The following is a 216,800-nucleotide window of genomic DNA, read 5'->3' as shown; positions in this document are numbered from 1 at the left end:
CCTTCGTCACGAGCACGTCGATCCGGTGCTCACGGAGCAGCGCCGCCTCGTCGGCTTTCGGGCGAAAGTGACACACTTTCCCAGACCTACCCCTCCCCCGGCCGCCTCGCCTCAGCCCAGATAGCGGTCCAACGCCTCGACGGAGTCCGCCACGAACGTCGGACGCGCGGCCATCTCCCGCAACTCGTCCTCCGTGACCCACGCGTGCCAGGAGATCTCGTCCGGGTCGGGGGTGATGTCCGTACGGACGACCGCTTCGTGGACGCCCATCCAGTACGGGCTGATCGCGCCCCGGCACAGGTACTTGAAGGCGAACCGGACCGGCGCCACCACCCCGAGTTCCTCGGTGAGTTCACGGGCCGCAGCCTCCTCGTAGGACTCCCCGACCTCCGCGGCGCCGCCGATCAGGAAGTTGTACTGCCCCGGGAACCGCGACATGTCCGCCGCCCGCCGGTGCACTAGGACCCGGCCCTCCCCGTCCCGGCAGACGGCCGTCGCGACACGGTGCAGCCAGTGCTGCGCGATGGCCTCGTCCCGGTCCACGGTCCCGACGATCCGGTCCTGTTCGTCCACCCGTTCCACCAGTTCTCCCATGGCCCCCACCCTCGCAGAGCCGCCTGTGATCATCGGCCGGTAGTGCACACTGGACGTTTGGCCGTGCGGAAGGGATGTGTACGTACGTGAATGGCCCCCTCATCGTCCAGTCCGACAAGACCCTGCTCCTTGAGGTCGATCACGAGCGAGCCGACGACTGCCGGCGCGCGATCGCGCCGTTCGCCGAGCTGGAGCGGGCGCCCGAGCACATCCACACCTACCGGGTGACGCCGCTGGGGCTGTGGAACGCGCGGGCCGCCGGGCACGACGCCGAGCAGGTCGTGGACGCGCTCGTCGAGTACAGCCGGTACCCCGTGCCGCACGCGCTGCTGGTCGACATCGCCGAGACCATGGACCGCTACGGCCGCCTCACCCTCTCCAAGCACCCCGCGCACGGGCTCGTCCTCACCACCACCGACCGGCCGGTGCTGGAGGAGATCCTGCGCTCGAAGCGGATCGCCCCGCTGGTCGGCAACCGGCTCGACCCGGACACCGTCGCCGTGCACCCCTCCGAGCGCGGGCAGATCAAGCAGGTGCTGCTGAAGCTGGGCTGGCCGGCCGAGGACCTCGCCGGCTACGTCGACGGCGAGGCGCACGCGATCGAGCTGGACGAGAACGGCTGGGCGCTGCGCCCGTACCAGAAGCAGGCCGTGGAGAACTTCTGGCACGGCGGCAGTGGTGTCGTCGTGCTGCCCTGCGGTGCCGGGAAGACCCTCGTCGGCGCGGGGGCGATGGCGCAGGCCAAGTCGACGACGCTCATCCTCGTCACCAACACCGTCTCCGCCCGGCAGTGGAAGCACGAGCTGATCAAGCGGACCTCCCTGACCGAGGAGGAGATCGGCGAGTACAGCGGGACCCGGAAGGAGATCCGGCCCGTCACCATCGCCACCTACCAGGTGCTGACGACCCGGCGGAAGGGGATCTACCCCCACCTGGAACTCTTCGACTCCCGTGACTGGGGGCTGATCCTCTACGACGAGGTGCATCTGCTGCCCGCGCCCGTCTTCAAGTTCACCGCCGACCTCCAGGCGCGGCGGCGGCTCGGGCTGACGGCGACGCTCGTGCGCGAGGACGGCCGGGAGTCGGACGTGTTCTCCCTCATCGGGCCGAAGCGGTTCGACGCGCCCTGGAAGGAGATCGAGGCGCAGGGCTACATCGCGCCCGCCGACTGCGTGGAGGTGCGCGTCAACCTCACGGACTCCGAGCGGCTCGCGTACGCCACCGCCGAGGCCGAGGAGAAGTACCGCTTCTGTGCGACGACCGCGACGAAGCGGAAGGTCACGGAGGCGATCGTGCGGCGCTTCGCGGGCCAGCAGATCCTCGTGATCGGGCAGTACATCGACCAACTCGACGAGCTGGGCGAGCACTTGAACGCGCCGGTGATCAAGGGCGAGACGTCCAACGCGCAGCGGGAGAAGCTCTTCGGTGCCTTCCGCGAGGGCGAGATCAGCGTCCTGGTCGTCTCCAAGGTCGCCAACTTCTCCATCGACCTGCCCGAGGCGACCGTGGCCATCCAGGTCTCCGGCACCTTCGGTTCCCGCCAGGAGGAGGCCCAGCGGCTCGGCCGGGTCCTGCGCCCCAAGGCCGACGGCCATCAGGCCCACTTCTACTCGGTCGTCGCCCGCGACACGATCGACCAGGACTTCGCCGCCCACCGCCAGCGCTTCCTGGCCGAACAGGGCTACGCGTACCGGATCATGGACGCGGACGAGATCCTCGCGGAGAGCTGAGCCCGGCAGTGCAGCCGTGAGTGACCCCTGCGGTCACTTACGGCGTATGCCCGCTTCCTCGCCGTACTCTCCGAGGACGACCACGCTGAACGCGGCGCCCGCGAACACTTTTATGGCGCGCAGGGCATTGCCCAGGCGATGGGGGTGGCTGCCGCCGGTCGCCGGTGTGGCACCGGACGGGCGGACGGGGACCGGATGGATGGTTGCTGCGCTCATGAATCCATGGTGCGACTTGGGACATAAGGTCGGCATCGGTCCAGAGAGCCAACCTCGCAGCCGTCCGCGTACGCCTCGGGGCTGACCTGTTCCCCCCTCGGGTGGAGGGGGTGTCCCCTAGGGGACGAAAAACGATTGGCACCCACCGGGCCCGCGTCACTAAACTCTCCGCTCTTGCCCGCCTCCCCGCAGGGAGTGCCGCCGCCCGGACGGAAACCGGTCGGCACCCATCGAGCACCCACCCAGCAGCCGCACCAGCAGGCCCTCCGGAGGCACCCCCTTGTCCACGCCCGCCACCGACCCCGTCGGCGATCCCCTCGGCGCACCGCTCGACGATCCGCTCGGCGCCCGGCTCGACGACCCCCTCGCCCGCGAACGCTCCCACCTCGCCTCCTCCCGTTCCGCGCTGCGCGCCATGCGCGAGGACGTCGAGTCCCTCGACATCAAGGACGTCACGGCGAACTGGGTCAACGCCGAGGTCCTGGCCCGCCAGATCGACGAGCGCATCAAGGCGCTGGCCGACCTCAGCGACACCCCGCTGTTCTTCGGCCGCCTCAACTACCTGCACGCACCCGGCGCCGAGCAGGCGGAGGGCGCGGAGGGCGAGCAGTTCTACATCGGGCGCCGGCATGTGCACGACGGCGACGGCGATCCGATGGTGATCGACTGGCGGGCGCCGGTCTCGCAGCCGTTCTACCGGGCGTCGAAGAAGGACCCGCAGGACATCTCGCTGCGCCGCCGTTTCGGTTACACGGGCGGTGAGCTCACGGCCTACGAGGACGAGCACCTCATGGACCCGGCCGAGGCCGCCGCCACCAGCAAACTGCTCCAGCAGGAGATCGAGCGGCCCCGCGTCGGCCCGATGCGCGACATCGTCGCCACCATCCAGCCCGAGCAGGACGAGATCGTACGGTCGGGACTCGGCGGGACGGTGTGCGTCCAGGGCGGTCCCGGCACCGGGAAGACCGCCGTCGGTCTGCACCGCGTCGCCTACCTCCTCTACGCCCACCGCGAGCGGCTGGCCCGCACCGGCACCCTGGTCATCGGGCCGAACAAGTCCTTCCTCCACTACATCGAGCAAGTCCTGCCCGCACTGGGCGAGTTGACGGTCCGTCAGGGTACGGTCGACGACCTCGTCGCCCATGTCGAGGTGCGCGGCACGGACGAGGCCCCGGCCGCCGTCATCAAGGGCGACGCGAGGATGGCGGAGGTCCTCCGCAGGGCCGTCTACTCGCACGTGAGCATCCCGACCGAGCCGGTGATGGTGGTGCGCGGCTCACGGCGCTGGCGGGTCCCGGCGTACGAACTCGAAGCCATCGTCCGGGAGTTGCTCGACCGCGACATCCGCTACGGCGCCGCCCGCGAGGCCCTGCCGCAGCGGATCGCGCATGCCGTGCTGGTGCAGATGGAGCGGTCGGGGGAGGCGCCGGACGACCGGGTGCAGGACGCGGTGGCGCGCAACGCGGCGGTGAAGGCGGCCGTGAAGGCGGTGTGGCCGCCGGTCGAGCCGGAGAAGCTGGTGCTGCGGCTGCTCACGGACGCGGACTTCCTCGCCGTGCACGCGGACGGGATCCTCGACGAGGAGGAGCAGAAGACGATCCTGTGGCCGAAGCCCGTACGGAGCGTGAAGGCCGCCAAGTGGGCCGCCGCGGACGCCGTGTTGATCGACGAGGCGGCCGACATCGTCCAGCGGACGCACTCGCTCGGGCATGTGGTGCTCGACGAGGCGCAGGACCTCTCCCCCATGCAGTACCGCGCGGTGGGCCGCCGCTGCACCACCGGTTCCGCGACCGTCCTCGGCGACCTGGCGCAGGGCACCACGCCCTGGGCGACCAGGAGTTGGGGCGAGGCGCTGGCCCATCTCGGCAAGTCGGACGGCGTGATCGAGGAGTTGACGGCCGGTTTCCGCGTCCCGACGGACGTCATCACCTACGCCTCCCGGCTCCTGCCCCACATCGCACCGGGCCTGGCCCCGGTCGCCTCGGTCCGTGAGAACCCGGGCTTCTTCGACCTCCGCGAGACCGCCGGGACGGCCGAAGTGGTCGCCGCCTGCGAGGAGTTGCTGCGCAACGAGGGTTCGACGGGCCTGATCGCGGCGGACGCCCGCGTCCCCGAGCTGGCGCAGGCCCTGTCGGCGGCGGGCATCGGCTACATCGACCCGGGCGAGGAGACGACCGCGGACACCCGCCTGACCCTGGTCCCGGCCTCGCTCGCGAAGGGCCTGGAGTACGACTACGTGGTCCTCGACGAGCCGCGGGCCGTGGTCGACGGCGAACCGGACGAACGCACCGGCCTGCGCCGCCTGTACGTCGCCCTGACCCGAGCGGTGTCGGGCCTGATCGTCACGCACGCGGCACCGCTTCCGCCCCAACTCGCCTAATCGGGCAGGGATTTGATCAGGGAGTCCAGCAGACCGGGAAACCTCGCGTCCAGGTCGTCCCGCCGCAGCTGCACATAGCGGTTGCGGCCGGCGGCCCGGGTCGAGGTGAGCCCGGCCTCGCGCATGATCCTCAAGTGGTGCGAGACGGTCGACTTGTGCAGATGGGCGACGCCCAGCGCGTCGGGCGCACAGCTGAACCGCTCCCCCGTCGAGTACAGCTTCAGCAGGCTCAGCCGCACCGGGTCACCGAGCGCCTGCAACACCTTGACCAGCTCGATGTCCTCGACGTCCGGCTGCGGCAGCCACTCGTTCTCCGCCTCGCTCACGCGCGCACCCCTCTCCGTACCGTTTGACAATCATCCAATAGTCCCTATTGTTTGACCAACGTCAAACCGTTGCGCAGCCCTGCGCCGGACGCACCTGGGGGACCCGTGCGCCTACGCCTGCTCCTGCTCGCCCTCGGAACCTTCGCCGTCGGCACCGACGGCATGGTGACGGCCGGCATCCTGCCGCTCGTCGCCCGCGATCTGGACGTCTCCATCTCGGTCGCCGGACAGATGGTCACCGTCTTCGCCCTGTCCTACGGCGTCCTCGCCCCGGTCCTGGCCACCGTCACCGCCCGCTGGCCCCGCCGCCGCGCCCTGCTCACCGCGCTCGCCGTCTTCAGCGCCGCCAACGCCCTGACCGCGCTGGCCCCTTCGTACGACATCCTGCTGGCCACCCGCGTGCTGGCCGCCGTAGGAGCCGCCCTCTACACCCCCACCGCGAACGCCGTGGCGACGACCCTGGTGCCGGCCGAGCGGCGCGGGCGGGCGATCGCGGTCGTGATGGGCGGGCTGACCGTCGCGACCGCGCTCGGGGTGCCGCTGGGCACCTGGATCGGCCGTACGGACTGGCGGCTCACGATGTGGCTGGTGACCGGGCTCGGAGTGGCCGCCTTCGCCGGGCTGGCCCTGCTGCTGCCCGAACTGCCGCAGCCCGCAGCCGCGTTGAGCCTGCGCGCGCGGTTCGCCCCGCTCGCCGACCGCCGGGTGCTGGGCGCGGCCGGCACCACCTTCCTGGTCTTCCTGGCCTTCCAGACGACGTACATCTACTACACGGTGGCCACCCGCCCGGCGACCCACGGCTCGCAGGACCGGCTGACCCTGCTGCTCCTGGTGTCCGGCTGCGCGGCGGTCGTGGGCTCGACGGTGAGCGGGCGGGTGATCGACCGGTGGGGCCCCCGGGTGGTGATCCTCTCGGCGAGCACGGCCTACGTGACGCTGGCGGCCGCCGCTCCGTGGACGCTGCGCACCATGCCGACCGCGCTCGTCGCCTCCGCGGTCGCCCCGGTGTTCGGCTGGTCCATCATGGTCGGCCAGATCGCCCGCGTCACCTCGCTCGACCCCGCCAACGCACCCGTGCTGATCTCCCTCAACAGCAGCGCCCTCTACCTGGGCATGGCCGCGGCCGGCGGCACCGGCAGCCTGGCCCTGAGCCTCTTCGGCGACCGCTGGTTCCTCCTGACGGGAGCGGGACTCGCCCTGCTGGCGACGGCCGTGGCCGCCCTGACGACACGGCCGGTACCGCAGCCGCACGCGCCCGCCGGCACACCGGAACCGGCGCGCGCTTGAGGACGTGCGCGGCCCGCGGCACGACCGGCCGCGCCTCAGCCGTCGAGCACCGACCGCCACTGCGCCACCGACCCCGCCGACACGGGCCGCCCCCACCCCTCGGGCCGGGCGGCGCCGCCGATGTGGAAGGCGTCGACTCCGGCGGCGCGCAGGGTGGGAACGTGGTCCAGGCGGAGGCCGCCGCCGACCAGGATGCGCTGTTCGTAGCCGGGTTCGCCGCGCAGGGCCGCTTCGCGGAGGAGGGCGGGGAGGCCGTCGTCGACGCCGTCGGCCGAGCCGGCGGTGAGGTAGGTGTCGAGGCCGGGCAGGTCGGCGAGCTGCTTGCGGAGGGCGTCGCGGTCGGCGGCGCGGTCGATCGCGCGGTGGAACGTCCAGGCGCAGCCGCCCAGTTCGGCGACGACGCGTTCCACCGCGTCCAGGTCGACCCCGCCGTCCGGGTCGAGGAACCCGAGCACGAACTGGTCGGCGCCGGCGGTCCGCAGCTCCCCTGCGACCCGTACCAGCCGGTGCACGTCGCCCGCGGCGAAGCCGTCCGCGAGGCGGATCATCACGCGCAGGTCGATGTCCACGGCGGCACGGATCGCGGCGAAGGTCTCGACCGGCGGGGTCAGTCCGTCGGCCGCGATGTCGGTGACCACTTCGAGGCGGTCCGCGCCTCCGGCCTGGGCGGCGATCGCGTCCTCGGCACCGAGGGCGATCACCTCCAGGACTGCACGCGTGCTCATAGGACCCCTTCCGTCGTGTTCCCTGGAGCGGCTACAGGTCTAGTCCAATCTCAGGGTACGCGGACGGACAGGGGGCCGCGAGATCACCCCCGCGAACGGCGAACGACGAACAACGGACAGCTGACGACGGACGACGGCTTACGGCTTACGGCTTACGGCCATGAGCCGAAGATGTTCAGCTCCGCCGGCTCAGCCCCCGCCAGCTCGTACGCCGTCCCCTCCGGCACCGGGCGCCCCGTGTACAGCCGTACGAGGGTGGCCGCGTCGCCGATGTACCGGGCCGGGGTGCGGTCGCCCGACACGTCGCCCAGCCGCAGCGGATCGGCGAGGTCGGCGTGGAGCGGCAGGTGGCCCCGCTGACGGGTCACGAGGCCGAGGAGGGCCAGAGCGGACACCAGCCTTTCGCCCCCGTAGGCCCCGGGCTCGCCGAGCGTGCCCTGTACGTCGCCTGCGTGCACCCTCCCCCACTACCTAAAAGGCGTGGGGGGACCCCAGCCGAGCGCGACCGCGTCCAGCGCCCCGCCCGCGCGGGCGATCACCGCACCGGCCTCGGTCATCCCGCGCTCCAGTTCGTCGACGACCCGCGCGTTGCTCCAGTCGGCCCGCTCGGCGATGTCCCGGTCGTTGGACTCCGGCGAGAACACCCCCTCCTCGAAGCGGCGCTCCACCACCCGGATCAGCGCGGACGAGCAGTGCGCGAGCACGTCCCGCACGGTCCAGCCCGGACACGCGGCGGTCGCCAGCGCGAAGTCCTCCTCCGAGCGGGAGCGCAGCAGCGGGATCAGCGCGTCGCGCACGCCGGCGAGAAGCCGCCCGGGCAGTTCGGGATCACGTACGTCGGGTGTCGTATCGGCGTAAGTCATGGGTCCCACGCCAGGGGCGGGGCCGCGGGAGGAAAATAAGGAGCATGGCCGATCTCGACGCCCTGCGCGCCCGCTGGACCCGTGCTCTGGAAGGAGCCCGGGCGCCCGGCGGCGGACCCGACCCGCTGCCGTACGCGGACAACCTCCTCGCCCGCTGGCAGGAGCCGCAGCGCCGCTACCACACGCTCTCCCACCTCACGGCGGTCCTGGACCACATCGACGTGCTGGCGGAGTACGCCGACGACCCGGACGTCGTACGGCTCGCGGCCTGGTTCCACGACGCGGTCTATCTCCCCGACCGGTCCGAGAACGAGGAGCGGTCGGCACGGCTGGCCGAGCGGGCGCTGCCCGAGGCCGGGGTCCCGGACGCGAAGACGGCCGAGGTCGCCCGCCTGGTCCGGCTCACCGTCACCCATGCTCCCGCCGCCGACGACCGCGACGGCATGGTCCTGTGCGACGCCGACCTCGCGATCCTGGCCGCACCGCCGTCGGCGTACGCCGCGTACACGGCCGCCGTTCGTGAGGAGTACCACTTCGTCCCCAACGACGCCTTCAGGGACGGACGTTCGGCGATCCTGCGCCAACTCCTCTCCCTGCCGCAGTTGTTCAGGACTCCGCACGGGCTGGCGGAGTGGGAGGCGACGGCGCGCTACAACCTGACGGGGGAACTGGCCCTGCTGGGCTCGGCGGACCCGAGTGCCGGGTGAGGACGGCGAGTGGTGACCGATTTATTCACGGCGGGTCGCGGAGCGCGGCCCGTATGCTCCCCGCCATGGGGACCACAGGCGCACCACAGGTGGAAGAGGCCGTAGCGAGCTGTCTCGCACTGCTGGGCACGGCGACGGACCGGGACTGGGACGGCGTGCGGGCCGACCGCCTGGAGTGGAGCTGCCGCCACACCGCCGAGCACATCGCCGGTGATCTCATCTCGTACGCGGGCCAGTTGGCCGGTCGCCCACAGCACGCCTACGTCCCCTTCGACATCACCCTCGACGAAGGCACCGACAACTCCGGTGTCCTGGAAGTGATCGGGGCGACCGGCGCCCTGCTCGCCGCCGCCGTACGCACCACCCCGCGCGAGGTGCGCGCCTTCCACCCGTACCCGTTCCGCAGCGCCAACCGCGAGGGCTTCGCCGCGATGGGCACCGCCGAGGTGCTGCTGCACACCCAGGACATCGCCAAGGCCCTGGGGCTGGACTACCAACCGGCCCGGAAACTCGCCGAGTTCGTCCTCACCCGGATCTTCCCGCAGGTCCGCCCCGGCGCCGACCCCTGGCGCACCCTGCTCTGGGCGACCGGCCGCGGCGAACTCCCCGGCCGCGCCCCCGTCACCGAGTGGCGCTGGCACAACAACCTCGTCCTCCCCACCGACCGCCTCACCCTGGACGGCGTCCACCCGGCGGCCGCCGCCGACCTGGCCGCCGGCGGCGACGGCGGCTTCGAGTGGATCGACGGCGGCCCCTTCCAGGGCACCCGGGAGGCCGCGACCTTCATGACGAAGGCGTACCAAGCAGGCCTGCACCGCCCGGAATTCGGAGTCTTCGCCCTGGTCCGCCGCGAGGACGGTCGCGCGATCGGCGGCATGGGCTTCCACGGCACACCGGACGAGGAGGGCCGCGCCGAGGTCGGCTACGACCTGGTGGAGGGCGCGCGCGGCCAGGGCTACGCGACGGAGGCGCTGCGCGCGCTGACCGACTGGGCACTGGCACGGGACGACGTACGCACCGTCCTCGCCACCGTCGAACGCGACAACCTCGCCTCCCAGGCGGTGGTTTCCCGCGTGGGCTTCAAGCAGGTGGGCGAGGACACCGACGAGCTGACCTACGAACTCGGCGGCTGACCTACGAACTGGGCAGCTGACGGACGAACTCGGCAGCCGACCGGCCAACTCGGCTACTGACCGGCCGACTCGGCTACTGTGCCCGCCCCTTGGGCCGGCGCAGCCCCGCCGCCGTCAGCAGCCGCACCACCTCCCGGCTCCTGACCTCCACCGCCCCGGCGGCCACCGCGTCCGCGTAACGATGCGACGGGATGTCGTAGTGATCCCGCTCGAAGGCCCGGCGCGGCACGCCCATCTCCTCGGCGAACAGGTGGAGTTCGTCGTACGAGACATCGCTGACGAGATGCGACCACAGACGCCCGTGCCCCGGCCAGGTCGGCGGGTCGATGTACACGGTCACAGGGAACCCAGGTTTCCCACCGCGGCGACCTTGACGCCCGCCTGGTGGCAGACCCAGTGCGGATCGGGTCCGAGCTCCGGTTCGACCTCCAGGGCGTGCGGGTCACCGGCCGAGCAGACCGGACAGAGCGGCCAGCGGCCGTACGCCTCCAGCAGCGCGTCCTGCACGTCCTGCGCGACCAGGCCGGCCACGTAGGCGACGCCCTCCGGCCACTGCTCCACCCACCACCGCCGCTGCGCGACGGACTCCTCGACCATCGACACCACGTCCGCCGCCACGACTTCGCGCGCGGCCAGGTCGGCGAGCACGAGCGCGCGAGCGGCGTGCAACGCCTGTTCCAGGGGGCTGATGGGGTCGCGGGTGGGTTCCATGCACCCATTGTGCGCACTCTTGACCGAACCACCGTCCCGAAAATATCTTTCAAAGGTGACCCAGGACGTGAAGGAAATTTTCGGAAACGGTTCCGGGAGCACGCCGCCCGCTGCCCTGGCCGCGAAGGTGCGCACCCTCGCCCCCTCCATGACCCGCTCCATGCAGCGCGTCGCCGAGACCGTCGCCGCCGACCCGGCCGGCTGCGCGGCCCTCACCGTCACCGGCCTCGCCGAACTCACCGGCACCAGCGAGGCCACCGTCGTCCGCACCGCCCGCATCCTCGGCTACCCCGGCTACCGCGACCTGCGCCTGGCCCTCGCCGGGCTCGCCGCGCAGCAGCAGTCCGGGCGGGCGCCCGCCCTCACCACGGACATCGCGGTCGACGACCCGATCGCCGACGTCGTCGCGAAACTCGCCTACGACGAGCAGCAGACCCTCGCCGACACGGCCGCCGGCCTCGACACCGCGCAGCTCGGCGCGGCCGTCACCGCGCTCGCGGCGGCCCGCCGTACCGACGTCTACGGCATCGGCGCGTCCGGGCTCGTCGCCCAGGACCTCACCCAGAAGCTGCTCCGCATAGGGCTCATAGCCCACGCCCACAGCGACCCGCACCTCGCCGTCACGAATGCCGTGCAGCTCAAGGCCGGTGACGTGGCGATCGCGATCACCCACTCCGGGTCCACCGGTGACGTCATCGAGCCGCTGAGAGTCGCCTTCGAGCACGGGGCCACGACCGTGGCGATCACCGGGCGGCCGGACGGGGCGGTGACGCAGTACGCCGATCACATCCTAACGACGTCCACGGCTCGGGAGAGCGAGCTGCGGCCGGCGGCGATGTCGTCGCGGACCAGTCAGTTGCTGGTGGTGGACTGTTTGTTCATCGGGGTGGCGCAGCGGACGTATGAGCAGGCTGCGCCCGCGTTGTCGGCGTCGTACGAGGCGCTGGCGCATCGGCACAGGCGCTGAATCCCACGGTTCGATGTGGCATTTGAGGGGCGCGGGGCTGTGTTCGATTTGCGGCTGCCGCCGCGTGAGCGCGACCAGCCCCCACAACCCCGCAGACAAAGAACAACCGAAAGAGCCGCTTCTCCATGACCTCTACGTCCAACCCCCGTGATCTCCGCGCCGAGTTGGAGTCACTCACCACCGAGGCCTTCCGCCCCGAACTCGCCGGTATCGATCAACTGCCCACCCCCGAGATCGCCCGCCTCATGAACGCCGAGGACGCGACCGTCGCCACCGCGGTAGCCCGCCGCCTCCCCGAGATCTCCGCCGCGATCGACGCCGTGGCCGAGCGGATGGGCAGCGGAGGCCGGCTGATCTACACGGGTGCCGGTACCGCCGGACGGCTCGGCGTGCTGGACGCGTCCGAGTGTCCGCCGACGTTCAACACCGACCCGTCCCAGGTGGTCGGACTGATCGCGGGCGGCCCGGCCGCGATGGTCACGTCCGTCGAAGGGGCCGAGGACTCAAGGGAGTTGGCGCGGGCCGACCTCGACGCGCTCTCACTCACCCCCGACGACACGGTGGTCGGCGTCTCCGCCTCCGGCCGCACCCCGTACGCCATCGCCGCCGTCGAGCACGCACGCGGCCTCGGCGCGCTGACCATCGGCCTGTCCTGCAACGAGCACAGCGCGCTGGCCGCAGCCGCCGAGCACGGCATCGAGGTCGTCGTGGGTCCCGAACTCCTCACCGGATCAACGAGGTTGAAGGCGGGAACGGCCCAGAAGCTGGTCCTCAACATGCTGTCCACGATCACGATGATCCGGCTCGGCAAGACGTACGGGAACCTCATGGTCGACGTCCGCGCCTCGAACGAGAAGCTGCGCGCCCGCTCCCGCCGGATCGTCGCGCTCGCCACCGGCGCCGACGACACGGAGATCGAGCGGGCCCTCGCGGCGACCGACGGCGAGGTGAAGAACGCGATCCTCGTGGTCCTCGCGGGGGTCGACGGCCCGACGGCCGCCCGCCTTCTGGAGGAGTCCGGGGGCCGGCTGCGCGCGGCACTGACCGCCGCGGGCGGCTGACCAGCACGCTCAGGGGGTGGACACCGATACTCCGTACGACATCGCCGCCGCGCTCCTCCCCCTGGTCGGCGGCCCCGCGAACGTCACCTCCGTCGCCCACTGCATGTCCCGCCTCCGCCTCGGGCTGTCCGACCGCTCACTGGTGGACGAGGAGGCGCTGCGCGCACTCCCCGCCGTGCTCGGGATCGTGGACGACGACACGTACCAGATCGTGCTGGGGCCGGGGGTGGTGGCCCGAGTGACCCCGGAATTCGAGAAGTTGACGCGTGGCGGTGCCGAACTGGCCGCCCGAGGCGCGGAGTTGAGGAAGGAGCAACGGGCCCGCAACGCGACCCCCGCCAGACTCCTCCTGCGCCGGATCGCGAACATCTTCGTCCCGCTCATCCCGGCCCTGATCGGCTGCGGGGTGCTGGCCGGCCTCAACGGCCTGCTGGTCAACATGAGTTGGCTATCGGGCCTGACCCCGGCCCTCTCCGCCGTCGCCTCCGCGTTCCTCGCCCTCATCTCGGTCTTCGTCGGCTACAACACGGCGAAGGAGTTCGGCGGAACGCCGGTGCTCGGCGGGGCGGTGGCAGCGGTCGTGGTGTACCCCGGGGTGGCGAAGGTGACGGCGTTCGGGGTCGCCCTCTCCCCCGGCCAGGGCGGAGTGCTGGGCGCGCTGGCCGCCGCGCTGCTCGGCACGTACGTCGAGAAGTGGTGCCGCACCTGGGTCCCCGCCACCCTCGACGTCCTCGTCACCCCCACCCTGACGGTCCTGCTCTCGGGCCTGGCCACGCTCTACGGCCTCATGTACGCGGCCGGCGAGATCTCCACGGCGATCGGCACGGCGGCGAACTGGCTCCTGACGACCACGGGTCCCTTCGCGGGCCTGATCCTGGGCGGCCTCTTCCTGCCCCTGGTGATGCTGGGCCTGCACCAGGCCCTCATCCCCATCCACACCACCCTCATCCAACAGCAGGGCTACACCGTCCTGTTGCCCATCCTCGCGATGGCGGGCGCGGGCCAGGTGGGCGCGGCGGTGGCGGTCTACTTCCGCCTGCGCCACGACACCTCACTCCGTACGACCATCAAGTCGGCCCTTCCGGCGGGGTTGTTGGGCATCGGCGAGCCGCTGGTCTACGGCGTCTCCCTGCCGTTGGGCCGACCGTTCCTGACCGCCTGTGCGGGCGGCGCGGCGGGCGGCGCGTTCGTCGGCTTCTTCGCGACCCTCGGCGACAAGGTGGGCGCGACGGCGATCGGCCCGTCGGGCTGGGCCCTGTTCCCGCTGCTGGCGGGGAACAGGGGGCTGGGGACGACGGCGGCGATCTACGGGGGCGGGCTGCTGACGGGGTACGCGGTGGGGTTCGTGGCGACGTACTTCGTGGGGTTGACCGGGGTACGAGACGAGGCCGGGGCCGGGGCCTCACGGAGCGGGGTCGAGTGACGCTCCCGCCCTCCACACCAGCGTGTACCGCCAGAACAGCCGCTGCCGCAGGCGGACCCCGGGCAGGAGTCGTACGGCCTCGCGGCGGATCTCGGCGAAGGTCAGCTCCGGTGGCCGGGTGACGGCGGTCATGGACACCGGGCGGGAGCCGGCGGCCCGCCCACGGTTCTTCAGCCACCCGACAACGGGATTGAGGAGGACGGAGACGAGGCCGAGCACACCGTCGACGATCCCCTCCTCGCGGGCGCAGCCGACGACCACCAGGGTTCCGCCCGGGGCGAGTTGGTCGCGGAAGCGGGTGAGGGTCTCGGCGAGGGGGAGGTGGTGGAGGGCGGCGACGCAGGTGATGACGTCGTAGGGGCCGACGGGGAGACCGGCGGCTGAGGCGTCGGCGACCGAGAAGGCAACGGGGACGCCGGGCGGGGTCAACTCCCGCGCCCGGCCGATGATTTCGGGATCCGAGTCGATACCGTCCACCACTCCCGTCGCCCGCCCGGCCAGCAACCGCACCAGATCACCGCTCCCGCAACCGACGTCCAGTGCCCGGCCGAAGCTGCGGGGCAACTGCCGTAGCAGCCAAGGGTGGTAGTGGGCGTTGTGGCTCCAGGGGTGGGCCGAGTTGAAGGTGTGGAGGGCCTGGAGCAGGCGGGGTGCGAGGTCGTGAGTGAACGTGGGGTCCCCCTTCCGCGTCGTAGGTGCGGACAGGCGCTGGTGGCCGGAGTCGAAGAGCCTCCGCGCCATCTTCTCAGCCGGGAATCCGTCGTCCGCGACGTCCAGGGGGACTCCATGAACACGCAAGCGAAACGCCACGTCGGCCTGCTCCTCGCACCGCTCCTGGGTGCCTGCCTCCTTGCCGGTTGCGGCGACGACCGGAGCACGGACGACGCGCTGACGCACAGCAAGTCGCAGCAGGCGCAGGAGAAGCGCGCCCGTGCAGTGGCCGACGCCTGGCACGGATCCGCGGCCGCCGCTGCCTGGAGCCGGGGCTACTACCCGTTGGCCGACACGACACAGCCCCCGGCATCGGGCTGGCACAGCGAGGCGGACAAGCAGGCCTACGAGAACGGGAACATCGACCGGCGCGGCAAGCTGCCGACCACCGCGATCACGCAGGGGAAGGTGGAGTGGCGGAGCGGAAGCACACTGAGCCGTCCGCTGGTGGAGCCGAACACGGCGTATCAGTCGTTCGCCCACTACAACAATGCGGGACCCCGGCTCACCGTGACGGGAGTGAAGCTCGGCGAGACCACGATCGCCACGAGCCGGGGAACGGCGACCGTTCCCGCCTGGCTGTTCACTCTCGACGGCTACGACACCCCGCTCAAGCAGGTCGCCGTCACCCCCTCGGACCTCCCCAAGGCGCCGGTCGGACAACCTCGGAAAGGTTCCACCGACAGGCTCTGGAGCGTCACCCGGCTGACCGGAACGGCGACGGACGGCCGCTCTCTCACCGTGCGGGCGACGCACGGAGCCTGCGACGACGGCCCCGTCGTCAACGTGCTGGAGACGGACGAGAGCGTCGTGCTGTACGCCTCGGTCACGGGAGCGCGAAGCGGCGCCTGCACCGCCCAAATCATCGAACAGGACGTACGGGTGGGGTTGCGGCAGCCGCTCGCCGACCGCGTCGTCCTGGACGCCCTCACCGCCCAGCCGGTGCCGTACGGCGGCTAGGGCAGCCGAGCCTCCCGGTTCCGCTCCCGTACCCGGGCCCGCAGCACCTCCTCCTGTGCCGCGGGCCCCGTCGACTCCGGCGGGCACTCCCACTCCCGGCCGCCGCAGACCGGCCGCAACTGCACGTTCCCACCCACGTGCCCCATCACCTCGCCGATCCGCCCGTCCCGTACGTCCACGGCGTGCGCCCCGACCGGCGGCCGTTCGCCCCGCAGCACCGACGCCAGCTTCTCGGCGGTACGGACGTTGCACCGCCCCAGCACGACGAGCGCGAACTTCTCGTCGCTCGCACCCGTCACCGGGTCCACGCACAGGGACGGCAGGACGACACCGACACCGACACCGGTGAGCGCCTCCCGGAGCGAGGCGACGACCTCTTCCGTCGACCGCAGCATTCCTTCACCTCCACAGAGAGTTTCCTGTTCGCAACACAGCGTGTCGGTCCGGTGTCTAACCTGGCCATACGCGAAGTCCCAACAAACTCGGGTGTCAGGGCAGGGAGTTGCTGTGGCAGGACAGAAGGACCTCGACCCGTCGTCGTCACCACGTGCCCTGCTCGGCGCCGAACTCCGCCACGCCCGCGAGAAGGCCGGCCTCAGCCAGGAGGAGTTGGGCAGCGGCTGTTCGTGAGCGGTTCGTTCATCGGGCAGTTGGAGGCGGGGACGCGGCGGATGCTGCCGGAGTACGCGCGCATGCTGGACGTGGAGTTGGGGACGGGGGACTTCTTCACGCGGAATTGTGGAGCGGCGGCGAAGTCCAGGTACCCCGAGCACTTTGCCGAGGCGGCGGAAGTGGAGAAGGAGGCAACGGCGATCAGACAGTACGCGCCGCTCCTGATCCCCGGGCTGCTCCAGACACCGGCGTACGCACGGGCCGTGAACCGCGCGTACGACCCAACTGCAGCCGAGGCGACGATCGACGAGTGGGTGGATGGCCGGATCACACGGACCCGCCTGCTCGATCACCCAACAAAGCCGTTGTTGTGGGCCGTGCTGGACGAGGCGGTGCTACGCCGGGAGACCGGCGGCCGTGCGGTGATGTCGGAAGCCCTGGGCCACGTCGTGGCCGTCGCCCGGCGAGGCCGAGTCATTGTGCAAGTACTGCCGTTCAGCGCAGGTGCGCACAAAGCGATGGAGGGCTCGATGAGGTTGATGGACTTCGCGGAGGCTCCTCCCCTCGTCTACTTCGAGGGCCCTGGGACCGGCCGATTGGAGGACGACCCAACCACCGTCACCCAGCTGAGGTTGACCTTCGAGCTCCTAGTTGCCGTCGCGCTCTCACCAGAGAAGTCCCTAGCCTTGATCGAGACGTTGGCGCAGGATTACGCCCATGAGGAACTTTCCTGACTGCGACCTGAGCACTGTTACCTGGCACAAGTCCAGCTACAGCGGAGGGGGCGGCAACGAGTGCCTGGAAGTAGCCCGCTGGCGCAAGTCAACGCACAGCGGCGGCAGCGGCGGCGACTGCCTCGAAGTCGCCGAAGGCAACCCCACCCTCGTCCCCGTCCGCGACTCCAAGAACCCCCTCGGCCCGAAACTCGTGTTCCGGGCCGCCGCCTGGTCCGCGTTCGTCGGCAGCCTGACGAACTGAGTCCTTCCACCCCTCCCCCATGGGTATCCGTACTCATGCCGGGGCGCGCCCCTCGGTCCACCGTGGTGACACCAACCCGGACCGACCCGAAGGACGCCTCGATGCCGCATTCCTCCCGCCCGCGCCGACTCCTCGCACTCGCCACGGACAACTGGCCGGCCCGGGCCTACCTGGGCGTCGTGGGCACCTCCGTCGTGGTGATGTTCCTCTCCCCGGAGAGTCCCGTCGCCACGGCCCCCTTGGTACTCACCGCACCCCTCTCCCTGCTGGGCATCGTCCTCCCCTTCGGTCCCGGCACCGAAGGCGGCGGGACGGCACAGGGGCTGGCCGTCGGCTCCTGGACGGTGTGGGTCGCGCTGAGCGCGCTGGTGAACGCGGCCGTGATCGGCGCCCTGGCGGCGAGGAAAGCCGCAGCGCCCTCCACAACGCGCCCCGCGACGCGTGCCGCCCGCCTCCGCACCCTGCTCGCGCCCGCCGTCGACAACTGGCCCGCGCGGGTCTACCTCGCCACGGTCACCACGTCGGTGGTGTTCTTCCTCGACGCCGTGTACGTCCTGCCGGACCCGGGGTTCGCCGGGATCTGGCCGCTCATCACGACCGCGCCGCTCAGCTTCGTCCCCCTCGCCGTGTCGATACCGGCCGAACTCCCCGACCTCTCCTGGCTGAGCCCGCCGCTCTTCGCCGCCAGCTGCGCCCTGAGCGGGCTGGTCAACGCCGTACTGCTCGGCCACCTCGCCCGCCTCCTCCGGGCACGCGAAGCGCACCCGGCCGTCTGAGCGGAGGAACGGCGGGGTCCGCCTCGCCACCGGCCCGCGGCAAAGCCGACTATCGTCGGCAGAACCATGAACCACGCCCAGCAGACCGCCCTAGGTCGCGCCCTCCGCCTCCTCGGCGAGCACGGTGAGGCGCTGACGTCCGACACCCCCGACGCCCGGCTGCACGAGGTCAAGGCGGATCTCAAGCGCGCCCTGGACCTGCTGGACGACACCGTCAGCGGCGGCGCGCCGACCACGCGCTGCCCGGAACACCCCAACGGCCCGGTCGACGCCGACGCCCCCGACCTGTGCCTGCTCTGCGAGACCCGGCGCCGCGCGGCCCGCCGCTCCGAGATCAACGGCCCCGACGTGCGGAGGCCGACCGACACCACACCCTCCCGCTACGGCGTGCGCGAGGACCGCCCGCAGGCGCAGCAGCGCTGGCTGCCCGAGCTGTGGAACGGCCAGGCCTGGCAGCTGTGCGGCACCCCGCGCCGCGACCGGCACGAGGCCGAGCTGTATCTCGCGGCCCAGCGCCGCGGTTCGCGCGCCGCGATGGCGTACCGGCTGGTGCACGAGTTCACGGACTACGAGGTGCTGCGCGTGTGGGGCACGCCGGTGCACGTGGACATCGAGCCCTTGGGGAACCTCTGACCGGGCTCAGGTGGTGGCAGCGGGTCGTGCTGGTCGCCTGCCTGTGCGCGCTCGCGCTGCCGCTGTGGTTCGCCGCGCGGAACGTCCACCGGTTCGTCGACGGCGACCGGACGATCGCCCTCCCGCTCTACGTCGGCCGGGACTTGGCCGTGACCGACCGCTCCGACCTGACCTACCACGCGGCCTACGAGTTCGCCGGTGCCGCACTGATCGTCTCGGTCGCCTGGTTCAAGTCCCGCTAGCCGCCCTGCTGTTCCTGCTCCCGCTCCCTTTCGATGACCAACCGCGTCTGTTCCGCGTCCAGTTGGTACACCGTCTCGTGCGCCCGCGGGTCCCGCGCGTGGAAGGTGTGGAACATCGGCCCGGTCTCACCGCCCAGTTCCACGCGTGAGGCCGAGGCCCCGCGCACCGCCCGCTCGGTGCCGTAGGCGGTCGTCAGGTCGATCCGGTTGACGACACCCGGCGTGACCCACACCGGAGTCGCCTCCAGGAAGCCGAAGAGCTGGAGGTGGAAGTGCCCGGTGAGGACGACCCGTACGTCGCTCCCCCGGATCGCCTCCGCCAGCTCCCCGGGATTGCGCAACCCGAAGGCCTGTTGGGTCGGTACGTCGAGGGCGATCGGCGGATGGTGGAAGGCGAGGACCGTGCCGTTTCCGAACGGCGTGCTCAACTCCTCCTTCAGCCAGTCCAGTTGGGCCCCGCTCAGCCGCCCGTACACCTTCCCCGGCACGAGGGAGTCGAGCGTGATGAACCGGTATCCGCCCACGTCACTGACGGCCGCGCACGCGAACTCCACGGGAAACACGGCGGACACGACCCGGTCCGTGCCGTCCGCCGCCAGGTGCCCGCTCCCCAACACCTTCCCGAACGCCTTGCGTTCGTCGTGGTTCCCGGTCGTGTAGAAGACCGGCACCCCGCCCATCCGCCGCGCGAAGCCGCCCACCAGCTCCCGTACGGCCGTGTACGCCTCCACCGCCCCGTCGTTGGCGAGGTCCCCGGTGACGACGATCGCGTCCACTCCGCGCTGGTGCCGGAGTTCGGCGAGCATCAGCCGCAGCGAGTCCGTGGCGTCGACGCCGTGCCGGTTGGGGGCGTCGGTGCGCTCCAGGTGGGTGTCGGACAGGTGGAGAATCCTCATGGTCCGGCACGCTAGCCCGAGTTGGGACCCTCACCAAGAGCCACGGCTCAACGGGTGGCCGGACGCCACATGGTCGTAACGACCTGGCCACCCGCGGTGACGATCTCGTCCCGGACCTCGAACCCGACGCTCTCGTACCGCCTGTTGTTGGCAGGGTTGGTCGACTCCAGATACACGGGAGCGCCATGCTCGCCGAGCGCGTCGATCCGGGCGAGCCCGTCGGCCACCAGCCCCATACCCAGCCCCTTGCCCCGGTGGTCGGCGTGCGTGCCCAGGATGGTCAGGTAGAAGAACGGCTGGGCGGGATGCGCCGCCTCGAACTGCTCCCCCACCGCCATGATCGCCCGGGCGGTCCCCGCATCGGTGACCGCAGCCAACCGCCCCTCAAGCCCGGCGGCCTCCTCCTCGGTCAACTCGACGCCGCCCGGCGGGATGAAGACCGCCGCGGCCTCCACCTCCGGTGTCACCAGCGTCCAGGGATAGCGCAGCGCGGAGCCGGCATAGACCCGCCACATCACGGCCGCCTGCTCGGCCCGCCGCCGCTCGTCCGGGAACGCGGGCCCCCACACCGGGTCGTGGAGGAAGGCACTGGTGAACGTGGCGACGACGGCATCGAGATCGGCGACCGTGGCCACCCGGCTGGCGGAAGTCATACGATCACCGTACGCACGCCCACGGAGCTTCGCGCACGAGGGGGACGAGGGAAACGACGGCCGGAGCGGCAGGGCGGACAAGACATCATGGGGTTCCCGAGAGACCCGGACACCGGCGCCATGTGGGCCATGCTGCTGGTGGCGGCGGGCCTGCCCGCGCTGCTGTACGCGGGCATCGCCCGGTTCACCGGACACGGGCGCAAAGGGGGCCCGGTCTGGCGTCCGCTGCACGACCGGCTCTACCTGGTCTGCGCCCTGCTCGCCGTCGTCGGCCACGCGGGCGGCTCGGTCGTCGTCGAGGGCTGGGGGGACGTGTTCGGATTCACGCCGAGCGCGTCCATGAGCGGCTGCTTCTCCAGCGCCCTCGCCTACGCCGCCGGCGGCGACCAGGAGGGCCGTGCGCTGCGCCCCATGCTCCTGCTGCTGGCGCCGTACTCGATCGCCCTCGGGTTCTTCGGCCGCATCGCGGGCTGAGCGGCCGGGACTGCCCAGGACCCTGGCCGGCATCATCCAGCCCGACCGGCACCTTCCAGCCCAGGCCGGCATCATCCAGCCCGTCCGGCACCTTCCAACCCAGGCTGGCATCATCCAGCCCGTCCGGCGTTTGAGGACGAGGCCCTTCAGGGCCGATGGGGGTCTGGGGGCGCAGCCCCCAGGGACGCGCACCCCCACCGACCCGCGCCTCTCACACCTAGCTCAGCGAGCGCAGCGCCGCCGCGTCGTACGGCGCAAGCTCCTCCACCCGCCCCGCAAGCACCTTCGCCGCCCACTCCGGGTCCTGAAGCAGCGCCCGCCCCACCGCGACCATGTCGAACTCGTCGCGCTCCAGGCTGTCGAGGAGGTCCTCGATGCCCTTGACCGGCGCGCCCTCGCCACGGAAGCCCTTGAGGAAGTCGCCGTCGAGGCCGACCGAGCCGACGGTGATGGTCTGCTTGCCGATGAGCTTCTTGGTCCAGCCCGCGAGGTTGAGGTCGGAGCCGGTCTCCTCGAACTCGGGGAGCCAGTAACGGCGGGTGGAAGCGTGGAAGACGTCGACGCCCGCCGCGGCGATCGGGGTCAGGATCGCCTCCAGCTCCTCCGGGGTCTCCGCGAGCCGCGCACCGTAGACGTCCTGCTTCCACTGCGAGAAACGGAAGATGATCGGGAACTCCGGGGAGACCGTCTCCCGTACGGCCGCCACGATCTCCGCCGCGAACTTGGTGCGGGCGACCGGGTCACCGCCGTAGGCGTCCGTACGGCGGTTGGTGCCCGCGTACAGGAACTGGTCGAGGAGGTACCCGTGGGCGCCGTGCAGCTCGACCCCGTCGAAGCCGATCCGCTCCGCCGCCGCGGCGGCCTCGGCGAAGGCGCCGATGACGTCGTCCAGGTCCCGCTGCGTCATGGCCGTACCGGTGACCTCGTCGCTGCCGATGCGCAGCCCGGAGGGACCAACCGCGGGGGCGTCGGCGTAGGGCGGCTGGCCCTGCTCGCGGACCATGCCGATGTGCCACAGCTGCGGCACGATCGTGCCGCCCGCCGCGTGCACGCCCTCGGCGACCTTCGCCCAGCCCGCGAGTTGCTCCGCGCCGTGGAAGCGCGGGACGCGGTCGCTCTGCCCGGCCGACTCGTGACCGACGTAGGTGCCCTCGGTGACGATGAGGCCGACGCCCGCGGCGGCCCGGCGGGAGTAGTACCCGACCACGTCCTCACCGGGAATGCCGCCCGGCGAGAACTGCCGGGTCATCGGCGCCATGACGATCCGGTTGGGGACGGTCAGGCCGTTGAGGGTGATCGGACGGGCGAGGACTTCGGCCGCTCGGGAGGCGGGGGCGGTCGTAGACACGTGTGGGGGCTCCTCGGACTACAAGGCACTGGGTACCGGACGGTATGTGCGTATGCATCGATCATGCGTCAACAACAACCTCCGGGCCAAGCCCGTCATTCCACCCACCTCGTCCGAGACCCTGTGATCCCGCACACGCCCGAGGGCGGTACCCCCCGCCAGAAGCAGGAAGTACCGCCCTCGGTAAGACCGTTGATCAACCGGAAGGGGTCGATCAGAAGTCCATGTCACCGCCCGGCATGCCGCCGCCGGCCGGCGCGGACGCCTTCTCCGGCTTGTCGGCGATGACGGCCTCGGTGGTGAGGAAGAGCGCGGCGATGGAGGCGGCGTTCTGCAGGGCAGAGCGCGTGACCTTCGCCGGGTCGATGATGCCTTCCTTGACCAGGTCGACGTACTCACCGGTCGCGGCGTTGAGGCCGTGACCCGGGGTGAGGTTGCGGACCTTCTCCACCACGACGCCGCCTTCGAGGCCGGCGTTGACGGCGATCTGCTTCAGCGGGGCCTCAAGGGCCAGCTTCACGATCGCGGCACCGGTGGCCTCGTCACCTTCGAGCTCAAGCTTCTCGAAGACGTGGCCCGCCTGGATGAGCGCGACGCCGCCACCGGCGACGATGCCCTCCTCGACGGCCGCCTTCGCGTTGCGAACGGCGTCCTCGATGCGGTGCTTGCGCTCCTTGAGCTCGACCTCGGTGGCCGCGCCCGCCTTGATGACGGCGACGCCGCCGGCGAGCTTGGCGAGGCGCTCCTGGAGCTTCTCGCGGTCGTAGTCCGAGTCGCTGTTCTCGATCTCGGCGCGGATCTGGTTGACCCGGCCGGCGACCTGGTCGGCGGAGCCGGAGCCGTCGACGATGGTGGTCTCGTCCTTGGTGATGACGACCTTGCGGGCGCGGCCGAGGAGGTCCACGGTCGCGTTCTCCAGCTTGAGGCCGACCTCCTCGGAGATGACCTCGCCGCCCGTGAGGATGGCGATGTCGCCGAGCATGGCCTTGCGGCGGTCGCCGAAGCCCGGAGCCTTGACGGCGACGGACTTGAAGGTGCCGCGGATCTTGTTGACGACCAGCGTGGACAGGGCCTCGCCCTCGACGTCCTCGGCGATGATCAGCAGCGGCTTGCCCGACTGCATGACCTTCTCCAGGAGCGGGAGCAGGTCCTTGACGTTGGCAATCTTCGAGTTGGCGATCAGGATGTACGGGTCGTCGAGGACGGCCTCCATACGCTCCATGTCGGTGGCGAAGTACGCCGAGATGTAGCCCTTGTCGAAGCGCATGCCCTCGGTGAGCTCAAGCTCGAGACCGAAGGTCTGCGACTCCTCGACGGTGATGACGCCTTCCTTGCCGACCTTGTCCATCGCCTCGGCGATGAGCTCGCCGATCTGGGTGTCGGCGGCGGAGATGGAGGCCGTCGAAGCGATCTGCTCCTTGGTCTCCACGTCCTTGGCCTGCTCCAGCAGGGCACCGGAGACGGCCTCGACGGCCTTCTCGATACCGCGCTTGAGGGCCATCGGGTTGGCGCCCGCGGCTACGTTGCGCAGACCCTCCTTGACGAGGGCCTGGGCGAGGACGGTCGCGGTGGTCGTACCGTCACCGGCGACGTCGTCCGTCTTCTTGGCGACTTCCTTGACCAGCTCGGCGCCGATCTTCTCGTACGGGTCCTCGAGCTCGATCTCCTTGGCGATGGAAACACCATCGTTGGTGATCGTGGGGGCGCCCCACTTCTTCTCGAGGACGACGTTGCGGCCCTTGGGGCCAAGGGTGACCTTGACGGCGTCGGCGAGCTGGTTCATCCCGCGCTCGAGACCGCGCCGTGCCTCCTCGTCGAACGCGATGATCTTGGCCATGTGAAGTGGTCCTCCCGGACTGGGGTGGATTGCTCCGGACCGCGCTGGCGCCCGCGACGGACGGCCTGCCTGCCCCGGTGGTTCCTTGCACCACCTGGCCTGCGGGCCTCACCGACCCGGTCCTTCGTTATCACTCTCACCTTCAGAGTGCTAACGCCAATGATTAGCACTCGGCATGGTCGAGTGCAAGCGGCTACCAGGTTCTGGGCCCCTCGGCTCGCGGGCGCGCGCGAGCCCGGAAGGGCCGGGCATGCCGAAGGGCCCGTACCCCAGGAGGAGACCCCCCAGGAGTACGAGCCCTTCGATGAAGAACGAAGAACGTCGCTGCTGTTCGTCGGCGCGTGCTTCAGCCGGTCGCGAGCCGGACCATGTCCGCCTGCGGCCCCTTCTGACCCTGCGAGATCTCGAAATCGACCCGCTGACCCTCTTCCAGGGTGCGGTAGCCGTCCATCTGAATCGCGCTGTAGTGGACGAAAACATCCGCACCACCGTCGACCGCGATGAAGCCGTACCCCTTCTCCGCGTTGAACCATTTGACGGTGCCCTGAGCCATGCCTAACTCCCCTATTACTGGCCCTTGCACGGATCCGCACTTCGCGGATCCGGGTCAGACCTCACCCCCCACAGGATTGGGGGCGTGCGCCGGAACGCGTCGACCGCGGCCGAATGTATCCGTCCAACTGCCGTCTGCAACAGGTCAATCCGACGAGAATTCCAGGCAGGACCGGTCGGGAATTTACGGAGAATTCGTCCGACTTCAGGGCAAGTCGGGCCGGATAAAGGGAACATAAGGCGCAAAAGACCTGCACACTTTGGCTACTTCTCATCGCACGCGGAGCCGGTACTCATATGCGTTCGGCATGCGGAGTGGAGCGCGTTCCCCAACTGTACCCCGCTCAACCCTACAGAATTGCCCCCTCCGCTTCTCTCGCGGAGGGGGCAATTCGATGAACACTCGGTAATCGGCATTACCGAGGGTAACGACTAGCCTCCGGCAACGGCCGGAATGATCGAGACGCCGGCCCCGTCCGGAGTGGCCGTCTCCAGCCCCTGCTCGAACCGCACGTCGTCGTCGTTGACGTACACATTGACGAACCGGCGCAGCTTCCCCTGGTCGTCGAGGACGCGGGCGGAGATCCCGGTGTGGTTCTTCTCCAGGTCCGAGATGACCTCGGCGAGGGTCGCACCTTCGGCGGTCACCTCGGCCTGCCCGCCGGTGTAGGTGCGCAGGATGGTGGGGATGCGGACACTAACGCTCACGATGAAACCTCCGGTCAGCTGTTTTTTGGGGGCGCGGGGAACTGCGCGACCAGCCCCCGCCGGCCCGCAGACACACAACGACGCTAGGACGCGAGCCCAGCTTCCCTGAACGACTCAAGGCTCGGACGGATGGTCGCGGTGAGCCCGGTACCGGCAACGGCATCCAGCGTCTTCAGACCATCACCCGTGTTCAGCACGACAGTCGTCAACGTCGGATCCAGCAGCCCGTTCTCGATCAGCTTCTTCGCCACACCGACGGTCACCCCACCGGCGGTCTCCGCGAAGATCCCCTCCGTGCGCGCCAGCAGCTTGATCGCGTCGACGACCTGCTCGTCGTTGACGTCCTCCACCGCACCGCCCGTACGCCGTGCGATGTCCAGCACGTAAGGACCGTCCGCCGGGTTCCCGATGGCGAGCGACTTCGCGATGGTGTTCGGCTTCTGCGGGCGTACGACGTCGTGCCCGGCCTTGTAGGCCACGGACACCGGCGAGCAGCCCTCCGCCTGGGCGCCGAAGATCTTGTAGGGCCTGTCCTCGACGAGCCCGAGCTTGATCAGCTCCTGCAGCCCCTTGTCGATCTTCGTGAGCTGCGAGCCGGAGGCAATCGGGACCACCAGCTGGTCGGGAAGCTGCCAGCCGAGCTGCTCGCAGATCTCGTACGCCAGCGTCTTGGAGCCCTCGGCGTAGTACGGCCGGAGGTTGACGTTGACGAAGCCCCAGCCCTCGCCGGCCGGGTCGCCGATCAGCTCGGAGCAGAAGCGGTTCACGTCGTCGTAGTTGCCCTCGATGCCGACGAGCTCGCCGCCGTAGATGGCGGCCATGACGACCTTGCCCTCTTCGAGGTCGTGCGGGATGAACACGCAGGAGCGGAAGCCGGCCCGGGCGGCGGCGGCGCCGACGGCGCCGGCGAGGTTGCCGGTGGAGGAGCAGGAGAGGGTGGTGAAGTCGAAGGCGCGGGCCGCCTCGATGGCCTGGGCCACGACGCGGTCCTTGAAGGAGTGCGTCGGGTTGCCGGAGTCGTCCTTCACGAACAACTTGCCCGCGTCGACGCCCAGTTCGCGGGCGAGGTTGTCGGCCTGGACGAGCTTGGTCCAGCCGGGGTTGATGTTCGGCTTGGTCGCCACGTCGGCGGGGACGGGCAGGAGGGGCGCGTAACGCCAGATGTTCGCGGGGCCCGCTTCGATCTGCTTGCGGAGCTCTTCGGTGTCGTAGGCCGAGAAGTCGTAGGCGATCTCCAGCGGGCCGAAACACTCCTCGCAGGCGAAGACCGGGCCGAGCGGGACGCGGTGGCCGCACTCGCGGCAGGACAGCGCGGCGGCGGGTCCGAGATCAACGGTGTTCGTGGAGTTCGGTTCCGCGGCGGTCGTGTCCGTCTTCGCGGGGTTCGTGGTGCTTGCGACAGTCTGCGCAGCCATGGAGGCGAGGCCCTTTCCTCATCTTCCTCACGACGCGTTTCGCCGTGAGACGGATTTGGCACCTTCCCGAGCCGGGAGCCTCGGCACATGGACACCATGCGACAAGACCGGCTGGAGGGTTGCCGGGGCTTCAACGGGCCGTATCCCTCTGCCCCTCTGGATGAGCGGTGTTCAGTTGTGTATGCGATTGTCCCGCCGACGGCCCCCGACATGCGATGGTCATCAGCGTTGTTCAAGACTGTAACCGAAGGCCAGGACAGTTGAGTGAGCCGTCCGAACCGCGAGATGGATCACTTACTCACTGTCTGTGACCAACTCTCGCCGAGAGAACGCAGAGGAGCCGCGCAACGTGCTGAAGGAAGTCGAGCACTGGCTGAGCACCCGCTCCTGGTCCCTGACCGATCGGCCGCTCCACAAGATCCTGGCCGCGAAGCACCGCACGGGCCAGTCGGTCTCCGTCGTGCTGCCCGCGCTGAACGAGGAAGCGACGGTCGGTGACATCGTCGCGATCATCCGTCACGACCTCATGCAGCAGGTCCCGCTCGTCGACGAGATCGTCGTCGTCGACTCCGGGTCCACCGACCGCACCTCCGAGGTGGCCGCCGCGGCGGGCGCCCGGGTCGTGCACCGCGACGACATCCTGCCCCGCATCCCCGCCGTGCCCGGCAAGGGCGAGGTGCTGTGGCGCTCGCTGCTGGTCACCAGCGGCGACATCGTCTGTTTCATCGACGCGGACCTGAAGGAGTTCTCCTCCGACTTCGTCACCGGGATCGTGGGCCCGCTGCTCACCGACCCCGGCGTCGACCTCGTCAAGGCGATGTACGACCGCCCGCTCGGCGGCGCCGCCGGCCAGGGCGGGCGTGTCACCGAGCTGATGGCCCGCCCGCTGCTGAACATGCACTGGCCTCAACTGGCCGGATTCGTGCAGCCGTTGGGCGGCGAGTACGCGGCCCGCCGCTCGCTGCTCGAACAGCTCCCGTTCCCCGTCGGCTACGGCGTCGAGCTGGGCATGCTCGTCGACGCGCTGCACCTGGTGGGCCTGGACGCCCTCGCACAGGTCGACGTGGGTGTGCGCAAGCACCGGCACCAGGACGGGCAGGCGCTGGGCCGTATGGCCGCGCAGATCTACCGCACGGCACAGCTGCGGCTGGCCCGCGGGCATCTCATCCGGCCGTCCCTCACGCAGTTCGAGCGGGGGCCGGAGGGTTTCGAGCCGCGCACGTACTCCGTGGACACGGAGGAACGGCCGCCGATGGCGGACGTCACCGAGTACCAGTCACGCAAGGTGGCGTAGCCCACACGGTCACCGGTGGCCGTATACGGACTCCGACGGTCCGCCGCGGGGCGTCCGTACGTTTGAGTGTTTCCGGGCCGGGCTAGGTTGTGCCGTATGGCTTCTACGTCGTCCACTTCGCCCACGTCGTCCGTGTCCGGTGCTGCCCAGGTCCTCGTCGCGTCCAATCGCGGTCCGGTCTCGTACGAGGTGGGCGACGACGGTTCGCTGCACGCCCGGCGCGGCGGCGGCGGGCTGGTGTCCGGGCTGTCGGCGATCGGGCCGGACGCGGGGGCGCTGTGGGTGTGCTCGGCCCTGTCCGACGGCGACCGGGAGGCGGTGCGGCAAGGCGTCGGCGAGGACGGCGTGCGGATGCTGGACATTCCGGCCGACGTGCACGCCGACGCGTACAACGGCATCGCCAACTCCGTGCTGTGGTTCGTCCACCACATGCTGTACCAGACCCCGCTGGAGCCGGTCTTCGACGCGGAGTTCCGGCGCCAGTGGGCGTCGTACGAGACGTACAACCGGGCGTTCGCCGAGGCGCTGGCCGAAGAGGCGGCCGAGGGCGCGGCGGTGCTGGTGCAGGACTACCACCTGTGTCTGGTGCCGGGGATGCTCCGCGAACTCCGCCCCGACCTGCGGATCGGGCACTTCTCGCACACGCCGTGGGCGCCGCAGGACTACTTCGCGATGCTGCCCGACGACATCCAGGCGCGGCTGGTGGAGGGCATGCTCGGGGCGGACCGGGTGGCGTTCCTGACCTGGCGGTGGGCGACCGCGTTCCAGAACTGCGTGCAGGGGCTCGACCCGTACAGGTGGCTCCCCAAGCGGCCGTCCGGCGCGCCCCGGTCGATCGAGCACCTGGAGCAGGAGCGGATCACCCGCAGGACGCTCATCGGTGTCCACGGGCTCGGCGCCGACGCCGAGTTCCTGCACGCCCGCTCGCACCAGGCGGACGTCGAGGAGCGGATGGTCTCCCTGCGCGAGGAGATCGGCGAGGGCCGCAAGGCCATCGTCCGGGTGGACCGGACCGAGCTGTCGAAGAACATCGTGCGCGGGCTGCTGGCGTACCGGCAGCTGCTCGACGACCACCCCGAGTGGCGGGAGCGGGTCGTGCACGTGGCCTTCGCCTATCCGTCGCGGCAGGACCTCGCCGTGTACCGGGACTACACGGCCGAGGTGCAACGGGTCGCCGACGAGATCAACTCCCTTTACGGCACGCCTGGTTGGACCCCGGTCGTCCTCCACGTCAAGGACGACTTCGCCCGCTCACTGGCCGCGTACCGGCTCGCCGACGTGGTCCTCGTCAACCCCATCCGCGACGGCATGAACCTCGTCGCCAAGGAGGTCCCGGTCGTCTCCGACGAGGGCTGCGCGCTGGTCCTCTCCCGGGAGGCGGGCGCCTTCCAGGAACTGGGCAAGGACGCCATCACCGTCAACCCGTACGACGTGATCGGCACGGCCGACGCCCTCCACGAGGCACTGACCATGCCGGACGAGGAACGCGCCGAGCGGACAAAGAGGTTGGCAGCGGCGGCGACGGCACTCCCCCCGGCCCAGTGGTTCCTGGACCAGCTGAACGCCTTGCGGGATCAGGCAAGTTGATCACGATGCGCGGGCGGCGGAGCGCCAGGGCGGCCGACCGGGGACACTCGACCCGACGCGACAACCTGGCCCAGCGCCCACCAACACCCGCGCGGGATCGGCGAAGTTGAACGTCGAGCCCCGAAGCGCCGACAGCAGGGCTACGGTCCCGGCCGGCGACGTCCGCCGCGTAGTCGCGGCGGGCCCGGGCCGTCACCCGCCACTGCCGGCGCGGGGCGCAGGGGCCGCCGAACGAGGACACCCGGGCCGCCGCGGAAACCTGCCGTAGCCCCCGCCAACTCCCCCACCCGATCAGCCGAGTTGAGCCGCCAGCGCCGACAGCAGGGTCACGACCCCCGCCGCGCCGTCCACCACCAGGTCCGCCCGCTCCCGTAGTTCTGTCACCTCGTCGTTGCCACTGCACACGAGGAGGCCGGGGAGGCCGTCGGAGCGGAGTTTCTCCACGGCGGCGAAGGCGGGGAGGTCGCCGAGGTCGTCGCCGGCGTACAGGACGGACTCGGCGCCCGTCTCGCGGAGGTAGTCGGTGAGGGCGACGCCCTTGTCCATGCCGGGTGGGCGCAACTCCAGGACCAGGCGGCCGGGTTCGACGATCAGGCCGTGGCGGGTGGCGAGGTCGGTGAGGGGGGCGCGGAGGGCCTCGAAGGCGGCCTGGGGGTCCGTGGCGCGGCGGGTGTGGACGGCGACGGCACGGCCCTTCTCCTCGATCCAGGTGCCCTGCCAGGCACCGATCCGGTCGAGGAAGCCCGGGAGTTCGGCGCGGACCGCCGCGACGCCCGGGTGCGGGGCGGGGGCGCTGACCGTACTGCTCACCGCGTCCCAGCGCTCCGTGCCGTAGTGGCCGAGGACGACCAGGTGTTCCAGGCCCGGGACGCCCGCGAAGCCGCCGTTGCGGACCGCCACGCCCGCCGGGCGGCCGGTGATCACGGCGACGGCGGCGACCTTCGGGGCGAGGGCGGCCAGCGCGGGCACCGCGCCGGGGTGCGCGCGGGCCTGGTCGGGGTCCGCGACGATCGGTGCGAGTGTGCCGTCGAAGTCGAGCCCGATCACCGCGGCGGACGGGCGCGCGAGGATCGCTTCCAGGCCCTCACGCCCGGCGCCGGTGCGCGGGGTCGGCAGTACATCCGGGGAATGGACGGGATCGGTGGAGTCCTTAGGGCTGCCCATACGGCGACCCTATCCGGGCGGAGCCGACCGCACCCCTCACCCACCCTCGCTCGGCCGGACCCTCACCGCTCCGAACGCCGCGTGTCCCGGACCCGTCTCAGCCTGTTGACCGTGACCGGGTCGTGGGCGAGCGCCCGCTCGTCGTCCAGCAGGGCGTTGAGCAGCTGGTAGTAGCGCACGGGGGCCAGGCCCAGCTCCTCGCGTATCGCACGCTCCTTCGCGCCGGGGCCCGGGAAGCCGCGGCGCTCCAGCGCGAGGATGTCCTGTTCCCTCCGGTGGAGGGGAGGAAGACGCGAGGGGCGGTCCTTGTCCATGCCCTGCACCGTAGCCCCCGCCACTGACAGCGGCCCCGGCCCACCCGGGCCTCCCCCTACTTGCCGCTCTCCGCCAGCGTCGCCGCCGCCTGCAGCTGCCCCAGCACCACGCCGGGGCTGCCGTTCGCGGCGACCGCCCGCCCTATGCGCTTCTTGATGTCGGCGCTGACCGTGGCCCAGGAGGTGTTGCCGACCGGGTAGAGCGTGGAGAGGGGAAGCTCCTCCAGGAACGGGCGGAGGTCCTGGTCCTGCTTCGACGCCTCCATCACCTTCGACGCGGAGTTCGTCACCGGCAGCAGGTCGTACTCGCGGGAGAAGGCGAGGACGTTCTTCTCGCTGTAGACGTAGTCGAGGAAGTCGCCGATCTGGTCCCGGTGGCCGTTCTGCTTGAACGCGGTCATCCAGTCGGCGACACCCATCGTGGTCTTGGCCTTGCCGCTGCGCCCCGGCATCGCGACCGTGCCGAACTTGACGCCCTTCTTCGCCGCCTGCTGGATGAGCGTGGGGTGTCCATTCAGCATGCCTACGTCGCCGTTCGCGAAGGCGGCGAACGCGTCCGCGCGGTTGAGCTCGGCGGGTGCGACGGGACCGGTCAGCCCCTTGCCGACGAGGTTGTCGCGCAGCCAGGTGAAGGTGGAGATGTTCTCCGCGGAGTCCAGGGTGTAGGTGCTGCCGAGGTCGTCGGTGTAGCCGCCGCCCCCGCCCAGCAGCCACTGCATGGTCTCGGCCTGCGCCTCCTCGGAGCCGAGCGGCAGCGCGAACGGGTACTTCACGCCGTGCGACTTCAGCGCCTCCGCGTCCGCCGCCAGCTCGCTCCAGTCCTTCGGCGGGGTCAGTCCGGCCTCGGTGAAGAGGGTCTTGTTGTAGAAGAGGACGCGCGTGGACGCGGCGAACGGCATGCCGTACTGGACGTGGTCGACGTCCCCGGCGTCCGCGAGCGGTTCCAGGAAGTCGGCCTCCACGGGGATGGAGAGCAGGTCGGCGGTGGAGTACAGCCTGCCCTCGTCGGCGTAGTCGGCGTACGCGCCGATCTGCGCCATGTCCGGGGCCTTCCCGGCGTCGACCATGGCCCTGACCTTGGCGTCGACCTCGTTCCACGAGTACACGCCGACGTCGATCTTCACACCGGGGTGCTTGGCCTCGTACGCCTTGACGAGCGCGTCCCAGTACTTCTGCGAACTGTTGGACGCCGAGTCGCCGTAGTCGGCGGCGACGAGTCTCAGGGTGACGTCACCGGAGTCCCCGCCTAGGCCGCAGCCGCCGAGGACCGCCGTCATGCCCAGTACGGACATCGCCGCGATCATTCCTGTCCTGCGCCGCTGCACTGCTGACTCCCCAAAGCTTTGCCGTCGTGACGTTCGCTCCGCGAACCCATAAGGTCTACACCACATAAGTGGACTAGACCTCTCGCGGGTAGACGGGCCACACTATCCCCCGTGAGACATGTCATCGCCCTCGACGTGGGCGGCACCGGGATGAAGGCCGCCCTAGTGGGGGCCCACGGCGAGCTGCTGCACCGGGCCCGCCGGGCGACCGGCCGCGAGCGCGGTCCGGACGCGGTCGTCGAGCACATCCTCGGCTTCGCCGCCGAGCTGCGCGCGTACGGCGAGGAGCAGTACGGCGAGCCCGCGTCCGCCGCCGGCGTCGCCGTCCCCGGCATCGTCGACGCCGAACGGGGCGTCGCCGCCTACTCGGCCAACCTCGGCTGGCGGGACGTACCCCTGCGCGACCTGCTCGCCGCCCGCCTCGGCGGTGTCCCGGTCGCCCTCGGCCACGACGTCCGCACCGGCGGCCTCGCCGAGGGCCGGATCGGCGCGGGCAAGGGCGCCGACCGCTTCCTGTTCGTGCCGCTGGGCACCGGCATAGCGGGCGCCATCGGCATCGACGGCCGGGTGGAGGCGGGCGCGCACGGCTTCGCGGGCGAGATCGGCCACATCGTCGTACGCCCCGGCGGCGCCCCCTGCCCCTGCGGCCAGACCGGCTGCCTGGAGCGGTACGCGTCGGCGGCGGCGGTGACGGAGGCGTGGGTGGCCGTTTCCGGCGACCCCGGGGCGGACGCGGCGGACTGCGCGAAGGCGGTCGCGTCCGGTGACCCTCGCGCGGAGAAGGTCTGGCAGGAAGCCGTCGACGCCCTCGCCGACGGCCTCGTCACCGCCCTCACCCTCCTGGACCCCCGCACGATCATCATCGGTGGCGGCCTGGCGGAGGCGGGGGAAACGTTGTTCGCACCACTGCGGGAGGCGGTCGAGGGCCGGATCACCTTCCAGAAACTCCCGACGATCGTCCCCGCGGCCCTGGGGGACACAGCCGGATGCCTCGGTGCCGGCCTCCTGGCCTGGGATCTCCTACAAACCACTGACCGCACGGAGGTAGCACACTGATGGCAGCCGACCCAGGGGCGCGGGACAGCGTCGATATGCGGCTCCGCCGCGGGGCGCGACCGGCCACGACGAACCCGCACCCCGCAACGGCGAATGCACCCCTGATCCTGTCCGGCGCGAACGTGGTCCTCCCCACAGGAACCGTCCAGAACGGCCGAGTGATCGTCGACGGCACCCGCATCGCCGGTGCCGCCCCCGACAACGCCCAGGTGCTCGACGTCACCGGCCACTGGCTGGTCCCGGGATTCGTCGACATCCACAACCACGGCGGCGGCGGAGCCTCCTTCACCTCCGGCACCGTCGAGGACGTCCTCAAGGGCATCCACACCCACCGCCTGCACGGCACGACGACCCTCGTCGCCTCGACCGTCACCGGCGAGATGGACTTCCTGGTCCAGCGCGCCGGCCTGCTCTCCGAACTCGCCGAGCAGGGCGACCTCGCCGGCATCCACTTCGAGGGCCCGTTCATCTCGCCGTGCCGCAAGGGCGCGCACTCCGAGGCGCTGCTGCGCGAGCCGGACCCGGCGGACGTGCGCAAGCTGGTCGACGCGGCGCGCGGCAGCGCCAAGATGGTCACCCTCGCGACCGAACTGCCGGGCGGCCTCGACTCCGTACGGCTGCTCGTCGAACTCGGCGTCATCGCGGCGATCGGGCACACGGACGCGTCGTACGAGCAGACGGTGGATGCGATCGACGCGGGCGCGACCGTGGCCACGCATCTGTTCAACGCGATGCCGCAGCTCGGGCACCGGGAGCCCGGTCCGATCGCGGCGCTGCTCGAAGACGAGCGCGTCACGGTCGAGTTGATCAACGACGGTACGCATCTGCACCCGGCGTCACTGGAGTTGGCGTTCCATCACGCGCGCGCGGACCGCGTGGCGTTCATCACGGACGCGATGGACGCGGCGGGCTTCGGCGACGGCCGGTACATGCTCGGTCCGTTGGAGGTCGAGGTGAGTGAGGGTGTGGCGCGGCTGGTGGAGGGCGGTTCGATCGCGGGCTCGACGCTGACCCTGGACCGGGCCTTCAAGCGTTCGGTGACGGTCGACCGGCTGCCGGTCGAGGACGTGGTCGCCGCGATCTCCGCCAATCCGGCGAAGCTGCTGGGGAGTTACGACGAGATCGGCTCGCTGGAGCCCGGCAAGTACGCCGACCTGGTGCTGCTGGACTCCGACTTCGACCTCAAGGGCGTGATGCGGCGCGGCAGTTGGGTGGTCGAGCCCCAACTGGGGTGATATGTGACGTGGTTGACGGCGGCGGTTGTCCCGGGGGACTGGGAGGACCGCCGCCCGTTTGACATCATCGAGCCTCCGGAACACAGAGCAAGCGCATTCATGCGGTCTTCGGGGGAGGTCGCCCGGTGATTCTCACCGTCACACTGAACACCGCGCTCGACATCACCTATCGGGTACGGGAGTTGCGGCCGCACGGCACACACCGCGTCTCCGAGGTGACCGAGCGGCCCGGCGGCAAGGGGGTCAACGTGGCCCGGGTGCTGGCCGCCCTCGGCCACGAGGTGACGGTGACCGGCTTCACGGGCGGCGCCACCGGACGGGTCGTACAGGAACAACTCGCCAGTACACCGGGGGTGTTGGACGCGCTGGTCCCGGTCTCCGGGGCCACCCGGCGCACGACGGCGATCGTGGACGAGCTGACCGGTGACACGACTCAACTCAACGAGCCCGGCCCGACGGTCACTTCGGCGGAGTGGTCGGCGTTCCAGGAGGCGTACGAGGCCCTGCTCGGCGAGGTGTCGGCGGTGGCCCTGTGCGGGAGTCTGCCGCCGGGCGTTCCGGTGGGCGCGTACGCGGGCCTGGTCCGCACGGCACGGGCGGCCGGCGTCCCCGTCCTCCTGGACACCAGCGGTGAGCCCCTCCGCCGCGGAGTCGCCGCCCGCCCCGACATCGTCAAGCCCAACACCGACGAACTGGCCGAACTCACCGGCTCCCACGACCCGTTGCGCGCCACTCAGGACGCACGACGCCGGGGCGCCCGCACGGTGGTCGCCTCCCTGGGCGCCCGGGGCCTCCTCGCGGCGACCCCGGAAGGCACCTGGCACGCGACACCCCCGGCCCGAATACACGGCAACCCCACCGGCGCGGGCGACTCGGCGGCCGCGGGCCTGCTGTCGGGACTGGTGGAGCGGCTACCGTGGCCGGCCCGGCTGGCCCGCGCGGTCGCCCTGTCGGCGGCGACCGTACTGGCGCCGGTGGCGGGCGAGTTCGACCGGGCGGCGTACGAGGAGCTGCTGGGGCGGGTCGCGGTGAGGGGGGACGCCACGGCGGCCTAGGTCAGCCGTTCGCCAGGTACACCTGGTCGAAGTTGACGTCGCACTGGTCGCCCTGCTCGCAGGAGATCTTGATGGTGTTGGTGCCCTTGTTGAGCTGGACGGACGCCCAGGTCTCCGTCCAGCCCTTCTCGTAGTTGCCCTCGGGGGCCCTCGCGAAGTTGCTCAGGTTGAGCGGGCGGGACTGGGCCGTGCCGTTGACCGTGAGGGTGGCGGTGGCGTCCTTGCCGGGTACGCCGTAGTTGACGTACAGGCGGTAGCCGCCTTTCTTCGTGATGCCGCTCACGTTCCAGGTCACGGTCGCGCCGACCGCGTTGAAGCCCGTCACATAGACACCGCCGTCGGCCTTGGCGCCGTCGACGTCGGATGCCGTGGTGGCGCCGCCGCCCAGCAGCAGGGCCTTGGCGTCGATCTTCGGCAGTTCCGCCGCGTCCGACGCGCTGCTGCTCGCCGACGGACTCGAAGAAGCGCTCTGCGAAGCCGAAGGCGTGCTGCCCGCCTCGTTGCCCGTCTTGGTGTCGTCGTTGCCGTTCATCATCGCCACGCTGATGCCGATGACCACCGCGGCGACCACCGCGATCGCGCCGATCAGCAGGCCCTTGGTGTTGGGGCCGCGGCCCCGGCCGCCGCCGCGGCCGCCGTCGTGGGACGGGGGCTGCTGGGTGGGCGGGGCGCCGAAGGCCTCCGGGGCCTGGTAGGCGGCGTTCGGCTGGGCGCCGTAGGCCTGCTGCTGCGGGACTGTCTGGCCGTAGGGCTGCTGGTACTGCGCGGTGGGGGCGGCGGCGGGCTGGCCGCCGTACTGGCGCTCGCCGACCGCGCGGACCCGGTTGACGGAGCCCGGGTAGCCGTAGCCACCACCGCCGGACGGCGGCTGGGCGCCGTTGGCCTGGCCGTCGGCGTACAGGTAGCCGAACGGGTCGTCGTCCTCGGGCGTGCTCGCGCCGTTGTTGCCGGGCGTCATCCCTAGGTACTCCTCAACAGGTGCGGGTGCAGGTACGTCGGCTTCAGATGCGTTTCGATCGCGTCTTCGATCGCGTCTGGAGAACTGCGAGCCTACCCGCTCCGCGTGGTCCAAACGGGTGACTCGGGCCGCATCACAACGCTGACCTGGAGATCATCCCGCGCGTCTGTGCTGTTTGGGACGAGATCGTTTCTCGATGTACATCCGTTCGTCGGCGGACTTCAACACCTCGTCCGCCGTCATGCCGCAGTGGGCCCACCCGATGCCGAAACTGGCCCCGACCCGCATGGCACGGCCGTCGACCCGGATGGGCTGGATGATCTCGTTCCGCAGGCGTACGGCGAGGTCGGCGGCGTCGGCCTTGCCGAGGCCGTCGGCGAGGACGACGAACTCGTCGCCGCCGAGCCGGGCCACCGTGTCGCCGTCGCGCACGGCCCGGCCGAGCCGCCGGGCGACCTCGATGAGGACGGCGTCGCCGGCGTTGTGCCCGAACCGGTCGTTGATCGACTTGAAGCCGTCGAGGTCGCAGAAGAGGACCGCGAGCCCCTTGGTGCCGTCGTCGCGCTCGCCCTCGGGGGCGATGGTGTGGACGTGGTGGTCGTAGGAGTCGAGGAGGTCGCCGCCGGGGCGGAAGTCGAAGCCGTGGCCGTTCACGTCGTAGGCCGGGTGGCCGTAGGCGGCGTCGAGGGACTCGACCTCGCCGGGGAACGCGGAGGTCGGGCGCTGGCAGAGACGGGCGGAGAGGCGGGTGCGCAGCTCGGCCGAGTTCGGCAGGCCGGTGAGCGCGTCGTGCGCGGCGCGGTGGGCGAGCTGGAGCTCGCGACGCTTGCGGTCCTCTATGTCCTCGACGTGGGAGAGGAGGAAGCGCGGTCCGTCGGCGGCGTCGGCGACGACGGAGTTGCGGAGCGAGACCCAGACGTAGGTGCCGTCCCGGCGGCCCAGGCGGAGTTCCGCGCGTCCGCCCTCCGCCGAGGTTCTCAGCAGGGTGCCTATGTCCTCAGGGTGGACGAGGTCCGAGAAGGAGTAGCGGCGCATCGCGGAGGCGGGGCGGCCGAGCAGGCGGCACAGGGCGTCGTTGCTGCGGAGTATTCGGCCGTGCTGGTCGCCGCCCATCTCGGCTATCGCCATGCCGGAGGGGGCGTACTCGAAGGCCTGCCGGAAGCTCTCCTCGCTTGCGCGCAGGGCCTGTTGCTCGCGTTCGAGCCTGACAAGTGCGCGTTGCATATTCGCACGTAGACGCGCGTTGCTGATCGCGATGGCGGCCTGGAAGGCGTACATCTGGAGCGCTTCGCGACCCCACGCGCCGGGCCGGCGGCCGTTGCGCGGGCGGTCCACGGACAGGACGCCGATCAGTTCGCCGCACGAGCCGCCGGGGACGCCGGGCGTGTACATGGGCGCGAAGAGGCGGTCGGAGGGGTGCCACTCGTCCTCGAAGCGGGGGGCGGGGCCGTCGGTGTACCACTGCGGTACGTCGTCCTCGTCGAGGACCCAGCCCTCGGTGTGCGGTATGAACCGCAGGTCTCCCCAGTCCTCGCCCATGCCGAGGCGGCGCTCCCAGGAGGCGCGGGAGCCGACCCGGCCGGTGATGAGTGCCTCGGCGGCGGAGTTGCCGGAGAAGGCGGCGACGACCAGGTCGCCGTCGGGGCGGACGAGGTTGACGCATGCCAGCTCGTACCCAAGGCCTTTGACCACGCCGTCGGCGACGGTCTGCAGGGTGTCCGCCAGGCTGCGGGCGGTGTTCATGTCCGCCATGACCGTATGCAGTTGCCGCAGGTTCTCAAGACGGACGTAGGGTTCCGACTCGGTCTCCATACTCGCCCTCCCCCCGAGACCTCGCAGCGAATCAAGGGTCTTCTTCCCCGCCACTGAATCACAGCGCGCTGCCCACTCGGTACACAGGGTCAACAATTACTACCCCTTGTGACTCAAGTCACAGCAGAAGATGAACAATTGAGTGGAGTTTCTGCGTTTTCCCTGTGCGTTTACTGAACGCAAACTTTGTGGGTGTGTGGACATGATGCACGACGATGTTCCGTCGCGTGGGTCATTGGACCTAGGACCCCGTTGCGACCGAAGTCCGATGCGGTGCGCGGTACTCGGAGATTAGCGTTCCCGGCGTGCTGAACACCGCGTCGATCACCGAGTCCGTCCCCTCCGGGCATGCTGTGGGGGTGAGCAACGACGAGTTCCGCGCCGCCCTCGCCCGGCTGGCCGCGGGCGTGGTCCTGGTGACCGCGCACGAGGAGCCGTACGACCCGGACGACCCGCAGGCGCCGGTCGGCGAGGACGTCGGCATGACCGCGACCGCCTTCATGTCGGTGTCCCTGGACCCGCCGCTGGTCCTGGTCAGCCTCCGCAACGGCTCCCGCATGGACGACCTCCTCGACGAACAGCCCCTGTGGGCCGTCTCCGTCCTCTCCGAGAGCCAGCGCCACATCGCCGGCCGCTTCGCCATGAAGGGCCGCATCAGCGACCGCCTGCTCTTCGACGACATCCCCTACGTCCACGGGGAGGCGTCCGGCGCGCCCCTGGTCCGCGGCGCCCTCGCCACCCTCGAATGCCGCACGGAGCAACGGGTGTCGGCCGGGGACCACACCCTCGTCATCGGCCGCGTACTGACGGCGGAGGCGACCAGCACGGACGGCGGTCCGCTGACCTATTTCCGGGGCAGATACCGCCAGTTGGGGTGACCGCGAATTCGGTCGCCCACCGGTGAGCGGTCCGCCTACCGTGCACCCATGACGACGATCACCACCGGACCCGGGCCCCGTCTCGAAGAGATCACCCCGGCCAACTTCCAGGCCGCCACAGGCATTCGGGTCCGCCCCGACCAGGAATTCGCGGTCTCTCCCGTCGTGAAATCGCTCGCCGAGGCCTACGTCCACCCCGGCACCGCCTGGCCCCGCCTGATCGTCGACGAGGACCGCCCCGTCGGCTTCCTCATGGCCTTCTTCGACATCGACTGGAACCTGGACGGCTCCGTGATCCGTTCCGGCCTGTGGCGCCTGAACATCGCTGCGGACCAACAGGGGCGCGGCTACGGGCGGTTCGCCGTGGAGTCCGTCGCCGCCGAGATCCGCCGCCGGGGCGGCAAGGAGCTCTACGTCACCTGGCACGAGGGCGCGTCGGGACCGGCGAACTTCTATCTGGGGCTGGGCTTCCGGCCCAACGGCGAGCTGAGCGAGGGCGAGACGGTCGGCGTGCTGCACCTGCCGTAACCACGCCTCAGACCAGCTGTACGTCGAGCAGCGCCACCTTCTCCGCGTCCGTCACGATGTCGATCGCGGCGATGCGGTCGCCGACGAACGTGAAAGCGAGGGTGCGCACGGGGCGGCCGTCGACGAGCAGGGCGATACCGGTGGCGCCGTCCACCAGGGCGGGCCGGGCGAGGGCGGCGAAGTGCGCGAAGCTCGTCGCGCCGGACGCCACCGCGGCGGCACCCGCGGTCACCGTGTCCCCGGAGCGCGCGACCACGTCCGGGTCGAGCACCTTCACCAGCGCGTCGAAGTCGCCCTCGCGCACGGCGGCGAGAAACGCGTCGGCGACCACCCGCTGCCGCGCCGGATCCCCGTCCGGCGCGGGCGCCCCCCGCACCCGTCGCCGGGCCCGGCTCGCCAACTGCCGTGCCGCCGTGGGCGTACGCCCGACGATGGACGCGATCTCCTCGAACGGCACCGCGAACAGGTCGTGCAGCACGAACGCGAGCCGTTCGGCGGGCGTCAGGGTCTCCAGTACGACCAGGAGCGCGGCGCCGACCGAGTCGGCGAGGAGGGCGTCCTGTTCGGGGGTGGGCGCGGCGGCCGGGACCGGGGCGCCGAGGTCGAGGGGTTCCTCGGCGCGGGAGGTGCGGGACCGGAGCATGTCGAGGCAGACCCGGCCGACGACGGTCGTGAGCCAGCCCGCGAGGTTCTCCACCTTTTCCGCGTCCGTGCGGCTCAGCCGGACCCAGGCCTCCTGCACGGCGTCGTCGGCCTCGGCGGCCGAGCCGAGCATGCGGTGCGCGACGGCGCGGAGGCGGGGGCGGTGGGATTCGAATCGGGCGGCGAGAAATTCACCGTCCTGTCGTCGGGTGAATTGTCGGGGGAATTCGAAGTCGCCCACGGGTGAACACTCCTCGTCGCGGTCCGTCGTCACCGGTACGACGGAGCACGGGCCGAGGATGTGACAACACCCGCCGAGGATGTGACAACCGGTGCCGGGACTACCCCCAGTCGCGTCCGGTCCGCCCCCGCTTCGTGTCGGAGCGCGCCTTCTTCTCGCGCAGCCGGCGCTCGTTGATACCCCGGGGAATCCGGGTGGGCCGGCGCGGCTTCGGTGGCGGCGCGGTGGCCTCGGCTAGGAGCGCGGCGAGGCGTACGGCGGCGGTCTCGCGGTTGCGCCACTGGGAGCGGTGCTCGGAGGACCGTACGGTCACGACGCCGTCGACGAGCCGGGAGGCGAGGCGCTCCAGCGCGCGGGCCTTCCACACCTCGGGCAGGGCCTCGGTCTTCGCCAGGTCGAACCGCAACTCCACCTGGGAGTCGCTGGTGTTGACGTGCTGCCCGCCCGGCCCCGACGACCGCGAGAAACGCCACATGAGCTCGGCCTCGGGCAGGGAGACGGAGCCGCGGATGGCATAGGGACCGGACATGTCCCCCATGGTCGCTCAGCCGTCCCGTCCACGTCACGCGAAATACGGCCGGACGCCGTGGGTAAAGAAAGTAAAGCCACGTGGAACCTTCGATACCCCTCTTGGCGTTCATACAGGTACCGGTAGCTTCGTCCTCAGTACGAAGCCCGCACCGCAACGAGGGAAGGACTCCCAACAATGGCTGTAAGCCTGTCCAAGGGTGGCAACGTCTCGCTCACCAAGGAGGCCCCGGGCCTGACCGCCGTCACCGTAGGCCTCGGCTGGGACGTCCGCACCACCACCGGCACGGACTTCGACCTCGACGCCTCGGCGATCGCGGTCAACCCCGAGGGCAAGGTGTACTCGGAGGGCCACTTCATCTTCTTCAACAACAAGTCGACCCCGGACCAGACCATCGTCCACACCGGCGACAACCGCACGGGCGAGGGCGCGGGCGACGACGAGGCGATCAACGTCAACCTGGCCGGCCTCCCGGCCGACATCGACAAGATCGTCTTCCCGGTCTCGATCTACGACGCGGAGACCCGCTCGCAGAACTTCGGCCAGGTCCGCAACGCGTACATCCGCATCGTGAACCAGGCGGGCGGCGCGGAGATCGCCCGCTACGACCTCTCCGAGGACGCGGCGACGGAGACGGCGATGGTCTTCGGCGAGCTGTACCGCAACGGCGCGGAATGGAAGTTCCGCGCGGTGGGCCAGGGTTACGCCTCGGGCCTGGTCGGCATCGCCCAGGACTTCGGTGTGAACGTCTGACGGACGACCCGCCCGCAGTGCGCTGTGCGAGGCCCCTGACCGCGTGACCGCGGCCGGGGGCCTCGGGCACGGGGAAGGGCGTTTCCGGGGGTCCACAGGGGTGTCTCAGACCCGTGTGGGAGTGTGCCGGGGTCAGCAGCGGCTGGACCCTGGAAGGACAGAGCACCCATGTCGTTCGGACCGCCCTCCGCCGGTTTCGGGCCTCCCCCGCCCGCCGGTCCGCCCGCCTGGATCCCGCCGACCGAGACCGAGCGGGCCCTCGCCGGGGCCAGGGCGCGCGGCGACTGGTCCGCGTACTACGACGTACTGGCCCGGACCCACCTCTACTACGAGATGTCCCGCGAGGCCTACGACGCCCAACCCGACCGTGTGCACCGGGTGTTCATCCGCGACGTCCGACGCGGCACCAGGCACTGGGAACTGTTCACCGACGGCATGCTCCCCGCACCCCGCACCGACATGGTCTACTCGCGCGCCTCGCTGCGCCGGATAGCCGACGCCTGGAACCCGCAGTGCCCGCCCACCCTCGTCGTCAACCCCGGCACCCCCTGCGAACTCGCCCTCCCCTACGGCCCCCCGGGCACGACGGACTGGTCACGCGCGGCCGCACACGCAGGCGCCCCCGCCACCGGCATGCGGCTGCGCGCCCTGCACGTCGGCGGCGCGCTGCACGGCCCCGTCGCCCACGGCCTGGCCTGCGGAGCCCTCCTCTGCGTCAGCAACGGCTCCCTGTGGAACGCGCCGGCCTGGCACGGCAGCGGCTACGACGGTGAGCGCCGGCGGCTGCGCGAATGGTGGGGCATCACCACCCGCGCCGAATGGCAGCACCACCTGCGCAACCTGCTGGCCCGCGAAGCCTCCAGCTCCGTATGGGAGTTCGCGCTCAGCCTGCGCCGCACCATCGCCCGTGACTTCGGCGGCCACGTCGACACCGGCTACTGGCGCCAGGCTGTCGCCACCGTCATCCGCGCCGACTCCGAAGGCACCACGGTCATCACGGAGGACGGGGTCACGAAGACGGACCCGCGCCCCGCCTCCGAGACCGAGGCCCGCATCGAGGGCGTCCAGCGCCTCATCGGCCGCATCACCCGCTACGAGGCCCGGATGCGGGCCGACGGCATCCTCGACGAGAACCGCCATGTCACCTCCGTCGAGGCCTGGGACCTGGGCCGCGCCTCGAAGATGGCCCGCTGGGGACTCGGCGCCCGCTTCTGCACCCTCGCGGAGACCGAGTCGGCCCTGGTCCGCGCGGGCCGCGCCGCCACCCTCGCCCACCGCTCATGGCAGGACTACTCCGCCGGCTACATCCTCGGCCGCTGCCTCCACTTCGACGAGGAGGAGTTCGGCCCCTGGTACCAGGACATGGTGGCCGCGCACCGGATCCTGACGTCCGATCCTGGGAGTCCCTGGCTGAACATTCCGTTCCGGTAAGCGGGACCACAATCCGGCCAAGATCCGCTTCTTTCCACTCGGGGGAGAGCCCCAGCGGGGCCATTCCCGGACGGGGCACGGCATTCCGGGCGCGCCCTGGGGCCTGATGCGACGTCAGAACACCTTGGTTACAGGTCTGTTGAAAACAACCACCTACTGTGGTGATCAACACGGCGCTCGTCGGCGCCCCTTATCCAACGGAGAAGCACCACGATGCGTCTGCTCCACGCCGCCACGGCACTCGCCGCCACGTCCGCGCTCGCCCTGGCGCTCACCGCCTGTGGGAACGGCAGCGGCGACGACGCCTCGGGCGACCAGTCGTCCGCACCGGCTTCCTCGTCCTCGGCCACGGCCGAGAACGCGGGTGCCACCGAAGCCGCGGGCAGCGGTACCAGCGGAAGTGGCAGCAGCACCGGTGGCGGTGCGGGCACAGGCAGCAGTGGCGGCAGCGGCACCAGCACCGGCCGTTGTCACACCGCCGGGCTGGGCTTCTCGTTCGGCTCCGGCGACGGCAAGGTCAACAGCTCGGACGACCAGCAGCACTTGGCCGTGGTCCTGAAGAACAAGACGTCGGCCGCGTGCACCATCCAGGGCTTCCCCGGGGTCGACCTGAAGTCCTCCGGGGGAAGCTGGTCCCTGACCCGCAGCAGTGCAACGTCCCAGAAGGTCACCCTGGCCGCCGGCAGCAGCGCGGCATTCACCATCACCTTCCTGCCGTGGACCCAGGGCAGCGGCACCGAGTTCAAGGCCACGTCCGTCGTCGTCACGCCGCCGAACGAGACCACCTCGGCCACCCTGGCCTGGCCGGGCGGCAGCGTCCTGCTCCAGGACGGCGCCACGCATCCCGGCACGTACACCGGCCCCGTCGGCAGCTGAGGCCCGCCGGAGGGAAACGACAGACACGACTACTGCATGGCGGTGTTCCTGTGCCCTTGCCCTCGCGCGTTGCCCTCGTCGGTGCCGGCCGAATGGGGACACCTCTGTGCGGACGCTTCGTTTCGGCGGGTCACACGGTGACCGTTTCCGATCTGCGTCCCGAACGGGAAGAAGCGGTGCGCTCGTTGGGCGCGGACTGGGCGCCGTCCCAGCACGTGCGGCGTGCAGTACGGGGCACCGCGCGCTGATTGCCCGATCTGCCTGGACGAACGGCAGTACGTCGGTTGGGACGGCCAACAGTGGACGACGCTGGCCGAGTTGCGCGCCGGGGGCCGTCGCGGTCGGCTTGATGAGGAGGGACCCGGTGTGATCGGGGTGGGTGCGGTGCCGTGGGCCAGCGCGCGCTGCTGATCCGCTCACCGTCCGGCAACGTGCTGTGGGACTGCGTGGGTTACCTCGATGACGACCTTGCCGCCGAAATCGAGGATCTGGGTGGGATCAGCGCGATCGCCGTCAGCCGCTCGCACTCGTCGAACCGTTCGCCTTCGAGCGCATCTACGGGGCGTTCTCGGGGCGGGTGGGCAGCGCCGACGGGGCGGCCTCGGTCCAGCGTTCCGCGGAACGGTACCTGCGCTTCGTGGCGGAAAACGGCTCCTGGCGGAGCCGGGTCGGCCGGGTGCGCGGTCAGAGCCCGGCAGCGGATGCCACCGCACATCCGACCGCCACGACCACCGACCCGGCCGAACCTGCGCGGTCACAGCGCTAGCGTGCCCCCATGTTCCTCGAACCGCTCACGTCGACCGAGGCCGGTGCACTCCCCGGTGAGCTGCTGACCGAGCTCGCCGCCCTCTACGCCTCCAACCACGCGTTCCACGCCCTCAGCGGCGACTTCCCGGACCCGGAGGACATCCGGCCCGAGCAGGTGGCGACCGCGCTGGCGGACGAGTTGGCCGATCCGAACACGGAAGTCCTACTCGCCCGCAGTGCGGGGCGGCTCGTCGGGATCGCGATCACCCTCGGGCGGCATCCGGATCCGGACGACGACGACCCCTGGATCGGCCTGCTGATGATCGACGCCACCCAGCAACAGCAGGGCCACGGACGACAGTTGGCGTCCCTCGTCGAGGACCGCTTCCGTACGGCCGGCCGAACCGCCGTACGTCTGGCCGTCCTTGACAACAACCCCCAGGCCCTCGCCTTCTGGACCACCCTCGGCTACGAGGTCATCGACCAACGCAGGGACCGCCAACTCGGCCGCCCCTGCACGGTGTTGCGCAAGCGGCTCCGCAGAACCCGCCACTCCGCCCGCATCGCGGTACTCGACCCCACCGGCGCCGTCTTCCTCTTCCGCTACGACGACGCCGAGACCGGCGGCACCTTCTGGGCCCTCCCCGGCGGCGGCCTCGAAGCCGACGAGACCCCACGCGAGGCAGCCCTGCGCGAACTGAAAGAGGAAACCGGCTGGACCGACCTGGAACCCGGCCCCCTGCTCAGCACCAGAGAGGTCGACCTCACCTTCGCCGGCACCCCGACCCACCAGCACGAACGCATCTACGTCACCCACGCCCCCCACCGCGAACCCACCGGCGCCCACCTCACCGCCACCCACGCCGAGGAGGGCATCCGCGCCTGGCGGTGGTGGACCCGGGAGGAACTGCGGACCACGACGGAGACCGTGTGGCCCGCCGAACTCGCCGTACTCCTTGATGAGTTGGATGGGCTGGATGAGAAGGGTGGGCAGGACTGACGCGTGCCCCTACAGCTCGTCCATCAGGCTCGTCACCGAGCCGTTCTCGAAGATCTCGCGGATCGCGTGGGCGATCAGCGGGGCGACGGAGAGGACCTCGACCTTGTCGAGGCCGGTGGACGCGGCGGTCGGGAGGGTGTCGGTGAAGACGAAGCGGGTGACGCGGGAGTTCTTGAGGCGGTCCACGGCGGGGCCGGAGAGGATGCCGTGGGTGGCCGCCACGATGACGTCCTCGGCGCCGCTCGCGTACAGCGCGTCGGCGGCGGCGCAGATCGTGCCCGCCGTGTCGACCATGTCGTCCACCAGGACGCAGACCCGCCCGGCCACCTCGCCGACCACCTCGTGGACGCTGACCTGGTGGGCGATGTCCTTGTCGCGCTTCTTGTGGACGATGGCCAGGGGCGCCCCCAGCCGGTCGCACCAGCGGTCGGCGACCCGTACGCGGCCCGCGTCCGGCGAGACCACCGTGAGGCGGTCGCGGTCGGTGCCCGCGGCGATGTGGTCCGCGAGCGTGGGCAGCGCGAAGAGGTGGTCCACCGGGCCGTCGAAGAAGCCCACGATCTGGTCGGTGTGCAGATCGATCGTGATGACCCGGTCCGCGCCCGCGGCCGTGAGCAGGTCGGCCACCAGCCGCGCCGAGATGGGCTCGCGGCCCTTGTGTTTCTTGTCCTGGCGCGAGTAGCCGTAGAACGGGGCGACGACCGTGACGCTGCGGGCCGAGGCACGTTTCAGCGCGTCGATCATGATGAGCTGTTCCATGATCCACGTGTTGATCGGTGCCGTGTGGGACTGGACGACGAAGCAGTCCGCGCCGCGTACCGACTGCTCGAAGCGGACGTAGATCTCGCCGTTGGCGAAGTCCCGCGCCTGGGCCGGCACCAGGCCGGTGCCCAGTTCCCGGGCGATCCGGTCGGCGAGTTCGGGGTGGGCCCGTCCGGAGAAGAGCAGCAGCTCGCGCCGGGCGCCACGGACCAGGGAACTCATGGGGCTCGTGGAACTCATGGGGCTCATAGAACTCGTGGAGCTCATGGAGCTCACTGGCCGAGCACGGGGTAGTCGGTGTAACCCCGGTGGTCGCCGCCGTAGTACGTCGACTCGTCGGGCTGCGCGAAGGGGCCGCCGGACTTGATGCGGGCGGGCAGGTCGGGGTTGGCCAGGAACAGGGCGCCGAGCGAGACCGCGTCGGCCAGGCCCTCGTCGAGGACCTGCTGGGCGGCGTCCACCGAGGCGGGGAAGGAGTCGCCGGTGGCGTGCGGGTTCACCACCAGGTTGCCGGCCCACAGCTCGCGGACGAGCCGGGTGACGGGACGGGCGACGATCTCGCAGACCTCCAGGAAGGCCAGCTCCGGGAGGGCCGGGACGAGGGCCGCGTACAGGGCCTCGGTGTCGCCCTCCGCGATGTCGTTGTAGGTGTTCGCGGGCGAGAGGCGCACGCTGGTGCGCTCGTTGCCGATCGCCGCGGCGACCGCCTCGGTGACCTCCACCGTGAGGCGGACGCGGTTCGCGACGGAGCCGCCGTAGCCGTCGGTGCGGTGGTTGGTGTTGGCGGCGAGGAACTGGTGGAGGAGGAAGCCGTTGCCGGCGTGGACCTGGACGCCGTCGAAGCCGGCCTCGACCGCGTTGCGCGCGGCGTCCGCGAAGTCCCTTACGGTGGCGGCGATTTCGTCGGTCGTGAGCTCGTGCGGGACCGGGTACTCCTGCATTCCGGACGGCGTGAAGCACTGCCCGGCGGCCGGGATCGCGGAGGGGGCGACGGGCTGGTGGGCGCTGTCGTACAGCGACGGGTGGCCGATCCGGCCCGAGTGCATCAGCTGTACGACGATCCGGCCGCCCGCCGCGTGCACGGCGTCGGTGACGGTGCGCCAGGTCCTGACCTGCTCGGGGTGGTGCAGTCCGGGGGTGTTGAGGAAGCCCTGGCCGACCTGGGAGGGCTGGGTGCCCTCGGTGACGATGAGCCCGGCCGAGGCGCGCTGGGCGTAGTACTCGGCCATCAACTCGGTCGCGCCGCCACAGGACTTGGCCCGGTTGCGGGTCATGGGGGCCATCACGAGCCGGTTGCCGAGGGAGATCTTGCCGAAGGTCACGGAGTCGAACAGCGAGGTCATGGTCATCCTTTGCGGGTGAAGTGGGTGAAGTGGGTGAAGTGGGTGAATGCGTGCGGTGATACGGGCGGGTGGCCGCGGACGGGCGGGTAGCCGTGGGCGAGCCACGCGGGCGGGCTGAGGAACCCGGCCCCTGCGGCGTTTGAGGAGCGGGGGTCCGGCTCGGGGCCCCCGGGGGAACGGCACGGATGGGGGCCGCGGGGATACTGCGGTCAGGAACCCTCGGCCGCGCGGCGCGCGTAAGCCGCCGCCAGCCGCCCGCCCACCTCGGCGGTGGAGATGAGGACGGCCATGTTGGCCTGCGCGGTACGGCCGCCGGTGGCCCGGTCGACCGCGTGCATCAGGTACTTGGTGAGGCCCTGGCCGGTGACGCCGTCCGACTCGGCGCGGGCCAGGGCGTCCTGGATGGCCGCCTCGGCCTCGGCGGGGTCGACCGCGTCCTCGGCCCGGGGCGGAGTGGTGAGGACGATCCCGCCGGGGTGGCCGGTGGCCCAGTGGGTGGCGACGACCTCGGCGATCAGGTCCTCGTCGTCGATGCGGTGCGGGGAGCGGACGCCGCTGGAGGCGCAGTAGAACGCGGGGAAGTCGTCGGAACCGTGGGAGATCACCGGGACGCACTGCGTCTCCAGGTACTCCATGGTCAGCTTCAGGTCGAGGATCATCTTCGCGCCGGCGCAGACGACCGCGACCTTGGAGCGGGTGAGCTGGATCAGGTCCGAGGAGATGTCCATGGTGGTCTCGGCGCCCCGGTGGACACCGCCGAGGCCGGCGGAGGCGAAGAAGGGGATGCTGGCCAGTTCGGCGGCGACCAGCGAGGACGCGACGGTGGTCGCGCCGGGACCGCGGCGGGCGAGCACCACGGGCAGATCGCGGCTGGAGACCTTGGGGATGCCGGTGCCGGACGCGAACCGTTCGATGTCCTGCTCGGTCATGCCGACCCGGATCGCGCCGTCCTCGACGCAGATGGTCGCCGGCACGGAGCCGCCCTTGCGGACGGCTGCCTCGACCTCGTACGCGGTCTCCGCGTTCTGCGGGTACTTCAGGCCGTGGGTGATGACGTTGGACTCCAGCGCGACGACCGGCCGGCCCTCGTGCAGGGCCTCGCGGACCTCTTCGGAGTGGACGATCGGGATGCGGGCGGTCATCGGGTTCCTTCGGTAGGGATGGGCTGGGAGTAGTTCGGCTGCTTCCACAGCAGGTGGGGCCTGGCCTCGATCTCGGGCCCGTGGACGCGCTCCATCCACACCACCGGCTCGACGGGCTCCACGGCGAGGGACACCGCACCCGCGTCCGTGCCGAAGACCCGGGTGACGGTCTCGGTCAGCGCGGCGACCAGGTCGGCCTTCTCGGCCTCGGTGAACGCGCGGGGGAAGTGCTTGATGCTGATGTGCGGCACGACCGCATTCCTCTCTCACTGAGGGATTTATTGACGGACCGTCACTTGCCGTATGCGGCCAATGAGTTCGTCCACCCCGTGCTTCTTCAGCACCCCGTAGTGGTCGCCGTCGAGGTCGACGACGGTGGGCGGCTGGGCGGAGTAGCCGGAGCTGTTCTCCAGGAAGGAGTAGTCGTCGCCGCGGGCCTTGAAGACCGTGACCGGCGCCTCGATCCGGCGCTCCCGGAGCTCACGGAAGCTGTACTCGAACTCGTAGGTCGCGGCGACGATCCGGGTGATGCGGAGAATCGTTCCTTCATCGAGGGCGGGGAGCCGGTCGTGGACGAAGGCCACGAAGGAGTCCTCGTCCGTGACCTCACGCAGGCAGGCCTGCACGACCGGGCCGTGCGCGGTGCCGGCGAAGACGGAGAACAGGATGGCGACGTAGGCCGGGTTGGCGAACGAGGCCTCGCGGCCCCACCGCCGGCCGTCCTCCGTACGCACCTCGGGGTTGCCGGGGCAGATCAGCAGCAGGTTCTCGACCTTCTCGCCGAACTGCTCCAGCTGCCAGGCCGCCTCGAAGGCCACCCGGGCGCCGAAGGAGTACCCCCACAGCGTGTACGGCCCGGACGGCTGGACCCGGCGGATCTCCGCCACGTCCGCCATGGCCATCTCCCGGATCGAGCCGTACGGCGCTTCGCCCGGGTTTATGCCGTGGGCCTGGACGCCGGTCACCGGACGGTCCAGGTCCACGCCCTGGGCGAGCAGCCGCAGGTTCATCGGGTAGCCGCCGAGGCCGGGCCAGCAGTACACCGGGGACTCGGCGCCCGCGGTGTGCAGCGGCACCAGGCGGGAGACGCGCGCGGGGGTGCCGTCGTCGACGCGGGCGGCGAGGTCGGCCAGCCGCGGGGACTCGAAGACGACCTGGAGCGGGAGAGCGGTGTCGAACTCCCGGTTGATCCGGTTGACGAGCGCGACCGCGTGCAGGGAGTTGCCGCCCGAGGCGAAGAACTCGTCCTGGGTGGAGACGTCCTCGTACTTCAGCATCCGGCCCCACTCGGCGGCCAGCCACCGTTCGGTCGCCGTCGCGGGTGCCACGTACACCGCCGCCGTGCGCTGCGCGGTCACCTCCGGCAGCCGGGCCGCGGCCTTGGCGTCGATCTTCCCGTTGGCGGTGAGTGGCAGTTCGTTCACCACCACCACGCGGGCCGGGATCATGTAGTCCGGCAGGAACCGCGCGAGGTCGTCACGGATCATCTCCGCGGGGCCCTTGGTGTGCACGGCGTCCTCGCTCATCCCCTCGTGCGCGGCCTGCCCGGCGCTGATCCGGCCGCCGACGAAGAAGTACGAGGCCCCTGCGGCCGGGACCCCGGCGGCGGCGAGCAGTTCGTCCAGGCGGCGGGCGGCCGGCAGCGGGTTGCCCGTCTTCGAGGAGTAGCCGGAGGACATGAGGCCCATTCCCGGGACGCGCTGGAGGCGGTGCAGCAGCGTGCCCAGCACGAGGTAGCGCTGCCAGTCCTGGCCGGCCCGGGAGACGGCGCTGATCCCGAACGCGGCCCGGTCGTACACGCCCTGGTTGATGGCGATGACATGGCGCCGCTCGACGGTCTCCGCGCCGATCCGGTCCAACTGGCCGTCCCGGTACCGGTACAGGCCCTCCGCCAGCCCCGCCACCCGGTCGCCGTGCGCCTGCACGAACAGCTCCACCTGGTCCGGGCGCGGCCGGCCGTGGTCGGCGGTGATCTCGAAGGTGCCGAGGTAGCGGTCGCCCTCGGCGGGGTCGAGCCGTGCCGTGACGTCCGGGTCGTGGCCGACGGGGTCGATGGTCAGGCCGTACCCGGGCAGGATCTCCTCGAAGACACCGACCATGTGGCCGGCCTCGAACTCCAGCACCTCCGCGATGTTGTTCTTGTAGACGGGCTCGATCGCCCGCGTACGGCCCAGGAAGTGCACCCGCAGCACGGGACCGGTGAGCTGACCGTCGAGGTCGCCGACGCGGACGAGGGTGTGGTCGGCGGGGTGGTGGTAGTAGACGCCGGACAGCCCGAACAGGCCGTCGATCTCCAGGTAGGTCTGGGTGGCGTACAGGGCGCCCGGTGAGGCGTAGGCGTACTTCGGCAGCAGTCGCTCCGCGCTGCGGAACGGGCCGAACCAGCGCAGGAGTTGGCCGAACTCCTCCAGGGTGAGCCCGGTGAGCGCGCGCGGCGCGACCGGTGTACGGGGGCGGGGGGCGAGCAAGGCCAGGACGTCGTCGGCGGTGACCTGTCCGCCGTCGTAGAACCGGTAGGTCTTGCGGGCGAACGCCTCCCGGCGCTGCTCCGCGGTGGCCGACTTGCCTGGAAGCGGGATGACTTGACGGCCCGTCAGTTCTGCCTCGCTCCGCACGCCGGGGTCGGAGAGCTGCGCCTTCACCTGGAGCTTCGAGGCCTTCGACTGGTGGTGGGCGGCGTCATTGCGGCCCTGGTCCATCACTGCGGCGGTGCGTTCGTTCAACTCCACTGCCGCCACAAGGGACTTGCTCCCGGTGCGCGGATCGTCGGTGACGACCGCCGCGGCGCGCCGCACCCAGGTGTGCTCCTCGATCCGGGAGGCGACCTCCTCCAACTCCACGCGGTAGCCGCGCAGTTTGACCTGGTTGTCGCTGCGGCCGGTGAACTGGATGGTGCCGTCCGCGTTCCACTGGCACAGGTCGCCGGTGCGGTACAGGCGCTCGGTCGGGTTGAACGGCGAGGTGACGAACCGCTGGGCGGTGATCTCGGGCAGGCCGATGTAGCCGCGGGCCAACTGGACCCCGCCGATGAACAGTTCGCCGCTCTCGCCGATGTCGACCGGCTGTCTGTTCTCGTCGAGGATGTAGCAGGTCACGTGGTCGGCCGGCACCCCGACCGGCAGGATCCCGGCGGACGCCCCGTCGAGGACCTCCGGGTCGACCCAGTGCGAGGTGGCGTTGATCGTGGTCTCGGTCGGTCCGTAGAGGTTGACCAGGGACACCGCGGGCAGCGCCGTGAACAGGTCCCTGGCGAGCGTGGCGGTGAGCGCCTCGCCGCCGGAGAAGAGCCGGGTCAGCGAGGTGCAGGCGGTCAGCTCCTCGGTGTCGACGAGCGCCTGGAGCAGGGTGGGCACGCCCTGGAGCGCGGTCACCCGGTGCTCGCAGATCGTCGTGATGATGGCCTCGGGGTCGCGGAAGAGCCCCGGTCCGCCCATCACGACCCGGGCGCCGACGGCGCAGGCCAGGATCTCCCACTGCGCGGCGTCGAAGCTCATCGGCGTCTTCTGCAGGATCGACGCCCCGGGGCCGAGGTGCCCACAGTCGGCCAGCCAGCGCAGCTGGGAGACGATGCTGCGCTGCTCGATCATCACGCCCTTGGGCCTGCCGGTGCTGCCCGAGGTGTAGATGACGTAGGCAAGCTGGTCGCCGCGCGAGTCCGGCAGCGGCGCCGTCGGCTGCCCGGTGCCGCCGGCGAGGGTGACGACGGTGGTGCCCTCGGGGACGAGGGCGAGGGCGCGCTCGCGCAAGTGCGGCTGGGTGACGACGACTTGGGCCCCGGAGTTCTCGACCATGTATCTGAGCCGGGCTTCGGGGTAGTCGGGCGAGAGCGGCAGATAGGCGGCACCGGCGGCGAGGATGCCCCACACGCCGGTCATCAGGTCGGCGGACGGCTCGGCGTAGAGGCCGACGCAGGTGTCCGGTGTGACGCCGAGCGCGGCCAGGTGGGCGCCGAACCGGTCTGCACTGTCCGTGAGTTGGCGGAAGGTGACATCGCCTTCGGAGGTGGTGAGGGCGATGTCGTCGGGTCGCAGGCGGGCCTGGTGGGTGAGCAGGCCGCGCAGCGACGCGGGCTTGGAGAACACGCCGGTTATCGGTGGCTGGGTGTTCATGTGGTGTTGGATCCCCCCGGATTGATTGGTGTGTCGCTCAGATCGCTCAGACTCTGCTGGCGGCGCGCGCGGGTGGCACGGGTGCCGGCGGCTTGCTGCGGTCGCGCGGCTGGGCGAGGACGACGGCAGCCACGACGGCGACGGCGCCGACCAGTTGGAGCGGGCGCAGGGTCTCGTCGAGGAAGAGGTAGCCCAGCACCGTCGCGCACAGCGGCGAGGCGAACGACAGGAACGAGGCGGCCAGCGCGGGCAGCCGGGACAGGCCGCGGAACCACAGCACATAGGCGATCAGCGCGCCGATGATGCCGAGGTAGAGGTACCCGCCGATGTTGCCCCAGGTGAGGTGGTCCGGCAGGTCCTCGCTCGCGAGCATGACGGGCAGCAGGACCAGGCCGCCGACGGTGAGCTGCCAGCCGGTGAAGGTGAGGAGGCTGACGTCGTCGGGGCGGCCCCACTTCTTGGTGAGCACGATGCCGGAGGCCATGGACAGGGCGCCCAGAAGTCCGGCCAGCACACCGATACCGTCCAGGCCGGCGTGCGGCTGCAGCACCAGCAGGGCGACGCCCGCGGCGGCGAGCAGACAGGAGCCGACGTGCAGCGGCCGGATCCGGTCCTTCAGCAGCAGCGAGCCGAGCAGCAGCACGATCATCGGCTGGATGGACATCACCAGGGCGGCCACTCCGCCGGGCAGGTGGTAGGCGGCCAGGAACAGGAAGTAGAAGAACGCGCCGATGTTCAGCACACCGAGGACGACGGCCCGCCACCACCACACGCCGCTGGGCAGCTTCCGTGTCATCAGCAGCAGGACCAGGCCGGCGGGCAGCGCGCGCAGCGTGGAGGCGAGCAGCGGCCGGTCCGGCGGCAGGAACTCGGTGGTGACCAGATAGGTGGAGCCCCAGACGGCGGGGGCGAGCGCGGTGACCGCCGAAGTCGCCGCGATGCGTTGGCTGTTCACTTGACGGCTCCAGAATCAGTGGTGCCGAAGAACCGGTCGCCGAAGTCGCCGATGCCGGGGATCATGAACGCGTGCTCGTTGAGCCGGTCCTCGATCGCGCTGGTGACGATCCTGACGTGCGGCCGCTCGGTGGCGACCCGGCGCAGTCCCTCGGGGGAGGACAGGAAGTTGACCATGATGATGTGGTTCTCGGGCACCCCGGCGTCCCGCAGCACGTCGATGGCGGCGATCGCGGAGCCGGCGGTGGCCAGCATCGGCTCCAGCAGCAGTACGTGCCGCTCGGCGATGTCCGCCGGAAGGTGCTGGTAGTAGAGGTGCGGCAGCTTGGTCTGCTTGTCGCGCTGAATGAGGATCTTGCCGATCCGGATGCCGGGATGGACGTAGCGCAGCTCGCCCTCCATGGCCTCGCCGGCCCGGATGACGGGCACCGCGCAGATCTTCGTGGCGAATTCGAGGCCGTGGAAGGTGGTGCCGACCGGCGTGGTGACGTCCTTCTTGGTGAACGGCAGCAGGTCCAGGCCGGCTTCGAGCAGCAGGCGGATGACGCGCCGCGAGTAGAAGACGAAGTCCTCGCGGGGGCAGTCCCGGTCGCGGATGATCGTGTGGATGGCCCGCAGCTGGTCGGTCTGCGGAAGCAGGTGCACGTTGTGGCCCGTGGTCACGGGTGACTCCTCTGGGTCCGGTGAGATCGACGGGAACAGGGGAGGGACGGGAGAGCTGGGAGCGGACGGGGCGGCCGGAGGTGTCCCCCGTGTCCTGCGGTCGCCCCGGCTTCGGTCCGGCTTCGGTCCGGTCAGCCGATCTCGTCGAAGGCGCGCCGGGCCTCGGCGAGGAACGTGGCGACCTTCGCCCGGTCCTTGCGCCCGTCGGGGCCCTCCAGGCCGGTGTGGGCGTCCACGGCGGCGGGCCGGACGGCGCGGATCGCGTCGCCGACGTTCTCCGGGTTCAGCCCGCCGGCCATCATCAGCGGCTTGGGCGAACGGCGGACCAGCTCGGCGGAGACGTTCCAGTCGTGCGTGAGGCCGGTGGCACCCTTCGCGCCGGTCCTCGGGTCGAAGGTGTCGGTGATGTACATGTCCACGAAGGGGTGCGTCTCGTCGACGAGCCGCAGCAGCTCCTCCGCGTTGTCCGCCTTGACGACCAGCGACTTGAGGACGAACAGCTCCGGCCGCAGCTCCTTCAGCCGACGCAGCTCCCCGGTCTCCACGTCACCGTGCAGCTGTACGGCGACGACACCGAGTTCGTGGCAGAAGGCGCTGATCTCCTCCGCGTCGGTGAGGTAGCTGATCAGGACACCGGCGTGCGGGGCCTGGAGCCCCTTGATGATGGCGGCGGCGTCCTGCTCCGGGATGTCGTCCTTGCCGGACGGCAGGCGCAGCGCGAACCCGATCCAGTCCGCGCCCTCCCCGATGATCATGTCGGCTTCGGCGGCGTCGATGATGCCGGCGACCTGGACGAGCTTGTTCACAGTGGTCACGAAGACCAACCCCCCTTGTTGTCACGGCCGTTCGGTCGGCCGTGGATATGTGTGCCGCGGACGGCCGGAAACGCCCCACGTTCCCGGCACCCGCCGATGTCAGCGGCCGTACGTCTCGCTGAAGCAGGTCAGCGAACGGTCCCGGCGCCCCGGATGGCGGCGGGACTCGGCCGGGTGGCCGAGCGGGACGAGCAGGGCGATGTGCAGGTCGTCCCGGCCGTCGATGCCGACGGCCTTCTTGACCGCGTCCTCGTCCCAGCCGTTCATCGGGCTGGTGGCCAGGCCCGCGGCCTCGGCCGCGACCATGAGGAAGGACGCGGCGATCATGGCGTCCTTCACCGCGTACTCCCGCTCCAGACCGCGCTCGCGCAGGTCCTCGTGGAAGAGGCGCGCGTCCTCGGGCGAGGCGGCGGCGAACCGCTCGGACCACGCACCGCCCCGCCGCGCCGTCTCCCAGACATCACCGCGGTCCTCGCGCCAGGCACCGGACTCGGCGACGAACACCAGGGTCACCGGCGCCTCTTGAGGATGCGGCTGCCCGCCGGTGGCCTCGGCCAGGGCCTTGCGCCCCTCGTCGCTCGCCACCACGACGACGGACCTGGCCTGCAGGTTGAAGCTGGACGGAGCCTCCAGAGCCAGCTCGACCAGCTCGCGCAGCAGCGCGGCCGGCACCGGGTCCGGCCGGTAGTGGCGGATGCTGCGGCGGGACCGGATGACCCGGGACACAGTGGCGTGATCCGTCGCGAGCGACTCCACAGACATGAGACCAAGTCCTTCGACGTCGAACTATCTGACATCGAGAGGTTATGTCGTGGACTAGGGTGCGGTCAAACAGTTTGTTGTCGAATTAATGTGGCTGAAGCAACAGTGAACAGGAGGTGACCCCATGAGCGAGGCCGTCACCCGTGACGCCGTCGACGAGTTCATGGGCCAGTGGGCCGCCCAGCGCACTGACCTGGACCTCGACGCCATGGGCACCATCGGCCGCGTCCTGCGGCTTTCACGGCTGGTCAACACCCGACTGAAGGAGTACTTCGCCCAGTACGACATGGAGACCTGGGAGTTCGACGTCCTCGCCACCCTGCGCCGCAGCGACCGGCCGCTGACGGCGAAGGCGCTGGCCTCCAGCGTCATGATCGGCTCCGCCGCCCTCACCAACCGCGTCGACCGGCTCGTCGCCCACGGCCTCGTCACCCGCGACTCCGTCCCCGGCGACCGCCGCAGCCTGCACATCGCGCTCACCGACGCCGGGCGCGACCTCGTCGACCGCGTGGTGGAAGGCCACGTACAGAACCAGATCCAGATCCTCTCGGCCCTGGAGGGCACCGACCGCGACGAGTTGACCCGGATGCTGCGCACCCTGCTGATCTCCCTGGGGGACACCCGCTGAGCGACCTCGGCGAAGGCCGGTTCAGGCGTGCGCCGGCTTCCCGTCCCCGTACAACCAGTCCTTCCAGATCCCCCCGAAATCCTTCCCCGGCGCCATCCGCTCCACGTACGCCGTGAACTCCGCGGTGTCCGCGGTGCCGTGACGGTGGGCGGCTGCCCAGCCCTGCACGATGTCGTAGAACCGGGCGTCGCCGACCGTCCGGCGGATCTTGTGCAGCACCATCGCGCCCCGCTCGTAGACGGGACTGTCGGAGATGTGCGCGGCGGAACTGGGCCGGGCCGGCGGAAAGGCCCACACGGCGTCGCTCTCGGTCGGGTCGTCGAAGTACGTCCCGTCGTAGAGCGCGTCGAAGGTCTCCTGGGCGGTGTCGCCGCCGTGGTCCTCGTCCCAGAGCCACTCCGCGTACGTCGCGAAGCCCTCGTTGAGCCACATGTCCCGCCACGTCTTCGGGGTGACGGAGTCGCCGTACCACTGGTGGGCGAGTTCGTGGACGAGGGTGGCGGTGTCGGGGGCGCCGGGAAAGAAGGGCCGGTTCTGGGTCTCCAACGCGTAGCCCGCATCCCCCCGCCGGTCGACGATCGCACCGGTCGAGGAGAAGGGGTACGGGCCGAAGTTGTACTCCTCCCACTCCATGATCTCCGGGAGTCGGGCGAGAACCTTGCGGCTCGCGGCCGCTTCCTGCGGGTCGACCGCTACGTAGACGGGGAGGCCGTTGCTCGTGGTCGTGCGGGTGATGTCGTAGTGGCCGATGGCGACCGTGGCCAGGTACGTCGCCATGGGCTGGGCGGTGCGCCAGCGATACGTCGTCAGGCTGTTGTCGGTCGTCTCCGCCCTCAACTCCCCGTTGGAGACGGCCTGTAGCCCCTTGGGCACGGTGATCGCGATGTCGTACGTCGCCTTGTCGGAGGGATGGTCGTTGCCGGGGAACCACGCCATCGAGCCGACCGGTTCACCCAGCGCCAGCGCACCGTCCGCGGTGCGCAGCCAGCCCTCCTTCGAACCGTCCGGGTCGGTGAGCGTCTCCGGGGCGCCGGAATAACGGACGGTCGTCTCGAACGTCCCGCCCTTGGGGAGGGCGGAGGACGGGCGGACCGTCAGTTCCTGACCTCTGCGGCTCCAGCTGGCCTTCCTTCCCCCCACCGTCAGCGACTCGACCGTCATGCCCTTGAAGTCCAGGTGAAAGGAGGAGAGTTCGGCGGTGGCCCTCGCCGTGATCGTCGCCGTACCGGTCAGCTCAGGCGCGTCGGGAGCGTACGCGAGGGTCAGGTCGTAGTGGGTCACGTCGTAGCCGCCGTTGCCCGCCTTCGGGAAGTACGGGTCGCGCAGGCCCGCGCCGCCGGCGGTGCCCGGCACGCCGCCCGTTCCGCCGCACGCCGTCAGGACGAGGGCCAGCGCGCAGGCGGTGACGGTGGGGGCGAGGGGCGCGAATCGGGACACGTCCGGGATCCTATGAGCCCGCCGGTTCCCGGAAGCCGGCGCCGGACGGAAAACCCGTACGGGCCGGAGGCCGTCGCCTGCCATTCTGCTTGCCATGTCCGCACGGAATCGAAGACTGCCCGGGCACCGCGCCTGGCCGCTGACCACCACCGACATCAACGAGTGCCTCGGCCCCCACACGGCCGATGTCACGGAGCTCCGATTCCTCACGGGCCACGACGGCGGAAACATCCTCCTGGGAGCGGCATGGGTAGCTCCCCACCCCCACACCTACGGCCGCACCATCCACCCGGACTCGGTCGGCTTCCGCATAGACGTCCACCCGGTGGACGCCCCCGACCGGGCCGCCACCCGCGCCGTCCTGCGGGCGCAGGCCCTCCCCCTGCTCCGCGCCTGGATCGCGCAGTCGACGGACGCCGACGAGACCTGGCGCCTGACACCGCACCAGCGCCACTGGCGACTCACCGACGGCAGGCTGACCCAGCACGACGAAGCGTGAACCGCGACCGGACACCAGGTGGCACCGGGAGCGCCCGCCCCGCATGACACCATCACCTACGTGCTCGACATCGGCTACGCCCTCTCCAACCGCTTCCCCGACCCCCCGCAGACCGACTACCGGCGCGCCGACGTCCACGCGCTGCGGCACGACCTGTTCTGCGGTGACGTGTATCTCGCCGACACCAAGGCGGACCGGGAGGTGGCCACGGCCTGGGGCTGGGTGCCGGTGCTCGACTTCGCGTGGGCGCTGTGCGACATCGTGGAGCGGATCGACCAGGACCCGGCGGGTTCGCGGGCGTCACGCCCGCAGCGGGCGGAGCTGGACTTCACCGAGTCCACGGACCGGATGCTCTTCGAGCGCCGCTTCGGCTGGGTGGACGTGGAGGCGGACTGGATGCGCCGCGACGAGGAACCGCTGACCTTCTCGCACACCGAACTCCGCCGCGAGGCACGGGACTTCCTGCACGATCTGATCGCCGATCTGGTCGACATGCATGATGACCTCGGCGAGAACCCGGCGATCTGGACGCTGCAGGCGAGGTTCCCCCGCGTGCAGTGAGTATCCGGGGCCTGCTCCCCGACGCCCCCTCACCCCTCCACCCGGATCCCCATCTGCACCGCCAACACCGGTGCCAGATCCAGCAGTTGGCCCATGCTGATCACGGCCCCCGACAGCCGGTCGATGCCCCGCGTGATCTCCAGCTCGGCCGCCCCGCGCAGATCCACGTCCGTGAACGTCACCCCCGTGAAGTCCACCCCCTTCAACACGCAGTCCACGAACTCGACCCGCTCCAGCCGGGCATCGAGGAAGTCCGGCTCCACGAGCACACAGCCTTCGAAGACCACATCCCGGAGCCGCGCCTTGCGCAGATTCAGGTAGTCGATCTTCCCGCCCCGAATCACCACCCGCTCCAGCACGGCACCGTGCAACTGCACACCCCCCATCCTGGCGTCGACCACCTCGACATCGCGCAGGGTCGACTCCGCGAGATCGGTACCGACACCCCGTATGCCGGTCAGGACCGAGTCGAGTACCCGCGCATGATGCAGCCGCGTCTCGTCCAGCGCGCAGCCCGTCAGCGCGCAGTCCATGAACCGGGCGCCCCCGCCGTCCTGCCCCGCGAAGTCCTCGTCCCTGATCTCCAGCCCGTCGTAGTCCCCGTCCGGCTCCAACTCCCCACCGCCGTAAGCCTCCAGCGCCGGCAACCGCACCTCCGGCCGCCGCGCCCCCTTCACTCCACCCGTCCCGCCAGCCGCTCTCCTAGCCATGCCCCCATCCTGCACCCCACCACTGACAACGAGGCCGTCGGACACTTGACCTCAAGCATGCTTGAGGTTGAAAAGTGGCCCCCATGCATGCCATACGACTCCACACCTTCGGCCCGGCCGACAACCTCGCCTACGAATCCGTCGACGCCCCCTCCCCCGCCCCCGGCCAGGTCCGTATCGCGGTGGCCGCGGCCGGGGTCCACCTCCTGGACACCGTCCTGCGCAGAGGCGAACAGGGCCCGCTGCCCGAGCTCCCCGCCCTCCCGACCGTCCCGGGCCGCGAGGTGGCCGGTGTCGTCGAGTCGCTCGGCGCGGAGGTCGCCGGACTGTGGCTCGGGAGGCGGGTGGTGGCCCACCTCGGGTTCGCGCCGGGCGGCTACGCCGAGTCGGCCGTGGTCGATGTCGACCGGGTGCACGAGATCCCGGCGAACCTGGACTTCGCCCAGGCCGTCGCGATGATCGGAACGGGCCGTACGGCGATGGGAATCGTGCAGTTCACCGAGCTGGGCACGGACTCCGTGGTCATCGTCCCGGCCGCCGCCGGAGGACTGGGCACGCTTCTCGTCCAGTACGCCAAACATGCCGGGGCCACCGTGATCGGCCTCGCGGGCGGCCCGAAGAAGACGGCCCTGGTGGGCCGTAGCCGTCATGCTCCTGGCAGGCCTGGTCGCGGGCCTGATGGTGACCGCACGGGCACCGAAGCAGAACACACCGGCCCGGGCACCGCTGAACGAGTCGGAGCCGGTGAACTGATCAGCCGCGTACGGCACCGACCCACGACGCACCGCAGGCGAACGACCCCGCACCCGCACTCGTCAGTGGCGCCCGGCCACCCGATCGGCGATCCGCGCCAACCGGGACGACTCCGCGCCGTGCCCACCGAGTTCACGCCGGTCCGCCGCACGATAGGTCGCGTACATCCCCTGCACCCCCAGCCAACGGAACGGCTCGGGCTCCCACTTGCGCACCTTGTGGCCGACCCACGGAAGGCCGGTGAGATCGGTGGCGCCACCCTGGCCTGAATCCAGCCGAACCAGATCCCGCAACGTCCGCGCCGCGAGGTTGGTCGTAGCAACCCCCGAGCCGACGTAACCCCCCGCCCACCCCAGCCCCGTCGAACGGTCCAGGGTCACCGTCGCGCACCAGTCGCGCGGCACCCCGAGCACCCCCGACCAGGCATGCTCGATCCGCAGCCCGGCGAGCGACGGAAAGAACCGCACAAGGATCTCCCGCAACGCGTCGACAGTCGCAGCCTGCGTCCGCCCGTCGTTGTCGGTCTTGGACCCGAACCGATAAGGCACCCCGCGCCCGCCCAACGCGATCCGCCCGTCGGCGGTCCGCTGCGCGTACATGTACGCGTGGGCCATATCGCCCAGCGTCTCCAGCCCAGCCCACCCCACCGAAGCCCACTGCTCTTCGCTGAGCGGCTCGGTGGCGATCATCGAGGAGTTCATCGGCAGCCAGGTCCGCCGCTGCCCCTTGAGACTCGCGGTGAACCCCTCCGTACACCGCAGAACATAGGGCGCACGCACACTGCCGTACGGAGTGACAGCGCACCGGGGCCGGATCTCGGTCACCGGCGTCGACTCATGGATGACAACGCCCAGGGCCTCGGCGGCCCGCGCCAGCCCCTTCACCAGTTTCACCGGATGCAGCCGGGCCCCGTGCGGCGTCCACGTGGACCCGACCGCGTCCGCGACGCGAATCCGCTCGGCGGTCTCGCCGGCGCCGTACAACTCCCGGTCCTTCTCGCCGTACGACAGCTCATGTTCGTGAAACGCCTTCAGCCGCGCCAACTGCGCAGGCGTACAAGCGACTTCGAGCACGCCACCCCGATGGATGTCGGCCTGAATCCGCTCCGCCTCCGCGACCTTCACGACCTCGGCAACGGTGTCGTTCATGGCCTTCTGCAACCGTACGGCGGCTTCGGGCCCGTGGAGTCTCGCGTACCGGTCCCGCCCGGCGATCCCGTTGTACAGCCACCCACCGTTGCGCCCCGAGGCGCCGTAACCGCAGAACTTCTGCTCCAGGACCGTGACTCGAAGAGAGGGATCGGCCTGCTTCAAGTAGTAGGCGGTCCACAGCCCCGTGTACCCGCCACCCACGATGACGACGTCGGCGGAGGCGTCACCACCGAGAGGCTCCCGCCGCACGGGAAGCCCGTCGTCCGCGTACCAGAAGGAAACGCCGCCGTTCACGACACCACTGACCGAACCGCTTGCCGAGCTGCTCATATCCGGACGCTAACCCCTGAAGGCGGCCACTGTCTCCTTCGGATTCCATGCTTTTCCGCACCCCCTGACCAGCGGATAACACGCCAGGCCGATCGCCATGGAAGTGAAATGCCCGAGATCGGTGAACGTCCGATGAGTAGCCAAGGGCACCCCGTAAACGGCCACCACAACCACCAGGTACACATACCGCCAAGGCACAGCGATCCGATACACCAGCACCCCGACCACCCCCGCCAGCGCGTAACTCACCCCGATATCAAGGGTGTCGACGGAGGACTGCGGCGCCATGCCGTTCTTCACGGCCCACAACAACGCCCCCTCGCTGATCAGCGAGGCAAGCACATGCGCGGCCACACACACCATCAGCCACCGCGCCGTCCCCAGCCACCGCTCCGCCTGCGCGTGGAACACCGTGTACAGCACGGCGTACGGCAGCCAGCGCCCCCCGTCGATCCACATCGCGCTCGCGAACAGCACCCGCACCGGGTTGTTCGACAACTCGTGGATGTTGGTGGACCGCTGCCGCAGGAACTCCTGCTCGAACTCCGGCGACATGTGATGCATGGCGACCGTGGTGACAAACAGAATCCCCAGCCAGACATACGTGCCGGGAGCACTGCGGACGTACGTCCACACCCTGTGGAGGCCCCGGGTAATTCGCATGAGCCGATTCACGCACGCAAGTGTCACCCAAGGCGTGATCGACATTCCGGCCGGACCTGGTGCCTGTCCGACGGATCCTGTCGCAGACGCGGGGTCCGGCACGACGGTTTCCGCACCACCGGAACCGCACCGACGCCTCGGTGAGGCCGCCGCGACCATGCTGGAACGGACCGCCGCCGGCCTCCGCCGGCCTCCGCCGCGCGCACGGGCCCGGACGCCGGGCCGGGTACCGCAGAACACACTGTGGTCGATCGAGTCCGGCCGACAACAGGCGCCGCACCACCTGGAGATCGGCCGCCACCGGCGCGTCCGACCGACCGCCGTTCGATACAACCCCCGGTTGTGGCGGTGCGGCGGGTCGGTTGTTTGACCAGTGGTGGCGGCACTCGCTTGGATCCATGAGGTCGACGAGGGGTTGTTCGGCGGACTTCGGCAGACTTCGGCAGAGGGAGTGCGGGTGGCCAGGCGTGCGCTGGGCCGGCAGTTCGGTTGGCTGTGGGCGGCGTTCGCGGTCAGTTCGTACGGCACCGGCCTCGGCTTCGGCGCCTTCTCCGTGCTGGCGATCGTCGTACTGCACTCCGGCCCGACCCAGGTGGCGGTGCTGGCCGCCTCGGGCCGGGCGGTGGGTTCGCTGATCGCGGTGCCGCTCGGCCCCTGGGTGGAGTTCCGCCGCAAACGGCCGGTGATGATCGCGATGGACCTGAGCCGTTTCGCGGCCCTGCTGAGCATCCCGGTCGCCTACGCGCTCGGCGGGCTGACCTTCGCCCAGCTCCTCCTGGTCTCCGTCACCGTCGCCGCCGCGAACATCGCGTTCAACGCGGCGAGCGGCGCGTACCTGAAATCCCTCGTCCCGCCCGAGGACCTGCTCGTGGCGAACGCCCGCTTCGAGTCCACGACCTGGACCTCCACCATGCTCGGGCCTCCGCTCGGCGGAGCCGCGATGGGGCTGTTCGGTCCGGTGACGACCGTGGTGGCCGACGCCGTGAGCTATCTGCTCTCGGCCCTCGGCATCCGAGCCATCGGCGGAACAGAACCACTCCCGGAGCGAACCGGCGCCCAACGACTCCGAGCAGCCGACCTGCTCGACGGCTGGCGCTACATCCTCGCCCACCCCACCCTCCGCCCCCTGCTCCTCAACGCGATGACGGTCAACGGCCTGATCATGGCGTCCGAGCCGCTGCTCGCCGTACTCATGCTGGGCCGTCTCGGATTCGCGCCCTGGCAGTTCGCGCTCGCGCTCGCGGCCTCCTCCGGCGCCGGCGGCTTCGTCGGCTCACGCCTCGCGCGCCCGCTCGCGGCCCGGTTCGGCGAGCGAAGGGTGCTGCTGACCTCCGGGGCGCTGCGCGCGTGCTGGCCGCTCGGACTGGCGTTCGTCGGCCCCGGTGTCCCCGGCATGCTCCTCGTCGCCGCCCTCCAACTCGCCATGGTGACCTGCATCGGTGTCTTCAACCCGCTCCTCGCCACCACCCGCCTCACCCAGACCGCCCCCGACCGCGTGGCCCGCACGCTCACCGCGTGGTCGGTCAGTACCAGCGCGGCGATCGCGCTGACGACGGCCGCGTGGGGATGGGTGGCCGCGGCCACGACCCCCCGCACAGCGATCGCGCTGGCCGGAGTCCTCCTCCTGGCCAGCCCGCTCCTCCTCCCCCGCCGCGAGCCCGCCGAGCGGGACCCGGACCCGAGCCCGTCTTCTACTCTCTCCGCATGATCCGCACCGCGAACCCCACCGACATCCCCGTCATCCACGCCCTGATCCGCGAACTCGCCGCCTATGAGAAGGAACCCCAGGAGGCAAGGGCCACCCCGGAACAGCTCCACGAGGCGCTCTTCGGCGAACACCCCGGCGCCTACGCCCACATCGCAACCGACGACACCACCGGCGAACCGGTCGGCTTCGCGCTGTGGTTCCTCAACTTCTCGACCTGGCGCGGAGTCCACGGCATCTACCTGGAGGACCTCTACGTCCGCCCCACCGCCCGCGGCACCGGCCACGGCAAGGCCCTCCTCACCGAACTCGCCCGCATCTGCGCGGCCCGCGGCTACGAACGCCTGGAGTGGTCCGTCCTCAACTGGAACACCCCGTCGATCGCCTTCTACGAGTCGCTGGGCGCCCGCCCCCAGGACGAGTGGACGGTGTACCGGCTGACGGACGACGCACTGAGCGCACTGGCCGGGAACTGAACACACCGGCCGCAAGCCGAACGCACCGGCCGGAAGCCGAAGGGGGACCGGCGGCGCAAATTCGCGCACACGATCATGTCCGGACTGGGCAGGGTCCCCGCATGAGCTTCACGAATATGCCAACTTTCTTACCGGGCCTCGAACTCTCCCGCCGTTTCTACACAGAAACCGTCCGCCCCCTCCTCGAAGAGGCCGCCCCCGGCCTCCCCCACTCCGCCGCCCGCATCGGCGGCGGCTCCGAGGTCCTCGGCTACGACACCCCCCGCTCCCGGGACCACACCTGGGCCCCGCGCCTCCAACTCTTCCTCCGCACCCGGGACTTGCCCCGGCACGCGGGCCGCATCAGACACCACCTCGCCGAACACCTCCCGAGAACCTTCCACGGCCACCCCACCCACCAGTGCGTCGAAGTCACCCACACCGCGGCCTGGTTCACCGACACCCTCGGCTTCGACCCGACCGACGGCATAACGCCCGCCAACTGGCTGGCCACCCCCACCCACCTCCTCACGGAGGTCACGGCGGGCGCGGTGTTCCACGACGGCCTCCACCAACTCGGCCCCCTGCGCCACGACTTGCGTTGGTACCCCCACGACGTCTGGCTGCACGTCCTGGCCCGCGAGTGGCGGCACATCACCGAACGCGAGGCCTTCGTCGGCCGCTGCGGCGAGGTGGGCGACGAGTTGGGCTCCGCCGTGAACGCGGCCCACCTGACCCGCCACCTGATGCGCCTGTGCCTCCTCATGGACCGCCGCTACCCGCCGTACGACAAATGGCTGGGCACCGCCTTCGCCCGCACGACGGCCGGCCACCGCCTCACCCCGGTCCTCACCGCCGCCCTGACCGCCGCCGACTGGCAGACCCGCGAGAAACACCTCGCCTACGCCTACGAAGCCGTGGCAGGCATCCACAACCAACTGAACCTGACCGACCGCGTCGACCCGACCACCCGCCCGCACCCCTCCGGCCCGTTCCGCGTCCTCCCCGCCGACCGCTTCACCACCGCCCTGCTGGCCCGCGTCACCGACCCGACATTGAGAGAGCCACCCGACCACAGGCACCCCGGCCGGCGCGGCTGATCACCGGGAGGAGCAGAAGGCCCGGTCAGCGGCGCCGGTGAGGACCGGGGTGAGGCGGTGGCCGGCCGAGCAGGGAGAGCGCCGCCGCGGACGCGGTGTCGGCGCCCGCCGTGGCCACGACGATGTGCTGCCCGTCCTCCTGAGGGACGGGCAGGGACTGCAGGTTGAGCTCCATGCGGCCGACGACCGGATGGTGCATGCGGTACGTCGCGAGGGCCCGCTTCCTGACCCCGTGCTCGGCCCACATTGTGGAGAACTCCGGGCTGTTCATGGTCAGTTCGCCGATGAGCGAGGCCGGCCGGGGATCGTCGGGGTGCTGACCGGCGGCGAGCCGGAGCTTGCCGACGACGTTCCTGGCCTTCTGCGGCCAGTCCACGAACAGGTCCCGGGTGTGCGCGTCCAGGAAAACCAGCCGCGCCATGTTCGGCCGCAGATCGGGCTGTTGGGGGATCCGCGCGTCCAAGTGCCCGGCGAACAGGGCCTGTCCGGTGCGGTTCCAGGCCAGTACGTCGCTACGGCGGCCGAGCACGAGCGCGGGTGCGTCGCCGAGGGCGTCGAGGAGCTGCCGGATGGCGTCGCCGACCCGTTCCGACCCGCTCCGGCGCGGGCCTGCGCCGGCCGGGGACACGACGTGCCGCGCCGGCCAGGTCGTGCAGATGGGCGCGCTCCACCTCGTCGAGACCGAGGGCGCGGGCCAGCGCGTCCAGGACCTTGGGCGACGCGTTGAGCGAACTCCCCTGCTCCAGCCGCGTGTAGGAGGACGGCCCCACCCCGGCGAGCCGCGCCAACTCGTCCCGGCGCAGCCCGGGCACCCGCCGGCGCTCCCCGAAATCCGGGATCCCCACATCGGCCGGCCGCAACTGGGGCCGCCGTGTCCTGCGGAACTCCCCCAGGCGCGGCTTCCTGTCCATGGCCCGAGTAGTCGGAGTATCGGGCAACGGGATGCCGGGCAGCCTGCCCTTGCCAGAGGCAGGCAACGCGACGTCTGCCCCGGCCCCGGCTCGGCTCAGCCGTACTCAGTCGTGGACGGGGAAGTCGTTCACGACGGTCGCGGCGGCGCCGCTGCGGCCCTCGTCCCGGCCCTCGTCCGCGGCGATGAGCGCGCTCGCGGTCAGCGGCGGGCCGTCGTGGGCGGACGCGGCGGCCATCAGCCGGGCCGCCGCCTCGGCCCCGGTCTCCGGCGGGATGATCAGCAGGTCCCGGCGGCCGTTGCCGTAGGAGAGCAGCAGGAGCTTGTGCGGGTCGAGCTCCGTGAACCAGCCGGCCTTGACGACGTGACCGTCGACGGGAACCTTGCGGGGGATGTCCGGCCAGTACGTCGGGTTGACGGCGACGCGGGTGATGCGGCCCCACAAGGGGTCCAACACGGCGGTCAGTGAGGGCAGTTCGCTCAGCAGGTCCCGGGAGCGGGGCCACCAGGCGCCGTCCAGGAGGCCGGGGGCGGCGCCGTCGCTCTTCAGGGCGAGCCGGGCGGCCGGAGCCGCGGCGGGCCGGGATCGCGGGAGGGTGGGTTGCACGGTCGCCAGCATGATGCGGACCCGTCTCCGGGCCGCCTCTGCGGCAGCACGGGGTTCGTCGCTCGCCGAGGACGACCCGGTGCGGAGGCCGGTGTGCGAAGTGCCCTCGGTACCGTCCACGGTACTCCGCGCCCCGGCCCGGTCCGTTCCGGAGCGTACGGGAGTACGGTGGAGCAACCGAGGGCTCTTGACGTGCCGGTGTCCGGTCCGGCGTCCTGTCCTCGCGTTCCCTTCCCAGGGGCAGCCCGTGACCCCGGCCGCGCCATCCGCACCGACGGCCGAGGAGTCCCGCCATGTCGATCCTTTCCACCCCGTCCACGACGGGCGTCCCGGCGGGCACCGCCCCACCGCCCCCGGCCTACGACGGCACCTCCCCGTTCCCGGAGGACGGCCCGCCGCCCGTGCGCGACGGCGCCGCGCGGATCTACGTGAGCATCACGGCGGCGATCGTCGTGCTGCCGTTCGTGGGGCTCGGCCTGGCCGGCTGGCTGCTGTGGGGGCGGCTCGTCCACCCCGTCGACATCGTGCTCGCGGTCGTCCTCTACACGATCACCGGTCTCGGCGTCACGGTCGGCTTCCACCGCGGGCTCACCCACGGCTCGTACCGGGCCGACCGGCCCCTGCGCATCGCGCTCGCGATCGCCGGGTCGATGAGCTTCCAGGGCGACGTCATCGGCTGGGTCGCCACCCACCGCCGCCACCACGCCTTCACCGACCGGCCCGGCGACCCGCACTCGCCGTACCGCTACGGCACCCATCTGTGGGGCCAGTTGCACGGGCTGCTGGACGCCCACGTCGGCTGGCTGTTCCGCAACGAGCAGACACCTCCGGAGCGTTACGCCCCCGACCTCCTCGCCGACCCCGACATCCGGGCCGTCTCCCGCGCCTTCCCGTGGCTGTGCCTGTTCACCCTCGCGCTGCCGTTCGGGCTCGGCTGGGCGATCGGCGGCAGCTGGCTGTACGGCGTAACGGGTCTGCTGTGGGCGGGACTTGTGCGCATCGCACTGCTCCACCACGTCACCTGGAGCGTCAACTCGCTGTGCCACATGATCGGTGAGCGTCCCTTCCGTACCCGCCGCCACGACCGCGCCACCAACCTGTGGCCGCTGGCCCTGCTCTCCTTCGGCGAGAGCTGGCACAACCTCCACCACGCCGACCCCACCAGCGCCCGCCACGGCGTCGACCGCCGCCAGATCGACCCGTCCGCCGCCGTCATCCGCCTCTTCGAACGCGCCGGCTGGGTCCACGACGTGCACTGGCCGACCCCGGACCGGATCACCGCCCGCCGCGCCTGACACCGAACAGCTCTTCCACGTACGGCAGTTGGCAGGAGCCTGATGACCACCGTGCTGCAGCCCCCGCCTCCCTCCCGTCCGGTCCTGCGCCTGCGCCTGGCCCCCCACGGGAACCTGCCGCGGGCCATCGACGGCGCGTGGTGGCCCCGTTCGTACGACCTGCCTGCCGAACTCCCGGCACTGCTGGCCGGGTTGCCGGCTCAGTGGGGCCGCATCACCAGTGCCACGGTCAACGGGGCGGTGTGGTCCGCCGTGCCCGGCCGGCTGCTCGTCGCCCAGCAGGTCGTACGGCTGCGCGGGACCCAGGGGGAAGCCGCCCCGCACACCGTCGTCCTGCTCGCACCCGGCCGGGGCCGCTGGGATCTGCTGGTCGTGCCGCCGGACACGACCGAGCAGGCGGCCGACGCGCTCATGGCGGCCGCCGTGGCCGGTCAGCCGCCCTGGGCGCCGGGCTGAGCCGTCGCGGGTACCGGGATGGCCCTGGTGTCGAAGTCGCCGGAGACGATCTGCGCGGCGAGGTCCGAGAGGCGCAGATGACGGGCGCGGGCGTAGCTGCGGAACGCGGCGAAGGCGTCGTCGACGGAGGTGTTCCAGCGCTCCGCCAGGAAGCCCTTGACCTGTTCGATCAGGATGCGGCTGGTCAGCGCGTTCTCCAGCTGGCTGTTCTCGACATGGGACTGCTCCAGGGTGCGCTGCTGCAGGATCGCGATGGTGGCCACGTCGGCCAGGGCCTGGGCGAGCGCGATGTCGTCGTCGCCGAGGCGGTGCGCGGTGGTCTGGAAGAGGTTGAGCGCGCCGACCACGCGGTTGCGCAGCCGCAGCGGGATGGCGTGCGTGGTCACGTATCCGGTCGCGCGGGCCTGCCGGGCGAAGCGCGGCCAGGCGGCGGTCGTCTCCGGCCGGGTCAGGTCGATGTTGGTGCGGGCGGCACCGGTGCGGTAGCACTCGACGCAGGGGCCCTGGTCGTGCTGGAGCGCGAAGAGTTCCAGCAGCCGGGTGTGCTCGTCCGAGGCGGCGATGGTCTGCAGTTCGCCGTGCGCGTCCACGAGCAGGATCCCGGCCGCCGACACGTCCAGCAGTTCCACGCAGCGCGCGGAGAGGCGGTGCAGCAGGTCGATGACGTCGAAGTCCTCGACCAGTGAGTCCGCGACCTCCACGAAGATCTCGGCCAGACGTCGTTCGCGGGCCATGGCAATCATCCCTTTCCACCGTCGGGCGAGTTCGGCCCGCTTACATCGTCGTCGAAGTCGTCGTTGAAGCGCAGCCTGCGGGCGACCACATCCGCCGCGATCTCGCCGAGCGGCCGCTCACTGCTGTACGCGTGGGCCCGCAGGCGCAGCAGGGCCTCCTGTATGGACACGTCCAGCTGGGCGCTGATCATCCCCGTGGCCTGGTGCACGACCGCGCGGCGCAGCACGGACGGAGGCTCCAGGGCCGCGCCGAGCCCCGGCCCCTCCCCGTCCCCGTCCCCGTCGTGTCGGTCACGCTTCAGGAGAGCGCCGGTCAGTACGGCGGTCAGTGCGGCGGCGTCGGTGTACTGCTGCCCGCTCAGCCGCCGTTCGCGGTCGCACAGGAGGGTCAGTACGCCGACCCGGATGGCCCCGATGCCCAGCGGGAAGCAGCACACGCCGTGCACGCCCAGGTCGCGCGCGGCCGGCAGCAGCGCGGGCCAGCGCTCGGCGCGCACCCGCGCCAGGTCCGGCTCCAGCACGGGTGAGCCGGCGCTGACGGCGTCCGGCCCCGGGCCCTCCCCCAGCGTGAACTGGAGCTCCTCGAACCGGGCGCTCAGGTCCGGGTGGTGCCACAGCGGCTCGGCCGTCCGCTCGGCACCGACCAGCAGCGACAGCGCGACGCCCGCGGCGCCCAGCGCCCGCGCACAGGCCGGGGCGGGGTCGCCGGCCTCCCCGAGGCGCAGCGATCGCAGGACCTCGGCCATGCCGTCACTGATCACCCGTCTCCGTCCCGCGCGGGCCGGGGTACTTCGGGGTGAGGTGTCACCCGGCCTGCCCCGAACACTACGGGGCCCACTCCGCCGTCGCACGGTCCGCGGGTATGTCGTGCCAGGCGTCGTGGGTGCTCGCGTACCGCGGGAACCGGTCCCGCAGACCGGCGGCCCGGAACACGAGACCCGCACCCGGCAGGTGGTGCACGACGCGCAGCCATCCATGCCGCTCATGACAGTCCTTCCGCGCCGCGCACAGCGGGTCCAGGACGCTGCCGTCCATGAAGGTGACACCGCGCAGATCCACGATGAGGAGCAGCCGCCCGCCACCGTGCCGGGCGTCCACCAGATCACGCGCGAAGGCCGGCACGGTCACCAGGTCCAGCTCGCCGCCGGCCGTGACCACACGCAACTCGTCGAACAGGTCGGAATGCGGGCCCATACGACCCAACTCCTCTGCCACCGGGGGCTTTCGCCTTGCGCAGGGCCTCTGTTGCGCGGAAACGGACGCTACGGAGAGGGCCGGGGGCACGGGCGGACCGTACGACGAGGGTACTGCCGTACAGGGGGCGGCCCGCGGCTCTAGCTCCAGATGGGCGCGGGAGTGGCCGAAGGTGTCGTCCCTGGTCGGTTCCTGACGGATTCGAGGGCGAAGGTGCAAACCCCTGACGTCGTACCGTATCCGCGGCCTCCGGGCAGGACTAGGCTGTGGAGCAAGGCCCCAGTCCCCGGTATCGATGCTGAGTCCAGCTCCCGGGAGACCCGCTGTGTTCGTCCTGCTCATCGTCCTCGTCCTGGTCCTGTTCGCCTTCGGTTTCCTCCATCCCCTCTGGTGGGTGGCCGCGGCGGTGCTGATCTACAGCGCCACCCGCCTCGGCCGCGACCGTGGCGGAGGCGGGTGGCGTGACGGCGGTTCCGATCTCGGGGACTACCGGGACTACCAGGAGCGCCGGAGCCGTCGGGAACGCTGGGACCGCCGCTACAGCCGTCAGCACCGGGCACGCTGGCGGCGCGAGGACCGCCGGGACCACGAACGCCGCGGGTGACGCGCGGAGTTGCCCGGTCGCGCCGCCCGGTTCCCGGACGGGGTGTGGATCAGGCCTCCAGTCCGGCAAGGGGTTCGGAGCCGTCGACGAAGGCGCGGGCCACGTCGGACAGCCGCCGGTTGTGGGCGCGGGCGTAACCGCGCAGGGCGCTGAACGCCTGCTCCATGTCGATGCCCTGGCGTTCGGCGAGCTTCCCCTTGGCCTGTTCGATCAGCACCCGGCTGTTCAGCGCGGTCTGCAGCTGCTCGTTGAGGACCGTGCTGCGCGCGCTGGAGCGCTGCTGGAGCAGGCTGATGGTGGCCACGTCGGCCAGGGCCTGGGCGACGGGCGTGCCGACCGGGTCGAAGGGACCGGGTGCGGCGTGGAAGAGGTTCAGGGCGCCCACGGTCTCCTCCCGCAAGCGCATGGGCAGGGCCTGTACGGCCCCGAATCCGCTGCGGTGGGCCGCCGTGACGAAACGCGGCCAACGGTCGATCTCCCGGGTCAGGTCGGAGATGACCACCGGTGCGCCGGTGCGGAAGCAGTCCAGGCAGGGGCCTTCGTCGTTCTGGAGCTGGAAGAGCTCCAGCAGCCGCACCTGTTCGTCGGAGGCGGCCATGACGCGGAGTCCGCCGTCCCGGTCGGCGAGCAGCACACCGGCGGCGCTCGCGTCGAGCATGCTCACACAGCGGTCGGTCAGCAGGCGCAGAAAATCGATGAGGTCGAAGTCGGCGACCAGATTGTCGGCCAGCTCGACGAAGGTCTTGGCCAGGAGCTGTTGATCCATCGTGGGCACCCTCGATTGGGAGTGGTCCCGGCCCAAAGGGGCGGGCAGTACGGCACGTTTCTCGGACGGCACCCATGCGTCAGGGTTCCTCAGATTTCGTTGGATTTCCTGAGGTCTTGCCATATTTACGAAGGTTTCGAGATGTTCCGTCAGGTTTCCTTGTCGGTCCGGTCCGGCTCCGCGTCCGGTGAGAAACGGAGCCGCCGGGCCACCACGTCCGCGGCCACCTCGGCCAGCCGGAGTCCCTGCGCGAAGGCATGACCGCGAAGTCTGACGAAGGCCTCCTCGATGCCGACGCCGAGCTGGACGGTCAGGACACCGCTGGCCTGGTCTATCTCCGCCCGGTACGCGCCCAGGTCCTCGACGGGGCCGTCGCGCGGACCGCCCGCCTCGTCGATGCGCGCGTCGAGCAGCACCAGGGTCGCGAGATCGGCGAACGCCAGCGCGTCCGCCAGTTCCTCCGCGTCCAACCGGACCGGAACATGGGCGTACAGGTCCAGAACCCCCAGGCTGATCGCCCCCATCTGCAACGGGAGCGCGAACACCGCGCGCGCCCCGGCTTCCAGGGCCGCGTCCGCGAACACCATCCAACGGTTCTGGAGCTCACGGGTCAGCAGATCGGGTGTCAGAACGGCCGAGCCGTGCCGGAAGGCATCCACACACGGCCCCTCGCCCAACGTGAGCTGGAGTTCCTCCAGTTGCTCGCTGATGTCGTCGGTGCTGCACAGCGGATGGCTCGGCGCGGCCGGGGACATCGCCGACACTCCGGCCCCGCCGACCGGCAGCGCGGCCACGGCCGCGGTGCACACGTCCACCACACCGACCCGGACACCGCGCCGGGCCGCCTGCTCGGCCACCAGCACCTGGATACGCTCCGACCGGCTCTCAGACCCCACCCGGGCCACCGCCCGCAGGCATGGTGACAGGCTTCACCGACGCGGCGCCGGATGGTGCCCGGCGGCCGGTCGGCAGCCCCTTCCGCAGACGGCGGCAAAAGCCCCGCTCCTGCGGGCGCCGACGGTCGGCCGTCATCGCGCATCTCCCGAAACTCCCGGAACTCCCGAAGCTTCCGGAACTCCCGGAACTCCCGAAAATCCAGGAACTCCGGAAAGGACGGACAGCGGCCGCACGGAGCGCTGCGCCGGGGGTGGAACCGGCGCAACCCGGGTGTCCGCGCGAGGAGGTGGCGGACGACCGGACGAAGGGCCGAGGAGCAGGAACCCGTCGCCGACGACGTCGAAAATCCGGAGCAGAGTGGCCGGCGGATGCTGCAGTCGCAGGGTCCCGCCGAGCCCTTCGGTCTGCTGTGCCACGCGGAGGAACACGTTGAGCCCGCTGCAGTCGCAGAAGGTGACGCGGGCGAGGTCGACATCGACGGCGCGGACACCGTCGTGCAGGCACCGCTCCAGCGACGCACGCACCAACGGCGCGGATTCGAGGTCGATCTCACCGGCCAGGGTGATCAGCGCCCTGGCCGTTCGGTCATGGTGGTGGACGGTGAGCTGTAGCAGGGGCATGGCGCCTCGGTTCGGAAGACCATCCGGCAGCGGGTGCGGTGGTGCCGGAGTCCCGGCTACCTGGGCGCGCTCCCGGCGGGGGCGTACTTTCGGCGGAGGCAGAGCGACGGCCGGTCCGACAGCCTGCGCGGCAGGACAGAGGATCAACCCGGCTCCCTCCAGGGATGCGCCGGGTGACAGACGAAGAGTCCGCACCCCGCAGCCATCCTCGTTCAGCGATCACATGCCGCCGGGGTCTGGGACGTCTGTTCAGCAGACTAGTCCTCGCGCCGCCCCCGTGGACGGTTCGAAGCCACCCGATCCAGGATGCGAACCCCGGCCTCGAACCGGAGCCGCTGGTCTGACTGGATTCAGCCCAATTGTCCGTTGACGTGATCGACAGCGGACGCGCGAAAGTACGGGTACCGGTTGTCGGTGGGTCCGGGCGGAACTCGCCCCAGCAGCACCTCCGGCAAGCCGACCCGTGGCAGCAACGCCTCCACCGCCGAGAGCAGCCTCAGCAGCGACGCCCGCGCCGCCAAGTGATCTTGCCGACTGGTTCCGAATACTGCCCCGGTGTCCGGAATCACCTGCTCAGAACACATGTCGCCCAGTGCTCGGTCCACACCGGTTCCTAGTCGTGGTCGGTGGAGAGGGCGACGTGCCGCCAGGTGTCCATCTCCTTGCGGAAGGCGTCCAGCTTGGCGTCGAAGGCTTGCAGGGTGTCGGCTCCGAGTGGGAGGCGCAGGGGCGGTTCGGGGGTGGCGGCGATCTCGACGATGGCGTGTGCGGCCTTGACCGGGTCGCCGGGCTGGGCGTGGTTCAGGGAGGGGACGGCGTCACGCATCGCGCCGGCGGTGGGCGCGTAGTCGTCGATCACGTCGATGTCCGAGTTCAGTCTGGCGGGATCGAGGAAGTCGGTGCGGAAGAAGCCGGGTTCCACGAGCGTGACGTGGATGCCGAGGGGGGCGGGTTCGGTGTGGAGGGTCTCGGTGAAGCCCTCGACGGCGAACTTCGTGGAGGCGTAGATCCCCCAGCCGGGCGCGGTGGCGAAGCCCACGATGGAACTGATGTTGATCACATGGCCGGACCGCTGACGCCGCAGCACCGGCAGCACGGCCCGCTGCACGGCGAGCGGGCCGAACACGTTGGTCTCGAACACCGCGCGCACCGCGGCGTCGTCGGACTCCTCGACGGCGGCGAGCAGGCCCGTGCCGGCGTTGTTGACCAGAACATCGATCCGGCCGAACCGCTCGACCGCCGCGTCGACAGCCGCCCGGATACTCGACGGATCGGTCACGTCCAACGGCACAGCCAGCAGCGCGTCACCGGCGTCGGGGAACTGCTCGCGAACGGCTTCGGCCTTCCTGGCGGTCGCGACCACCTGGTGACCGGCGGCGAGGGCGGCACGCGTGATCTCCAGGCCGAAGCCCCGCGACGATCCCGTAAGGAACCAGACACTCATTGACTTCTCCTCTTCAGGCAGTGGGCAGGTTGAAGGCGGCGCGGTTCTGGGCGATGAAGCCCTCGACGTCGAGGGACTCGCTGCCGCCGATCGTCTTCACGAGGTCGTTGGTGCCGGCGAAGACGCCGTTGCGGTAGTCGACGGCCACGGCGAGCAGGTGCTGGATCAGGTGGTCCGGCGCGCCGCGCCCGCGCAGAATGGCGGCGCATTCGTCGAGTTCGATGGGCACGTAGGTGACGTCGCGGCCCAGCGCCTTCGACATCTTCTCGGCGATCTCGTAGTGGTTGAGCTCCTCGGCGCCGTACAGCGGGTAGATCCGGCCGGCGTGCGGGGCGGGGTCTTCGAGGATGGCCGCGATGACCTTCGCCTGGTCGCTTTCGGCGATGGGGGCGTGGCGTCCGTCGGCGAACAGGAGGCGCGGTTCGCCGGTGCCGTCGGCCCAGGTGTCGCTCAGCCACTGGGCGAAGAAGGTCGGGCGGATGTGGGTGACGGGGACCGGGTCGTGGTCCAGGACGCGTTCGGCGACCCAGTGCTGGCGGGCCGCGTTGCCGGCGGTGTCGCGGCGGGCGGAGATCTGCGACATGTTCACGATCGCCTGGACGCCGTTCTCCTCCGCCGCCTGGGCCACGTTCGCGGTGGCGTCCATCAGGCCGGGGCGGATCGGATACGTGAAGTACAGGACGGCGAGCCGCTCGGCGCGCCCGTCGATCCGGCGGACGAGCGCGCGAACCCGCTGACCCGCTGACCCGCTGAACACGCTCAGGCGGCAACTCGGCGGTACGGCCGCCCGTCCTGCCGGTCGCTCCGATCACCACACGACCGCATGCCATTACGACGCGACGCCCCTCCGTCCGTGGAGAAGTGCCTGTGGTGGAAAGGGAGTCGACAGGTGATGCGCGCGCGGCAGCCGCGCATCACCGTGATCGGTCGGGTGTCGGCTCGGGTCCGGGTGCCGCTCGCGGGTCAGTCGGCGAGGAAGCCGAGCAGGTCCGCGTTGAACCGCTCCTTGAAGGGAGCCACCGACATGAGTCCGTGCGGCGCCCCCTGATAGACCTTCAGCTCGGCGTCCTTGATGAGCTTCACCGACTTCTCCGCCGACGCCACGATGGGCACGATCTGGTCGTCGTCGCCGTGGATGATGAGCGTCGGTACGTCGATGCGCTGGAGGTCCTCGGTCAGATCCGTCTCCGAGAATGCCTTGACGCAGTCGTACGCACCCTTCATGCCGACCTGAAGGCTCCACAACCGGAAGGCTTCACGCAGCCCCAGGGACACCTGGGAGCCCTCTCGGTTGGCGCCGTAGAACGGGGCGCTGAGTTCCCAGTAGTACTGGGAGCGGTCATCGAGGACACCTTGGCGGATCCCGTCGAAGACTTCGACGGGCAGGCCCTCGGGATTGCTCTCCGTCTTGAGCATCAGCGGGGGGATCGCGCCGAGGAGTAGGAGCTTCGACACCCGCGCCGCGGCCCGCCCGGCCGCGCAGCGCGTCACCTCGCCGCCGCCGGTGGAGTGGCCGACGAGCACCACGTCGTGCAGGTCGAGGTGCTCCAGCAACTGCGTGAGGTCCTCGGCGTAGGTGGTGAGGTCGTTGCCGTCCCACGGCTGGCCCGACCGGCCGTGACCGCGGCGGTCGTGCGCGATGGCCCGGTAGCCGTTGCCCGCCACCAGATGAGCCTGGTCGTCCCAGGCGTCGGCGTTGAGCGGCCAACCGTGGCTGAACACCACGGGGCGACCGCTTCCCCAGTCCTTGTAAAAGATCTCGGTGCCGTCAGAAGTGGTAAAGACTGCCATGATCGATTCACCTTCCGCCGGCGGCCGCACGCCGGGCGCTGTTTCGACAGAACTCGCCGGCGAAGCAGGCCGCTTGAAAACAGTTCAACGGACCCTGGTGTGCATGTGCAACGAACTGACCCTGGCCAACAGGTTATTCGCGAGGTATCTCCCCGTCGCAGTGCTCTGTCGTGCCCGGTGTCGCCTGCCGCTTCCCATCGTGCAGCAGAATGCGGGGTCAGTCATCCCGTACGGTGCGTAGTCCGCGTGGTCCGGTGACTACGCACCCGGAGTCCATGGGCTGGAAAACGCCCGCTTCGCGCCAGTGCGCCGGGGTTCAGGAACCGAGGTGTTTCCGATTTTCCTGAAGTTCTCGACAGGAATGCACTCCGAGTTTCTTGAACACTTTGCGCAAGTGGTAATCGACCGTATGCACGCTCAGGAAGAGTTGTGCGGCGACCTCGGCGTTCGTCGCGCCATCGGCGGCGAGCCGCGCGACTCTGGACTCCTGCGTCGTGAGGTGATTTTCGCTGCCGGTAGCGGGTGCGTGATGTCGGTTTTCCGATGAGGAGCCGGCCGCGGACAGCTGCATGGCCGCACGCAGCGCATAGCCCCCGCTCCCATCTGCGTGAACAGGTCGCGGGCGGACCAGAGGTGATGGCGGGCCTCCTTCGTACAACCAAGGCGCGCAGTTGTGGGGAGACCGAGTGCTGGGCCGGCCGCGAAGGCCGTACGCAATCCAGCCCGGCGCATCCCAGTCCCTCGGACGTGACCAGTGACTTGACCGCTCGACGGGTGGTTGCCCGATAAGGCGCATCCGTTCGGGCACTCTGTGGTGCACTGGCACCTACCTGGCAGCGGGCTCGGCGCCGGCCACTCGCGTACCCGGGCGCGAGCCCTGAGTACCAGCAAGCAGCGAGGATGCACCGTGACCGCACGCGAGCATGAAGGGCCCGGTGGGCCGACCGTTCCCCCTTCCGCGAAACGGGGTGGCCAGGGCAGGGTGATGACCTTGCCGGGGACACTGGCCGCGGCGGAGACAGCGGCACCCGTGGAGTCGCTGGACGTGGTCGCGCGGATGCTCAGGGAGCACCTGGGGGCCGCGTCGGTGTCGTTCCTCATCGCCGACTTCACCGGCGCCTCGGTGGTACGGCTGGGCACGGCGGGCAGCGTCGACACCGATGAACCCGCCCGGCGCATCACCCTGCGGGGCACCCTCTACGACGACGTGATCCGCACCCAGCGGCCGAGCGTGGAGGACAAGGGCGAGGGCGCGCTGGTGCGGGTCGTGGCCCCGGTGACCAACCGCGGGGACGCCATCGGGCTCCTCGAACTGTTCCTGCCCGCGGCACCGGACGCGGAGACCATGCGGGAAATCGGCGAGACCGCACACGCCCTGGCGTACATCGTGATCGCCAACCGGTCCTTCACCGACGTGTACCAGTGGGGCCGCCGCACCACTCCGCTGAGCCTGGCCGCGGAGATCCAGCATCGGCTGCTCCCGGCTTCGCTGGCGTGCGAGGCCGCGCAGTTCGCCGTCGCCGGGGCGCTGGAGCCGGCCGACCACGTGGGGGGTGACACCTTCGACTACGTCATCGACCGGGACACCGTCCAGCTCTCCGTCACCGACGCCATGGGCCACGACGTCGACGCCGCGCTGCTGGCCACTCTCCTGGTGGGCGCCCTGCGCCGGGCACGGCGGGCCGGTGCCGACCTCGCCGAACAGGCCCGCCAGGCCGACCAGGCCATGCGGGAGCACGGCCGTCAGAGCTACGTCACCGGTCAGCTTCTCCGCATCAGCCTGATCGACGGCACAACCGAGTTCATCAACGCCGGCCACCCCTGGCCGCTGCGCATGCGGAACGGCGAAGTCCAGGAGATCACCCCGAAGATCGATATGCCGTTCGGCTTCCACGTTCCGCACACCTACCGGGTCCAGTCGCTGGACCTGCAGCCGGGCGACCGGCTGGTGATGCTGACCGACGGCATGCTGGAGCGCAACGCCAACAGCCTCGATCTGTCGGACCTGATCGTGCGCACCGGCGCACTGCACCCCCGCGAGGCCGCCCGCACTCTCATCGGGGCGATCGTCGACGCCAACCACGGCCACCTGCAGGACGACGCGACCGTCATGTGCCTCGACTGGCACGGCGTCGACCACTCGGAGCGGGACGCCAACACCGGCGCCGACCTCACCGATGCGTCCGCACCGTCACGGACAAGGCGGATGAATTCCGCGCGCTGACGCGATGACGCGGCGGCGCGATGACGGGACGGCGGCCCAGGCGCAGACCAAGGAGGACGAAGTCGGCGACCAGCACTTCTTGTCGTAGGCGACCTTCAGACAGCCGGGACCGACCGTCGCACTGCCCAGAGGGACGAAGTCCACGCCGTACGACAGCCGCACAGGAAGTGCGCGGCCGAGGCCACGCCGCCCGGGATTCACTTCAACAGATCAGGGCCGCGCGACCATCGCCGCGCGGCCCTGATCCCCTGCACCACAGATCCTGTCGACGCCCGGCACGAGAGCCGGTCCCCGTGTCCGGGTGAGCGGCACGGCGCGCGGCCGGCGGCAGTCACGGACGCGGCGTGCGCGATCCCGCGGGCAGAGCTGCGAGGTCAGGCCGGGTTGATGTTTTCGGCCTGGGGGCCCTTCTGGCCCTGGGTGACGTCGAACGTCACGACCTGGCCCTCCTGGAGCTCACGGAAGCCCGAGGAGTTGATCGCCGAGTAGTGCGCGAAGACGTCCGGTCCTCCGCCGTCCTGGGCGATGAAGCCGAAGCCCTTTTCCGCGTTGAACCACTTCACGGTTCCTGTAGCCATGTCTTGTGCCTCCCAGTCGGTGAACGCCTCCCCCTCCATGGGGAAGGCGGAGGTGATCGCCCTGGTCCCTGCGGCACAGCACAGCAAAAAGCCCACACCAGGAGCATGGGCTTGGGGGGGAACTCCGAACCACGACAGCTGACGCAGACGCTACACGCCCACACACCGTGTCACCAGGGAAAGGGATCACGCCGAACATCGGGACCGGTTGTACGGGGTGCCCGCCGATGCCGGCGGGCCCCTGTCTCAGGCCGTGTTCGTCGGGTTCGCCGATTCTGCGGTGCGGCGGTATTCGGCGTTGATGCGCTGGGCTTCTTCGAGCTGGTCTTCGAGGACGATGATGCGGCAGGCGGCCTCGACAGAGGTGCCGTGGTCGACGAGTTCCCGGGCGCGGGCGGCGATACGCAGCTGGTAGCGGGAGTAGCGGCGGTGACCGCCCTCGGAGCGGAGCGGGGTGATCAGGCGGGCTTCGCCGATGGCGCGCAGGAAGCCCTGCGTGGTGCCGAGGAGCTCGGCGGCCCGGCCCATCGTATAGGCGGGATAGTCGTCGTCATCGATACGGCTGAACGAGTCGTCTGCTGTCATCTGCACCTCTCCATGGAACGCGTGGAGGGGCCCTGGTGCCTATCGCACCAGGGCCCCGAAGGAACTACTACACCATCTGCCGACCCTGACAGGGCGTCGGCCTTCTACTTCCGCAGACCCGACCGGCTTGCTGCCGGGGCTGCTGGGATCGCGGTTGCTTGACCGGAGACCACCTCACTATCGATGTCCTGCGGTACCCGGGTTCAAGATCCGGCCCGGGCGATCCTGATGGCGCTCGGCTCCTCCGTTCTTCCCTCTGGGATCAACTGCCTACAACTGGGGTACTGCGCACTGCTGGTGATACGAACCGCTCAGCGGCCTGTGACAGCACCGCTCTTCGGCAGCCAGCCCCGTCGCCCGTCCTGCGTCTGCCCTGGCTTGGAACCCCACTGCCGAACCTCCCGGTGCGCGCGTCCGCAGCCGACGCCTTCACCGAGGTGCTGCTCACCGACTTCACTGCTGGATACCGCGAACTGCACTTTCGGGTACTGCCACTTGCGGTCCTGCTCACGGCGGCCCCTGATCACTACGGGCCACCCGGTACGGTCGCCAGCCGCGTCGCCGTCCTGCAACCGCTCTGGCTTCGCGACTCCACCACCGCACCGTCCTGCGAACTGCACCTGCGGATACTGCTCTGCCCGGCAGTTCGTGTCTGCCGGGCCCGGCTGTCTCTCTGAGCTACGACAGAACCATAACCACACCCCCACCCCAATGTCTACTCTGACAAAAATAGATTTCCGCGTGTTCGACAGACAGGCAATCGGCCTCGAACAGTGATCGGAGCAGGAGGAGGGCCTGTCAGCGCCTGGTCAGCCGGCCACAGGGAGAGAACGAGACACGGCAGGCAGAACCGGACATCGACGATCCACGGACCGGGGAGACCTGATGAAGGAGACCTGATGAACACGATGAGCGTCGACGTCGCGGCCGCCCGCTCCACGCCATGCGTCGCCGGCGCACGCGAAAGCGCCCGGGACCTGACCACGCACCCGGACAGCGTCGAGGTGGCCGTGCACGACCACAGCCCGCAGGCGCCGCGCATGCGCACCCCCGACCTGAGTGACGGCACCGGAGGCTGCGGCCGGCCCATGGTCAACCGTCTCGCCCACACCGCCACCGTCACCACCGTCACCCGCCGGACGACCGGCAACCGGCAACCGGCAACCGGCGACCGGCGACCGGCGACCGGCGACCGGCGACCGGCGACAAGACCGTGAGCGCCCTCCTCGCCCGGTAACGCCACCGCTGAAGCAAACGGATGGCCGGCAAATACAATCTGACCCATGTCGAAGCATGACGAGTTGCTCGTTGACGTCGCCGCCGTGGTGGAGTCCGGGCAGAGCAACCAGATGTCCCTGACCGTGGTCACCGGCGGCACTGTCATCACCGGCCGGCTGGCTCCCGAAGCCGTGTGGAGGCGGAGGGTGTCGGAGGTTCTGACGGATTCCGCCCGCCTGGGAGAGTTCTCCGCCGTGTTCGACAGCCCCGCGAAGGAGGACGGCCCACCCACCCACCTGCACTTCCACGTCGCCCGAATTCTTCAGGGCACGGTGGGGATCCCGGAGACTGGCGGGATGTACCGGGTCGCGATCAACGACGTCAGCGCCTGGACCGTGGGCGACTTCAGCTATTCCGACAACTGATATTCCGGCCGCCGAGGAACCACGGGGGCGGGACCCCGTCGCACGCGATGGGCCCGGCCGACTCGCGTCGGCCGGGCCCACTGCTGTTCAGGGTGTCGGCGCGTGCCTGTCGCGTCGGTCAGACGGACAGGGGAGCGCCGAGCATCTCGGAAGCCTGCCGGAGCGAGCCGAGGACGCCCACGGGTACGGCCTTGGGGAGGGCGCGGCAGGTGAAGCCGAGCTTGGTCATCGCCCGGCGGACTTCGTCGGCGCTGAAGTCGCGGCGGTCCTGGCGGGTGATGACCTGGCCGACCTGCTTGACGGGGTAGTGACGGCGGCCGATGATCACGGACTCACCCATGACCTGCTCGGGCTTGACGCCCTTCATCGATTCCAGCACACCGCTCTTGGTGAGCTCGAAGGGGAAACGGGCGATGACGCAGCGCATGGGGCCTCACAGGGAGAAGGGAAGAACGGTCCGACGAGGGTGAGGCGGATCAGCGGGAGAGGGCGAGGTCGCCCAGGGCGCCGCCTTGCCCGTCGGCCACCGGCAGGGCACCGCGCCGCCGACGGACGCGCATCGCGTGCTCGGCTTCGGCCATCGTCATCACGGGTGACGTGAACGACCCGTGGTCGCCGAGGATGTCGCGCAGGCGGACGCGGTCCGTGTAAGCGGAGTTGTCGCGCACGGCGGTGAGTTCGGTCCGGGTGACCAGGCCTGTGCACTGGCCGTCCTGGTCGCAGACGACCAGTCGGCCCGTGCGGGCGGCGGCCATGACGGACAGCGCCACCTCGACGCTCATGTCGTCCCAGACCTGCGGTCCGGCCACCTCCACGACCTCGGCCGGCGTCCTGTGCACAGGGCCGGCGCTCGTCGGGCGGGGCTGCGTCTGAACCAGCGTCAAAAGATGCCTCCTGCAGAGATGGGTCAGCTTCCTGATCACGAAGGTTCTAGGCCGCCGCACCGACGACGGACTGGCGTACGGGCCCGCGCCGGGCTCCCGAGGAGGGGCGGCGCCGGCCCCTGGAGGAGGAGCCGCGCTTGGGGCGTTCGGCCACCGGTGCGGTGATGACGACCGGGACGCCGGACGGAGCCTGGGCACCGGTGATGCGGTTCAGTTCGGCCTCGCCGGAGCGGACCTCGGTGATCTGCGGCCGGATCCCGGCGTCCGACATGAGGCGGGCCATGCCGCGTCGCTGGCCGGGTGTCACGAGGGTGACGACGCTGCCGGACTCGCCGGCGCGGGCGGTACGGCCACCGCGGTGGAGGTAGTCCTTGTGGTCGGTCGGCGGGTCGACGTTGACGACCATGTCGAGGTTGTCGACGTGAATGCCTCGCGCCGCCACATTGGTCGCCACCAGCACGCTGACGTGCCCCGTCTTGAACTGGGCGAGTGTGCGGGTGCGCTGCGGCTGCGACTTGCCGCCGTGCAGCGCCGCGGCCCGGACTCCGCTGTTGAGGAGGTCCTGGGTCAGCCGGTCGACGGCGTGTTTGGTGTCCAGGAACATGATCACCCGGCCCTCGCGGGCGGCGATCTCGGTCGTGGTGGCGTGCTTGTCGGCGCCGTGGACGTGCAGGACGTGGTGCTCCATCGTCGTGACGGCACCGGCCGACGGATCGACCGAATGCACCACGGGGTCGGTGAGATAGCGGCGCACCAGCAGGTCGACGTTTCGGTCCAAGGTGGCGGAGAACAGCATCCGCTGCCCCTCCGGACGCACCTGGTCGAGCAGTGCGGTGACCTGCGGCATGAACCCCATGTCGGCCATCTGATCGGCCTCGTCCAGCACCGTGATGCCCACCTGGTTCAGACGGCACTCGCCGCGGTCGATGAGGTCCTTGAGCCGGCCCGGCGTCGCGACGACGACCTCGGCACCGCCTCGCAGCACGCTGACCTGCCTGCCGATCGACATCCCGCCCACCACGGTGGCGAGCCGCAGTCTGACGGAACGGGCGTACGGAGTGAGCGCATCGGTCACCTGCTGCGCCAGCTCACGCGTCGGTACGAGGATGAGTCCCAGCGGCTGGCGAGGCTCGGCACGCTGTCCGGCCGTGCGGGCGAGCAGGGCGAGACCGAAGGCAAGGGTCTTGCCGGAACCGGTGCGCCCGCGGCCCAGAACGTCACGGCCCGCCAGAGTGTTCGGCAACGTCGCACCCTGGATCGGGAACGGTGCCCTCACACCCTGCCTGCCGAGTTCGGCCAGCAGTTGCTCGGGCATGTCAAGATCGGCGAAATCCTCAACCGCAGGCAACGCGGGGGTGATCGTCTCAGGGAGCGCGAACTCACCCTGCACCACGGCGGGCCGACGGCCGTAACCGCCGGAACGGACAGGCCCGCCGGAACGGCGCGGTGCCGACGAGCCATAGCGGCTGCCGCCCTTCCCGGCGTCGGCGCTGCCATTACGGGTGCGGGCAAAGCGGTCGTTCGTACGTGTGCGGTTCATGCGGAACCTTCCTCGATGTGGCACATATCAAGGAATTCCCGCAGCGTTGAGCAGCACGGAGAACCACAAGTATGGACCGACGGCAGAAGCACAATGCAAAAGAAAGCAGATCTGGCCGACGGAAATCCACGCGGGCGCAGGTGCTGAAATAAATGACGCGGCAGCGACGCACAATTCCGGGCGTCGACTGCGGTGCGGTTCTTCAGGTTGCGTCCGCATCTCTGAAGGATGAGCCGCACGTGGTGAGGCCGGTGATTTCTCCGAGCCGTCCCGCGGCTGAGACCACTGCGGGAGAATGCGTGCAGCTGGGGCCCGCACCCCGAGGGATGCGGGCCCCAGCTACCAAGTGCTTTTCAGCGTCAGGCCGGAACGATGTTCTCGGCCGTCGGGCCCTTCTGGCCCTGCGCGATGTCGAAGGTCACCTTCTGGCCTTCCAGCAGCTCGCGGAAACCCTGGGCGGCAATGTTCGAGTAGTGGGCGAACACGTCAGCGCCGCCACCGTCCTGCTCGATGAAGCCGAAGCCCTTTTCCGCGTTGAACCACTTCACGGTACCAGCAGCCATGTCATATCTCCTTCGGGGCAGTACACCGGTATCCGCACCGTGCGAACACCGTGTCGCCGCAATGATTACCCCGCCCGGAAAACGACCGGAAATACAAAAGCGCTCTCCCCAGCCGAAGCCGAGTGGGAGCACTTGAAGTTTCGGGAACCAAAACTGCAACTGAGATCAACAGTAGCACGCCGCCACGACCCCCACCGGTTAACCAATTCCACTCCCATCATTGCGACAAAAACTCTCGCCGCATGGTCCGGCAAACTCTCACCTCACAAGCACAGTTATTGACCCACTCACAGTGCAACGTTCCGGAGAAGCGCGATCGGCGGCCGCGACCAGGGCCGCCCGAGCACGGGGAGGTACACGGCTGTCCGCAGGATCGAATTCAACGGGGCCACGTCCCCCGTGATGCCGCTCACCCCCGAACTACGCCAGTACGAGGCCGCCGACCTGCCCGCGTACGGCGCGTCGCGGTCCGCGAATCAGCCCGCGACGGTGCAGGGCAGTGCTGAACTCACACGCAGATCCGGCGCGGCTTCTCACCCGCTCGCTGAACGAACGACCACGTCGAGCTCTCAGACGCTGCCAAGGGCCGGAACATCCCGCACGCAGGTTCGTCGGTACGCGCGCCTCGCTACTCCCCTCCATCAAGTGACACCTGAGGCCAGCTGTCGAGACAGCAGCGGAGAGCACTGACAGTCGGGCCGTTGGGGGCTTCGACGCCCCAGGCACCGTGGCTGATGTGAGCGACCTTCAGAAACCCGGCTCCACGGTCAGGCCAGTCTCCTCATACAGCTCGCGCACCGCGGTCTCGGTGATGGGCTCGCCGGGTTCACTCTTGCCGACGGGTAGGTCCCCCAGGCCTTGGGCTCCTTGGGTGAACTCGGCGTTGTGGCTGCGGTCATGGGTCCGAGGGCGGGCCCGAGGACGTTGGGCTGGTCGTCGATCGCGCCCCCGGCGGAGCGCGATCGTCGTGAACCTGTCCGGACACCACAACCTTGCGGCCCCAAGTGCGCTCGCGACCGCACGGCAGATCGGGCCCCATCCGCACGATCGCTGCGCACTTGCCCACCACACCGAACCCGACAGACCGGAGCCGACCGGCGGCGTCGATTCCAGACCTACGCGTTGCGATATGTAGCCCACAGGTGCCCGATCGGCCGGACTCCAAGGTCAAAAAACAAGAAACCTCAGGTCAGAGTCCTGACCTGAGGTTTTCCATGGAGCCCCCTGTCGGATTCGAACCGACGACCTACGCATTACAAGTGCGTTGCTCTGGCCAACTGAGCTAAGGAGGCCTGCACAGGTGTGAGGCGGATGTACCCGGCGTAGCCGAGTCGTGCGCGATCACGTGCCTGGTGCAGTGTACCCAGGTCCCCGACCCGCCCTGTCGAAAATTTCCGCGAAGTTCACATGCCCCCGGGTACTGACAGACCGGGCAAACGCCAGGTACCGTCCGTACCCAGTTCACTCGCGTGGACTACACCACCACCTTCCTACAACGGATCGTCCGGCACGTTCCTGCCGGTAGAAGGGGGCCTTCACCATGGCCACTGTTTCGTTCGACAAGGCGACCCGGATCTACCCGGGCACCGAGAAGCCCGCCGTCGATGGTCTGGAGATCGAGGTCGGGGACGGCGAGTTCCTCGTCCTCGTCGGTCCGTCCGGCTGTGGCAAGTCCACCTCGCTCCGCATGCTCGCGGGACTTGAGGACGTCAACGCCGGCGCCATCCGCATCGGTGACCGCGACGTCACGCACCTGCCGCCGAAGGACCGGGACATCGCCATGGTGTTCCAGAACTACGCGCTGTACCCGCACATGACGGTCGCCGACAACATGGGCTTCGCGCTCAAGATCGCCGGCGTCAACAAGGCCGAGATCCGCCAGAAGGTGGAGGACGCGGCGAAGATCCTCGACCTCACGGACTACCTCGGCCGCAAGCCGAAGGCGCTCTCCGGCGGTCAGCGCCAGCGTGTCGCGATGGGCCGCGCCATCGTGCGTGAGCCCCAGGTCTTCCTCATGGACGAGCCGCTGTCGAACCTCGACGCCAAGCTCCGCGTCTCGACCCGTACGCAGATCGCGTCGCTGCAGCGCCGCCTCGGCATCACCACCGTCTACGTCACCCACGACCAGGTCGAGGCCATGACGATGGGCGACCGCGTGGCGGTGCTCAAGGACGGTCTGCTCCAGCAGGTCGACTCGCCCCGCAGCATGTACGACCGCCCCGCGAACCTCTTCGTCGCCGGCTTCATCGGCTCCCCGGCCATGAACCTGGTCGAGGTCCCGATCACCGACGGCGGCGTGAAGTTCGGCAACTCCGTCGTCCCCGTCAACCGCGAGGCGCTCAAGGCCGCCACCGACAAGGGTGACCGCACGGTCACCGTCGGCGTGCGCCCCGAGCACTTCGACATCGAGGAGCACAACGGCGAGGCCGCGAAGTCCCTCACCAAGGACTCCGAGGACGCCCCGGCCGGTCTCGCGGTCTCCGTGAACGTCGTGGAGGAGCTGGGCGCCGACGGCTTCGTCTACGGCAGCGCCAAGGTCGGCGACGACCTCAAGGACCTGGTCGTCCGCGTCAGCGGCCGCTCGGTGCCGGAGAAGGGCTCGACGCTCCACGTGGTGCCGCGTCCGGGCGAGCTGCACGTCTTCTCGACCTCCACGGGCGAGCGTCTCACCGACTGATCACACAGTCACGACAAGGGCCTCGCGGTCGTCCGCGGGGCCCTTTCCCGTTTCCGGTTCGCGCTGCCCGACCGATATGACAAATACCCCGGCAGACCCGTCATTTCGAGCAGCGTTCGTCAACGCCCTACCCAATTCGAGGCACCAATCCATCCCCCGAATTGGTGACTAAATGTCGCCAAATCATTACCGGGCGCTACCCTCACACGCGTGAAGCACTCCAATAACCAACAGCCGCGACGCGGCCGGGGCCCCGCCCGTCGGGTCGGCCGCACCCTCGCCCTCGTCCTGCCCGTCATGATGGTGCTCTCCGGGACCCTCGCGGTCACCCGGGTCAACTGGTCGGGGAGCCCTTCCAGTTCGATGCTCACCGCGACGGACGTCACGGCGGCCGGAGCCTCCTCGCGGGCCGCCGCACGCGCCCCGCAGGACGTCCTGCGCGACCAGCTCATGACCGAGCTCCAGGACAAGAACCCGGGCGTCGTCCTGACCCACCTCCAGGAGGCGGTGAACGGCCACCCGTCGCTCGCCACGCACTGCACCTCCATCGCCCGCGCACTGGGCCGCGCAGCGGTCCGCATCTACGGCGCCGCACGCGCCCAGTCCTACGCCCGCCCCGTGTGCGACACCGCGTTCGCCTCCGGGGTCATGGCCGCGCACAGCTGACCGGAGCCTGCGCCCGGAGTAGGAGGTCGGTAACGGCTGATTAAGGAACGGTTGCAGCCGAAAGATGCGGTGGGGCCGCCACGTACAGTTCGGGTCATGACCGATCCGAACGCCGCGTCGCGCCCCACCCAAGCCGTGATCCTGGCCGGTGGCCAGGGATCCCGGTTGCGCCCGTACACCGACGACCGGCCCAAGCCGATGGTCGAGATCCCCGGCACCGGGACGCCGATCATCGGCCATCAGCTCGTCTGGCTCGCGGAAGAGGGCGTGACCGACGTCGTCGTCAGCTGCGGGCATCTCGCCGAGGTGCTGCAGGAGTGGCTGAAGACAGCCGATCTGCCCGTCGACGTCACCACGGTCGTCGAGACGGAGCCGCTGGGCCGCGGCGGCGGCCTCAAGTACGCCGCCGCGCATCTGCCCCGCCCGGACAGCCCCTGGTACGCCACCAACGGCGACATCTGGACCCGCTTCTCGCTGCGCGACATGGCGGACTTCCACACCGAGCGCAACGCAGTCGCCACGATCGCGCTGGCCCGGCCGCGGATCCCCTGGGGAGCCGTGCAGACGGACGACTTCGGGCGCGTCACCGACTTCATCGAGTCGCCGCCGACGCAGTACGCGATCAATGCGGGGGTGTACGTCTTCTCACCCGAGTTCGCCGGTTTGCTGCCGGAGCGGGGGGATCACGAGCGGACGACCTTCCCGCACCTCGCGCGTGAGTTGCGGCTGGCCGGGTTCCCGATTCCGCAGGGGGCTTACTGGCGGGCCATCGACACTGCGAAGGACCTCAGGGAAGCCGCCAAGGAGCTTGCTGCGCTTGGTCGTTGAGTGCGGGACGGTGGGGGCTGGTCGCGCGGTTCCCCGCGCCCCCAAGAACAAAGTGGGCCTGCACTGAAAAAGTGCAGGCCCTCTTACTGTGGTCAGCCGGTGGACGGCGACTGCGTCAACAAGCCCCCCACCGGCCCAGCTACCCCAACAGGCCGCCCACCAGGCCCGGCTGGCCGGAGGAGGACGAACCCCCGGTGCTGGAGCCGCCACTTGAGCCGGTGCCACCGGTCGTGCCGCCGCCCGAGGTGGGGCCGGAGGTCGTGCTGGGGGCCTGGCCGGCCGGGGAGGAGTGCTGGGGCTGGGTGCGGCCCGCGGTGCCCTGGGTCTGGCTGGGGGCGCCGCCGGTGGCCGTACCGGTCGAGGAGTGGGTCGCGCCCGGGCTCGTCGCGGCGTGCGACGGGCTGGCCGAAGCGGCTTTCCGGGACGGCGAGTTGACCGCCGAGGGGCTGCTGCTGCGGCTCTTGGTCGGTTCCCCGGGGAGCGGGGCGCCGGGCAGTTCGTTGCGCGGGGCCTCGCCGGGGCCGGGGACGACCACGCGGCTGGAGTCGCGCACCGCGCCGCCGAGGAGCGAGCCGATGAGCAGGGTGAGGCCGATGGCGACCGCCGTGACCAGGGCGCCGCGGCGCAGCACGTAGCGGCGCAGCTCCCAGATGTCGGCGCGGGGTCCGAGGCGGCGCCAGGCGCTGCCCGCGAGGCGGCCGTCGACGGAGTAGACGGGGGCGCCGGCGATGATCAGCGGGGACCAGGCGGCGAGGTAGATGATGTCGGGGGCGTCGTAGGCGGGAACGGTCTTCCAGCTGACGGTGACGATGAGCGCGGCGGAGAGCAGCGCGCCGCCGACCGCCGCGACCCGCTGCCACAGGCCGAGGATCGTCAGGACGCCCACGATGACCTGGGCGAAGGCGATGACGAGCCCGGAGCCGACGGGGTGCTGGAGGGCGAACTGCCGCAGTGGCTCGGCGACTTCCCAGGGGTGCAGGGTGTTGAGCCACTTGACCATGGAGCCGCGTTTGCCGCCGTCGAAGTAGACGGGGTCGCACAGCTTGCCCATGCCGGCGTAGATGGAGATGAAGCCGAGGAAGATGCGGAGGGGGAGCAGGACGACGCCGAGGTTCATCCGGCGGCCCGGGTAATAGGCGTGCCGTACCGGGTCGTTGGGGTGCCGTCCGGTGCGCCGCTCGCGCTCGCCGTCCGCCTCGAAGTCCTCGAACTCCCCGTCCGCGTAGGCGGGTTCGTCGTAGGCGCTGCCCACGGTCCGCATCTGCGGCAGGAGTCGGTTCTCGCCGGTGTCGTGGGCGTGGCCGCGCTGGGCGCCGACGATGGGGGTTTCGAGGGTCTGCGCGGTCAGGTCGCCGTCGTGGCCGCCGCCGTAACCGCCGTCCGCGATACGGGGGATGACCTGCGTGGCGCCCGCGTCGCCGGCCGGCTGCTCGCCGTGGCGGACGCCGCTGCCCCGCACCGCCTGAAGGAGCCGGTGGGCGCCGGTGTCGTCCGGGGCGGACCGGCCGCTCCAGACGACGGGCCTGCGGCGCGCGGCACCGGTGGCGGGCATCCGGGCGGTGTCCTCGGCGGTGCTCAACTGCCGTGCGAGGCGCGGGTTTTGGGTGCGCGTCGAGGCGCCCAGCTGCACGCGGAAACTCGCATGGTTGACGATGACCTGGGCCGGATCGCTCGGCACCTTCACCATGCTCAGCGCGGGAGCGTCGTCCAATCCGGACTGGAATCCGGACGAGCGGTCCCCCGTGGGTGTGCGGGGTGTTCTGGTGTCCACACTCATCTAACCGAGTGACGTGTGTTTAGGACACTGCTTTGACTTGCCGGATGTGTCCGGACAGCGTCAAGCTCGCCCTCGACCGCCAGATTGCCCCGAGTGGGTGACCGCGCCGAACGTCCGTTCAGCCAGACCCCGGCCAAACCCCGGCTACGACTCAACTACGACGCCGGGCCGCCTCGTAGAGCACGATCCCGGCCGCGACACCCGCGTTCAGCTGGGCGCCTCGGCGCCCCGTCCCGACCGCCGCCCTCGCGCGCTTCGCGCTTCGCGCTCGGGCCGACTGCGCGGGCCTCCGACCGGCGGGCTCCGCCGGCCCGCACCAACCGCCGTCAGGCCCGTCGCCGAGCCGCCTCGTACAGGACGATGCCCGCCGCCACACCCGCGTTCAGCGACTCCGCGCCACCCGGCATCGGGATCCGCACCCGGTAGTCGCAGGTCTCGCCGACCAGGCGGGACAGGCCCTTGCCCTCGCTGCCCACGACGATGACCACCGGGCCCTCCAGGGCCGGGAGTTCGCCGATCGTGGCCTCGCCGTCGGCGGCCAGGCCGACGATCGCGATACCGGCCTTCTTGTACGCCTCCAGGGCGCGCGTCAGATTCGTGGCGCGGGCGACGGGCGTACGGGCCGCCGTACCGGCCGACGTCTTCCAGGCGCCGGCGGTCATGCCGGCCGCGCGCCGCTCGGGGACGAGGACGCCGTGGCCGCCGAACGCGGAGACCGAGCGGACGATCGCGCCGAGGTTGCGCGGGTCGGTCACCCCGTCGAGGGCGACGATCAGCGGGTCCTCGCCCTTGTCGTAGGCCGCGTTGGCGAGGTCCTCGGCGTGCGCGTACTCGTACGGCGGGACCTGGAGGACCAGGCCCTGGTGGTTGAGGCCGTTGGTCATGCGGTCCAGCTCGGGGCGCGGGGCCTCCATGAGGTGCACGCCACCGCGCTCGGCGACCAGCTGGAGCGCCTCGCGCACCCGCTCGTCGTTGTCGATGAACTGCTGGACGTAGAGCGTGACCGCGGGGACGCCCTCGCGCAGCGCCTCCACGACCGGGTTGCGGCCCACGACCATCTCGGACGTGCCCTTGCCGCCGCGTCCGCGCGCGACCGGTGCGCGGCGCTGGACCTGCTTGGCCCTGGCGTTGGCGATGCGGTTCTTCTTGTGACCCTTGCGCGCCTCGGCGGGCGGGGTGGGGCCCTTGCCTTCCAGGCCCCGGCGCCGCTGGCCGCCACTGCCGACCTGCGCGCCCTTCTTGCCGGACATGCGGCGGTTGTTGGCTGCCATGACCTACCTGTCTGTTCAGAGTCGTATCAAGAGTTTGTGGACGTACGTCTATGCAGTGTGCCGCCCGGAGGGCCGGGCGGCACAGTCGATCTTCGTTGACCGGGACGGGCTCAGCGTGGGCCGAGGGTCCAGCGCGGGCCCTGCGGGCCGTCCTCGATGACCAGGCCGGACTGGTTGAGCTGGTCGCGGATGGCGTCCGCGGTGCCCCAGTCCTTGCGGCCGCGGGCGGACTCGCGCTGGTCGAGGACCATGCGGACCAGGGTGTCGACGACGCCGTGCAGGTCCTCGCCGCGGTCGGTCTCGCCGGCCCACTGCGGGTCCAGCGGGTCGAGGCCGAGGACGCCGAGCATGGCGCGCACCTCGGCGAGACGCGCGACGGCGGCTTCCTTGTCGTCGGCGGCCAGCGCGCTGTTGCCCTGCCGGACCGTGGTGTGCACGACGGCGAGGGCCTGCGGCACGCCCAGGTCGTCGTCCATCGCCTCGGCGAACGCGGGCGGCACCTCGGCCGCGGGCTCGACGACTCCCCCGGCCTTCTCCACCACCCGCTGCACGAAGCCCTCGATCCGCGCGAACGCGGACTCGGCCTCGCGCAGGGCCTCCTCGCTGTACTCGATCATCGAGCGGTAGTGCGGGGTGCCGAGGTAGTAGCGCAGGACGATCGGGCGCCAGGCCTTGACCATCTCGCTGACCAGCACGCTGTTGCCGAGCGACTTCGACATCTTCTCGCCGCTCATGGTGACCCAGGCGTTGTGCACCCAGTACTGCGCGAAGTCGTCGCCGTAGCCCTTGGCCTGGGCGATCTCGTTCTCGTGGTGCGGGAAGATCAGGTCGAGGCCGCCGCCGTGGATGTCGAAGGCGGGACCCAGGTACTTGTGCGCCATCGCCGAGCACTCCAGGTGCCAGCCGGGGCGGCCGCGGCCCCACGGGGTCTCCCAGTCGGGCTCGCCCGGCTTGGTCGCCTTCCACATCGCGAAGTCGCGCGGGTCGCGCTTGCCCGTGATGCCCTCCTCGGAGGGCTGGCGCAGGTCGTCGACGTCCTGGTTGGAGAGCTGGAGATAGTCCGGGTACGACCGCACGTCGAAGTAGACGCTGCCGTCGGCCTCGTACGCGTGACCGCGCTCGATCAGTCCGCGCATCATCTCGATCATCTCGGGCACATGGCCGGTCGCCCGAGGTTCGTACGTCGGCGGGAGGCAGCCGAGTGCCTGGTAGCCGTCGTTGAACGCGCGCTCGTTCTCGTAGCCGATCGCCCACCAAGGGCGGCCCTGGTCACGGGACTTGGTGATGATCTTGTCGTCGATGTCGGTGACGTTGCGGATGAACGTGACGTCGTAGCCGCGGTGTTCGAACCAGCGGCGCAGGATGTCGAAGTTCAGGCCCGAGCGGATGTGGCCGATGTGCGGGGCGGCCTGCACGGTGGCACCACACAGGTAGATCGAGACACAGCCCGCGGTGAGCGGGGTGAAGTCGCGAATCTGCCGGGCGCTGGTGTCGTACAGACGAATGGTCACGCTACAAGGGTAGTGGGCGGTAAGGAGTGCCCGGTGCCTTCCGGCGGATTGGCCGTTTACGGGTGCGGGTCCGGCGGAGGCTGGGCGCGCAGTCCCCCGCGCCCCTGAGTAGGCAAAGTCACCCTTGTTTCACGACCAGGGCCGTTGCCACCGCCATCAAGCCCTCGCCCCGCCCCGGAAAGCCCAGACCGTCCGTCGTCGCTCCCGAAACCGACACGGGAGCTCCCGCCGCCTCCGACAGCAGCTTCTGCGCCTCGTCCCGGCGCTTGCCGATCTTCGGACGCGGGCCTACGACCTGTACGGCGACGTTGCCGATGGTGAAGCCCGCCTCGCGGACGATCCTCGCGGCCTCCGTCAGCAGGGTCACTCCGGAGGCACCCGACCACTCGGGGCGGCCCGTGCCGAAGTGCCGGCCGAGGTCGCCGAGGCCCGCCGCGGAGAACAGGGCGTTGCAGGCGGCGTGCGCCACGACGTCCGCGTCGGAGTGGCCGGCCAGGCCCGGGCCCTCTCCCTCCCACTTGAGGCCCGCGCACCACAGCTCGCGGCCCTCCTCGAAGGCGTGGATGTCGGTGCCGATGCCGACCCGGGGAAGCACGAGGGGCTGCTCAGAAGCCATCGTTGAGCCTCCTGCGGGCGAGGACCGCCTCCGCGAGGACCAGGTCCAGGGGGCGGGTGACCTTGAAGGCCTCCTCGTGGCCGGGGACGACCACGACCGTGAGGCCGAGCTGCTCGACCATGCTCGCGTCGTCGGTGACGTTGTCGGTGACCGTCTCGTGGGCGCGGACGAGCGTGGCGCGGTCGAAGCCCTGCGGGGTCTGTACGGCGCGGAGGCGGGCCCGCTCGGGGGTGGCGACGACCGGCTCCGGGCCGCCGGGGTACGCGGCGGCCTCGACTTCCTTGACGGTGTCGGCCAGCGGCAGGGCCGGTACGACGGCGGGAGCTCCGTCCCGTACGGCCTCGATGACCGCGTCGACCGTGTCGACGGGGACGAGCGGGCGGGCCGCGTCGTGGACGAGGACGACGTCGTAGCCGGGGGGCAGCGCGTCCAGGCCGAGCTTCACGGACTCCTGGCGGGAGTCGCCGCCGGGGACGACCAGGAAGTCGGTGCGTTCGGGCAGCGCGTGCGCGTCGAGGAGGGTCTTGACCTCGGGGGCGCCGTCGGGCGGGGCCACGACGACGACCAGGGTGACGGCGCGGGAGGCGGCAAGTGCGCGGACCGCGTGGATGAGCATGGGGGTGCCGTTCAGCGCGCGTAGCGCTTTGGGGGCGCCGGGGCCGAGACGTACGCCCCGTCCGGCAGCCGGGATCACGGCTGCGACGGAGGACTGCGCCTGCGAAGAGCGCGAATCGTCAGACATCGGTTCCTGTCAGGTTTGTGTGCTCGACCTACGTGGGTATGGCCTGAGGAGTGCCGGGCGCGACGCCTTGACCGGACCCTTCCGTGACACCGGTCGAGCCTGCTGCCCGGGCCCGGCACACCATTATCGGGGGTTTCCAGGTGCAGCCCTGAACTGCCCCCGAACATGCCGAAGCGCCCGGCGACAGGCGGGCTGTCATCGGGCACCACGGCATTTCAGTGCGCTGAGCAGGGCGTACCAGGTGCCTGCGTCAGGACGCGAGAACCTCGTCGAGCAGAGCCTCGGCCTTGTCCTCGTTCGTGTTCTCCGCGAGCGCGAGCTCACTCACCAGGATCTGGCGAGCCTTGGCGAGCATGCGCTTCTCACCTGCGGAGAGTCCGCGCTCGCGCTCACGACGCCACAGGTCACGGACGACTTCCGCGACCTTGATGACATCGCCGGAGGCGAGCTTCTCCAGATTTGCCTTGTAACGACGCGACCAGTTCGTGGGCTCCTCGGCGTACGGAGCGCGCAGCACCTCGAAGACCCGGTCCAGCCCGTCCTGACCGACCACATCACGTACGCCGACGAACTCCGCATTGTCCGCTGGCACACGCACCGTCAGGTCACCCTGGGCGACCTTCAGCACCAAGTAGGTCTTGTCCACGCCTTTGATCTGGCGAGTTTCGATAGCCTCGATCAGCGCGGCCCCGTGATGGGGATAGACCACGGTGTCGCCAACCTTGAACGTCATGTGACAGGTACCCCTTCCGTGGCTATCCAGGGTAACACGGAAACTGCGTGTTCTGAATGGCGTTTTCGCAGGTCAGGGCATATCTCGGGGCTTGACAACAGCAACAGGAACGTGCTGCGGAGGCTGAGCGGAAGAGGGTATTCGCAGGTCGGAGCGGCTCTCCGGGCGAGGTGAAACGCGTACGTTACACACATCCGGAGGCGCCCCCAAGTGGACGAACGTCCGCAAATGTCTGGTTCCAAGTGCTCGACTTCCGCTACTCCGTTCGGTGCGCGGAGCCCGGTGCGAGGCGAATCCGGAATTGATCACCGAGGTGGCGCGGAACGGCCGGTGATCAATTCTTCGAGGCGTCCTGCATTCTTCACGGAAAATCCGTCGGCGGACGGCTGAGCTGCTTATGTGAATGCCGGACGAGTGCCGGGCACAAGTGACCCGCGGGTCACTTGTGGCACACGGGTACCCGGTTGGGGGAGGGTCGGGTGCGGTGGCGCGGGAACGGCTCGGTAACCTAAGGCCGCTGACAGACACTTAGGGCGGCTTTATTCGGGAGTCGCCCTGCTCCGCCCACGTTCAAGGAGTAGCCGCCGCCGTGAGCAGCAGCCTTCGACGCGGCGCCCTCGCCGCCGCCGCCATCGCGTTCTCGATCGCCTCGCTCGCCGCGTGCGGTGCCGGCAACGACGCCCAGACGCTTCAGGTCAAGCCGGACAACGCGGCCGTCTCCGTCGGCGTCATCAAGGTGCAGAACGCACTCGTCATCACCCAGCCCATCACCGACTCCAGCCCCCAGCCCTCGGGCCCGGCGGTGATCTCGGCGACGCTGTTCAACAACAGCAAGGACCCCCAGACCCTGGACTCGGTCAGCGTCGACGGCGTCGGGACGGCCACGCTGACCCCCGCCAAGGGCAAGGGCAAGCTGACCGTCCCGGCCTTCGGCTCGCTCGTCCTGGGCGGCAGGGGCAACGCCTCCGCCGCGCTGACCGACGTCGGCACCGGCCTGGAGGACGGCAACGCCCAGAAGGTCACCTTCACCCTCAGCACGACCGGCGCGGTGAGCCTGAGCGCGTTCGTCGTCCCGGCCGACAGCTACTTCACCAAGTGGGGCCCGACCTCGATCCCCACGCCCGCGCCGGGCGCCTCCGCGACCACCTCCGCCTCGCCGAAGCCGCACAAGAGCACGTCGGCCACCCCGTCCGACTCGGCCTCCGAGAGCACCACGGCGACGGCCTCGGCCTCGGCCGGCTGACCAGCGGCCGTAGCAGCAGTCGTATGCGCTACGACGAAGGGCGGGACCTCACGGAGAGGTCCCGCCCTTCGTCGTAGCACCGCCAAGAAGGTGTCGGCGGTTTACGGCTCGAACTTGTAGCCGAGGCCGCGCACCGTCACCAGGTACCTGGGCGCGCCCGGGTCCGGCTCGATCTTGGCGCGGAGGCGCTTGACGTGGACGTCGAGGGTCTTGGTGTCGCCGACGTAGTCGGCGCCCCAGACTCTGTCGATGAGCTGCATGCGGGTCAGTACGCGGCCCGCGTTGCGCAGGAGCATCTCCAGCAGGTCGAACTCCTTGAGGGGCAGGTCGACCTTGGAGCCGGAGACCGTGACCACGTGGCGATCCACGTCCATGCGGACCGGACCTGCCTCGAGGGCGGCCGGGGTGACCTCCTCGGGCTCGCCGCGGCGGCGCAGGACGGCCCGGATACGGGCGACCAGTTCCCGGGACGAGAAGGGCTTGGTGACGTAGTCATCGGCTCCTATTTCCAGGCCTACGACCTTGTCGATCTCACTGTCCTTGGCCGTCACCATGATCACGGGGACGTTGGAGCGGCCGCGCAGCTGGCGGCAGACCTCCGTGCCGGGCAGCCCCGGCAGCATCAGATCGAGCAGGACGAGATCGGCGCCGTTGCGCTCGAACTCGTCGAGTCCGTCGGGCCCGGTGGTCGCGATGGCGACCTCGAAGCCCTCCTTGCGGAGCATGTACGACAGGGCGTCGGAGAAGGACTCCTCGTCCTCGACGACGAGCACTCGGGTCACGGAAGGACCTCCGGGGCGGGAAGCGGTTCGTACGGGGATGTGTCAGGGGACCCCTCGACCTCGTCGTCGAGGTCGGGGTGCTGGTGGGCACGGTCGCGGGCCGCACCCGCCTCCGGCAGCCGCAGGGTGAACGTGGAGCCCTGTCCCTCGGAGCTCCACACCGTGACCTCCCCGCCGTGCGAGGCGGCCACGTGCTTGACGATCGCCAGCCCGAGACCCGTACCGCCGGTGGCCCGCGAGCGGGCCGGGTCGACACGGTAGAAGCGCTCGAACACGCGCTCCTTGTCCTTCTCGGATATCCCGATGCCCTGGTCGGTGACGGCGACCTCGATGTGGTCGCCGCCGGGCGCGGACACCCGGCGGGCGGCTATGCCGACACGGGTGCGGGCGGGCGAGTAGTTGACGGCGTTCTCGACCAGGTTGCCGAGGGCGGCGGCCAGCTGGCCCCGGTTGCCCCAGACGTGCAGGTCGGCGGTGCCGCCGGCGGCCATGGTGATCTGCTTGGTGCCGGCCTGGTGCCGGCAGCGGTCGATGGCCTCGGCGACGAGTTCGTCGACGCGCACCGGTTCGGCGTCTTCGAGGGGGTCGTCGTTCTGGACCCGTGACAGGTCGATGAGCTCCTGCACGAGATTGGTCAGGCGCGTGGCCTCGATCTGCATACGGCCGGCGAAGCGCTCCACCGCCTCTGGATCGTCGGAGGCGTCCATGACGGCCTCGGAGAGGAGGGAGAGGGCCCCGACCGGGGTCTTCAGTTCGTGGCTGACGTTCGCCACGAAGTCTCGTCGTACGGCCTCGATGCGGCGGGCCTCGGTGAGGTCCTCCACGAGGAGCAGGACGAGCCGGGAGCCGAGCGGGGCCACCCGTGCGGAGACGGCGAGTGCCTCGCCGCGTCCGGTGCCGCGCCGGGGCAGATCCAGTTCGACCTGGCGTATCTCGCCGTCGCGCCGGGTGTCCCGGGCCATCTGGAGCATCGGGTCGACGGAGAGTTTTCCGCCACGGACCAGTCCGAGGGCGTACGCCGCCGAGCTGGCCTTGACCACGGCGTCCGCTTCGTCGAGGACGACGGCCGAGGAGCGGAGCACCGAGAGGACGGTGTCCACGCCCGGCGGAAGCACCGGGTCCGTGTGCAGGGAGGTCCTGGTCGGCCGTTTCTGGTCGCGTTCGCTCCAGCGGAACGCCAGCATGGCGATGACACCGGTGAGCACCCCGGCGATCGCTGCCGCTGCGGCGACCGCCGCGTTCACGTCCATGCCCCCAGGTTAGGCATGGGATACCTCCTGGCCACAGCCATCGGAGTGCGACCTCGAACACTCGTCGCCCAGAGTTCACCTTGGAGCCAGTATTGGTTCATTTGGGGTGGCGGAAACCGTCGCGTAGGAGCGGGAACGTGGGAGCGTGGGGTGGAAGGGCCGGTTTTTCGTCACAACGGACAGGCCCGGGGCCCCTGAGCCCCCGAAGCGAACGTAGGAGAGGGAACCCTGATGCGGGACGCGTACCACGAGGAACTTGACTCGATCGGTGACGGTCTGGTGGAGATGGCCCGGCTGACCGGGTCGGCGATCGGACGCGCCACGACGGCGATCCTGGACTCCGACCTGAAGCTGGCCGAGAGCGTCATCGAGGCCGACAAGAAGGTCGACGACCTCCAGCACGACCTGGAAGCACGGGCCATAGCCCTGCTGGCCCGGCAGCAGCCGGTGGCGACGGACCTGCGGATCGTCGTCACGTCCCTGCGCATGTCGGCCGACCTGGAGCGTTCCGGCGACCTCGCCCAGCACGTGGCGAAGCTGGCCCGGCTGCGCTTCCCGGACCGCGCGGTGCCGCACGACCTGCACGCGACCATCCTGGAGATGGGCCAGCTCGCCCAGCGCCTGATGGCGAAGGCGGCCGAGGTCATCATCACGAAGGACGTCGACCTGGCCCTCCAGCTGGAGCAGGACGACGACGCGATGGACCTGCTGCACCGCACGCTCTTCCAGCACCTGCTGGACGACAAGTGGAAGCACGGCATCGAGACCGCGGTCGACGTGACCCTGCTCGGCCGTTACTACGAGCGCTTCGCCGACCACGCGGTGTCGGTGGCGAAGCGCGTGGTGTTCCTGGTCACGGGTGAGCACGCGGACGAGCTGCAGCCCGACATCCAGCCGGCGACGGGGGCCGAGGGGGCGTAGGCCCCAGGTCGGGGGTCTCGTGGGGGAAGCCTCAATGCGCCGTTGATGCGCCCGCCGGAGCGGGCATCCAATGGGCAGCATCCGATGGGCACAGGCACCAGCCTCCAGGAGGACCCATGGCCGAATCCCCCGCTACGACGACGCCGGACCCGACGCAGGAGCGCGAGACGCAGCAGCCCGCCGAGATCAAGAGCCTTCCGCTCTTCGGCGCCTGCGGCTGCGGCTCGGGCTGCGGATGCGGGTGCCAGTCGGGCAATCCCTGCCAGTGCGGCTGACCGCCGCCTGCTCCCGGAGGGGCCTCGGTGCTACGGCGCCGGGGCCCCTCCGGCGTGCTCGGGGGCCGTCTCCGGCCGCGGTGAGCAGGACGTCCGTGGCGAAGGAGCGCAGCATGGGAAGGGGGAACAGCACGAGGAGGTGCGAGGCCATGGCCCAGTACATGGACGTACATCACGGAATGAAGGGCATCACGGCCGACCAGTTGATGGCGGCCCACAAGGCGGATCTCGCCGTGGAGAAGGACGAGGGCGTCCACTTCGAGCGGGCCTGGGCGGACCCGGAGTCCGGGACCGTGTACTGCCTGTCGGAGGCACCGTCGCCCGAGGCGGTCCAGCGTGTTCACGAGCGCGCGGGGCACCGGGCGGACGAGGTGCACCCGGTGCCGTACTCGATCTGACGCCGTACACGGGGTGTTGGGGGGTACCCCGGGGGTGCGGTCAGCCCCACCCCCGACGGGGTGGGGCGCTCCATGGTGGGTGCGGGCGAACGACGGCATCGTAGAAGCCGGTTGGCCCCCAGCCGATCCCCACCGATCGCCCGCCCGGAAGGAACGTCCCATGGAATCACGGCAGTTCACCGAACCGGCCGAGGTACCCGGCGAGAGCGTGCTCGCTCCGCTGCTGGCCGCGTGGGACCAGGCGCATCCCGCCAAGGGTGATCCCGAGTGGCGGCACCTGCTGGACGAGATCGCGCATCCCCGCACCACGGAGGCGTTCCGGCGGCTGGCCGGAGCCGGGTCCGCGGTCTGACCGAACCCGCCCGCCCGGCAGGACCGTTCGAGCATTGGGTGCTGTTTGGGCAAAAGCTTCGGCATCGGCAGTTCAACTGACTTGTCCTGTGCATGTCTCACTGGATGAGATGCACGCAGACCATCGCGTGCAACTCACAACCATCCAGGGGGCACTCATGCACATAGCCCGGAACAGACGTGGCATCGCGGTTTCCACGGCCGCCACCGCCACGCTCGCCGCAGCCGCACTGGCAACCGCCCCGCTGGCCGGCGTCAGCAGCGCCGCACCCGCCGCCGTACCGCAGACGAAGGCGATACCGGCGATCACCGGACACGCCCTCGCCCGACATGTGTCGAGCCCGCTCTCCAGCGAGCAGTGCGAGGCCAAGTGGGGGATCGCCTGCTACAACCCGCTGCAGTACCGCACGGCGTACAACCTCAACTCCCTTTACAAGAAGGGCATCACGGGCAAGGGACGCACGATCGTCATCGTCGACTCGTTCGGTTCGCCGACGATCCAGCACGATCTCGACGTCTACAGCAAGCAGTTCGGCCTGAAGAGCGCCAAGGTCAACGTGGTCAAGTGGGGCAACGTCCCCGTCTTCGACCCGAAGAACGCGGACATGACCGGCTGGGCCGGCGAGACCACCCTGGACGTCGAGATGGCGCACGCGGTCGCGCCCGACGCGAAGATCGTGCTCGCGGAGACGGCGGTCGCCGAGACCGAGGGCGTCACCGGTCTGCCCGAAATGATGGACGCCGAGAAGTACTTGATCGACCACGGCGTCGGCGACGTCATCACGCAGAGCTTCGGCGCCACCGAGAACACCTTCCCCGGCTTCGACCAGGGCGACTTCTCCAGCATCAAGAAGCTGCGCTACGCCTTCCAGGACGCGAAGCGCAAGCACGTGACCGTCCTCGCGTCCTCCGGCGACGGCGGCGCCACCGACTACAACCTGGACGGCTCGGCCTTCTACGACAAGCCCGTCAACTCCTGGCCTTCTTCGGACCCGTTGGTCACGTCGATCGGCGGCACGCAGCTCCACCTGAACGACAAGGGCGACCGCGTCACCCCGGACAGCGTCTACAACGACTACGGCGCGAGCGGCGGCGGCCAGTCCCACGTGTTCTCCCGCCCGTCCTTCCAGAACGGCGTGAAGAGCGTCGTCGGCACCCAGCGGGCCACGCCCGACGTGTCGATGGCCGCGGCGGTCAACGGCGGCGCCTGGGTCTACTCCAGCTACGACCCGACCGCGATCGGCTGGGACGTCTACGGCGGCACCAGCGAGGCCAGCCCGCTCTTCTCGGGCATCGTCGCCCTCGCCGACCAGGCGGCGGGACACCGGGTGGGCGACATCAACTCGGCGCTGTACGCGCTCGCTCGGCACGGCGCCAAGAGCAACGGCATCGTCGACGTGAACGACGGCACGAACAACACGTACGCGGGCGTGACCGGTTACACGGCCGGCAACGGCTACGACATGGCGACGGGCGTGGGCACGGTGGACGCGCTGCGCTTCGTTCCGGCGCTGGCGAAGGCAAGCTGGAAGCACTGAGGATCCGCGGATCCCTCTGAACTCCCGTACGGACGGCCCGGGTTCACATCAACCGATGCGAACCCGGGCCGTCCGCATCCCCAGGCGGGCGGGCTCATTCGAGGAAAGGAAGACCTCGCCCCGGAAGACGTGACGTGCGGCCCGGAGAACCAGGACCACCGTCGTGGACGATTACCGACCAGTCCACGAACCGCAGCATCGCTGCTCCCCCACATCGCTGAATTCCCAGCGTAGTCGGGGGTTCTCCTCCGCTGTTCCTCCCCGTGCCTCGCAGCTGAAGGAGCTCGCGCGAAGAAGCTCCGGTCGCCGTCGGCGGGCATGGTGCGGCCGAAGGTGCTGTACCGGCCGCCCGCGTCGTGGATCCACCCTGACCGCGCGTCCGGCAAACGCCCGAGATCCGCGTTCTCCCATGTGTGGCCCTCCTCGGCGCAGCTCTGCCGGAGGGCCACGACGACCTCGCATGAGGGAGTGGCTGCCGCCGAACCTGCCGCTGCTCCGAGACCTGTCCACCGGCGCCGGAATCGGATCGGAAGCGGGTGGTGGCTACCCGCGGAAGCGCCGGCGGCGGTGCACTGGGATCCGGTGGGGCCGGGTGGCGGTGGCGGACCAGGACCGGCGGGCGATGCCGCATGGGGGAGCCGTAGATGCGGAGGAACCTGTCGGAGCGGGGGACGGACGCCGAGTGCCGCCCGGTCTCACCTCGGGCTCGGCGGCCTCGACTTCCTTGCCGCCCCTGGTCATTCCGCCCGGTCGGGTCCCGGAGCGGGCTCCAGATCCGGCACCAGTTCGTGGAAGCGCCGCTCGACCGGCGACAGATCGGTGCTGGCCAGGTCCTCCGGGCGGACCACTATGCGCAGTTCGGGGGTGAGCGCGGGGTAGCGGCGGCACGCGGCGATGAACGAGTCGACGATCAGGGCCACCAGCTGGCTGCGGTCGAGGTCCGTCACGCGGGCCAGCCCGGAGCCGATGAGCGGGACGGCCACCGGTCTGAACAGGCCGTGCACGGCCACCGAGGCCCAGAGGTTCTCCAGGCCGGAGCGCAGGTCCTCGTCGCGGGACCTGGCCACCAGGTCGTTGCCGAGCCGCGAGTAGGCGACCGCGAAGATCCGGCGCCCGTCGACGGGTACGGCGACGGTCGTGCCCACCGGGTAACGGACCCGCCGGCCGCGCGGCTTGGCCCGCGCGCTCTCCGTGGCGACGGCCCGCACGGCGCGCAGCCCGGTCTTCAACTTCTCGTCCAGCAGGCGGCGTCGGCCCCCGAAGAGCCTGTCGACGAGCTGGCTCTGCACGCTGTCGCGGCTGATGACGATGTCCTGGTCGGTCTCCGTGTCGAAGGTGTCGGTGAAGCCGACCACCAGATTGCAGTCCGTCTGCTCGAACAAGTCACCGCGGACGAGGACGACATCCGCCCGCTGACCGGGCAACGGGACCCGGTGGCGCAGCAGTTCGGCACCGTGCCGGGCGCGCAGCGCGGCCCTCAGGGCGTCCAGGGTGCGCGCCGCGTCGAGGTCGTCCGGATGGTCACGGACGATCAGCTCCGCGACCGGCAGCGCGAGATCCGGACGGCCCAAGTCGGCCTGGACGCGGACCAGTTCACGCCGGGCGGAGTCCAGCAGCGTGGTGAGCCGGCGGATGAAGGGGTCGGCGAAGGTCTCGCCGTTGACCTCGGCCAGCGGCCGGCCGCGGATCAGGTCCAGCGCCGCGATGAGCTCATGGGCGGCAGTGGCGGGCGGGGCCAGCAGGGCGGCCCCGACGACGGCCGTGAACCGTGCGCTGTCCAGTTCCTCGGGCCGCAGCACCAGGCGGTAGGCGGTCTCCGGACCGTGCACGGTGACCTGCTGTTCGGTGCGCAGCACGCGGGCGGCGGTGCCGTCCTGGCGGGGATCGAGCGCGCGCCGCAGCTCCAGGACGCGCTTCTGCACCTCGTTGCGGTTGCGCTGGTCCAGATGGCGGGGTCCGTCCGCCAACCCCCATACGTCACGCCGCAGTTGACGTACGGGCACAGCCTCCCCCTCGGCGGCCACCAGGCGGACCAGCAGCCGGGTGGTCAGCGGGGTCAGCCGGACCGGGATCCCGTCGACGTCGAGCCGGACCGGCCCCAGCACTTTGACCTGAATACGCACTCGCCCATCGGTCACCCGCGTCGCCCCCGCCGCGCCCCTGTATCACCCTGTGTCACCGAGAAGTGACAAGAAGATTATCATGATGCCTTGGAGAAACCGTGTGGTCCGACTCCGCATACCGGTCCGCTTTCCGAGGCTCTACGGCACCGGGCGCGCCCGAAGGGTTTTCGCGCGCAACACGATGGTGGCCTTCGGCGGAATATCGGCGGTGCTTCAGTTCGTCGGGCAGTTCTTTCCCCGGAGCTTTCCCGATCCCGGCACGGTCACGGTGGTGTCCGTGGCGGCCTGCCTGGTCTGGGGGCTGGTCCAGGCGCGGCCGGTACCGCGGGTGGAGCAGGTGTTCCGGCGGCCCGATCTGACGGTGGTGGTCGAGGCGGGCGACGTGTTCGACCAGCCGGCGCATCTCGTCGTCGGGTTCTGCGACACCTTCGACACCGCGTCGGCCGACGGCGAGGTCATCAACGCGGCCAGTGTGCAGGGGCAGTTGCTGCTCCGGCGGTACGACGGTGACGTGCGGCGCCTGGACGCGGAACTGGTCGCCGCGCTCGCCGGGGTCGCGCCGGTCGGACGGGAGGACCGGGACCGCAAGCCGCTGGGCAAACTGGACCGGTATCCGGTCGGCACGGTGGCGGTCCTGGGCACCCGGCCGAGGCTGGTGTTCGCGGTCGCGTACAGCCGTATCGGCAACGACTGTGTGGCCGCGTCCAGTGTGGAGGAGCTCTGGCTCGGTCTCGGCAGGCTCTGGGACGCGCTGCACCGGCACGCCCAACTGGAGCGCGTGGCCATGCCGTTGGTCGGCTCGGGGCTGTCCCGGCTCGACCATCTCGACCAGGACAGCCTGCTGCGGCTGATCCTGATGTCCTTCGTCGCCCGGTCGCGGGAGGGCGCGGTCTGCCGGGAGTTGCGGGTGGTGGTGCGTCCCGCCGATCTGGAGCGGATCGACATGCGGGAGGTGGCGGCCTTCTTGAAGGGTCTCGCGTCGGGACTGGACCGCGTATGACAAAAAGAAGGGGGGGACGGTCGTCTGGGCGTCCGTCCCCCTGTCTCTTCTCTCGGGTTCAGGCAAGCCTCCGATACGCGGAGAGGTTCTGGAAGTACCGGGTCTCGCGCCATTCCGGCCCGCTGTCGTCGAGTTGGCAGCCGGCCAGCCTCAGCCGTGCGGCGATCTTCGCGAGGGAGGACTCCGTGCCGTCGAACCGGATGACGTTGATGCCCGCGGTGTCGGCGACATGCCGTAGCCGGCCGACCTCGACGATGACGGTCCGCTCGGGGTAGGCCATCAGCACCATGCCCAGCTCGATCAGCACGTTCTGCCGTGGCTGGCCGGTGAGTTGGGTCTCGTCGTCGGGTTCGCGGTTGCCGAGCAGGTGCGGGTGGAGCTTGGCGACGTCGTCCGGGGTGAGCAGGACCAGGGCGGCCTGCGCCTGCGCCGGTGCGTTCATGACCACCTCGCCGAGGAAGGGCGCGGTCTTGCCGGTGGCCCGCACCAACTCCTCCCACTCCAGCGGCCGTAGGTCGAGCCGGCGCAGCAGCCCGAACATCGCCTGCCGCACCTCTTCGTCCCGGCCGTGCACGACGAAGACGCTACGGCCGCGGTCGTGGCGGTCGGGCGCCTGCCCGGCCGTCTGGTCGGACCGCTGGTCGGACGGCTGCGACTGGGTGTCCGAAGTCTCGGGCGCCGCATGGTAGTTGTAGCCGAAGCCCTTGTTCTCCCCGCCGAGAATGACCTGGCTGTTGTCGCCGAACGTGTGGCTCTCGCTCATGACTGGTCCCCTTGGCTGCCGGACGAATCGGGGCCCTGCGGGCGGTGGTTGTACCCGAAGTTCTCGTTGTGCCCGCCGAGGATCGCCTGAGCGTTGTCCCCGAAAAGGATGTTGGTCTGGGCGCGGTCGTGGTCGGCGAGATCCACGTCGTGGTCGTCCAGGAACTGGCGAATGGTGTGCAGCAGTCGGCGCTCGACGATCTGCGAGTACTTCAGGGCGTCGGTCTTCTGGAAGAAGTGGTGGTAGGTGTCGCTGGTGGCCATCTCCCGGACGCTGGTCAGCGCGCCGCAGTCCACCGACTCGTTCGCGTAGCGGGCGAGCCGGAACTCGCTGGTGTCGACCGTCGCGCCCGCCGCCGTGAACTCTATGGCGGACCGCCCGCCCCGCCGGGGCCGCACCCACCGGCGCACCCGCCCCGGCAGGAACCGCTCGGGGAACAGTCGCAGCGGCGACAGTCCGAACGCCACGCACCAGCTCGGCACGGCCTTGACCATGTCCCACGCGACCCGCCACGCCAGCCGGCCGTCGAAGGAGTCGGGCAGTCGGTCGACGAGGTGGAACTCCCTTACCAGCGGCCCGAGTACATAGGTGTAGAACTCGGTGTGCAGGGTGTCGCCCTTGAGGTCGAACCCGACGAAGATCGAGGTCACCAGCTCCTCGTTCCAGGATCCGACGCGCACGCACAGATACTCGCGGGCCGCGTCGTAGTCCTCCCGCCAGTGGATGTCCGGCAGATCGTCCAGGCCGGGCAACTGGGACCAACCGAGGCCCAGCGTACGGTCGTTGGTGCGGATCGCCGTCGTGTAGCGGCGCTGTTCGACGGCCAGCCCCTCGATCCGTTCGTCCTGGCGGACCTCGTCGCGCAGTTCCGCGTCCATCCGGGCGGCGACGTACGAGGTGATCTCGTGGACGGTGAACGGCTTGACCGGTTTGCGTTCCACGTCGTCCAGGTCGGCCCCGGATCCCGACCCGTTGACGTCGAAGTCCTTGCGCGCGGCGAGGCGGTTCTTGGGCGCGCCGAGCAGGAGTTGGGCGTTGGCCCAGTCACGCAGGGGCAGTCCGGCACCGACGAAGGGCCGGAACCCACCGTAGAAGACCAGGCCGTCGTGGCTGCCCTGCTCGGCGTCGATCTTGCCGATCAGGGCAGGGGTGAGCCTGCCGTTGGCGGGGTAGGCGCCGTCGAAGCCGCCGGCGGGGCCGGTCTCCTTCAGACGGGTCATCAGGATGTGCAGGGTGACGACCCGCCGCAGATAGGCGGCGCCCCACAGCACCCAGAACAGGAGCTGCGCGGCGACGAAGGGCCCCAGCGCTCCGTTGCTCAACAGGATCAGCAGCAGGACCGCCGATCCAAGCCCGACTGCCCATTGGATACGGCGCAGTCGGCGCGCGGCGAGGGCATGGGCGAGGACCGACACGGCGTCGTAGCCGTACGAGGGCGCGACCACTCTGAAGCGCCTCTTGAGCAGTTCGCGGATGACGTCCTTGCGGTAGCCGGGGTCGAGGTAGGTGCCCGCGGACAGCAGGCGGGTGGCCTTGGTCCGCGCGTACACGCGGGTGCCCCGCGGCGGCGTCACGGGCGGCGGGCCGGGCGGATTGCGGTGCGGTGCCTGTGTGCTCACGATGGTTCAGCGCTCCACTCGTGCGGGATGGTCAGCCGGTCGGGGTTGCCGTGCCCTGGGTGATCACACCGTCGAGCACCGTGTAGGCGGCGTTGTAGGTGTGCGAAGTGCCGTCCGTCTGAAGGGCGTCGAGGACCAGCGACACGACGCTCCCCCGCACGGACACCTGACTGACGGTGTCGCGCTCGGTGGTGGCGTAGCCCGCGACGAACGCGTCGTAGTCGGGGTCCCCCAGGTTCTTGCCGCCCAGGGCCCAAGCGGTCGAGTAGTCACGGTTGTTGATCGCCTCGAAGTAGGCGGAGACGACGGCTTCCGGCTCGGCGGCGGTGGCGGTGCCTGTCGGTGTCGCCGGGTCCGCCGGGTTGGCCGGGTTGCCCTCGTCGGTCGAGGCCGGGGCGGTCGGGGTGACCGAGTCGGGCGTGGCGACCGGGTCTGAGGCGCCGTAAGGGCTCGCCTCGACGGATCCGGTGTACGTGTACGACGCCGTGGGCGGGTTCCACGGCTGGGCCTGCGCTCCCCCGCCTCCGCTCCCGGTCGACAGCGAACCGTCGACCAGCCCCAGGAGCAGGACGATCAGCAAGGGCACCCCGATGACGGTGAGCCCCCAGGTGCGGGCGGCTCCGGGGGGCGGGATCAGCCCGTCGGCACGGTAGGACGTCGGCGGGTTCGGCACGGCGGGAGCAGGGGCGGACGGCGGTGGTCCGAGGTCGTTCATGGGGCACTCCAACGGTCGCGACAGTGCGCCGACTTCGCGCCCCCCGTCGCACAAAGGCTGGTTGACACCTTGCATGCCACCGCCACCACCGCTTCCGCCACCAGAACCGATCCGCTTCCGATCCACTTCCGGGGCGGTGGGAGTATCAGGGTGAAGTTATCTTCACTTGACGAACTCGACATTGCGCCTCATTCTTCCCGATGTGACGACCTGACCCACCCGATGTGACGATCTGACCCAATCGTCCGCAGCATCCCGCCTTGACGTCGCCTTCCCGATGGAGTGTTGATGACCGCCAGAGCGACCCCCTTGCTGTTCGTCCACGGCTACTGGCACGGCTCCTGGTGCTGGAGCGACGTCGTCGCCCACGTGGCCGCAGCCGGCCACGCGGCTCTCGCGGTGGACCTGGCCGGCCATGGGCTGCGCGCCCGGCGGCCGGTGTGCCTCACCACGCGCCCGTTCGACCCGGCGGCCCTGGCCACGGAGGCCTCACCGGTCGCCGATGTCGACCTGGACCAGGCAGCCGACCTGCTTGTCTCACAGATCGAGCAGCTCGGGCACGGGGCACCGGTGACCGTGGTGGCCCACAGCATGGGTGGCACGGTCCTGACGCGGGCCGCACAGCCGAGCTGATCGCTCATGCGGTGTACTTGACCGCGTTCATGCCGGCCTCGGACATTCCGGCTGCCGCCTACATCCAGAGCCCCGAGAACTCCGGTGAGCTCATCGGCCCCTGCCTTCAGGCCGATCCCGCCGCGATCGGAGCTCTGCGATTCGACCTCGCGTCGGACGACGCCGCCTACCGCCGGCGGTTGCGGGACGCGTTCTTCGGAGACGGCGACCAAGCCGTCGCCGACGCCGCCATCGGGCTGCTGACCCCCCGACGCCCCGGTCGGCATCGCCCTGGGCACCACCACCCTGACCCGCGAGGGCTGGGGCTCCGTTCCCCGCACCTACGTGACCTGCACACGGGACATGGCCATTCGGCCGACCCTGCAGCAGAGGTTCATCGCGGAGGCCGACACCGCCTTCCCGGACAACGCGACCTCCGTCGTGGCCCTCGACGCCTCCCACTCACCGTTCCTGTCCATGCCCGGGCGGGTGGCGGACATCGTCACGAAACTGACCTGACCACCGGCACGGAAAAAGCCCCCTGCGGGCGGAGGAACCGCGGGCAGGGGGCTTGATCAGGCGGGCGGTGTGGAGGGGCTACTTCTTCTTGCCCTGGTTCTTGACCGCCTCGATCGCCGCCGCCGCCGCGGCCGGGTCGAGGTAGGTGCCGCCGGGGTTGAGCGGCTTGAAGGAGGCGTCGAGTTCGTACGACAGGGGGATGCCCGTCGGGATGTTCAGGCCCGCGATGTCGGCGTCGGAGATGCCGTCGAGGTGCTTGACGAGGGCGCGGAGAGAGTTGCCGTGGGCAGCGACGAGGACCGTGCGGCCGGCCAGGAGGTCGGGGACGATGCCGTCGTACCAGTAGGGGAGCATGCGGACGACTACGTCCTTCAGGCACTCCGTGCGGGGGCGCAGCTCCGGGGGGATGGAGGCGTAGCGCGGGTCCGCGGACTGGGAGAACTCCGTGCCGTCCTCAAGGGGCGGGGGCGGGGTGTCGTAGGAGCGGCGCCACAGCATGAACTGCTCCTCGCCGAACTCCGCGAGGGTCTGCGCCTTGTCCTTGCCCTGGAGGGCGCCGTAGTGGCGCTCGTTCAGGCGCCAGCTGCGGTGGACCGGGATCCAGTGGCGGTCCGCGGCCTCCAGCGACAGCTGGGCCGTGCGGATCGCGCGCTTCTGGAGGGACGTGTGAACGACGTCGGGGAGGAGGTCGGCGTCCTTCAGGAGTTCGCCACCGCGGACTGCCTCGTTCTCGCCCTTCGCGTTCAGGTTGACGTCCACCCAGCCGGTGAACAGGTTCTTCGCGTTCCACTCGCTCTCGCCGTGGCGGAGGAGGATCAGCTTGTACGGTGCGTCGGCCATGCCCCAGAGCGTAATCCACGCATTCGGGCCGAGGTCGGGTGCCCACCTCCCGGTCCGACAGTTGACGGCTTCTGTTAATTGAGTGGTCCGCCGACCCTCCCTCTTCGTAAGTTGTGATCGCCGCCTTGGCCACTTACACCACCGTCCGACCGTGGGGGATCCGCCATGTCACTCGCCGCCCTGAGACGCGCCGCCCGGGAAACCGTCTCCGGTCTGCCCCGCGAGTTCTGGTGGCTGTGGACCAGCACCCTCGTCAACCGGCTCGGGGCGTTCGTCTCGACCTTCATGGCCCTGTATCTGACCCTCGACCGCGGCTACTCCGCCACCTACGCCGGTCTCGTCGCCTCGCTGCACGGGCTCGGCGGGGTCGTCTCGTCGATCGGCGCGGGCGTGATGACCGACCGACTGGGCCGCCGCCCCACGCTCCTCATCGCCCAGTCCTCGACCGCGGCGGCCGTGGCACTGCTCGGCTTCATGCACGACCCCCTCGCCATCGCCGGTGTCGCCTTCCTCGTCGGGATGGCGAGCAACGCCTCCCGGCCCGCGGTGCAGGCGATGATGGCCGACATCGTGCGGCCCGAGGACCGCGTCCGCGCGTTCTCCCTCAACTACTGGGCCATCAACCTCGGCTTCGCGATCTCCTCGATGGCCGCCGGGTTCATCGCCGAGGTCAGCTACCGCGCCGGGTTCCTGCTGGAGGCGGGAATGACGGCGGCCTGCGCGGTCGTCGTCTTCCTGAAGCTGCCCGAGTCCCGGCCCACGGTCGCCACACCCGACGACGGCAAGAAGTCCGTGGACTCGGTGGGCCTCGGGACCGTACTGCGCGACGGGCGGTTCATGAGCGTCGTAGGACTGTCCTTCCTCGTCGCGCTCGTCTTCCAGCAGGGTTCGGTCGGACTGCCGGTCGCGATGGGCGAGGCCGGCTTCACCCCCGCCGACTACGGCACCGCGATCGCCGTCAACGGCTTCCTCATCGTCGCCCTCCAGATCCCGGTCACCCGACTCATCGAACACCGGGACGCCAAGCGGCTGTTGGTGGTCTCCTCGCTCCTCGCGGGCTACGGCTTCGGGCTCACCGCGTTCGCCGGCTCGGTCGGTGTCTTCGCCCTCACGGTGTGCGTGTGGACCCTGGGCGAGATGATCAACGCCCCGACGCAGACGGGCCTCGTGGTCCGCCTGTCCCCGGTCCAGGGACGCGGGCGCTACCAGGGCATGTACACGCTGTCGTGGGCCGTGGCCGCGCTCGTCGCCCCGCTGATGTCCGGCTTCGTCATCGACCGGTTCGGGGCTGAGTGGCTGTGGGGGTTGTGCGCGGTCGTGGGGACGGGGGCGGCGGTGGGATACGGCGTGCTGATGCGACGGCTCCCGGCGAACGAGACGGCAGCTCCCGAGTCCTCGGCCGCCGTGGCGGCACCGGAGGTCAGCGCGGCCTGACGGCCCCGCGCCGACACGGCCACACCGTCGCCTTCCCGACGATGAGATACCCGACGGCGAGAGACCCGACGGCGACGAGCCCCCTGCCCGCACGTCTGCTGCGGGCAGGGGGCTCGTCGCCGTGGCCGGCGATGACCACCGACAGGCACCGGTCAGTAGGCGACGTTCACGCCGACGCTGTGGGGGAGCGCGCCGAGGGTGCCCAGGACAGTCGCCTTGACCGAGTCGACCTCGGCGAGGAGGTCCGCACTGCTGAGGGTCGTCGAGCCGACGCTGACGCTGACCTGCGGGCTCACGCCGCCGGAGACGGTGTCGAGCTCGGTGTCGGAGATCTCAAGGGTCTGAACCTGGGGAGCGGAGTTCATGGGGAAACTGCCCTTCGCGTGGTGGTCCACATGGGGATGCGGTCCCGCTGGGGACGGGCTGCGGGCCGCGATGCGCAGGATCAAACCACGCGACGTGCGGGGCAGCCAGTCCGAACCCGCTCCCCGCAGGACAGTTGAACCCGCCGACGGCCCAACCGTGTGAGTGTGCACACGAGTTGGGCCCGGGTTCTCTACACGCGACGGCGCACAGTGGGCCGACAGGCAGTACGGCGACCGGTTCGAACCGGACAACTCGGCCCCAACAGGCCCAGCCCGCCCCGCGGTTGCGCACGCCTTGTGCAGATTCGGTCATGGAGGGCGTCACGCATGGCGTCACGCGTAGCGTCTTGGAGAACGCCATGGAGAACGTCATGGAGGGCGTCACGGATGCATCCGCGCCCCCTTCACCACCTTGTCCACCCCGTTCCGCGGCCCGTACACCGCCAGCCCCACCACATCCAGGTCGGCCGTGGCGACGGCCCGGACCGCCGCCCGGTTGTCCCGGTCGTTGCCGGTGCCGAACAGGTCGGAGGTGAAAACCGCGCGCGGCAGGGCCCGGGACAGGACCCGGGCGTGGGTCGCCACCAGGACCTCCTTCGTGGCCTCGAAGACCATCACCGGCTGCCGGAACATCGGCAGATAGCCGACCCCGTCGGCGTCCTCGTACGGCTCCCCGATCACCTCGGGGAGCTGCGTTCCCAGGCCGCTGACCAGGAAGGACGTGACGTTCAGCCGCTGCCAGGGCTCCAGGTCGTCCCGCAGCAGGACGGCGATCTTCGTGTCGAAGCGGATCGGTTCACCAGCGATGTCAGTGCTCATGCACCGAGACTGCCGACCGCCCCGCGCCCCCGTCTTGTACGTTCTTTGCATGGCCCCGCAGCAGGGCCCGGGCCGCCTCGGCCCAGGCCGCCCCCAGCAGGAAGTCTCCGCGTGGCGGCCCCGCATCCCCGGTGTCGTCGAGGTCTTCCACGCCCACTTCACCGAGTACGCCTACCCGATGCATGTGCACGACGCGTGGACGCTGCTGATCGTGGACGACGGTGCCGTGCGGTACGACCTCGACCGGCACGAGCACGGCACCCCGCACGACACGGTGTCCCTGCTCCCGCCGCACGTCCCGCACAACGGCTCCCCCGCCACCCCGCACGGCTTCCGCAAGCGCGTCCTCTATCTCGACGGCACCCACCTCCCGGACGACCTGATAGGTTCCGCCGTCGACCGGCCCGACCTCCTCGATCCCCAACTCCGTCTGCGCGTCGGCCAGTTGCACACCGCGCTCGACCACCCCGGCGACGAACTGGAGGCCGAGAGCCGCCTGACGCTCATCGCCGAACGACTGCACGCGCATCTAAGGCCGTCCGCCCCCGCCCCCGCCAGGGACCCCGCCCTCGCCCGCACCCTGCGCGAACTCCTCGACGAGCGCGTCACCGAGGGCATCGCACTGGACGAGGCCGCACGGCTCGTGCACGCCCATCCCGCCCATCTGGTACGGGCGTTCAGCGGCGCCTACGGCATCGCACCGCACCAGTACCTGATGTCCCGGCGCGTCGACCGCGCCCGCCGGCTCCTCCTCGACGGCCGCCCACCGGGCGAGGTGGCGGCGGCGACCGGCTTCTACGACCAGTCCCATCTCACCCGCCACTTCCGGAAGTTGGTGGGGGTCACGCCGGGGCGTTATTCACGCGACAGACAGCGACACCGCAGCTAGGTTCCGCGCATGGACTGGCACGAGTGGCACGACGCCTACGACTCCCCCGACTCCTACCTCAGCGAGCGCCTCGCCCGCGTCCAGGAGCGCGTGCGGTACGCCCTCGACACCGCCCCGGCGGGTCCGCTCACCGCGATCAGCCTCTGCGCCGGACAGGGCCGGGACCTGATCGGCGTACTGGCGGACCATCCACGCGGGGCCGAAGTCCGCGCCCGGCTGGTCGAGTTGGACGAGCGCAACGTCGCCGACGCAACTGAGGCCGCCCGGGCCGCCGGCCTTCCCGGGGTCGAAGTCGTCGCCGGGGACGCCTCGTTGACCGACCAGTACGCCGACCTATCACCCGCCGACCTCGTCCTCCTCTGCGGCGTCCTCGGCAACATCACCGACCCGGACGTCGAACGCCTCCTCGACCACTGCACCGCGCTGTGCCGGACCGGGGGCACGGTCGTCTGGACCCGTAACCGCAAGGCCCCGGACCTCGTCCCGCGGATCTGCGCCTGGCTGGAGGAGCGCGGCTTCGAGCGGCTGTGGGTCTCCGATCCCGCGATCACCGCGTCCGTCGGCGCCCACCGCTTCACCGGCGAGCCCCGCCGACTCCCGCCCGGACAGCACATGTTCGACTTCATCGGCTACGACACCCTGTGGCGCACGTGAGTCACAGGTCCCGCTGTGAGTCAAAGGTCCCGCGGTGCGTCACAGGTCCCCCCGCGGTCACAGCTCCCGCTGGGCCTCGTACAGGTTCCGCGGCCGTACGGCGTCCGTCGTGCCGTAGAGCTCCAGGCGTGAGTGCAGGTCGCCGGTGAAGTCCGGGACGTCGGTCTGGTCGAACTCGGTGACCGTGTTGACGCCCACCGTCGCGCTGTACGGCGCCAGTTGGTCGATCTTCATCAGGCCCGCGCGGCCGTTGGTGACGCGGATGTTCCAGTGGGTGAAGCGGGCGCCGAAGAGCGGGCCGGCGTTCGCGTCGCCGCCGTGGCGGCCGTTGTTGTTCACCGTGATGTCGGTGCGGACGTTGGCGAAGGGCAGGCCGCGGTGGCTGTCGAAGGTGCCCATGCGCATGTCGCCGCGCGACCAGACGTTGTAGGAGGACAGGCCCTCGACGTTGATGCCGTGGAGCTGGGTGTTGGGCGGGGCCGGGACCGTCCGGTCCTCGATCGTGAAGTCCTCGATGAGGTTGTCGTGCGAGCCCTCGCGGCAGAAGTACGGGTGGTGGGAGCCGCGGCCCGCCACCGTCGTCCCGCGCAGGGTGCACGCCGAGGCCGCCACCAGGCCGAAGCCGTTGTCCACATGACGGACCGTCACATCGTCCAGCCGGCAGTCGTAGGCGCATTGGAGGACGACTCCGTTGTAGCCCTTGTCGAGGAGGTGCGGCTGCTGCGGGGTCTCGACCGCCTCCAGAGTGAGGCCTTCGACGCCCGAGCCGGTCAACTCCTCAACGTGAGTGGTGAATTGGGGGTTCCACTCGGGGCGGAGATCGAGCGGCAGCGGGCGTTCGAGAGTCACCCTGCGGCCGTGGACGTGGGCGATGCGGACGGGCCATTCGTAGGGGACGTACGACAGGAGCTTCGTCTTGTCGCCCCAGTAGTACGCCTCGGGGCCGGGGCCGCCGCCCGCCATGTGCTGGAGGAGGGTGTGGGCGGTGTCGTCGGCGAGGCGGAGCAACACCAGTTCGCCCGGGCTCAGTTGGGAGGCGTCCGCGACGCGCACCGTCCACTCGCCCTGCCGGGCCGGTTCGACGGTCGTCAACTGCCGCCATTCGTCACGTCCGTTGCCGGTCCAGCCCTCGAAGGGCCAGGCCTTCGCCCTGATCGCGGCGACCAGTGAGTCCCAACGGGCCGTCGGGGCAAGCCAGATGAGCCCGCCCGCCCAGGACCAGGACGACTTGTCGCCGCCGTAGCGGGAGCCGTAGACACCGATGAGTTCGGTGAGGTTCTTGGTCGCGTAGAGCTTCGTACGGTCGCTGCCCGCACCCCTGACCACGACGTTCGAGTGGCCCACGCGGATCACGTCGTCGATGCGGAAGGTGCCGGGCGGGAGGTGGACCGTGCCACCGCCGGCCCGGCCGGCAGCGGCGATGGCACGGTTGATCGCGGGGGCGGAGTCGGTGGTGCCGTCCGCGACAGCGCCGTAGCGGAGGACGTCGAACACCCGGGAGGGGCGGGGGTGGCGCCTGGCGCCCGCCCTGCCGACGTACGGAATCTGCGGGTGGGTGAAGGGGGTGCGGGTGAACTCCCGCCAGAGGGAGGGGACTTCACCCTTCGGGCCCGCGGGCCCCGGTTTCGGCAGCGGGACCGCCAGGGCCAGCGTGCTTCCGAGCAGGGTTCGTCTGGTGAGACGGGTGTGGTTCATCTACGTACGTCCTCCCACGCGGATCTTCATGGATATGAACGACGTTCATGAATGTGCTGGCGGTGAGCATGCCACGAAGCCCCTTCGGCGGGGAAGGGGTCGGGTTGCGATCAGTCGGTCGGCCGCTGGGTCAGGTGGGTGAACGCGTCCAGGTTCCGTGTGGACTCCCCGCGCGACACCCGCCACGCGTACTCCTTGCGGATCGCGGAGGAGAAGCCCAGCTCCAGGAGGGTGTTGAAGCTGCCGTCGGCGGCCTCCAGGACCTGGCCGAGGAGGCGGTCGATCTCGGCCTCGGTGACGGCGGACAGCGGGAGGCGGCCGGTGACGTACACGTCACCGAGCCGGTCGACGGCGTAACTCACGCCGTACAGCTTGAGGTTGCGCTCCAGGAGCCAGCGGTGGACGCCCGTCTCGTTCTCGTCGGGGTGGCGGATGACGAAGGCGTTGAGCGAGAGGGAGTGACGGCCGACGAGGAGGGAGACGGTCGTCGACAGCTTGCGGGTGCCCGGGAGTTGCACCACGAACGTGCCCGACTCCGGGCTCTCCCAGTCGAGTTCGGCGCCCTTGAGGAAACCCTCGATGACCTGCGCGGCTCCCTGCTCCGCCCGGTCCTGGTCCGCTTTCTCACCCATGGTGCGAGCGTACGTGACGGCGGTGGGCCTGGGCCGCGGCCGCGTAGACGTCGGCCGTGGCGGCGGCCGCGGTGTCCCAGCCGAAGCACTCGGCGTGCTGTGCGGCGGCCTCGCCCATGCGGGGCGCGAGGTGCGGGTCGTCGGCGAGGGTGCGCAGGACGCGCGCGTAGGCGGCGGGATCATGGCCCTGGACGAGGAAGCCGGTCTCCCCGTCGCGCACCGCCACCGGGAGGCCGCCGACCGAGGCCGCGAGCACCGGCGTACCGGCCGCCTGCGCCTCTATGGCGACCAGCCCGAAGGACTCGCTGTACGACGGCATGACCAGCACGGACGCGGCCCGGAACCAGTCCGCGAGCTGCTCCTGCCCGACCGGCGGCCGGAACCGTACGACATCCGCGATGCCCAGCCGCGCGGCCAGCTTCTGCAGCCCCTCCGGCTTGGCGAGACCGCTGCCACTGGGCCCGCCGACGACGGGGACGACGATGTTCGAGCGCAGCTCGGGCCGCTCGTCGAGCAGCACGGCGACCGCGCGCAGGAGCACGTCGGGCGCCTTCAGGGGCTGAATGCGCCCGGCGAAGAGCGGGATGAGGGCGTCCTGCGGGAGCCCGAGACGGGCGCGGGCCGCCGCTCGCCCGTCCGCAGGCCGGAAGCGTTCGAGGTTCACACCCGGGTGCACTACGGCGACCTTGGCCGGGTCGGCCGCATAGTGCCGTACGAGTTCGTCGGCCTCCTCCGCCGTGTTGGCGATGAGGCGGTCGGCGGCGGCGACGATCTGGGTCTCGCCGATGACGCGGGCGGCGGGCTCGGGGGTGTCGCCGTCGGCCAGGCTGGCGTTCTTGACCTTGGCCATGGTGTGCATGGCGTGCACGAGGGGGACGCCCCAGCGCTGGGCGGCGAGCCAGCCGACGTGGCCGGAGAGCCAGTAGTGCGAGTGGACGAGGTCGTAGTAGCCCGGGCGGTGGCCGGCCCACGCCTGCATCACTCCGTGCGTGAACGCGCAGAGCTGGGCGGGGAGTTCCTCCTTGGCGAGACCTTCGTACGGCCCCGCGTCGACATGCCGGACGAGGACGCCCGGGGCCAGCTCGACGGTCGGAGGCAGGACGGCGGTGGTCGCGCGCGTGAAGATCTCCACCTCGATGTTGATCGCGGCGAGGCGCTGCGCGAGCTCCACGATGTAGACGTTCATGCCGCCCGCGTCGCCCGTGCCGGGCTGGTGCAGCGGTGAGGTGTGCACGGAGAGCATGGCGACCCGGCGGGGTTTCCGGTGCAGCCGCAGCCGGGCGGACGACGCCTGGGAACGCCGTCCGAGCCTGCTGACGTACTGGCTCACGTGGCGTTCCTCCTCGCTGCGGGCATGCCTGAGGGAGGGCGTGCGGTTCCCTCCAAGGGGGTGCAACGCCGGGGGGCGGGAATCTCATTCCGGCGCATGGGGATTTTACCTGGACATTACCGATGGTCGCTCAACCGTTCGAGCCGATACTGCGTGGGCAGTTGGGGCGCCGAGCGGTCATCGGCCATGCACATGACCATCGCTTGACCTCCCCCAGAGCCGTCCCCGACCGCCCTTTCGCCACCTCTTGACCTGTGCCGATACAACCTTTGACAGCGAGGTCACAGGGCTTGTAGACGTGTCGGGCGCTCGGACTCTTCGACGTGGTCCCGGGCCCTTCGACCTAAGGACAAGCGTGTCCCTCTCCCCCCGTGCCGCCAGAGCGGCCCGTGTCATAGGCACCTCGACCGCCGCGGCCGCGCTCTCCCTCGCCGCCGCCCACACCGCGCTCGCCTGCAGCATCAGCGACTTCACCGCTGTCCCGCTCTGCGACGCCCAGGGCAACGGCGTCATCCGCGTCACGGACAAGGACGCGAGCGGGACTCCGGCCACGATCAGCCTGCACCTCGAACTGAACATCCCCGATTCGGGTCAGGAGCGGGACGCCGGCACCCAGACCATCGCGCACCCGACCGCCGACGGCGTCAGCGTCGACTTCAAGATCGACGAATGGCATGCCGGCGTAACCTTCCGGGTCCACGTCAAGGCGGGCGACCAGGTCGACGACGACATCACGCCGATGGTGGTCATCCCGGACGTGACGTGCGGCGCCTCCGCGTCCACGTCCGCGTCCGCCTCTACGTCCTCATCGGCCCAGCCCTCGACCTCGCCGGGACCGTCCTCCAGCCCCTCTGCCTCGTCCCCCTCCGCCACGGAGAGCAGCAGCCCCGTGCCCGCGGCGAGCAGCGCCCCGTCGCCTGCGGGCGGTGGCACCCATCTCGCCGAGACCGGTGCCGGCAACGGGACCATCGCGTTCGCGGGCACCGCGGCCGCCCTGGTCGCGGCGGGCGGCGGCATCGTCGTCGCCCTGCGCCGCAGGGCGGACCGCGGCTCGCGCTGATCCGACCCGGGGGGGTGGGTGCCGTTGCGCACCCGTCGCCGCGACTCCGCCCGCCTACCCTCGTACGTATGACAGCCCGCGCAGCCTCCCGCCCGGTAGGAACAGTGACGCGCGGCACGACCAACCCCAACCGCCTGCGCCGCATGGACCGCTGGATCGTGGCGACGCACGGGGCGGAGCTGCGGCGGGCCGACCAGCCCCTCGCCGTCGACCTCGGGTACGGCGCCGCGCCCTGGACCGCCGTAGAACTGCTCGCGCGCCTCCGTACCGTCGCCCCGCACGCGCGCGTGGTCGGTGTCGAGATCGAACCGGCGCGGGTCGCGGCGGCCCTGCCGTACGAGCGGGAGGGGCTGGTGTTCCGGCACGGCGGGTTCGAGATCCCCGTACCGCAGCGGCCGTCGCTGATCCGCGCGGCGAACGTGCTGCGGCAGTACGACGAGGCGCAGGTCGCCGAGGTGTGGGCGCGGCTGTGCGGGCGGCTCGCGCCGGCGGGCGGGAGCTCCCGGGGCGGGCTGTTGGTCGAGGGGACCTGTGACGAGATCGGGCGGCGGCACGTGTGGGTCGCGCTCGGTCCCGAGGGACCGCGGACGGTCACCTTCGCGGCGCGGCTCGGTTCCCTGGAGCGGCCGTCCGACCTCGCCGAACGGCTTCCCAAGGCCCTCATCCACCGCAATGTGCCCGGCGAACCGGTGCACGCCTTCCTCCGCGACTTCGACCGCGCCTGGGCCGCCGCCGCGCCCTACGCCTCCTACGGCGCCCGGCAGCGCTGGATCCGCGCGGTGCGCGACCTCACCGCCGACTGGCCGGTGGTGGACGGTCCGGTGCGGTGGCGGCAGGGCGAAGTGACCGTGGAATGGGGGGCCTTGGCCCCGCTGGGGTGAACGGGCGGCCTGCGGGGGAACGATCCCCGTCGGCCGTTCGTCACATGGGCGGGGAGATCGCCGCAACCGGTCGTGCCAGGTCACGGCCGGTCATGACCTGGAAGGAAAGGGGTGAAGTACGGGTAGTACTGCCTCTGTCGTTTTCTGTTCGGACATGGCACGATCCCCCAGGCGTCCGTAAGTTACTGACGGTCAATCAGATGTGGGATGTGGGGGCAGGGGTATGGGAGCGGGCAGGCGAGCCCTGATCACGACGGCCGTCACGGTCGTCTGCGCGGTCACCGTCCTGGCGGCCCCCGGTATCGCCTTCGCGAGCCCGTCGCCCACGCCGGCTCCGTCGACCACCGCGTCCCCGACCCCCGTGACCAACAAGGACCTTGAGGCCGTACGCGCCAAGCTCGACGACCTCTATCACGACGCCGCCGTCGCCACCGACGCCTACAACGCGGCCGAGGAGCAGGCGCAGAAGCAGTCCGCGCAGATCGTCGAACTGGCCAAGAAGATCGTCAAGGGCCAGGAGAAACTGGACGAGTTGAAGGACCGCGCCGGTGCCGCGGCCCGCTCCCAGTACCGCACGGGCGGGCTCCCGGACGAGGCGCAGCTGATCCTGAGCGACAACCCGCAGGCCTTCCTCGACGGTGCCGGTCGGATACTCCAGGGCCAGCGCGCCACCAAGGGCCTGATCGCCGAACTGACCCGTACCCAGGACGACTTGAAGCAGTACACCGCCGACGCCTCCGCCCAGTGGCAGTTGCTGGAGAAGAACCGCCAGGCCAAGGCCGCGGCCAAGAAGACGGTCACCACCCAGATCGCGGCGGCCGAGAAGCTGGAGTCCCGGCTGGAGAAGCAGGAGAAGGAACGCCTGGCCAAGCTGGAGCAGCAGGCCGCGCTGAAGGCACAGACCGCCTGGCTCGACTCCGGCGTCCTCAAGGACATCAGCGGCAAGGCGTCCGCCCAGGGCAAGGCGGCGGTGGCGTACGCGACGGCCCAGCTCGGCAAGCCGTACGAGTGGGGCGCCGAGGGCCCGAAGTCGTACGACTGCTCGGGGCTGACCTCACAGGCCTGGGCGAGCGCCGGCGACCCGATCCCGCGCACCTCGCAGGAGCAGTGGAAACAGCTGCCGCACGTGGACGTCAAGGACATGCGCCCCGGCGACCTGATCATCTACTTCGACGACGCCAGCCATGTCGCGATGTACATCGGCGACGGCGCGATCATCCACGCTCCGCGGCCCGGGCGTACGGTGACGATCGCGGGGGCCGGATCGATGCCGATATTGGGTGTTGTGCGACCGGATGCGTGATGTGCCCGTCCGGTAGGGGCGGTTTCGACCGGTGACCCGAGCCACGTGACCCAGCACACGCACCACCCGCCCCAAACCCCGGCCCGGCGTGACCTTCGTCATCCCGGCCCCACCACCGTCCTGCCCAACTGCGGTACGGAACACGGCATATGACTGTGGCCGCCTGCCAGGCGACCTGCCTCACACCATTCCTTTCCGGCGCCCACTACCGCTATGGTCCCGGTCGGTGGGTCGAGGTCCCTCGCCCCGCCGCGCCCTCGGGGGGAGGGAAGGAAACAGGACGATGCCCGCACCCATACCGCGGCAGAGAGCGATCCCGGCCGCGGAAAGTGGTCAGGCGCCGGCCGCACCCACGATCGGCGACACCCCGGGAGACACGTCCGGGGCCACCTCCGGGGACGGCTTTGGAGCCACCTCCGGGGTCGGCTTTGGGGCCAGCTCCGGGGTTGCACCCGGGGACGCCTCCGAGGTCACTTCCGGGGCTGCGCCCGGGAACGGCTCCGGCGACGCGCCCGACGTCGCTTCCGGCGAGACGTCCGGAACCGCGTCCGGCGAGACGTCGGGGAGCGCTTCCGAAGGCCGGGAAGCCCCGCGCCCGGAGACCCCGCGCACGCAGAACACGGCCGACGACGGCACGGTCACCGGCGCTGACGCCGCGCACCGCACCGGTTCCGGCGGTCCCGCCGGTCATCTCACCCTGCTGATGATCGAGGACGACCCCGGCGGCTCGCCGATCGTGCCCGAGCTGCTCGACCCGACCGGCAAGCCGATCCGGGTCCGCACCGCCCGCAACCTCACCGAGGCCGAGCGGCTGCTCACCGACGACGTCCACTGCATCCTGCTCGACCTCGCGCTGCCCGCCCCCGGCCGGGCCGCGGACGGCGCCGACGACGAGCTGGCCGTGCTCAGGCACGTGCTGAGGATCGCGCCCCGCCACGCCGTCCTCGCGCTCACCGCGTCCGGCGACACCGAGCGCGGCGCCGAGGCGGTCCGGGTGGGCGCCCAGGACTATCTCTTCCGGGACGAGCTGGACGGCCGGCTGCTGAGCCGCGCGATCCGCTACGCGGTGGAGCGGAAACGTTCCGACAGGGCCGAGCGCAAGCTCACCGAGTCCAAGCTGCGCGCCCAGGAGAACGCCCGCCTCGAACGCGGCCTCCTGCCCACGCCCCTCCTGGAGGGCTCCGCGCTGCACTTCGCCGCCCGCTACCGCCCCGGCCGCTCCCGCGCGCTGCTCGGCGGGGACTTCTACGACACCGTGCGCACCCCCGACGGCACCGTGCACGCGATGATCGGCGACGTCTGCGGCCACGGCCCCGACGAGGCCGCGCTCGGCGTGGAGCTGCGCATCGCCTGGCGGGCGCTGACGCTGGCCGGGCTGTGCGGCGACGAGCTGCTCGGCACGCTCCAGCAGGTCCTGGAGCACGAGCGCGCCGACGACGAGATCTTCGCGACGCTCTGCACGGTGGACATCGCCCCGGACGGCCGCCGCGCGGGCCTCTGCCTGGCCGGCCACCCGTCCCCGCTGCTGGCCTGCCCCGGCCGCCCGGCCGAACTCCTCCCCTACGACAACAACGGCCCCGCCCTCGGCCTGCTCCCCGGTGCCCGCTGGCCGCGGATGCAGGTGGAGCTGGGCGCGGAGTGGAGCCTGATGCTCTACACCGACGGTCTGATCGAGGGCCGGATCGGCGAGGGCCGGCGCGAACGGCTCGGCCAGGACGGCATGGTGGCGATGGTCCGCCGCCAGCTCGCGGAGGGCCTGCGGGGTGAGGAACTGCTGCGGGCGGCGGTGAACGAGGTCCGCGACCTCAACGGCGGCGAGCTGACGGACGACGTGGCGGTGGTACTGCTGGACCGGGCGCCGTGACCCCGGCTACCTGGCCCGCCGTGACCCCGGCCACCCGGCCGTAGGGCTTCAGCGTCCGCCGTTGTACGGGCCGTAGGGGCCGTCGCTGCTGGAGCCGCCCCTGCGGCTGCGGCCACCGCCGGGGAGGCCGCGGAGGGCCGGGCGGACGTCGACCATGTACACGATCGTCGCGACGAGGCCGATGATCGGCAGGAACGACAGGATGTTGAAGATGAGGTTCACCACGAAGGCGAGCCCGAGGATGATCAGCCAGAACGGCTTGGTCTTCTTGTCCGCCGCGCGATAGGCGTCCTCGCGGCGCGTCGCGGCGTCGACGAGCGCGAAGCCGCTGAACACGATCAGGGCGGTGCTCAACAGCCACATGAACCCTGTGAAGCCCTGCATCAGCACTACGTCCACCACCAGACTCGGCTAGTCATCTACGCGGTCACCGTACCCGCAACCGGATTCCCGGTACCCGAAGAACGGGCCGGGCACTCATGGAGTGCCCGACCCGTTACCGATCACCCGTCCGTGTCACTTCGCGGGCGGCGTGGTCTTCTTCGCGGTGGTCTTGCGGGCCGGAGCCTTCTTGGCGGCGGGCTTCTTCGCCGGGGCGGGCGCGGCAGCGGCCGGGGCCGGGGCGGGCTCCTCGGCCTTCACCACGACGGGCTTGGCGACCGGCTCGGGGTCGGGCTCGACCGCGACGGCCAGCTCCTCGATCTCGTCGGCGGCCTCGCCGCGCCAGGTCTTCACGGCCTGCTCGCCGTGCTCGGCGACCTTCTCGTACGCCTCACGAGCCTTGACCGCGTACTCGGCGGCGACGCCGACACCGCGCAGCGCGAGGTCCTGGGCGGACTCGCCGAACTTCTTCAGGTCGGCGTCGAGCGTGCTGCCGAGCTTCTTGAGGTCGCCGTCGAGGCTGGTGAGGAACTCGTTGACCTTGGTCTGGAGGGTCTCCTGCGCCTCCTTGGCCTTGGCACTGGCCTCCTTGGCGCGGGCGGCGGCCTTCTCCTGCACGGCCTTCGGGTCGGTGCCGCGCACGGCGTCGATCCGGGCCGGGGCCTCGGCACGCAGCTGCTCGACCAGGCCCGGAACCTTCTTGGCCTGCTGGAGGGCGAGGTCGGCGGTGCCGGCGGCGAAGTAGAGGGGGGTGGGGTCGCTCAGGGTCTTACGCAGGTCATCGGTGATGGCCATGGTGATGGTCCTTCCCGGTTGCTATCAGCTGAGGGTTTGTGTTGCTTCCGCGCTCGGCGGACGGGCCGTGTCGTCGTCAACGGGTTGTGTCGTCGTCACCCGGCCGTCTGCTCCCGCGGGTCGGCGTCGCTGCCGTCGGCACCGTCACTCACGCCGGGACCGCTCTCCACGCCTTCGTCCCCGTCGGCGATCTCGAATCCGTTCTCCTTGCGGAAGGACTCGTAGATCTGAAGCAGCACCTGCTTCTGCCGTTCGGTGAGCGTGGGATCGGCGAGGATGACCGCACGTGTCTCGACCTCGTCCCGGTCCCGCTCGGCGTCGAGGATGCCGGCCCGCACGTACAGCGTCTCGGCGGAGATCCGCAGCGCCTTGGCGACCTGCTGCAGCACCTCCGCGCTCGGCTTGCGCAGCCCGCGCTCGATCTGGCTCAGATACGGATTGGACACCCCGGCGGCATCGGCGAGCTGCCGCAGGGACAACTGCGCGGTGCGCCGCTGTTCCCGCAGATACTCACCAAGATTGCCGACGTTGAGCGATGCCATGCCTCTACTTTGCACCACCCCTGCTAACTATTGCAAGCGCCTGCTTGCAAAAGTGCGCCACGCCACTCGCGCGGCCCACTGTGGCTGTCCTGTCTCTGCGATGTGCGGGCAGTACCGCTCTTCTGCAGGCGTGTGCGGAGGTCTTCGGGGCGGCTGTGGTCGAGTCGGTGCTCAGCGACGGCCTCCTCGTTGCCGCACAGGCCGTCGCCGAATTCCACCACCGCTTCCCTGTCCCGGCGCACGATCGCCCGGGAGGACTGCCCCGCCGACCGCCCGGTCCCTGAAAGCGCCAACTCCCGTTCCTTGTAAGCCCCGGCGACAATAATCGGCACCGCCCTGACCCACCCGTGCCAGGATGCGCGGATGGAGATCACCGACGTCACGCGTGCGACAGCGGCTGCGACTTCGGTCGCCGTGTCGCTCGGCTTGCCGGCCGACGGCGCGATCGTTCTGCACAACTCGAACAAGCTGGCCCTGCGGCTGACGCCGTGCGACGTCTTTGCCCGGGTCGCGCATGTGGGAGAAGAAGTCGCGCGGTTCGAGGTCGAGCTCGCTCAGCGGCTCGCCGAAGTCGGATGCCCGGTGTGTCCCTTGGAGCCTCGGGCGGAGCCGCGGGTGTACACGCGGGACGGCTTCGCGGTGACGCTGTGGACGTACTGCGAGCCCGTGTCGTCTCACACCGCGCCGGTCGACTACGCCAAGGCGCTGGAGCAGTTGCACGCCGGTATGCGCGAGGTCGATGTGCCTAGCCCGCGGTTCACGGACCGGATCACGGAGGCGGAGGCGGTCGTCGCCGACCCGGACCGCTCGCCGGAACTCGCCGACGCGGAACGCGTGTTCCTCGGCGGCAGGCTGGCGAACCTGCGGCGGGCGATCGAGGACCGCGGGGCCGCGGAGCAGTTGCTCCACGGCGAGCCGCATCCGGGCAATGTGCTCAGCACGACGGACGGCCCGATGTTCATCGACCTTGAGACGTGCTGCCGCGGACCCGTCGAGTTCGACCTCGCCCATGTTCCCGAGGCGGTCTGGGAGCACTACCCGAACGTCGACCAGGGGCTGCTGGACGAGTGCCGCCAGGTCGTCCTCGCGATGGTCGCCGCGTGGCGCTGGGAGCGCGGCGACCAGTTTCCGCACGGGAGGTGGTTCGGGGAGGAACTCCTGCGCGCGCTGCACGACGGTCCGCCCTGGCCGACCCTCGACACGCTGCACGAGCGACTGGGCCGCCCGTAGAAACCCTCGGGGGCGCTACGACTGCACCTCGTCGAAGACCGCGATCGCCTCGGCGGGGTCCGGGCTCACCAGGCGTTCCAGGCCGGCCGTCGTGATCTGCGCCCATTTACCGGCCCGGGTCCACATCTGTTCCTCGAAGGCGCGGACGGTCTCGTCCAGATCCGTGGTGGTGGGGGCGGTGGCGATGGACTCGGCGAGTTCGGCGCCGTCCAGCATCGCGAGGTTCGCACCGACGCCGAGCGGGGGCATCAGGTGGGCGGCGTCGCCCAGGAGTGTCACGCCGGGAGTGTGGGGCCAGGTGTGGGACACGGGGAGGACGTAGAAGGGGCGGTGGGCGAAGGCGGTGCCGCGGCGGAGGAGGTCGAGGACCGGGGTGGACCAGCCGTCGAACAGGGTCAGCAGGCTCGATCGCACGGCCTCGGCGTCGGCCAGGTCCAGGTCCTTGTGCCAGTCCAGCGGTGCGCGGAACTTGGTGTACACCTTCACGTGGCCACCGCTGTTGCGCTGCGCGACGAGGCTCCGGTTCGCGCCGTACACGGCCACGGAACCGTCACCGATCAGCCGGGCGAGGTCGGGGTGGCGGGTGTCGACGTCGTCGAGGGAGGTCTCCAGCGAGGTGACGCCGGTGTAGTGCGGCATCACCGGCGAGAGGCCCGGGCGGACCCGGGACCAGGCGCCGTCCGCACCGACGACGAGGTCGTACGTCTCCTGCCGCCCGTCCGCGAAGTGGACGAGTACGCCGTCCCGGCCCCCCGCTACCACCCGCGTCACGCCGTGCCCCCACCGGACGTCGAGCGGACCGATCAGCAGGTCACGGAGTTGCCCGCGGTCGATCTCGGGATTGGCCAGGTCGTCGGGGCGGGGCTGCCAGTCGCGCAGGACGGTTCCGTCCGGGTCCAGGATGCGCATGGCCTGCCCCTCGGGGCGCGAGAGCGCCTGGAACTCGGCCAGTAACCCCGCCTTCTCCAGGGCGAGTTGGCCCAGTTTCTCGTGCAGGTCCAGCGTGCCGCCCGGGGGACGGGCATCGGGGGCGGGATCGCGTTCGAGGACGGTGACGGGGTGGCCGTAGCGGTGCAGGACTCGGGCGAAGGTGAGGCCGGCGGGGCCGCCCCCGACTACGGCGATGCGATGTCTCATGTCGATACACTGTATTGACTCAGGGCGGCGTATCGCAACAGTACGATGCATCCATGACTGTGTGGGACCGTCCGGAGCCGCCGACCCGGCCCGTGCCGCTCGACCGGGAGCGGATCGTCGCCGCCGCCGTCGCGCTGGCCGACGAGGGCGGGCTGGAGGCGGTGTCGTTGCGCAAGGTCGCCGCCCGGCTGAACGCCGGTCCGATGCGGCTGTACGGCTTCATCTCCACCAAGGAGGAGCTGTTCGACCTCATGGTGGACGAGGTCCAGGCCGAGATCCTCCCCGAGGAGCGGCCCGGTGACTGGCGGGAGGCGCTGCACGTCCTCGCCCACCGCACCCGGCGGGCCGCCCTCCGTCACGAATGGCTGGCCGACCTGCTCGGCGGCCGTCCCAGCCTGGGCCCGAACGGCCTCGCCGTGACCGAGGCGACGCTGGCCGCCCTCGACGGTCTCGCCGACATCGACACCGTCATGCGCGCCGTGGAGACCGTCAGCGCCTACTCCACCGGCGCGATCAGACGCGAGATCGCGAACCTGCGCGCCGAGCGCGCCACGGGCCTCTCCAAGCGCGACTGGCAGCGCGCCTCCGGCCCGCACGTCACGCGCATGCTGGCCACCGGCCGCTTCCCGGCACTGGCCAAGGCCGTCCACGACGGCACGGACGTCGACGCCGGGACGTCCTTCGCGACCGGCCTGGACTGGGTCCTGGACGCGGTGGCCGCCAGACTCGACCGGCCGCCGGCGTAGCGCTCATCGGCAGCCCGCCGGGGCTGCCCGCGACGGACGGTTTGCGGCACCGGCCGCCCTGGCGGCAACTCGTCGTGGAGACCGCCAGCCGCGGACCCCGTCGCGGGCACATCGCGGGCACATCGCGGGCAACACCACCCGCCTCACGCCCGCCCAAGCCGCCCTGCGGATCGCGGAGTCCGTCACGGCGTGAGGGCCGACCGGCAGTCCGACCAGGCGGGTTGGCTCAGCAGGGGCTTGAACCGGGTGAAGAGGGCGAGGAGTTGAGGGCCCCAGCGGTCGCGGAAGGTGAAGTCGTGGCGGATCAGGTCGAGTTCGTTGGCGGCGGTGAGTTCGGCGATGTCCCGGCGGAGCTGCGGACCGGGCCGATGGAGGGCACCGGTGAAACGGTCCCGGAAGACCCCGTCGGCCTCCGCGAGCCCCGGATACGTGGCCTTCCTGTCGCACGCCCCGTAGAGATACACGATCGCCTCCGCCTCCGCACCGATCACCTCGGCGAGTCCGGCGCGGCCCGTGTCCACCGGCAACAAGGCGGTGGGGAAACCGTCGGTGCCGTAGCAGGCGTGGCACAGGCCCGCGAGTTGCAGGGCCGGGCGGGCACCCCAGCCGGCGAGGCGGTCCCGGACGCGTTGGAGGTGGGCGACGAGAGTGCCGCCCGGATGCGGGATGTCGGCGGCATCAGCCTCATCCGCCTGCCCCCGAACTCCACCTCGGGCGCCCGTCTCGACGCCGCGTTCGCCGAACTCGGCGTCCGGAGCAGCTCCGACACCGGCGTCGCCGACTGGGACACCGCCCTCCTGCTGGCCGAACTCGGCCTCGGTCACGCCGTCGTCCCCCTCCTGCCCGGCTGGCGGACACCCGGCACCGGACCGCTCCGCCTCGTCCCCCTCCCCGCTCTGCCCCCGCTCCCGGTCGGCTGGGCCGTCCGCCGCTGGGACGCCCTCACCCCGCTCGCCCGCACCTTCGCCGACACGGTCGCCCGCAGCTGCACGGAGCGGGCCGCGCACGCCCGGCGGTCCGAGTAGCGGACAGCCGCCGGCGGACAGCGGCTAGTCGACAGCATCCGCATCACCGTCGCCGTACCCCGTCCAGGCCCGCAGCTTGTCCGGGTTGACCACCAGCCACAGGTCGGTGATCAGCCCGTCGCGCACCTGCGCCGCGAGCACGGCGAAGGTCGTGCCGGCGATCCGGACCGAGACCCCGGGCATGCCGTTGACGTCCTCCTCGACGAGTTCCATCTCGGGAGCTCGGCGCATGAGGCCGAGGAAGAGGCGGGCCACCTTGTCCCGGCCGACGACCGGCCGCAGCGCGGCCCGCACCTTGCCGCCGCCGTCGCTGCGCGACTCGACGTCGGGGTCGAGCAGGGCGACGAGCGCGTCGAGGTCACCGGTCTCGCAGGCCTCGCGGAACGCGGAGACGACCCGCCCGTGCTCCTCGGCCGTGCTGGCACCGGGCGGCTTGCGGGCCAGTCGGTGGCGGGCGGACGAGGCGAGTTGGCGGCAGGCCGCCGGGGTACGGCCCACCGTCTCGGCGATCTCGGTGAACGGCAGGCCGAAGACGTCGTGCAGGACGAAGGCGACGCGTTCCGCCGGAGTCATCGAGTCCAGCAGCACGAGCATCCCCATGCTGACGGACTCGTCGAGGGTGATGCGGTCCGCGGGGTCGTCGGCGCCCGCACCGCCCGCGCTGGACCAGGTGCCGCTGTGCCGGACCGGCTCGGGCAGCCACTCCCCGGTGTAGCGCTCGCGCCGGGCCCGCGCCGAGCCGAGCTGGTCGAGGCAGATCCGCGAGGCGACCCGGGTCAGCCACGCGAGCGGCGCCTCGATCTCCCGCTGCGCCTCCTCCGACAGGGCGTACCAGCGGGCGTACGTCTCCTGTACGACGTCCTCGGCGTCCTGCACCGAACCGAGCATCCGGTACCCGAGGTTGAGCAGTCGGCGGCGCTCGGCCATGAGGGAACCGAGGGTCGGATCCTGACCCGAGTTGGGCACGGCGCGGTCATCCTTCCTGGACAGTGGGCTTCTCGACGGACCCGACGTGCTGAACATGCCGGGTGAGCCATTCGTCGAAGGTCTGACGGCCGCGCGGCCCCAACAACGCGCCCGGGAGCGGCAGTTGGCCGTCCCCGGTCATCGCCGCCCCGGTCGCGCCCGGCATCCGTACCGGCAGCAGGAGCCGGCGCTGGTGCCGGGCCCGCAGCAACCGGCGCGCCATGTCGACGAGTTGCTCGACGCGTGGCCCGGCGAGGTCGGGGGCCATGCCCCGGGCGGGGGCGAGGGCGAGGTCCACCAGGTGCCGGGCCACTTCACGGGCCGCGACCGGCTGGGTCCGCATCCGGGGCACCACGGCGACGGGCCCCGGAACCCGGTCGAGGGTCTGCGCGGCGAACTCGTGGAACTGGGTGGCGCGCAGCACCGTCCAGGGCAGCGGGCCGTTCTGCACCACGGCCTCCTGCCGGAGTTTGCCCCGGTAGTAGCCGAGGCCGACCCGGTCGATGCCGACGATGGACAGCACCACGTGATGCCGTACGCCGGCCCGTGCGCCCGCGTCGAGCAGGTGGTGCCCGACGGTGTCGAAGAACGCGACGGCCTTCTTCGCGCTGGTCGTCGTCACATTGCTGACGTCGATGACCGCGTCCACCCCCTCCAGGGCGGCATCGAGCCCGGTGCCGCCCGCGACGAGGTCCACGCCCCGCGAGCGGCTGAGCACCACCGGTTCCTGTCCGGCCGCGGCCAGCTCCTCGACCACGTACCGGCCGACCAACCCGGTCCCGCCCGCCACCGCGATCCGCATACCGTCCCGCTCCTTCACTTGCTGTCACCCCGTCGCGCCGAGAGGGCCGTCACCGGCACCAGCAGCACCGCCGCCAGCAGGACGAGCGCGGCCAGGAAGACCACGTTGAGGACCTGGTCCCGCGTCCCGTACATGTCGAGGTGCTGTACGTGATAGCTGAAGTGCAGCACGTTGAAGACCAGCCACACCGCACCCGTGGTCTGCACCAGCCTGGTGTTCCGCACCTGGCGCAGCGCGACGAGCGTCAGACAGGCCAGCGCGAGGAACATGGCTCCCGCGTCCTTGGCGAGGTGCTCGTTGTAGGGCCCCAGCTGGGGCAACCAGCTCAGTCCGAGCCCCGGGAAGTTCGCGTACCACCCCGTCGGCGAGAAATAGGCCCAGGTCCCTGTGTACAGGCTGACCACGGCCAACAGGCCGAGGCTGACGTACCGGATTCTGTTCATACGTCTACGACGACGCAGCCTCCGAGAATGTCAGGGCGGACGTCAGGGCGGACGTCCGGGCGGATGTCCGGGCGGATGTCCGGGCGGACGTCAGGGCGGATGTCAGCGCGGATGTCAGGGCCGAGGCCGGCGGGACGCCTCGCGCACCATGAACACGTCCACCGGATCCTCGCTCTCCACGGTGAACCCGTGCCGCGCGTACAGCCGCCGGGCCGGGCTCCCCCGCAGCACGTTCAGCCGCACGACGGGGACTCCGTCGCGGTCGCACCGCTCCAGCAGCTCGGCGAGCACACCTGACCCGATCCCGGCGCCCTGGAACCCCGGCGCGAGATAGAAGTGCTCCAGCCAGTGGCAGCGGGCGTCCGCGTCCGGCCGTAGCGCCACGCAGCCGGCGAACTCGCCGCCCACCTCGATCACCCAGGTGTGCCCCGGCTCGAACCCGTCCCGCAGCCGCTGCCGCACGCGGTGCGCGTCGTAGCGCCCGAGCCGTTCCAGATCGTCCCGCAGCACGACGGCACGCAGCTCGGCGACCGCCTCGACGTCCGCCGCCGACGCAGGCCGTATCTCCCAGTCCGCCATGATCACCACGGTAGCGCGGGCCGGTAAATCGATGGATCACCCATCGGCCCGGGTGCTGGAATGACGCGATGCACGACGAGGACACGTCGCAGGTCATCGACCGCGGACAGCACGAGAACGTCAAAACGCCCTGGGATCAGGAGACTTGGCGGAACGCGGCCCTCGGCTGGGCCCGGCGCGAACTCGCGGCGCGGGGCCTGCGCGAGACGGGCCGGCTGGGTGTGCGGCTGCGCCCGTGGTCGGTCCTGGTCCGGATCCCCGTCGAAGGGTTGGCCGAAGGTCCCGCCGCTGTCTGGCTGAAGGCCAATCCGCCGGCCGGCGCCTTCGAGGCACCCCTCACCGCCGCGCTCGCCCGCTGGGTCCCGGAGTACGTGCTGGACCCTCTCGCCGTCGACGCCGACCGCGGCTGGTCCCTGCTCCCCCACGGCGGCGAACTCTTCCGGCAGGTCCTCGACCGCACCCCCGCCGACCCTCGCGCCTGGGAAGAACCCCTGCGCCAGTACGCGACCATGCAACGCGCCCTGATCCCGCACACCAAGGACCTCGAACAACTCGGCGTCCCCAGCGCCCGGACGACGGCCCTGCCCGAAGTCTTCGACGAGGTGGTGCAGTTCATCGGGACCACCGCCGAACCGGCCGTCGATCCGGCCCAGTTGCATGCCCTACGGCCGCTGCTGCGCGAACTCTGCGCCGAACTCGCCGAGTTGGGCATCCCGGACTCCCTCGACCACTCCGATCTGCACGACGGCCAGCTGTTCCACCCGGCCCCCGGCCGCTACACCTTCTTCGACTGGGGCGACGCCGCCGTCTCGCACCCCTTCTGCAGCTTCCTGGTCCCGGCCGGGCGGGTCCGCGAACGCTACGGCCCCGAGGCACTGCCCCGGCTGCGGGACGCCTACCTGGAGCCCTGGACCGGAAACGGCCACACCACCACGGAACTCCGCCGCGCCCTGACCCTCGCGACCCGCCTCGGTGTCCTCGGCCGCGCGGCGGCCTGGAACCGCCACTTCCCCGGCGCCTCCGCCGCGACCCGCGCGGCGGGCGCGACGGAGAGCGCCAGGACACTGCTGCAACTGTCGTCCGAGGAGCCCTTGTTGTAGGGAACCCCGTCACCGACTGGCCGTCACCCACTCCCCCATCGCCACGAGATCCGCGTCCGTGATCCCGTACCGATGGTCGACGCGCTGGAGCAGGGCCGGTCCGGGGTGATGGGCACCCACCCAGTCGCGGTCGGCGTCCCCGATCTCGTCGTCCACCCACACGAAGGGCCGCCCGGCGGCCCAGGCGACCAGCGGCCGGGTCTTCCAGTGCAGCCGCCCGCCCGCGCCGTCCCCCACCCCGTCCTCGGCCGAGTCGGGCCAGTCCACCAGGGGCAGTTGGGGCAGACCGAGCCAGGGCGCGACGCACGTGTTCGCGTCGTCCATCCAGGTCGTCGCCCACACCAGTTCGCAGCGCAAGGCCGCGAGCCGTGGCCCGAGGGAGGGGTCGATGCGGGTGAGCAGCGGGGGCGCGTCGGCGGCGGGCGGCGCGAAGCCGGAGTCGTACACCGGGTACGGGCGGGACGCGCCGAAGGGCAGCAGCGTCCCGTCGACGTCGAGGAAGAGAAGCATCAGAGGACCTCTCTCACATCACTCCTCGAAGCCGCCCGCGCGCAACAGCTCGTCGACCCGCGCCCGATGCGCCTTCTCCCAGTCGTCGAGGGTCTCGGCGGACTCCTTCTCCAGCCGGGCCCGGGCCGCGGCGAGAATCTCCACCCTACGGTCGGCCGGTACGACGACGATGCCCTCCTCGTCGGCCACCACGACGTCCCCGGCGTGGACGGTGGCTCCTCCGCAGCTCACGCGCTCGTTCAACGGGAGTACGGCCTTCTTGCCGCCCGGGATCGGGATGACACCGCGCGCGAAGACGGGGAAGCCCGCGGCCCGCACCTCGCCCAGGTCGCGGATCACGCCGTCGAGGACGAAGCCGGCGATGCCCCGCCGCTGGGCGATGGCGCAGACGTTCCCGCCGGCGAGGGCGTGGTCCAGGTCCCCCGACTCGACCACGACGATCGAGTCCGGCTCGGCGCGGTAGATGGCCGCGTGCAGCATGAGGTTGTCGCCGGGCGGGCACCTGACGGTGAAGGCCGGCCCGGCGAGACGCGGCAGCGGACCCCACAGGGGCCGGATGCCGATGTCCATGACCCGCTCGCGGCCGAGCAGTTCGGCGAGAGTGGTGGTGGAGATGTCCTCGAAGTCGGTGAGGTCGGTGGCATCAGTCATGCCCCGGACGCTACCGCTCCGTCCATGACAGCCGGGTCGGCCTTGCTGACCCAGCGCGCGAGTGCCGTGGCGATCCGGGGCCTGCTCGGAATCTCCGCCAGGCCCAAGGGTTCCGCCGCGGCCGTCATGATCACCTGGAGTTTCCGGACCGCTGCCGGTAGCCGGGCCCATTTCACGGTCGATCCGTCGCGCAGGGACAGCGACAATCGGATGACGTCGGTGAACACCGACTGCGCTCGCTTGAACGCGAGGATGCGGTCCAGGTCGTCCGCCCAGCCCCGCGCGCTGCCGGGACGCACTCCACGGACGGCTCGCGCCCAGTCCTCGGCCATCCGGCGTTCCTGGTCCGCCGGATAGGACATCAGGTAGAGGTGGGTGGCGAGGTCGTAGAGCGGGTCGCCCAGCATCGCCAACTCCCAGTCGATGGACCAGAGTTGGTTGAGCGGGTCGAGGACGAAGTTCTCCCGGTGCAGGTCCGCGTGGAGCAGGCAGAAGTCGCGCCGGGTCAACCCGGAAACGTTCTTTCTGAGCTGCACGAACGCGTCCGGATGGAGGCCGAGTTCGGTGAAGAGCCGCCCGAAGTCGCGGGAGTTCTTCTCATAGACCTGTTCTTCCACGAAGACGACGAGGCGTTCCAGGAAGCCGTCGCAGTCGCCGTCCTCGGCACGGTCCTCGGTCTCGCAACTGCGCTCCACTGCAAGGGTGTTGGGCGTGACGTGCGCCAACTCCCCGAACAGGTCGACGATCTGGCTGCGGACCCCCTCCGGGATCCGCCGATCGCCCCACGGGCGGGACTTGAGGGTGCGGCCCTCGATGAAGACCTGCAGCGCCATGCCCTCCACCTCGTGGATGACGGGGATACGGCTGATCCGTCCGTCCAGTTCGCGGAGCAGGGCCTCTTCCGACCGGAAGCACCTGCGGTCGAACCACAGGATCCGTTCGCGCGGTTCGCGGAGCTTCACGATCCGCGTCTCGCCCGGCATGGCCAGCACATACGTCTCGTGGTGATAGCCCTTGAGCGGGCCGGTCACCACACCGCTTGCGCCGACCAGTTCGTCGGCGCGCTGCCGAACACCGGTGAGTTGGGGTGTCATTCGCTGGGTTCAGCCCGTTCCGGTTGAGCCGATGAGTAAGGGATGAGGCACGTTACTCCAGAGGCGTCAAGCAACGCCGGAGAACCCGCCCATTGAACCGCCGAGAGCTATGAGACGTACGTCCGGCCGGGGTCAGCGGCGCGACGGTGCCGCTAACCACGCCGTACCGAGTCGAGTACCGGCCGCAACGACCCCACCACCGCGTCCGCCCCCGCCCTGCGCAGCAACGTTTCCTTATGTTCGTTACGCGCGTAGCCAAGGAACGGGATGCCCGCCCGGCGGGCCGCTTCGAAGTCCGAGGGGGTGTCGCCGATCATCAGGGCGTCGGCGGGGTGGGCGCCCATCGCGCGCAGGGCGCGGTTCAGGCAGTGGGGGTTCGGCTTGAGGAGGTCGAGGTCGTTCGTGCGGCCGTAGACGTGCGGGGTGAAGCACTCCAGGAGGCCCCGGCCGTGGAGGTACTCCGTGACCGTGCGGGGGGAGTTGTTGGTGGCGACGGCGAGATGGATGCCGACGGCGTTCCAGGTGCGTATCAGCGGGTCCGCCCACGGGGTGGGGTACGCCGAGTCGACGGCCTTGAGTTCGTGCTGGGTGAGCAACTCCTCCAGTTCGTCGACCAGATCGCTGCGCGGGTGGCGCTTGTTGACCGCGTTCAGGACGACGTGCGGATCGGGGTGCACCCGCTCGCTCTGCGTCAGCAGTTCTCGCAGCCCCTGCCGTTCCAGCCAGGACACGAGGTCCTTCGCCACGCCCTCCGCCGAGAGCCCCGCGAACAGCCGGCAGATCGGGCCGTCGAAGTCGAAAAGGACGAAGCGAGCGCCGGTGATCAATTCGCGTACGGTGCCTGTCTCTTCTGTCACCGGAACAGTCTGCGCCGTATCAGGAGTCACTAGGAGAGTGTCAGGTCCGTGGTGATGGTTTCCCAGAGGGCGTCGAACCACTTCTGCGATTCCTCCACGAAGGCGGCGTCGCGCTGACCGGCCTGCTTGAGGAAGGCGAACAGGACGGACTGCGAGCCGACGGCGTCGTACATCTCCAGGGTCTGGCTCTTGTACTCCTCCTCCCGCTCGTTGAGGACGTAGTAACCGAGCAGCGCCTCCTCGCCGTTGAGCAGGTAGAGCTTGATCGGCGGGGTGAAGGGCAGCGCGCGGAAGGTGACGTGGACGTCGATGCCGTGGGTGGCTCTCAGGGCCATCAGGTTGTGCTGGAGGACCTGGGCCTGGGCGTTGCGCATGGTCAGCCAGCGCTGGTGGACCGGGTCGTCGCCGCCGCGGCCCTCGACCGGGACGGGGAAGGCCAGCGCGATGTCCCGGGAGGGCAGCAGCACCCGGACGTCGATCGAGAGGGGGCGGACCTGGCCCCCGTGGATCAGCCGGACCGACTCGCTCACCGCCAGCATGAGGCTCTCCGCGGTCAGGCAGGCCGCGTCGATCTTGACGTGCGGCTCGGCGAACGCGTCGGACAGGCGGGGCGCCAGCGCCACCATGGTCGGCTGGGGCCCGTCCGGCCCGACCGCCTGTTCGGCGATCGTGGGCGGACTCCCCTTGCTGACGTTGGTGAGCAGTCCGGCCTCCTGGAGAACTCGCAGGGCCTGTCGTACGGCCCCCCGCTCCACGCCGAACTCCTCGGCCAGGGCGGTCTGGGTGGGCAGGCGGTCTCCCGCCTTGAGGTCACCGGCACGGATACGGTCCCGTAGGGCGTCGGCGATCTCCTGGGGCGAGAAGCTTCTGCTGCCGTTCACTGCCACGTTCTCCTGGGTCACGACCAAACGGTATAACTCTGCCCCATCTAAGGGGAGTTGTTTGGAACTTGATGGCGAGTAGGTGTGAGTAGGTACCAAACGGGAACAACTTAAGCAGAGTTGGCTGCCAACTTATCCAAGTTGGTGGAAGTTTTGCTTCCGCAGCCCGAAGGGGGAAACACCGTGCCTGCCATCGCCCTCCTGTCCGCCGTCTTCGTCGTCGGCTTCGAACAGATCGTCCAGTGGAAGTTCGGCGCCACCGGCATCATCGGCCTGCTCCTGATCTCCATCGGCATCAAGGCCAAGAGTCCGGCCATCAGTTCCATCGGGGCAGTCGTCCTGGCCCTGCTGTTCACCGGACCCGCTCTGTGATCCGTAAACCGCCCTCCGGATCAGCCACCGCGGGAGACGATCAGCTCGTCAGCCTCAGCTCCGAACTGATCGTCTCCCACAGTGCGTTGAACCACAGCTGGGACTGTTCCACGAACGTCGTGTCCCGCAGTCCCGCACCCTGCTCGAACGCGAACAGCATCGACTGGGTGCCCTCCGCGTCGTACATCTCCACCTGCTCCTGACCGATCTCCTCCTCGCGCTGGCTCAGCGTGTAGTACGCGAAGAGCGCCTCCGAGCCGTTGAGCAGGTACAGCTTCACCGGAGGCGTGAACGGCAGCGCGCGGAACGTGATGTGCACGTCGATGCCGTGCGTCGCGCGCAGGGCCAGCAGATTGTGGCTCAACACCTGGCCCTGCGCGTTGCGTTGGGCCAGCCAGCGCCGCTGCAGCCGGCCGTCCTCCGGGGAGTCCACCAGGGACGGGAACGCGAGTTCGATGTCACTGCTCGGCAGCAGCACCCGCACATCGACCTTGGCCGGATTCAGCTCCCTGGCGTGGATCTGGCGCAGCGGCTCGGCGATGGCCAGCTGGAGCGAGACCGCCGTCAGACACAGCGCCTCGATCTCCACGTGCGGCTGCGCGAAGGCCTCCGCGATGCGCGGGGCCAGGCCCACCATCGTGGGCTGCGGCGGAGCTCCGGGGCCGGTCAGGGCCAGCCCGAGGTCCGGGGCCACGGTCGCCGGGCTCCCCTTGGACACATTGGTGAGCAGTCGCTCGGACTGCAGGATGCGCAGGGCCTGCCGCACGGCCCCGCGCTCGACGCCGAACTCGTCCGCCAGCTTGGCCTGGGTGGGCATGCGCTGGCCGGGCCGCAGGACACCGGACCTGATCCTGGTGCGCAGCTCGTCGGCCAGCTCGCGGTGTGACCACTGTGGCCGCGGTGACCTCGACCGTCCATTGACGGTGGCGTGTTCGGGCTCCACGACCAAACACTACAACTTCTCGCCATCTTTGGGCAGTTCAAAGAAAGGTGGTTATGAGACGCATCCAAGAGGAGATAACTAGAGGAGAGTTGGTTACCAACTTAGGTAACTTGGCCGACCGGACCTCTCTCCTGGAGGGGAGCCGAGAGCCCGGTCGGCCGGCTCGACCGCACAACCGCACGACAACCACAACTGAACAGCTACGGATGAGTCCACCCACCCGCCGCCAACCGGCCGCACAGCGAGGAGCGTTCAGAAGATGTCCGGGCACCAAGGCCGCCTGGACGTACGCAGCAGGGCGTCGGCCACTCGGGCGGCGCCCGCTCGTTCTTCCCGCACCTTGCCCAGCGCCACCAGCCTGGGCACCGACACGTCACCGAGCCACAGCGACGCCAACTCCCGCACGTCGAGGGCGAGTTCCGCGCTCTGCGTGGTCGGCGTGCAGGACGCCCCCTGCGTCGAGGCGTCCAACCGGTAGCGCCCGCCCGCCAGTCCGGCCGCGTCGGTCACCTCGAAGACCAGCGTGCCCTCCCCCTCGTACGACCGCGCCTCCATGGCCCGTACGACATCCAGGATCCGCACCCACAGAAAGTCCGCCTGCGTCGTGATCGTGGCCGCGCGCGGGTCCGGCAGGAAGTGGGGCAGCAGATCGTCGGGGGAACGCCACGACTTCACCCTCGTCACCCAGTCGAGCGAGCAGACGTGCTGCCACAGGGCGCGTTCGGCGGCCGGGGTCGTCGCGATCAGATCCTTCACCGTGGCCGTCTCGCCCGGCTGCTTGGCGTCGGTCCAGGCGCCGTCGCAGTAGTACGCGGCCAGGCCCTCCACCTCGCCGTTCGCCGCGCGGTAGACGGCGTGGAACGGCTCGGTCCACGACAGCCGGCCCGGTCGTACGGCACCGGTCGCGATCTGCCACCAGCGGTCGTCCCTGTTGATCACGCCGGGCTGGAGGCGGCGCAGGCGCTCGTGGAGTTCGGGGCCGAGTTTGCGTACGTCCTCGGCGTCCGTCAGGTCGATACGGGCGCCGTCCTCCGGGGCCGACCAGCGGGGGTCCAGGCCGGCGCGCTGGACATCGATGTCCCAGTGGGTCGCGGTGGTGGCGGGGCCGAAACCGTAGCGGCCGTAGATCCGGTACTCGGCGGCGATGAGGGTCGCTACGACGTCGCCGCGCTCCTTGGCCGCGGTGAGGTCCTGGGTCATCATCCGGGTGAGCAGGCCTCGGCGGCGGTGGGTGGCGGTGACGCTGACGTTCGTGATGGCGTCGGCGGGGACGGGGGTGCCGCCGACGGCCGTGATCTCCTGGGGGAAGGAGCGGAAGGTCGCCACGCAGCGGCCGTCGTCGAAGGCGCCGAGGGTGCGGGACGGGTCGATGTAGGTGCTGCGGTCGGTGAGTTCCGCCTCGTCGACGGTGGGGGTGCGGAGGAAGCCGGTGTTCAGGGCGCGGATCCAGTCCGGGATCTCGGGCTGCGTGACCGGGCGTACGGCGAGGTCGTGTGCGGGGCTGGTCATGGGGTCACGGTAGGTCGGGTGGGGGCTGGTGCGGCGGGGATTTTTTCGCCCCCGCCGCCCCTGCCCGTCCCGTCACCAGGTGCTGCCGCCCCTTCGACCCCGCCTGGGGGCCGCGCCCCCAGACCCCCGTCGGCCCTGAAGGGGCCTCGTCCTCAAACGCCGGACGGGCTGATGGGGGTCGGCCCCCATGGGAAAAGCACCGAAAAGACACCAGAAGAGCCGCAATGCCAAAGGCGAGGCCCGCCTAGAACGCCGCCCGGATCTCCCCCACCGCACGTCCCCCGCCCAGCACCGCCACCTTGCCGAACTCCGGAACCCGTACGCCCATCAGGTCCAGCGCCCGCCCCAGCACAGGCCCCAACACCCTCCCCGCCCCGTCCTCCACCTTGAACGCCACGGCGCGCCCGTCCGGCAGGGCCACCGCCTGTACGGCCTCGGCGCCCATCTTGGACAGCAGGCCCGGTACCGCGCGCATCAGCAGGGTGTCGGGGCGGCGGGTGCCGGCGACGTACTCGGGGTGGGCGCGCATCGCGTCGGCGACCCGGCGTTCCGGGGAGCCGGGGGCGGCCAGGACGAAGGAGCGGAACGCGCGGGCCAGACCGGTGAGACTGATCGCCATCAGCGGGGCGCCGCAGCCGTCCGTCCCCACGGCCGCCACCCGCTCCCCCGCCGCTTCCTCCACAGCCCTGTGGATAAGTTTTTGGAGCGGGTGGTCCGGGTCGAGATACGACTCCAGCGGCCAGCCGCGCAGCGCGCTCGCCGCCAGCATCGCGGTGTGTTTGCCGGAGCAGTTCATGGCGATCCGGTTGCGTACGGCGCCCGAGGCGAGGTACGTCTCCTGTTCGACCGGGTCGAGCGGGAGGTCCGGCGGGCACTGCAACTGGCCTGCGTCCAGGCCGTGTTCGGCGAGCAGTCGGCGTACGAGATCTCGGTGGAAGAGTTCGCCCGAGTGGCTCGCGGCGGCCAGGGCGAGGCGTTCGCCGGTGAGGTCGAGGCCTGTGCGCAGGACACCGGCCGCCTGCATGGGCTTGTTGGAGGAGCGGGGGAAGACCGGGGTGGTCGTATCACCCAGGGAGAGTTCCACGGAACCGTCCGCCGCCAGTACCACCAGGCTGCCCCGGTGACGGCTCTCGACGAAGCCGGAGCGGACCACCTCGGCGAGCACCGGGGGTGCGACGAAGGAATCCTCGGCCGTCACGCGCACCCCTCACACGAGTCACACGAGCAGGTCGTCCACCTGCGCCTCGCCCTCACGGTACCTGCGGGCGATCTCCGCGCTGCAGCCGTCGGCCGTGTGTTGGAGGACCTGACGGCGACGGGACACCTGCTGTTCGTACCGGACGAGACGGCCCATCGCGGTGGTCAGTTCGAGGTCGGTGCGGGCCTCCAGGTCGGAGAGCTCGACCTCGGCGAGCATCTCGGCGGCCAGCAGCCGGTACTCCTCGCTGTGCGGGGTACCGAGGGTGACGTGCCGGGCCGAGGAGCGGTGCCGGGCGGGCGCGTCGGTGAGGATCTCCGAGAGACGGTCGACGACGGAGGCCGCGCCCGCCGGGGAGCGGCGGGCCAGTTCGGCCCGCAGGATGTCGATACGGCCCTGGAGGAGCCGCCGTACGTAGCTCAGGTCGGCCTCGTCGCGCTGGGCGTCGCGGCGCAGCGCGCGCAGCTCCGTCAGGCGCAGTGCGGTCAGGTCGGGTGCGGCCGGTTCGGCGGGCAGCAGCGGGCTGTCGACGCGCTGCACGGGCGGGCGGCGCGTGGCCGCTCCTCCCGCGCGGATCAGCGAGACAGTCCCGGGGGGCTGCCCGGTACTCGGTGTGCTCATGTGCCTCTACCCGTCCCCTCGACCGGCGTGTGGACAGCATCGTGCCACCCCAACTGGCCGCTATGTGACCGAGTGCCCCCGAACGGCCCCAGATGGGGGGTTAAGCAACAAAAATAGGCCCGCCGCAACCACTTCCCACCCGCACGGCATCATGGGACCCATGCGAGCAGTGGTGCAGCGGGTGGACGGCGCGAGTGTCGTGGTCGAGGGCGAGACGGTCGGGGCGATCGAGGGCGAGGGGCTCTGCGTCCTCGTCGGCGTCACCCACGAGGACACCAAGGAGAAGGCGGCCCAACTGGCCCGCAAACTCTGGTCGATCCGCATGCTGCACGACGAGAAGTCGTGCAGCGACATCGATGCCCCGCTGCTCGTCATCAGCCAGTTCACGCTGTACGGCGACGCCCGCAAGGGCCGCCGCCCCACCTGGAACGCCGCCGCCCCCGGCGATGTCGCCGAGCCGCTGGTCGACGAGGTCGTGGCCCAACTCCGCGCCCTGGGCGCCACGGTGGCGACGGGCCGCTTCGGCGCGGCGATGCGCGTCTCACTGACGAACGACGGCCCGTTCACCGTGGTCGTGGACCTCTAGTGATCTAGGGCTCTAGGGCCTAGGGCTCTACGACCACTTCCTGGGCCGCGGCCGTCGAGTCGGCCAGCAGGGGCGCGTCCAGCGGCACGTTCCGCTTCACCAGCGCCAGGGCGATCGGCCCCAGCTCGTGGTGGCGTACGGAGGTGGTGATGAAGCCGATCTTCCGGCCCTCCGCACCCTCCTCCGCGAGCCTCAACTCCGTGCCGTGGCCCGGGAGATGGACCTCGCTGCCGTCGAGGTGGAGGAAGACCAGGCGGCGCGGGGGCTTGCCCAGGTTCTGCACTCGGGCGACCGTCTCCTGGCCCCGGTAGCAGCCCTTCTGCAGATGAACCGCCGTGCCGATCCAGCCCAGTTCGTGCGGGATGGTGCGGTGGTCGGTCTCGAAGCCGAGGCGGGGGCGGTGGTGTTCGACGCGCAGCGCCTCGTAGGCGAGGAGCCCGGCCGGCGGGCCCGCCTTCTCGGCGTACGACTCCAGGTCGGCGCGCGGGAGGAAGAGATCGCGGCCGTACGGCGTCTCGCGTACGACGACGCCGTCGGGCACCGGGGCGATGGAACCGGCGGGGAGGTGCACGACCGCGAACTCGCTTGTGCGGTCGGCCACTTCGACGCGGTAGAAGAACTTCATCGACTCCAGGTAGGCGATCAGCGCCTCCTGGGTGTCGGGTTCGGTGTGCATCCACACCGTGGTGCCGTCGTCGACGAGGTAGAGGGCGTGCTCGATGTGGCCGTGCGCGGAGAGGATCAGCGCCTCGGTGGCGACGCCCGCGGGGAGGTCGCTGACGTGCTGGGTGAGCAGGAGATGCAGCCAGCTCAGCCGGTCGTCGCCGGTGACGGCGACCACAGCGCGGTGCGAGAGGTCCACGAAACCGGTGCCGTCGGCGAGGGCGCGCTGCTCGCGGAACAGGTCGCCGTAGTGGGCGGCGACGCCTTCGTCCACTCCTTCGCCGGAGACGGCGCCGGGCAGGGACAGCAGAGGGCTCTTCATACCGGTAAGCCTACGACTCGGTAATTGAAGACTCAGTTGAAGTCTTCATGGAACAGTCCCGGCAGCGGCCGAAGATCGCGAAGTGCTTCATGTCGGTCTCGAAGCCGAAGGTGTCGCGCAGCTTGGCCCGGAACTCGGCGGCGACCTCGACATCGGCCTCGATGACGTTCGTGCAGTCGCGGCAGACGAGGTGTATGTGGTGGTGCCGGTCCGCGAGGTGGTACGTCGGCGCCCCGTGCCCGAGGTGGGCGTGACTGACCAGCTGGAGCTCCTCCAGGAGCTCCAGGGTCCGGTACACCGTGGAGATGTTGACCCCCGAGGCGGTCTTCCGCACCTCCACGAGGATGTCGTCGGGGGTCGCGTGCTCCAGGGTGTCCACGGCTTCGAGCACGAGCTGCCGCTGCGGGGTCAGCCGGTAACCGCGCTGCCGCAGATCACTCTTCCAGTCGGTGCCCTGGTCAGTGCCTTGGTCTGTGCCTTGGTCAGTGCTTTGGGTGCTCACCACACCCACGAGTCTAGGCCTACTTGAAGAATGCGATCCCGTCGTCCGGCATGTCGTCCGGGAGGGCCTTGGCCCACCTCTCGACATCCTCCGGGGTGACGACCTTCTTCAGGTGGGCGGACATGTAGGGGCGGAGTTCGACCTCGGGGGTCTGCTTCTCGCCGACCCACATGAGGTCGCTCTTGACGTAGCCGTAGAGGCGCTTGCCGCCGGTGTAGGGGCCGGAGGCGGCGGTGCGGGCGACGGCGTCCGTGACGAGGTCGATCTGGGGCTTCTGCTTGGCGAGGTCGCCGTACCAGATCTCGACGACTCCGTCGTCGCGGGTCATCGTGACCTCTACCTTGCGGTCCGCGTCGATGCGCCAGAAGCCGGACTCGGTCTCCAGGGGGCGGACCTTGTTGCCGTCGTTGTCCAGGACCCAGGTGTGGGAGCGGTACTCCAGGAAGTCGCGGCCGTCGTGCGTGAAGGAGACCTCCTGGCCGAAGTTGCACTTCTCGGAGCCCGGGAAGTCGTGCACACCCGCGCCGGCCCACTCGCCGAGCAGGAAGACGAGGGGGACCAGGTCCTTGTGGAGGTCGGACGGGATCTCGATCATGACGTCAGCAGTTCCTCGGTGGGGGTCAGCGCTGGCCCTGGTACAGCTTCTTCACGGTCAGTCCGGCGAAGGCGAGAACGCCGACGCAGACCAGGACCAGCAGGGTTTCGAAGAAGATCTCCACGGGTGCTCCTTGAGCGGTACGAGCGGTGCGTGAACGCGGGCCGGGCCCCAGCTTAGTCGGCCGGGGCCCGGTGCTCTCTGCGAGGTACGGCTAGCCGAGCAGCTCGCTCTGCAACGTCACCGTCTGCTGGAACGGGACGGCCTCGGCCTGCCCCTTCCTCGACTGCACGATCATCGCGAAGGTGTCGCCGGCCGTGACGAAGGCCAGCCGGAGCTGTTCGGCGCCGTACGGCTTCGTCTCGACGTACGGCTGGAGCGAGACGTTCGTGACCTTGGCCGCGTCCGGGAAGTCGTCGTCCGACTCGTAGCCGTCGGCGCCGCGGACCGGGTAGGTGGGGGACGCGTATCCGGCGAGGCGCTTGGAGATCTCGTCGGCGACCGTCGCCGTGTCGAACTGGAGCAGGTAGATCCGGGTGTGCGTGCCGTCCGGGGTGGTCCAGCCGCGCGCGGCGATGTGCCGCAGGCCCTGGTCGGTCAGCTTCTGCGCGATCTCGGTGCGGTCGTCGGCGGCCGAGAACTCCGCGAGGAACACCTTGGTCGCCAGCCAGCCGTCACTGCCGTCGAGCGCCTTGTCCCCTACGGCCCCCTTCGGCGCCGGCAGCACCAGCGCCCGCAGGTCGGCGAAGTGGGCCCCCGCCGCGTTCGCCGTGGCGAACGGCCCCGGGCTGCCCGCGGGCAACGGCGGCTTGGTGAGCGTGGGAAACGCCCACCGCCCGTCCGACGCCGTCCCCAGCCCCGGCACGTCCGACCGCTTCATCCCGCTGATCCCATAGGCCGTCCCGGCCCCGACCACCGCGAACACGACGACGGCGGCCCCCCAGCGCAGCACGGCACGGAGGACCCGGCGGTCCTTGCGGGGAGCGGTGGGCTGGGTTTCCGGGGCCGGCGCCGGCGGGAACGGGGGTTCCGTGGGGAGTGGGGGTTCAGCGGGTACCGGGACGGCCGAAGCCTCGGCGACAGCCGCGCCGACGGGAGGCTCGGTAGCCACGGGGCCGGCCGGAGCGGCGGCCGCAACGACCGGGGCGGCCGGAGCGATCGGAGACCCGGAGACAGCTGGGGCTGCCGGCGATTCCACCACCGTCGGTGCAGCCGGACCCTCGGCAGCGACCGGGACAACCGGAGCCACCGGAGCCTCGTCGCCGACGACCGGGACGGCCGGAGACTCGGAGGCGGCCGGGGCAGCCGGGGATTCCGCGACCGGCGGTGCGGCCGGAGACTCGACGTCCGCTGCGGTCGCCGGGGCAGCCGGGCCCTCGGCGGCGGTCGGAGCCTCAGTCGCGGCGGTCGTCGGCTCCGAGGCCTGCGCAGGGATCGTCGGTGTGGGGGGCGGTGGTGTGTGCGTCGGTGTCGGTGCTGGGGTTTCCTGCTGTTGGTCGGTCATACCGCCTCCCCCGGGTCCTTGATGCGGTCGAGTTGTTCCTGGAGCAGGCGGCCGATGGCGTACGTCTGCATCGGGCGGGCGGATTTCGCGGTGAGGGTGACCAGGATTTCGCCCTGGTAGGCGGAGCAGTAGATCGTGTCGAGCTTTTCGTCGGCGTCCTTCGGCGAGAGGAAGCACTTGGCGTCCTTGTAGCCGTTGATCGACGGGCCGGGGCGGAAGACGCCCAGGGAGTCGAAGAGCTCGTTCTGGTAGCGGGACGCGTTCCGTACCGCCGTCTTGTCCGCGATCTGGGCCAGCACGATGCTCACCGTCGACGCCTTGTCCGTGTAGACGGACGCCTGCTCGTCAGTGCTGACGTAGCTCCGCATCGCCAGGCCCTTGGTGTGCTGCTTGTCGATCTCCTTGTCCAGCAGCCTGCGCTGTTTGAGCGGGAGTTCCTTCAGCTCGTCCTTGCGCAGCGCCGTCGCCTGCGCTCCCGTGAAGTCCACGTCGTGCCCGTACTCCGCGATGTCGGGCCCCTGGCTCCACCCGTCCGGCCCGTACGGCACGAGCGCCGCCGAGAGCGCGCTCGGTTTGGCGCCCACCGCCTTCTCGGAGGTCACCTTCGGGAGCTTCCATACGGCGTCCCCCGCGTCCCGGTCCGCGCCGTTCACGGTGACGACGGTGAACCCGACCCCGCCGATCACGGCGACGGCGAGCAGCGCGGCCCCGGCGATCGCCGCGATACGGCCCCTGCGCACCGGCTTCCCGACGGCATCGGCGGTCAACTCCTCGGAGCTGCCGACGAGTTCGGGGACGAGCACGTCCGTCTCCGACTGAGTCTGCGGCTCCTGCCCCTGCTCCGGCGTCTGATCCGGCACCTGTTCCGGCTGGTTCTCGGTGGTCACAGCCGCTCCATCTGCCGCTTGGCCAGGTCCATGATCTTCTTCTTCGGGACGGGCTTCGACGAGGAGACCCAGATGTGCATCTCGACGTCACCGCGCCAGGCGTGCGCCTCCGCGTTGTAGACGTCGGTGTAACCGGCCTTGGTGTCCGGCGAGTTGTGGACGTACGCCATTCCGTCGCCCGTGCCCGGGATGGGCCAGCTGTCGGTGTGGCCCTTCTCCTCGGCCCAGTAGTAGGCGTCCTCCGCGTCGCTGGAGACCGTGAGCTCGTCCTCCTGGCGGAACTGCACCAGCCGGATCTCGACGTACAGCGAGCTGCCCTCACGCCAGTTGGCGACGGCGGCGCGGCGGAACTCGCCCGCGACGAGGTCGCTGAACGCGCCCGCCGGCTTGTCGAACGTCTCCGCGTCCTCGGCCAGGTCCATCCACCCGTCCACACCGACCTCGTAGCCCGTGTCCCTCGCGCCGCTCGGCCGCTTCAGCAGCAGCTTGCGCAGGTCGCCGTCCGTCTTGACCTTCCGGTCCTGGGCGGCGGAGAGGGGCTCCGGAGCGGGGCCCTTGGCCTGCGTCAGCGTCGCCTGCGACAGCGAGGGCAGCTTGTCGGGTGCGCGGTTCGCCTGGACCACGAAACCCGTGCAGGTACCGGCGACGACACCGAGCACCGCGGCGACCGCGATCAGGAGTGTGGTGCGGCCACGGCGGCGCGGCGGCCGGGGCACCTCTTCGGTTGTTCCCTCGGGTGCTTCCGAGGCTGTTTCTTCGGGTACTTCCGGTACTTCCACAACGTCCCCCACGGAACATGGCATGCGCATTCCATATGCGCGCACAGGAGACTCGTGGCCGTTGCAGGGAGTTGTAGGGAAGTTGATTACGATTCGGTCATGTCGAAGAAGCTCGTGATCAAGGTGACCGCGGGGGCCGACGCCCCCGAACGCTGCTCACAGGCGTTCACAGTGGCGGCGGTGGCCGTCGCCAGCGGGGTCGACGTCTCCCTGTGGCTGACCGGCGAGTCGGCGTGGTTCGCACTGCCGGGCCGGGCCGCCGAGTTCCAACTCCCGCACGCCGCACCGCTCCCCGACCTGATCGACTCGATCCTCGCGGCCGGCCGCGTGACGTTGTGCACGCAGTGCGCGGCCCGACGGGACATCACGGAGAAGGACGTCATCGAGGGCGTACGGATCGCCGGGGCGCAGGTGTTCGTACAGGAGGCGATGGCCGACGAGACGCAGGCCCTCGTCTACTGAGCCCGCGCTTTGACCGAGCCGACGAACTCCGCCCAGGCGTCGACGCCGAAGAGGAGGGTGCCGTGGGTGGGGTTCTTGCTGTCGCGGACGGGGACGAGAGTGGGGAGGTTGGGGGCGACTTCGAGGCAGGCGCCGCCCTCCTGGTTGCTGTAGCTGCTCTTGCGCCACGTCACCTGGGTCAAGTCGATGGCTCGCACTGCGCTTCCTCCCACACCCGCCGGATGAACTCGCGCGATTCGTCCGGGGAAAAGGCCAGATCGCGCACCAGATCATAACGAAGCTGTAGCCGCTCAACCTCCTTGTTTTCCTCGATCCGTTCGGCCGTGAAGCCGGTCTCCACCCAGGCCACCGTACGGCCGTCCGCGCTACGCAGGAACACCGTGTCGGTGTTCGTCAGGGCATGCAGTCCAACGGACAGCGGAAGCACCTGGACAGTGACGTTATTGCGTTCCGACATGTGCAGCAGATGCTCCAGCTGCTCCCGCCACTCGGCGGAGTCCCGCATCGGCGTGCGCAGCACAGCCTCGGAAATGATCGTGCGGAAGCGTGGTGCATCCTCGCCGGTCAGCAGCTCACGACGCCCCATTCGGGCCTCGACCTGAACAGCGAGCTCGTCACCCTCCAGCCCGCCTGCTGCCAGAAACTCGCGGGCGTAGCCCGGGGTTTGGAGCAGACCGTGCAGGTTCGCGGAAGCGTAGTGCCACAGGCTTACCGCCCCTGCTTCCAACTCCATGTACGACCGGTACTTCTCCACGAACTGCGCCGGATCCCCAACTGCCAGCTCCCACAAGGCCAGCAGCATCCCCGGCGTCCCGTAGTACTGGTCCAGCGCCTCCACGATCTCCGGGCTGCCCAGGCTCCTGCCGCTCTCCATCTTCCCGAGCGTCGACGCGTCCCAGCCCAACTCCTCCGCCAACTCCCGCAGGCTCACCCCCTTCCCCGCCCTCAGTAACCGCAACTCCTCCGCGAACCGCGCCCTCGGTTCATGGCTTCGCCCCGTGACCACCCTCCGCTGCGGCACCGCACCCTCCTGCTGTGGAATTTGTGGAATTTGGACCGCCCGCTGTGGAACTTGCGGCCGTTGACGCTGCTTTCGCCTCCGCCGTGGGTCATCCTCGTAACACCCCACGAATGCACAGAGTAGTTCAATTGTCGCATTCTGTATGGAAGTTGCACAAAAAGGAGGAGGAGCCGATGGAAACCGGAGCGCTGCTGTACGACCCGGCCACGGACAAGGTCGGCGAGTACCAGGACAGGTCGGGCCCCTACGCCCTGCTGCGCCCCGTCGGCGGTGGGCGTGAATGGCAGGCCGACCCCGCCGCACTGCGACCGGCGACGGACCAGGAACGCCTCAGCGCCGGGGTCCGCGCCGCCAACTCCCGTGCGCGGACCGACGGTCCGTTCCTGGTCGCCGCCCCGCCCCGGCCCGTCGACGACTGCCTCACCTGCACGGAACTCGACGGCCTCCGCGCCAACGCCCGTACCGAACACGACTACAGCGCCGAGACCGACGCCAACGTCCTGCTCCGCAAACACCGCAGCGAGGCCCACCCCGCATGAACCGCCCCCAGCCCCATCAACTGATCCAGGTACTCCCGGTCCAGGCGGTCCCGCCCCCGCTCATGCCGGCCGTACGAGCGCCGGAACCCCCACCCGCCGCACCTCCACCAGCCGCACCCCCACCCGCACCACAGGCACCCCGTCGCCGTCGCCGGTTCCGCGCACCCCGCGCCCTCCGCGACGACGCCTTCTGGACCGGCGCGCTCACCGCGCTCTGCATCGGCGGTCTGCTGATGGCGATCATCGCGACGGCTTGATCCGCACGTACGCTCCCGCCCGCGCCGCCGCCACGGCGGCCTCGGCGGCCCGGTCCGCGGCGGCTTCGTCGAGGCGGTCGCCGGTGGTCAGGAGGCGGTAGTAGAGGGGGGCGGAGACGGCACGGACGACCTCGTGGACGTCGGTACCCTCGGGCAACTCGCCCCGGTCGACGGCCTGCTGGACGCAGGGTGCCCACTCCTCGACGCGGATGGCGTAGAAGCGGTGCAGCGCCTCGGCCGTCTTCGCCTCGCAGGTGGCGGCGGCGATCACCGCCTTGAACAGCGCTCCTTGCCGCGGGTCGGCCAGGGTGCGCTGCACCAGCCGGGCGTTGGCCTTGAGGTCACCGAGCAGCGAGCCGGTCTCGGTGCGCGGCAGTGACTGTTCGGCCATGTCCAGCAGCAGATCGGCGACCAAGCCGGTCACCGTTCCCCAGCGGCGGTAGACCGTCGTCTTGCCCACCTCGGCACGGCGCGCGACGTCGGCGAGGTCCAGGTGGGCAAAGCCGTGCTCCGCCAGGGCGTCCCCGGCCGCCCGCAGCACCGCCGTACGCACCCGTGCCGTACGCCCTCCAGGACGGACGGTCCCTGGATCCGCATCCTCAAAGCCCATAACGGGACTCCAGTTTCGTTAATCGCTCATGCCTGCTAGGTTGAGACCCACACTAACGGAACTCCAGAACCATTAGCCAAGTCGGACGGCAAGTGGGGCGGAGAGAGAGGAACAGCCATGGAATACAGGCGGCTGGGCGCATCCGGCCTCAAGGTCCCCGCACTGAGCTTCGGGGCCGGTACCTTCGGCGGCCAAGGGCCGCTGTTCGGTGCCTGGGGCACCACCGACGCACAGGAAGCACGCCGGCTCGTGGACATCTGCCTCGACGCCGGGATCACGATGTTCGACACCGCCGACGTCTATTCCGGCGGCGCCTCCGAGGAGGTGCTGGGCGAAGCGATCAAAGGCCGCAGGGACCAGGTGATCGTGTCCACCAAGACCAGCCTGCCCATGGGTGACGGTCCGGGCGATGCGGGCTCCTCCCGTTCGCGCCTGATCACCGCGTGCGAGGACGCCCTGCGCCGGCTCGGCACCGATCACATCGACCTGTTCCAGCTGCACGCCTTCGACGCCGGCACGCCGATCGAGGAGGTCCTGTCCGCACTCGACGACCTCGTACGAGCGGGGAAGGTCCGCTACCTCGGCATCTCCAACTTCTCCGGCTGGCAGGCGATGAAGTCCCTCTCGATCGCGGAGAAGTACGGGCACCCGCGCTATGCCGCACACCAGGTCTACTACTCCCTCGTCGGCCGCGACTACGAATGGGAGCTGATGCCCCTCGGGCTCGACCAGGGCCTCGGAGCCCTCGTCTGGAGCCCGCTCGGCTGGGGACGGCTCACCGGCAGGATCCGCCGCGGCCAACCGCTGCCGGCCGGCAGCCGACTGCACAGCACCGCGGACTACGGGCCGCCGGTCGAGGACGAACACCTCTACCGCGTGGTCGACACCCTCGACGAGATCGCTCAGGAGACCGGCAAGAGCATTCCGCAGATCGCCATCAACTGGCTGCTGCGGCGGCCGACCGTCTCCTCCGTCATCATCGGCGCCCGCAACGAGGAGCAGCTCCGCCAGAACCTCGGTGCCGTCGGCTGGACCCTCACGCCCGACCAGATGACGAAACTCGACGCGGCGAGCGCCAGAACAGCGCCCTACCCGTACTTCCCCTACCAGCGCCAGGAAGGCTTCGCCCGCCTCAACCCGCAGGTGGTGTAGGCCGCCACAGGCAGAACGGGTGCCCCGAGGGGTCCAGCAGGACCCGTACGTCCCCCTGCGGCTGGTGGGCGTGGAGCACGGCCCCCAGACCCACCGCCCGCTCGACCTCGCCCTCCAGGTCGTCGACCTCGATGTCCAGGTGCAGCATCATCTGCTGCTCGCCGGGGTTCCGGGTGGGCCACACGGGCGGGACGTACTCGGGCTCGGTCTGGAAGGAGAGGCCGGTGCCTCCGTCGGGCGGGCCGATGAGGACCCAGTCGGGTTCCTCGGCGCGGACGACGTAGCCGAGGAGGCGGAGGTAGAAGCCGGCCAGCTCGTGCGCGTCATACGCGTCGAGCACCACGGTGGACAGTCTCGTAGGCGACATGCCCGCCCTCTACCCACCAGCCCTACGGCCTGCGCTTCTTGCCGTCCAGCTCGTCCCACCACTCGTCGGACTTGGGGTCGCCGGACGGGTCGTCCCACCAGCGGTCGTCGGGGCCCCGGCGGTTGGCGACCATGGCGGCGACGGGCGGGATCACCATCGCGACCACGCACATGCCGACGGCCGCGGGCACCGACCAGATCCGCACGACTCCCCAGGCCAGGACGAAGAGTCCGATGCAGATGCCCATCATGACGAAGTAGGTGCGACGGCGGCGTGCCAGCATGTTTCCAGGGTAGGCCTGGGCACGCCAAAGGGCCGCCCCCAGGAAAAGGTGCGGCCCTTCGACAGTGAGTCGGCGGTCAGACCGCGATCGCCACCTCCGCCAGCCCGCCCGTCTGGGCGACGACCGTGCGGTCGGCGGTGGCGCCCGGAACGAGGGCGCGGACGGTCCAGGTGCCTTCGGCCGCGTAGAAGCGGAACTGGCCCGTGGCGGAGGTCGGGACCTCCGCGGTGAACTCGCCGGTCGAGTCCAGGAGACGGACGTAGCCCGTCACCGGCTCGCCGTTGCGCGTCACCTGGCCCTGGATGGTGGTCTCACCGGGCTTGATCGTCGAGGCGTCGGGGCCGCCGGCCTTCGCTCCACACATGTTTTCGTTTCCTTCAGGTCGCAGCGGTTTCGCGGGGGCTTACTTGTTGGCGCCGAGCTCGATCGGGACGCCGACCAGGGAGCCGTACTCGGTCCAGGAGCCGTCGTAGTTCTTGACGTTCTCGACACCGAGCAGCTCGTGCAGCACGAACCAGGTCAGGGCCGAGCGCTCGCCGATACGGCAGTACGCGATGGTGTCCTTGGCGAGGTCGACCTGCTCCTCGGCGTAGAGCTCCTTGAGCTCGTCGTCCGACTTGAAGGTGCCGTCGTCGTTGGCGTTCTTCGACCACGGGATGTTGCGGGCGGACGGGACGTGGCCCGGGCGCTGCGACTGCTCCTGCGGGAGGTGGGCCGGGGCGAGCAGCTTGCCGGAGAACTCGTCGGGCGACCGGACGTCGACCAGGTTCTGCGAGCCGATGGCCGCCACGACGTCGTCGCGGAAGGCGCGGATCGACTTGTTCTGCGGCTTGGCCTTGTAGTCGGTGGTGGCCCGGGTCGGGACCTCCTCGACCAGCTCGCGGGCGTCCAGCTCCCACTTCTTGCGGCCGCCGTCGAGCAGCTTGACGCTGTCGTGGCCGTACAGCTTGAAGTACCAGTAGGCGTACGAGGCGAACCAGTTGTTGTTGCCGCCGTAGAGGATCACCAGCGTGTCGTTGCCGATGCCCTTGGCCGAGAGGAGCTTCTCGAAGCCCTCCTGGTCGATGAAGTCACGGCGTACCGGGTCCTGGAGGTCCTTGGTCCAGTCGATCCGGATGGCGTTGCGGATGTGGTTCTTCTCGTACGCGGACGTGTCCTCGTCGACCTCGACGATGGCGATGTCCGCGTTGTCGAGGTTGGCCTCGACCCAGTCGGCGTCGACCAGGACGTCACTGCGGCTCATGCTGTTTCTCCTCCGGGGCAGTTACGGCGGTGCGGTGCGTGAGAGAGGGGTGCGCGCTCGCGCGGGTGCCCAGAGATCAAGGGCACGGGGGAAGACGGAAGCCTGCGCTTCCGCTCAGAAAGTGCGACAGAGCATGGCGGCGACGCGGCACAGGTCCACTGCCCGCCGCTTCGTGAGATCCGCCTGTTGCCTCATAGGGTCGATCGTAGGGACGGACAGCGGGACATGTCACCGGTGTGTCGTATTTTGAGACGCGATCGTCCGCGATGTGAGATCGGAGGGGTGGCGGCGGCCCCTTCACCGGGAATCCGCGCGCCCTTCGCCCTACTCACAACTGCCGTACGGACACTGCCGTCTCGCCCCTCGGACAGTCACCGTCCAAGTCACCGTCCACCGGGCCGCGTCCGGACCTCGTCCTACCCGGCCGGAGCCGTCCTACCCGGCCAGCCGGACGTTCGAACCCTTCACCTTGATCTCCACACCGTTCTTCGCGGCCTGCACACTGGCCAGCTTCACCCCGCCCGGCAGCTGGTCGATCGTCTGCTGGAAGTCGGTGATCGAGCGGATCCGGGAGTCGGCCAGGTCGACCACCAGCTTGGGCAGGTTGTCGGCGTGCACCTTCACGGTGTCGCCGTCGACGGTGACCGTGCTGAGCACCGGGTACGTCGTCTCCTGGCCGGCGACCGAGATCTTGACGTCGACCTTGATCTTGCCGTCGCCGCCGTCGGAGAGGTTGACGACCTGGGCCGTGACCCCGGTGAAGATGTCCGTCGGCTGGGACTTGGCGGCCTTGAGCAGCTGGTCGTAGGCGATGCTCGCGGAGCCGGTCGCGCTGGCCGCGGTCGCGGAGCTGTAGCCGTTGGAGAACTTGACGTCCTTCATGTCGGCCTTGAGGTCGTCGATCCGGATCGTGGAGGTGCCGCTGCCGGTCGTGTTCGCGGTGGTCGCCTGGTAGGTCTTGATGCCGAGCTCGACGTCGTCCAGCTCACCGGAGGCGACCTGGGTGAGGAAGGGGAAGCCCTTGATGGAGACGTCGGGGGCGGAGGCGAGGTTCTCGCTCGTCTGGACCTTGCCCGCCGCCTCGTCCTGCGCGAAGTAGACCGCGACCCGGTCCACGACCACGAACAGGACGCCCAGAATCACCACGACGGTCAGAAGTATTCGTAGCCCACGCATTTACGGTGTTCCCCCACCTGGCGGTCGTCGACGAAAGCGGTACAACGACCGGGTGGCCGCGAATCGCGAGCGTAGTCCCGCGAGATGCGTGCAGCAGGAAATTGTCGATCACCTGTGACACGCGGCGTGCTTACGCCAGCGCGCGCCCCAGTACGTAGACCGCCGGGGCCGCCGCGGCGAGCGGGAGGGCCACACCGGCCGTGAAGTGGACGAAGCGGGACGGGTAGTCGTAGCTCGCCACCCGGTGGCCGATCAGCGCGCAGCCGGCCACGACCGCGCCGAGCAGCGCGCCCTTCGCACCGAAGCCGGTCATCCCGCCGACCGCGATGCCCGCGCCGGCGGCGGCGAGCAGGGAGACGACCACCGAGGCCACGGTCGGCAGCGGCAGCGCGCGGGCCAGGATCGCGACCGCGACGGCGGCCGCGCCCACGGTGACCGCGTCCGGGTCCGCCGCGAGGTGGCCGGTCGCGACGATGGCCAGGGCCGCCGAGGCGACCGTCGCCATCAGGCTGGTGATCCGGGTGTCCGGGTCGGCGTGCGAGCGCAGCTGCATGACGAGGGAGAGCAGGACCCAGACGCCGAGGGTGCCGAGGATCGCGGCGGGGCCGTTGTCCCGGCCGGCCGCCAGCAGCGCCACGTCCGCGACGAGCGCGCCCGCGAAGGCCAGCGCGATGCCCTGCCGGGCCGGCCACATCCCGTTCAGCCGGAACCAGCCGGCCGCCGTGACCGCCTGGAGCACGACCAACGGCACGACGAGGGCGTACGACCCGATCTGCGCGGTGACGGAGAGCAGGAGCGCCAGGAGGGCGGTGAGGCCGGCGGGCTGCATCCCGGGTTCGATGATCGGCGAGCGGCCTTCGAGCCGGGCCCGCTGGGCGTCGGTGATGCGGGCGTTCCCGGCGAGGGAGGGCGGGCCGTAGCCGACGACCGCCTCGGCCGCGGCGGGGGGAGCCGGGGGCGCCGTCACGGGAGCCTGCGCGTAGGAGTCGTAACTCGGCGTCGGGGCCTGGTAGTTCTGCGGCGGGAAGTACGCCAGGTCGGACGCGGAGGGTCTGGACTGCTGGACCTGGGTGTCCCAGGTCTGGCCCTGCCACTGCTGGGTGTACTGCTGCGCGGCCTGCGGGTCCTCGTACGCCTGCTGCTGCCCGGGCCAGGCCTGTGCCTGGTGCTGGGCCTGCTGCGGCTGTTGTTGCTGTTGCTGTTGCTGCTGGGCGTAGGGGTCGTAGCCCTCGCCATAGCCCTCGTACGGCTGGTTGCTCATCGCTTCGCTCATCCTCCTGCGAACGGCGGGAGCACCTCGACCGTGCCGCCCTCGGCCAGCCGTACCGTCTCATGCCCGCGGGTGCCCACGGGGTCACCGTCGACGAGGAAGGAGCATCGCAGCAGTACGCGGGCGAGTTCCCCGGGGTGTCGCTCGCGCACCTCGGCGAGGGCCTCGGCGAGGGTGGCCGCGTCGTACGGCTCCTCGGCGGTCCCGGCCGCGGCCTTCGCGGCGGCCCAGTAGCGCACCGTGACCTTTGGCATCCGCTTTCCTCAATCGATCGGGGGCTGCAACGGCCAGGCTAGCTTCCCTGTGCAGCGGCCCAGCGCCCGATGCGGGCCAGCAGGTCGGCGGTGGCCGCGTGTTCGGCGTGGCCCATGCCCGGCTCCAGCCAGAGTTCGCCGTGGTCACCGGCGGCTTCGGCCAGCATGCGGGGGTGGTCGAGGGGGAAGTAGCCGTCGATCTCGCCGTGCACGACGAGGAGCGGGGTGGGCGCGATGCGCGGGACGGCCTCCACCGGGGAGAGCGGGACCGGGTCCCAACCGCCGCGCTCGATCCGGGTCTTGAGGCCGAGGCGGCCCACCAGGCGCCCCTCGGGGCGGGTCACCAGCCAGTGCAGCTTCCGCATGGGGGCGGTGCCCCGGTAGTACCAGCGGGCCGGCGCACTCACCGAAACCACCGCGTCCGTGTGCGCTTCCGTGCGCCCCCTGCGCCCCTGACCGTCCGTATCACCCTCGGGGCCGTGGAGCGCCGCGTGCCGCAGCACCACGGAACCGCCCATCGAGAAGCCGACGGTGACCACGCGCGCGTGCCCCTGCTCGCGCGCCCAGGCGACCGCCGCGGCCAGATCGAGCACCTCGCGGTCGCCGACGGTGGAGCGTCCGCCGGACCTTCCGTGGCCCCGGAACGAGAACGTGACCACGGCCCCGTACTGGGCGAACGCCTCGACCACCCGACGTACGTGCGGCTTGTCCACGTCGCCCGTGAAACCGTGCGCGACGACGAACACCAGGTCACCGGAAGATGGCGCGGAGGCGTCGTATACGGCCGCCGCCGGGTCGTATACGGAATCGATCGTCACCCCGTCGTCGGTGTGCAGAAACGTCCGCAAAGGTGTGCGTCTGATCGTCTCAGAGTTCGGACGAACGGTGGATCGTGCCACATGACCTGCCGTACCAGCGCTCATGTGGGCTATTCTGCTCGACAGAGGACTCGGGCAGAGAAGCCCCCGGGTCCTTTTGTGCTTCCAGGAGCGTTGTATACGAAGCGGGACACCACGGGAAACCACAGGTGGCCGCAGGTCGTACAGGGCCCCCGGGACCGCAAACGCTGTGCCGCACGACACACGTCCTCGCAGGGACCGAGGAGGAACCAGACTTATGAGTTCTCTGCTGCTCCTGACCAACGCCCTCCAGCCGTCTACGGAGGTGCTTCCGGCCCTTGGCCTGCTGCTGCACAACGTGCGCGTGGCACCGGCGGAAGGCCCCGCTCTCGTCGACACCCCCGGTGCCGACGTCATCCTCATCGACGGCCGCCGGGATCTGCCTCAGGTGCGCAGCCTGTGTCAGCTCCTCCGCTCCACCGGACCGGGATGCCCGCTCATCCTCGTCGTCACCGAGGGCGGCCTCGCCGCCGTCACCGCCGACTGGGGCATCGACGACGTCCTGCTCGACACGGCCGGCCCGGCCGAGGTCGAGGCGCGACTGCGCCTGGCCATGGGCCGCCAGCAGATCGTCAACGACGACTCCCCCATGGAGATCCGCAACGGCGACCTCTCCGTGGACGAGGCGACGTACTCCGCCAAGCTCAAGGGCCGGGTCCTCGACCTGACCTTCAAGGAGTTCGAGCTCCTCAAGTACCTCGCCCAGCACCCGGGCCGCGTCTTCACGCGCGCCCAGCTGCTGCAGGAGGTCTGGGGCTACGACTACTTCGGCGGCACGCGCACGGTCGACGTCCACGTACGACGGCTGCGCGCGAAGCTCGGCCCCGAGCACGAGTCGCTGATCGGGACCGTCCGGAACGTCGGTTATCGATTCGTTACACCCGAGAAGGGCGACCGGGGCGGCGAGGAGGCGAAGCTCAAGGCGAGCGCCGCTCTCGCAGGTGCAAAGCCGGAGGATGCGGACGAGACGGCCGACTCGGCCGCCCTGGACGCGGCCGAGATCCCGGCACAGGCTTAGGCCCTGTCCGGGCAGGGCATCGCTTCCGCACAGCTACTCGTCGGTTCTCGTCGCTTCCGCACGGAGATGCTGTGCGGAAGCGACGAGAAGCTTCGAAACGCCCTGCCCAGAGCCGGTCAATCCGCGTAGACTCCGCGCGTGGCCAAGGTGACTCGGGATGATGTGGCGCGACTGGCGGGTACTTCGACCGCCGTTGTCAGCTATGTCATCAACAACGGACCCCGGCCGGTTGCCCCGGCCACGCGCGAGCGTGTCCTCGCCGCGATCAAGGAACTGGGGTACCGACCGGACCGGGTGGCCCAGGCCATGGCGTCGCGGCGTACGGACCTCATAGGCCTGATCGTGCCGGACGCGCGCCAGCCCTTCTTCGGGGAGATGGCGCACGCGGTCGAACAGGCCGCGTCCGAGCGCGGAAAGATGGTGCTGGTCGGCAACTCCGACTACGTCGCCGAGCGCGAGGTCCACTACCTGCGCGCCTTCCTCGGCATGCGCGTCTCCGGCCTGATCCTCGTCAGCCACGCGCTGAACGACCTCGCCGCCGCCGAGATCGAGGCCTGGGACGCCCGCGTGGTCCTCCTGCACGAACGCCCCGAGGCCATCGACGACGTAGCCGTCGTCACGGACGACCTCGGCGGCGCCCAGCTCGCCGTCCGCCACCTCCTGGAGCACGGCTACGACTACGTCGCCTGTATGGGCGGTACGGCGGAGACGCCGGCCGTCGGCGACCCGGTCTCCGACCACGTCGAGGGCTGGCGGCGCGCGATGACCGAGGCCGGGCTGCCGACCGAGGGACGGCTCTTCGAGGCGCCGTACAACCGCTACGACGCCTACCAGGTCGCCCTGGGGATCCTCTCCGGGCCCCGGCGGCCGCCCGCGATCTTCTGCTCCACCGACGACCAGGCGATCGGCCTGCTGCGCGCGGCCCGCGAGCTGCGGATCGACGTACCGCGCGAGCTCGGCGTGATCGGCTTCGACGACATCAAGGAAGCCGCCCTCGCCGATCCGCCGATGACGACGATCGCATCCGACCGTCCGGCGATGGCCAGGGCGGCCGTGGACCTAGTGCTCGACGACGGGCTGCGGGTGGCGGGCTCCCGTCGTGAGCGGCTGAAGGTGTTCCCCTCCCGCCTGGTGACCCGGCGGTCCTGCGGCTGCGAGGCCTGACCAGGACCGCCGTTCACAACCGCTCGCTCAGAACAGCAGGTTGTACTGGTTGTAGCCGGTACCCAGCTTGATCCGCGTCCCGAAGAGCGCCGTCGTCGCCTTGTTGGTGCCCGGGTACAGCCACAGCGTGCCGCCCGAGTCGCGGGTGACGACATCCGCGATGCCGTCTCCCGTGACGTCACCGTTGGCGACGTAGGACGTGAAGTTCCAGCCGGTACGGGCCTGGACGCGGGGCTTCCACGGTGTGTGCTCGGCCTGGGTGCCCGCGTAGAGGTACAGGACACCGGAGGAGTTGCGGACCAGGAGGTCGGCGCGGCCGTCGCCCGTCAGGTCGCCGTGGCCGAAGATCCTGACGTTCTTCCACGCCTTGTCGACGACCTTGACCCGGCCGTAGAACTGGCCGTTGCCCTTGCCCGGGTAGAGGTAGACCGAGCCGTCGGCGTCCACCGCGACCAGGTCGGGGCGGGCGTCACCGGTCAGGTCGCCGGGGATCGCGTACGACTTGTAGCCGCCCCACACCGAGCTGATCTCCATCCACGCGAACTCGCCCGTGGAGTGGTTCAGATAGTCGCGCCAGAGGTGGCCGTCCGACGTGTCGCGGACGATGAGGTCCTGGTAGTAGTCCCGGTCCAGGTCGGCCTGGAGGCCCCAACTGGCCGTCTGCCAGCCGCCGCCCAGGTAGGCGCGCTGCGCGAGCGAGGTGCCCTTGCTGTCCTGCTCGAACAGCCCGCCCGAGGGCGTACGGCCCACTATGTCGGCGCGGCCGTCGAAGGACAGGTCGGTGTCGTCGATGCGCGGCTGGGCGGCCCAGGCGTAGGAGCCGACCTTGGTGAAGACCGGGTAGGCGCCCTTGGCGGTGCAGCCGGCCACACCCCAGGAGACGATGCCGATGACCTTGTTGTCGACGATCACCGGACCGCCCGAGTCACCGTTGCAGGTGCTGACGGTGCCCTCGTCGGTGCCGGAGGCCGGGGTGCCCGCGCAGAACATCGAGCCCTCGACGAACTCGTCGTCCCCGAGGACCGTCTTCATCGCGCTGTCGCAGGTCGCGTCGTCGACGACCGGCAGCGTGGCCTTTTTCAGTTTCGCGGAGAGCTCGGTGCCGGTGCCGGAGGTCAGGCCCCAGCCGTAGACCGTGGCCTTCGCGCCCGGGGTGACGTACCCGAGGTCGTTCAGGTAAGCGAGCCGCATCCACTGCTGGTCCAGGGGGCGGTCCAGGGTGAGGACCGCGATGTCGTTCTGGGCCGTGGTGGTGTTGAAGCGCGGGTGGTTCCACTGGTGCAGGACACCCGTGACCGTGCCGGACGTGTCGTCGTAGAGACCGGTCGCACCGGCGAGCACGGCGCCGTTCTTGACCCAGTCCAGGCCCGCGACGCAGTGCGCGGCGGTGAGGACCTTGTTCGGGGCGACCAGGGCGCCGCCGCAGAAGTAGCCGTCGCCGGTCGTGTCGTCGTAGTAGGCGAGCTGGACCATCCACGGCGCGCTGGAGATCGTGGTCTCGGTGCCGCCGATGATGTACGGCGTCCTGGTCGCCGTCTTCTTCGCGGTCGCCTGGGTGCGGGCGGCGTCGAGGACGCGGGAGCGCAGTTCCTTGTCGGAGGCGGTGGGCCGCGGCAGCCCCACCTGGGCGGCGGCAGCGGCGGCGGAAGGCAGTCCGGGCGGGCCGTCGGCCGCGGTGGCGGGCTGCGCCGCGAGAACGCCGGCGCAGCTCAGCGCCAGCGCGAGGGCGGCGGCCGGGAACGCCGTGGTGGGGCGTCTCAGACGGCCGCGCAGGGCACGTATCACTCGGGACTCCTGGTGTGGGTGCGTAGTGGGCCCGAGAAGGGCGTACGACGCGACCACGCAGGGCCGACGACATGCTGTCCGCGATGCTTTCCGTCACGGCGCATGTACCGGCTCTGTTCGCGGAGCCCCCCTCCGGCCCGGAGATCGTAGGCCGCGCCTGTCACCGCGCACACGTGTCGCACAGGGGTCACACAAGTATTCGTCCGTCCCGTGCCGTGCCCTAACTCCCCCGCAACCTCCCGTTTCCCCGAGTTTCCGGGCCTCCGGCGTCTTTATATCGGGCATACGAGGTTCTGTCGGGCTTCTCAGCGGAGACTCAGGTACCTCTCATGATCGCGCGACAGGCTCTTTTCCATGACCGAGAGCTTCCGCCGCAGCGGCGAGTACGAGACCCCCCAGGGCGACCAGCCGCAGGCGTACCCCCAGCAGCAGCACGCCTCTTCCCCCGTGAACCCGGAGTGGCCGCCCCCGCCGGCCTACCAGCCGCAGCCGGCCCGGCAGGCGCAGCCCGCTCAGCCTTTTGAGCCCGCTCAGCAGCCGGTCACCGTCGAGCCGGGTACGACGGTGTGGCCGGGCGGTCAGACGCCCGCCCCCTCGCCCGCCCCGCAGGCCGCGTTCGGCGCGGACGGCTACGGCGGTTCCGGTGGCGGCGGTGGCGACACGGCTCTCCTCACCCCCGTCCAGGCGGAAGCACCCAAACCCAAGAAGCGGACCCGCGGCCCGATCGCGCTGCTCGCCGCCGTGGCGATCGTCGCCGCGGCCGTCGGCGGCGGTACCGCGTACGCCTTCCAGCAACTGACCGGCAAGGACACCGTCGCCACCACCAGCACCACCACGGCGGTCGTGCCCTCCAGCAAGCGGGGCGACGTCGCCACCATCGCCGCGACCGTCAGCCCGAGCGTGGTCGAGGTCGAGGCCACCCTCAGCAACGGCACCTCCACCGGCGCGGGCGTGATCATCACCAGCGACGGCCAGATCGTCACCAACAACCACGTCATCTCCGGCGCCACGTCCGTCAAGGTCAAGACGAGCAACGGCAAGTCGTACACCGCGAAGGTCGTCGGCACCGACAGCAAGAAGGACCTCGCGCTCCTCAAGCTGGAGAACGCCTCCGGCCTGACGGCGGCCACCCTCGGCAACTCCTCCGGCGTCCAGGTCGGCGACACGGTCGTCGCGATCGGCTCCCCCGAGGGCCTGACCGGCACGGTCACCAGCGGCATCGTCTCCGCCCTCAACCGTGACGTGACCGTCTCGACCGACGAGAGCCAGAGCCAGGGTTCCGGCGGCGGCAACGGCCAGTGGCCCTTCCAGTTCGGCGGCCAGCAGTTCAACGGCGACACCGGTTCGTCCACGACCACGTACAAGGCCATCCAGACCGACGCGTCCCTCAACCCCGGCAACTCCGGCGGTGCCCTGATCGACGCGAACGGCAACATCATCGGCATCAACTCCGCGATGTACTCGTCGAGTTCGGACTCCTCGTCCTCGTCGTCCGACGCCGGAAGCATCGGCATCGGCTTCGCCATCCCGATCAACACCGTCAAGGCGGACCTGGCTTCGCTGCGGGCGGGCGGTTCCGACAGCTGAGCACTGCTCTTCCAGCAACCAGTAGGGAGTACGTCATGATCAAGCAGGTTTCGCACACGGTGACCGACACCGGAGCGGCCGGTCTCGGCCTGGCCCTCGGGGTGGCGTACGAACTGCACGCGCCGGCGGCACGGGCACCGGAAGTGGCGCCCGCCCCGGAGCTGATGGGGCTCCGCACCAGCGCGGCCCACCCGCACCACCGGAAGGTGCCGCTGAACCGGCTCGCGACGATGCGGGCCTGATCTGCCACCGTACGAGACTGATCTCAGCCGGTTTCCCCCCCCCTCCTCTTTACGCGCCAGCCGGGAAACATGCGAGGCTGATTGCGACCGGCCGATCGTTGTCTCCCTGTCCCACCGCACCCGAGGAATCCAGCCCATGAGCCCCGCCGAAGGCGACCGTGACACCCAGCGCATCCTGATCGTCGACGACGAGCCTGCGGTGCGTGAAGCACTCCAGCGCAGTCTGGCCTTCGAGGGGTACGACACCGAGGTCGCCGTCGACGGCGCGGACGCGCTGGAGAAGGCGACCGCCTACCAGCCCGACCTGGTCGTCCTCGACATCCAGATGCCGCGCATGGACGGCCTGACGGCTGCCCGCCGGATGCGGGGCGCCGGGACGACCACCCCGATCCTGATGCTCACGGCCCGTGACACGGTCGGCGACCGTGTGACCGGGCTCGACGCGGGCGCCGACGACTACCTCGTCAAGCCCTTCGAACTCGACGAACTCTTCGCGCGGGTACGGGCGTTGTTGCGCCGCAGCTCGTACGCGGCGGCCGCGGCTGCCGGGCAGGCTCCCGAGGACGACTCCCTGACCTTCGCCGACCTCCGCATGGACCTCGCGACGCGCGAGGTGACGCGGAACGGCCGCCAGGTCGAACTGACCCGCACGGAATTCACTTTGTTGGAGATGTTCCTGGCGCACCCCCGCCAGGTCCTCACCCGCGAACAGATCCTGAAGGCGGTCTGGGGCTTCGACTTCGAGCCGTCCTCCAATTCCCTCGACGTGTACGTGATGTACCTGCGCCGCAAGACCGAGGCGGGGGGCGAGCCGCGGCTCGTGCACACGGTTCGGGGAGTGGGATATGTGCTGCGACAGGGTGGGGCGGAGTGAAGAAGGTCCTCGACCGGTTCCTGCACCGGTTCCGGACCCTGCCGATCCGGTCCCGACTGGCGATGCTGGTCGCGGCGGCGGTGGCGTTCGGGGTGGCGGCGGTTTCGGTTACTTGTTGGTTCATCGTGCAGGGGAAGTTGTACGAGCAGTTGAACGCCGACCTGGCGAGGTCGGCGATGAGGGGCCCTGATCAGAATCGGCAGGCGGTCCAGATCGCCCTCTTCAACTGCTCGACGACTCCGCAGGGCGGCAACAGTTTCGTCCGGAACGCCTACTCCCAGGTGGTCACGGAGAAGGGCAAGGTCTGCGTCCAGGGCGACTCCACGGGAGTGGTCAAGGTCACCCAGGCCGACAAGGACGAAATCAAGAAGGGGGACACGGACCGGGCCTACTTCCGCAACGGCACGGACACGGACGGCAACGAGGTACGCGTGATGACGCGCTTCGTGGCCCCCACCACCAACACCGCCTCTGGAGCTGCCGGACCCAATGTCGGACTCCTCGTCGCCGTCCCCCTCAAGAGCACTCAGGACACGCTCAACGAACTGGCCTTGATCCTCCTCCTCGTCTCCGGTGTCGGAGTGGTCGGCGCCGGTGCGGCCGGACTCGCGGTCGCCCGTGCCGGTCTCCGTCCCGTCGACAAGCTCACCGAGGCCGTCGAGCACGTGGCCCGCACCGAGGACCTGGCCGTCCGGATCCCCGTGGACGAGGACAGCGACGACGAGATCGCCCGCCTCTCCCGCTCGTTCAACTCGATGACGACGTCCCTCGCCAACTCCCGCGAGCTGCAACAGCAACTCATCGCGGACGCCGGTCACGAACTCCGCACCCCCCTCACCTCGCTCCGCACGAACGTCGAACTCCTCACCCGTAGCGAGGAGACCGGCCGCCCGATCCCCCCGGCGGACCGCAAGGCGTTGCTCGCCTCGGTGAAGGCGCAGATGAGCGAACTGGCCTCCCTGATCGGCGACTTGCAGGAACTGTCCCGTTCGGAGGGGCAGCGGGGCGAGCGCGTCCAGATCGTCTCGCTCCAGGACACCGTCGAGGCGGCCCTGCGCCGAGCCCGCCTGCGCGGCCCGGAGTTGACGATCACGGCGGACGTGCAGCCGTGGTTCGTCCAGTCGGAGCCGTCCGCCATGGAACGCGCGGTCGTCAACATCCTCGACAACGCGGTGAAGTTCAGCCCCGAGGGCGGCACGATCGAGGTCCAGCTCACGCGCGGTGTCCTCACGGTCCGCGACCACGGCCCCGGTATCCCGGAGGACGAGATCCCGCACGTCTTCGACCGCTTCTGGCGCTCCCCGAGCGCACGGGCGCTGCCCGGCTCGGGGTTGGGCCTGTCGATCGTGGCCCGCACGGTCCAACAGGCCGGCGGCGAGGTGACGTTGTCCCGCGCACCGGGGGGCGGCACGGTGGCGACCGTACGACTGCCGGGGGCGCCGACTCCGCCGCCGGAGGGCTCTGCCTCCCAGTAGACGAGTTGAAAAAGTGTGTCACTTCTGGTGGGAAGTGACACACTTTTCGGGAGAGGGGTCGTGGGAGGGGCGACGCGCTTCGCGCCCTACGGACCTTCTCGGCAGCGATCTTGTGAATGCCGCCGCGGATGTCAGGCGCCCCGTCGAACTCCTCATCGCTGAGGTCCAGACCGATCAGGTCCCGGACGACCTGCCGCTCGGCGGCTACTCGCTCCGCGATCTGTTCCAACGTCAGCTGCTCGGCGGCCAGTTGCTCGACGAGTTGCCTCAAGGTGAGGCCCCGGTCCTTTCCACGGAGTGGTGGTGCCGCGCATGAGCGCCACCAGCAGCACAAGCGGCGAACGCGCCGTGCGTTTCGCGCTCACCAGGGTGTCCGAGTCACTGGAGGACGTGATCCGCATCGCCGTCAGCCGGGGCGAGCGCATCCCGGATGCGGGACCCCGACCCCGCTCCTGACGTACACAGCCTCCTGCCTTACGCTCCTTCCCTGCTGACCGGGGGGAGGGCCCATGCACGGGGACGCGGACGGGAACGGGCGCGGGATCGAGCGGGAGTACCGCAGGTGGAGGAAGGCGTCTCGCGGGCGGGTCGTCTTCGCGTGGATCATCGCGGGGAACGGCGTGCTTCAGATGACGCGGCCCGACAGCATTCCGTTCCGGTACAAAGTGCTGATGCTGGCGCTCATCGCGGCACTGGCGGTCTGGGCCCTTCTCGCCACGCTGCGAGGTCTCACCTCCGTGGACGCCGACGGCGTCACCGTCCGCGGTGCCTTCCGCGTGCGCAGACGGGCCTGGCACGACATCTACGATCTGCGTGTCGAGGAGCGTTCGAAGCAGGCCCGCGCGGACGTCCGGTGGTGGACCTGGCTCTACGACAACGACGGCCGCCGGTTCCTCCTCCCCAACGTCGACGACTGGCAACTCCCGGACCTGCGGGCCGAGATCGACGATCTGCGTACCGTCGCCGCCGCACACCGCGGCATGACCTGGGAATCGCGACCCGAGGTCGAGGCCAGGATCAGGCTGCGCGCGGGGCATCGCAAGGCACAGGAACGGGCTATCACCTGGGCTGTGCTCGCCTGCTTCGCCGGCGGCATGTATCTCATCTGGGAGGTGGGCACCGGCGGCGAACCCCACCCCTTCCTCCTGCTCCTCTGCGCTCCTCTCGCCGTTTACGCCCTCCTCCTCGCGTTCCTCCGCCGGCTCGCGTCCCGACGAGCCCCAGCCCACACATAGCCCTCTGCCAGCCCCGCCACAGTCACCCGTCACACCGTGTTCGAATGGCGGAGGCGCGGAAGATTCTGCTGGCCGATGACGACGCGGACGTGCGGGAAGGGATCGGGCGGCTGCTCAGGTTCGAGGGGTACGAGACCGTCCTCGCGGAGGACGGACGTACCGCCCTCGATCTGCTCGGCGCCGCGCCCGACCTCGTGCTGATGGACGTCACCATGCCCGAGTTGGACGGGCTTGCAGCGACCCGGCGCATCCGCGCCTCCGGGTCCACCGTGCCGATCCTGATGCTCACCGGGCGGACCGCCGTCGGCGACCGGATCGTCGCCCTCGACAACGGCGCCGACGACTACCTCAGCAAACCGTTCGCGGTGGACGAACTGCTGGCGCGGGTACGGGCGTTGCTGCGGAGGAGCGGGCGGCGGGCGGTCGATGAGCCGCCGCCCGTTCCCGAGCTGGAACAGCTCGTCTTCCACGATCTCGTCATGGACCCGCGCACCCGTACCGTCACCCGTGGCGGCCGGCCGCTCGAACTCACCCGGACCGAGTTCCTGCTGCTGGAGTACCTGCTCCACCATCCGGGCACCGTGCTCACCCGGTCCCGGCTGCACCGGCACGTGTGGGGCTTCGACTTCGAGCCCGCGTCCAACACCCTCGACGTCTACGTCATGTATCTGCGCCGGAAACTGGAGAGCCGCGGCGAACCGCGGCTCATCCACACCGTGCGGGGGCTGGGGTACAGCCTCCGGGCAACTCCCTCCAGGTGATCCCTACTTGAGGGGGAGCCTCAGGATCATCGTCTCGTCCGGTGCCTGCGGCGGGACCGGGCGCAGTATCATCGTGTCCTCCGCACGGTGCCGTCCCGTGCCGTGTCCCGTGATCGCCATCTCCGGCAGCGGGCCCGCAAGTCGCGCGTACGCGCCGCCCCTTGACACCAACTCCGCGTGCGTTCCCGTCTCCACCAGGCGTCCGCCCTCCACGACCAGGATGCGGTCGGCGTCGGGGGCGAGGCTCAGGTCGTGGGTGATCATGATGGTCGTACGGCCGGACATCAGGCGGCGCAGGGGCTGGATCACCTGGCGGGCGGCCACCGAGTCGAGGCCGGCCGTCGGTTCGTCCAGGACCAGGACCGGGGCCTGGCGCAACATCGCGCGGGCGATGGCGATCCGCTGGAGCTGGCCGCCGGAGAGTGCCGCCGTGCCGGGGGCGATCCCCGTGTCGTAGGCCTGGGGAAGGGCCGTGATGAAGTCGTGGGCCGCCGCCGCCCGCGCCGCCCGCTCGATCTCCTCGTCCGTCGCGCCCGGCCTGCCGCACTCGATGTTCTCGCGGATCGTGCCGTTGAGGATCAGGGTCTGCTGGGGCAGCAACGCCACGTTCTCGCGCAGGAATTCGAGCGGTACGTCACGGAGGGGGACGCCGTCCAGGCAGATCACGCCCTCGGAGGGGTCGTAGAAGCGGGTCAGCAACTTCGACAGGGTCGACTTGCCCGCGCCGCTCTCGCCCGTGACGATCACCAGCTCTCCCGGGTCCGCCCTGAAGGTGACGTTGTCGACCGTGTCGCGGGCCGCGCCGGGGTAGCGGAAGGTCACGCCGTGGAAGCTGACCCAGCCGTGGACGGGCCAGGCGGGGACGGGTTCGCGGGGGTCGCCGACGGACGGGGTGGCGTCCAGGATCTCGTTGATGCGGGCGGCGCCCGCGGTCGCTGCCGTGAGGGTGAGGCCGAGCTGGCCGAGGTTGCGGACCGGGGGGTAGAGGTAGCCGATGAAGGCGGCGAAGGCGAGGAGCGCGCCGAGGGTCATGCGGTCGGCGGAGATCTCCCACACGCCCAGGCCGATGACGGCGAGGACGCAGAGGGTCTCGACCACCTCCACGAACTGCTCGTACATCTCGCTCAGGCGGGCGCCCCGCACCGACGCCTTCATCCACGCGCGGGCCTCGATGTCGAGGCGCTTCTCCTCGTCCCGGCGGCGGTTGTACGCCTGGGTCAACACCACGTTGCCGAGGGACTCCTCGACCACCGAGGTGATCGCGCCGTCCGCTACCCGCTCGTCCTGCGAGGCCTGCTTGATACGGCCGGAGAAGCGGCGGGCGGCCAACAGGAACAAGGGCGCCAGGACGAACGTGGCCAGGGCCAGGTCCCAGCGGAGGTACAGGGCCGCGCAAGCGTAGAAGACCGCGGAGAAGGCTGCCGAGATGGTGCCGACCACGCCGGACACGACCATCTGCTCGATGGCCTCGACGTCTCCGGTGAGGCGTTCGACCAGGTCGCCCCGGCGGTGCTTCTGGAAGAAGTGGGGCGGGAGGTCCTGGACGTGGCGGAAGACGTTCGCGCGCAGGCGCAGGACGAAGCGTTCGGCGGTCCAGGTGGCGAGGGAGTTGCCGAAGTAGCCGACGAGCGCGCCGAGTACGGCGACGCCGAGCCAGGCGGCGGCCGGGCCCCAGAACGCGGACAGCGAACCGGCCTTGAGGGCGTTGTCGGTGAGCTCCGCGAAGAGCAGGATCGCGGCGGTCTCGGCGAGCGCCGACACGATGACGCACGTGATGATCACCGCGAGCCACTTGCGGTCACCGCGGGTCAGCGGCCAGAAACGGCGGAAGGCCTCACGGGCTTCCCTCATGGTCAACAACTCCCTTCGGACTACGGATTGCGGCCTGGACGTGGCCGAGGCGGGGCCACCGGAGCGAGCGAACTCGCTAACCGGCGGCCCCGCCTCACTGGGTACTGGCTCAGCCCTTGTGCCCGACGGGGCGCTTCGGCGCGGGCTTCTTGGGCGCGGGCTTCTTGGGGGCCGGGGCGGGCTTGCGGTGCTTCTTGACGGGGACGATCTTGTGGAAGCTCATGACGGGTTCCCTCTCTGGAGGTTCGGCCCTGCGGCCGGGTGGGGGGTGATGCGGGTCTTCTTCTGCGGCTCGTCGGACTGCTTACTTGTGCCCGACCGGACGCTTCGGCGCCGGCTTCTTCGGCGCGGGCTTCTTCGGAGCCGGGGCCGGCTTGCGGTGCTTCTTGACCGGGACGATCTTGTGGAAGCTCATGACGGGTTCCCTCTCTGGTACGTCTTTCGCGGTGTCTGCTGCGGTTCTGCAACAGTTCCTCAACCGATCTGCTGCAACCGCCTTTGAATTACGCCTGTAAATTCTTTGTCAGCCTTTGTCGGCGACCGGGCGACGCTTCGGGGCGGGCTTCTTCGGGGCCGGCTTCTTGGCTCCCGGAGCGGGCTTGCAGGACTTCTTGACGGGGTGGATCCTGTTGAAACTCATGATTAATTCCCTCCCTGTTACGACGTCTTATAAGTTGTTTACTTGTGGCCGACCGGGCGGCGCTTCGGGGCCGGAGCAGGCTTCTTCGGGGCCTTCTTGGGGGCCGGGGCGGGCTTGTGGTGCTTCTTGACGGGGACGATCTTGTGGAAGCTCATAGTGCTCTCCTTTGTCTTGTGTTGCCTCTGTCGTTTGCGCTGTTCGCTTTCGACATGGAAAACACTACTGGACTTCCGGCGCAGGAAAAGCGATTTTCGCTTAGACCTTCCTGTGCGATTGCCATGGATGATTCTTATGGAATTCGCGGAACTGAACCCGCCCTTACACAGAATTTAGAACGGCCCAGGCCTCGGGAAAACGGAAGGGGCCCGGCGCCGACCTGCGGCACCGGGCCCCCTGAGCAGGGAGAAACTGCTGACTGCTACTGCACCACCGTGATCCGGTTCGCCGCCGGAGGCGTGAGCGGGCTCGCCGCCGACGAGTGGGCGGTCAGGTACTGCGCGAGCGCGGAGAGGTCGTCCTTGCCGACCAGGTCACCGGTGCCCTGCCCCAGCGTCGGGAAGCCGTCACCGCCACCCGCGAGGAAGCTGTTCGTCGCGACGCGGTAGGTGGCCGCCGGGTCGATCGCCGCGCCGTTCAGGCGGATCGAGTCCGTCACCACGCGGTCCGCGCCGGTCTTCGTCAGGTCCAGCGTGTAGGTGAGTCCGGACGAGGGCTGGAGGATCTTCGGCGCCGCCGCGTTCGTGCCGCTCACCTGTTCCTTGAGCGCCTGGACGACCTGCGCGCCGGTGAAGTCCTGGAGGTTCACGGTGTTCGCGAACGGCTGCACCGTGAAGCCCTCGGCGTACGTCACCACGCCGTCGCCCTCGGCGCCGGAGGCCTTGAACGTCAGGCCCGCCCGCACCCCGCCCGGGTTCATCAGCGCGAGGTCGGTCTCCGGGTCCAGCTCCTTGCCGTAGGCGAGCTGGGCGTCGGCGATGAGGTCGCCCATCGGGGACTCGGTGCCGGTGTTGTTGACGTCGGCGGAGATGTAGCCGATCGCGCGGTTGCCGATGGGGGCGGCGAGGGTGTTCCACTTGCCGATCAGGGCGGTCATGTCGGCGGCCTTGGGCACGGTCCGGGTGACCACGTGGTTCGCGGACTTGACCGCCGTACGGGCGATGTCGCCGGTGACGCGGTCGTACGTCAGCGTGGTGTCCGTGTAGAGGCGGCCGAAGGACGCGGCCGAAGTGACCATACGGGGCTTGCCACTTGGGTCGTCGATCGTGCAGACGTAGGCGTTGTGGGTGTGGCCGGTGACGAGGGCGTCGACGGCCGGGGTGACGTTCTTCGCGATGTCGACGATCGGGCCGGAGATGCCGGAGCCGCTGCCGGAGGCGTCGCAGTCGTAGTTGTAGGAGGAGGAAGCGGGGAAGCCGCCCTCGTGGATCAGCGCGACGATCGACTTGACGCCCTGCTTCTGCAGCACCTTGGCGTACTTGTTGATCGTCTCGACCTCGTCCTTGAACTGCAGGCCCTTGACGCCGTCCGCGGAGACGATGCCCGGGGTGCCCTCCAGCGTGACGCCGATGAAACCGACCTTGACGCCGTTCTTCTTCCACACCCAGTACGGCTTGAGGATCGGCTTCTTCGTCTTCTCGTCGAGGACGTTGGCCGCGAGGTAGGGGAAGTCGGCGCCCTCGAACTTCTTGTCCGTGTAGCAGCCCTCGGTGGGGTGGCAGCCGCCGTTCTGGAGGCGGGCCAGCTCCTTGGCGCCCTCGTCGAACTCGTGGTTGCCGACCGAAGTGACGTCCAGGTCAAGCTTGTTGAGGGCCTCGATGGTCGGCTCGTCGTGGAACAGACCCGAGATCAGCGGGGAGGCGCCGACCATGTCACCGCCGGCCGCGGTGATCGAGTAGGGGTTGCCCTTGCGGGCCTCGCGCAGGTGGGTGGCGAGGTACTCGACGCCGCCCGCGTCGATCGTCTTCGTCGTGCCGTCCGCCTGGAGTTCGGTGACCCGGCCGGAAGAACCGGACGGGGGCTCCAGGTTGCCGTGCAGGTCGTTGAAGGAGAGGAGCTGTACGTCCTGGTAGCGGCTGGGCTTGTGCCCGTAGTCGCCGCCAGGGTTTCCGTGCGCGTCGGCGGGCAGCGCGGCGGCCAGCGCACCGACGGTGGCCAGGCTCGCGGCGGCGGCGAGCAGGCCGACGACACGGCGTCTGCGCGGGCGGTACGGCTGGGAAGTGGCTGGCATGAGCCCCCCTGTGAGTCGGCTGAGAAGTCACCACGTTCCGGCGCAGCCTAGGGTCAACGCGCGTAGCGTGACAGGGGGTTCTTGGTTACATCCTGGTTTCTTCTTTGCCGCCACTTTGCTGCCGGGTCCGCTTACCCTGAGGCCATGACCAGCGACGACACCGCACGGCCCGCGCCCATCTCCCGCTCCATCGAGACCTATTCCGAGCTCACCCCGGACCAGGCCGGGGCCGTCCTCGCGCTGATCGCCGAGGCCGCCAGGACCGACGGTCAGCCCGCGGTGTCCGAGCAGGGGCGGCTGCAACTGCGCGGCGGTGCGCGGCCGGGGGTCCAGCATCTGCTGCTGACCCTGGGCGAAGAGCTCGTCGGCTACGGGCAGTTGGAGGACACCGACCCGGTGGAGGCACCGGCCGCCGAGCTCGTCGTCCGCCCCTCGGAGCGGGGGCACGGACACGGGCGGGCGCTCGGCTCCGCGCTGCTGGCCGCTTCGGGCAAGCGGCTGCGGGTGTGGGCGCACGGCGGGCATCCCGCCGCGCGCCATCTGGCGCAGGTCCTCGGGCTCGCCCTCTTCCGCGAACTGCGCCAGCTGCGGCGGACGTTGGCGGATCTGGAGCTGCCCGAGCCGGTGCTTCCGGAGGGCGTGACCGTACGGACCTTCGTGCCCGGCGCCGACGACGCGGCCTGGCTCGCGGTCAACGCCGCCGCCTTCGCCCACCACCCCGAGCAGGGCTCCCTCACCCAGCGGGACCTGGACGACCGCAAGGGCGAGGCCTGGTTCGACCCCCGGGGCTTCTTCCTCGCCGAACGCGACGGCGAACTGATCGGCTTCCACTGGACGAAGGTCCACGCGGAGGAGCAGCGCGGCGAGGTCTACGTCGTCGGGGTCCTGCCGGGCGCGCAGGGCGGCGGGCTGGGCAAGGCCCTGACGACGATCGGCCTGCGGCACCTGGCCGCGCAGGGACTGCCGACGGCGATGCTGTACGTCGACGCGGACAACAAGGCGGCGGTGTCGGTGTACGAGCGGCTGGGGTTCACGACGTACGAGACGGACTTGATGTACCGGTCGGAGTCGTGAACGGCCGAGTCACGAGGGGCTCGGTCAGGAAGGGGTGAGCCTCAGCCGCCTGCGCCGCACCGGCTCCGGCCCGCAAGCCGTCCACACCAGCGCCGCCCCCGCCAGGACGAACGCCCAGTGCTGATGGCCCGTCGCCCACCACTTGTCCTTCGGCACGGCGAACAGGCCCCAGTTCGCGGGGAACAGCAGAGCCGCCGCCATGGATGTGGCGAGGAGGGCGATCGCGAGCCGCTGGCCCGGTTCCGCCTCGTCGGTGAGGCGGATCGCGGCGGCCGAGGCCGCGAGGGCCACGACCGCCGCGGCGGCCGCCTCCAGGGTGACGTCGCCGACCGGGGGCCGTGCCTGCGCCGGTATCAGCAGCACGACGGCGGTCCACCACAGCGCGGCGAGCGGGGCGACCAGTGCGGTGCGCAGGGCGGCCCGGAGCATACGACGGGTCGGGACCGCCACCGTCACCTGGCGGGCCGGGTCGTCCAGGAGGAACGTCAGGCCCAGGGCGAAGGCGAGCACGGCGCCGCGCAGCAGGAGCAGTGCCGACCGCGGGTCGAAGTCGACCGAGGTGAGGCGGGGCAGCGCGGCCAGCAGCAGCCCCGCCACGGCGCCCGCGCCGAGCGCCCGCCAGGGCAGGGCGCGCAGCACCGGGCGCGCCAACTGCCCCAACACTCCTGTGGTCACTCGCACTTGTCCGCCCCCGTCGGCGCCTTGACGCCGAGCAGCTCGGCCACCTTCGCCGTGGTCACCTTGGGTGCCGTCAGCTCCGCCCAGTGTGCCTTCACCTTGGGGGCGATCGTGGCCTTGCCGGCCGTGAGCAACTCCCTTACCACCGTGGTCTGTTCGGCCGTCATCGACATCGGGTAGGTCGGCGAGAGCACGATCGCCGAGCCGCTCACGCTGTCGTCGAGCCGGACCGCGCGCAGTTGGGTCAGCGGGTCGGACTGCCAGCCGAGCGCCATCCACATGATGGTGACCATGCGGCCGTCGCAGAGCGAATCGGACGCCTTCTCGCTGCCCATGACCAGCACGGAGGAGACCGCGGCGGCGAACTCCGGTACCCGGGGGCCGCCCCAGCGGGTGCCGACGGTCACCTGGTAGGGCACGGTGGACGGCTCGATGGCTCCGTCGCCGTCCATGCCGTAGCGGGCCTCGACGCGCTGCCGTACGAGCAGCTTCTCCTGGGCGGCGGTGCCGCCGGCCAGGGACTGGACGTGGTCGGCGACCTCGGCCCAGGTGCCGGTGCGGGGCCTCCACTCGGGGAACGCGCAGTACGTGGAGTTGCCGTGCCGGGCGCAGGACTGGACCTTGGCCGGGTTGAGGGTGGCCAGCACGCGGGCGTCGGTGGTGGCCTGGGACACCTTGCCGGCCTGGCCCACCGCGCCCCATGCGCCGAGGCCCACGGTCACGACGAGCGCGGCGGCGACGGTCTTCGTACGGCCGCCGTTGACCAGCACCGCCGCGAGGGCCAGGGTCAGCGCGAGTCCGAACAGGTAGAGGGCGTGCCAGGCGGCCGGGCGGCCCAGCAGGTCGGAGGGGAGCGTCTTGCTGCTCGCGTCACCGATGACCGGTACCAGCCACCGCGTCGCGCTGCCGTTGTCGTCGCCCGGGACCGCCCCGAGGAAGAGGGTCGAGAAGAACGCCAGCACCAGGAGCATCGGTGCCGCGAACGGCGACTTCACGACCCGGGCCAGCAGCACTCCGCCGGTTCCGGCGAGCAGCACCGTCAGCGGTCCGACGAGGAGTTCGCCCATCGAGCCGTGGCCGACCGAGCCGGGCGCGAGCACGCCCCAGGTGAACTGGGCGCCCACCAGCAGCGCGGTGAGCGCGGCGGCCGGTACGACGGACAGCACGAACGCGACGGTACGGCGCCAGGGTTCGAGGACGAGCACGTCGAAGTGCCGGTCGGTGTCCTGGCGTCGGGAGCGCAGCACGGCCTGGTTGGCGCAGAGCAGGACGGCCAGGGCGGGCAGCAGCGGGCCGGTCTGGGTGGCGCGGTCGACGTCCTGGAGGGCCGGGTAAGTGGTCCAGGCGTCGCGCATGGTCCAGCCGATCCAGGCGGCGTAGAGGACGAACATCAGCAACACGGGGAGGCGCAGGAGGAGTTTGCGGGCCTCGAAGAGGGCCAGCGCCAACACCGCTGCCCAGGACCGTCGTTGCTCGTCGGCGCGTTCGGCCGGGGGTGCCTTCTCCAGTACGGCGCTCATGCCGCCACCTCCGCGGCCATGCCGTCGAGGGTGATCAAGTAGCCGTCCTCCAGGGTCGGTTCGACGAGTTCCGCGCCGGGGGGCGGGTCGCCGACGTTGCGGAAGGCGCCGAGGCCGGTGCGCCAGCCGGCCATCGCGGCCGGGTCGCGTTCCGTGCCGCTCCACACCCGGCCGGCGGCCCGTGCGGTGAGTTCGGCCGGGGTGCCGTCGAAGCGGACGGTGCCGGCGGCCATCACGACGACGCGGTTGCAGAGCATCGCGACGTCCTCGGTCTGGTGGGTGGAGAGGAGGACCGTACGGCCCTCGCCCGCCCGGGCGATCAACTCCCGGAAGCGCATGCGCTGTTCGGGGTCGAGGCCGACGGTCGGCTCGTCGAGGACCAGGAAGCCCGGGTCGCCCACGAGGGCCGCCGCGAGCGCGACGCGCTGCCGCATTCCGCCGGACAGCTTCTTGATGCGCTTGCCGCGCACGTCGGAGAGGTCGACCTCCTCCAGCACCCGCCGCACCTCGCGGTGACGCCCCTCGCGGTCGGTGAGTTCCTTGAGGATCGCGACGTAGTCGACGAACTCGAAGGCGGTGAAGTCCGGGTGGAAGCCGGGTGTCTGCGGCAGATAGCCGAGGACGCGCCGCACCTCCTGGCGTCCGGCGGTGGTGCCCGGGTCGTGGCCGAGCACGGTGAAGGCGCCCGAGTCGGCGGGCAGCGCGGTGGCGAGCACCCTCAACAGGGTGGTCTTTCCTGCCCCGTTGGGGCCGAGCAGGCCCGTGACGCCCTCGCCGAGCCGCAGCGACACGTCGTCGAGGGCTTGCGTCGAGCCGTAGCGCAGGCTGAGCCCGGCCGCGGAGACGGTGGTGGTCATGTACGGAACTCCAGTCAGGGTTCGAGAGGTTCGGATGAGGGCCCGAGGGCCACGGAACGTGTGGGATTCGGACGAGGGGCCCGAAGGCGGCGGGCGGGGCACCGAGGCGGTCCCGGCCGCGCCGGAGAGTCCGGCGGTCGGCCCGGCCACCCGTCCGGCCGCCCCGGCACCGGCCGCGTCGCGGCCGTCGGACGGGCCGGGACGGCGAGTCGGGCAGGCCGGAATCCGGAATCAGACGAGGTCGCCGAAGGCGGTCGGACGCGTGTCGAAGCGGTCCCGGAGGAGATAGAGGAGCCCGGCCGCCAGGGCGGCCACCGTCGCGGCCACCCCCTGTCCGGCCGGGGTGAAGGGGGCGAGTGTTTCGGAGTGCCGTTCGTAGGCGGCCAGCAGGAACAGCACCCAGCCGCCGCCGACCAGGGACGGTGCGAGGACCGGACCGAGGCGGGGGGTCAGGGCCAGGCCCGTCGTGGTCAGGGCGAGGGCGGGCAGCAGCCAGCCGAGCGCGGCCAGGCCGTAGCCGGGCAGGGCCAGGGACGCCAGGAGGTTGAGGCCGAGGCCGGCGGCCAGGACGGCGACCGTGCGGATCATCAGGAGGCGGAAGCCGTGCAGCGGGGCCACGACGGTCATCTCGTACGTCGGGTCGAACTTCGGCCCGAAGGACAGCGCCACCCCCGCGAGCGGCAGCAACGGGGCAAGACCGAGGAAGAGGGTCGGGGACTGGGCGGTCTTCACCGCGTTGGTCGCCAGGACGGTCATCACCAGCAGCGCGACCACCGCGCCGAGCCACGAGCGGCGCAGCACCGGCGTCGCCGCCAGCAGCCGTGCCGTGTGGTCGGCGACCCCGATCCGCACGAGCAGCGACTCCATCAACCCCCTTTTGGGGGCGTCGAGTTCGGCGTCGATACGCTCCCAGCCCGCGTCGAGCGCGACGGGGTCCGTGACGGACGCCAACAGGGCCCGGCACTCGGCGCACTGGGCGATGTGGGTGTCGGCGGACCAGACCATGGGCGGTGCCAACTCGCCCCGCGCATAGGCGCGTACGTCGTCTTCGGCCACATGCCAGGTCATGCCAGCTCCTCCCGCAGTTGCTTACGGGCGCGCATGGCCCGTGTCTTGACCGTGCCGGCCGGGATGCCCAGCAGGACGGCCGCCTCCCGGGTGGTCAGCCCGTCGATCACGGTGGCCTGGAGGACCGCCCGCAGTTCGGGCGAGAGCCGGACCAGGGCGCCGGCGAGGTCCCCGTGCTCCACCCCCGCGAGCACGCGCTCCTCCGCCGACGCCTCGTCCCGGTGCCGCAGCCGCGCCAGCGCCTGCCGCAGCCGGCCGCGCGCCCCGTCGCCGCGCAGCACGTCGATCAGCCGCCGCGACCCGATCCGCCACAGCCATCCGGCCACGTCCCCGTCCTCGCGGTAGCGGGCACTGCCCCGCCACACCGCGAGGAACGTCTCCTGGACGACGTCGTCGACCATCCCGGCGTCGGCGCACCGGCCGCGCAGCCGCGCGGTCAGCCACGGCGCGTACCGCCGGTACAGCTCCTCGAACGCGCGCCGGTCGCCGTCCGCCGCGATGGCCCGCAGCAGCTCCCCGTCGCTTCCCGTATCGCTCACATCTCCTCATCGGACGAGCCCTGCCGACCGGTTCACGGATCGGCGCACAGATCTCTCTTGACTTTCTCAGCCCTCCTGCACCACCCTTTCACTACTCAATTAGTGAAAGGGTGGTGGAACCCCAGTGGTCGAGTACCGCATCGACCGGCACAGCGGCGTGGCCACCTATGTCCAGATCGTCCAGCAGACCAAGCAGGCGCTGCACCTGGGCATGCTGGAGCCCGGCGACAAGCTGCCGACGGCCCGCGAGGTCGTCGAGGCCACCGCCATCAACCCGAACACCGTCCTCAAGGCCTACCGCGAGCTGGAGCGCGAGGGACTGGTCGAGGCCCGCCGGGGCCTGGGCACCTTCGTCCGCAAGGGGCTGAGCACCACGCCCGCCGACTCGCCCCTGCGGCTGGAGCTCGACGACTGGGCCGAGCGGGCCCGCGCGGCCGGCCTGGGCCGGGACGACATCGCCGCGCTCTTCACCGCCGTACTCGAAAAGCACTTCCAAGGAGAACCTTCATGACAGGCACCGCCGCGATAGAGGCCGCCGCGCTCGGCAAGCGGTTCGGCCGGCGGGGAGGCTGGGCGTTGCGGGACTGCGCGTTCCGGCTGCCCGCCGGGCGCGTCTGCGCGGTCGTCGGCCCCAACGGCGCGGGCAAGTCCACGCTCCTCGCCCTGGCCGCCGGACTGCTGGCCCCCAGCGAGGGCGGGATCACCGTCCTCGGCGCACGTCCGGGCGCCGCCCGCGAGCGGGTCTCCTACGTCGCCCAGGACAAGCCCCTGTATCCGCAGCTCACGGTCGCCGAGACGCTGTGCATGGGCGCCGACCTCAACACCGACCGCTGGGACGCCTCCGTCGCCGAGCGGATCGTCGCGGACGGCGACCTCAACCCGAAGTCGGGCATCCGGGCCCTCTCCGGCGGCCAGCGCACCCGCGTCGCGCTCGCCCTCGCGCTGGCCAAGCGGCCCGAACTGCTGCTCCTGGACGAGCCGATGGCCGACCTGGACCCGTTGGCCCGGCACCAGATGATGGGCCTCCTCATGGCGCAGGCCGCCGAGTACGGCACCACGATCGTGATGTCCTCGCACGTGCTGGCCGAGCTGGAGGACTCCTGCGACCACCTGCTGCTGATCGACGGCGGCCAGGTCCGGATCGCCGGCGAGATCGACGAGCTGCTGGCCGCACACCGGCGCGTGTCCGCTCCGGCCGACACCGTCCTCGACGCGCACACGGTCGTCGAGTCCCGCACCACCGGCCGCCAGCTCACCGCCCTGATCCGCCCCTCGGCCCCGCTCGCCGCCGACTGGCAGACCGGCACGCCCACCCTGGAGGAGCTGGTCCTCTCCTACCTCCGCAACCCCCAGGCCCCCACCACCAGAACCCCGGAGACCGTCGCGTGACCGCCCTCGCCACACGGCCGACGGCCTCGCGCCCGGCCCCGCACCCTCTGGAGCGAGGGGTCTTTCCCGACCGTCCACGGGTCAGCAGGACGGCAGTCGGATCCACCCCCGGCCGCCACCAAGCACCCACCCACAACGCCCCGGAGACCGCCGCGTGACCGCCCTCGCCACACCGCCGGCGGCCTCGCGCCCGGCCCCGCAGCCTCCGGAGTGCGGGGTCTCCTCTGACCATTCACCGGCCAGGACGGCAGTCGGATCCACCCCCGGCCTCCACCAAGCACCCACCCACAACACCCGGGAGACCGCCGCATGACCGCCCTCGCCACACCGCCGGCGCTCGCCTCGCGTCCGGCCCGGTCGCCGCGTCTGCTGCGCTGGCTGATCCGGCTGCACCGACCGGCCCTGCTCTCCTGGATCGCCTTTGTGGTGGTCCTCGGCGGCCTGCTGCTGTGGGTGGGCGGCCCGCTCACCGACGCCTCGGCCGAGGCCTGGAAGCAGTACCGCGCCTGCGGGGCGGACGGCTGCTCCTACGACGTGAGCGCGATCGTCCGGTACAAGACCTGGTACAACTACACGACCATCGCCGTGGTCGCCGCCCCGTTCCTGGTCACCGCCTGGTCCGGTGCCGCGCTGGTCAGCCGCGAACTGGAAAGCGGCACCGCTCAGTTGGCCTGGACACAGGCGGTCTCCCCGGCCCGCTGGCTCACCGCGAAACTCGCCGTCCCGGCGGTGCTGATCACCGTGGGGTCCGGACTCCTCGCGGGACTGCACCACTGGGCCTGGTCGACCGGGCAGGGCCGCATCGACACCGCGAAGGACTGGCACGACCTCGGCACCTACGCCGCGAACGGCACGGCCACCACCGCGATGGCCCTGGCGGGCCTGGCGAGCGGCGTCTTCTGGGGGCTGTACAAGCGCAACTCCCCTGCCGCACTGGTCGGTTCACTGGCGAGCACCGGCCTCCTGTGGAGCCTCGTCGCCATCGCGACACCCCACCTCTGGCCCTCGGTCACCGAGACCAGCAGCCTGAAGCACAGCGTCCCGGCCGGCACCGGCATCATCGTCGACCAGGGCCTGGTCACCTCCACCGGCAGGCACCTCTCCGGCCACCTGTGCGGCAGCACCGACTACCAGCCCTGCCGGACCACCTACACGAAGCTCGACGCGGTCGGCTACTACAACGACTACCACCCCCAATCCCACTACTGGCCACTCCAGTCGACCTCGACCGCGATCATCCTCGCCGTCACCGCCGTCCTGACCGTGGCCGCCTTCCACCTCCTCAAGCGCCGCACCGGTTCGGCGCCCGCACGTAAGGCAGCCGCCGTATGACCGCCCTGGCCGCGAGCCCCGCCACCGTCCGACCACAGCGCGCCGTACTGCGGCTGCACCGGCCGGCGCTGATCGTCTGGGGCGCGTACGTGCTGCTGGCCGTGGGCGCGCTGCTGTGGGTGCACCTGGTCCGGGCGCCGTCCGCGCGCCGCCCCGTCGACCAGTACTTCGTCTTCACCGACGTCAACAACGTCATGAACTTCCTTGGCGAGGTGCTCAGTTACACCTCGGTGGCCGTCGCCGCCTGGGCCGGCGCGGCCCTGATCGGCCGCGAACTGGAGAACGGCACCGCCCGCCTCGCCTGGACCCAGTCCGTCACCCCGGCCCGCTGGCTCACCGCCCAACTCGCCGCCGCGGCAGTGCCGTTGACGGCGGGAGCCACCCTGCTGGGCCTGGTCCACGCCTGGGTCTGGACCGGTGACCAGGACGTCCTGGTCACCAACTGGTCCTACGACCGCGTCCTCGTCCCGTCCGGCCCGCTCGGCGTGGCCCTCGTCCTCCTCGCCCTGGCCGTCGGCACCCTCGCCGGAGTCGCCCTCGGCCGCGCGCTGCCCGCCCTGGCGGTGGCCGCCGCCGTCACCTGCGCGGCCCGCTACTTCTTCGGCCGCAAGTGGGACAACCTCTGGCCCGTCCGCCGCTACTGGCCGGTCCAGCTCAGCGCCACCGCCGCCCTGCTCCTGCTCGCCGCCCTCGCCCTCGTGGCCGCGTTCGCCCTGCTCGGCCGCCGTACGGACATCAAGGGAGCCGCCGTATGACCGCCCTGGCCACCGCCGCGACGGCCCACCCGAGACCGGCCCGCGCCGGGCGTGCCGTGCTGCGGCTGCACCGGCCGGCGCTGATCTTCTGGGTGATCTTCGTCGCCGTGGTCTCGGCGGCGCTCCTGTGGGCCTACGGCCCGCTCGGCGACGCGGCGCACTCGGCGTGGGAGCGGGAGTGCACCACGGACGACGTGTGCGAGTGGAGCGACGCCCTCACCGGCTACGACCTCGTCCATTCGGTCGGCGAGGCCCTGATCCACTTCGTGCCGGTCCTCGTCGCCCTCTGGGCGGGCGGGCTGCTGATCGGCCGCGAACTGGAGAGCGGGACCGCCCAGTTGGCCTGGACCCAGGCGGTCTCCCCGGCCCGCTGGCTCACCGCCAAGCTCACCCTCCCCGCCGTACTGCTCACCGCCGGCACCACCCTGCTCGTCCTGCTGCACCGCCTGCTGTTCGAGGCGGACCGGATCAAGGACAGCTGGACCTGGAACGACAGCGAGACCTTCTACGCCAACGGCACGATCGCGATCGCGTTCCCGCTGCTCGCCCTCGCCGTCGGCGCCCTCGCGGGCCTGATCGCGGGCCGGGCCGTACCCGGTCTCATCGGCGGCATCCTCGCCACGGCGAGCGCGACCACCCTCATCGGCCTGGCGGGCCCGCACCTCGTGCCGTGGCGGATCAGCGTCGGCGACCTGAAGGAGGGCTACGCGGCACCGGCCGACGTCATCCACGGCGGCGAAGGGGCCGTCACCTCCACCGGCGCCCACATCGCCGACCCCTGCGTCGGCGCCGGAAAGGCCTGCCCGGCCGCCCACGACATCGTCGGCTACTACAGCGAGTACCACCCCTCCTCCCAGTTCTGGGCCCTCCAGCTGACCCAGACCGCCCTGATCCTCACCGTCGCGGCCCTGGCCACGGCCACCGCCTTCACCCTGCTGCGCCGCCGCACGGCCTGACCGGATCCCCCCTCCCCTCGGCTCCCAGGCATCCGTTACGTTCGTTTCGGTGGCGTGGACGTCCGGGAGCCGCCCCCCGATATCCCGCACGCCATGTCGCCGTAACCAACGGTTCAGACGGGCTTGCGACGCTCGGTGAATGAAGCCCGTCGTGCCAGAGCCTTCGCCGCCTCCCGAGGTGAACGGGAGCAACGGGGCCGTCCTCCCGCTCCTTCCGGCGCTGTCCGACGCGCCCGTATCGCCGGTGGCGCGGAACAATGGGCACATGAGCAGCCAGCCCAACGCCCAGGCACAGGTCCAGCACGCGCAGCCCTCTGTGGGCTCCATAGCCGCCCACCGCCCGCACACCGTGTCGGCGGCGGTCTCCGATCTGGAACCCGACATCGACGCCGACCTCGACGAGTACGAGGAGTCGCCGTACGACGGGCCCCAGCTCCCGCAGGGCCGCTTCCTGGACCGGGAGCGGAGCTGGCTCGCGTTCAACGAGAGAGTCCTGGAGCTCGCCGAGGACCCGAACACCCCTCTTCTGGAGCGGGCGAACTTCCTCGCGATCTTCGCCAGCAACCTCGACGAGTTCTTCATGGTCCGGGTGGCCGGCCTCAAGCGCCGTATCGCCACCGGTGTCGCCACCCGCTCAGCGTCCGGCCTCCAGCCGCGCGAGGTGCTGGAGATGATCTGGGCCCGCTCGCGCGAGCTGATGGCCCGGCACGCCGCCTGCTACCACGAGGACATCGCGCCCGCGCTGGCGGAGGAGGGCATCCACCTGGTCCGCTGGAACGAGCTGACCGAGAAGGAGCAGGCCCGCCTCTTCACGCTCTTCCGGCACCAGATCTTCCCCGTGCTGACCCCGCTGGCCGTCGACCCCGCGCACCCCTTCCCGTACATCTCGGGCCTCTCGCTGAACCTCGCGGTCGTCGTCCGCAACCCGGTCACCGGCCACCGCCACTTCGCGCGCGTCAAGGTGCCCCCGCTGCTCTCCCGCTTCCTGGAGTCCTCGCCGGGCCGGTACGTCCCCCTGGAGGACGTCATCGCCGCCCACCTGGAGGAACTCTTCCCGGGCATGGAGATCCTGGAGCACCACGCGTTCCGGCTGACCCGCAACGAGGACCTCGAAGTCGAGGAGGACGACGCCGAGAACCTGCTCCAGGCGCTGGAGAAGGAACTCATGCGGCGCCGCTTCGGGCCTCCGGTGCGCCTGGAGGTCGAGGAGTCCATCGACCGCGAGGTGCTCGACCTGCTGGTGCGCGAGCTGAAGATCAGCGAGGCCGAGGTGTACCCGCTGCCGGGCCCGCTCGACCTCACCGGTCTCTTCCGCATCGGCTCGCTCGACCGGCCCGAGCTGAAGTACCCCAAGTTCATCGCGGGCACCCAGCGCGACCTCGCCGAGGTCGAGACCGCGTCCGCGCCCGACATCTTCGGCGCCCTGCGCAACCGGGACGTGCTGCTGCACCACCCGTACGACTCGTTCTCCACATCCGTGCAGCGGTTCCTGGAGCAGGCGGCCAACGACGACGACGTCCTCGCCATCAAGCAGACCCTGTACCGCACCTCGGGCGACTCCCCGATCGTGGACGCACTCATAGAGGCGGCCGAGGCCGGCAAGCAGGTCCTCGTCCTGGTCGAGATCAAGGCCCGCTTCGACGAGCACGCCAACATCAAGTGGGCGCGCAAGCTGGAGGAGGCGGGCTGCCATGTCGTCTACGGCCTGGTCGGCCTGAAGACCCACTGCAAGCTGTCGCTCGTGGTCCGCCAGGAGGGCGACACGCTCCGCCGCTACAGCCATGTCGGCACCGGCAACTACCACCCCAAGACGGCCCGCCTCTACGAGGACCTCGGTCTACTGACCGCGGACCCCCAGGTCGGCGCCGACCTCTCCGACCTCTTCAACCGGCTGTCCGGATACTCGCGCCGCGAGACCTACCGCCGTCTGCTGGTCGCCCCCAAGTCCCTGCGCGACGGCCTGATCGCCCGGATCAACAAGGAGGTCCAGCACCACCGTGCCGGACGCCCCGCGTTCATCCGCATCAAGGTCAACTCGATGGTGGACGAGGCGATCATCGACTCGCTCTACCGCGCGTCCCAGGCGGGCGTCCCGGTCGACGTGTGGGTGCGCGGCATCTGCGCGGTGCGCCCCGGCGTCCCCGGCCTGTCCGAGAACATCCGCGTACGGTCCATCCTCGGCCGCTTCCTGGAACACTCCCGCGTCTTCGTCTTCGGCAACGGCGGCGAACCCGAGGTGTGGATCGGCAGCGCCGACATGATGCACCGCAACCTCGACCGACGGATCGAGGCCCTCGTCAGGGTCACCGACCCGGCCCACCGCGCCACGATCAGCCGGCTCCTGGAGACCGGCATGTCGGACACCACTTCCTCCTGGCACCTGGGCCCGGACGGCGAGTGGACCCGGCACGCGACCGACGCGGAAGGCCAGCCCCTGCGCAACGTCCAGGAGATGCTCATAGACGCCCGGAGGCGCCGGCGTGGCACAGCAACACCTTGACCCGACGGATCCCACGGCCAGGGCCGTGACAGGTGACGCCCTCGCGGGCTACCTGCGCGGCCAGGCCACGGAGTTCCTCCGGGCACTGCGACTGCACCGGGAGACCGGCGGCGGCCAGAACGGCACGGAGGAGTCCGTCGACGCGGCGCGCGCCCTGCGCCACTCGGCCCGCCGCATAAGCGGCAGCCTGCACACCTTCCGGCCACTCCTGGACGCCGACTGGTCCGAGGCGATGCGCCCCGAACTGGCGTGGCTGTCGGGCACGTTGGCACTGGAGCACGCGTGCGCGGGGCGCCTGGAGCGGCTGCTGCTCGCCCTGCACCGGCTCTCCGGCTCGGCCGCGTTCCCCGCGCAGTCGGCGGCCTCGGCCGTGGGCGGCCGGGTCACCGGCGCGGGCCGGGGCGTCCCCGCACCCGCGAGCGGCCGCGGCACCGGACCGGCCGCACCGGCCACCGCCACCGCCGAGCGCGGCAACCTCACCGTGGGCGCGGCCAAGGCGGGCGCCCTCCTGGAGCGCCAGCTCACCCTGGCCCGGACCCGGGCCCACTCCAGCGCCCTCCAGGCCCTCGGCTCCTCCCGCTTCCACGCGGTCGCGGACAAGGTCGCCGTACTGGCCAGCGAGGTCCCCCTCACCCCGGCCGCCGCCACCGCAGACCTGCGCCCGCTGGCCGCCGCCGCCGGGGAGCGGCTGAACGACGCGGTCGCCGCGCTGCCCCTGGTCACCGCCGGGCACCCGTACAACGCGGAAGCCCTCATCCACGGCCTCTCCCCCGACCCGGCCCCGCACCCCCAGGACGGCCCCTGGCACCAGGTCCGCCTGCTGCTGCGCCTGCACCGCTACGCCGGGGAGGTCCTGCACGGGGACGACCCGCCGCTGGACGTACGCCTGCTGGCGGCCGGCCAGGCCCTCAATCTGCACCGGGACGCCTCGGAGGCCGCCGCCGCGGCGGCCTCGGCGGCCCGCACCCCGCGCATCGCCCCGGCGACCGCGTACGCGCTCGGAGTACTGCACGCCGACCAGCGCCACGAGGTGGAGGCGGCCCGCTTCGCGTTCCAGCAGTCGTGGCAGAAGCGGGCGGTGGGCACCCCCTGACGCCCCGCACCAACCCGCACGGAGGAGACGGTGAACCCTCAGTGACTTCCTCGACGAACGACACCGGCGTCCAGGCGGCCGGCTGCGTCCTGTGGCGGCACCGGTCCGCCGGGGACCTCGAACTGGCTCTGGTCCACCGGCCCAAGTGGGACGACTGGTCGTGGCCCAAGGGCAAGCTGAAGCGGGGCGAGACCTTCGAGGAGGCGGCCCGCCGCGAGGTACTGGAGGAGACCGGCCACACCTGCCGGCTGGGGACGAGGCTCCCCTCGGCCCGGTACGTCGACCACCAGGGGCGGCCCAAGGAGGTCCGCTACTGGGCGGCGGAGGCCACCGGCGGGACCTTCGAGCCCAACGACGAGGTCGACACGCTCGTCTGGGTCAGGCCGGACGAGGCCCACGAACGCCTCACCTACCGGCGGGACCGGGACCTGATCTCCCTCGCGCTCATGGCCGTCGGCACGGACGAGGACCCGCGTGACTAGACCGCGCCCAGGTCGACGAGTTCTCCGCTGTCCAGGAGCCGCGCGAGTGCCCGCGGCGCGCGCTTGAAATGGCAGTGGTCCCGCTGCGCGCGGCCGATCACCTGGTCCGGGTGTCCGAGCGCGCCCAGCACGTCCCAGTGCAGGCCCTGCGCCCAGACGTACCCCGGCTCCCCGTCGACGTCCATGTCCCGCTCGTCGAGCGGGGTGTCCGCGAGCGCGCAGGCGAGCCGGTAGCCGTCCACGGGGCCGGCGGCGAAGTCCAGGAACGCGGTGGGGTCGGCGTCCTCGGGTGTGCCGTCGGCGGCCTTGTCGTCCCGGTCCGGACAGGAGTCGTAGCGGTAGGCACGGGCCCCGTCCCGCCAGACCTCCAGCTCCAGCCGGTCGCCGTCGTACTGGAAGGCGGCCAGCACCGGAACGCCCAGCGCGCCGCCGACCGGACCGGCGACCGAGAAGACACCGTTGCCGTCGATGAACCGGTCCGGATGGACGAGACAGAAGCGCGGCCCGGCGGGCGCCGCGTAGGCGGCCGCGCAGACCTCGCGCAGGACGGGGGCCGCCCGGTCGAGCGGCAGGGGAATCAACAGCGAGCCGTACGTGGACATGGCCTCACCTCCGGGGACGGCGTGAACCTACGTGCCCGCGCCACCGCGGGACCAGCGGATTACGCCCGCCGTGCCGCGGGTGCCGCGCCTCCCGCCTCGCGTTACGTTGCGAGGAGGCAGCCGAAGCAGGGCCGTCACCCGACCGAGGGAACGCCCGCTCGTGGACGCGATTCCGGGCCCGCCGCACCTGGCATAGTCCGGAATCGGCTCGTGTCCTCGACGTGAGCGTTCCGTGACCTAACCGCACCGCCCACAGGGGTTCACCCTCCGTTCACTTATGCCCATAGGCGCCTTCACCTGTTCTGCCTAGTTTCGGCCTTACGCGATGCGAGCCGCGACCTGGGGGTCGCTACCCGCGTCACCCACGTCTTCGCACGCCGCCGGAATTCAGGACGGCGGCTCCTGGAAGGAACTCCCTCAAGTGAAGCTTCAGCGCATGAACCGGCGGGCCATCACCCTCGGTGCTCTCGCGGTCTCCGGCGCCCTGGCCCTCACGGCGTGCGGCTCGGACGACAACGGTGGCTCGTCGAACAGCAGCAGCTCGTCGACGACCAACGCCAGCTCGGCCATCTGCGGCGACGCGAAGAAGGGCCAGCAGCTGCTCGCCGACGGCTCGTCCGCGCAGAAGAACGCGATCGACGCATGGGTCAAGAACTTCAGCCAGACCTGTGGCGTCCAGATCAACTACAAGGGCGGCGGCTCCGGCGCCGGCGTCACCTCCTTCAACCAGGGTCAGCTGGCGTTCGCCGGTTCCGACTCCGCCCTGAAGCCCGACGAGGTCACCGCCTCGAAGAAGGTCTGCTCCGGCGGCCAGGGCATCGACCTCCCGATGGTCGGCGGCCCGATCGCGCTCGGCTACAACGTCCCGGGTGTCGACAACCTGGTCCTGGACGCCCCGACGCTCGCCAAGATCTTCGACAGCAAGATCACCAAGTGGAACGACGCGGCGATCAAGAAGCTGAACCCGTCCGCCACGCTGCCCGACCTCAAGATCCAGGCGTTCCACCGCTCGGACGAGTCCGGCACCACGGACAACTTCACCAAGTACCTGATCGCCGCCACCCCGGACAACTGGAAGTACTCCGGCGGCAAGGCCTGGCAGGCCAAGGGCGGGCAGTCCGCGGCCGGCTCCGCGGGTGTGGCCGCGGGCGTCAAGCAGACCTCCGGCGCCATCGGCTACTTCGAGCTCTCGTACGTCGCCGACGGCGTCAAGGCCGTCAGCATCAACACCGGCGCCTCGGCCCCGGTCGCGCCCAGCACCGACAGCGCCACCAAGGACATCGCCGCCGCCCAGGTCGTCGGCACCGGCAACGACCTGACACTGAAGCTGGACTACAACACCAAGGCCGAGGGCGCGTACCCGATCACCCTGGTGACGTACGAGATCATCTGCGACAAGGGCAACAAGGCCGACACGCTGCCCGCGACGAAGGCGTTCCTCTCCTACATCGCCAGCGAGGACGGCCAGAAGGTCCTCTCCACCATCGACTACGCGCCGATCCCCGACGCGATCATCGCCAAGGTGCGCAGCACCATCGCGAGCATCAGCTAGTCCGAGTGTGCGGCCGGGTCCCGTTCCAGGGGCCCGGCCGCACCGTCCGGTGCACCGCCGCCACGGACCGCACACCGCACGTGTGGACCCGCAGACCGGAGAACCCCGATGGAAATATCGACAAAGAACCCCGAAGAAGCACCCCCTCCCACCCCCGAGCCCTCCGCCGCGGTGCAGAAGCGCACCGCCCGAGGCGCCACCCGACCCGGTGACCGGATCTTCCTCGGTCTCTCCCGCGGGTCGGGCATCCTGCTGCTGGCGATCATGGCCGCCATCGCGGTCTTCCTCACCTACCGCGCCTCCCTCGCGATCAGCAAGGACCACGCGAACTTCCTCACCACCTTCGAGTGGAACACCAGCCTGGTCCCGCCGGAGTTCGGCATCGCCGTCCTGGCGTTCGGCACGGTGGTGTCCTCGATCATCGCCATGGTCATCGCGGTCCCGATCGCGGTCGCCATCGCCCTGTTCACCACGCACTACGCCCCGCGCAAGCTCCGCGGCCCGGTCTCCTACGTGATCGACCTGCTGGCCGCCGTACCGTCCATCGTGTACGGCCTGTGGGGCGCCCTGATCCTCGTACCGCACATGATCGGCCTCTTCGGCTGGCTGAACGACTACTTCGGCTGGACCGGGATCTTCTCCTGGGAGCAGGGCGCGCCCCGCTCGATGCTCACCGTCGGCATCCTGCTCGCGATCATGATCCTGCCGATCATCACCAACGTCAGCCGCGAGGTCTTCCGCCAGGCCCCGCAGATGATCGAGGAGGCGGCCCTCGCCCTCGGCGCCACCCGCTGGGAGGTCATCCGCATGGCGGTGCTCCCCTTCGGCCGCTCCGGCGTGATCTCCGCCTCGATGCTCGGCCTCGGCCGCGCGCTCGGCGAGACGATGGCCGTCGCCACCGTGCTCTCCCCGGACTTCATCATCCACGCCAGCCTGCTCAACCCGGGCGGCGGAACCTTCGCCCAGAACATCGCCAGCAAGTTCAGCGAGGCGACGCAGGACGGCCGGGACGCGCTCATCGCCTCCGGTCTGGTCCTGTTCCTCATCACCCTGCTGGTCAACGGCGCGGCCCGGCTCATCATCGCCCGCCGCGCGGAGTACTCGGGGGCCAACGCATGAGCAACGCAGCCGTAGTCGACAAGCCCGCGAGCACCCTCCAGGGCGCGACGCTCCCCAAGTGGTCGCCGTACGCGATCGCCGGCGGCTCCATCGTGCTGGCCGTCCTCATCGGTCTGGTCGGCGGCCTGGACAGCAAGATCCAGTGGGGCCTGATCGCGGCGATCCTCTTCGTCGTCGGCACCTACGTCATCGCGACCCGCGTCGAGGGCAGCCGCCAGGCCAAGGACCGCATCGCGACCAGCCTCGTCTGGGTCGCCTTCTTCCTCGCCGTCGTCCCGCTCGTCTCCCTCCTGTGGACGACGATCTCGCGCGGCGTGAAGGTCCTCAACATCTACTTCCTGACCCACTCGATGGGCGTGGTCGCCGACACCGAGCCCGGCGGCGGTATCTACCACGCCATCATCGGCAGCCTGGAGCAGGTCGCCCTCGCCACCCTGATCGGCGCCCCGATCGGTGTGCTCACCGCGATCTACCTCGTCGAGTACGGACAGGGCAGGCTCTCCAAGGCGATCACGTTCTTCGTCGACGTCATGACGGGCATCCCGTCGATCGTCGCGGGTCTGTTCATCCTGTCCCTCATGATCATGTGGGACATGCAGCCCTTCGGCTTCGCCGGCTCCTGCGCCCTGGCCATCCTGATGATGCCGGTCGTGGTCCGCTCCACCGAGGAGATGCTGAAGCTCGTCCCGAACGAGCTGCGCGAGGCCTCCCTCGCCCTCGGCATCCCGAAGTGGCGCACGATCCTGAAGGTCGTCCTCCCGACGGCTATCGGCGGCATCACCACCGGCATCATGCTGGCAGTGGCACGCATCGCCGGTGAGACCGCGCCGGTCCTGCTGCTGGTGTTCGGCAACCCGTTCATCAACAACGACCCGTTCCACGGGGCACAGGCGTCGCTGCCGCTGTACATCTACCAGCAGTTCGCGCAGAGCGCGGGTTCCGGTGCGGCCTACGACCGTGCCTGGGCCGCGTCCCTCACGCTGATCGCCTTCGTGATGATCCTCAACCTGGTGGCCCGCGGCATCGCCCGCTGGAAGGCCCCCAAGACCGGTCGCTGACGCGACCTACTCAGCGACCGATCTGAATCTCTGGAAGTGAAGCAGTCATGGCCAAGCGAATCGACGTAAGTGGGCTCACCGCCTACTACGGCTCCCACAAGGCGATCGAAGACATCTCGATGACGGTCGAGCCCCGCACGGTGACGGCCTTCATCGGCCCCTCCGGCTGCGGCAAGTCGACCTTCTTGCGCACGCTCAACCGTATGCACGAGGTCACCCCCGGCGGCCGGGTCGAGGGCAAGGTGCTCCTGGACGACGAGGACCTCTACGGCCACGCCATCGACCCGGTGTCCGTGCGCCGCGAGATCGGCATGGTCTTCCAGCGCCCGAACCCCTTCCCCACCATGTCGATCTTCGACAACGTGGCGGCGGGCCTGCGCCTGAACGGCTCGTACAAGAAGAGCGAACTGAGCGACGTCGTGGAGAAGTCGCTGAAGGGCGCGAACCTCTGGAACGAGGTCAAGGACCGCCTGAACAAGCCCGGTTCGGGCCTGTCCGGTGGTCAGCAGCAGCGTCTGTGCATCGCGCGCGCGATCGCGGTGGAGCCGAAGGTCCTGCTGATGGACGAGCCCTGCTCGGCCCTCGACCCCATCTCCACCCTCGCGATCGAGGACCTGATCGGCGAGCTGAAGGAACGCTTCACGATCGTCATCGTGACGCACAACATGCAGCAGGCGGCCCGTGTCTCGGACCGTACGGCCTTCTTCAACCTCTCGGCGGTCGGCCAGCCCGGCAAGCTCATCGAGATCGACGACACGGAGCGCATCTTCTCCAACCCGTCGGTCCAGGCCACGGAGGACTACATCTCGGGCCGCTTCGGCTAGACCCGGGCCACTCCTCTTCAAGAACCCCTCGCGGTGCTGCATGGCGGTGCCACCGCGAGGACGAAAAGGGCCCGCCCCTGGCTCCCGGGGGCGGGCCCGTTCGTTTTCTTCACCCACTCACCCTCCCGTTTACGGCCCACCTCTCGACGTACCGAGTCGGGTGGGTGGGCGGGAAACGGGGTTCCAGGGGGCGGAGCGCCCTGGTACGGCGCCCTACAGGAACGCCAGGTTCACGACCCAGAAGCTCGCGGCAGCGACCAGCGCAGCCGCCGGCATCGTGATGAACCACCCCAGCACGATGTTCTTGGCGACACCCCACCGCACCGCGTTCACCCGCTTCGTCGCCCCCACACCCATGATCGCCGAGGTGATGACATGCGTCGTGGAAACCGGCGCCTTGAAGAGATAGGCGGTCGTGAACATGATCGCCGCCCCCGTCGTCTCGGCGGCAAACCCCTGCGGCGGATCCAGCTCGATGATCTTCCGCCCCAGCGTCCGCATGATCCGCCAGCCGCCCGCGTACGTCCCCAGCGACAGCATCAGCGCGCAGACGATCTTCACCCACACCGGGATCGGATCGCCGTAGGTCGAGTGGCCCGAAATCACCAGGGCCATCACCACGACACCCATGGTCTTCTGCGCGTCCTGGAGCCCGTGCCCGAGGGCCATGCCCGCCGCGGAGACGGTCTGCGCGATCCGGAAGCCGCGCTTGGCCTTGTGCGGATTGGCCTTGCGGAAGATCCACATGATCGCCGTCATCACCAGATAACCGGCGACGAGACCGACCACCGGCGACACGAACATCGGCACGATGACCTTGTCGACGACCCCGTGCCAGATGACATCCGTACCGCCGGCCAGCGCGGCCCCCACCATCCCGCCGAACAGCGCGTGCGAGGACGAGGACGGCAGCCCGAAGTACCAGGTGACCAGGTTCCAGGTGATCGCACCGATCAGCGCGGCGAAGAGGATCCCCATCCCCTTCGACCCCTGGGGCGTCTCGATCAGCCCCTCACTCACCGTCTTGGCGACCCCGGAACCGAGAAACGCGCCGGCGAGATTCATGACCGCGGCCATCGCCAGCGCCGCGCGCGGAGTCAGCGCCCGTGTCGAGACGGACGTGGCGATGGCGTTCGCGGAGTCGTGAAAACCGTTCGTGTACGTGAAAAAGAGCGCGACCAGAATGGTCACGACCAGAGCGAAGGTGTCCATGAAGAGGTCAGGACTCCTTGACGGCGATGGTCTCCACCGTGTTCGCCACGTGCTCGAACGCGTCCGCCGCCTCCTCCAGCACATCCACGATCTGCTTGAGCTTGAGCACCTCGATGGCCTCGTACTTGCCGTTGAAGAGCATGGCCAGCAGCTTGCGGTGGATCTGGTCGGCCTGGTTCTCCAGCCGGTTGACCTCGATCCAGTACTCGGTGAGGTTGTCCATCGTGCGCAGGTTGGGCATGGCCTCGGCAGTGAGCTCCGCCGCCCGCGCCAGTACCTCGATCTGCTGCTCGACGCCCTTGGGCAGTTCCTCCACGTTGTAGAGGACGACCAGGTCGACGGCCTCCTCCATGAAGTCCATGATGTCGTCGAGGCAGGAAGCGAGGTTGTAGATGTCCTCGCGGTCGAAGGGCGTGATGAAGGAGGAGTTCAACTGGTGGAAGATCGCGTGCGTGGCATCGTCACCGGCATGTTCAGCGGCCCGCATACGCTCTGCGATCTCGGCCCGGCCGGCGGTGTCCGCCCCGAGCAGTTCCATGAGGAGTTTCGAGCCCGTGACGATGTTGTCCGCGGACGCGGCGAACATGTCGTAGAAGCTCGTCTCCCTGGGGGTCAGACGAAAGCGCACAAGGGGTCCTCGGGATGCATCGGTTTCGGTCAGGCTGATGCTAAGTGCATCATCCGGCCACGGCTAATGGGCCGTCCCCCAGTGTCGCCCATCAGGCACAGTGATCCGCACGGGGGCGTACCAAGGGCCCTATACCCAGCAAAGTTCGTTACGATATACCCACTAGGGGTATATGTCTGGAGGACGTGATGGACGCGACGGACGCGATGACGACCACTGGGGCCGACGCGGCGGCAGCGCCCTCCGGGCCGGCCCTCGAAGCGGCCCCGGGCCCGGTCACACACGGTTACCACAAGCAGAAGGACGAGCACCTCAAGCGGCTGCGCCGGATCGAGGGCCAGATCCGCGGACTGCAGCGCATGGTCGACGAGGACGTCTACTGCATCGACATACTCACCCAGGTGTCCGCCTCCACGAAGGCCCTGCAGTCGTTCGCGCTGCAGCTCCTGGAGGAACACCTGCGGCACTGCGTCGCCGACGCGGCCGTCAAGGGCGGCGAGGAGATCGACGCGAAGGTCGAAGAGGCGACGAAGGCGATCGCCCGGCTGCTCCGTACCTAACCGGGCCCGCCGGAGGTGTCGCGCTCCTCGGCCACTTTCAGCACCTCGTCGATGCTCTCCAGGCTGAGCCGGTCCTGGGCGGCCGAGGCCGCGATGATCAGGTCTCCGCACAGCTCGATCTCGGCGAGTGCCACGTGGTCCTGAACTGCCGTACCGCCGACCGGAGCCACGTGCGTCACCTCTTCTCTGCCGTCACCGACTTCCTAGAGTAGGGAGCGGTCTACACACCGCGCATGGCACGGACGGGCTAGTTCTCACAGGGACTCGTCACCGATCGGTTCAGGTCACTTCTCGGCGATCTGCCCGGCATAGATGTCCTTCGACGCCGGAAGCCGTACGTCCACGGAGGCCCCGAAGTCGTACAGCAACGTCGTCGAGGCGACCGCCACGGTGCTGCGGCGCTGCCCGTTGACGAAGCTGAACCGCTGCCGGACCTTGCGGACGCGCCCGTGGTCGTCGAGGTAGACGTCGAAGGGCACCCGGGCGGTGGCGAACCCTTTCGCCGCCGACCTCAGAGCCGCCTGGTTCCCCGCCGAAGCACTTCGCGCGGCGACGGAGAGATCGGCGACCCCCCGATAGTGACGCACGGAGGCCCCGGCCACCTCCGTCTTTCCCAGATACGTCGCCGCGGTGGTCCCGCGCAGCACCTCGGCGGCCGCGTACGGGTCGGTGGCCCCGCCGGTCACGAGGTTGCCGTCGGACAGCGTCCCGGTGTCGACCCGCACCCATTTGTCGGCGGGCACCCCGGCGCCCCGGTTCTTCATGAACAGGGCGCCGGGCGCGAGGAGTTCGGTGATCGGCCGGTGCTCACTGGCCCCGGCCGGGTCCTGCGGCAACTGCACTGTCAGCCGGCCGAGTCGGCGCCGGAAGTCGTAGCCGCCCGCGCCGCGGATGGTCACCCGGGTGCCGCCGGTGGCCATCTCCATGGACGTACGGGCCTGTGAACTCCCCGCCGCGACAAGGGTGTCGGCCGCGCGCCGCACCACCGCGACCGCGTCCCCGCCATCGCGGGCGTCCGCCGTCGCCGCCCCGTCGCCACCGCCGCACCCGGCACAGACCCCGACCACGAGCCCCGCCGCGACGACCGCCCCGCCGGTGCGCCTGCGCTGCCGCTCCTCCATCGCTGCCGTACCCCCGGTACGTCGTCACGGGCCCCCTGTCGTTCCGCCTAACGAGCGGGCAGGTGGCCCCGTCACGCGTATCCGGGCCGGGTACATGGACATGCGGCCGCCATACGAACCCTTTACGGAACCTCGGTAACGTTGTCGGAATGGCGCAGCAGGACGGCCTGGAGGCTCTCCCCGAACATCAGGAACACCACACGACACTCGTCGAGCAGGGGCCCTTCTGCTTCGGACGGTGCGTCTGCGGCTGGCGCGGACCGGCGAGACGGGCGAGAAGCCAGGCCAGAACGGACGCCGCGGGGCATCTGTCTGTTCCTAACCCGTGACATGAACGCGAGAACTTGTGGGGCGCCGGACGTATCTCACCTCACGGAATCCCCACAGGAGGCGAAATGGAACGGCGTACGTTCATAGGCGGCACGGCCGCGATAGCGGCGGTGGCCACGGCCGGGTGCAGCGGCAAGAGCGTGGGCATCGGCAGTGGTGACACGTCCACCGTCGCCAACACCTCCAAGACGACCGGCACCGGCAGACTGCCCGCCGCCGTGGCCAACTGGGCCGCTCTCGCCCGGGAGCTGGACGGCACCCTGGTGCGCCCCGGTGACGCCTCCTGGAAGACGGCCCACCAGCTCTACAACACCCGCTTCGACAACCTGAAGCCGGCCGCGGTGGCCTATGTCGCCAACGCCGACGACATCCGCTCCGTCCTCTCCTACGCCCGCGCCCACAGCATCAAGGTCGCGATCCGCAACGGCGGCCACTCCTACGCCGGCTGGTCCTCGGGCGACAACCGGCTGATCGTCGACGTGTCGAAGCTGAACAAGATCCGGGCGAGCGGTTCCAGCGCGGTCGTCGGCGCCGGCGCGAAACTGATCGACGTCTACCGGGGCCTCGCCGCGAAGGGCGTGACCATACCCGCCGGCTCCTGCCCCACGGTCGGCGTCTCCGGCCTCACCCTCGGCGGCGGCCACGGCGTGGTCTCCCGGGCGTACGGCCTGACCTGCGACAGCCTCACCCAGGCCACGCTGATCACCGCGGACGGCAAGCAGCTGATCGCCAACGCGAGCGAGAACAAGGAGCTGTTCTGGGCGCTGCGCGGCGCCGGCAACGGCAACTTCGGCGTCGTCACGGAGCTGCAGTTCAAGACGCACCCCGCGCCCCAGGCCGTATCGGGCTATCTGACCTGGCCGTCGTCGATGGCGGCGGCCGTGGTCAAGGCCTGGCAGGAGTGGGGCCCGGACCAGCCCGACGAGATCTGGTCCTCCTGCCACCTCTCGAACACCCCCGGCGGCATCCCCAAGGTCTCCGTCGCCGCCTTCTCCCTGGGCACCTACAACGAACTCCAGAACGCCGTCGACAGGCTGGCCCACCTCGTCGGCGGCAACGCGTCGAGCGTCTCGCTCAGGCGGCACACGTACGAGGAGTCGATGAACGCCTACGCGGGCTGCTCGTCGTTCTCGACGGACGCCCAGTGCCATCTGCCGGGTACGACCCCGGGCCGCAACCCGCAGGGCGCGCTGTCCAGGGAGACCTACACCGGCCGCTCCGACTTCTTCGACCGCTCGATCTCCGACGCGGGCATCCAGACGATGCTGGCGCAGATGCGGTCGGTCAGCGGCAACGGCGACATCGCGCTGACGGCCCTGGGCGGCGCGGTCAATCGGGTCTCCCCCACCGCGACGGCCTTCGTGCACCGCCGCTCCCGCATGCTGGCCCAGTACCTCGTCTCCTGGCCGGCCGGCACCGCGGGCACCGCCGCCCAGTCCTGGCTGACCCGCTTCCACACCGCGATGAAGCCGTACGCCTCCGGCGCGGCCTACCAGAACTACACCGACCCGACCCTCACGGACTGGCGCAAGGCGTACTACGGGGACGCGGCGACCCGGCTGACGACTTTGAAGAAGCAGTACGACCCGAACCACTTCTTCAGCTACCCGCAGGGGTTGTAGTTCTCGACGAGTGGTCCCGCCGGGCCGCTTACGCAGCCAAGTCCCGCTCCTCAGTCCCCGGAGCCTCCGTCCGAGCCCCCGGGATCACCGCGTCCCGGGCCAGCCGACGAGCGTCACCGGACCGAACCAGCCACGCCCCCCACCGCGAGCTCTCGACAGCCCTCAGCACCGGCGTGAGCACGGCCATCGCCGGCGGAGACAGAAGGAGGGCGACCGCCGTACCGAGCGCGAACCCGCCGATCACGTCGGTCGGATAGTGCACGCCCATGTAGACCCGGCAGAACCCCTCCACCAGCGCGAGCCCGATCCCCAGCAGCCCGAACCGCCGGTTCGCGACGAACAGCGCGACGCCCATCGCCATGGTGATCGTGGCGTGGTCACTCACGAAGGAGTAGTCGGTCTTCCCGGAGACGAGGACGTCGATGCCGGTGTGGTCGAGGAAGGGGCGGGGCCGCTCCACGAACCCGCGGATGGGCACGTTCACAAGAACGGCGATCGCCGCGGCCAGCGGTGTCCAGACGAGCGCCGCGACGGACTGGGCGGCGTCCTCGTCCGCGCGCCGCCGCACGGACCACCAGCAGCAGACCACGAGCAGCACCATGGCGACCAGCAGTCCGTACTCGCCGACGAACTCCACGATCCGGTCGAACCAGTGCGGCGCGTCCTTGGCGAGGCCATTGATGTCGTAGAGCAGATCGACGTCGGGGTTGGACCCGGATTCGGCGAGTACAGCCATGACGCTGCGGCTCCTTCGTCGTTGTTCCGGGCGCACCTCGCGTGCGCGTTACTCAACAGGAACGCACGGCCCCTCTTTGTACGTTCCACACTCCACCGAATGATCACGCAGACGTTATCGAAGAGAGACTCATCGCCCCAGCTCAGGGGGTGGGTTCACGCTCGGTTCACACCGTCGTGGGGAGCGCTTTCGCGCCATCTTCGGTGACTCTGGTGGCGCCGAAGTAATCAGGGGTGTCAATGGGGTCGAAACGGATCACAGCACCCGTCCTCGGCGCGTCGATCATGTATCCGCCGCCGACATAAATCCCCACATGCCGGATGGCGCGGGAATTGGTGAGGTCGTCCGAGAAGAACACCAGATCTCCCGGCAGCAATTCGGCCCGCTGCGGATGCGGTCCCGCGTTGTACTGGTCGTTCGCAACGCGCGGCAGTGTGATCCCGGCGCTCTCGAACGCGGCCTTGGTCAGCCCCGAGCAGTCGAAGCGCCCGCCCTGGTCGGCGGTGCCGTTCCCGCCCCACAGATAGGGGGTGCCGAGCTTGCTCTGGGCGTAGGTGATGGCGGTGGCGGCCTGCTGGGAGGGGTCGACCCGGCTGACCGGCGCGGCGAAGCTCTGCTCCAGGGACGTGATCGTCTTCACGTAGTTCCTGGTCTCGGCGTACGGCGGCACGCCCTGGTACTTGATGACGGCGTACGCACCCGCGTTGTACGAGGCCAGCATGTTCGCGCTCTGGTTGCCCGGTACGTCCTTCACATAGGAGGCGAGCTGGCAGTCGTAGGTCGCGGCCGACGGAATCGCGTCGTTCGGGTCCCATACGTTGCGGACGCCGTCGCCGTTGCCGTCGATGCCGTGCGTGGCCCAGGTCCCGGGGATGAACTGCGCTATCCCCTCGGCCTTCGCGGGGCTCTTCGCGTTCGGGTTGAAGCCGCTCTCCTGGTAGAGCTGGGCGGCGAGCAGTGCGGGGTTGAGAGCGGAGCAGAGGTTGCCCCACTTCTGCACGAGTGACGAATAGGCCGCCGGCACCGCGCCCTTGGCGAGCGAGACGCTGCCTCCGCCGGCTCCGTTGGCGAGGTTCCCGGCGACGAGGTACACCCCGACGACGAGCAGCATCACGAAGCTGAGCCCGAGCCCGGCCGCGACCCCACCGATCACCCATACTTTTCGCACGGCTCAACCCTCCCCCATGTCAGCCCTGTTCAAGGCCATTTCGGGGCAGGGTGGCGGCATTTCGCTGTGTTTCCGCCAGATGTGACGCGTATTCAGCGAGCGGGCCGGCCCGGGCGGCGACCTTTATTCCGGGTCGCTCGTGGCGTCCTTGTACAACTCGGCCGCTTCTTTCCCGAGCACGACACTGTAGGAGATATCGGGCGTCAGTCCGCCCTGTTCGTGTCCGCCGATGACGCCCACGACCTGCTGGTCGCCGTTCACCCAGGGGCTGCCGCTGGTACCGCCGGTGAAGCCCGGGCAGTCGATGCGCTGCTGGGTGGCGCTGTGCTGGGTCGGCTTGTTGGTGCAGCTGATGGGCTGGTCGGTGGCGGAGGGGTAGCCGGTGATGGTCACGGCGGTGGCCCCGGTGGCCATCCCGGTGGTGAACCGGTAGGCGCCGACCACGTCCTCGATGTTCTTACCATCCACCTCTGCGACCGTGGCGAAGCCGATGTCGCTGTCCTCGCCCTGCCCCTGGTTCCACCCGTCCGGCAGGTACCGCTGCACGACCTTCCACACCCCGTACGGCGCCCTGCCGTCCCGGTAACCGGGCACGAACACGTCACCGGGGTCGCCGTCCAGGCAGTGGGCGGCGCTGACGATGAGGTCGTGCCCCGCGCTGTGCACCACGGACGCGGTGCAGTGGTGACCGCCGGCCAGGCTGGTGGCGTGGTCCGACCCGAACAGGGCCCCGACACGCACGCTCTCTTTGTTCACCTCGGTCACGGTGGTCACGCCGAAGGGCCCCGGGCCGTCGTCCGCGGTCGCCACGGACGCCGAGGTCAGGGCCAGCGTCACCACGGTGACGAAGAGCGCGTACCGGCGGTTGCCCGCGAGGCGAGCGGAACGGGAGATGCGTGAGCTGAGCTTCATCGGCCCCCACTTTGTCCCACGAAGGTGAGAAAGGACGTCGACGTTTGCTGAGATTTCGCTGTGAACGGCTCGTGCATTGACTCGTTCGGCGCTTCGTTCGGCGGTCTGTCCACCGTACTGTCCTCCCGTCTCTTCTGCCCCCTGAGCGATACTCGATGCCGCCCCGGCTCCAGAAAGAGGAATCTCACGTGTCCGACTTCCCCCCCGGCCTCACCTGGGAACGCGCCGCCCCACCGGACGCCACCGGACCCGGCCCCTGGATAGAGATCGCCTTCGGTGAGGGGGACGACGGCGAGGCCCCGGTCTACATCCGCGAGACCAGCGACCCGGACAACGTGGTCACCACCAACCGCCGCAAGTGGGACGCCTTCGTACTGGGCGTCCAGGCAGGCGAGTTCGACCACTTCGTGGAGGGCGTGGAAGACGCGGGGGGTGCGAGGGGTGTGGAGGACGCGGGGGGTGCGGAAGACGCGGCGGACCCAACAGCCCCGGAAACCGGGCCACATGCATAGAAGCCGCGTCTTCGCCCTCCTGATCGACACCCCCGGTCCGGAGGCCGCCGCCGCTGCGGCCTTCTGGTCGGCGGCCCTCGGTACCCCCGCCGTACCGGTCCCCTCGGAGGAGCAGTTCATCAGCCTCCACGAGGCGATCCCCGGTCTGGTGACGGCCGTTCAGTCGATCGACGACACCAACCCGCGCTTCCACATCGACATCGAGACCGACGACGTGGAGGCGGAGACCGCCCGTCTGCTCGCGCTGGGCGCGACTCCGGTCTCCCGCTGGCTGGAGTGCCGCACTCTGCGCGCCCCCGGCGGCCACCTGCTGTGCGTCCTGCCGGTGCGCAGCGACCCGGAGGTCTTCGACGCCGGTGCGCGCAGCTGGAGTTGACCGGCCCGGTACCGCTCAGAACGTGGTCGTCATCCCGCCGTCCACCGCGATCGTCCGCCCCGTGACGAACGATGCCGTGTCGCCCGCCAGGAACACCACGATCCCCGCGATCTCGGCCGGCCGCCCCCAACGCCCCAGGGCGGTACGGCTCTTGAGCCACCGGCCCCACTCGGGGTCGTCCGCGAGACCGGCGTTGACCTCGGTCGCGAACGTCCCCGGAGCCACCGAGTTGACGGTCGTGCCGCTGGGGCCCAGGTCCGCGGCGAGTGCCCGGGTCAGCCCGTCGAGGCCTGCCTTGACCGTGGCGTAGGCGATGTCCCCGGCGCGGCCCGGCTGGCCCATGACGGAGGAGACGTTGATGATGCGGCCGGGGGTGCGCCGGGCGGCCGGGCCCTCGGCGTCGACGCCCTCGTCGAGCGCCTGTGGGCCTTCCTCTCCGCGCCGGAGCAACGCCCCATGGTGCGGCTGACGTACGAGGCCTTCCTGCTGTCCCTCGGTCACGATCCCGGCCCGTGGGCGGGCTTCGCCGGCGAGGCGGCCCGGGAGTGGCTCGACCTCCTCGCGCGCGCCCAGCCGCCCGGCACCCCGCCCGCCCTCGCACAGGCCCGGGCGACGCGGGCCCTGGCACTGGTCCGGGGCCTCCTGCTGGATCTCCCGGCCCGCGAGGAACCGGGACGGGTGCAGTCGGCGCTCACCCTCGGTACTCAAGAGCCGGTCCCCGCTACGCCACCGCCCCCACCTGGAACCGCACCCCGGTGAGCTCCTCCGAAGCCGTCCACAGCCGCCCGGCCGCCACCACGTCGCTCGCCTCGGCGCTGCGCCCGACCAGCGTCGGCGCCCCGCGCATCTCGCCCAGTCCGTTCGGCCCGACGTAGCTCGCGCCGGGCAGGTCCTGGGTCGCCGCGTAGAGCGTGGGCAGGGCACCGGCCTTGTCGTCCTGGGCCACGACCCTGTTGCCGACGGCCATCAGCGCGCGGCCGACCGGGTTCGCCGTGTGGCTCTGGAGGTTGGTCGCCGCCCAGCCGGGGTGGGCCGCCAGCGCGCGGACGCGGGAGCCCGACTCGGCCAGCCTGCGCTGGAGTTCGAGCGTGAACAGCAGGTTGGCCAGCTTGGACTGGGAGTAGGCGCGCTGTGGGCCGTAGATCCCGTCGAGGTTCAGGTTCTCGAAGTGGATGTAGCCGTCGCCCATCCTGTGCGCGCCGGAGGAGACGGTCACCACGCGGTCGGTGATGTGCGGGAGCAGCAGGTTCGTGAGGGCGAAGTGGCCCAGGTGGTTGGTGCCGAACTGGGTCTCGAAGCCGTCCCGGGTGCGCCCCTCGGGGAGCATCATCACGCCCGCGTTGTTGATGAGCAGGTCCAGCGGGCCGTCCCAGCCCGCGGCGAACTCCCGCACGGACGCCAGGTCCGCGAGGTCCAGCCGCCGCACCTCGGTGCTGCCGCCCGCCCGCGCCGCCGCGGCCCGCCCGCGCTCCGGGTCCCGTACGGCGAAGACGACGTGCGCGCCCGCGCGGGCCAGCTCGACGGCGGCGGCGAACCCGATACCGCTGTTGGCGCCGGTGACGACCGCCGTCCGGCCGGAGAGATCGGGGATCCGGCTCGCGTCCCACTTGGCCGCCTTGCCTGGGCCCTTGCCACTGATGGTCTTGTCCGTGGTGTCCATGCCTCCCAATGTAGGCAACGACTACAATGCTGTCAATGACAACAATGATGTCGGCGGCAACAATGCTGCCGTCGTCTACATCGGGATACGATGGTTCGCATGCCTGTACGCCCCTATCACCACGGAGACCTGCGCTCCGCCCTGCTCGCGAGCGCGGAGCGCACCCTGCTGGAGAAGGGCGTCGCGGCCCTGTCCCTGCGCGAGCTCGCCCGGGACATCGGGGTCAGCCACGCCGCTCCCGGCCGCCACTTCAAGGACAAGCAGGCCCTCGTCGACGCGCTGGCCCTCTCCGGCTTCGAGCGCATGGCGCAGGTGCTGAACGGCGCCGACGACGCACAGGCACCACTGGAGGACCGCCTCATCGCGCTGGCGAAGGCCTATGTGCACTTCGCCGCGTCCAACGCCGAGCTGCTCGAAGTCATGTACACCCGCAAGCACGACCCGGACGTCTCCGCGCAGCTGAGCGCGGCCGTGGAGAGCACGACGGTCCCGTTCGTGCGGATCATCTCCGACGCCCAGGAGCGCGGCGAGATCGTCGCCGGCGACTCCTGGACCGTCAGCCTGGTGGTCGGCGCCGCCCTGCACGGCACGGCCTCCTTCGCCGCCCAGGGCACCCTCACCCCGGAGGCCGCGGTCGCCGGCGTCCCGACCCTGATCCACCATCTGCTGAACGGGCTCAAGCCCCGCTGACAGGGCGCCGGTCGGCGCCGGTCAACGCGCGTCACGCTGTGGACTTTCCGTGGAGAGAGTCAAGCCCGGGCCATTGCCACGCCATCCCGGCGCCATTGATCAGCAATCCCCCAACCCCCTTGAGTAACGCGGAAGTCAGAGTTCCGGAATCCTCCTTGTTGTCACGTACTCAACAAGAGAAGGTCGTCACGGGCCGCCGCCCCCACCGGGAACCTCACCGGTGGATCCCCCACCCGCAGGCCTCTGCCCACCTCTCCCTGGAGGCTGTACGTTGCGTACGTCACCCCCCAACTCCCCCCACATACGCGGCAACTGGCGCAGAATCGGTTCTGCCGCCGCCGCGACCGCCGCGCTCCTGATCGCCGGACTCGGCACCGCGGCCCACGCGAGCGCCGCCACCACCCCCCACAAGGTGACCGCCAAGACGATCGCCGCCCAGGTCGCCAAGGCCCATGTGCAGTACGAGAAGGCGGCCTGCGGCGCCACCCCGAAGAAGGGGTTCGCCGCGTGTAACGCCCTCCGTGTCACCGGCGGCACCACCGCCTTCATGGAGAAGCAGGCCGCGCTCAAGGGCGTCGCGCCCAAGACCATCTCCCCGAAGGCCGCCACCGACGACCCGACCGGCTACGGCCCCTCGGACATCCAGTCCGCCTACGGCCTCGCCGACGCGGCCGCCGCCAACGGCTCCGGCGAGACGGTCGCGATCGTCGACGCCTACGACGACCCGAACGCCGAGGCCGACCTCGCGACATACCGGTCGTACTACGGCCTCTCGGACTGCACCACGGACAACGGCTGCTTCACCAAGGTCAGCCAAACCGGCTCGACGACCTCTCTCCCCTCCGCCGACAGCGGCTGGGCGGGCGAGGAGTCCCTCGACCTCGACATGGTCAGCGCGACCTGCCCGAACTGCAACATCCTCCTGGTCGAGGCCAAGTCGGCGAGCGACGCCAACCTGGGCACCGCGGTGAACGAGGCCGTCAAGCTGGGCGCGAAGTTCGTCTCCAACTCCTACGGCGGCTCGGAGTCCTCCTCCGACACCACGTACGACACCTCGTACTACAAGCACGCGGGCGTCGCGATCACCGCGAGCGCGGGCGACGAGGGCTACGGCGCCGAGTACCCGGCCGGTTCCCGCTACGTCACCGCCGTGGGCGGCACCAAGCTCTCCACCTCCTCCAACTCCCGCGGCTGGACCGAGAGCGTCTGGAAGACCAGCAGCACCGAGGGCACCGGCTCCGGCTGCTCGGCGTACGACGCGAAGCCGTCCTGGCAGACCGACACCAGCTGCACCAAGCGCATGATCGCCGACGTCTCCGCGGTCGCCGACCCGGCCACGGGCGTCTCGGTCTACGACACCTACGGCGCCGACGGCACCGGCTGGGGCACCTACGGCGGCACCAGCGCCTCGTCCCCGATCATCGCCTCGGTCTACGCCCTGGCCGGCACCCCCGGCAGCAGCGACTACCCGGCCTCCTACCCCTACGCCGCGGCCGGCACCTCCGCCCTGAACGACGTGACCAGCGGCAACAACGGCACCTGCTCCACCTCGTACTACTGCACCGCGAAGTCGGGCTACGACGGCCCGACCGGCTGGGGCACCCCGGAGGGCATCTCGGCCTTCACCGGCTGAGGCACTCCCGCAGAACCTCCCCGTCGGGTCACGGGGAGCCGCCGGCAAGAGGGGGACGTGGGGTCCCCTCGGCGGAGCAAGTGCAACGGGCCGCGGCAACCAGCCGCGGCCCGTTCGCCGTGTTTCAAGCCCCCCGAAAGGCCTCTGCGGGCCCCGACTCCCATGAAAAACCTGTGGGTTTGGTAAAGGGCCAGACCCTGTTCGGTAAGCCGGAAGTCAGGATTCCAGCAGCCTCTTGTTGTCGCGTACTCAACAAGAGATGGTCATCGCGGGCCGCCCCCCACCGCCGGGGAAACCGCACCGGCGATACGCACCCGCACCGCCCCTGTTCCACCGACTCAGGAGGCTGCACCTTGCGTACCACGACCCCCAACTCCCCCCACGCGCACGGTAGATGGCGCCGCATAGGTTCCGCGGCCGTAGCCACGGCCGCACTCGTCCTCACCGGCCTCGGCACCGCCGCACAGGCCGACGCCGTGCAGAGCGCCACCACCTCCACCGCGGTGACCTACGCCGCCGCCCCCTGTGCGACCCCCAAGCACACCGGCGATCTCACCTGCAAGTCCTACCGCGTCACCGGCGGCCTCACCGCCTACCAGAAGATGCAGGCCGCGAAGACCGGCATCACCCCCAAGGCCGCCGACGCGTCGACCCCCTCCGGCTACAGCCCGACCAACCTCCGCTCGGCCTACGGCCTCACCTCCGCCGCCGCCTCCAACGGCTCCGGCGAGACCATCGCGATCGTCGACGCGTACAACGACCCCAACGCCGAGGCCGACCTCGCGACCTACCGCTCGTACTACGGCCTCTCCGCCTGCACCACGGCCAACGGCTGCTTCAAGAAGGTCAGCCAGACCGGCTCCACGACATCCCTCCCCACCAGTGACGCCGGCTGGTCCGAGGAGATCTCCCTCGACCTCGACATGGCGAGCGCGATCTGCCCGCTGTGCAACATCACCCTCGTCGAGGCCACCAGCGCCAGCTACGCCAACCTCGGCACGGCGGAGAACGAGGCCGTAACCCTGGGCGCCAAGTTCGTCTCGAACTCCTACGGCGGCTCGGAGTCCTCCTCCCAGACGACGTACGACACCTCGTACTACAACCACCCGGGCGTGGCCATCACCGTCTCCTCCGGTGACAGCGCCTACGGCGCCGAGTACCCGGCGACCTCCCGGTACGTGACGGCCGTCGGCGGCACCAAGCTCTCCACCTCCTCCACCACCCGCGGCTGGACCGAGGCCGTCTGGAAGACGTCCAGCACCGAGGGCACCGGCTCCGGCTGCTCCTCCTACGACGCCAAGCCCACCTGGCAGACCGACACCGGCTGCACCAAGCGCATGGAGTCCGACGTCTCCGCCGTCGCCGACCCCGCCACCGGCGTCTCCGTCTACGACTCCTACGGCGTCACCGCCGGCTGGTACACCTTCGGCGGCACCAGCGTCTCCGCCCCGATCATCGCCGGTGTCTACGCCCTCGCCGGCACCCCGGCCAGCGGCACCTACCCCGCGCAGTACCCGTACGACTACGCGGGCACCTCGTCCCTCAACGACGTGACGAGCGGCAACAACGGCTCCTGCACCACCGCGTACTTCTGCACCGCCGAGACCGGCTACGACGGCCCGACCGGCTGGGGCACCCCGGAGGGCATCTCGGCCTTCGCGAACTGACGGCAGACCAGCCCCCACCCCGCTCCACTCCGATCTGATCTGATCAACAGTCACCTGTCATGCCACCGTGGGTCGTGGGGGCCACACGTGGCATGAGAGAACGGGCCGCGGCATCCAGCCGCGGCCCGTTCATCATGAGAACATCAGCACGAGCAACTCGATAATCAGGGGCTAACGACCGAACCACGCACAGGTTCCGCCCAGGCCTCGTTGCCCGGCGTTACCTACCGTGATACACAGAGTGACCGTACGTAGTATTCGTACGAAACTCGCCAACCAATGACGCCAAGTCGACATACGACGGCGCCATTGTCGGCGACAATGATGCCTGACCTCTGCGCACCTGCAGGGGATGCGGAACTACCCACCAGGGGCGGTGACTTACATGCTCTTTGCGGCCGACAAGGGAGACATCAACACCATCATCGGCGGGATCGCTCCGGACTGGGGCCCCTTCGGCAGCCTGGGCAACGAGGCCAAGGTGATGATCGAGGTGGTGATGGCGGTCGCCATCCTGCTCTGTCTCGGAATCGCCGTATGGGGTGCCGCCAAACAGCGCATCGGCGCGACGGCGCTCCGCGACACGTTCAGCGCGGAACAGGGCAAGGGCCTCATCATCGCCGGGCTGACCGGGGTCTTCATCATCGGCTCCCTGGGCACCCTCTTCACGATCGTGTACGGCATGGCCGTATAGCCCCCGGACTCGACCGCCCGCTCTCCCCACCCCACCCGCCCGTCGCGCCCACCGGCTGAGGTTGCGTTTCCCTGATGTCGAGTCACCACACCGCGCCCGCGCGGGAACCAGCACGGCTACCGTCGTACTTCCAGATGTTTCTGGACGACGGCGAAGGGGCGTACCCGGCATGAGTTCCGGAGACGAGCACGAGACCTCCGGCGGTTACGGCGGCACCGGCCAGACCCGCACCCGCTACCCCCAGGGCGACGGCGGCGACATCTACGGCGGCGCCCGCAAAGGCACCCGGTCCTCCTCCAGAAGCCTGGTCACGGTCGTCGGAGTGGTCGTCCTGCTCATCGCCGCCATCGCCATCGCGAACCGCGGCGGCAACGACTCCGCCTCCAACGACACGACGGTCTCCGGCGGTTCGAAGCCGGACGCGAGCTCCACGGCGGCCAGCGGGACGAAGCCGGTGCAGACGAAGGCGGGCGGGATCCCCGCCGGGTTCGCGCACGACCAGCAGGGCGCGGAGAGCGCGGCGACCAACTACGCGACGGTGCTCGTCTCGGCGGACATCCTCAAGCCTTCGCGGCGAACCGAGATCGTGCGACAGGTCTTCGCCGCCGACAAGCAGACCTCGCTGGAGAACAGCCTCGACCAGGCCTACTCCAAGGAGTTCCTCAGCAAGCTCGGCCTGGACGCGAACGGCGACGCGAGCGCGGGCAACACCTACGTCTCCCGCACCGTGCCTATCGGCACCAAGGTCACGAGCTACTCGGACACCGCGGCGACGGTGGAAGTCTGGTGCACCGGGCTGTACGGCACGGCCGGCACGGTCTCGACCAACCCGGTGACCAGCGACTGGTTCACCCTGACGCTCCACCTGCGCTGGGCGGACAGCGACTGGAAGGCCGACAGCTTCTCCCAGAAGAACGGCCCGGCCCCTGTCCCCGGCGACAACAAGGCATCGACCGCCGACGAGATGGCCAAGGCCGTCCAGGAGTACGGAGGGTTCACCTATGCCCGGTAGCTCACGTCTCGTACTCAAGGCCGCGGCCGCCTTCACCGCCGTGCAGACCACTGCCGTGCTCCTGGCGACCCATGCCGTCGCGGCCCCCTCGCCCACACCGACGCCGACGGGGTCGTCGTCGACGGCTCAGGAATGCAAGCTCCTGGTCGGCGAGGCCAAGAACATCTGCGAGAACGGCAAGAAGAGCTCGGGCTCCACCACCCCGAGCACCACCGACACCCTCGACCCCCTCTCCTCCCTCGCCAAGGGCTGCGCCGAGGCCGCCTCCTGGACCATCGACAAGCTCAGCGAGGCCGTCAAGGACACCGCGAACGTCGACTTCACGAACTCCAAGTTCCTTCAGCAGTACGCGGTCGTCTTCGCCGCGTCGACGATCCTCACGCTCCTCCTGTGGCTGCTCGCAGTGGCCAAGCGCGCGGTCCGAGGCGTCCCCCTCACCACCGCGATCTCCGAGGCCATCGGCTTCCTCTGGCTCACCGTCATCGCCTCCGCGTTCACACCCCTGATCCTGTACACAGTCGTCTCCGCCACGGACGGCATCACGGACGTCCTCGCGAAGACGACCGGCAACCAGGACACCTTCTTCGGCAACTTCTCCAACGCCCTGGCCAAGGGAAACAACATCGGCGGCGGCCCGATCATGCTGATCGTCGTCTCCCTGGTCAGCATCCTCGCCGCCGGCGTCCTCTGGCTGGAGCTCGTCATCCGCGCCGCCCTCCTCTACGTCGGCGCCCTCCTCGGCACCGTCGTCTACGCGGGCCTCGTCGACAAGAACCTGTGGGGCCACGTCCGCCGCTGGGCGGGCATCATGATCGCGGTGATCCTGGTGAAACCGGTCATCGTCATCGTGCTCGGCCTGGCCGGCGCGCTGTCCTCCGCCGACGGCCCGGACTCGTTCTCCGCCGTCGTCTCCGGCCTCGCCATCATCCTGCTGGCCATCTTCGCCAGCGCGATGATCTACCGCTTCGTCCCCGGCTTCGGCGACGAGATCGCGAGCGGCCGCAACAACCGCATCATGCAGGGCGCCGAGGGCAAGGCCGCCGCGGTCATCAGCTCCCCGGCCACCATGGTCGCCCAGGGCATCAAGACCCACAGCGCCCGCACGAACGACGGCGGAGGCGGCGGCCAGTCCTCCGGCGGCGCCCGCCCGTCCAACCCGGTCTCCGGCGGCGTCGCCGCCCACAGCACCCGCCCCTCCTCGGGCGGCGGCGGAGCAGTCCCCGCTTCCGCGCCCCCGCCCCGCCAGAGCCCGGCGAACACCCCGCACGCCAGCAACGCCCGCAACAACCGCACGGGAGGTGAAGGGCGTTGACGACAGAGTCCCACCTGTCCCATCCGATCACGCCCCGCCGGACATATCTCATCGGCCGGGCCCGGCCGAACGCGATCGTCGGCAAGAATCGTGAGACCGGCGAGATCGCGCTCATCATCGTGGGCGCGTTCCTCGGCATGATGTGCGGGCTCCTCGTCCCGGTCCTGTCCCTGCGGATCGTGCTGCTGACGGGCTTCCCGATGCTGGCGCTGATGGCGGTCTACGTGCCGTACAAGCGCCGCACGTTCTACAAGTGGTTCGAGATCAACCGCAGTTACAAGCGAACCCTGCGCAACGGCACGACCTACCGCTCCTCCGTCATGGAGGCCGGCGTCCACCTCGACGGCCGCGAGGTGGAGATCGGCCCGCCGCCCGGCATCGGCCGCATCAACTGGCTGGCCGCCCCCTTCGGCCCGGACGAGATCGCCGTACTCCTGCACGCCGACCGTCGTACGGTCACCGCCGCGATCGAGATCGAGGGCCCGGGCGTCGGCCTGCGCGACAGCGAGGACCAGGAGGCCCTCGTCGACCGCTTCGGCACCCTCCTGAAGCATGTGGCCAACGGCGACGGCTTCGTCACCCGCCTCCAGATGCTCGCCCGCACCCTCCCCGCCGACCCGGACGCGCATGCCAAGGACGTAGCCCAGCGCGGCGACGAGAAGTCCCTGACCTGGCTGCAACAGTCGTACGACCAACTGCAGTCGATGGTGTCCACCAGCAGCGAGCAGCACCGCGCCTACCTCGTCGCGTGCATGCACTTCACCCGCGAACTCTCCTCCGAGGCCAACGCGATGGCCCGCGCGTCCCGCCCCCAGGCGGGCCGCAAACTCGACCGGGACGCGGGCCTCGCGGTCGTCATGGCGCGTGAACTCACCGACATCTGCTCGCGGTTGCAGGAGGCGGACATCCGCGTGCGGCAGCCGCTCGGACAGGGCCGGCTCGCCTCGCTCATCCACTCCATGTACGACCCGGACCACCCCATCGACCACATCCAGGCGATGACGAAGCGCAACGCCTGGCCGGCCGAACTCGACGCCATGGAACCGACGTTCCTCCAGGCGAAGACCCGCGAGTCGTCGACGCGCGAGCCGTGGTGTCACGCCACGGCCTGGGTGAAGGAGTGGCCGATGACTCCGGTCGGAGTGAACTTCCTGGCGCCCCTCCTCGTCCACACCCCGGACGTCATCCGTACGGTCGCCGTCACGATGGACCTCGAACCCACCGAGGTCGCCATCGAACGCATGCTGACCGAGAAGACCAACGACGAGGCCGACGCCTCCCGCGCCGCCAAGATGAACCGGACCGTCGACCCCCGCGACGTCGCCGCCCACGGCCGCATGGACCAGCGCGGCGAGGACCTGGCGAGCGGCGCGGCCGGCGTGAACCTGGTCGGCTACATCACCGTCTCCTCCCGCAATCCCGAGGCCCTCGCGCGCGACAAGCGCACGATAAGAGCGTCCGCCGGCAAGTCGTACCTGAAGCTGGAGTGGTGCGACCGCGAGCACCACCGCGCGTTTGTGAACACACTGCCGTTCGCCACCGGCATCCGGAGGTAGGGACTCAGATGCGGGATCCGCTGTCCGTCCTCACCGACGCCTTCACGTCCTTCCTCTTCGGCAAGATCGAGTCCACCCGCCTCCCCGTCCGCACCTCGACCGGCCAGGCCCAGGCGGTCTATCTCCCCACGGCAGCCCCCGGGTTGGGCGACTCGGGCGTCATCATCGGCCGCGAGGTCTACTCCGGCAAGGGCTACATCTACGACCCCTTCCAGCTCTACGGCCAGCAACTCCCGGCCCCCCACTGGCTGGTGCTCGGCGAGTCCGGCAACGGCAAGTCGGCCCTGGAGAAGACGTACGTCCTGCGCCAACTCCGCTTCCGCGACCGCCAGGTCGTCGTCCTGGACGCCCAGGGCGAGGACGGCGTCGGTGAATGGAACCTGATCGCGGAGGAGTTGGGGATAACCCCCATCCGCCTGGACCCAACCGCCGCCCTGGACATGGGAATCCGCCTCAACCCCCTCGACCCCGCGATCACCACCACGGGCCAACTCGCCCTGCTCCGCACGATCATCGAGGTGGCGATGGGCCACGGCCTCGACGAACGCTCCGGCTTCGCGCTCAAGGTCGCGCACGCCTACGTCAACGAGACGATCGTCGACCGCCAGCCCGTCCTCATGGACATCGTCGAGCAACTGCGCCACCCCGAACCGGAGTCGGCCGAGGCGATGAACGTCGCCATAGACGACGTACGCGCCTGGGGCCTGGACGTGGCCCTCGTCATCGACCGCCTGGTCGACGGCGACCTCCGAGGCATGTTCGACGGCCCGACGACGGTGGGCATCGACCTCGACGCCCCGCTCATCGTCTTCGACCTGTCCCACATCGACCGCAACTCCATCGCCATGCCCATCCTGATGGCCATCGTCGGCGTCTGGCTGGAGCACACCTGGATCCGCCCCGACCGGAAGAAGCGCATCTTCCTGGTCGAGGAGGCCTGGCACATCATCAACAGCCCCTTCGTGGCCCAACTCTTCCAGCGCCTGCTGAAGTTCGGCCGCCGGCTGGGTCTGTCGTTCGTGGCGGTGGTCCACCACCTGTCGGACGTGGTCGACGGAGCAGCGGCGAAGGAGGCGGCGGCGATCCTCAAAATGGCGTCGACAAGGACCATCTACGCCCAGAAGGCGGACGAAGCCCGAGCAACCGGGCGGGTGTTGGGGCTGCCGCGCTGGGCGGTGGAGATCATCCCCACCCTCACCCCCGGCATCGCGGTGTGGGACGTCAACGGCAACGTCCAGGTGGTCAAACACCTCATCACCGAGACGGAACGCCCGCTCGTCTTCACCGACCGCGCGATGACCCAGTCCTCCCGCGACCACGACCGCGAACTGACCGACGACGCCCTGCGCGCCGCCGAGTTGGAGGCGGAGGAACGCGCGGCGGCCTTCATGGAACAGCACCTGAGCGATCTCGACGGCTCCTCCGAGTCCACGGTGGCGTGAGAGGCGAAGAGGCGAGATGAGACCGAACGACGACCGGGAACGACAACGGGAACGCCAAGGAGGCATCCCCGACGGCCTGTTGATCGGCCTGCTCGCCTTCCTCCTCGGCATGACCCTGCTGGTGTGGTCGGCGGCGGGCCTGGCCGCCTGGTTCTCCCACGGCGCCTGGCCCGACGGCGTGACCTTCGCCCGCACCCCCCTGGCCATGCGCCACCTCATCGGCCAACCCCACGACCTGCCCGGCGCCTGGCCGAACACCCCACCGGCCCAGCTCTCCGGCTACGGCCTCTTCTGGGGCCTGTTCCTCGGCCAGCTGATGGTCCTCTTCGTCCTGACCGTGTTCACGATGGGCACGGTGGCGAGATGGCGTGCGGTGCGGGCCCGGGGCAAGGCGGTGCCGCCGACGCCGGAGGTCCACGAGGTACCGGCACAGAGACCAGAGCCGCAGCCTCAGCCACAGCCGACGGCCGTCCTCGAACAGCCACCGAGCGCAACGCCCCTCGCCTCGGCCCCAGCCCCAGCCCCAACCCCAACCCCAACCCCAGCTTCTGCGATGAACGGTGAACGGGTGGGTGGGTGGGAAAGAATCTTCGTGGCACCGCCGGAAAGCCGCCAGACAACCGCAGCCCAGGCAGTACGGGACGCGGAAGGGCCGGCCCTGGTAGTCACGTCAAACCCCACCATCTGGCAGGACACCAAGGACGCCCGAGCCAAACTCGGCCCCGTCCTCCTCTACGACCCCACCCACCTCTGCGACACCCCGGCCCGCCTGCACTGGTCCCCCACCACCGGCTGCGAGGACAAACAGACCGCGGTAAAACGAGCCGCCGCCCTCCTCGCCCCCGTAAAGCCCACCGCGAAGATCGACCAGGCGGTGGCGGACACGGCCGAAACACTCCTCCGCAGCTATCTGCACGCCGCCGCGATCGACGGCCGCACCATCCGCCACGTCCACCGCTGGTCCCAGGGCACCCAGGTCCAGGACGCCGTACGAACCCTCCGTACGAACCCCAAGGCGGCCCCCGGCGCGGCCGGCGAACTCGAAGCCGCACTCACCTCCCACCCCGAACGCCGGGACATCGCGCAGGAGTTGACGAGCCGCGCACTGTCCTCCCTCTTCACGGTCAACATCCGCGAAGCCTGCACACCCAACAGAACTGACGCGCTTTCCTTGGATTCCTTCGCGAACGAAGGGGGCACGCTTTATCTGGTAGGTGAATCCATCGAGGACCCCCGTACAAACCCGGGCGCGATGCCTCTCCTCACCGCCCTCGCATCAAGCGTGGTCGAGCGCGGCCGGCACATGGCCGAACGGTCATCGGCCGGTCGCCTCGACCCACCAATGACACTCGTCCTGGACGACGTGGCCGCGGTCGCCCCCCTCCCCCAACTCCCCGACCTCCTGGCCACCGGAGCAGACCGAGGCCTCCCCACCCTGGCCCTCCTCCGCTCCCAGGAACAGGCCAGAGCCCGCTGGCCCCACCACGAACTCCCGGTCTAGGAACGGCAGTTCTTCCCGTACGAGCGGGTGGGCGCCGAAATACCTGGGTGACCTGCCCCTTGAGGCCGCCGTAGGGTCTGCCGCATGACTCTTGCTCATGACACGACCGGGGACGACGGTCCCGCCCTCGTCCTCCTCCACTCCGCCGTCTGCGACCGCCGCATGTGGGACCCGCAGTGGCAGCCCCTGGCCGACGCCGGATACCGGCTGCTGCGCTGCGACTTCCGCGGCTTCGGCCAGACCCCCCTGCCGGACCACCGCCACAACGACGCCGAGGACGTACTCGACCTCCTGGACACCCTCGGCATCGAACAGGCAACCCTCATCGCCTCCTCCTACGGCGGCCAGGTCGCCCTGGAGTTGGCCGCCCGCCAACCGGACCGCGTATCCGCGCTGGTCCTGCTCTGCTCCGGCCTCCCGGGCCACCAACCCACCGACGTACTGCGCGCGTTCGGAGAGCGGGAGGACGAGCTCCTGGAAGGGGGCGATGTCGGCGGAGCCGTAGAACTGAACGTGGACACCTGGCTGGGCCCGGACGCCGACGAATCGGCACGGGAGAAGCTGCGCGGAATGCAGCGGCAGGCCTTCGACATCCAACTGGCCGCCCCCGAAGGCGCCGGACGCAACAAGGTCGACTTCGACCTCGCCGCGATCAAGGCTCCCGGCCTCGCGATCTCGGGGGGCCACGACCTTCTCGACTTCCAGCACATCGCGGCCCACCTGCCGAGCCTGCTCCCCCAGACCCGCCACCTGGAACTCCCCTGGGCCGGCCACCTCCCGAGCCTGGAGCGCCCCGCCGCGGTGACAGCTCTGCTGACCGACTTCCTGCGCGAGACGCTCCCCGCGCACTGAGCCGGCCAGACAGCCAGGTCTACGGCGCCTACGGCCGCTCGAACGCCATCTCCAGCTCGCGCTCGTCCGCGTGCCCGGGCAACGGAACGACGACCCCCGTGGGCGCGAAGCCGACCTTGCCGTAGAAGCGCCGGGCCCGTTCGTTGTCCTCGTGCACAATGAGCCGCACCCGCTCGACTCCGCGCCCCCAGGCCCACTCCAGGGCCGCATCGAAGAGCACCTCGGTGAGCCCGATGCCCCGGACCTCCGGGCGCACGAACACCCCGACGATGTGCCCCTGCTTCCGCTCTACCGCGAAGCCGGCCCAGTCGACGGTCCCGGCCTCCTCAAGAAGCACGGTCAGCGTCCCGACCCACTCGCCGTCCGGCCCCTCGGCAATGATCTGCTGAGCCTTTTCGGCGCCTTCGGCGGCCCTTACGGCCCGCTCCCGGTAGAAGGAGTCCGGCTGGGCCTTCGCCGCCTCATAGGTCTCCATGAAGGCGAGATGCGCGACGGGATCCTGCAGGGCGACCAGCCGCAGTTCCTTCGCAGCGGCCCACTCGTCGGCGCGTATCGAACGGATCTTGTAGTTCATGTCAGCCACGGTAGCCACCGTAGCCGAAACGCAGAAAACCCCTGTACCGGAATCCGGTACAGGGGTTTTCGCAATATTTGTTCGGCGGCGTCCTACTCTCCCAC

General features: G+C 70.3%; 232 protein-coding genes, 1 tRNA gene, 6 pseudogenes and 1 riboswitch. Of the genes and pseudogenes, 109 read left to right on the top strand and 130 right to left on the bottom strand.

Annotated features, from left to right (window positions below):
* Positions 1–111 precede the first annotated feature (111 nt).
* Complete coding sequence (locus ACWDEW_RS24575) at positions 112–594, bottom strand: NUDIX hydrolase (protein WP_450515069.1); 483 nt, start codon at positions 592–594, stop codon at positions 112–114.
* 86 nt (positions 595–680) lie between these two features.
* Between ACWDEW_RS24575 and ACWDEW_RS24570 the strand changes: the two genes are divergently transcribed.
* The gene (locus tag ACWDEW_RS24570) at positions 681–2,324 is read left to right on the top strand and encodes a DNA repair helicase XPB (RefSeq protein WP_450515068.1); all 1,644 of its coding nucleotides are present in this window, start codon (positions 681–683) and stop codon (positions 2,322–2,324) included.
* Between the two features lie 33 nt (positions 2,325–2,357).
* On the opposite strand, the gene ACWDEW_RS24565 is transcribed toward ACWDEW_RS24570, so the two are convergent.
* On the bottom strand, positions 2,358–2,540 hold the full coding sequence (locus tag ACWDEW_RS24565; RefSeq protein ID WP_086022036.1) for a hypothetical protein: 183 nt from the start codon (positions 2,538–2,540) through the stop codon (positions 2,358–2,360).
* 415 nt (positions 2,541–2,955) lie between these two features.
* Between ACWDEW_RS24565 and ACWDEW_RS24560 the strand changes: the two genes are divergently transcribed.
* Complete coding sequence (locus ACWDEW_RS24560) at positions 2,956–4,920, top strand: HelD family protein (RefSeq protein WP_450515076.1); 1,965 nt, start codon at positions 2,956–2,958, stop codon at positions 4,918–4,920.
* Here the strand turns inward: ACWDEW_RS24560 and ACWDEW_RS24555 are convergent.
* Positions 4,917–5,246 carry an ArsR/SmtB family transcription factor gene (locus ACWDEW_RS24555; protein WP_450515067.1) on the bottom strand — a complete coding sequence of 110 codons (330 nt, stop codon included), beginning with the start codon at positions 5,244–5,246 and terminating at the stop codon, positions 4,917–4,919. The genes ACWDEW_RS24560 and ACWDEW_RS24555 overlap by 4 nt on opposite strands.
* A gap of 105 nt (positions 5,247–5,351) precedes the next feature.
* On the opposite strand from ACWDEW_RS24555, the gene ACWDEW_RS24550 reads away from it, so the two are divergent.
* The gene (locus ACWDEW_RS24550) at positions 5,352–6,533 is read left to right on the top strand and encodes an MFS transporter (RefSeq protein ID WP_450515066.1); all 1,182 of its coding nucleotides are present in this window, start codon (positions 5,352–5,354) and stop codon (positions 6,531–6,533) included.
* Positions 6,534–6,568: 35 nt separating this feature from the next.
* On the opposite strand, the gene ACWDEW_RS24545 is transcribed toward ACWDEW_RS24550, so the two are convergent.
* Both ACWDEW_RS24545 and ACWDEW_RS24540 read right to left on the bottom strand, forming a co-directional pair.
* A complete protein-coding gene (locus ACWDEW_RS24545; RefSeq protein WP_450515065.1) occupies positions 6,569–7,258 on the bottom strand; it encodes a copper homeostasis protein CutC in 690 nt (229 codons plus the stop codon).
* A gap of 152 nt (positions 7,259–7,410) precedes the next feature.
* Positions 7,411–8,121: pseudogene (locus ACWDEW_RS24540) on the bottom strand (maleylpyruvate isomerase family mycothiol-dependent enzyme).
* 44 nt (positions 8,122–8,165) lie between these two features.
* On the opposite strand from ACWDEW_RS24540, the gene ACWDEW_RS24535 reads away from it, so the two are divergent.
* Positions 8,166–8,828 (top strand): HD domain-containing protein, encoded by a 663-nt coding sequence (locus ACWDEW_RS24535; protein WP_450515064.1) that lies wholly within the window; start codon positions 8,166–8,168, stop codon positions 8,826–8,828.
* A 65-nt stretch (positions 8,829–8,893) separates the two neighbouring features.
* Positions 8,894–9,961 (top strand): GNAT family N-acetyltransferase, encoded by a 1,068-nt coding sequence (locus tag ACWDEW_RS24530; protein WP_450515063.1) that lies wholly within the window; start codon positions 8,894–8,896, stop codon positions 9,959–9,961.
* A 73-nt stretch (positions 9,962–10,034) separates the two neighbouring features.
* Here ACWDEW_RS24530 and ACWDEW_RS24525 read toward each other — a convergent pair whose 3' ends face one another.
* Entirely contained in the window at positions 10,035–10,301 is a 267-nt protein-coding gene (locus tag ACWDEW_RS24525) for a DUF4031 domain-containing protein (protein ID WP_450515062.1), read from the bottom strand.
* Complete coding sequence (locus tag ACWDEW_RS24520) at positions 10,298–10,672, bottom strand: hypothetical protein (protein ID WP_450515061.1); 375 nt, start codon at positions 10,670–10,672, stop codon at positions 10,298–10,300. Before ACWDEW_RS24520 ends, ACWDEW_RS24525 begins: the two co-directional genes overlap by 4 nt.
* Positions 10,673–10,727: 55 nt before the next feature.
* On the opposite strand from ACWDEW_RS24520, the gene ACWDEW_RS24515 reads away from it, so the two are divergent.
* The 3 genes from ACWDEW_RS24515 to ACWDEW_RS24505 all read left to right on the top strand — a co-directional run bounded on the left by ACWDEW_RS24515 (position 10,728) and on the right by ACWDEW_RS24505 (position 14,123).
* On the top strand, positions 10,728–11,639 hold the full coding sequence (locus ACWDEW_RS24515; RefSeq protein ID WP_450515060.1) for a MurR/RpiR family transcriptional regulator: 912 nt from the start codon (positions 10,728–10,730) through the stop codon (positions 11,637–11,639).
* A gap of 125 nt (positions 11,640–11,764) precedes the next feature.
* Positions 11,765–12,700, top strand: a complete 936-nt coding sequence (gene murQ, locus ACWDEW_RS24510; RefSeq protein ID WP_450515059.1) for an N-acetylmuramic acid 6-phosphate etherase — start codon at positions 11,765–11,767, stop codon at positions 12,698–12,700.
* Positions 12,701–12,716: 16 nt separating this feature from the next.
* On the top strand, positions 12,717–14,123 hold the full coding sequence (locus tag ACWDEW_RS24505) for a PTS transporter subunit EIIC (RefSeq protein WP_450515058.1): 1,407 nt from the start codon (positions 12,717–12,719) through the stop codon (positions 14,121–14,123).
* On the opposite strand, the gene ACWDEW_RS24500 is transcribed toward ACWDEW_RS24505, so the two are convergent.
* Entirely contained in the window at positions 14,103–14,933 is an 831-nt protein-coding gene (locus ACWDEW_RS24500; RefSeq protein ID WP_450515057.1) for a class I SAM-dependent methyltransferase, read from the bottom strand. The genes ACWDEW_RS24505 and ACWDEW_RS24500 overlap by 21 nt on opposite strands.
* Between ACWDEW_RS24500 and ACWDEW_RS24495 the strand changes: the two genes are divergently transcribed.
* Complete coding sequence (locus ACWDEW_RS24495; RefSeq protein WP_450515056.1) at positions 14,910–15,794, top strand: hypothetical protein; 885 nt, start codon at positions 14,910–14,912, stop codon at positions 15,792–15,794. The two genes, ACWDEW_RS24500 and ACWDEW_RS24495, sit on opposite strands and share 24 nt — an antisense overlap.
* Here the strand turns inward: ACWDEW_RS24495 and ACWDEW_RS24490 are convergent.
* Positions 15,791–16,189 carry a hypothetical protein gene (locus ACWDEW_RS24490; RefSeq protein ID WP_450515055.1) on the bottom strand — a complete coding sequence of 133 codons (399 nt, stop codon included), beginning with the start codon at positions 16,187–16,189 and terminating at the stop codon, positions 15,791–15,793. The two genes, ACWDEW_RS24495 and ACWDEW_RS24490, sit on opposite strands and share 4 nt — an antisense overlap.
* Before the next feature lie 112 nt (positions 16,190–16,301).
* Between ACWDEW_RS24490 and ACWDEW_RS24485 the strand changes: the two are divergent.
* From ACWDEW_RS24485 to ACWDEW_RS24465, 5 genes and pseudogenes are all read left to right on the top strand, one after another.
* Positions 16,302–17,140: pseudogene (locus ACWDEW_RS24485) on the top strand (helix-turn-helix domain-containing protein).
* Positions 17,124–17,384: a DUF397 domain-containing protein gene (locus ACWDEW_RS24480; RefSeq protein ID WP_450515054.1), complete on the top strand. Its 261-nt coding sequence runs from the start codon at positions 17,124–17,126 to the stop codon at positions 17,382–17,384. Before ACWDEW_RS24485 ends, ACWDEW_RS24480 begins: the two are co-directional and overlap by 17 nt.
* Positions 17,385–17,485: 101 nt before the next feature.
* The gene (locus ACWDEW_RS24475) at positions 17,486–18,160 is read left to right on the top strand and encodes an SCO4225 family membrane protein (protein WP_450515053.1); all 675 of its coding nucleotides are present in this window, start codon (positions 17,486–17,488) and stop codon (positions 18,158–18,160) included.
* Between the two features lie 66 nt (positions 18,161–18,226).
* Complete coding sequence (locus ACWDEW_RS24470; protein ID WP_450515052.1) at positions 18,227–18,793, top strand: hypothetical protein; 567 nt, start codon at positions 18,227–18,229, stop codon at positions 18,791–18,793.
* A gap of 26 nt (positions 18,794–18,819) precedes the next feature.
* The gene (locus ACWDEW_RS24465; protein WP_450515051.1) at positions 18,820–19,035 is read left to right on the top strand and encodes a hypothetical protein; all 216 of its coding nucleotides are present in this window, start codon (positions 18,820–18,822) and stop codon (positions 19,033–19,035) included.
* On the opposite strand, the gene ACWDEW_RS24460 is transcribed toward ACWDEW_RS24465, so the two are convergent.
* Both ACWDEW_RS24460 and ACWDEW_RS24455 read right to left on the bottom strand, forming a co-directional pair.
* Positions 19,032–19,931 (bottom strand): metallophosphoesterase, encoded by a 900-nt coding sequence (locus ACWDEW_RS24460; protein ID WP_450515050.1) that lies wholly within the window; start codon positions 19,929–19,931, stop codon positions 19,032–19,034. The genes ACWDEW_RS24465 and ACWDEW_RS24460 overlap by 4 nt on opposite strands.
* Before the next feature lie 47 nt (positions 19,932–19,978).
* Positions 19,979–20,584, bottom strand: coding sequence for a GNAT family N-acetyltransferase (locus tag ACWDEW_RS24455; protein ID WP_450515049.1), 606 nt, complete (start codon positions 20,582–20,584; stop codon positions 19,979–19,981).
* Between the two features lie 87 nt (positions 20,585–20,671).
* On the opposite strand from ACWDEW_RS24455, the gene ACWDEW_RS24450 reads away from it, so the two are divergent.
* Complete coding sequence (locus ACWDEW_RS24450) at positions 20,672–21,058, top strand: hypothetical protein (RefSeq protein WP_450515048.1); 387 nt, start codon at positions 20,672–20,674, stop codon at positions 21,056–21,058.
* Positions 21,059–21,275: 217 nt separating this feature from the next.
* On the opposite strand, the gene ACWDEW_RS24445 is transcribed toward ACWDEW_RS24450, so the two are convergent.
* From ACWDEW_RS24445 to thrC, 5 genes are all read right to left on the bottom strand, one after another.
* Positions 21,276–22,406, bottom strand: a complete 1,131-nt coding sequence (locus tag ACWDEW_RS24445) for an NADH:flavin oxidoreductase (RefSeq protein ID WP_450515047.1) — start codon at positions 22,404–22,406, stop codon at positions 21,276–21,278.
* 214 nt (positions 22,407–22,620) lie between these two features.
* On the bottom strand, positions 22,621–24,243 hold the full coding sequence (groL, locus tag ACWDEW_RS24440; RefSeq protein ID WP_019072480.1) for a chaperonin GroEL: 1,623 nt from the start codon (positions 24,241–24,243) through the stop codon (positions 22,621–22,623).
* 346 nt (positions 24,244–24,589) lie between these two features.
* Positions 24,590–24,796 (bottom strand): cold-shock protein, encoded by a 207-nt coding sequence (locus tag ACWDEW_RS24435; RefSeq protein ID WP_007493268.1) that lies wholly within the window; start codon positions 24,794–24,796, stop codon positions 24,590–24,592.
* A gap of 431 nt (positions 24,797–25,227) precedes the next feature.
* Entirely contained in the window at positions 25,228–25,503 is a 276-nt protein-coding gene (locus ACWDEW_RS24430; RefSeq protein WP_328682262.1) for a MoaD/ThiS family protein, read from the bottom strand.
* 83 nt (positions 25,504–25,586) lie between these two features.
* On the bottom strand, positions 25,587–26,918 hold the full coding sequence (gene thrC, locus ACWDEW_RS24425) for a threonine synthase (RefSeq protein ID WP_450515046.1): 1,332 nt from the start codon (positions 26,916–26,918) through the stop codon (positions 25,587–25,589).
* A 15-nt stretch (positions 26,919–26,933) separates the two neighbouring features.
* Positions 26,934–27,085: riboswitch (SAM riboswitch) on the bottom strand.
* 182 nt (positions 27,086–27,267) lie between these two features.
* Here thrC and ACWDEW_RS24420 point away from each other — a divergent pair.
* Together ACWDEW_RS24420 and ACWDEW_RS24415 are read left to right on the top strand one after the other, a co-directional pair.
* A complete protein-coding gene (locus tag ACWDEW_RS24420) occupies positions 27,268–28,212 on the top strand; it encodes a glucosyl-3-phosphoglycerate synthase (RefSeq protein ID WP_450515045.1) in 945 nt (314 codons plus the stop codon).
* Positions 28,213–28,308: 96 nt separating this feature from the next.
* The gene (locus tag ACWDEW_RS24415; protein ID WP_450515044.1) at positions 28,309–29,799 is read left to right on the top strand and encodes an alpha,alpha-trehalose-phosphate synthase (UDP-forming); all 1,491 of its coding nucleotides are present in this window, start codon (positions 28,309–28,311) and stop codon (positions 29,797–29,799) included.
* Positions 29,800–30,090: 291 nt separating this feature from the next.
* Here the strand turns inward: ACWDEW_RS24415 and otsB are convergent, their stop codons facing one another.
* From otsB to ACWDEW_RS24400, 3 genes are all read right to left on the bottom strand, one after another.
* On the bottom strand, positions 30,091–30,963 hold the full coding sequence (otsB, locus tag ACWDEW_RS24410) for a trehalose-phosphatase (protein WP_450515043.1): 873 nt from the start codon (positions 30,961–30,963) through the stop codon (positions 30,091–30,093).
* A 62-nt stretch (positions 30,964–31,025) separates the two neighbouring features.
* Positions 31,026–31,277 carry a DUF3263 domain-containing protein gene (locus ACWDEW_RS24405; RefSeq protein ID WP_359606770.1) on the bottom strand — a complete coding sequence of 84 codons (252 nt, stop codon included), beginning with the start codon at positions 31,275–31,277 and terminating at the stop codon, positions 31,026–31,028.
* 56 nt (positions 31,278–31,333) lie between these two features.
* The gene (locus tag ACWDEW_RS24400; protein WP_450515042.1) at positions 31,334–32,602 is read right to left on the bottom strand and encodes an extracellular solute-binding protein; all 1,269 of its coding nucleotides are present in this window, start codon (positions 32,600–32,602) and stop codon (positions 31,334–31,336) included.
* A 111-nt stretch (positions 32,603–32,713) separates the two neighbouring features.
* Here ACWDEW_RS24400 and ACWDEW_RS24395 point away from each other — a divergent pair, with 111 nt between their 5' ends.
* From ACWDEW_RS24395 to ACWDEW_RS24385, 3 genes are all read left to right on the top strand, one after another.
* Entirely contained in the window at positions 32,714–33,658 is a 945-nt protein-coding gene (locus ACWDEW_RS24395) for an ROK family protein (RefSeq protein ID WP_450515041.1), read from the top strand.
* On the top strand, positions 33,658–34,893 hold the full coding sequence (gene nagA, locus ACWDEW_RS24390) for an N-acetylglucosamine-6-phosphate deacetylase (protein ID WP_450515040.1): 1,236 nt from the start codon (positions 33,658–33,660) through the stop codon (positions 34,891–34,893). Before ACWDEW_RS24395 ends, nagA begins: the two co-directional genes overlap by 1 nt.
* A gap of 125 nt (positions 34,894–35,018) precedes the next feature.
* Complete coding sequence (locus tag ACWDEW_RS24385) at positions 35,019–35,948, top strand: 1-phosphofructokinase family hexose kinase (protein WP_450515039.1); 930 nt, start codon at positions 35,019–35,021, stop codon at positions 35,946–35,948.
* Between the two features lies 1 nt (position 35,949).
* Here the strand turns inward: ACWDEW_RS24385 and ACWDEW_RS24380 are convergent, their stop codons facing one another.
* Together ACWDEW_RS24380 and cdgB are read right to left on the bottom strand one after the other, a co-directional pair.
* Positions 35,950–36,906: a carbohydrate-binding protein gene (locus ACWDEW_RS24380; RefSeq protein ID WP_450515038.1), complete on the bottom strand. Its 957-nt coding sequence runs from the start codon at positions 36,904–36,906 to the stop codon at positions 35,950–35,952.
* 153 nt (positions 36,907–37,059) lie between these two features.
* Entirely contained in the window at positions 37,060–38,718 is a 1,659-nt protein-coding gene (gene cdgB, locus ACWDEW_RS24375) for a diguanylate cyclase CdgB (RefSeq protein WP_450515037.1), read from the bottom strand.
* Between the two features lie 305 nt (positions 38,719–39,023).
* Between cdgB and ACWDEW_RS24370 the strand changes: the two genes are divergently transcribed.
* Both ACWDEW_RS24370 and ACWDEW_RS24365 read left to right on the top strand, forming a co-directional pair.
* A complete protein-coding gene (locus tag ACWDEW_RS24370; RefSeq protein WP_450515036.1) occupies positions 39,024–39,596 on the top strand; it encodes a flavin reductase family protein in 573 nt (190 codons plus the stop codon).
* A 48-nt stretch (positions 39,597–39,644) separates the two neighbouring features.
* Positions 39,645–40,124 carry a GNAT family N-acetyltransferase gene (locus tag ACWDEW_RS24365; RefSeq protein ID WP_450515035.1) on the top strand — a complete coding sequence of 160 codons (480 nt, stop codon included), beginning with the start codon at positions 39,645–39,647 and terminating at the stop codon, positions 40,122–40,124.
* 7 nt (positions 40,125–40,131) lie between these two features.
* Here ACWDEW_RS24365 and ACWDEW_RS24360 read toward each other — a convergent pair whose 3' ends face one another.
* Both ACWDEW_RS24360 and arfB read right to left on the bottom strand, forming a co-directional pair.
* Positions 40,132–41,007, bottom strand: a complete 876-nt coding sequence (locus ACWDEW_RS24360; protein ID WP_450515034.1) for a sigma-70 family RNA polymerase sigma factor — start codon at positions 41,005–41,007, stop codon at positions 40,132–40,134.
* A gap of 100 nt (positions 41,008–41,107) precedes the next feature.
* Positions 41,108–41,545, bottom strand: a complete 438-nt coding sequence (arfB, locus tag ACWDEW_RS24355) for an alternative ribosome rescue aminoacyl-tRNA hydrolase ArfB (protein WP_450515033.1) — start codon at positions 41,543–41,545, stop codon at positions 41,108–41,110.
* Positions 41,546–41,713: 168 nt separating this feature from the next.
* Between arfB and ACWDEW_RS24350 the strand changes: the two genes are divergently transcribed.
* The 5 genes from ACWDEW_RS24350 to ACWDEW_RS24330 all read left to right on the top strand — a co-directional run bounded on the left by ACWDEW_RS24350 (position 41,714) and on the right by ACWDEW_RS24330 (position 46,343).
* Positions 41,714–42,289 carry a TerD family protein gene (locus ACWDEW_RS24350; protein ID WP_019072463.1) on the top strand — a complete coding sequence of 192 codons (576 nt, stop codon included), beginning with the start codon at positions 41,714–41,716 and terminating at the stop codon, positions 42,287–42,289.
* Positions 42,290–42,457: 168 nt separating this feature from the next.
* Positions 42,458–43,720: a DUF1266 domain-containing protein gene (locus ACWDEW_RS24345; protein ID WP_450515032.1), complete on the top strand. Its 1,263-nt coding sequence runs from the start codon at positions 42,458–42,460 to the stop codon at positions 43,718–43,720.
* Positions 43,721–43,933: 213 nt separating this feature from the next.
* Positions 43,934–44,596, top strand: coding sequence for a DUF4232 domain-containing protein (locus ACWDEW_RS24340; RefSeq protein ID WP_450515031.1), 663 nt, complete (start codon positions 43,934–43,936; stop codon positions 44,594–44,596).
* Positions 44,597–44,646: 50 nt separating this feature from the next.
* Positions 44,647–44,844, top strand: coding sequence for an NAD(P)-binding domain-containing protein (locus ACWDEW_RS24335; protein WP_450515030.1), 198 nt, complete (start codon positions 44,647–44,649; stop codon positions 44,842–44,844).
* Between the two features lie 527 nt (positions 44,845–45,371).
* The gene (locus ACWDEW_RS24330) at positions 45,372–46,343 is read left to right on the top strand and encodes a GNAT family N-acetyltransferase (RefSeq protein WP_450515029.1); all 972 of its coding nucleotides are present in this window, start codon (positions 45,372–45,374) and stop codon (positions 46,341–46,343) included.
* A 9-nt stretch (positions 46,344–46,352) separates the two neighbouring features.
* Here ACWDEW_RS24330 and ACWDEW_RS24325 read toward each other — a convergent pair whose 3' ends face one another.
* The 9 genes from ACWDEW_RS24325 to ACWDEW_RS24285 all read right to left on the bottom strand — a co-directional run bounded on the left by ACWDEW_RS24325 (position 46,353) and on the right by ACWDEW_RS24285 (position 56,893).
* On the bottom strand, positions 46,353–47,327 hold the full coding sequence (locus ACWDEW_RS24325; RefSeq protein ID WP_450515075.1) for a ribose-phosphate diphosphokinase: 975 nt from the start codon (positions 47,325–47,327) through the stop codon (positions 46,353–46,355).
* Positions 47,328–47,377: 50 nt separating this feature from the next.
* Positions 47,378–48,448: an alkene reductase gene (locus ACWDEW_RS24320; RefSeq protein ID WP_450515028.1), complete on the bottom strand. Its 1,071-nt coding sequence runs from the start codon at positions 48,446–48,448 to the stop codon at positions 47,378–47,380.
* Positions 48,449–48,657: 209 nt separating this feature from the next.
* The gene (locus ACWDEW_RS24315) at positions 48,658–49,590 is read right to left on the bottom strand and encodes a pseudouridine-5'-phosphate glycosidase (RefSeq protein ID WP_450515027.1); all 933 of its coding nucleotides are present in this window, start codon (positions 49,588–49,590) and stop codon (positions 48,658–48,660) included.
* Positions 49,587–49,841: a tautomerase family protein gene (locus tag ACWDEW_RS24310; RefSeq protein ID WP_450515026.1), complete on the bottom strand. Its 255-nt coding sequence runs from the start codon at positions 49,839–49,841 to the stop codon at positions 49,587–49,589. The genes ACWDEW_RS24315 and ACWDEW_RS24310 overlap by 4 nt, the downstream gene beginning before the upstream one ends.
* 27 nt (positions 49,842–49,868) lie before the next feature.
* Complete coding sequence (locus tag ACWDEW_RS24305; RefSeq protein WP_450515025.1) at positions 49,869–53,699, bottom strand: non-ribosomal peptide synthetase family protein; 3,831 nt, start codon at positions 53,697–53,699, stop codon at positions 49,869–49,871.
* Between the two features lie 46 nt (positions 53,700–53,745).
* Positions 53,746–54,654 (bottom strand): EamA family transporter, encoded by a 909-nt coding sequence (locus tag ACWDEW_RS24300; protein ID WP_450515024.1) that lies wholly within the window; start codon positions 54,652–54,654, stop codon positions 53,746–53,748.
* On the bottom strand, positions 54,651–55,316 hold the full coding sequence (gene upp / locus ACWDEW_RS24295; RefSeq protein ID WP_450515023.1) for a uracil phosphoribosyltransferase: 666 nt from the start codon (positions 55,314–55,316) through the stop codon (positions 54,651–54,653). The genes ACWDEW_RS24300 and upp overlap by 4 nt, the downstream gene beginning before the upstream one ends.
* A 131-nt stretch (positions 55,317–55,447) precedes the next feature.
* The gene (locus ACWDEW_RS24290; RefSeq protein ID WP_450515022.1) at positions 55,448–56,131 is read right to left on the bottom strand and encodes a phosphoribosylanthranilate isomerase; all 684 of its coding nucleotides are present in this window, start codon (positions 56,129–56,131) and stop codon (positions 55,448–55,450) included.
* Positions 56,132–56,230: 99 nt separating this feature from the next.
* Positions 56,231–56,893 carry a nitroreductase family protein gene (locus ACWDEW_RS24285; protein WP_450515021.1) on the bottom strand — a complete coding sequence of 221 codons (663 nt, stop codon included), beginning with the start codon at positions 56,891–56,893 and terminating at the stop codon, positions 56,231–56,233.
* A 124-nt stretch (positions 56,894–57,017) separates the two neighbouring features.
* Here ACWDEW_RS24285 and ACWDEW_RS24280 point away from each other — a divergent pair, with 124 nt between their 5' ends.
* A complete protein-coding gene (locus tag ACWDEW_RS24280; protein WP_450515020.1) occupies positions 57,018–57,521 on the top strand; it encodes a MarR family winged helix-turn-helix transcriptional regulator in 504 nt (167 codons plus the stop codon).
* Between the two features lie 21 nt (positions 57,522–57,542).
* Here ACWDEW_RS24280 and ACWDEW_RS24275 read toward each other — a convergent pair whose 3' ends face one another.
* The gene (locus tag ACWDEW_RS24275; protein WP_450515019.1) at positions 57,543–58,958 is read right to left on the bottom strand and encodes a M1 family metallopeptidase; all 1,416 of its coding nucleotides are present in this window, start codon (positions 58,956–58,958) and stop codon (positions 57,543–57,545) included.
* Between the two features lie 94 nt (positions 58,959–59,052).
* Between ACWDEW_RS24275 and ACWDEW_RS24270 the strand changes: the two genes are divergently transcribed.
* Positions 59,053–59,457 carry a hypothetical protein gene (locus tag ACWDEW_RS24270; protein ID WP_450515018.1) on the top strand — a complete coding sequence of 135 codons (405 nt, stop codon included), beginning with the start codon at positions 59,053–59,055 and terminating at the stop codon, positions 59,455–59,457.
* Positions 59,458–59,517: 60 nt separating this feature from the next.
* Complete coding sequence (locus ACWDEW_RS24265) at positions 59,518–60,018, top strand: hypothetical protein (RefSeq protein WP_450515017.1); 501 nt, start codon at positions 59,518–59,520, stop codon at positions 60,016–60,018.
* A 29-nt stretch (positions 60,019–60,047) separates the two neighbouring features.
* On the opposite strand, the gene ACWDEW_RS24260 is transcribed toward ACWDEW_RS24265, so the two are convergent.
* Positions 60,048–60,728 carry a pentapeptide repeat-containing protein gene (locus tag ACWDEW_RS24260; RefSeq protein ID WP_450515016.1) on the bottom strand — a complete coding sequence of 227 codons (681 nt, stop codon included), beginning with the start codon at positions 60,726–60,728 and terminating at the stop codon, positions 60,048–60,050.
* Positions 60,729–60,811: 83 nt separating this feature from the next.
* Between ACWDEW_RS24260 and ACWDEW_RS24255 the strand changes: the two genes are divergently transcribed.
* Positions 60,812–61,750 (top strand): alcohol dehydrogenase catalytic domain-containing protein, encoded by a 939-nt coding sequence (locus tag ACWDEW_RS24255; RefSeq protein WP_450515015.1) that lies wholly within the window; start codon positions 60,812–60,814, stop codon positions 61,748–61,750.
* Between the two features lie 24 nt (positions 61,751–61,774).
* On the opposite strand, the pseudogene ACWDEW_RS24250 reads toward ACWDEW_RS24255, so the two are convergent.
* Positions 61,775–62,962, bottom strand: a pseudogene (locus ACWDEW_RS24250) (NAD(P)/FAD-dependent oxidoreductase); the annotation flags it as partial.
* Positions 62,963–62,971: 9 nt separating this feature from the next.
* Positions 62,972–63,625, bottom strand: a complete 654-nt coding sequence (locus ACWDEW_RS24245) for a rhomboid-like protein (RefSeq protein WP_450515074.1) — start codon at positions 63,623–63,625, stop codon at positions 62,972–62,974.
* Between the two features lie 457 nt (positions 63,626–64,082).
* Here ACWDEW_RS24245 and ACWDEW_RS24240 point away from each other — a divergent pair, with 457 nt between their 5' ends.
* The 3 genes from ACWDEW_RS24240 (at position 64,083) to ACWDEW_RS24230 (ending at position 66,885) form a co-directional block, all read left to right on the top strand.
* A complete protein-coding gene (locus ACWDEW_RS24240; RefSeq protein WP_450515014.1) occupies positions 64,083–65,333 on the top strand; it encodes an MFS transporter in 1,251 nt (416 codons plus the stop codon).
* Positions 65,330–65,806, top strand: coding sequence for a GNAT family N-acetyltransferase (locus ACWDEW_RS24235; RefSeq protein WP_359606707.1), 477 nt, complete (start codon positions 65,330–65,332; stop codon positions 65,804–65,806). Before ACWDEW_RS24240 ends, ACWDEW_RS24235 begins: the two co-directional genes overlap by 4 nt.
* 116 nt (positions 65,807–65,922) lie before the next feature.
* Positions 65,923–66,885 carry a DUF4037 domain-containing protein gene (locus tag ACWDEW_RS24230; protein ID WP_450515013.1) on the top strand — a complete coding sequence of 321 codons (963 nt, stop codon included), beginning with the start codon at positions 65,923–65,925 and terminating at the stop codon, positions 66,883–66,885.
* A 25-nt stretch (positions 66,886–66,910) separates the two neighbouring features.
* Here ACWDEW_RS24230 and ACWDEW_RS24225 read toward each other — a convergent pair whose 3' ends face one another.
* The 3 genes from ACWDEW_RS24225 to ACWDEW_RS24215 all read right to left on the bottom strand — a co-directional run bounded on the left by ACWDEW_RS24225 (position 66,911) and on the right by ACWDEW_RS24215 (position 68,522).
* Positions 66,911–67,414: an MmyB family transcriptional regulator gene (locus ACWDEW_RS24225; RefSeq protein WP_450515012.1), complete on the bottom strand. Its 504-nt coding sequence runs from the start codon at positions 67,412–67,414 to the stop codon at positions 66,911–66,913.
* The gene (locus ACWDEW_RS24220; RefSeq protein WP_450515011.1) at positions 67,398–67,796 is read right to left on the bottom strand and encodes a helix-turn-helix domain-containing protein; all 399 of its coding nucleotides are present in this window, start codon (positions 67,794–67,796) and stop codon (positions 67,398–67,400) included. The genes ACWDEW_RS24225 and ACWDEW_RS24220 overlap by 17 nt, the downstream gene beginning before the upstream one ends.
* A 105-nt stretch (positions 67,797–67,901) precedes the next feature.
* Entirely contained in the window at positions 67,902–68,522 is a 621-nt protein-coding gene (locus tag ACWDEW_RS24215; protein WP_450515010.1) for a DUF5994 family protein, read from the bottom strand.
* Between the two features lie 173 nt (positions 68,523–68,695).
* Between ACWDEW_RS24215 and ACWDEW_RS24210 the strand changes: the two genes are divergently transcribed.
* Positions 68,696–69,697, top strand: coding sequence for an acyl-CoA desaturase (locus ACWDEW_RS24210; RefSeq protein ID WP_450515009.1), 1,002 nt, complete (start codon positions 68,696–68,698; stop codon positions 69,695–69,697).
* 42 nt (positions 69,698–69,739) lie between these two features.
* Positions 69,740–70,153: a DUF5994 family protein gene (locus ACWDEW_RS24205; RefSeq protein WP_450515008.1), complete on the top strand. Its 414-nt coding sequence runs from the start codon at positions 69,740–69,742 to the stop codon at positions 70,151–70,153.
* Here ACWDEW_RS24205 and ACWDEW_RS24200 read toward each other — a convergent pair.
* The 3 genes from ACWDEW_RS24200 to ACWDEW_RS24190 all read right to left on the bottom strand — a co-directional run bounded on the left by ACWDEW_RS24200 (position 70,129) and on the right by ACWDEW_RS24190 (position 72,081).
* Positions 70,129–70,896: a GAF domain-containing protein gene (locus tag ACWDEW_RS24200; RefSeq protein ID WP_450515007.1), complete on the bottom strand. Its 768-nt coding sequence runs from the start codon at positions 70,894–70,896 to the stop codon at positions 70,129–70,131. The two genes, ACWDEW_RS24205 and ACWDEW_RS24200, sit on opposite strands and share 25 nt — an antisense overlap.
* Positions 70,893–71,633, bottom strand: a complete 741-nt coding sequence (locus ACWDEW_RS24195) for an ANTAR domain-containing protein (RefSeq protein WP_450515006.1) — start codon at positions 71,631–71,633, stop codon at positions 70,893–70,895. Before ACWDEW_RS24195 ends, ACWDEW_RS24200 begins: the two co-directional genes overlap by 4 nt.
* Before the next feature lie 79 nt (positions 71,634–71,712).
* Complete coding sequence (locus ACWDEW_RS24190; protein ID WP_450515005.1) at positions 71,713–72,081, bottom strand: STAS domain-containing protein; 369 nt, start codon at positions 72,079–72,081, stop codon at positions 71,713–71,715.
* Positions 72,082–72,406: 325 nt separating this feature from the next.
* On the opposite strand from ACWDEW_RS24190, the gene ACWDEW_RS24185 reads away from it, so the two are divergent.
* The gene (locus ACWDEW_RS24185; protein ID WP_450515004.1) at positions 72,407–72,685 is read left to right on the top strand and encodes a hypothetical protein; all 279 of its coding nucleotides are present in this window, start codon (positions 72,407–72,409) and stop codon (positions 72,683–72,685) included.
* A gap of 49 nt (positions 72,686–72,734) precedes the next feature.
* Here ACWDEW_RS24185 and ACWDEW_RS24180 read toward each other — a convergent pair whose 3' ends face one another.
* From ACWDEW_RS24180 to ACWDEW_RS24150, 7 genes are all read right to left on the bottom strand, one after another.
* A complete protein-coding gene (locus ACWDEW_RS24180; RefSeq protein WP_450515003.1) occupies positions 72,735–73,451 on the bottom strand; it encodes a GAF and ANTAR domain-containing protein in 717 nt (238 codons plus the stop codon).
* A 149-nt stretch (positions 73,452–73,600) separates the two neighbouring features.
* Positions 73,601–74,347 (bottom strand): GAF and ANTAR domain-containing protein, encoded by a 747-nt coding sequence (locus ACWDEW_RS24175; protein WP_450515002.1) that lies wholly within the window; start codon positions 74,345–74,347, stop codon positions 73,601–73,603.
* Between the two features lie 132 nt (positions 74,348–74,479).
* Positions 74,480–74,968, bottom strand: coding sequence for an STAS domain-containing protein (locus tag ACWDEW_RS24170; protein ID WP_450515001.1), 489 nt, complete (start codon positions 74,966–74,968; stop codon positions 74,480–74,482).
* A 613-nt stretch (positions 74,969–75,581) separates the two neighbouring features.
* Positions 75,582–76,412 carry an oxidoreductase gene (locus ACWDEW_RS24165; protein WP_450515000.1) on the bottom strand — a complete coding sequence of 277 codons (831 nt, stop codon included), beginning with the start codon at positions 76,410–76,412 and terminating at the stop codon, positions 75,582–75,584.
* Positions 76,413–76,425: 13 nt separating this feature from the next.
* Positions 76,426–77,169: an NmrA family transcriptional regulator gene (locus ACWDEW_RS24160; protein ID WP_450514999.1), complete on the bottom strand. Its 744-nt coding sequence runs from the start codon at positions 77,167–77,169 to the stop codon at positions 76,426–76,428.
* Positions 77,170–77,375: 206 nt separating this feature from the next.
* Complete coding sequence (locus ACWDEW_RS24155) at positions 77,376–78,203, bottom strand: alpha/beta fold hydrolase (protein WP_450514998.1); 828 nt, start codon at positions 78,201–78,203, stop codon at positions 77,376–77,378.
* 316 nt (positions 78,204–78,519) lie between these two features.
* A complete protein-coding gene (locus tag ACWDEW_RS24150; RefSeq protein ID WP_450514997.1) occupies positions 78,520–78,774 on the bottom strand; it encodes a helix-turn-helix domain-containing protein in 255 nt (84 codons plus the stop codon).
* Between the two features lie 414 nt (positions 78,775–79,188).
* On the opposite strand from ACWDEW_RS24150, the gene ACWDEW_RS24145 reads away from it, so the two are divergent.
* Entirely contained in the window at positions 79,189–80,427 is a 1,239-nt protein-coding gene (locus tag ACWDEW_RS24145; RefSeq protein ID WP_450514996.1) for a PP2C family protein-serine/threonine phosphatase, read from the top strand.
* Between the two features lie 374 nt (positions 80,428–80,801).
* Here the strand turns inward: ACWDEW_RS24145 and ACWDEW_RS24140 are convergent, their stop codons facing one another.
* Entirely contained in the window at positions 80,802–81,005 is a 204-nt protein-coding gene (locus ACWDEW_RS24140; RefSeq protein WP_008735947.1) for a cold-shock protein, read from the bottom strand.
* Between the two features lie 246 nt (positions 81,006–81,251).
* A complete protein-coding gene (locus ACWDEW_RS24135; RefSeq protein ID WP_450514995.1) occupies positions 81,252–81,590 on the bottom strand; it encodes a MerR family transcriptional regulator in 339 nt (112 codons plus the stop codon).
* A gap of 404 nt (positions 81,591–81,994) precedes the next feature.
* On the opposite strand from ACWDEW_RS24135, the gene ACWDEW_RS24130 reads away from it, so the two are divergent.
* From ACWDEW_RS24130 to ACWDEW_RS24120, 3 genes are all read left to right on the top strand, one after another.
* Positions 81,995–82,267 (top strand): hypothetical protein, encoded by a 273-nt coding sequence (locus ACWDEW_RS24130; protein ID WP_450514994.1) that lies wholly within the window; start codon positions 81,995–81,997, stop codon positions 82,265–82,267.
* A gap of 222 nt (positions 82,268–82,489) precedes the next feature.
* On the top strand, positions 82,490–82,807 hold the full coding sequence (locus tag ACWDEW_RS24125) for a hypothetical protein (RefSeq protein WP_450514993.1): 318 nt from the start codon (positions 82,490–82,492) through the stop codon (positions 82,805–82,807).
* 66 nt (positions 82,808–82,873) lie between these two features.
* Entirely contained in the window at positions 82,874–83,233 is a 360-nt protein-coding gene (locus tag ACWDEW_RS24120; protein WP_450514992.1) for a hypothetical protein, read from the top strand.
* A gap of 118 nt (positions 83,234–83,351) precedes the next feature.
* Here the strand turns inward: ACWDEW_RS24120 and ACWDEW_RS24115 are convergent, their stop codons facing one another.
* From ACWDEW_RS24115 to ACWDEW_RS24090, 6 genes and pseudogenes are all read right to left on the bottom strand, one after another.
* On the bottom strand, positions 83,352–83,660 hold the full coding sequence (locus tag ACWDEW_RS24115; RefSeq protein WP_450514991.1) for an SCO5918 family protein: 309 nt from the start codon (positions 83,658–83,660) through the stop codon (positions 83,352–83,354).
* Between the two features lie 49 nt (positions 83,661–83,709).
* Positions 83,710–84,117 carry a CBS domain-containing protein gene (locus ACWDEW_RS24110; RefSeq protein WP_450514990.1) on the bottom strand — a complete coding sequence of 136 codons (408 nt, stop codon included), beginning with the start codon at positions 84,115–84,117 and terminating at the stop codon, positions 83,710–83,712.
* 46 nt (positions 84,118–84,163) lie between these two features.
* On the bottom strand, positions 84,164–85,657 hold the full coding sequence (locus ACWDEW_RS24105; RefSeq protein ID WP_450514989.1) for a DEAD/DEAH box helicase: 1,494 nt from the start codon (positions 85,655–85,657) through the stop codon (positions 84,164–84,166).
* 359 nt (positions 85,658–86,016) lie between these two features.
* Positions 86,017–86,220, bottom strand: coding sequence for a cold-shock protein (locus ACWDEW_RS24100; protein WP_023586116.1), 204 nt, complete (start codon positions 86,218–86,220; stop codon positions 86,017–86,019).
* Between the two features lie 697 nt (positions 86,221–86,917).
* Positions 86,918–87,210 (bottom strand): annotated as a pseudogene (locus tag ACWDEW_RS24095) (NUDIX domain-containing protein); the annotation flags it as partial.
* A gap of 225 nt (positions 87,211–87,435) precedes the next feature.
* A tRNA-Thr gene (locus tag ACWDEW_RS24090) sits at positions 87,436–87,512 on the bottom strand.
* Between the two features lie 248 nt (positions 87,513–87,760).
* Here ACWDEW_RS24090 and ACWDEW_RS24085 point away from each other — a divergent pair.
* The 3 genes from ACWDEW_RS24085 (at position 87,761) to ACWDEW_RS24075 (ending at position 90,391) form a co-directional block, all read left to right on the top strand.
* Positions 87,761–88,897, top strand: coding sequence for an ABC transporter ATP-binding protein (locus ACWDEW_RS24085; protein ID WP_450514988.1), 1,137 nt, complete (start codon positions 87,761–87,763; stop codon positions 88,895–88,897).
* Positions 88,898–89,107: 210 nt separating this feature from the next.
* A complete protein-coding gene (locus ACWDEW_RS24080; RefSeq protein ID WP_026179108.1) occupies positions 89,108–89,563 on the top strand; it encodes a hypothetical protein in 456 nt (151 codons plus the stop codon).
* A gap of 96 nt (positions 89,564–89,659) precedes the next feature.
* Positions 89,660–90,391, top strand: a complete 732-nt coding sequence (locus ACWDEW_RS24075) for a nucleotidyltransferase family protein (RefSeq protein WP_450514987.1) — start codon at positions 89,660–89,662, stop codon at positions 90,389–90,391.
* 139 nt (positions 90,392–90,530) lie between these two features.
* On the opposite strand, the gene ACWDEW_RS24070 is transcribed toward ACWDEW_RS24075, so the two are convergent.
* The 6 genes from ACWDEW_RS24070 to ACWDEW_RS24045 form a co-directional block, all read right to left on the bottom strand.
* Positions 90,531–92,168: a DoxX family protein gene (locus ACWDEW_RS24070; protein ID WP_450514986.1), complete on the bottom strand. Its 1,638-nt coding sequence runs from the start codon at positions 92,166–92,168 to the stop codon at positions 90,531–90,533.
* Between the two features lie 326 nt (positions 92,169–92,494).
* A complete protein-coding gene (gene rlmB / locus ACWDEW_RS24065) occupies positions 92,495–93,439 on the bottom strand; it encodes a 23S rRNA (guanosine(2251)-2'-O)-methyltransferase RlmB (RefSeq protein WP_450514985.1) in 945 nt (314 codons plus the stop codon).
* 110 nt (positions 93,440–93,549) lie between these two features.
* On the bottom strand, positions 93,550–94,950 hold the full coding sequence (cysS, locus tag ACWDEW_RS24060) for a cysteine--tRNA ligase (RefSeq protein ID WP_450514984.1): 1,401 nt from the start codon (positions 94,948–94,950) through the stop codon (positions 93,550–93,552).
* Positions 94,951–95,068: 118 nt separating this feature from the next.
* Positions 95,069–95,566, bottom strand: coding sequence for a 2-C-methyl-D-erythritol 2,4-cyclodiphosphate synthase (gene ispF, locus ACWDEW_RS24055; protein WP_450514983.1), 498 nt, complete (start codon positions 95,564–95,566; stop codon positions 95,069–95,071).
* Positions 95,556–96,308 carry a 2-C-methyl-D-erythritol 4-phosphate cytidylyltransferase gene (gene ispD / locus ACWDEW_RS24050; protein ID WP_450514982.1) on the bottom strand — a complete coding sequence of 251 codons (753 nt, stop codon included), beginning with the start codon at positions 96,306–96,308 and terminating at the stop codon, positions 95,556–95,558. Before ispD ends, ispF begins: the two co-directional genes overlap by 11 nt.
* 250 nt (positions 96,309–96,558) lie before the next feature.
* Positions 96,559–97,041: a CarD family transcriptional regulator gene (locus ACWDEW_RS24045; RefSeq protein ID WP_003953493.1), complete on the bottom strand. Its 483-nt coding sequence runs from the start codon at positions 97,039–97,041 to the stop codon at positions 96,559–96,561.
* 589 nt (positions 97,042–97,630) lie between these two features.
* Between ACWDEW_RS24045 and ACWDEW_RS24040 the strand changes: the two genes are divergently transcribed.
* Positions 97,631–98,284 carry a DUF461 domain-containing protein gene (locus ACWDEW_RS24040; protein ID WP_450514981.1) on the top strand — a complete coding sequence of 218 codons (654 nt, stop codon included), beginning with the start codon at positions 97,631–97,633 and terminating at the stop codon, positions 98,282–98,284.
* A 101-nt stretch (positions 98,285–98,385) separates the two neighbouring features.
* Here the strand turns inward: ACWDEW_RS24040 and ACWDEW_RS24035 are convergent, their stop codons facing one another.
* Positions 98,386–99,066 (bottom strand): response regulator transcription factor, encoded by a 681-nt coding sequence (locus ACWDEW_RS24035; protein WP_009340348.1) that lies wholly within the window; start codon positions 99,064–99,066, stop codon positions 98,386–98,388.
* The gene (locus ACWDEW_RS24030) at positions 99,063–100,316 is read right to left on the bottom strand and encodes a sensor histidine kinase (protein WP_450514980.1); all 1,254 of its coding nucleotides are present in this window, start codon (positions 100,314–100,316) and stop codon (positions 99,063–99,065) included. Before ACWDEW_RS24030 ends, ACWDEW_RS24035 begins: the two co-directional genes overlap by 4 nt.
* 231 nt (positions 100,317–100,547) lie before the next feature.
* On the opposite strand from ACWDEW_RS24030, the gene phoU reads away from it, so the two are divergent.
* The 5 genes from phoU to ACWDEW_RS24005 all read left to right on the top strand — a co-directional run bounded on the left by phoU (position 100,548) and on the right by ACWDEW_RS24005 (position 103,799).
* Complete coding sequence (phoU, locus tag ACWDEW_RS24025; RefSeq protein WP_200712019.1) at positions 100,548–101,237, top strand: phosphate signaling complex protein PhoU; 690 nt, start codon at positions 100,548–100,550, stop codon at positions 101,235–101,237.
* Positions 101,238–101,353: 116 nt separating this feature from the next.
* On the top strand, positions 101,354–101,512 hold the full coding sequence (locus tag ACWDEW_RS24020; RefSeq protein WP_019072373.1) for a hypothetical protein: 159 nt from the start codon (positions 101,354–101,356) through the stop codon (positions 101,510–101,512).
* A 149-nt stretch (positions 101,513–101,661) separates the two neighbouring features.
* Positions 101,662–101,910: an SCO4226 family nickel-binding protein gene (locus tag ACWDEW_RS24015; RefSeq protein ID WP_019072371.1), complete on the top strand. Its 249-nt coding sequence runs from the start codon at positions 101,662–101,664 to the stop codon at positions 101,908–101,910.
* A gap of 160 nt (positions 101,911–102,070) precedes the next feature.
* The gene (locus ACWDEW_RS24010; RefSeq protein ID WP_450514979.1) at positions 102,071–102,262 is read left to right on the top strand and encodes a hypothetical protein; all 192 of its coding nucleotides are present in this window, start codon (positions 102,071–102,073) and stop codon (positions 102,260–102,262) included.
* 157 nt (positions 102,263–102,419) lie between these two features.
* A complete protein-coding gene (locus ACWDEW_RS24005) occupies positions 102,420–103,799 on the top strand; it encodes a S53 family peptidase (protein WP_450514978.1) in 1,380 nt (459 codons plus the stop codon).
* A gap of 737 nt (positions 103,800–104,536) precedes the next feature.
* On the opposite strand, the gene ACWDEW_RS24000 is transcribed toward ACWDEW_RS24005, so the two are convergent.
* Positions 104,537–105,922 carry a macro domain-containing protein gene (locus tag ACWDEW_RS24000; RefSeq protein ID WP_450514977.1) on the bottom strand — a complete coding sequence of 462 codons (1,386 nt, stop codon included), beginning with the start codon at positions 105,920–105,922 and terminating at the stop codon, positions 104,537–104,539.
* A 100-nt stretch (positions 105,923–106,022) separates the two neighbouring features.
* Here ACWDEW_RS24000 and ACWDEW_RS23995 point away from each other — a divergent pair, with 100 nt between their 5' ends.
* Positions 106,023–106,922 (top strand): macro domain-containing protein, encoded by a 900-nt coding sequence (locus tag ACWDEW_RS23995; RefSeq protein WP_450514976.1) that lies wholly within the window; start codon positions 106,023–106,025, stop codon positions 106,920–106,922.
* Between the two features lie 58 nt (positions 106,923–106,980).
* Here the strand turns inward: ACWDEW_RS23995 and ACWDEW_RS23990 are convergent, their stop codons facing one another.
* The 3 genes from ACWDEW_RS23990 to ACWDEW_RS23980 are packed head-to-tail and all read right to left on the bottom strand — an operon-like array spanning position 106,981 to position 110,019.
* The gene (locus ACWDEW_RS23990; protein ID WP_450514975.1) at positions 106,981–107,685 is read right to left on the bottom strand and encodes a TIR domain-containing protein; all 705 of its coding nucleotides are present in this window, start codon (positions 107,683–107,685) and stop codon (positions 106,981–106,983) included.
* On the bottom strand, positions 107,682–109,304 hold the full coding sequence (locus tag ACWDEW_RS23985) for a hypothetical protein (protein ID WP_450514974.1): 1,623 nt from the start codon (positions 109,302–109,304) through the stop codon (positions 107,682–107,684). The genes ACWDEW_RS23990 and ACWDEW_RS23985 overlap by 4 nt, the downstream gene beginning before the upstream one ends.
* 31 nt (positions 109,305–109,335) lie before the next feature.
* Positions 109,336–110,019, bottom strand: coding sequence for a hypothetical protein (locus ACWDEW_RS23980; protein WP_450514973.1), 684 nt, complete (start codon positions 110,017–110,019; stop codon positions 109,336–109,338).
* A gap of 288 nt (positions 110,020–110,307) precedes the next feature.
* Here ACWDEW_RS23980 and ACWDEW_RS23975 point away from each other — a divergent pair, with 288 nt between their 5' ends.
* Together ACWDEW_RS23975 and ACWDEW_RS23970 are read left to right on the top strand one after the other, a co-directional pair.
* Positions 110,308–110,652 (top strand): alpha/beta fold hydrolase, encoded by a 345-nt coding sequence (locus tag ACWDEW_RS23975; protein WP_450514972.1) that lies wholly within the window; start codon positions 110,308–110,310, stop codon positions 110,650–110,652.
* A gap of 264 nt (positions 110,653–110,916) precedes the next feature.
* Positions 110,917–111,150 carry an alpha/beta fold hydrolase gene (locus ACWDEW_RS23970; protein WP_450515073.1) on the top strand — a complete coding sequence of 78 codons (234 nt, stop codon included), beginning with the start codon at positions 110,917–110,919 and terminating at the stop codon, positions 111,148–111,150.
* Between the two features lie 78 nt (positions 111,151–111,228).
* Here ACWDEW_RS23970 and ACWDEW_RS23965 read toward each other — a convergent pair whose 3' ends face one another.
* Complete coding sequence (locus tag ACWDEW_RS23965) at positions 111,229–111,990, bottom strand: phosphoglyceromutase (RefSeq protein WP_450514971.1); 762 nt, start codon at positions 111,988–111,990, stop codon at positions 111,229–111,231.
* Between the two features lie 165 nt (positions 111,991–112,155).
* On the opposite strand from ACWDEW_RS23965, the gene ACWDEW_RS23960 reads away from it, so the two are divergent.
* Complete coding sequence (locus ACWDEW_RS23960; RefSeq protein ID WP_450514970.1) at positions 112,156–113,424, top strand: MDR family MFS transporter; 1,269 nt, start codon at positions 112,156–112,158, stop codon at positions 113,422–113,424.
* Between the two features lie 152 nt (positions 113,425–113,576).
* On the opposite strand, the gene ACWDEW_RS23955 is transcribed toward ACWDEW_RS23960, so the two are convergent.
* Both ACWDEW_RS23955 and ACWDEW_RS23950 read right to left on the bottom strand, forming a co-directional pair.
* The gene (locus tag ACWDEW_RS23955) at positions 113,577–113,789 is read right to left on the bottom strand and encodes a hypothetical protein (protein ID WP_450514969.1); all 213 of its coding nucleotides are present in this window, start codon (positions 113,787–113,789) and stop codon (positions 113,577–113,579) included.
* A gap of 381 nt (positions 113,790–114,170) precedes the next feature.
* Complete coding sequence (locus ACWDEW_RS23950) at positions 114,171–114,608, bottom strand: DUF2000 family protein (protein WP_450514968.1); 438 nt, start codon at positions 114,606–114,608, stop codon at positions 114,171–114,173.
* A 49-nt stretch (positions 114,609–114,657) separates the two neighbouring features.
* Between ACWDEW_RS23950 and ACWDEW_RS23945 the strand changes: the two genes are divergently transcribed.
* A complete protein-coding gene (locus ACWDEW_RS23945; protein WP_450514967.1) occupies positions 114,658–115,497 on the top strand; it encodes an AraC family transcriptional regulator in 840 nt (279 codons plus the stop codon).
* A gap of 9 nt (positions 115,498–115,506) precedes the next feature.
* On the top strand, positions 115,507–116,151 hold the full coding sequence (locus ACWDEW_RS23940) for a methyltransferase domain-containing protein (protein WP_450514966.1): 645 nt from the start codon (positions 115,507–115,509) through the stop codon (positions 116,149–116,151).
* Between the two features lie 57 nt (positions 116,152–116,208).
* Here ACWDEW_RS23940 and ACWDEW_RS23935 read toward each other — a convergent pair whose 3' ends face one another.
* The 3 genes from ACWDEW_RS23935 to mshA all read right to left on the bottom strand — a co-directional run bounded on the left by ACWDEW_RS23935 (position 116,209) and on the right by mshA (position 119,808).
* Complete coding sequence (locus tag ACWDEW_RS23935; protein WP_450514965.1) at positions 116,209–117,846, bottom strand: glycosyl hydrolase family 28-related protein; 1,638 nt, start codon at positions 117,844–117,846, stop codon at positions 116,209–116,211.
* 110 nt (positions 117,847–117,956) lie between these two features.
* Complete coding sequence (locus ACWDEW_RS23930) at positions 117,957–118,478, bottom strand: YbjN domain-containing protein (RefSeq protein ID WP_450514964.1); 522 nt, start codon at positions 118,476–118,478, stop codon at positions 117,957–117,959.
* Positions 118,471–119,808, bottom strand: a complete 1,338-nt coding sequence (mshA, locus tag ACWDEW_RS23925; RefSeq protein WP_450514963.1) for a D-inositol-3-phosphate glycosyltransferase — start codon at positions 119,806–119,808, stop codon at positions 118,471–118,473. The genes ACWDEW_RS23930 and mshA overlap by 8 nt, the downstream gene beginning before the upstream one ends.
* Positions 119,809–120,163: 355 nt before the next feature.
* On the opposite strand from mshA, the gene ACWDEW_RS23920 reads away from it, so the two are divergent.
* From ACWDEW_RS23920 to ACWDEW_RS23905, 4 genes are all read left to right on the top strand, one after another.
* On the top strand, positions 120,164–120,868 hold the full coding sequence (locus tag ACWDEW_RS23920) for an LAETG motif-containing sortase-dependent surface protein (RefSeq protein ID WP_450514962.1): 705 nt from the start codon (positions 120,164–120,166) through the stop codon (positions 120,866–120,868).
* Between the two features lie 68 nt (positions 120,869–120,936).
* Entirely contained in the window at positions 120,937–121,749 is an 813-nt protein-coding gene (locus tag ACWDEW_RS23915) for a class I SAM-dependent methyltransferase (RefSeq protein ID WP_450514961.1), read from the top strand.
* Between the two features lie 223 nt (positions 121,750–121,972).
* Complete coding sequence (locus ACWDEW_RS23910) at positions 121,973–123,052, top strand: NlpC/P60 family protein (RefSeq protein ID WP_450514960.1); 1,080 nt, start codon at positions 121,973–121,975, stop codon at positions 123,050–123,052.
* A 283-nt stretch (positions 123,053–123,335) separates the two neighbouring features.
* Positions 123,336–124,916, top strand: a complete 1,581-nt coding sequence (locus tag ACWDEW_RS23905; RefSeq protein WP_450514959.1) for a SpoIIE family protein phosphatase — start codon at positions 123,336–123,338, stop codon at positions 124,914–124,916.
* Positions 124,917–124,964: 48 nt separating this feature from the next.
* On the opposite strand, the gene ACWDEW_RS23900 is transcribed toward ACWDEW_RS23905, so the two are convergent.
* The 3 genes from ACWDEW_RS23900 to ACWDEW_RS23890 all read right to left on the bottom strand — a co-directional run bounded on the left by ACWDEW_RS23900 (position 124,965) and on the right by ACWDEW_RS23890 (position 126,634).
* Positions 124,965–125,300 carry a DUF2516 family protein gene (locus tag ACWDEW_RS23900; protein ID WP_078532710.1) on the bottom strand — a complete coding sequence of 112 codons (336 nt, stop codon included), beginning with the start codon at positions 125,298–125,300 and terminating at the stop codon, positions 124,965–124,967.
* Positions 125,301–125,432: 132 nt separating this feature from the next.
* Positions 125,433–126,092, bottom strand: a complete 660-nt coding sequence (locus ACWDEW_RS23895; RefSeq protein WP_450514958.1) for a hypothetical protein — start codon at positions 126,090–126,092, stop codon at positions 125,433–125,435.
* 95 nt (positions 126,093–126,187) lie between these two features.
* On the bottom strand, positions 126,188–126,634 hold the full coding sequence (locus tag ACWDEW_RS23890; protein ID WP_381243724.1) for a helix-turn-helix domain-containing protein: 447 nt from the start codon (positions 126,632–126,634) through the stop codon (positions 126,188–126,190).
* A 363-nt stretch (positions 126,635–126,997) separates the two neighbouring features.
* On the opposite strand from ACWDEW_RS23890, the gene ACWDEW_RS23885 reads away from it, so the two are divergent.
* On the top strand, positions 126,998–127,864 hold the full coding sequence (locus tag ACWDEW_RS23885) for a phosphotransferase enzyme family protein (protein ID WP_450514957.1): 867 nt from the start codon (positions 126,998–127,000) through the stop codon (positions 127,862–127,864).
* Positions 127,865–127,879: 15 nt separating this feature from the next.
* Here the strand turns inward: ACWDEW_RS23885 and ACWDEW_RS23880 are convergent, their stop codons facing one another.
* Positions 127,880–129,001 carry an FAD-dependent oxidoreductase gene (locus ACWDEW_RS23880; RefSeq protein WP_450514956.1) on the bottom strand — a complete coding sequence of 374 codons (1,122 nt, stop codon included), beginning with the start codon at positions 128,999–129,001 and terminating at the stop codon, positions 127,880–127,882.
* Between the two features lie 53 nt (positions 129,002–129,054).
* Here ACWDEW_RS23880 and ACWDEW_RS23875 point away from each other — a divergent pair, with 53 nt between their 5' ends.
* Entirely contained in the window at positions 129,055–129,747 is a 693-nt protein-coding gene (locus ACWDEW_RS23875; RefSeq protein ID WP_450514955.1) for a TetR/AcrR family transcriptional regulator, read from the top strand.
* Between the two features lie 182 nt (positions 129,748–129,929).
* On the opposite strand, the gene ACWDEW_RS23870 is transcribed toward ACWDEW_RS23875, so the two are convergent.
* A complete protein-coding gene (locus ACWDEW_RS23870; RefSeq protein ID WP_450515072.1) occupies positions 129,930–130,415 on the bottom strand; it encodes a DUF6817 domain-containing protein in 486 nt (161 codons plus the stop codon).
* Here ACWDEW_RS23870 and ACWDEW_RS23865 point away from each other — a divergent pair.
* Positions 130,401–130,772: pseudogene (locus ACWDEW_RS23865) on the top strand (LysR substrate-binding domain-containing protein); the annotation flags it as partial. The gene ACWDEW_RS23870 and the pseudogene ACWDEW_RS23865 overlap by 15 nt on opposite strands.
* A 24-nt stretch (positions 130,773–130,796) precedes the next feature.
* Here the strand turns inward: ACWDEW_RS23865 and sigJ are convergent.
* The 4 genes from sigJ to ACWDEW_RS23845 all read right to left on the bottom strand — a co-directional run bounded on the left by sigJ (position 130,797) and on the right by ACWDEW_RS23845 (position 133,562).
* Entirely contained in the window at positions 130,797–131,738 is a 942-nt protein-coding gene (gene sigJ / locus ACWDEW_RS23860) for an RNA polymerase sigma factor SigJ (RefSeq protein WP_450514954.1), read from the bottom strand.
* A 7-nt stretch (positions 131,739–131,745) separates the two neighbouring features.
* Positions 131,746–132,558: an SDR family oxidoreductase gene (locus ACWDEW_RS23855; RefSeq protein ID WP_450514953.1), complete on the bottom strand. Its 813-nt coding sequence runs from the start codon at positions 132,556–132,558 to the stop codon at positions 131,746–131,748.
* Complete coding sequence (locus tag ACWDEW_RS23850) at positions 132,555–132,983, bottom strand: hypothetical protein (protein WP_450514952.1); 429 nt, start codon at positions 132,981–132,983, stop codon at positions 132,555–132,557. Before ACWDEW_RS23850 ends, ACWDEW_RS23855 begins: the two co-directional genes overlap by 4 nt.
* Positions 132,984–133,097: 114 nt before the next feature.
* Entirely contained in the window at positions 133,098–133,562 is a 465-nt protein-coding gene (locus ACWDEW_RS23845; RefSeq protein ID WP_450514951.1) for an N-acetyltransferase family protein, read from the bottom strand.
* A gap of 68 nt (positions 133,563–133,630) precedes the next feature.
* Between ACWDEW_RS23845 and ACWDEW_RS23840 the strand changes: the two genes are divergently transcribed.
* The gene (locus tag ACWDEW_RS23840) at positions 133,631–134,662 is read left to right on the top strand and encodes an aminoglycoside phosphotransferase family protein (protein ID WP_450514950.1); all 1,032 of its coding nucleotides are present in this window, start codon (positions 133,631–133,633) and stop codon (positions 134,660–134,662) included.
* A gap of 9 nt (positions 134,663–134,671) precedes the next feature.
* Here ACWDEW_RS23840 and ACWDEW_RS23835 read toward each other — a convergent pair whose 3' ends face one another.
* From ACWDEW_RS23835 to ACWDEW_RS23815, 5 genes are all read right to left on the bottom strand, one after another.
* Complete coding sequence (locus tag ACWDEW_RS23835; RefSeq protein WP_450514949.1) at positions 134,672–135,172, bottom strand: HAD domain-containing protein; 501 nt, start codon at positions 135,170–135,172, stop codon at positions 134,672–134,674.
* A gap of 18 nt (positions 135,173–135,190) precedes the next feature.
* Positions 135,191–135,823, bottom strand: a complete 633-nt coding sequence (locus ACWDEW_RS23830; protein ID WP_450514948.1) for an RraA family protein — start codon at positions 135,821–135,823, stop codon at positions 135,191–135,193.
* Positions 135,820–136,917 carry a phosphotransferase gene (locus ACWDEW_RS23825; RefSeq protein WP_450514947.1) on the bottom strand — a complete coding sequence of 366 codons (1,098 nt, stop codon included), beginning with the start codon at positions 136,915–136,917 and terminating at the stop codon, positions 135,820–135,822. Before ACWDEW_RS23825 ends, ACWDEW_RS23830 begins: the two co-directional genes overlap by 4 nt.
* Positions 136,918–137,069: 152 nt before the next feature.
* Positions 137,070–137,804: an HAD family hydrolase gene (locus tag ACWDEW_RS23820; protein ID WP_450514946.1), complete on the bottom strand. Its 735-nt coding sequence runs from the start codon at positions 137,802–137,804 to the stop codon at positions 137,070–137,072.
* Positions 137,804–138,682 (bottom strand): GntR family transcriptional regulator, encoded by an 879-nt coding sequence (locus ACWDEW_RS23815; RefSeq protein WP_450514945.1) that lies wholly within the window; start codon positions 138,680–138,682, stop codon positions 137,804–137,806. Before ACWDEW_RS23815 ends, ACWDEW_RS23820 begins: the two co-directional genes overlap by 1 nt.
* A gap of 156 nt (positions 138,683–138,838) precedes the next feature.
* Between ACWDEW_RS23815 and ACWDEW_RS23810 the strand changes: the two genes are divergently transcribed.
* The gene (locus ACWDEW_RS23810) at positions 138,839–139,027 is read left to right on the top strand and encodes a hypothetical protein (protein WP_200715320.1); all 189 of its coding nucleotides are present in this window, start codon (positions 138,839–138,841) and stop codon (positions 139,025–139,027) included.
* A 40-nt stretch (positions 139,028–139,067) separates the two neighbouring features.
* On the opposite strand, the gene ACWDEW_RS23805 is transcribed toward ACWDEW_RS23810, so the two are convergent.
* The 4 genes from ACWDEW_RS23805 to ACWDEW_RS23790 form a co-directional block, all read right to left on the bottom strand.
* Positions 139,068–139,976, bottom strand: a complete 909-nt coding sequence (locus tag ACWDEW_RS23805; protein WP_450514944.1) for a winged helix-turn-helix domain-containing protein — start codon at positions 139,974–139,976, stop codon at positions 139,068–139,070.
* A 246-nt stretch (positions 139,977–140,222) separates the two neighbouring features.
* Positions 140,223–141,479, bottom strand: coding sequence for a GNAT family N-acetyltransferase (locus ACWDEW_RS23800; RefSeq protein WP_450514943.1), 1,257 nt, complete (start codon positions 141,477–141,479; stop codon positions 140,223–140,225).
* 244 nt (positions 141,480–141,723) lie between these two features.
* Complete coding sequence (locus ACWDEW_RS23795) at positions 141,724–142,683, bottom strand: asparaginase (protein ID WP_450514942.1); 960 nt, start codon at positions 142,681–142,683, stop codon at positions 141,724–141,726.
* A gap of 12 nt (positions 142,684–142,695) precedes the next feature.
* Positions 142,696–143,298, bottom strand: coding sequence for an RsiG family protein (locus tag ACWDEW_RS23790; protein ID WP_026179312.1), 603 nt, complete (start codon positions 143,296–143,298; stop codon positions 142,696–142,698).
* A gap of 160 nt (positions 143,299–143,458) precedes the next feature.
* On the opposite strand from ACWDEW_RS23790, the gene dtd reads away from it, so the two are divergent.
* Positions 143,459–143,884, top strand: a complete 426-nt coding sequence (gene dtd / locus ACWDEW_RS23785) for a D-aminoacyl-tRNA deacylase (protein ID WP_450514941.1) — start codon at positions 143,459–143,461, stop codon at positions 143,882–143,884.
* Between the two features lie 19 nt (positions 143,885–143,903).
* Here dtd and ygfZ read toward each other — a convergent pair whose 3' ends face one another.
* The 6 genes from ygfZ to ACWDEW_RS23755 form a co-directional block, all read right to left on the bottom strand.
* A complete protein-coding gene (gene ygfZ, locus ACWDEW_RS23780) occupies positions 143,904–144,869 on the bottom strand; it encodes a CAF17-like 4Fe-4S cluster assembly/insertion protein YgfZ (RefSeq protein WP_450514940.1) in 966 nt (321 codons plus the stop codon).
* A 10-nt stretch (positions 144,870–144,879) separates the two neighbouring features.
* Positions 144,880–145,380 (bottom strand): Fur family transcriptional regulator, encoded by a 501-nt coding sequence (locus ACWDEW_RS23775; protein WP_450514939.1) that lies wholly within the window; start codon positions 145,378–145,380, stop codon positions 144,880–144,882.
* A 10-nt stretch (positions 145,381–145,390) separates the two neighbouring features.
* Complete coding sequence (locus ACWDEW_RS23770) at positions 145,391–145,966, bottom strand: FABP family protein (protein WP_262061470.1); 576 nt, start codon at positions 145,964–145,966, stop codon at positions 145,391–145,393.
* Positions 145,967–146,180: 214 nt separating this feature from the next.
* Complete coding sequence (locus ACWDEW_RS23765; protein WP_450514938.1) at positions 146,181–147,077, bottom strand: hypothetical protein; 897 nt, start codon at positions 147,075–147,077, stop codon at positions 146,181–146,183.
* Positions 147,078–147,466: 389 nt separating this feature from the next.
* Positions 147,467–148,357 carry a hypothetical protein gene (locus tag ACWDEW_RS23760; protein WP_450514937.1) on the bottom strand — a complete coding sequence of 297 codons (891 nt, stop codon included), beginning with the start codon at positions 148,355–148,357 and terminating at the stop codon, positions 147,467–147,469.
* Positions 148,354–149,073 (bottom strand): hypothetical protein, encoded by a 720-nt coding sequence (locus ACWDEW_RS23755; RefSeq protein ID WP_450514936.1) that lies wholly within the window; start codon positions 149,071–149,073, stop codon positions 148,354–148,356. Before ACWDEW_RS23755 ends, ACWDEW_RS23760 begins: the two co-directional genes overlap by 4 nt.
* Positions 149,074–149,235: 162 nt before the next feature.
* Between ACWDEW_RS23755 and ACWDEW_RS23750 the strand changes: the two genes are divergently transcribed.
* Positions 149,236–149,598 (top strand): DsrE family protein, encoded by a 363-nt coding sequence (locus tag ACWDEW_RS23750; protein ID WP_450514935.1) that lies wholly within the window; start codon positions 149,236–149,238, stop codon positions 149,596–149,598.
* Here the strand turns inward: ACWDEW_RS23750 and ACWDEW_RS23745 are convergent.
* Both ACWDEW_RS23745 and ACWDEW_RS23740 read right to left on the bottom strand, forming a co-directional pair.
* Positions 149,592–149,795, bottom strand: coding sequence for a DUF397 domain-containing protein (locus tag ACWDEW_RS23745; protein WP_450514934.1), 204 nt, complete (start codon positions 149,793–149,795; stop codon positions 149,592–149,594). The genes ACWDEW_RS23750 and ACWDEW_RS23745 overlap by 7 nt on opposite strands.
* Positions 149,777–150,619 (bottom strand): helix-turn-helix domain-containing protein, encoded by an 843-nt coding sequence (locus ACWDEW_RS23740; protein ID WP_450514933.1) that lies wholly within the window; start codon positions 150,617–150,619, stop codon positions 149,777–149,779. Before ACWDEW_RS23740 ends, ACWDEW_RS23745 begins: the two co-directional genes overlap by 19 nt.
* Positions 150,620–150,792: 173 nt before the next feature.
* On the opposite strand from ACWDEW_RS23740, the gene ACWDEW_RS23735 reads away from it, so the two are divergent.
* Together ACWDEW_RS23735 and ACWDEW_RS23730 are read left to right on the top strand one after the other, a co-directional pair.
* On the top strand, positions 150,793–151,158 hold the full coding sequence (locus ACWDEW_RS23735; RefSeq protein ID WP_450514932.1) for a hypothetical protein: 366 nt from the start codon (positions 150,793–150,795) through the stop codon (positions 151,156–151,158).
* Positions 151,155–151,415, top strand: coding sequence for a hypothetical protein (locus ACWDEW_RS23730; protein ID WP_450514931.1), 261 nt, complete (start codon positions 151,155–151,157; stop codon positions 151,413–151,415). The genes ACWDEW_RS23735 and ACWDEW_RS23730 overlap by 4 nt, the downstream gene beginning before the upstream one ends.
* Here ACWDEW_RS23730 and ACWDEW_RS23725 read toward each other — a convergent pair.
* Positions 151,399–152,025, bottom strand: a complete 627-nt coding sequence (locus tag ACWDEW_RS23725; RefSeq protein ID WP_450514930.1) for a TetR/AcrR family transcriptional regulator C-terminal ligand-binding domain-containing protein — start codon at positions 152,023–152,025, stop codon at positions 151,399–151,401. The genes ACWDEW_RS23730 and ACWDEW_RS23725 overlap by 17 nt on opposite strands.
* Positions 152,026–152,142: 117 nt before the next feature.
* Here ACWDEW_RS23725 and ACWDEW_RS23720 point away from each other — a divergent pair, with 117 nt between their 5' ends.
* On the top strand, positions 152,143–153,177 hold the full coding sequence (locus ACWDEW_RS23720) for an aldo/keto reductase (protein WP_450514929.1): 1,035 nt from the start codon (positions 152,143–152,145) through the stop codon (positions 153,175–153,177).
* Here the strand turns inward: ACWDEW_RS23720 and ACWDEW_RS23715 are convergent.
* The 9 genes from ACWDEW_RS23715 to ACWDEW_RS23675 all read right to left on the bottom strand — a co-directional run bounded on the left by ACWDEW_RS23715 (position 153,158) and on the right by ACWDEW_RS23675 (position 158,693).
* Positions 153,158–153,544 carry a VOC family protein gene (locus tag ACWDEW_RS23715; RefSeq protein ID WP_450514928.1) on the bottom strand — a complete coding sequence of 129 codons (387 nt, stop codon included), beginning with the start codon at positions 153,542–153,544 and terminating at the stop codon, positions 153,158–153,160. The two genes, ACWDEW_RS23720 and ACWDEW_RS23715, sit on opposite strands and share 20 nt — an antisense overlap.
* Before the next feature lie 22 nt (positions 153,545–153,566).
* On the bottom strand, positions 153,567–153,827 hold the full coding sequence (locus ACWDEW_RS23710) for a DUF3099 domain-containing protein (RefSeq protein ID WP_262061484.1): 261 nt from the start codon (positions 153,825–153,827) through the stop codon (positions 153,567–153,569).
* Between the two features lie 76 nt (positions 153,828–153,903).
* Positions 153,904–154,191 (bottom strand): DUF1416 domain-containing protein, encoded by a 288-nt coding sequence (locus tag ACWDEW_RS23705; RefSeq protein WP_019064558.1) that lies wholly within the window; start codon positions 154,189–154,191, stop codon positions 153,904–153,906.
* A gap of 39 nt (positions 154,192–154,230) precedes the next feature.
* The gene (locus tag ACWDEW_RS23700) at positions 154,231–155,070 is read right to left on the bottom strand and encodes a sulfurtransferase (protein ID WP_093628219.1); all 840 of its coding nucleotides are present in this window, start codon (positions 155,068–155,070) and stop codon (positions 154,231–154,233) included.
* 114 nt (positions 155,071–155,184) lie between these two features.
* Positions 155,185–155,265 carry a putative leader peptide gene (locus ACWDEW_RS23695; protein ID WP_353963781.1) on the bottom strand — a complete coding sequence of 27 codons (81 nt, stop codon included), beginning with the start codon at positions 155,263–155,265 and terminating at the stop codon, positions 155,185–155,187.
* Between the two features lie 240 nt (positions 155,266–155,505).
* Positions 155,506–156,246, bottom strand: coding sequence for an LmeA family phospholipid-binding protein (locus tag ACWDEW_RS23690; RefSeq protein ID WP_450514927.1), 741 nt, complete (start codon positions 156,244–156,246; stop codon positions 155,506–155,508).
* Between the two features lie 130 nt (positions 156,247–156,376).
* On the bottom strand, positions 156,377–157,507 hold the full coding sequence (locus ACWDEW_RS23685; RefSeq protein WP_450514926.1) for a hypothetical protein: 1,131 nt from the start codon (positions 157,505–157,507) through the stop codon (positions 156,377–156,379).
* A gap of 8 nt (positions 157,508–157,515) precedes the next feature.
* Positions 157,516–157,770: a MoaD/ThiS family protein gene (locus tag ACWDEW_RS23680; RefSeq protein ID WP_329252763.1), complete on the bottom strand. Its 255-nt coding sequence runs from the start codon at positions 157,768–157,770 to the stop codon at positions 157,516–157,518.
* Between the two features lie 38 nt (positions 157,771–157,808).
* A complete protein-coding gene (locus ACWDEW_RS23675; protein ID WP_450514925.1) occupies positions 157,809–158,693 on the bottom strand; it encodes an alpha/beta hydrolase in 885 nt (294 codons plus the stop codon).
* Between the two features lie 193 nt (positions 158,694–158,886).
* Between ACWDEW_RS23675 and ACWDEW_RS23670 the strand changes: the two genes are divergently transcribed.
* Together ACWDEW_RS23670 and ACWDEW_RS23665 are read left to right on the top strand one after the other, a co-directional pair.
* The gene (locus tag ACWDEW_RS23670) at positions 158,887–159,687 is read left to right on the top strand and encodes a winged helix-turn-helix transcriptional regulator (RefSeq protein ID WP_019073731.1); all 801 of its coding nucleotides are present in this window, start codon (positions 158,887–158,889) and stop codon (positions 159,685–159,687) included.
* A gap of 138 nt (positions 159,688–159,825) precedes the next feature.
* The gene (locus ACWDEW_RS23665; protein ID WP_388101339.1) at positions 159,826–160,851 is read left to right on the top strand and encodes a LacI family DNA-binding transcriptional regulator; all 1,026 of its coding nucleotides are present in this window, start codon (positions 159,826–159,828) and stop codon (positions 160,849–160,851) included.
* A gap of 27 nt (positions 160,852–160,878) precedes the next feature.
* Here ACWDEW_RS23665 and ACWDEW_RS23660 read toward each other — a convergent pair whose 3' ends face one another.
* A complete protein-coding gene (locus ACWDEW_RS23660) occupies positions 160,879–162,636 on the bottom strand; it encodes a trypsin-like serine protease (RefSeq protein ID WP_450514924.1) in 1,758 nt (585 codons plus the stop codon).
* A gap of 354 nt (positions 162,637–162,990) precedes the next feature.
* On the opposite strand from ACWDEW_RS23660, the gene ACWDEW_RS23655 reads away from it, so the two are divergent.
* The 8 genes from ACWDEW_RS23655 (at position 162,991) to ACWDEW_RS23620 (ending at position 168,810) form a co-directional block, all read left to right on the top strand.
* Positions 162,991–164,223 (top strand): S1C family serine protease, encoded by a 1,233-nt coding sequence (locus ACWDEW_RS23655; RefSeq protein WP_450514923.1) that lies wholly within the window; start codon positions 162,991–162,993, stop codon positions 164,221–164,223.
* A gap of 35 nt (positions 164,224–164,258) precedes the next feature.
* Positions 164,259–164,465 (top strand): hypothetical protein, encoded by a 207-nt coding sequence (locus tag ACWDEW_RS23650; protein WP_262061493.1) that lies wholly within the window; start codon positions 164,259–164,261, stop codon positions 164,463–164,465.
* 136 nt (positions 164,466–164,601) lie between these two features.
* Entirely contained in the window at positions 164,602–165,339 is a 738-nt protein-coding gene (locus ACWDEW_RS23645) for a response regulator transcription factor (RefSeq protein ID WP_200713942.1), read from the top strand.
* Positions 165,336–166,814: a HAMP domain-containing sensor histidine kinase gene (locus tag ACWDEW_RS23640; RefSeq protein WP_450514922.1), complete on the top strand. Its 1,479-nt coding sequence runs from the start codon at positions 165,336–165,338 to the stop codon at positions 166,812–166,814. Before ACWDEW_RS23645 ends, ACWDEW_RS23640 begins: the two co-directional genes overlap by 4 nt.
* 112 nt (positions 166,815–166,926) lie before the next feature.
* Complete coding sequence (locus tag ACWDEW_RS23635) at positions 166,927–167,130, top strand: hypothetical protein (RefSeq protein ID WP_450514921.1); 204 nt, start codon at positions 166,927–166,929, stop codon at positions 167,128–167,130.
* Positions 167,127–167,270 (top strand): hypothetical protein, encoded by a 144-nt coding sequence (locus tag ACWDEW_RS23630; protein WP_450514920.1) that lies wholly within the window; start codon positions 167,127–167,129, stop codon positions 167,268–167,270. Before ACWDEW_RS23635 ends, ACWDEW_RS23630 begins: the two co-directional genes overlap by 4 nt.
* 53 nt (positions 167,271–167,323) lie before the next feature.
* A complete protein-coding gene (locus ACWDEW_RS23625) occupies positions 167,324–168,049 on the top strand; it encodes a PH domain-containing protein (RefSeq protein WP_450514919.1) in 726 nt (241 codons plus the stop codon).
* A 44-nt stretch (positions 168,050–168,093) separates the two neighbouring features.
* Positions 168,094–168,810 carry a response regulator transcription factor gene (locus ACWDEW_RS23620; RefSeq protein ID WP_450514918.1) on the top strand — a complete coding sequence of 239 codons (717 nt, stop codon included), beginning with the start codon at positions 168,094–168,096 and terminating at the stop codon, positions 168,808–168,810.
* A gap of 3 nt (positions 168,811–168,813) precedes the next feature.
* Here the strand turns inward: ACWDEW_RS23620 and ACWDEW_RS23615 are convergent, their stop codons facing one another.
* Positions 168,814–170,661, bottom strand: coding sequence for an ABC transporter ATP-binding protein (locus ACWDEW_RS23615; protein ID WP_450514917.1), 1,848 nt, complete (start codon positions 170,659–170,661; stop codon positions 168,814–168,816).
* A 1,058-nt stretch (positions 170,662–171,719) separates the two neighbouring features.
* Positions 171,720–173,528, bottom strand: coding sequence for a bifunctional metallophosphatase/5'-nucleotidase (locus tag ACWDEW_RS23610; protein WP_450514916.1), 1,809 nt, complete (start codon positions 173,526–173,528; stop codon positions 171,720–171,722).
* Positions 173,529–173,672: 144 nt separating this feature from the next.
* Between ACWDEW_RS23610 and mshD the strand changes: the two genes are divergently transcribed.
* Positions 173,673–174,602, top strand: a complete 930-nt coding sequence (mshD, locus tag ACWDEW_RS23605) for a mycothiol synthase (protein WP_450514915.1) — start codon at positions 173,673–173,675, stop codon at positions 174,600–174,602.
* A gap of 24 nt (positions 174,603–174,626) precedes the next feature.
* On the opposite strand, the gene ACWDEW_RS23600 is transcribed toward mshD, so the two are convergent.
* The 5 genes from ACWDEW_RS23600 to ACWDEW_RS23580 all read right to left on the bottom strand — a co-directional run bounded on the left by ACWDEW_RS23600 (position 174,627) and on the right by ACWDEW_RS23580 (position 179,264).
* Positions 174,627–175,283, bottom strand: coding sequence for an ABC transporter (locus ACWDEW_RS23600; protein ID WP_450514914.1), 657 nt, complete (start codon positions 175,281–175,283; stop codon positions 174,627–174,629).
* A complete protein-coding gene (locus ACWDEW_RS23595; RefSeq protein ID WP_450514913.1) occupies positions 175,274–176,800 on the bottom strand; it encodes an ABC transporter permease in 1,527 nt (508 codons plus the stop codon). The genes ACWDEW_RS23600 and ACWDEW_RS23595 overlap by 10 nt, the downstream gene beginning before the upstream one ends.
* Positions 176,797–177,657 carry an ABC transporter ATP-binding protein gene (locus ACWDEW_RS23590; RefSeq protein WP_450514912.1) on the bottom strand — a complete coding sequence of 287 codons (861 nt, stop codon included), beginning with the start codon at positions 177,655–177,657 and terminating at the stop codon, positions 176,797–176,799. The genes ACWDEW_RS23595 and ACWDEW_RS23590 overlap by 4 nt, the downstream gene beginning before the upstream one ends.
* A gap of 231 nt (positions 177,658–177,888) precedes the next feature.
* Positions 177,889–178,725 carry a zf-HC2 domain-containing protein gene (locus ACWDEW_RS23585; protein WP_450514911.1) on the bottom strand — a complete coding sequence of 279 codons (837 nt, stop codon included), beginning with the start codon at positions 178,723–178,725 and terminating at the stop codon, positions 177,889–177,891.
* Positions 178,722–179,264 carry an RNA polymerase sigma factor gene (locus tag ACWDEW_RS23580; RefSeq protein ID WP_327403021.1) on the bottom strand — a complete coding sequence of 181 codons (543 nt, stop codon included), beginning with the start codon at positions 179,262–179,264 and terminating at the stop codon, positions 178,722–178,724. The genes ACWDEW_RS23585 and ACWDEW_RS23580 overlap by 4 nt, the downstream gene beginning before the upstream one ends.
* Before the next feature lie 124 nt (positions 179,265–179,388).
* On the opposite strand from ACWDEW_RS23580, the gene ACWDEW_RS23575 reads away from it, so the two are divergent.
* From ACWDEW_RS23575 to ACWDEW_RS23540, 8 genes and pseudogenes are all read left to right on the top strand, one after another.
* Positions 179,389–179,775: a GntR family transcriptional regulator gene (locus ACWDEW_RS23575; RefSeq protein ID WP_450514910.1), complete on the top strand. Its 387-nt coding sequence runs from the start codon at positions 179,389–179,391 to the stop codon at positions 179,773–179,775.
* A pseudogene (locus ACWDEW_RS23570) lies at positions 179,772–180,269 on the top strand (ATP-binding cassette domain-containing protein); the annotation flags it as partial. The gene ACWDEW_RS23575 and the pseudogene ACWDEW_RS23570, both read left to right, overlap by 4 nt.
* 693 nt (positions 180,270–180,962) lie before the next feature.
* Complete coding sequence (locus tag ACWDEW_RS23565) at positions 180,963–181,985, top strand: ABC transporter permease (RefSeq protein ID WP_450514909.1); 1,023 nt, start codon at positions 180,963–180,965, stop codon at positions 181,983–181,985.
* Positions 181,982–182,740 (top strand): hypothetical protein, encoded by a 759-nt coding sequence (locus ACWDEW_RS23560; RefSeq protein WP_450514908.1) that lies wholly within the window; start codon positions 181,982–181,984, stop codon positions 182,738–182,740. Before ACWDEW_RS23565 ends, ACWDEW_RS23560 begins: the two co-directional genes overlap by 4 nt.
* Positions 182,737–183,696, top strand: coding sequence for a hypothetical protein (locus tag ACWDEW_RS23555; RefSeq protein ID WP_450514907.1), 960 nt, complete (start codon positions 182,737–182,739; stop codon positions 183,694–183,696). Before ACWDEW_RS23560 ends, ACWDEW_RS23555 begins: the two co-directional genes overlap by 4 nt.
* A gap of 265 nt (positions 183,697–183,961) precedes the next feature.
* On the top strand, positions 183,962–186,196 hold the full coding sequence (locus ACWDEW_RS23550) for an RNA degradosome polyphosphate kinase (protein WP_019073703.1): 2,235 nt from the start codon (positions 183,962–183,964) through the stop codon (positions 186,194–186,196).
* A complete protein-coding gene (locus ACWDEW_RS23545) occupies positions 186,177–187,289 on the top strand; it encodes a CHAD domain-containing protein (protein WP_450514906.1) in 1,113 nt (370 codons plus the stop codon). The genes ACWDEW_RS23550 and ACWDEW_RS23545 overlap by 20 nt, the downstream gene beginning before the upstream one ends.
* 41 nt (positions 187,290–187,330) lie before the next feature.
* Positions 187,331–187,771: an NUDIX hydrolase gene (locus ACWDEW_RS23540; protein ID WP_450514905.1), complete on the top strand. Its 441-nt coding sequence runs from the start codon at positions 187,331–187,333 to the stop codon at positions 187,769–187,771.
* On the opposite strand, the gene ACWDEW_RS23535 is transcribed toward ACWDEW_RS23540, so the two are convergent.
* Positions 187,768–188,373, bottom strand: a complete 606-nt coding sequence (locus ACWDEW_RS23535) for a hypothetical protein (RefSeq protein ID WP_450514904.1) — start codon at positions 188,371–188,373, stop codon at positions 187,768–187,770. The genes ACWDEW_RS23540 and ACWDEW_RS23535 overlap by 4 nt on opposite strands.
* Before the next feature lie 421 nt (positions 188,374–188,794).
* Between ACWDEW_RS23535 and pstS the strand changes: the two genes are divergently transcribed.
* From pstS to pstB, 4 genes are all read left to right on the top strand, one after another.
* Positions 188,795–189,925, top strand: a complete 1,131-nt coding sequence (gene pstS / locus ACWDEW_RS23530; protein WP_450514903.1) for a phosphate ABC transporter substrate-binding protein PstS — start codon at positions 188,795–188,797, stop codon at positions 189,923–189,925.
* A gap of 108 nt (positions 189,926–190,033) precedes the next feature.
* The gene (gene pstC, locus ACWDEW_RS23525; RefSeq protein WP_450514902.1) at positions 190,034–191,044 is read left to right on the top strand and encodes a phosphate ABC transporter permease subunit PstC; all 1,011 of its coding nucleotides are present in this window, start codon (positions 190,034–190,036) and stop codon (positions 191,042–191,044) included.
* Entirely contained in the window at positions 191,041–192,102 is a 1,062-nt protein-coding gene (gene pstA, locus ACWDEW_RS23520) for a phosphate ABC transporter permease PstA (RefSeq protein ID WP_450514901.1), read from the top strand. Before pstC ends, pstA begins: the two co-directional genes overlap by 4 nt.
* A gap of 47 nt (positions 192,103–192,149) precedes the next feature.
* On the top strand, positions 192,150–192,926 hold the full coding sequence (gene pstB / locus ACWDEW_RS23515; protein ID WP_450514900.1) for a phosphate ABC transporter ATP-binding protein PstB: 777 nt from the start codon (positions 192,150–192,152) through the stop codon (positions 192,924–192,926).
* A 213-nt stretch (positions 192,927–193,139) separates the two neighbouring features.
* Here pstB and ACWDEW_RS23510 read toward each other — a convergent pair whose 3' ends face one another.
* Both ACWDEW_RS23510 and ACWDEW_RS23505 read right to left on the bottom strand, forming a co-directional pair.
* Positions 193,140–194,138, bottom strand: coding sequence for an anion permease (locus tag ACWDEW_RS23510; protein ID WP_450514899.1), 999 nt, complete (start codon positions 194,136–194,138; stop codon positions 193,140–193,142).
* A 7-nt stretch (positions 194,139–194,145) separates the two neighbouring features.
* A complete protein-coding gene (locus ACWDEW_RS23505; RefSeq protein ID WP_026151758.1) occupies positions 194,146–194,766 on the bottom strand; it encodes a DUF47 domain-containing protein in 621 nt (206 codons plus the stop codon).
* Between the two features lie 206 nt (positions 194,767–194,972).
* On the opposite strand from ACWDEW_RS23505, the gene ACWDEW_RS23500 reads away from it, so the two are divergent.
* Positions 194,973–195,326 (top strand): metal-sensitive transcriptional regulator, encoded by a 354-nt coding sequence (locus ACWDEW_RS23500; protein ID WP_450515071.1) that lies wholly within the window; start codon positions 194,973–194,975, stop codon positions 195,324–195,326.
* Here ACWDEW_RS23500 and ACWDEW_RS23495 read toward each other — a convergent pair.
* Both ACWDEW_RS23495 and ACWDEW_RS23490 read right to left on the bottom strand, forming a co-directional pair.
* Positions 195,323–195,505, bottom strand: coding sequence for a hypothetical protein (locus ACWDEW_RS23495; protein ID WP_362982197.1), 183 nt, complete (start codon positions 195,503–195,505; stop codon positions 195,323–195,325). The two genes, ACWDEW_RS23500 and ACWDEW_RS23495, sit on opposite strands and share 4 nt — an antisense overlap.
* Before the next feature lie 105 nt (positions 195,506–195,610).
* Positions 195,611–196,447, bottom strand: coding sequence for a hypothetical protein (locus ACWDEW_RS23490; RefSeq protein WP_450514898.1), 837 nt, complete (start codon positions 196,445–196,447; stop codon positions 195,611–195,613).
* 149 nt (positions 196,448–196,596) lie between these two features.
* Between ACWDEW_RS23490 and ACWDEW_RS23485 the strand changes: the two genes are divergently transcribed.
* Entirely contained in the window at positions 196,597–196,776 is a 180-nt protein-coding gene (locus tag ACWDEW_RS23485; protein ID WP_362982193.1) for a hypothetical protein, read from the top strand.
* A 66-nt stretch (positions 196,777–196,842) separates the two neighbouring features.
* Positions 196,843–198,399, top strand: coding sequence for an FAD-binding oxidoreductase (locus ACWDEW_RS23480; protein ID WP_450514897.1), 1,557 nt, complete (start codon positions 196,843–196,845; stop codon positions 198,397–198,399).
* 28 nt (positions 198,400–198,427) lie between these two features.
* On the opposite strand, the gene ACWDEW_RS23475 is transcribed toward ACWDEW_RS23480, so the two are convergent.
* The 3 genes from ACWDEW_RS23475 to ACWDEW_RS23465 all read right to left on the bottom strand — a co-directional run bounded on the left by ACWDEW_RS23475 (position 198,428) and on the right by ACWDEW_RS23465 (position 201,215).
* Complete coding sequence (locus ACWDEW_RS23475) at positions 198,428–199,135, bottom strand: phosphatase PAP2 family protein (protein ID WP_450514896.1); 708 nt, start codon at positions 199,133–199,135, stop codon at positions 198,428–198,430.
* 166 nt (positions 199,136–199,301) lie between these two features.
* Positions 199,302–200,246 carry a bifunctional lytic transglycosylase/C40 family peptidase gene (locus ACWDEW_RS23470; RefSeq protein ID WP_450515070.1) on the bottom strand — a complete coding sequence of 315 codons (945 nt, stop codon included), beginning with the start codon at positions 200,244–200,246 and terminating at the stop codon, positions 199,302–199,304.
* Positions 200,247–200,426: 180 nt separating this feature from the next.
* The gene (locus ACWDEW_RS23465; protein WP_450514895.1) at positions 200,427–201,215 is read right to left on the bottom strand and encodes a trypsin-like serine peptidase; all 789 of its coding nucleotides are present in this window, start codon (positions 201,213–201,215) and stop codon (positions 200,427–200,429) included.
* Between the two features lie 188 nt (positions 201,216–201,403).
* On the opposite strand from ACWDEW_RS23465, the gene ACWDEW_RS23460 reads away from it, so the two are divergent.
* Both ACWDEW_RS23460 and ACWDEW_RS23455 read left to right on the top strand, forming a co-directional pair.
* Positions 201,404–201,727, top strand: a complete 324-nt coding sequence (locus ACWDEW_RS23460; protein WP_450514894.1) for a DUF397 domain-containing protein — start codon at positions 201,404–201,406, stop codon at positions 201,725–201,727.
* Positions 201,720–202,103: a VOC family protein gene (locus ACWDEW_RS23455; protein ID WP_450514893.1), complete on the top strand. Its 384-nt coding sequence runs from the start codon at positions 201,720–201,722 to the stop codon at positions 202,101–202,103. Before ACWDEW_RS23460 ends, ACWDEW_RS23455 begins: the two co-directional genes overlap by 8 nt.
* A gap of 15 nt (positions 202,104–202,118) precedes the next feature.
* Here the strand turns inward: ACWDEW_RS23455 and ACWDEW_RS23450 are convergent, their stop codons facing one another.
* Positions 202,119–202,553 carry an SDR family oxidoreductase gene (locus ACWDEW_RS23450; protein ID WP_450514892.1) on the bottom strand — a complete coding sequence of 145 codons (435 nt, stop codon included), beginning with the start codon at positions 202,551–202,553 and terminating at the stop codon, positions 202,119–202,121.
* A 6-nt stretch (positions 202,554–202,559) separates the two neighbouring features.
* Here ACWDEW_RS23450 and ACWDEW_RS23445 point away from each other — a divergent pair, with 6 nt between their 5' ends.
* Positions 202,560–202,862, top strand: coding sequence for a hypothetical protein (locus ACWDEW_RS23445; RefSeq protein ID WP_450514891.1), 303 nt, complete (start codon positions 202,560–202,562; stop codon positions 202,860–202,862).
* On the opposite strand, the gene ACWDEW_RS23440 is transcribed toward ACWDEW_RS23445, so the two are convergent.
* Positions 202,825–203,763 (bottom strand): oxidoreductase, encoded by a 939-nt coding sequence (locus ACWDEW_RS23440; protein ID WP_450514890.1) that lies wholly within the window; start codon positions 203,761–203,763, stop codon positions 202,825–202,827. The two genes, ACWDEW_RS23445 and ACWDEW_RS23440, sit on opposite strands and share 38 nt — an antisense overlap.
* A gap of 99 nt (positions 203,764–203,862) precedes the next feature.
* On the opposite strand from ACWDEW_RS23440, the gene ACWDEW_RS23435 reads away from it, so the two are divergent.
* From ACWDEW_RS23435 to ACWDEW_RS23390, 10 genes are all read left to right on the top strand, one after another.
* Complete coding sequence (locus ACWDEW_RS23435) at positions 203,863–204,453, top strand: TetR/AcrR family transcriptional regulator (RefSeq protein ID WP_450514889.1); 591 nt, start codon at positions 203,863–203,865, stop codon at positions 204,451–204,453.
* 271 nt (positions 204,454–204,724) lie between these two features.
* A complete protein-coding gene (locus tag ACWDEW_RS23430; protein ID WP_450514888.1) occupies positions 204,725–206,086 on the top strand; it encodes a S53 family peptidase in 1,362 nt (453 codons plus the stop codon).
* A gap of 353 nt (positions 206,087–206,439) precedes the next feature.
* Positions 206,440–207,753 carry a S53 family peptidase gene (locus tag ACWDEW_RS23425; protein WP_450514887.1) on the top strand — a complete coding sequence of 438 codons (1,314 nt, stop codon included), beginning with the start codon at positions 206,440–206,442 and terminating at the stop codon, positions 207,751–207,753.
* Positions 207,754–208,138: 385 nt separating this feature from the next.
* Entirely contained in the window at positions 208,139–208,447 is a 309-nt protein-coding gene (locus ACWDEW_RS23420) for a hypothetical protein (protein WP_014673544.1), read from the top strand.
* 169 nt (positions 208,448–208,616) lie between these two features.
* A complete protein-coding gene (locus ACWDEW_RS23415; protein ID WP_450514886.1) occupies positions 208,617–209,459 on the top strand; it encodes a hypothetical protein in 843 nt (280 codons plus the stop codon).
* A complete protein-coding gene (locus ACWDEW_RS23410; RefSeq protein ID WP_450514885.1) occupies positions 209,449–210,771 on the top strand; it encodes a hypothetical protein in 1,323 nt (440 codons plus the stop codon). The genes ACWDEW_RS23415 and ACWDEW_RS23410 overlap by 11 nt, the downstream gene beginning before the upstream one ends.
* Entirely contained in the window at positions 210,768–212,327 is a 1,560-nt protein-coding gene (locus ACWDEW_RS23405) for an SCO6880 family protein (protein ID WP_450514884.1), read from the top strand. Before ACWDEW_RS23410 ends, ACWDEW_RS23405 begins: the two co-directional genes overlap by 4 nt.
* An 8-nt stretch (positions 212,328–212,335) precedes the next feature.
* Positions 212,336–213,769: an ATP-binding protein gene (locus tag ACWDEW_RS23400; protein ID WP_019073677.1), complete on the top strand. Its 1,434-nt coding sequence runs from the start codon at positions 212,336–212,338 to the stop codon at positions 213,767–213,769.
* A gap of 16 nt (positions 213,770–213,785) precedes the next feature.
* Positions 213,786–215,270, top strand: coding sequence for a type IV secretory system conjugative DNA transfer family protein (locus tag ACWDEW_RS23395; RefSeq protein WP_450514883.1), 1,485 nt, complete (start codon positions 213,786–213,788; stop codon positions 215,268–215,270).
* 84 nt (positions 215,271–215,354) lie between these two features.
* A complete protein-coding gene (locus ACWDEW_RS23390) occupies positions 215,355–216,122 on the top strand; it encodes an alpha/beta fold hydrolase (RefSeq protein ID WP_450514882.1) in 768 nt (255 codons plus the stop codon).
* A 28-nt stretch (positions 216,123–216,150) separates the two neighbouring features.
* On the opposite strand, the gene ACWDEW_RS23385 is transcribed toward ACWDEW_RS23390, so the two are convergent.
* A complete protein-coding gene (locus ACWDEW_RS23385) occupies positions 216,151–216,696 on the bottom strand; it encodes a GNAT family N-acetyltransferase (protein WP_450514881.1) in 546 nt (181 codons plus the stop codon).
* Between the last annotated feature and the right edge of the window lie 104 nt (positions 216,697–216,800).

This window comes from Streptomyces sp. NPDC001100, assembly GCF_053598575.1.
Note: the sequence above shows the minus strand (reverse complement) of the source record. Positions and strands in the feature narration are given on the sequence as shown.

Coding starts and splice junctions, on each gene's coding strand:
- ACWDEW_RS24415 (WP_450515044.1), top strand. CDS start 28,309: ATGGCTTCTACGTCGTCCACTTCGCCCACGTCGTCCGTGTCCGGTGCT.
- ACWDEW_RS24490 (WP_450515055.1), bottom strand. CDS start 16,189: ATGCTGCGGTCGACGGAAGAGGTCGTCGCCTCGCTCCGGGAGGCGCTC.
- ACWDEW_RS24475 (WP_450515053.1), top strand. CDS start 17,486: ATGCCGCATTCCTCCCGCCCGCGCCGACTCCTCGCACTCGCCACGGAC.
- ACWDEW_RS23630 (WP_450514920.1), top strand. CDS start 167,127: ATGAGCGCCACCAGCAGCACAAGCGGCGAACGCGCCGTGCGTTTCGCG.
- ACWDEW_RS23685 (WP_450514926.1), bottom strand. CDS start 157,507: ATGAGCAACCAGCCGTACGAGGGCTATGGCGAGGGCTACGACCCCTAC.
- ACWDEW_RS23650 (WP_262061493.1), top strand. CDS start 164,259: ATGATCAAGCAGGTTTCGCACACGGTGACCGACACCGGAGCGGCCGGT.
- ygfZ (WP_450514940.1), bottom strand. CDS start 144,869: ATGAAGAGCCCTCTGCTGTCCCTGCCCGGCGCCGTCTCCGGCGAAGGA.
- ACWDEW_RS23940 (WP_450514966.1), top strand. CDS start 115,507: ATGGACTGGCACGAGTGGCACGACGCCTACGACTCCCCCGACTCCTAC.
- ACWDEW_RS24280 (WP_450515020.1), top strand. CDS start 57,018: ATGAGCGAGGCCGTCACCCGTGACGCCGTCGACGAGTTCATGGGCCAG.
- ACWDEW_RS23990 (WP_450514975.1), bottom strand. CDS start 107,685: ATGAGCGAGAGCCACACGTTCGGCGACAACAGCCAGGTCATTCTCGGC.
- ACWDEW_RS23535 (WP_450514904.1), bottom strand. CDS start 188,373: ATGTCCACGTACGGCTCGCTGTTGATTCCCCTGCCGCTCGACCGGGCG.
- ACWDEW_RS23730 (WP_450514931.1), top strand. CDS start 151,155: ATGAACCGCCCCCAGCCCCATCAACTGATCCAGGTACTCCCGGTCCAG.
- ACWDEW_RS24100 (WP_023586116.1), bottom strand. CDS start 86,220: ATGGCTGCTGGTACCGTGAAGTGGTTCAACGCGGAAAAGGGCTTCGGC.
- ACWDEW_RS23510 (WP_450514899.1), bottom strand. CDS start 194,138: ATGGACACCTTCGCTCTGGTCGTGACCATTCTGGTCGCGCTCTTTTTC.
- ACWDEW_RS23415 (WP_450514886.1), top strand. CDS start 208,617: ATGAGTTCCGGAGACGAGCACGAGACCTCCGGCGGTTACGGCGGCACC.
- ACWDEW_RS24165 (WP_450515000.1), bottom strand. CDS start 76,412: ATGAGTGTCTGGTTCCTTACGGGATCGTCGCGGGGCTTCGGCCTGGAG.
- ACWDEW_RS24030 (WP_450514980.1), bottom strand. CDS start 100,316: ATGGACGTGAACGCGGCGGTCGCCGCAGCGGCAGCGATCGCCGGGGTG.
- ACWDEW_RS23735 (WP_450514932.1), top strand. CDS start 150,793: ATGGAAACCGGAGCGCTGCTGTACGACCCGGCCACGGACAAGGTCGGC.
- ACWDEW_RS23645 (WP_200713942.1), top strand. CDS start 164,602: ATGAGCCCCGCCGAAGGCGACCGTGACACCCAGCGCATCCTGATCGTC.
- ACWDEW_RS23975 (WP_450514972.1), top strand. CDS start 110,308: ATGACCGCCAGAGCGACCCCCTTGCTGTTCGTCCACGGCTACTGGCAC.
- ACWDEW_RS24125 (WP_450514993.1), top strand. CDS start 82,490: ATGAACACGATGAGCGTCGACGTCGCGGCCGCCCGCTCCACGCCATGC.
- ACWDEW_RS23885 (WP_450514957.1), top strand. CDS start 126,998: ATGGAGATCACCGACGTCACGCGTGCGACAGCGGCTGCGACTTCGGTC.
- ACWDEW_RS24545 (WP_450515065.1), bottom strand. CDS start 7,258: ATGAGCACGCGTGCAGTCCTGGAGGTGATCGCCCTCGGTGCCGAGGAC.
- pstC (WP_450514902.1), top strand. CDS start 190,034: ATGGAAATATCGACAAAGAACCCCGAAGAAGCACCCCCTCCCACCCCC.
- ACWDEW_RS24010 (WP_450514979.1), top strand. CDS start 102,071: ATGGAATCACGGCAGTTCACCGAACCGGCCGAGGTACCCGGCGAGAGC.
- ACWDEW_RS23945 (WP_450514967.1), top strand. CDS start 114,658: ATGGCCCCGCAGCAGGGCCCGGGCCGCCTCGGCCCAGGCCGCCCCCAG.
- ACWDEW_RS23395 (WP_450514883.1), top strand. CDS start 213,786: ATGAGACCGAACGACGACCGGGAACGACAACGGGAACGCCAAGGAGGC.
- ACWDEW_RS24105 (WP_450514989.1), bottom strand. CDS start 85,657: ATGAACCGCACACGTACGAACGACCGCTTTGCCCGCACCCGTAATGGC.
- ACWDEW_RS23615 (WP_450514917.1), bottom strand. CDS start 170,661: ATGAGGGAAGCCCGTGAGGCCTTCCGCCGTTTCTGGCCGCTGACCCGC.
- ACWDEW_RS24195 (WP_450515006.1), bottom strand. CDS start 71,633: ATGGCCGAGGTCCTGCGATCGCTGCGCCTCGGGGAGGCCGGCGACCCC.
- ACWDEW_RS24005 (WP_450514978.1), top strand. CDS start 102,420: ATGCACATAGCCCGGAACAGACGTGGCATCGCGGTTTCCACGGCCGCC.
- ACWDEW_RS23500 (WP_450515071.1), top strand. CDS start 194,973: ATGACGACCACTGGGGCCGACGCGGCGGCAGCGCCCTCCGGGCCGGCC.
- ACWDEW_RS24565 (WP_086022036.1), bottom strand. CDS start 2,540: ATGAGCGCAGCAACCATCCATCCGGTCCCCGTCCGCCCGTCCGGTGCC.
- ACWDEW_RS23715 (WP_450514928.1), bottom strand. CDS start 153,544: ATGTCGCCTACGAGACTGTCCACCGTGGTGCTCGACGCGTATGACGCG.
- ACWDEW_RS23390 (WP_450514882.1), top strand. CDS start 215,355: ATGACTCTTGCTCATGACACGACCGGGGACGACGGTCCCGCCCTCGTC.
- phoU (WP_200712019.1), top strand. CDS start 100,548: ATGCGGGACGCGTACCACGAGGAACTTGACTCGATCGGTGACGGTCTG.
- ACWDEW_RS23565 (WP_450514909.1), top strand. CDS start 180,963: ATGACCGCCCTCGCCACACCGCCGGCGCTCGCCTCGCGTCCGGCCCGG.
- ACWDEW_RS23400 (WP_019073677.1), top strand. CDS start 212,336: ATGCGGGATCCGCTGTCCGTCCTCACCGACGCCTTCACGTCCTTCCTC.
- ACWDEW_RS23455 (WP_450514893.1), top strand. CDS start 201,720: ATGCATAGAAGCCGCGTCTTCGCCCTCCTGATCGACACCCCCGGTCCG.
- ACWDEW_RS24455 (WP_450515049.1), bottom strand. CDS start 20,584: ATGACTTCCGCCAGCCGGGTGGCCACGGTCGCCGATCTCGATGCCGTC.
- ACWDEW_RS23420 (WP_014673544.1), top strand. CDS start 208,139: ATGCTCTTTGCGGCCGACAAGGGAGACATCAACACCATCATCGGCGGG.
- ACWDEW_RS24245 (WP_450515074.1), bottom strand. CDS start 63,625: ATGCGAATTACCCGGGGCCTCCACAGGGTGTGGACGTACGTCCGCAGT.
- rlmB (WP_450514985.1), bottom strand. CDS start 93,439: ATGGCAGCCAACAACCGCCGCATGTCCGGCAAGAAGGGCGCGCAGGTC.
- ACWDEW_RS23800 (WP_450514943.1), bottom strand. CDS start 141,479: ATGACCAGCCCCGCACACGACCTCGCCGTACGCCCGGTCACGCAGCCC.
- ACWDEW_RS23445 (WP_450514891.1), top strand. CDS start 202,560: ATGGTGCGGCTGACGTACGAGGCCTTCCTGCTGTCCCTCGGTCACGAT.
- ACWDEW_RS23905 (WP_450514959.1), top strand. CDS start 123,336: ATGCCCGCACCCATACCGCGGCAGAGAGCGATCCCGGCCGCGGAAAGT.
- ACWDEW_RS23675 (WP_450514925.1), bottom strand. CDS start 158,693: ATGAGCGCTGGTACGGCAGGTCATGTGGCACGATCCACCGTTCGTCCG.
- ACWDEW_RS24340 (WP_450515031.1), top strand. CDS start 43,934: ATGCGTCTGCTCCACGCCGCCACGGCACTCGCCGCCACGTCCGCGCTC.
- ACWDEW_RS23980 (WP_450514973.1), bottom strand. CDS start 110,019: ATGAACGACCTCGGACCACCGCCGTCCGCCCCTGCTCCCGCCGTGCCG.
- ACWDEW_RS24190 (WP_450515005.1), bottom strand. CDS start 72,081: ATGGGCCCGCATTCCGACCTGTTCGACGAGTTGCGTGTGGTCACGGCC.
- ACWDEW_RS23790 (WP_026179312.1), bottom strand. CDS start 143,298: ATGAGCACACCGAGTACCGGGCAGCCCCCCGGGACTGTCTCGCTGATC.
- ACWDEW_RS24070 (WP_450514986.1), bottom strand. CDS start 92,168: ATGAGTGTGGACACCAGAACACCCCGCACACCCACGGGGGACCGCTCG.
- ACWDEW_RS24150 (WP_450514997.1), bottom strand. CDS start 78,774: ATGCAGCTGTCCGCGGCCGGCTCCTCATCGGAAAACCGACATCACGCA.
- ACWDEW_RS24075 (WP_450514987.1), top strand. CDS start 89,660: ATGACCGATCCGAACGCCGCGTCGCGCCCCACCCAAGCCGTGATCCTG.
- ACWDEW_RS24320 (WP_450515028.1), bottom strand. CDS start 48,448: ATGACCTCGCTGTTCGACTCCGTGACCTTCGGCAAGATCTCCCTCGGC.
- arfB (WP_450515033.1), bottom strand. CDS start 41,545: ATGGGGGACATGTCCGGTCCCTATGCCATCCGCGGCTCCGTCTCCCTG.
- ACWDEW_RS23550 (WP_019073703.1), top strand. CDS start 183,962: ATGAGCAGCCAGCCCAACGCCCAGGCACAGGTCCAGCACGCGCAGCCC.
- nagA (WP_450515040.1), top strand. CDS start 33,658: ATGGCAGCCGACCCAGGGGCGCGGGACAGCGTCGATATGCGGCTCCGC.
- ACWDEW_RS24380 (WP_450515038.1), bottom strand. CDS start 36,906: ATGACGCCCGGCAACAACGGCGCGAGCACGCCCGAGGACGACGACCCG.
- ACWDEW_RS24530 (WP_450515063.1), top strand. CDS start 8,894: ATGGGGACCACAGGCGCACCACAGGTGGAAGAGGCCGTAGCGAGCTGT.
- groL (WP_019072480.1), bottom strand. CDS start 24,243: ATGGCCAAGATCATCGCGTTCGACGAGGAGGCACGGCGCGGTCTCGAG.
- ACWDEW_RS23830 (WP_450514948.1), bottom strand. CDS start 135,823: ATGACTGATGCCACCGACCTCACCGACTTCGAGGACATCTCCACCACC.
- pstA (WP_450514901.1), top strand. CDS start 191,041: ATGAGCAACGCAGCCGTAGTCGACAAGCCCGCGAGCACCCTCCAGGGC.
- ACWDEW_RS23880 (WP_450514956.1), bottom strand. CDS start 129,001: ATGAGACATCGCATCGCCGTAGTCGGGGGCGGCCCCGCCGGCCTCACC.
- ACWDEW_RS23490 (WP_450514898.1), bottom strand. CDS start 196,447: ATGGAGGAGCGGCAGCGCAGGCGCACCGGCGGGGCGGTCGTCGCGGCG.
- ACWDEW_RS23725 (WP_450514930.1), bottom strand. CDS start 152,025: ATGGGCTTTGAGGATGCGGATCCAGGGACCGTCCGTCCTGGAGGGCGT.
- ACWDEW_RS23915 (WP_450514961.1), top strand. CDS start 120,937: ATGACAGCCCGCGCAGCCTCCCGCCCGGTAGGAACAGTGACGCGCGGC.
- ACWDEW_RS24325 (WP_450515075.1), bottom strand. CDS start 47,327: ATGAGTTCCCTGGTCCGTGGCGCCCGGCGCGAGCTGCTGCTCTTCTCC.
- ACWDEW_RS23895 (WP_450514958.1), bottom strand. CDS start 126,092: ATGGCCATCACCGATGACCTGCGTAAGACCCTGAGCGACCCCACCCCC.
- ACWDEW_RS23710 (WP_262061484.1), bottom strand. CDS start 153,827: ATGCTGGCACGCCGCCGTCGCACCTACTTCGTCATGATGGGCATCTGC.
- ispF (WP_450514983.1), bottom strand. CDS start 95,566: ATGGCTTCTGAGCAGCCCCTCGTGCTTCCCCGGGTCGGCATCGGCACC.
- ACWDEW_RS24115 (WP_450514991.1), bottom strand. CDS start 83,660: ATGCGCTGCGTCATCGCCCGTTTCCCCTTCGAGCTCACCAAGAGCGGT.
- ACWDEW_RS23485 (WP_362982193.1), top strand. CDS start 196,597: ATGGCGCAGCAGGACGGCCTGGAGGCTCTCCCCGAACATCAGGAACAC.
- ACWDEW_RS23470 (WP_450515070.1), bottom strand. CDS start 200,246: ATGCTGCTCGTCGTCGGGGTGTACCTCGTCGCCGGGAACCTCGCCAAC.
- ACWDEW_RS23560 (WP_450514908.1), top strand. CDS start 181,982: ATGACCGCCCTGGCCGCGAGCCCCGCCACCGTCCGACCACAGCGCGCC.
- mshD (WP_450514915.1), top strand. CDS start 173,673: ATGACCAGCGACGACACCGCACGGCCCGCGCCCATCTCCCGCTCCATC.
- ACWDEW_RS24230 (WP_450515013.1), top strand. CDS start 65,923: ATGCCAACTTTCTTACCGGGCCTCGAACTCTCCCGCCGTTTCTACACA.
- otsB (WP_450515043.1), bottom strand. CDS start 30,963: ATGGGCAGCCCTAAGGACTCCACCGATCCCGTCCATTCCCCGGATGTA.
- cdgB (WP_450515037.1), bottom strand. CDS start 38,718: ATGGAGACCGAGTCGGAACCCTACGTCCGTCTTGAGAACCTGCGGCAA.
- ACWDEW_RS24535 (WP_450515064.1), top strand. CDS start 8,166: ATGGCCGATCTCGACGCCCTGCGCGCCCGCTGGACCCGTGCTCTGGAA.
- ACWDEW_RS24285 (WP_450515021.1), bottom strand. CDS start 56,893: ATGTCTGTGGAGTCGCTCGCGACGGATCACGCCACTGTGTCCCGGGTC.
- ACWDEW_RS24220 (WP_450515011.1), bottom strand. CDS start 67,796: ATGGACAGGAAGCCGCGCCTGGGGGAGTTCCGCAGGACACGGCGGCCC.
- ACWDEW_RS23410 (WP_450514885.1), top strand. CDS start 209,449: ATGCCCGGTAGCTCACGTCTCGTACTCAAGGCCGCGGCCGCCTTCACC.
- ACWDEW_RS23875 (WP_450514955.1), top strand. CDS start 129,055: ATGACTGTGTGGGACCGTCCGGAGCCGCCGACCCGGCCCGTGCCGCTC.
- ACWDEW_RS24480 (WP_450515054.1), top strand. CDS start 17,124: ATGAGGAACTTTCCTGACTGCGACCTGAGCACTGTTACCTGGCACAAG.
- ACWDEW_RS24305 (WP_450515025.1), bottom strand. CDS start 53,699: ATGAACACCCAGCCACCGATAACCGGCGTGTTCTCCAAGCCCGCGTCG.
- ispD (WP_450514982.1), bottom strand. CDS start 96,308: ATGTCTGACGATTCGCGCTCTTCGCAGGCGCAGTCCTCCGTCGCAGCC.
- ACWDEW_RS23750 (WP_450514935.1), top strand. CDS start 149,236: ATGTCGAAGAAGCTCGTGATCAAGGTGACCGCGGGGGCCGACGCCCCC.
- ACWDEW_RS24170 (WP_450515001.1), bottom strand. CDS start 74,968: ATGCCCCTGCTACAGCTCACCGTCCACCACCATGACCGAACGGCCAGG.
- ACWDEW_RS23825 (WP_450514947.1), bottom strand. CDS start 136,917: ATGACACCCCAACTCACCGGTGTTCGGCAGCGCGCCGACGAACTGGTC.
- ACWDEW_RS24155 (WP_450514998.1), bottom strand. CDS start 78,203: ATGGCAGTCTTTACCACTTCTGACGGCACCGAGATCTTTTACAAGGAC.
- ACWDEW_RS23590 (WP_450514912.1), bottom strand. CDS start 177,657: ATGACCACCACCGTCTCCGCGGCCGGGCTCAGCCTGCGCTACGGCTCG.
- ACWDEW_RS24120 (WP_450514992.1), top strand. CDS start 82,874: ATGTCGAAGCATGACGAGTTGCTCGTTGACGTCGCCGCCGTGGTGGAG.
- ACWDEW_RS23850 (WP_450514952.1), bottom strand. CDS start 132,983: ATGAACAGAATCCGGTACGTCAGCCTCGGCCTGTTGGCCGTGGTCAGC.
- ACWDEW_RS24330 (WP_450515029.1), top strand. CDS start 45,372: ATGTTCCTCGAACCGCTCACGTCGACCGAGGCCGGTGCACTCCCCGGT.
- ACWDEW_RS24350 (WP_019072463.1), top strand. CDS start 41,714: ATGGCTGTAAGCCTGTCCAAGGGTGGCAACGTCTCGCTCACCAAGGAG.
- ACWDEW_RS23955 (WP_450514969.1), bottom strand. CDS start 113,789: ATGAACTCCGCTCCCCAGGTTCAGACCCTTGAGATCTCCGACACCGAG.
- ACWDEW_RS23475 (WP_450514896.1), bottom strand. CDS start 199,135: ATGGCTGTACTCGCCGAATCCGGGTCCAACCCCGACGTCGATCTGCTC.
- ACWDEW_RS23585 (WP_450514911.1), bottom strand. CDS start 178,725: ATGACCTGGCATGTGGCCGAAGACGACGTACGCGCCTATGCGCGGGGC.
- ACWDEW_RS24210 (WP_450515009.1), top strand. CDS start 68,696: ATGTCGATCCTTTCCACCCCGTCCACGACGGGCGTCCCGGCGGGCACC.
- ACWDEW_RS24205 (WP_450515008.1), top strand. CDS start 69,740: ATGACCACCGTGCTGCAGCCCCCGCCTCCCTCCCGTCCGGTCCTGCGC.
- ACWDEW_RS24020 (WP_019072373.1), top strand. CDS start 101,354: ATGGCCGAATCCCCCGCTACGACGACGCCGGACCCGACGCAGGAGCGC.
- ACWDEW_RS23770 (WP_262061470.1), bottom strand. CDS start 145,966: ATGATCGAGATCCCGTCCGACCTCCACAAGGACCTGGTCCCCCTCGTC.
- ACWDEW_RS23720 (WP_450514929.1), top strand. CDS start 152,143: ATGGAATACAGGCGGCTGGGCGCATCCGGCCTCAAGGTCCCCGCACTG.
- ACWDEW_RS23435 (WP_450514889.1), top strand. CDS start 203,863: ATGCCTGTACGCCCCTATCACCACGGAGACCTGCGCTCCGCCCTGCTC.
- ACWDEW_RS23900 (WP_078532710.1), bottom strand. CDS start 125,300: ATGCAGGGCTTCACAGGGTTCATGTGGCTGTTGAGCACCGCCCTGATC.
- ACWDEW_RS23700 (WP_093628219.1), bottom strand. CDS start 155,070: ATGAGCCGCAGTGACGTCCTGGTCGACGCCGACTGGGTCGAGGCCAAC.
- ACWDEW_RS24135 (WP_450514995.1), bottom strand. CDS start 81,590: ATGACAGCAGACGACTCGTTCAGCCGTATCGATGACGACGACTATCCC.
- ACWDEW_RS23935 (WP_450514965.1), bottom strand. CDS start 117,846: ATGAACCACACCCGTCTCACCAGACGAACCCTGCTCGGAAGCACGCTG.
- ACWDEW_RS24435 (WP_007493268.1), bottom strand. CDS start 24,796: ATGGCTCAGGGCACCGTCAAATGGTTCAACGCGGAGAAGGGGTACGGC.
- ACWDEW_RS24575 (WP_450515069.1), bottom strand. CDS start 594: ATGGGAGAACTGGTGGAACGGGTGGACGAACAGGACCGGATCGTCGGG.
- ACWDEW_RS23595 (WP_450514913.1), bottom strand. CDS start 176,800: ATGAGCGCCGTACTGGAGAAGGCACCCCCGGCCGAACGCGCCGACGAG.
- ACWDEW_RS23835 (WP_450514949.1), bottom strand. CDS start 135,172: ATGCTTCTCTTCCTCGACGTCGACGGGACGCTGCTGCCCTTCGGCGCG.
- ACWDEW_RS24345 (WP_450515032.1), top strand. CDS start 42,458: ATGTCGTTCGGACCGCCCTCCGCCGGTTTCGGGCCTCCCCCGCCCGCC.
- ACWDEW_RS23385 (WP_450514881.1), bottom strand. CDS start 216,696: ATGAACTACAAGATCCGTTCGATACGCGCCGACGAGTGGGCCGCTGCG.
- ACWDEW_RS23960 (WP_450514970.1), top strand. CDS start 112,156: ATGTCACTCGCCGCCCTGAGACGCGCCGCCCGGGAAACCGTCTCCGGT.
- ACWDEW_RS23655 (WP_450514923.1), top strand. CDS start 162,991: ATGACCGAGAGCTTCCGCCGCAGCGGCGAGTACGAGACCCCCCAGGGC.
- ACWDEW_RS23620 (WP_450514918.1), top strand. CDS start 168,094: ATGGCGGAGGCGCGGAAGATTCTGCTGGCCGATGACGACGCGGACGTG.
- ACWDEW_RS24520 (WP_450515061.1), bottom strand. CDS start 10,672: ATGGAACCCACCCGCGACCCCATCAGCCCCCTGGAACAGGCGTTGCAC.
- ACWDEW_RS24560 (WP_450515076.1), top strand. CDS start 2,956: ATGCGCGAGGACGTCGAGTCCCTCGACATCAAGGACGTCACGGCGAAC.
- pstB (WP_450514900.1), top strand. CDS start 192,150: ATGGCCAAGCGAATCGACGTAAGTGGGCTCACCGCCTACTACGGCTCC.
- ACWDEW_RS23440 (WP_450514890.1), bottom strand. CDS start 203,763: ATGGACACCACGGACAAGACCATCAGTGGCAAGGGCCCAGGCAAGGCG.
- ACWDEW_RS24270 (WP_450515018.1), top strand. CDS start 59,053: ATGTCCGCACGGAATCGAAGACTGCCCGGGCACCGCGCCTGGCCGCTG.
- ACWDEW_RS23930 (WP_450514964.1), bottom strand. CDS start 118,478: ATGGGTGAGAAAGCGGACCAGGACCGGGCGGAGCAGGGAGCCGCGCAG.
- dtd (WP_450514941.1), top strand. CDS start 143,459: ATGCGAGCAGTGGTGCAGCGGGTGGACGGCGCGAGTGTCGTGGTCGAG.
- ACWDEW_RS23625 (WP_450514919.1), top strand. CDS start 167,324: ATGCACGGGGACGCGGACGGGAACGGGCGCGGGATCGAGCGGGAGTAC.
- ACWDEW_RS24365 (WP_450515035.1), top strand. CDS start 39,645: ATGACGACGATCACCACCGGACCCGGGCCCCGTCTCGAAGAGATCACC.
- ACWDEW_RS24145 (WP_450514996.1), top strand. CDS start 79,189: ATGACCTTGCCGGGGACACTGGCCGCGGCGGAGACAGCGGCACCCGTG.
- ACWDEW_RS23705 (WP_019064558.1), bottom strand. CDS start 154,191: ATGTGTGGAGCGAAGGCCGGCGGCCCCGACGCCTCGACGATCAAGCCC.
- ACWDEW_RS23690 (WP_450514927.1), bottom strand. CDS start 156,246: ATGCGTGGGCTACGAATACTTCTGACCGTCGTGGTGATTCTGGGCGTC.
- ACWDEW_RS24495 (WP_450515056.1), top strand. CDS start 14,910: ATGAACACGCAAGCGAAACGCCACGTCGGCCTGCTCCTCGCACCGCTC.
- ACWDEW_RS24235 (WP_359606707.1), top strand. CDS start 65,330: ATGATCCGCACCGCGAACCCCACCGACATCCCCGTCATCCACGCCCTG.
- ACWDEW_RS23840 (WP_450514950.1), top strand. CDS start 133,631: ATGCACGACGAGGACACGTCGCAGGTCATCGACCGCGGACAGCACGAG.
- ACWDEW_RS24260 (WP_450515016.1), bottom strand. CDS start 60,728: ATGGCTAGGAGAGCGGCTGGCGGGACGGGTGGAGTGAAGGGGGCGCGG.
- ACWDEW_RS24085 (WP_450514988.1), top strand. CDS start 87,761: ATGGCCACTGTTTCGTTCGACAAGGCGACCCGGATCTACCCGGGCACC.
- ACWDEW_RS23670 (WP_019073731.1), top strand. CDS start 158,887: ATGAGTTCTCTGCTGCTCCTGACCAACGCCCTCCAGCCGTCTACGGAG.
- ACWDEW_RS23465 (WP_450514895.1), bottom strand. CDS start 201,215: ATGAAGCTCAGCTCACGCATCTCCCGTTCCGCTCGCCTCGCGGGCAAC.
- ACWDEW_RS24405 (WP_359606770.1), bottom strand. CDS start 31,277: ATGGACAAGGACCGCCCCTCGCGTCTTCCTCCCCTCCACCGGAGGGAA.
- ACWDEW_RS23845 (WP_450514951.1), bottom strand. CDS start 133,562: ATGGCGGACTGGGAGATACGGCCTGCGTCGGCGGCGGACGTCGAGGCG.
- ACWDEW_RS24200 (WP_450515007.1), bottom strand. CDS start 70,896: ATGATTGCCATGGCCCGCGAACGACGTCTGGCCGAGATCTTCGTGGAG.
- ACWDEW_RS24140 (WP_008735947.1), bottom strand. CDS start 81,005: ATGGCTACAGGAACCGTGAAGTGGTTCAACGCGGAAAAGGGCTTCGGC.
- murQ (WP_450515059.1), top strand. CDS start 11,765: ATGACCTCTACGTCCAACCCCCGTGATCTCCGCGCCGAGTTGGAGTCA.
- ACWDEW_RS23610 (WP_450514916.1), bottom strand. CDS start 173,528: ATGCCAGCCACTTCCCAGCCGTACCGCCCGCGCAGACGCCGTGTCGTC.
- ACWDEW_RS24015 (WP_019072371.1), top strand. CDS start 101,662: ATGGCCCAGTACATGGACGTACATCACGGAATGAAGGGCATCACGGCC.
- thrC (WP_450515046.1), bottom strand. CDS start 26,918: ATGGCTGCGCAGACTGTCGCAAGCACCACGAACCCCGCGAAGACGGAC.
- ACWDEW_RS24315 (WP_450515027.1), bottom strand. CDS start 49,590: ATGACCGCCCGCATCCCGATCGTCCACTCCGAAGAGGTCCGCGAGGCC.
- ACWDEW_RS24255 (WP_450515015.1), top strand. CDS start 60,812: ATGCATGCCATACGACTCCACACCTTCGGCCCGGCCGACAACCTCGCC.
- ACWDEW_RS23965 (WP_450514971.1), bottom strand. CDS start 111,990: ATGGCCGACGCACCGTACAAGCTGATCCTCCTCCGCCACGGCGAGAGC.
- ACWDEW_RS23680 (WP_329252763.1), bottom strand. CDS start 157,770: ATGCCAAAGGTCACGGTGCGCTACTGGGCCGCCGCGAAGGCCGCGGCC.
- ACWDEW_RS23910 (WP_450514960.1), top strand. CDS start 121,973: ATGGGAGCGGGCAGGCGAGCCCTGATCACGACGGCCGTCACGGTCGTC.
- ACWDEW_RS24470 (WP_450515052.1), top strand. CDS start 18,227: ATGAACCACGCCCAGCAGACCGCCCTAGGTCGCGCCCTCCGCCTCCTC.
- ACWDEW_RS23890 (WP_381243724.1), bottom strand. CDS start 126,634: ATGGCATCGCTCAACGTCGGCAATCTTGGTGAGTATCTGCGGGAACAG.
- ACWDEW_RS24450 (WP_450515048.1), top strand. CDS start 20,672: ATGGGGTTCCCGAGAGACCCGGACACCGGCGCCATGTGGGCCATGCTG.
- ACWDEW_RS23950 (WP_450514968.1), bottom strand. CDS start 114,608: ATGAGCACTGACATCGCTGGTGAACCGATCCGCTTCGACACGAAGATC.
- ACWDEW_RS23695 (WP_353963781.1), bottom strand. CDS start 155,265: ATGAGGCAACAGGCGGATCTCACGAAGCGGCGGGCAGTGGACCTGTGC.
- ACWDEW_RS24180 (WP_450515003.1), bottom strand. CDS start 73,451: ATGGATCAACAGCTCCTGGCCAAGACCTTCGTCGAGCTGGCCGACAAT.
- ACWDEW_RS24045 (WP_003953493.1), bottom strand. CDS start 97,041: ATGACGTTCAAGGTTGGCGACACCGTGGTCTATCCCCATCACGGGGCC.
- ACWDEW_RS24460 (WP_450515050.1), bottom strand. CDS start 19,931: ATGAGGATTCTCCACCTGTCCGACACCCACCTGGAGCGCACCGACGCC.
- ACWDEW_RS23555 (WP_450514907.1), top strand. CDS start 182,737: ATGACCGCCCTGGCCACCGCCGCGACGGCCCACCCGAGACCGGCCCGC.
- ACWDEW_RS23480 (WP_450514897.1), top strand. CDS start 196,843: ATGGAACGGCGTACGTTCATAGGCGGCACGGCCGCGATAGCGGCGGTG.